The sequence below is a fragment of the Thalassovita sp. ABM4_323 genome, from assembly GCF_056158665.1.
This window is the reverse complement of the sequence record NZ_JBSWTS010000007.1, coordinates 393,738-618,920: the sequence shown is the minus strand read 5'-3', so window position 1 is coordinate 618,920 and position 225,183 is coordinate 393,738. Positions and strand designations below refer to the sequence as shown.

General features: G+C 60.3%; 208 protein-coding genes, 3 tRNA genes, 7 pseudogenes and 1 riboswitch (2 of these 219 running past the window's edge). Of the genes and pseudogenes, 135 read left to right on the top strand and 83 right to left on the bottom strand.

The annotated features are described in order from the left end of the window. From mepA to ACXADQ_RS05370, 3 genes are all read right to left on the bottom strand, one after another. Nucleotides 1-41, bottom strand: the start of a protein-coding gene (gene mepA, locus ACXADQ_RS05380; protein WP_475316329.1) for a penicillin-insensitive murein endopeptidase. It extends 874 nt beyond the left edge of the window; 41 of the gene's 915 nt are visible here — the first part of the coding sequence; it begins with the start codon at nt 39-41; the stop codon falls past the left edge of the window. Continuing rightward, nucleotides 20-1,360: an MFS transporter gene (locus tag ACXADQ_RS05375; protein ID WP_475316326.1), complete on the bottom strand. Its 1,341-nt coding sequence runs from the start codon at nt 1,358-1,360 to the stop codon at nt 20-22. The genes mepA and ACXADQ_RS05375 overlap by 22 nt, the downstream gene beginning before the upstream one ends. A gap of 75 nt (nt 1,361-1,435) precedes the next feature. After that, entirely contained in the window at nt 1,436-1,984 is a 549-nt protein-coding gene (locus tag ACXADQ_RS05370) for an acyl-CoA thioesterase (protein WP_475316321.1), read from the bottom strand. A 127-nt stretch (nt 1,985-2,111) separates the two neighbouring features. Between ACXADQ_RS05370 and ACXADQ_RS05365 the strand changes: the two genes are divergently transcribed. From ACXADQ_RS05365 to yaaA, 3 genes are all read left to right on the top strand, one after another. After that, complete coding sequence (locus tag ACXADQ_RS05365; protein ID WP_420569154.1) at nt 2,112-2,399, top strand: YggT family protein; 288 nt, start codon at nt 2,112-2,114, stop codon at nt 2,397-2,399. Between the two features lie 71 nt (nt 2,400-2,470). Next, the gene (gene recQ, locus ACXADQ_RS05360; protein WP_475316317.1) at nt 2,471-4,510 is read left to right on the top strand and encodes a DNA helicase RecQ; all 2,040 of its coding nucleotides are present in this window, start codon (nt 2,471-2,473) and stop codon (nt 4,508-4,510) included. Between the two features lie 27 nt (nt 4,511-4,537). Beyond that, a complete protein-coding gene (gene yaaA, locus ACXADQ_RS05355) occupies nt 4,538-5,308 on the top strand; it encodes a peroxide stress protein YaaA (RefSeq protein ID WP_475316316.1) in 771 nt (256 codons plus the stop codon). On the opposite strand, the gene ACXADQ_RS05350 is transcribed toward yaaA, so the two are convergent. After that, nucleotides 5,287-7,530, bottom strand: a complete 2,244-nt coding sequence (locus ACXADQ_RS05350; protein ID WP_475316314.1) for a response regulator — start codon at nt 7,528-7,530, stop codon at nt 5,287-5,289. The two genes, yaaA and ACXADQ_RS05350, sit on opposite strands and share 22 nt — an antisense overlap. Nucleotides 7,531-7,684: 154 nt before the next feature. On the opposite strand from ACXADQ_RS05350, the gene ACXADQ_RS05345 reads away from it, so the two are divergent. Together ACXADQ_RS05345 and pbpC are read left to right on the top strand one after the other, a co-directional pair. Continuing rightward, a complete protein-coding gene (locus ACXADQ_RS05345) occupies nt 7,685-13,111 on the top strand; it encodes an alpha-2-macroglobulin family protein (RefSeq protein WP_475316312.1) in 5,427 nt (1,808 codons plus the stop codon). Continuing rightward, nucleotides 13,108-15,141 (top strand): penicillin-binding protein 1C, encoded by a 2,034-nt coding sequence (pbpC, locus tag ACXADQ_RS05340; protein ID WP_475316309.1) that lies wholly within the window; start codon nt 13,108-13,110, stop codon nt 15,139-15,141. Before ACXADQ_RS05345 ends, pbpC begins: the two co-directional genes overlap by 4 nt. A gap of 54 nt (nt 15,142-15,195) precedes the next feature. Here pbpC and ACXADQ_RS05335 read toward each other — a convergent pair whose 3' ends face one another. Both ACXADQ_RS05335 and ACXADQ_RS05330 read right to left on the bottom strand, forming a co-directional pair. After that, nucleotides 15,196-16,371, bottom strand: coding sequence for an acetyl-CoA C-acyltransferase family protein (locus ACXADQ_RS05335; protein WP_475316305.1), 1,176 nt, complete (start codon nt 16,369-16,371; stop codon nt 15,196-15,198). Between the two features lie 113 nt (nt 16,372-16,484). Then, the gene (locus ACXADQ_RS05330; protein WP_475316302.1) at nt 16,485-17,213 is read right to left on the bottom strand and encodes a metallophosphoesterase family protein; all 729 of its coding nucleotides are present in this window, start codon (nt 17,211-17,213) and stop codon (nt 16,485-16,487) included. 226 nt (nt 17,214-17,439) lie between these two features. Between ACXADQ_RS05330 and ACXADQ_RS05325 the strand changes: the two genes are divergently transcribed. Next, nucleotides 17,440-17,814 (top strand): hypothetical protein, encoded by a 375-nt coding sequence (locus ACXADQ_RS05325; protein ID WP_475316299.1) that lies wholly within the window; start codon nt 17,440-17,442, stop codon nt 17,812-17,814. A 62-nt stretch (nt 17,815-17,876) separates the two neighbouring features. Here ACXADQ_RS05325 and serA read toward each other — a convergent pair whose 3' ends face one another. Both serA and ACXADQ_RS05315 read right to left on the bottom strand, forming a co-directional pair. After that, on the bottom strand, nt 17,877-19,469 hold the full coding sequence (gene serA, locus ACXADQ_RS05320; protein ID WP_475316295.1) for a phosphoglycerate dehydrogenase: 1,593 nt from the start codon (nt 19,467-19,469) through the stop codon (nt 17,877-17,879). Between the two features lie 64 nt (nt 19,470-19,533). Beyond that, entirely contained in the window at nt 19,534-20,676 is a 1,143-nt protein-coding gene (locus tag ACXADQ_RS05315) for a phosphoserine transaminase (RefSeq protein WP_475316292.1), read from the bottom strand. A 401-nt stretch (nt 20,677-21,077) separates the two neighbouring features. On the opposite strand from ACXADQ_RS05315, the gene ACXADQ_RS05310 reads away from it, so the two are divergent. Genes ACXADQ_RS05310 through speB form a run of 10 tightly spaced genes read left to right on the top strand, consistent with a single transcriptional unit; the run spans nt 21,078 to nt 31,712 of the window. After that, nucleotides 21,078-22,151, top strand: a complete 1,074-nt coding sequence (locus ACXADQ_RS05310; protein WP_475316289.1) for an ABC transporter substrate-binding protein — start codon at nt 21,078-21,080, stop codon at nt 22,149-22,151. 54 nt (nt 22,152-22,205) lie between these two features. After that, nucleotides 22,206-23,243, top strand: a complete 1,038-nt coding sequence (locus tag ACXADQ_RS05305; protein WP_475316287.1) for an ABC transporter ATP-binding protein — start codon at nt 22,206-22,208, stop codon at nt 23,241-23,243. Between the two features lie 3 nt (nt 23,244-23,246). Beyond that, nucleotides 23,247-24,101 (top strand): ABC transporter permease, encoded by an 855-nt coding sequence (locus ACXADQ_RS05300; protein WP_475316284.1) that lies wholly within the window; start codon nt 23,247-23,249, stop codon nt 24,099-24,101. Continuing rightward, nucleotides 24,101-24,877 (top strand): ABC transporter permease, encoded by a 777-nt coding sequence (locus tag ACXADQ_RS05295; protein WP_475316282.1) that lies wholly within the window; start codon nt 24,101-24,103, stop codon nt 24,875-24,877. Before ACXADQ_RS05300 ends, ACXADQ_RS05295 begins: the two co-directional genes overlap by 1 nt. Continuing rightward, a complete protein-coding gene (locus tag ACXADQ_RS05290) occupies nt 24,874-26,259 on the top strand; it encodes an NAD(P)/FAD-dependent oxidoreductase (protein ID WP_475316279.1) in 1,386 nt (461 codons plus the stop codon). The genes ACXADQ_RS05295 and ACXADQ_RS05290 overlap by 4 nt, the downstream gene beginning before the upstream one ends. After that, nucleotides 26,256-27,692 (top strand): aldehyde dehydrogenase family protein, encoded by a 1,437-nt coding sequence (locus tag ACXADQ_RS05285; RefSeq protein ID WP_475316275.1) that lies wholly within the window; start codon nt 26,256-26,258, stop codon nt 27,690-27,692. The genes ACXADQ_RS05290 and ACXADQ_RS05285 overlap by 4 nt, the downstream gene beginning before the upstream one ends. Beyond that, complete coding sequence (locus ACXADQ_RS05280) at nt 27,692-29,350, top strand: amidohydrolase (protein WP_475316272.1); 1,659 nt, start codon at nt 27,692-27,694, stop codon at nt 29,348-29,350. Before ACXADQ_RS05285 ends, ACXADQ_RS05280 begins: the two co-directional genes overlap by 1 nt. After that, nucleotides 29,337-29,807 carry a DUF3237 domain-containing protein gene (locus tag ACXADQ_RS05275; protein ID WP_475316271.1) on the top strand — a complete coding sequence of 157 codons (471 nt, stop codon included), beginning with the start codon at nt 29,337-29,339 and terminating at the stop codon, nt 29,805-29,807. The genes ACXADQ_RS05280 and ACXADQ_RS05275 overlap by 14 nt, the downstream gene beginning before the upstream one ends. Further along, nucleotides 29,807-30,769, top strand: coding sequence for a LysR family transcriptional regulator (locus tag ACXADQ_RS05270; protein ID WP_475316267.1), 963 nt, complete (start codon nt 29,807-29,809; stop codon nt 30,767-30,769). Before ACXADQ_RS05275 ends, ACXADQ_RS05270 begins: the two co-directional genes overlap by 1 nt. Further along, nucleotides 30,756-31,712 carry an agmatinase gene (gene speB, locus ACXADQ_RS05265; protein ID WP_475316264.1) on the top strand — a complete coding sequence of 319 codons (957 nt, stop codon included), beginning with the start codon at nt 30,756-30,758 and terminating at the stop codon, nt 31,710-31,712. Before ACXADQ_RS05270 ends, speB begins: the two co-directional genes overlap by 14 nt. A 238-nt stretch (nt 31,713-31,950) precedes the next feature. Here the strand turns inward: speB and ACXADQ_RS05260 are convergent, their stop codons facing one another. Beyond that, nucleotides 31,951-33,624, bottom strand: coding sequence for a GMC family oxidoreductase (locus tag ACXADQ_RS05260; RefSeq protein WP_475316261.1), 1,674 nt, complete (start codon nt 33,622-33,624; stop codon nt 31,951-31,953). Between the two features lie 183 nt (nt 33,625-33,807). Between ACXADQ_RS05260 and ACXADQ_RS05255 the strand changes: the two genes are divergently transcribed. Together ACXADQ_RS05255 and ACXADQ_RS05250 are read left to right on the top strand one after the other, a co-directional pair. Continuing rightward, entirely contained in the window at nt 33,808-34,722 is a 915-nt protein-coding gene (locus ACXADQ_RS05255; protein ID WP_475316257.1) for a LysR family transcriptional regulator, read from the top strand. Between the two features lie 152 nt (nt 34,723-34,874). Continuing rightward, nucleotides 34,875-35,418, top strand: a pseudogene (locus ACXADQ_RS05250) (integrase core domain-containing protein); the annotation flags it as partial. Between the two features lie 89 nt (nt 35,419-35,507). On the opposite strand, the pseudogene ACXADQ_RS05245 reads toward ACXADQ_RS05250, so the two are convergent. Further along, nucleotides 35,508-36,606 (bottom strand): annotated as a pseudogene (locus ACXADQ_RS05245) (DDE-type integrase/transposase/recombinase); the annotation flags it as partial. An 86-nt stretch (nt 36,607-36,692) separates the two neighbouring features. Here ACXADQ_RS05245 and ACXADQ_RS05240 point away from each other — a divergent pair. Then, a complete protein-coding gene (locus tag ACXADQ_RS05240) occupies nt 36,693-37,163 on the top strand; it encodes a hypothetical protein (protein WP_475316255.1) in 471 nt (156 codons plus the stop codon). 104 nt (nt 37,164-37,267) lie between these two features. Beyond that, nucleotides 37,268-38,188 (top strand): restriction endonuclease, encoded by a 921-nt coding sequence (locus ACXADQ_RS05235; protein WP_475316251.1) that lies wholly within the window; start codon nt 37,268-37,270, stop codon nt 38,186-38,188. Here the strand turns inward: ACXADQ_RS05235 and ACXADQ_RS05230 are convergent. The 7 genes and pseudogenes from ACXADQ_RS05230 to ACXADQ_RS05200 form a co-directional block, all read right to left on the bottom strand. Continuing rightward, nucleotides 38,138-38,629: a hypothetical protein gene (locus tag ACXADQ_RS05230; protein ID WP_475316247.1), complete on the bottom strand. Its 492-nt coding sequence runs from the start codon at nt 38,627-38,629 to the stop codon at nt 38,138-38,140. The two genes, ACXADQ_RS05235 and ACXADQ_RS05230, sit on opposite strands and share 51 nt — an antisense overlap. A gap of 117 nt (nt 38,630-38,746) precedes the next feature. Further along, complete coding sequence (locus ACXADQ_RS05225; RefSeq protein WP_475316245.1) at nt 38,747-39,130, bottom strand: hypothetical protein; 384 nt, start codon at nt 39,128-39,130, stop codon at nt 38,747-38,749. Continuing rightward, the gene (locus ACXADQ_RS05220) at nt 39,103-39,615 is read right to left on the bottom strand and encodes a hypothetical protein (protein ID WP_475316242.1); all 513 of its coding nucleotides are present in this window, start codon (nt 39,613-39,615) and stop codon (nt 39,103-39,105) included. Before ACXADQ_RS05220 ends, ACXADQ_RS05225 begins: the two co-directional genes overlap by 28 nt. Before the next feature lie 84 nt (nt 39,616-39,699). Further along, nucleotides 39,700-39,776: transfer RNA gene (locus tag ACXADQ_RS05215), tRNA-Pro, on the bottom strand. 48 nt (nt 39,777-39,824) lie between these two features. Further along, entirely contained in the window at nt 39,825-40,772 is a 948-nt protein-coding gene (locus tag ACXADQ_RS05210; protein ID WP_475316239.1) for a DMT family transporter, read from the bottom strand. 110 nt (nt 40,773-40,882) lie between these two features. Then, nucleotides 40,883-41,988, bottom strand: a pseudogene (gene leuB, locus ACXADQ_RS05205) (3-isopropylmalate dehydrogenase). Between the two features lie 58 nt (nt 41,989-42,046). Continuing rightward, complete coding sequence (locus ACXADQ_RS05200) at nt 42,047-42,940, bottom strand: LysR family transcriptional regulator (protein WP_475316236.1); 894 nt, start codon at nt 42,938-42,940, stop codon at nt 42,047-42,049. Nucleotides 42,941-43,037: 97 nt separating this feature from the next. On the opposite strand from ACXADQ_RS05200, the gene ACXADQ_RS05195 reads away from it, so the two are divergent. Beyond that, a complete protein-coding gene (locus ACXADQ_RS05195; protein ID WP_475316233.1) occupies nt 43,038-43,901 on the top strand; it encodes a Rossmann-fold NAD(P)-binding domain-containing protein in 864 nt (287 codons plus the stop codon). On the opposite strand, the gene ACXADQ_RS05190 is transcribed toward ACXADQ_RS05195, so the two are convergent. The 4 genes from ACXADQ_RS05190 to leuC all read right to left on the bottom strand — a co-directional run bounded on the left by ACXADQ_RS05190 (nt 43,898) and on the right by leuC (nt 48,104). Continuing rightward, nucleotides 43,898-44,752 (bottom strand): endonuclease/exonuclease/phosphatase family protein, encoded by an 855-nt coding sequence (locus ACXADQ_RS05190; RefSeq protein WP_475316231.1) that lies wholly within the window; start codon nt 44,750-44,752, stop codon nt 43,898-43,900. The two genes, ACXADQ_RS05195 and ACXADQ_RS05190, sit on opposite strands and share 4 nt — an antisense overlap. Nucleotides 44,753-44,853: 101 nt before the next feature. After that, nucleotides 44,854-45,687, bottom strand: coding sequence for a hypothetical protein (locus ACXADQ_RS05185; RefSeq protein ID WP_475316228.1), 834 nt, complete (start codon nt 45,685-45,687; stop codon nt 44,854-44,856). Between the two features lie 389 nt (nt 45,688-46,076). Next, the gene (gene leuD, locus ACXADQ_RS05180; protein WP_475316227.1) at nt 46,077-46,682 is read right to left on the bottom strand and encodes a 3-isopropylmalate dehydratase small subunit; all 606 of its coding nucleotides are present in this window, start codon (nt 46,680-46,682) and stop codon (nt 46,077-46,079) included. 12 nt (nt 46,683-46,694) lie between these two features. Further along, the gene (leuC, locus tag ACXADQ_RS05175) at nt 46,695-48,104 is read right to left on the bottom strand and encodes a 3-isopropylmalate dehydratase large subunit (protein ID WP_475316225.1); all 1,410 of its coding nucleotides are present in this window, start codon (nt 48,102-48,104) and stop codon (nt 46,695-46,697) included. Between the two features lie 240 nt (nt 48,105-48,344). Here leuC and ACXADQ_RS05170 point away from each other — a divergent pair, with 240 nt between their 5' ends. The 10 genes and pseudogenes from ACXADQ_RS05170 (at nt 48,345) to ACXADQ_RS05125 (ending at nt 57,854) form a co-directional block, all read left to right on the top strand. Beyond that, on the top strand, nt 48,345-49,658 hold the full coding sequence (locus tag ACXADQ_RS05170; RefSeq protein WP_475316224.1) for a mechanosensitive ion channel family protein: 1,314 nt from the start codon (nt 48,345-48,347) through the stop codon (nt 49,656-49,658). Between the two features lie 264 nt (nt 49,659-49,922). Next, entirely contained in the window at nt 49,923-50,288 is a 366-nt protein-coding gene (gene rsfS, locus ACXADQ_RS05165; RefSeq protein ID WP_475316221.1) for a ribosome silencing factor, read from the top strand. Continuing rightward, nucleotides 50,288-50,758 carry a 23S rRNA (pseudouridine(1915)-N(3))-methyltransferase RlmH gene (gene rlmH, locus ACXADQ_RS05160; RefSeq protein WP_475316216.1) on the top strand — a complete coding sequence of 157 codons (471 nt, stop codon included), beginning with the start codon at nt 50,288-50,290 and terminating at the stop codon, nt 50,756-50,758. Before rsfS ends, rlmH begins: the two co-directional genes overlap by 1 nt. Nucleotides 50,759-50,940: 182 nt before the next feature. After that, on the top strand, nt 50,941-52,461 hold the full coding sequence (gene gpmI / locus ACXADQ_RS05155; RefSeq protein WP_475316211.1) for a 2,3-bisphosphoglycerate-independent phosphoglycerate mutase: 1,521 nt from the start codon (nt 50,941-50,943) through the stop codon (nt 52,459-52,461). Then, the gene (locus ACXADQ_RS05150) at nt 52,458-53,597 is read left to right on the top strand and encodes a murein hydrolase activator EnvC family protein (protein ID WP_475316210.1); all 1,140 of its coding nucleotides are present in this window, start codon (nt 52,458-52,460) and stop codon (nt 53,595-53,597) included. The genes gpmI and ACXADQ_RS05150 overlap by 4 nt, the downstream gene beginning before the upstream one ends. After that, nucleotides 53,594-54,928 (top strand): S41 family peptidase, encoded by a 1,335-nt coding sequence (locus ACXADQ_RS05145; protein WP_475316209.1) that lies wholly within the window; start codon nt 53,594-53,596, stop codon nt 54,926-54,928. The genes ACXADQ_RS05150 and ACXADQ_RS05145 overlap by 4 nt, the downstream gene beginning before the upstream one ends. Before the next feature lie 2 nt (nt 54,929-54,930). Beyond that, nucleotides 54,931-55,413 carry an RNA pyrophosphohydrolase gene (locus ACXADQ_RS05140; protein ID WP_475316206.1) on the top strand — a complete coding sequence of 161 codons (483 nt, stop codon included), beginning with the start codon at nt 54,931-54,933 and terminating at the stop codon, nt 55,411-55,413. Nucleotides 55,414-55,685: 272 nt separating this feature from the next. Then, nucleotides 55,686-56,213, top strand: coding sequence for an invasion associated locus B family protein (locus ACXADQ_RS05135; protein ID WP_475316204.1), 528 nt, complete (start codon nt 55,686-55,688; stop codon nt 56,211-56,213). A 123-nt stretch (nt 56,214-56,336) separates the two neighbouring features. Further along, nucleotides 56,337-57,528 (top strand): annotated as a pseudogene (gene rlmN, locus ACXADQ_RS05130) (dual-specificity RNA methyltransferase RlmN). 116 nt (nt 57,529-57,644) lie between these two features. Then, the gene (locus ACXADQ_RS05125) at nt 57,645-57,854 is read left to right on the top strand and encodes a hypothetical protein (protein ID WP_475316202.1); all 210 of its coding nucleotides are present in this window, start codon (nt 57,645-57,647) and stop codon (nt 57,852-57,854) included. A gap of 6 nt (nt 57,855-57,860) precedes the next feature. Here ACXADQ_RS05125 and ACXADQ_RS05120 read toward each other — a convergent pair whose 3' ends face one another. Beyond that, the gene (locus tag ACXADQ_RS05120; protein ID WP_475316199.1) at nt 57,861-58,706 is read right to left on the bottom strand and encodes an LOG family protein; all 846 of its coding nucleotides are present in this window, start codon (nt 58,704-58,706) and stop codon (nt 57,861-57,863) included. Nucleotides 58,707-58,783: 77 nt separating this feature from the next. On the opposite strand from ACXADQ_RS05120, the pseudogene ACXADQ_RS05115 reads away from it, so the two are divergent. Both ACXADQ_RS05115 and dapD read left to right on the top strand, forming a co-directional pair. Next, nucleotides 58,784-59,712, top strand: a pseudogene (locus ACXADQ_RS05115) (threonine/serine dehydratase). An 87-nt stretch (nt 59,713-59,799) separates the two neighbouring features. Further along, nucleotides 59,800-60,627 carry a 2,3,4,5-tetrahydropyridine-2,6-dicarboxylate N-succinyltransferase gene (gene dapD / locus ACXADQ_RS05110; protein ID WP_475316196.1) on the top strand — a complete coding sequence of 276 codons (828 nt, stop codon included), beginning with the start codon at nt 59,800-59,802 and terminating at the stop codon, nt 60,625-60,627. Nucleotides 60,628-60,867: 240 nt separating this feature from the next. On the opposite strand, the gene ACXADQ_RS05105 is transcribed toward dapD, so the two are convergent. Continuing rightward, nucleotides 60,868-61,647, bottom strand: coding sequence for a hypothetical protein (locus tag ACXADQ_RS05105; RefSeq protein WP_475316195.1), 780 nt, complete (start codon nt 61,645-61,647; stop codon nt 60,868-60,870). Nucleotides 61,648-61,960: 313 nt separating this feature from the next. On the opposite strand from ACXADQ_RS05105, the gene ACXADQ_RS05100 reads away from it, so the two are divergent. After that, complete coding sequence (locus ACXADQ_RS05100) at nt 61,961-62,332, top strand: hypothetical protein (protein ID WP_475316193.1); 372 nt, start codon at nt 61,961-61,963, stop codon at nt 62,330-62,332. A gap of 2 nt (nt 62,333-62,334) precedes the next feature. On the opposite strand, the gene ACXADQ_RS05095 is transcribed toward ACXADQ_RS05100, so the two are convergent. Together ACXADQ_RS05095 and ACXADQ_RS05090 are read right to left on the bottom strand one after the other, a co-directional pair. Beyond that, nucleotides 62,335-63,390 carry a transporter substrate-binding domain-containing protein gene (locus ACXADQ_RS05095; protein WP_475316192.1) on the bottom strand — a complete coding sequence of 352 codons (1,056 nt, stop codon included), beginning with the start codon at nt 63,388-63,390 and terminating at the stop codon, nt 62,335-62,337. Between the two features lie 66 nt (nt 63,391-63,456). Continuing rightward, nucleotides 63,457-64,185, bottom strand: coding sequence for a Hint domain-containing protein (locus ACXADQ_RS05090; RefSeq protein WP_475316190.1), 729 nt, complete (start codon nt 64,183-64,185; stop codon nt 63,457-63,459). Between the two features lie 542 nt (nt 64,186-64,727). Here ACXADQ_RS05090 and dapE point away from each other — a divergent pair. From dapE to ACXADQ_RS05060, 6 genes are all read left to right on the top strand, one after another. Continuing rightward, entirely contained in the window at nt 64,728-65,888 is a 1,161-nt protein-coding gene (gene dapE, locus ACXADQ_RS05085) for a succinyl-diaminopimelate desuccinylase (RefSeq protein WP_475316189.1), read from the top strand. Continuing rightward, a complete protein-coding gene (locus tag ACXADQ_RS05080; protein WP_475316186.1) occupies nt 65,885-66,307 on the top strand; it encodes a GNAT family N-acetyltransferase in 423 nt (140 codons plus the stop codon). Before dapE ends, ACXADQ_RS05080 begins: the two co-directional genes overlap by 4 nt. Further along, nucleotides 66,304-66,870 (top strand): TIGR04282 family arsenosugar biosynthesis glycosyltransferase, encoded by a 567-nt coding sequence (locus ACXADQ_RS05075; RefSeq protein WP_475316182.1) that lies wholly within the window; start codon nt 66,304-66,306, stop codon nt 66,868-66,870. Before ACXADQ_RS05080 ends, ACXADQ_RS05075 begins: the two co-directional genes overlap by 4 nt. A gap of 107 nt (nt 66,871-66,977) precedes the next feature. Further along, nucleotides 66,978-69,242: a ribonuclease R gene (gene rnr / locus ACXADQ_RS05070; protein WP_475316179.1), complete on the top strand. Its 2,265-nt coding sequence runs from the start codon at nt 66,978-66,980 to the stop codon at nt 69,240-69,242. Nucleotides 69,243-69,362: 120 nt separating this feature from the next. Beyond that, complete coding sequence (locus ACXADQ_RS05065) at nt 69,363-70,688, top strand: lytic murein transglycosylase (protein WP_475316178.1); 1,326 nt, start codon at nt 69,363-69,365, stop codon at nt 70,686-70,688. A 35-nt stretch (nt 70,689-70,723) separates the two neighbouring features. Then, a riboswitch (FMN riboswitch) is annotated at nt 70,724-70,869 on the top strand. Between the two features lie 80 nt (nt 70,870-70,949). After that, nucleotides 70,950-71,384 carry a 6,7-dimethyl-8-ribityllumazine synthase gene (locus ACXADQ_RS05060; RefSeq protein WP_475316174.1) on the top strand — a complete coding sequence of 145 codons (435 nt, stop codon included), beginning with the start codon at nt 70,950-70,952 and terminating at the stop codon, nt 71,382-71,384. A 41-nt stretch (nt 71,385-71,425) separates the two neighbouring features. On the opposite strand, the gene ACXADQ_RS05055 is transcribed toward ACXADQ_RS05060, so the two are convergent. The 6 genes from ACXADQ_RS05055 to ACXADQ_RS05030 form a co-directional block, all read right to left on the bottom strand. Next, the gene (locus ACXADQ_RS05055; protein WP_475316170.1) at nt 71,426-71,740 is read right to left on the bottom strand and encodes a YciI family protein; all 315 of its coding nucleotides are present in this window, start codon (nt 71,738-71,740) and stop codon (nt 71,426-71,428) included. A gap of 25 nt (nt 71,741-71,765) precedes the next feature. Beyond that, nucleotides 71,766-72,194, bottom strand: coding sequence for an SRPBCC family protein (locus ACXADQ_RS05050; RefSeq protein ID WP_475316167.1), 429 nt, complete (start codon nt 72,192-72,194; stop codon nt 71,766-71,768). Then, the gene (locus tag ACXADQ_RS05045; protein WP_475316165.1) at nt 72,187-72,519 is read right to left on the bottom strand and encodes an ArsR/SmtB family transcription factor; all 333 of its coding nucleotides are present in this window, start codon (nt 72,517-72,519) and stop codon (nt 72,187-72,189) included. Before ACXADQ_RS05045 ends, ACXADQ_RS05050 begins: the two co-directional genes overlap by 8 nt. A gap of 38 nt (nt 72,520-72,557) precedes the next feature. Further along, a complete protein-coding gene (locus tag ACXADQ_RS05040) occupies nt 72,558-73,055 on the bottom strand; it encodes a RidA family protein (protein WP_475316163.1) in 498 nt (165 codons plus the stop codon). A gap of 55 nt (nt 73,056-73,110) precedes the next feature. Further along, entirely contained in the window at nt 73,111-73,986 is an 876-nt protein-coding gene (gene serB, locus ACXADQ_RS05035; RefSeq protein WP_475316160.1) for a phosphoserine phosphatase SerB, read from the bottom strand. 98 nt (nt 73,987-74,084) lie between these two features. Continuing rightward, a complete protein-coding gene (locus ACXADQ_RS05030) occupies nt 74,085-74,678 on the bottom strand; it encodes a TetR/AcrR family transcriptional regulator (RefSeq protein ID WP_475316157.1) in 594 nt (197 codons plus the stop codon). Nucleotides 74,679-74,761: 83 nt separating this feature from the next. On the opposite strand from ACXADQ_RS05030, the gene ACXADQ_RS05025 reads away from it, so the two are divergent. The 3 genes from ACXADQ_RS05025 to ACXADQ_RS05015 all read left to right on the top strand — a co-directional run bounded on the left by ACXADQ_RS05025 (nt 74,762) and on the right by ACXADQ_RS05015 (nt 77,550). Beyond that, complete coding sequence (locus ACXADQ_RS05025) at nt 74,762-75,235, top strand: (2Fe-2S)-binding protein (protein WP_475316154.1); 474 nt, start codon at nt 74,762-74,764, stop codon at nt 75,233-75,235. Then, entirely contained in the window at nt 75,232-77,358 is a 2,127-nt protein-coding gene (locus tag ACXADQ_RS05020) for a molybdopterin cofactor-binding domain-containing protein (protein WP_475316151.1), read from the top strand. The genes ACXADQ_RS05025 and ACXADQ_RS05020 overlap by 4 nt, the downstream gene beginning before the upstream one ends. A 63-nt stretch (nt 77,359-77,421) precedes the next feature. Further along, entirely contained in the window at nt 77,422-77,550 is a 129-nt protein-coding gene (locus ACXADQ_RS05015; RefSeq protein WP_475316149.1) for a hypothetical protein, read from the top strand. An 87-nt stretch (nt 77,551-77,637) separates the two neighbouring features. Here the strand turns inward: ACXADQ_RS05015 and ACXADQ_RS05010 are convergent, their stop codons facing one another. Then, nucleotides 77,638-80,790, bottom strand: coding sequence for a calcium-binding protein (locus tag ACXADQ_RS05010; protein WP_475316146.1), 3,153 nt, complete (start codon nt 80,788-80,790; stop codon nt 77,638-77,640). 5 nt (nt 80,791-80,795) lie between these two features. Here ACXADQ_RS05010 and ACXADQ_RS05005 point away from each other — a divergent pair, with 5 nt between their 5' ends. From ACXADQ_RS05005 to ACXADQ_RS04960, 10 genes are all read left to right on the top strand, one after another. Then, entirely contained in the window at nt 80,796-81,488 is a 693-nt protein-coding gene (locus ACXADQ_RS05005; RefSeq protein WP_475316145.1) for a hypothetical protein, read from the top strand. Nucleotides 81,489-81,735: 247 nt separating this feature from the next. Next, nucleotides 81,736-82,824 (top strand): CobW family GTP-binding protein, encoded by a 1,089-nt coding sequence (locus ACXADQ_RS05000; RefSeq protein WP_475316143.1) that lies wholly within the window; start codon nt 81,736-81,738, stop codon nt 82,822-82,824. Next, on the top strand, nt 82,821-84,020 hold the full coding sequence (locus ACXADQ_RS04995; protein WP_475316142.1) for a GTP-binding protein: 1,200 nt from the start codon (nt 82,821-82,823) through the stop codon (nt 84,018-84,020). Before ACXADQ_RS05000 ends, ACXADQ_RS04995 begins: the two co-directional genes overlap by 4 nt. After that, nucleotides 84,017-84,646 carry a DUF1826 domain-containing protein gene (locus ACXADQ_RS04990; RefSeq protein WP_475316139.1) on the top strand — a complete coding sequence of 210 codons (630 nt, stop codon included), beginning with the start codon at nt 84,017-84,019 and terminating at the stop codon, nt 84,644-84,646. The genes ACXADQ_RS04995 and ACXADQ_RS04990 overlap by 4 nt, the downstream gene beginning before the upstream one ends. A 173-nt stretch (nt 84,647-84,819) precedes the next feature. After that, nucleotides 84,820-85,992, top strand: a complete 1,173-nt coding sequence (locus ACXADQ_RS04985) for an iron-containing alcohol dehydrogenase (RefSeq protein WP_475316136.1) — start codon at nt 84,820-84,822, stop codon at nt 85,990-85,992. Nucleotides 85,993-86,074: 82 nt separating this feature from the next. Continuing rightward, nucleotides 86,075-87,106: an N-acetylneuraminate synthase family protein gene (locus ACXADQ_RS04980; RefSeq protein ID WP_475316133.1), complete on the top strand. Its 1,032-nt coding sequence runs from the start codon at nt 86,075-86,077 to the stop codon at nt 87,104-87,106. Next, nucleotides 87,103-88,188: a rhamnan synthesis F family protein gene (locus tag ACXADQ_RS04975; protein WP_475316130.1), complete on the top strand. Its 1,086-nt coding sequence runs from the start codon at nt 87,103-87,105 to the stop codon at nt 88,186-88,188. Before ACXADQ_RS04980 ends, ACXADQ_RS04975 begins: the two co-directional genes overlap by 4 nt. A 120-nt stretch (nt 88,189-88,308) precedes the next feature. Next, nucleotides 88,309-89,430 carry a UDP-N-acetylglucosamine 2-epimerase gene (gene neuC / locus ACXADQ_RS04970; RefSeq protein WP_475316128.1) on the top strand — a complete coding sequence of 374 codons (1,122 nt, stop codon included), beginning with the start codon at nt 88,309-88,311 and terminating at the stop codon, nt 89,428-89,430. Further along, on the top strand, nt 89,423-90,703 hold the full coding sequence (locus tag ACXADQ_RS04965; protein WP_475316127.1) for a 3-deoxy-D-manno-octulosonic acid transferase: 1,281 nt from the start codon (nt 89,423-89,425) through the stop codon (nt 90,701-90,703). Before neuC ends, ACXADQ_RS04965 begins: the two co-directional genes overlap by 8 nt. Beyond that, complete coding sequence (locus ACXADQ_RS04960) at nt 90,700-92,055, top strand: 3-deoxy-D-manno-octulosonic acid transferase (protein WP_475316125.1); 1,356 nt, start codon at nt 90,700-90,702, stop codon at nt 92,053-92,055. Before ACXADQ_RS04965 ends, ACXADQ_RS04960 begins: the two co-directional genes overlap by 4 nt. Here ACXADQ_RS04960 and ACXADQ_RS04955 read toward each other — a convergent pair. The 4 genes from ACXADQ_RS04955 to ACXADQ_RS04940 are packed head-to-tail and all read right to left on the bottom strand — an operon-like array spanning nt 92,042 to nt 95,186. After that, nucleotides 92,042-92,833 carry an SDR family NAD(P)-dependent oxidoreductase gene (locus tag ACXADQ_RS04955; RefSeq protein WP_475316123.1) on the bottom strand — a complete coding sequence of 264 codons (792 nt, stop codon included), beginning with the start codon at nt 92,831-92,833 and terminating at the stop codon, nt 92,042-92,044. The two genes, ACXADQ_RS04960 and ACXADQ_RS04955, sit on opposite strands and share 14 nt — an antisense overlap. Next, nucleotides 92,826-93,530, bottom strand: a complete 705-nt coding sequence (locus ACXADQ_RS04950; protein ID WP_475316120.1) for an acylneuraminate cytidylyltransferase family protein — start codon at nt 93,528-93,530, stop codon at nt 92,826-92,828. The genes ACXADQ_RS04955 and ACXADQ_RS04950 overlap by 8 nt, the downstream gene beginning before the upstream one ends. Further along, complete coding sequence (locus ACXADQ_RS04945) at nt 93,527-94,486, bottom strand: Gfo/Idh/MocA family protein (RefSeq protein ID WP_475316119.1); 960 nt, start codon at nt 94,484-94,486, stop codon at nt 93,527-93,529. The genes ACXADQ_RS04950 and ACXADQ_RS04945 overlap by 4 nt, the downstream gene beginning before the upstream one ends. 1 nt (nt 94,487) lies before the next feature. After that, the gene (locus tag ACXADQ_RS04940; protein ID WP_475316117.1) at nt 94,488-95,186 is read right to left on the bottom strand and encodes a fused DSP-PTPase phosphatase/NAD kinase-like protein; all 699 of its coding nucleotides are present in this window, start codon (nt 95,184-95,186) and stop codon (nt 94,488-94,490) included. A gap of 136 nt (nt 95,187-95,322) precedes the next feature. Here ACXADQ_RS04940 and ade point away from each other — a divergent pair, with 136 nt between their 5' ends. From ade to ACXADQ_RS04920, 4 genes are all read left to right on the top strand, one after another. Next, nucleotides 95,323-97,017: an adenine deaminase gene (ade, locus tag ACXADQ_RS04935; RefSeq protein ID WP_475316116.1), complete on the top strand. Its 1,695-nt coding sequence runs from the start codon at nt 95,323-95,325 to the stop codon at nt 97,015-97,017. Nucleotides 97,018-97,168: 151 nt separating this feature from the next. Next, nucleotides 97,169-99,262 carry a 3-hydroxyacyl-CoA dehydrogenase NAD-binding domain-containing protein gene (locus ACXADQ_RS04930; RefSeq protein WP_475316113.1) on the top strand — a complete coding sequence of 698 codons (2,094 nt, stop codon included), beginning with the start codon at nt 97,169-97,171 and terminating at the stop codon, nt 99,260-99,262. Between the two features lie 12 nt (nt 99,263-99,274). Then, nucleotides 99,275-100,462 (top strand): acyl-CoA dehydrogenase family protein, encoded by a 1,188-nt coding sequence (locus ACXADQ_RS04925; RefSeq protein ID WP_475316109.1) that lies wholly within the window; start codon nt 99,275-99,277, stop codon nt 100,460-100,462. Between the two features lies 1 nt (nt 100,463). Then, a complete protein-coding gene (locus ACXADQ_RS04920; RefSeq protein ID WP_475316106.1) occupies nt 100,464-101,537 on the top strand; it encodes an acyl-CoA dehydrogenase family protein in 1,074 nt (357 codons plus the stop codon). A gap of 73 nt (nt 101,538-101,610) precedes the next feature. Here ACXADQ_RS04920 and ACXADQ_RS04915 read toward each other — a convergent pair whose 3' ends face one another. The 10 genes from ACXADQ_RS04915 to ACXADQ_RS04870 form a co-directional block, all read right to left on the bottom strand. Further along, nucleotides 101,611-102,645 (bottom strand): NADP-dependent oxidoreductase, encoded by a 1,035-nt coding sequence (locus ACXADQ_RS04915; protein ID WP_475316102.1) that lies wholly within the window; start codon nt 102,643-102,645, stop codon nt 101,611-101,613. Between the two features lie 13 nt (nt 102,646-102,658). Further along, nucleotides 102,659-103,084, bottom strand: coding sequence for a PaaI family thioesterase (locus tag ACXADQ_RS04910; protein ID WP_475316099.1), 426 nt, complete (start codon nt 103,082-103,084; stop codon nt 102,659-102,661). 9 nt (nt 103,085-103,093) lie between these two features. Beyond that, entirely contained in the window at nt 103,094-104,128 is a 1,035-nt protein-coding gene (locus ACXADQ_RS04905) for a phosphotransferase family protein (protein WP_475316098.1), read from the bottom strand. 7 nt (nt 104,129-104,135) lie between these two features. Further along, complete coding sequence (locus ACXADQ_RS04900; RefSeq protein ID WP_475316095.1) at nt 104,136-104,804, bottom strand: histidine phosphatase family protein; 669 nt, start codon at nt 104,802-104,804, stop codon at nt 104,136-104,138. A gap of 61 nt (nt 104,805-104,865) precedes the next feature. After that, on the bottom strand, nt 104,866-106,068 hold the full coding sequence (locus ACXADQ_RS04895) for an acetyl-CoA C-acyltransferase (RefSeq protein WP_475316092.1): 1,203 nt from the start codon (nt 106,066-106,068) through the stop codon (nt 104,866-104,868). A 3-nt stretch (nt 106,069-106,071) separates the two neighbouring features. Then, complete coding sequence (locus tag ACXADQ_RS04890; protein WP_475316089.1) at nt 106,072-107,004, bottom strand: SDR family NAD(P)-dependent oxidoreductase; 933 nt, start codon at nt 107,002-107,004, stop codon at nt 106,072-106,074. Continuing rightward, the gene (locus ACXADQ_RS04885; protein WP_475316085.1) at nt 107,001-107,480 is read right to left on the bottom strand and encodes a MaoC family dehydratase; all 480 of its coding nucleotides are present in this window, start codon (nt 107,478-107,480) and stop codon (nt 107,001-107,003) included. The genes ACXADQ_RS04890 and ACXADQ_RS04885 overlap by 4 nt, the downstream gene beginning before the upstream one ends. A gap of 1 nt (nt 107,481) precedes the next feature. Further along, complete coding sequence (locus ACXADQ_RS04880) at nt 107,482-108,300, bottom strand: SDR family NAD(P)-dependent oxidoreductase (protein ID WP_475316082.1); 819 nt, start codon at nt 108,298-108,300, stop codon at nt 107,482-107,484. 23 nt (nt 108,301-108,323) lie between these two features. Continuing rightward, nucleotides 108,324-109,457, bottom strand: coding sequence for an acyl-CoA dehydrogenase family protein (locus ACXADQ_RS04875; RefSeq protein ID WP_475316080.1), 1,134 nt, complete (start codon nt 109,455-109,457; stop codon nt 108,324-108,326). Nucleotides 109,458-109,468: 11 nt separating this feature from the next. Next, a complete protein-coding gene (locus tag ACXADQ_RS04870; RefSeq protein WP_475316079.1) occupies nt 109,469-110,650 on the bottom strand; it encodes an acyl-CoA dehydrogenase family protein in 1,182 nt (393 codons plus the stop codon). Between the two features lie 152 nt (nt 110,651-110,802). On the opposite strand from ACXADQ_RS04870, the gene ACXADQ_RS04865 reads away from it, so the two are divergent. The 5 genes from ACXADQ_RS04865 to ACXADQ_RS04845 all read left to right on the top strand — a co-directional run bounded on the left by ACXADQ_RS04865 (nt 110,803) and on the right by ACXADQ_RS04845 (nt 115,780). Continuing rightward, on the top strand, nt 110,803-112,029 hold the full coding sequence (locus tag ACXADQ_RS04865; protein ID WP_475316077.1) for a branched-chain amino acid ABC transporter substrate-binding protein: 1,227 nt from the start codon (nt 110,803-110,805) through the stop codon (nt 112,027-112,029). A 61-nt stretch (nt 112,030-112,090) separates the two neighbouring features. Then, complete coding sequence (locus ACXADQ_RS04860) at nt 112,091-113,023, top strand: branched-chain amino acid ABC transporter permease (RefSeq protein ID WP_475316074.1); 933 nt, start codon at nt 112,091-112,093, stop codon at nt 113,021-113,023. Further along, entirely contained in the window at nt 113,020-114,303 is a 1,284-nt protein-coding gene (locus tag ACXADQ_RS04855; protein ID WP_475316072.1) for a branched-chain amino acid ABC transporter permease, read from the top strand. The genes ACXADQ_RS04860 and ACXADQ_RS04855 overlap by 4 nt, the downstream gene beginning before the upstream one ends. Continuing rightward, entirely contained in the window at nt 114,300-115,076 is a 777-nt protein-coding gene (locus tag ACXADQ_RS04850) for an ABC transporter ATP-binding protein (protein ID WP_475316068.1), read from the top strand. Before ACXADQ_RS04855 ends, ACXADQ_RS04850 begins: the two co-directional genes overlap by 4 nt. Then, complete coding sequence (locus tag ACXADQ_RS04845; protein WP_475316064.1) at nt 115,073-115,780, top strand: ABC transporter ATP-binding protein; 708 nt, start codon at nt 115,073-115,075, stop codon at nt 115,778-115,780. Before ACXADQ_RS04850 ends, ACXADQ_RS04845 begins: the two co-directional genes overlap by 4 nt. Before the next feature lie 51 nt (nt 115,781-115,831). On the opposite strand, the gene ACXADQ_RS04840 is transcribed toward ACXADQ_RS04845, so the two are convergent. Then, nucleotides 115,832-117,463: a long-chain fatty acid--CoA ligase gene (locus ACXADQ_RS04840; RefSeq protein WP_475316060.1), complete on the bottom strand. Its 1,632-nt coding sequence runs from the start codon at nt 117,461-117,463 to the stop codon at nt 115,832-115,834. Nucleotides 117,464-117,743: 280 nt separating this feature from the next. Between ACXADQ_RS04840 and ACXADQ_RS04835 the strand changes: the two genes are divergently transcribed. After that, complete coding sequence (locus tag ACXADQ_RS04835) at nt 117,744-118,709, top strand: NADPH:quinone oxidoreductase family protein (protein ID WP_475316055.1); 966 nt, start codon at nt 117,744-117,746, stop codon at nt 118,707-118,709. Nucleotides 118,710-118,718: 9 nt separating this feature from the next. Here the strand turns inward: ACXADQ_RS04835 and ACXADQ_RS04830 are convergent, their stop codons facing one another. The 3 genes from ACXADQ_RS04830 to ACXADQ_RS04820 form a co-directional block, all read right to left on the bottom strand. Continuing rightward, nucleotides 118,719-119,318: a Spy/CpxP family protein refolding chaperone gene (locus ACXADQ_RS04830; protein ID WP_475316053.1), complete on the bottom strand. Its 600-nt coding sequence runs from the start codon at nt 119,316-119,318 to the stop codon at nt 118,719-118,721. Nucleotides 119,319-119,328: 10 nt separating this feature from the next. Next, on the bottom strand, nt 119,329-120,156 hold the full coding sequence (locus ACXADQ_RS04825) for an IclR family transcriptional regulator (protein ID WP_475316048.1): 828 nt from the start codon (nt 120,154-120,156) through the stop codon (nt 119,329-119,331). 97 nt (nt 120,157-120,253) lie between these two features. Continuing rightward, nucleotides 120,254-121,912: a long-chain-fatty-acid--CoA ligase gene (locus ACXADQ_RS04820; protein ID WP_475316044.1), complete on the bottom strand. Its 1,659-nt coding sequence runs from the start codon at nt 121,910-121,912 to the stop codon at nt 120,254-120,256. Nucleotides 121,913-122,286: 374 nt separating this feature from the next. Between ACXADQ_RS04820 and ACXADQ_RS04815 the strand changes: the two genes are divergently transcribed. Genes ACXADQ_RS04815 through gph form a run of 3 tightly spaced genes read left to right on the top strand, consistent with a single transcriptional unit; the run spans nt 122,287 to nt 124,721 of the window. Further along, nucleotides 122,287-123,252, top strand: coding sequence for a class 1 fructose-bisphosphatase (locus tag ACXADQ_RS04815; protein WP_475316042.1), 966 nt, complete (start codon nt 122,287-122,289; stop codon nt 123,250-123,252). Nucleotides 123,253-123,312: 60 nt separating this feature from the next. Then, nucleotides 123,313-124,002: a ribulose-phosphate 3-epimerase gene (gene rpe / locus ACXADQ_RS04810; protein WP_475316040.1), complete on the top strand. Its 690-nt coding sequence runs from the start codon at nt 123,313-123,315 to the stop codon at nt 124,000-124,002. Between the two features lie 59 nt (nt 124,003-124,061). Further along, nucleotides 124,062-124,721 (top strand): phosphoglycolate phosphatase, encoded by a 660-nt coding sequence (gph, locus tag ACXADQ_RS04805; RefSeq protein ID WP_475316038.1) that lies wholly within the window; start codon nt 124,062-124,064, stop codon nt 124,719-124,721. Between the two features lie 41 nt (nt 124,722-124,762). Here gph and ACXADQ_RS04800 read toward each other — a convergent pair whose 3' ends face one another. Continuing rightward, nucleotides 124,763-125,308 carry a LuxR C-terminal-related transcriptional regulator gene (locus ACXADQ_RS04800; protein ID WP_475316036.1) on the bottom strand — a complete coding sequence of 182 codons (546 nt, stop codon included), beginning with the start codon at nt 125,306-125,308 and terminating at the stop codon, nt 124,763-124,765. A gap of 92 nt (nt 125,309-125,400) precedes the next feature. Here ACXADQ_RS04800 and ACXADQ_RS04795 point away from each other — a divergent pair, with 92 nt between their 5' ends. The 15 genes from ACXADQ_RS04795 to ACXADQ_RS04725 all read left to right on the top strand — a co-directional run bounded on the left by ACXADQ_RS04795 (nt 125,401) and on the right by ACXADQ_RS04725 (nt 142,046). Next, nucleotides 125,401-126,696, top strand: coding sequence for an acetylornithine deacetylase/succinyl-diaminopimelate desuccinylase family protein (locus tag ACXADQ_RS04795; RefSeq protein WP_475316033.1), 1,296 nt, complete (start codon nt 125,401-125,403; stop codon nt 126,694-126,696). Between the two features lie 18 nt (nt 126,697-126,714). Then, nucleotides 126,715-128,199: an ABC transporter substrate-binding protein gene (locus tag ACXADQ_RS04790; protein WP_475316030.1), complete on the top strand. Its 1,485-nt coding sequence runs from the start codon at nt 126,715-126,717 to the stop codon at nt 128,197-128,199. 115 nt (nt 128,200-128,314) lie between these two features. Next, nucleotides 128,315-129,262, top strand: a complete 948-nt coding sequence (locus ACXADQ_RS04785) for an ABC transporter permease (protein ID WP_475316027.1) — start codon at nt 128,315-128,317, stop codon at nt 129,260-129,262. Further along, a complete protein-coding gene (locus ACXADQ_RS04780; RefSeq protein ID WP_475316026.1) occupies nt 129,262-130,080 on the top strand; it encodes an ABC transporter permease in 819 nt (272 codons plus the stop codon). Before ACXADQ_RS04785 ends, ACXADQ_RS04780 begins: the two co-directional genes overlap by 1 nt. Next, entirely contained in the window at nt 130,077-131,690 is a 1,614-nt protein-coding gene (locus ACXADQ_RS04775) for an ABC transporter ATP-binding protein (RefSeq protein ID WP_475316023.1), read from the top strand. Before ACXADQ_RS04780 ends, ACXADQ_RS04775 begins: the two co-directional genes overlap by 4 nt. Next, complete coding sequence (locus tag ACXADQ_RS04770) at nt 131,665-133,116, top strand: aldehyde dehydrogenase family protein (protein ID WP_475316021.1); 1,452 nt, start codon at nt 131,665-131,667, stop codon at nt 133,114-133,116. Before ACXADQ_RS04775 ends, ACXADQ_RS04770 begins: the two co-directional genes overlap by 26 nt. 33 nt (nt 133,117-133,149) lie before the next feature. After that, nucleotides 133,150-133,890 carry an SDR family oxidoreductase gene (locus ACXADQ_RS04765; RefSeq protein WP_475316018.1) on the top strand — a complete coding sequence of 247 codons (741 nt, stop codon included), beginning with the start codon at nt 133,150-133,152 and terminating at the stop codon, nt 133,888-133,890. Between the two features lie 15 nt (nt 133,891-133,905). After that, nucleotides 133,906-134,652: a sulfite exporter TauE/SafE family protein gene (locus tag ACXADQ_RS04760; RefSeq protein ID WP_475316015.1), complete on the top strand. Its 747-nt coding sequence runs from the start codon at nt 133,906-133,908 to the stop codon at nt 134,650-134,652. 124 nt (nt 134,653-134,776) lie between these two features. Continuing rightward, entirely contained in the window at nt 134,777-135,958 is a 1,182-nt protein-coding gene (locus tag ACXADQ_RS04755) for a substrate-binding domain-containing protein (protein WP_475316014.1), read from the top strand. A 90-nt stretch (nt 135,959-136,048) separates the two neighbouring features. Further along, on the top strand, nt 136,049-136,813 hold the full coding sequence (locus tag ACXADQ_RS04750; protein ID WP_475316012.1) for an ABC transporter ATP-binding protein: 765 nt from the start codon (nt 136,049-136,051) through the stop codon (nt 136,811-136,813). Continuing rightward, nucleotides 136,806-137,531 carry an ABC transporter ATP-binding protein gene (locus ACXADQ_RS04745; protein WP_475316010.1) on the top strand — a complete coding sequence of 242 codons (726 nt, stop codon included), beginning with the start codon at nt 136,806-136,808 and terminating at the stop codon, nt 137,529-137,531. Before ACXADQ_RS04750 ends, ACXADQ_RS04745 begins: the two co-directional genes overlap by 8 nt. Nucleotides 137,532-137,556: 25 nt before the next feature. Further along, on the top strand, nt 137,557-138,600 hold the full coding sequence (locus tag ACXADQ_RS04740) for a branched-chain amino acid ABC transporter permease (protein WP_475316007.1): 1,044 nt from the start codon (nt 137,557-137,559) through the stop codon (nt 138,598-138,600). Between the two features lies 1 nt (nt 138,601). Further along, nucleotides 138,602-139,675, top strand: a complete 1,074-nt coding sequence (locus ACXADQ_RS04735) for a branched-chain amino acid ABC transporter permease (RefSeq protein ID WP_475316003.1) — start codon at nt 138,602-138,604, stop codon at nt 139,673-139,675. Between the two features lie 100 nt (nt 139,676-139,775). Then, complete coding sequence (locus ACXADQ_RS04730) at nt 139,776-140,954, top strand: MFS transporter (RefSeq protein WP_475316001.1); 1,179 nt, start codon at nt 139,776-139,778, stop codon at nt 140,952-140,954. Between the two features lie 69 nt (nt 140,955-141,023). After that, nucleotides 141,024-142,046 carry an aspartate-semialdehyde dehydrogenase gene (locus ACXADQ_RS04725; protein WP_475315998.1) on the top strand — a complete coding sequence of 341 codons (1,023 nt, stop codon included), beginning with the start codon at nt 141,024-141,026 and terminating at the stop codon, nt 142,044-142,046. Nucleotides 142,047-142,112: 66 nt separating this feature from the next. On the opposite strand, the gene ACXADQ_RS04720 is transcribed toward ACXADQ_RS04725, so the two are convergent. Further along, a complete protein-coding gene (locus tag ACXADQ_RS04720; RefSeq protein WP_475315994.1) occupies nt 142,113-142,763 on the bottom strand; it encodes a carbonic anhydrase in 651 nt (216 codons plus the stop codon). Between the two features lie 157 nt (nt 142,764-142,920). Between ACXADQ_RS04720 and ACXADQ_RS04715 the strand changes: the two genes are divergently transcribed. The 3 genes from ACXADQ_RS04715 to ACXADQ_RS04705 are packed head-to-tail and all read left to right on the top strand — an operon-like array spanning nt 142,921 to nt 145,590. After that, complete coding sequence (locus tag ACXADQ_RS04715; protein ID WP_475315992.1) at nt 142,921-143,301, top strand: hypothetical protein; 381 nt, start codon at nt 142,921-142,923, stop codon at nt 143,299-143,301. 60 nt (nt 143,302-143,361) lie between these two features. Then, the gene (locus ACXADQ_RS04710) at nt 143,362-144,744 is read left to right on the top strand and encodes a leucyl aminopeptidase family protein (RefSeq protein ID WP_475315991.1); all 1,383 of its coding nucleotides are present in this window, start codon (nt 143,362-143,364) and stop codon (nt 144,742-144,744) included. A 3-nt stretch (nt 144,745-144,747) separates the two neighbouring features. Continuing rightward, nucleotides 144,748-145,590, top strand: a complete 843-nt coding sequence (locus ACXADQ_RS04705) for a C40 family peptidase (RefSeq protein WP_475315987.1) — start codon at nt 144,748-144,750, stop codon at nt 145,588-145,590. Here ACXADQ_RS04705 and ACXADQ_RS04700 read toward each other — a convergent pair. The 3 genes from ACXADQ_RS04700 to paaZ form a co-directional block, all read right to left on the bottom strand. Further along, nucleotides 145,587-145,931: a DUF2794 domain-containing protein gene (locus tag ACXADQ_RS04700; RefSeq protein ID WP_475315983.1), complete on the bottom strand. Its 345-nt coding sequence runs from the start codon at nt 145,929-145,931 to the stop codon at nt 145,587-145,589. The two genes, ACXADQ_RS04705 and ACXADQ_RS04700, sit on opposite strands and share 4 nt — an antisense overlap. A 31-nt stretch (nt 145,932-145,962) precedes the next feature. Next, nucleotides 145,963-146,760 carry a PaaX family transcriptional regulator C-terminal domain-containing protein gene (locus ACXADQ_RS04695; RefSeq protein WP_475315981.1) on the bottom strand — a complete coding sequence of 266 codons (798 nt, stop codon included), beginning with the start codon at nt 146,758-146,760 and terminating at the stop codon, nt 145,963-145,965. 67 nt (nt 146,761-146,827) lie between these two features. Continuing rightward, on the bottom strand, nt 146,828-148,855 hold the full coding sequence (paaZ, locus tag ACXADQ_RS04690; protein WP_475315980.1) for a phenylacetic acid degradation bifunctional protein PaaZ: 2,028 nt from the start codon (nt 148,853-148,855) through the stop codon (nt 146,828-146,830). Nucleotides 148,856-148,974: 119 nt separating this feature from the next. Between paaZ and paaI the strand changes: the two genes are divergently transcribed. The 6 genes from paaI to ACXADQ_RS04660 all read left to right on the top strand — a co-directional run bounded on the left by paaI (nt 148,975) and on the right by ACXADQ_RS04660 (nt 154,307). After that, nucleotides 148,975-149,409: a hydroxyphenylacetyl-CoA thioesterase PaaI gene (gene paaI, locus ACXADQ_RS04685; protein WP_475315977.1), complete on the top strand. Its 435-nt coding sequence runs from the start codon at nt 148,975-148,977 to the stop codon at nt 149,407-149,409. After that, entirely contained in the window at nt 149,406-150,599 is a 1,194-nt protein-coding gene (pcaF, locus tag ACXADQ_RS04680) for a 3-oxoadipyl-CoA thiolase (RefSeq protein ID WP_475315976.1), read from the top strand. Before paaI ends, pcaF begins: the two co-directional genes overlap by 4 nt. 65 nt (nt 150,600-150,664) lie before the next feature. Next, a complete protein-coding gene (gene paaK, locus ACXADQ_RS04675) occupies nt 150,665-151,969 on the top strand; it encodes a phenylacetate--CoA ligase PaaK (RefSeq protein WP_475315975.1) in 1,305 nt (434 codons plus the stop codon). After that, a complete protein-coding gene (locus tag ACXADQ_RS04670) occupies nt 151,969-152,544 on the top strand; it encodes a TetR/AcrR family transcriptional regulator (RefSeq protein ID WP_475315974.1) in 576 nt (191 codons plus the stop codon). Before paaK ends, ACXADQ_RS04670 begins: the two co-directional genes overlap by 1 nt. 80 nt (nt 152,545-152,624) lie before the next feature. After that, complete coding sequence (locus ACXADQ_RS04665) at nt 152,625-153,062, top strand: c-type cytochrome (RefSeq protein WP_475315972.1); 438 nt, start codon at nt 152,625-152,627, stop codon at nt 153,060-153,062. Between the two features lie 108 nt (nt 153,063-153,170). Further along, nucleotides 153,171-154,307: an S-(hydroxymethyl)glutathione dehydrogenase/class III alcohol dehydrogenase gene (locus ACXADQ_RS04660; protein ID WP_475315971.1), complete on the top strand. Its 1,137-nt coding sequence runs from the start codon at nt 153,171-153,173 to the stop codon at nt 154,305-154,307. A gap of 31 nt (nt 154,308-154,338) precedes the next feature. Here the strand turns inward: ACXADQ_RS04660 and ACXADQ_RS04655 are convergent, their stop codons facing one another. Beyond that, nucleotides 154,339-154,962: a TetR/AcrR family transcriptional regulator gene (locus ACXADQ_RS04655; RefSeq protein ID WP_475315968.1), complete on the bottom strand. Its 624-nt coding sequence runs from the start codon at nt 154,960-154,962 to the stop codon at nt 154,339-154,341. Nucleotides 154,963-155,116: 154 nt separating this feature from the next. Here ACXADQ_RS04655 and fghA point away from each other — a divergent pair, with 154 nt between their 5' ends. The 5 genes from fghA to ACXADQ_RS04630 are packed head-to-tail and all read left to right on the top strand — an operon-like array spanning nt 155,117 to nt 159,352. After that, complete coding sequence (gene fghA, locus ACXADQ_RS04650; RefSeq protein WP_475315966.1) at nt 155,117-155,950, top strand: S-formylglutathione hydrolase; 834 nt, start codon at nt 155,117-155,119, stop codon at nt 155,948-155,950. 3 nt (nt 155,951-155,953) lie between these two features. Next, nucleotides 155,954-157,378 (top strand): Si-specific NAD(P)(+) transhydrogenase, encoded by a 1,425-nt coding sequence (gene sthA / locus ACXADQ_RS04645; RefSeq protein ID WP_475315961.1) that lies wholly within the window; start codon nt 155,954-155,956, stop codon nt 157,376-157,378. Further along, the gene (locus tag ACXADQ_RS04640) at nt 157,375-157,824 is read left to right on the top strand and encodes a YaiI/YqxD family protein (RefSeq protein ID WP_475315958.1); all 450 of its coding nucleotides are present in this window, start codon (nt 157,375-157,377) and stop codon (nt 157,822-157,824) included. The genes sthA and ACXADQ_RS04640 overlap by 4 nt, the downstream gene beginning before the upstream one ends. Beyond that, the gene (locus ACXADQ_RS04635) at nt 157,821-158,438 is read left to right on the top strand and encodes an HAD family hydrolase (protein ID WP_475315956.1); all 618 of its coding nucleotides are present in this window, start codon (nt 157,821-157,823) and stop codon (nt 158,436-158,438) included. The genes ACXADQ_RS04640 and ACXADQ_RS04635 overlap by 4 nt, the downstream gene beginning before the upstream one ends. Further along, complete coding sequence (locus ACXADQ_RS04630) at nt 158,435-159,352, top strand: ornithine cyclodeaminase family protein (RefSeq protein WP_475315951.1); 918 nt, start codon at nt 158,435-158,437, stop codon at nt 159,350-159,352. Before ACXADQ_RS04635 ends, ACXADQ_RS04630 begins: the two co-directional genes overlap by 4 nt. Here the strand turns inward: ACXADQ_RS04630 and ACXADQ_RS04625 are convergent. Beyond that, nucleotides 159,349-160,590, bottom strand: a complete 1,242-nt coding sequence (locus ACXADQ_RS04625) for an MFS transporter (RefSeq protein WP_475315949.1) — start codon at nt 160,588-160,590, stop codon at nt 159,349-159,351. The two genes, ACXADQ_RS04630 and ACXADQ_RS04625, sit on opposite strands and share 4 nt — an antisense overlap. A 120-nt stretch (nt 160,591-160,710) precedes the next feature. On the opposite strand from ACXADQ_RS04625, the gene zapE reads away from it, so the two are divergent. Beyond that, the gene (zapE, locus tag ACXADQ_RS04620) at nt 160,711-161,772 is read left to right on the top strand and encodes a cell division protein ZapE (RefSeq protein WP_475326031.1); all 1,062 of its coding nucleotides are present in this window, start codon (nt 160,711-160,713) and stop codon (nt 161,770-161,772) included. A 341-nt stretch (nt 161,773-162,113) separates the two neighbouring features. On the opposite strand, the gene ACXADQ_RS04615 is transcribed toward zapE, so the two are convergent. Together ACXADQ_RS04615 and accD are read right to left on the bottom strand one after the other, a co-directional pair. After that, on the bottom strand, nt 162,114-163,388 hold the full coding sequence (locus tag ACXADQ_RS04615) for a bifunctional folylpolyglutamate synthase/dihydrofolate synthase (protein ID WP_475315947.1): 1,275 nt from the start codon (nt 163,386-163,388) through the stop codon (nt 162,114-162,116). Beyond that, nucleotides 163,385-164,311 carry an acetyl-CoA carboxylase, carboxyltransferase subunit beta gene (gene accD, locus ACXADQ_RS04610; protein WP_475315945.1) on the bottom strand — a complete coding sequence of 309 codons (927 nt, stop codon included), beginning with the start codon at nt 164,309-164,311 and terminating at the stop codon, nt 163,385-163,387. The genes ACXADQ_RS04615 and accD overlap by 4 nt, the downstream gene beginning before the upstream one ends. 210 nt (nt 164,312-164,521) lie before the next feature. On the opposite strand from accD, the gene ACXADQ_RS04605 reads away from it, so the two are divergent. The 8 genes from ACXADQ_RS04605 (at nt 164,522) to ACXADQ_RS04570 (ending at nt 172,088) form a co-directional block, all read left to right on the top strand. After that, a complete protein-coding gene (locus tag ACXADQ_RS04605) occupies nt 164,522-165,157 on the top strand; it encodes a hypothetical protein (RefSeq protein ID WP_475315941.1) in 636 nt (211 codons plus the stop codon). A 47-nt stretch (nt 165,158-165,204) separates the two neighbouring features. Continuing rightward, nucleotides 165,205-165,978: a DUF6478 family protein gene (locus tag ACXADQ_RS04600; protein ID WP_475315939.1), complete on the top strand. Its 774-nt coding sequence runs from the start codon at nt 165,205-165,207 to the stop codon at nt 165,976-165,978. A 10-nt stretch (nt 165,979-165,988) separates the two neighbouring features. Then, complete coding sequence (locus tag ACXADQ_RS04595; RefSeq protein WP_475315936.1) at nt 165,989-166,360, top strand: hypothetical protein; 372 nt, start codon at nt 165,989-165,991, stop codon at nt 166,358-166,360. 52 nt (nt 166,361-166,412) lie between these two features. Continuing rightward, entirely contained in the window at nt 166,413-166,706 is a 294-nt protein-coding gene (locus ACXADQ_RS04590) for a hypothetical protein (RefSeq protein WP_475315934.1), read from the top strand. 80 nt (nt 166,707-166,786) lie between these two features. Next, entirely contained in the window at nt 166,787-168,805 is a 2,019-nt protein-coding gene (locus ACXADQ_RS04585) for an FAD-dependent oxidoreductase (protein ID WP_475315932.1), read from the top strand. Between the two features lie 63 nt (nt 168,806-168,868). Further along, nucleotides 168,869-169,783, top strand: coding sequence for an AEC family transporter (locus ACXADQ_RS04580; protein WP_475315929.1), 915 nt, complete (start codon nt 168,869-168,871; stop codon nt 169,781-169,783). A 138-nt stretch (nt 169,784-169,921) separates the two neighbouring features. Next, the gene (locus ACXADQ_RS04575) at nt 169,922-170,827 is read left to right on the top strand and encodes a LysR family transcriptional regulator (protein ID WP_475315928.1); all 906 of its coding nucleotides are present in this window, start codon (nt 169,922-169,924) and stop codon (nt 170,825-170,827) included. A 124-nt stretch (nt 170,828-170,951) separates the two neighbouring features. Then, a complete protein-coding gene (locus ACXADQ_RS04570) occupies nt 170,952-172,088 on the top strand; it encodes an acyl-CoA dehydrogenase family protein (protein WP_475315926.1) in 1,137 nt (378 codons plus the stop codon). Here ACXADQ_RS04570 and ACXADQ_RS04565 read toward each other — a convergent pair. From ACXADQ_RS04565 to ACXADQ_RS04540, 6 genes are all read right to left on the bottom strand, one after another. Next, on the bottom strand, nt 172,085-172,984 hold the full coding sequence (locus ACXADQ_RS04565; protein WP_475315923.1) for a transglutaminase family protein: 900 nt from the start codon (nt 172,982-172,984) through the stop codon (nt 172,085-172,087). The genes ACXADQ_RS04570 and ACXADQ_RS04565 overlap by 4 nt on opposite strands. Before the next feature lie 8 nt (nt 172,985-172,992). Beyond that, nucleotides 172,993-175,395 carry a circularly permuted type 2 ATP-grasp protein gene (locus ACXADQ_RS04560; RefSeq protein ID WP_475315921.1) on the bottom strand — a complete coding sequence of 801 codons (2,403 nt, stop codon included), beginning with the start codon at nt 175,393-175,395 and terminating at the stop codon, nt 172,993-172,995. A gap of 3 nt (nt 175,396-175,398) precedes the next feature. Continuing rightward, nucleotides 175,399-178,806, bottom strand: a complete 3,408-nt coding sequence (locus ACXADQ_RS04555) for a transglutaminase family protein (RefSeq protein ID WP_475315918.1) — start codon at nt 178,804-178,806, stop codon at nt 175,399-175,401. Between the two features lie 114 nt (nt 178,807-178,920). Further along, complete coding sequence (gene ureG / locus ACXADQ_RS04550; RefSeq protein WP_475315914.1) at nt 178,921-179,544, bottom strand: urease accessory protein UreG; 624 nt, start codon at nt 179,542-179,544, stop codon at nt 178,921-178,923. Beyond that, nucleotides 179,541-180,179, bottom strand: a complete 639-nt coding sequence (locus tag ACXADQ_RS04545) for an urease accessory protein UreF (RefSeq protein WP_475315911.1) — start codon at nt 180,177-180,179, stop codon at nt 179,541-179,543. The genes ureG and ACXADQ_RS04545 overlap by 4 nt, the downstream gene beginning before the upstream one ends. Next, nucleotides 180,169-180,651 carry an urease accessory protein UreE gene (locus tag ACXADQ_RS04540; protein ID WP_475315907.1) on the bottom strand — a complete coding sequence of 161 codons (483 nt, stop codon included), beginning with the start codon at nt 180,649-180,651 and terminating at the stop codon, nt 180,169-180,171. The genes ACXADQ_RS04545 and ACXADQ_RS04540 overlap by 11 nt, the downstream gene beginning before the upstream one ends. Before the next feature lie 78 nt (nt 180,652-180,729). Between ACXADQ_RS04540 and ACXADQ_RS04535 the strand changes: the two genes are divergently transcribed. Next, the gene (locus tag ACXADQ_RS04535) at nt 180,730-180,912 is read left to right on the top strand and encodes a hypothetical protein (protein WP_475315906.1); all 183 of its coding nucleotides are present in this window, start codon (nt 180,730-180,732) and stop codon (nt 180,910-180,912) included. On the opposite strand, the gene ureC is transcribed toward ACXADQ_RS04535, so the two are convergent. From ureC to ACXADQ_RS04505, 6 genes are read right to left on the bottom strand one after another with little or no spacing between them, the layout of a single operon-like run. Then, on the bottom strand, nt 180,902-182,647 hold the full coding sequence (gene ureC, locus ACXADQ_RS04530; protein ID WP_475315903.1) for an urease subunit alpha: 1,746 nt from the start codon (nt 182,645-182,647) through the stop codon (nt 180,902-180,904). The genes ACXADQ_RS04535 and ureC overlap by 11 nt on opposite strands. A gap of 10 nt (nt 182,648-182,657) precedes the next feature. Next, entirely contained in the window at nt 182,658-183,140 is a 483-nt protein-coding gene (locus ACXADQ_RS04525; protein WP_475315899.1) for a GFA family protein, read from the bottom strand. A 37-nt stretch (nt 183,141-183,177) separates the two neighbouring features. Beyond that, nucleotides 183,178-183,483 carry an urease subunit beta gene (locus ACXADQ_RS04520; protein WP_475315897.1) on the bottom strand — a complete coding sequence of 102 codons (306 nt, stop codon included), beginning with the start codon at nt 183,481-183,483 and terminating at the stop codon, nt 183,178-183,180. Then, nucleotides 183,480-183,662 carry a hypothetical protein gene (locus ACXADQ_RS04515; protein WP_475315895.1) on the bottom strand — a complete coding sequence of 61 codons (183 nt, stop codon included), beginning with the start codon at nt 183,660-183,662 and terminating at the stop codon, nt 183,480-183,482. The genes ACXADQ_RS04520 and ACXADQ_RS04515 overlap by 4 nt, the downstream gene beginning before the upstream one ends. 12 nt (nt 183,663-183,674) lie before the next feature. Next, nucleotides 183,675-183,977, bottom strand: a complete 303-nt coding sequence (locus ACXADQ_RS04510; RefSeq protein ID WP_475315893.1) for an urease subunit gamma — start codon at nt 183,975-183,977, stop codon at nt 183,675-183,677. 1 nt (nt 183,978) lies between these two features. Next, a complete protein-coding gene (locus ACXADQ_RS04505; RefSeq protein ID WP_475315892.1) occupies nt 183,979-184,749 on the bottom strand; it encodes an urease accessory protein UreD in 771 nt (256 codons plus the stop codon). 458 nt (nt 184,750-185,207) lie between these two features. On the opposite strand from ACXADQ_RS04505, the gene urtA reads away from it, so the two are divergent. From urtA to ACXADQ_RS04475, 6 genes are all read left to right on the top strand, one after another. Beyond that, entirely contained in the window at nt 185,208-186,485 is a 1,278-nt protein-coding gene (urtA, locus tag ACXADQ_RS04500) for an urea ABC transporter substrate-binding protein (protein ID WP_475315889.1), read from the top strand. A gap of 83 nt (nt 186,486-186,568) precedes the next feature. Next, a complete protein-coding gene (gene urtB, locus ACXADQ_RS04495; protein WP_475315888.1) occupies nt 186,569-188,524 on the top strand; it encodes an urea ABC transporter permease subunit UrtB in 1,956 nt (651 codons plus the stop codon). A gap of 1 nt (nt 188,525) precedes the next feature. Then, on the top strand, nt 188,526-189,758 hold the full coding sequence (gene urtC / locus ACXADQ_RS04490) for an urea ABC transporter permease subunit UrtC (protein ID WP_475315887.1): 1,233 nt from the start codon (nt 188,526-188,528) through the stop codon (nt 189,756-189,758). Continuing rightward, on the top strand, nt 189,755-190,495 hold the full coding sequence (urtD, locus tag ACXADQ_RS04485; protein WP_475315886.1) for an urea ABC transporter ATP-binding protein UrtD: 741 nt from the start codon (nt 189,755-189,757) through the stop codon (nt 190,493-190,495). Before urtC ends, urtD begins: the two co-directional genes overlap by 4 nt. A gap of 1 nt (nt 190,496) precedes the next feature. Further along, entirely contained in the window at nt 190,497-191,192 is a 696-nt protein-coding gene (gene urtE, locus ACXADQ_RS04480; protein WP_475315885.1) for an urea ABC transporter ATP-binding subunit UrtE, read from the top strand. 79 nt (nt 191,193-191,271) lie between these two features. After that, nucleotides 191,272-191,348 (top strand) — tRNA-Met (locus ACXADQ_RS04475). Nucleotides 191,349-191,497: 149 nt separating this feature from the next. On the opposite strand, the gene ACXADQ_RS04470 is transcribed toward ACXADQ_RS04475, so the two are convergent. Next, nucleotides 191,498-192,973, bottom strand: coding sequence for an NAD-dependent succinate-semialdehyde dehydrogenase (locus tag ACXADQ_RS04470; RefSeq protein WP_475315884.1), 1,476 nt, complete (start codon nt 192,971-192,973; stop codon nt 191,498-191,500). Between the two features lies 1 nt (nt 192,974). Further along, on the bottom strand, nt 192,975-194,252 hold the full coding sequence (locus ACXADQ_RS04465; protein WP_475315883.1) for a 4-aminobutyrate--2-oxoglutarate transaminase: 1,278 nt from the start codon (nt 194,250-194,252) through the stop codon (nt 192,975-192,977). A 139-nt stretch (nt 194,253-194,391) separates the two neighbouring features. Between ACXADQ_RS04465 and ACXADQ_RS04460 the strand changes: the two genes are divergently transcribed. The 3 genes from ACXADQ_RS04460 to ACXADQ_RS04450 all read left to right on the top strand — a co-directional run bounded on the left by ACXADQ_RS04460 (nt 194,392) and on the right by ACXADQ_RS04450 (nt 197,271). Then, complete coding sequence (locus tag ACXADQ_RS04460) at nt 194,392-194,958, top strand: cupin domain-containing protein (protein WP_475315882.1); 567 nt, start codon at nt 194,392-194,394, stop codon at nt 194,956-194,958. A 465-nt stretch (nt 194,959-195,423) separates the two neighbouring features. After that, entirely contained in the window at nt 195,424-196,797 is a 1,374-nt protein-coding gene (locus ACXADQ_RS04455; protein ID WP_475315881.1) for a PAS domain-containing sensor histidine kinase, read from the top strand. Nucleotides 196,798-196,887: 90 nt separating this feature from the next. Further along, nucleotides 196,888-197,271 carry a response regulator gene (locus tag ACXADQ_RS04450; RefSeq protein ID WP_475315880.1) on the top strand — a complete coding sequence of 128 codons (384 nt, stop codon included), beginning with the start codon at nt 196,888-196,890 and terminating at the stop codon, nt 197,269-197,271. A gap of 22 nt (nt 197,272-197,293) precedes the next feature. Here ACXADQ_RS04450 and ACXADQ_RS04445 read toward each other — a convergent pair whose 3' ends face one another. Together ACXADQ_RS04445 and ACXADQ_RS04440 are read right to left on the bottom strand one after the other, a co-directional pair. Next, the gene (locus ACXADQ_RS04445; protein WP_475315879.1) at nt 197,294-197,671 is read right to left on the bottom strand and encodes an Hpt domain-containing protein; all 378 of its coding nucleotides are present in this window, start codon (nt 197,669-197,671) and stop codon (nt 197,294-197,296) included. A 4-nt stretch (nt 197,672-197,675) separates the two neighbouring features. Continuing rightward, on the bottom strand, nt 197,676-198,674 hold the full coding sequence (locus ACXADQ_RS04440) for a response regulator (RefSeq protein WP_475315878.1): 999 nt from the start codon (nt 198,672-198,674) through the stop codon (nt 197,676-197,678). 439 nt (nt 198,675-199,113) lie between these two features. On the opposite strand from ACXADQ_RS04440, the gene ACXADQ_RS04435 reads away from it, so the two are divergent. The 12 genes from ACXADQ_RS04435 to ACXADQ_RS04380 all read left to right on the top strand — a co-directional run bounded on the left by ACXADQ_RS04435 (nt 199,114) and on the right by ACXADQ_RS04380 (nt 210,732). Continuing rightward, a complete protein-coding gene (locus ACXADQ_RS04435) occupies nt 199,114-200,160 on the top strand; it encodes a TRAP transporter substrate-binding protein (protein ID WP_475315877.1) in 1,047 nt (348 codons plus the stop codon). Between the two features lie 254 nt (nt 200,161-200,414). Then, nucleotides 200,415-201,956 carry a benzoate-CoA ligase family protein gene (locus tag ACXADQ_RS04430; protein ID WP_475315876.1) on the top strand — a complete coding sequence of 514 codons (1,542 nt, stop codon included), beginning with the start codon at nt 200,415-200,417 and terminating at the stop codon, nt 201,954-201,956. Then, nucleotides 201,956-202,771 carry an alpha/beta fold hydrolase gene (locus ACXADQ_RS04425; protein WP_475315875.1) on the top strand — a complete coding sequence of 272 codons (816 nt, stop codon included), beginning with the start codon at nt 201,956-201,958 and terminating at the stop codon, nt 202,769-202,771. Before ACXADQ_RS04430 ends, ACXADQ_RS04425 begins: the two co-directional genes overlap by 1 nt. 5 nt (nt 202,772-202,776) lie before the next feature. Further along, nucleotides 202,777-203,265: a DUF309 domain-containing protein gene (locus tag ACXADQ_RS04420; protein ID WP_475315874.1), complete on the top strand. Its 489-nt coding sequence runs from the start codon at nt 202,777-202,779 to the stop codon at nt 203,263-203,265. A 115-nt stretch (nt 203,266-203,380) separates the two neighbouring features. Further along, complete coding sequence (boxC, locus tag ACXADQ_RS04415) at nt 203,381-205,036, top strand: 2,3-epoxybenzoyl-CoA dihydrolase (protein WP_475315873.1); 1,656 nt, start codon at nt 203,381-203,383, stop codon at nt 205,034-205,036. Nucleotides 205,037-205,072: 36 nt separating this feature from the next. Further along, nucleotides 205,073-206,524 (top strand): benzoyl-CoA 2,3-epoxidase subunit BoxB, encoded by a 1,452-nt coding sequence (gene boxB / locus ACXADQ_RS04410; RefSeq protein ID WP_475315872.1) that lies wholly within the window; start codon nt 205,073-205,075, stop codon nt 206,522-206,524. Between the two features lie 80 nt (nt 206,525-206,604). Continuing rightward, complete coding sequence (locus ACXADQ_RS04405) at nt 206,605-206,769, top strand: hypothetical protein (RefSeq protein WP_475315871.1); 165 nt, start codon at nt 206,605-206,607, stop codon at nt 206,767-206,769. Nucleotides 206,770-206,808: 39 nt separating this feature from the next. Further along, a complete protein-coding gene (gene boxA / locus ACXADQ_RS04400) occupies nt 206,809-207,996 on the top strand; it encodes a benzoyl-CoA 2,3-epoxidase subunit BoxA (RefSeq protein WP_475315870.1) in 1,188 nt (395 codons plus the stop codon). A gap of 2 nt (nt 207,997-207,998) precedes the next feature. After that, a complete protein-coding gene (locus tag ACXADQ_RS04395) occupies nt 207,999-208,439 on the top strand; it encodes an acyl-CoA thioesterase (protein ID WP_475315869.1) in 441 nt (146 codons plus the stop codon). Between the two features lie 114 nt (nt 208,440-208,553). Then, nucleotides 208,554-209,471: a helix-turn-helix transcriptional regulator gene (locus ACXADQ_RS04390; protein ID WP_475315868.1), complete on the top strand. Its 918-nt coding sequence runs from the start codon at nt 208,554-208,556 to the stop codon at nt 209,469-209,471. 8 nt (nt 209,472-209,479) lie between these two features. After that, nucleotides 209,480-210,148: a 3-hydroxyacyl-CoA dehydrogenase NAD-binding domain-containing protein gene (locus tag ACXADQ_RS04385; protein WP_475315867.1), complete on the top strand. Its 669-nt coding sequence runs from the start codon at nt 209,480-209,482 to the stop codon at nt 210,146-210,148. Next, nucleotides 210,049-210,732 carry a 3-hydroxyacyl-CoA dehydrogenase family protein gene (locus ACXADQ_RS04380; RefSeq protein ID WP_475315866.1) on the top strand — a complete coding sequence of 228 codons (684 nt, stop codon included), beginning with the start codon at nt 210,049-210,051 and terminating at the stop codon, nt 210,730-210,732. The genes ACXADQ_RS04385 and ACXADQ_RS04380 overlap by 100 nt, the downstream gene beginning before the upstream one ends. Nucleotides 210,733-211,364: 632 nt before the next feature. Here ACXADQ_RS04380 and ACXADQ_RS04375 read toward each other — a convergent pair. Beyond that, nucleotides 211,365-212,009 (bottom strand): GntR family transcriptional regulator, encoded by a 645-nt coding sequence (locus ACXADQ_RS04375; RefSeq protein WP_475315865.1) that lies wholly within the window; start codon nt 212,007-212,009, stop codon nt 211,365-211,367. Nucleotides 212,010-212,135: 126 nt separating this feature from the next. Here ACXADQ_RS04375 and ACXADQ_RS04370 point away from each other — a divergent pair, with 126 nt between their 5' ends. From ACXADQ_RS04370 to ACXADQ_RS04355, 4 genes are all read left to right on the top strand, one after another. Continuing rightward, nucleotides 212,136-212,630 carry a TRAP transporter small permease subunit gene (locus ACXADQ_RS04370; RefSeq protein WP_475315864.1) on the top strand — a complete coding sequence of 165 codons (495 nt, stop codon included), beginning with the start codon at nt 212,136-212,138 and terminating at the stop codon, nt 212,628-212,630. Next, complete coding sequence (locus ACXADQ_RS04365; protein ID WP_475315863.1) at nt 212,627-214,183, top strand: TRAP transporter large permease; 1,557 nt, start codon at nt 212,627-212,629, stop codon at nt 214,181-214,183. Before ACXADQ_RS04370 ends, ACXADQ_RS04365 begins: the two co-directional genes overlap by 4 nt. Nucleotides 214,184-214,210: 27 nt before the next feature. Then, entirely contained in the window at nt 214,211-215,293 is a 1,083-nt protein-coding gene (locus ACXADQ_RS04360) for a TRAP transporter substrate-binding protein (RefSeq protein WP_475315862.1), read from the top strand. A gap of 66 nt (nt 215,294-215,359) precedes the next feature. After that, the gene (locus tag ACXADQ_RS04355) at nt 215,360-216,817 is read left to right on the top strand and encodes an amidase (RefSeq protein WP_475315861.1); all 1,458 of its coding nucleotides are present in this window, start codon (nt 215,360-215,362) and stop codon (nt 216,815-216,817) included. Nucleotides 216,818-217,023: 206 nt separating this feature from the next. Here the strand turns inward: ACXADQ_RS04355 and ACXADQ_RS04350 are convergent. The 3 genes and pseudogenes from ACXADQ_RS04350 to ACXADQ_RS04340 form a co-directional block, all read right to left on the bottom strand. Continuing rightward, a pseudogene (locus ACXADQ_RS04350) lies at nt 217,024-217,679 on the bottom strand (transposase); the annotation flags it as partial. A 243-nt stretch (nt 217,680-217,922) separates the two neighbouring features. Continuing rightward, nucleotides 217,923-217,998 (bottom strand) — tRNA-Ala (locus ACXADQ_RS04345). Nucleotides 217,999-218,097: 99 nt separating this feature from the next. After that, the gene (locus ACXADQ_RS04340) at nt 218,098-218,418 is read right to left on the bottom strand and encodes a TIGR02300 family protein (RefSeq protein ID WP_475315860.1); all 321 of its coding nucleotides are present in this window, start codon (nt 218,416-218,418) and stop codon (nt 218,098-218,100) included. A gap of 117 nt (nt 218,419-218,535) precedes the next feature. Between ACXADQ_RS04340 and ACXADQ_RS04335 the strand changes: the two are divergent. Both ACXADQ_RS04335 and ACXADQ_RS04330 read left to right on the top strand, forming a co-directional pair. Further along, nucleotides 218,536-219,229 (top strand): annotated as a pseudogene (locus ACXADQ_RS04335) (M48 family metallopeptidase). Nucleotides 219,230-219,260: 31 nt separating this feature from the next. After that, on the top strand, nt 219,261-219,908 hold the full coding sequence (locus ACXADQ_RS04330; protein WP_475315859.1) for a GntR family transcriptional regulator: 648 nt from the start codon (nt 219,261-219,263) through the stop codon (nt 219,906-219,908). 5 nt (nt 219,909-219,913) lie between these two features. Here ACXADQ_RS04330 and ACXADQ_RS04325 read toward each other — a convergent pair whose 3' ends face one another. Further along, nucleotides 219,914-220,876, bottom strand: coding sequence for an acetyl-CoA carboxylase carboxyltransferase subunit alpha (locus ACXADQ_RS04325; protein WP_475315858.1), 963 nt, complete (start codon nt 220,874-220,876; stop codon nt 219,914-219,916). A 149-nt stretch (nt 220,877-221,025) separates the two neighbouring features. Here ACXADQ_RS04325 and ACXADQ_RS04320 point away from each other — a divergent pair, with 149 nt between their 5' ends. Beyond that, nucleotides 221,026-221,865, top strand: coding sequence for an AraC family transcriptional regulator (locus ACXADQ_RS04320; protein ID WP_475315857.1), 840 nt, complete (start codon nt 221,026-221,028; stop codon nt 221,863-221,865). Here ACXADQ_RS04320 and ACXADQ_RS04315 read toward each other — a convergent pair. Both ACXADQ_RS04315 and ACXADQ_RS04310 read right to left on the bottom strand, forming a co-directional pair. Further along, entirely contained in the window at nt 221,862-222,479 is a 618-nt protein-coding gene (locus tag ACXADQ_RS04315) for a hypothetical protein (protein WP_475315856.1), read from the bottom strand. The genes ACXADQ_RS04320 and ACXADQ_RS04315 overlap by 4 nt on opposite strands. Nucleotides 222,480-222,488: 9 nt before the next feature. Then, nucleotides 222,489-223,076, bottom strand: a complete 588-nt coding sequence (locus tag ACXADQ_RS04310; protein ID WP_475315855.1) for a LysE family translocator — start codon at nt 223,074-223,076, stop codon at nt 222,489-222,491. A 72-nt stretch (nt 223,077-223,148) separates the two neighbouring features. Between ACXADQ_RS04310 and ACXADQ_RS04305 the strand changes: the two genes are divergently transcribed. Both ACXADQ_RS04305 and ACXADQ_RS04300 read left to right on the top strand, forming a co-directional pair. Further along, on the top strand, nt 223,149-223,601 hold the full coding sequence (locus ACXADQ_RS04305) for an Lrp/AsnC family transcriptional regulator (protein ID WP_475315854.1): 453 nt from the start codon (nt 223,149-223,151) through the stop codon (nt 223,599-223,601). 96 nt (nt 223,602-223,697) lie between these two features. After that, entirely contained in the window at nt 223,698-224,114 is a 417-nt protein-coding gene (locus tag ACXADQ_RS04300; protein ID WP_475315853.1) for a helix-turn-helix domain-containing protein, read from the top strand. Between the two features lie 118 nt (nt 224,115-224,232). On the opposite strand, the gene ACXADQ_RS04295 is transcribed toward ACXADQ_RS04300, so the two are convergent. Continuing rightward, nucleotides 224,233-225,183: the 3' portion of an L-malyl-CoA/beta-methylmalyl-CoA lyase gene (locus tag ACXADQ_RS04295; protein WP_475315852.1), read on the bottom strand. Its footprint extends 9 nt past the window's final position; the window shows 951 of its 960 coding nt (coding positions 10-960); its start codon lies off the right edge, out of view — the gene reads right to left on this strand; its stop codon occupies nt 224,233-224,235.

The following is a 225,183-nucleotide window of genomic DNA, read 5'->3' as shown; positions in this document are numbered from 1 at the left end:
AGCAAGAATAGAGCAGCGATCAGGCGGATGTTTCGGACCATGTGGCGCGATCTCCTTCGGGTTTGACCCAGCGTAGCAAGATCAGGCCCAGAAGGAAAAGCAGGATCAGCGGGGAAACGCCTAATTGCTGGCTTTGAGTGACTTGAGTCATCACCCCGATTGATAGTGGCGCGATGAAAGACGTCGCCTTGCCAGCCAGAGCATAGAGTCCAAAAGCTTCGGTCATTTTCTCGGGTTTGGCTTGTCTGACCATCATGGTGCGGCTGGCCGATTGAATCACCCCGCCGGCGGCCCCAATTAGTGCGCCCAGAAAATAGAACGCAATGTCCGGCAGGCTTAAATCCGGTCCAACCGGAATTCCAAATACCGAATTACGAGAGACAAAGACGATACCGATGGCCACGCCCGTAAGCACCAAAATACAAAAAGTGATCACAGGCTTTGGACCGAACTTCACATCCATCCGGCCACCAAGCCAGGCGAAAATTGCACCAGCGATGATGGCCAGAATGCCGAAAATGCCGGTATCGACAACCGTCCAGTTCAGAACGCCAGCGGCATAGATACCGCCAAAGACATACATGCCATTCAGCGCATCCCGATACAGCATGGAGGATCCGAGATAGGCGAACAACGAAGGCGTCTGCGGAAGCTTTTTGACAGTCTTCCAAACCCCGCCCAACGCGCTGGACACGGCTCCTTTTGGCGGGCGCACGGGTTTGGGATCACGAACCCACAAAAAGAACGGAATCATGAACACAGCATACCAGATTGCCGTCAGCGGGCCGACGAACCGTGTTCCCTCGCGCGCTTCTGGGTCCAGACCCAAGGCTGGGGAAAGACCAATAAAGGTTTTCCCGGTGGCAGCGCTTTCGGCAAAGAATAGCAGCATGATGACCAGCGCCAGCAGGCCACCCAGATAGCCGAATGCCCATCCATTCCCCGAGATTTTCCCGATCTGATCCTCAGGACCAAGGTCAGGCAGCATCGAGTTGGTAAAGATCGTCGCAAATTCCATCCCGATCATTCCGATCGCGAACAGGAACAAGGTCAGCGTCAGGTTAAAGCTGTCCGGAGCAGCCCACCACAGGCCAAACGCGCCGACGACATACATAATGGAAAACAGCCAAATCCAACGCAGCCTATTGCCCGACGTATCAGCCATGGCGCCCAGGAATGGCGCCAGTATTGCGATAATTATCCCAGCAGCCCCGATCCCAAATCCCCAAGCGGATTGAGCGGCAGTCCCATCGCCCAAGAGCTCTTTGATGTAAGGCGCGAAAATAAAGGTAATCAGCAGCGTGTTATACGGCTGGCTTGCCCAGTCGAAAAAGAACCAACCCCAGATGCGCTTGTTCATACTGTCCCCGCCCGCTCATATCGTTAACTTTCGTTATGGCAGGCGGAATGTAACGCTGGCAAGTCAAACCCGCCGTCAGTTCGATTTGTCATCTTGCATCGGGGGCCAGGGGCGCAGGGCCTCGGCCTCGATCCACTTGGCAATCCAGTCTGGGGTTTTGACGTCCGGCACCTCGCCCATGATGTCCTGCGCCACCTGATGTGGCGGCACGATACCGTCCTTGCTGGTTACCGCGGTGCGATAGACGATGTGGTTGGCGCATTCCCCGTCCTTTCGCCACATGGACTGTTCGATATAGATGAACTTGTCATCCCAGCACAGCGCACGCGAGCGCATCTGCACCACGTCAAAGACCCGGATCCGGCGGCGATAGCGCACGCAGGCCCCGGCCATGGTCATGCCCCAGCGGTTGCGCTTCATCGCGGCCAGCAAACCGGCGCGCTGGGCCAGGATCATCCGACCCAGATCGTACAGGGTCAGCGTGCGGCCGTTGTTCAGCTCCATCCACAGATCGATGTCCCAGGGCATGCACATATGGTGCGATACATGGGTGCCATCAAAGGGCAAGGCCGGGGCTTTGCGGAACTTGATGAACTCTTTGACGAAGCGCAGAACGGGATACATGGCGGACTCCTTTGGGTTTGCGATGCGCCGCAAATCAGAGAAGGTCAACCCAAACCGCGCGTCAAAGCTTGCCCTTGGTCCACCAAGTGCTTACCTGTGGGGCGATCAACCAAGAGGGCCCCCGCCAATGATGTCTTTGTTTCAAATCCTGATGCTTATTCTGGACGTTGTCTGGTTCTTCATTCTGGCCCATGTGATTATGAGCTGGCTGATCAGCTTTCAGGTGTTGAATCTGGGCCAGCAATTCGTGGCGCAAATCTGGTACGGGCTGAACCGCATTCTTGAACCGCTCTATGGTCCGATCCGCCGTATCCTGCCGCCAATGGGGGGCTTGGACCTGGCGCCGCTGGTTGTTCTGCTGGGCGTTTATGCGTTGCGGATCATTCTGGTCAACAACATCTCGGCCTTCTACTGATCCGGGACTTGTCCCACTATCTATAGTGTGGGAAAACCTCTGTACGAGCAGATATAGCCGCGCAGAGAAAAATGACGCACGCCCACCAGATCCTTCGGGATGTCTTTGGATTCGATAATTTCCGCGATGGTCAGGCCGAGGTGGTCGAGGCCGTGGCCGTCGGCCAGAACGTCCTGGCCATCATGCCAACAGGTGGCGGTAAATCCCTGTGTTTCCAACTGCCTGCGCTGATGCGCGAGGGGATCACCGTGGTGATCTCGCCGCTGATTGCCCTGATGCGGGATCAGGTCCGCGCCCTGCGCGAGGCCGGTGTCGAAGCCGGTGCCCTGACCAGTGGCAATACGCCCGAGGAAACCGATGCCGTTTGGGACGCGATCGAGGCTGGCACCCTGAAGCTGCTGTATATCGCGCCCGAGCGCCTGTCTGCGGGCTCGGCGCTGGGCATGTTGCAGCGGATCAACGTGTCTTTGATCGCTGTGGACGAGGCCCATTGCGTCAGCCAATGGGGGCATGATTTCCGGCCGGATTATCTGCGGATTGGTGAATTACGCCGCTCGCTTGGGGTGCCCTTGGCGGCATTTACCGCCACGGCGGATGCGGAAACCCGCGCTGAAATCGTGTCACGCCTGTTTGATGACCAGCCGCCTCAGACCTTTTTGCGCGGCTTTGATCGCCCCAACATTCATATGGCCTTTGCCGCCAAGAACAGCCCGCGTCAGCAGATCCTGAATTTCGCAGCCGCCCGTAAAGGCCAATCCGGCATCGTTTACTGTGGGACCCGCGCCAAAACCGAGTCCCTGGCCAAGGCCCTGCGCGAGGCTGGCCACGCGGCCTGTCACTATCACGGCGGGATGGATCCCGATGATCGCCGCTATGCCGAAACCCGGTTCCAGCAAGAGGACGGTCTGATCGTTGTGGCCACGGTGGCCTTTGGGATGGGGGTCGACAAGCCTGATATCCGCTGGGTTGCCCATGCCGATTTGCCCAAATCCATCGAGGCTTACTACCAGGAAATCGGGCGTGCGGGGCGCGATGGGGCCCCTGCGGAAACGCTGACATTGTTTGGCCCCGAGGATGTGCGCCTGCGCCGGGCGCAAATTGACGAAGGCCTTGCCCCGCCCGAACGTCGCGCTGCGGACCATGCCCGCCTGAATGCTCTGCTGGGCCTGGCCGAGGCGCTGAAATGCCGCCGCTCAACCTTGCTGTCCTATTTCGGTGAAACGCATGACAGCTGTGGCAATTGCGATTTGTGTGACAGTCCGCCCGATGTGTTTGACGGCACACAACCCGTCCGTATGGCGCTGTCGGCGATTCTGCGCACCGAGGAATGGTATGGCTCGGGGCATTTGATCGACATCCTGCTGGGGAACCTGACGGATCGGGTGCGCGAAAAGGGGCACGATGCCTTGCCCACATTCGGGGTTGGGCGCGAATACGACAAGCGTCAATGGCAGGCGATTTTCCGGCAAATGATGGCGCATGATCTGGTCCGCCCCAACCCGGATCGCCACGGCGCGCTGCATATGACCGAGGCCGCGCGGCCCATCCTGCGGGGCGAGGCCGAGATCGCGTTGCGCAAGGATTCGGTCAGGAACGCGACGCGACACCCCGCGATCAAGGCACTGGTCAGCGACGAGGACGCGCCGCTGCTGTCGGCGTTGAAAGCCAAACGCCGGGCCCTGGCCGAGGCGGCGAATGTTCCCGCCTATGTGATTTTCAACGACCGCACCCTGATCGAAATGGCTGAAAAGCGCCCTCAGGATCTGGATCAAATGGCCCATATCAGCGGCGTTGGCGCGAAGAAACTGGATCGCTATGGCCGCACATTCCTGGAGGTTATTACCGGGGCGGTCCAGGATTTGCATCCGCAGCGAAAGAAGCTCGCAGGCCGCGAGGCCGGCCCTTTGTATGACCGGTTGCTCGAGGTCCAGGCCGATCTGGCTCGGGGCAAGGACGGGCTGGAAAAACCACTGAGCTGTTCTGCATCTTTGCTGGCCAAGGTGGCGCAGATACGGCCCTCGGACACGGGGGCCATGGCGCGATTGTTGGGCGAAAAACGTGCTGATCGCTTTGGGGCGGCCTTTCTGGACGTGTTGCAAGAAGCCGGTTAGAAACGTTCTAAACCAAAAGGAGCCCAAATGCTGATCGTCGTGTCCCCTGCCAAGAAAATGGATATGAGCCCCGTCGATGCCGGGGTGACACAGCCGGTATTTGCAGATCGCGCCGAGGAATTGGCCGAAATCGCGCGGGACCTGAGCGTGGCCGAGTTGCAAAAGCTGATGCATATCAGTGAAAACCTGGCCAAGTTGAACGCCGACCGGTTTCGCGATTTCGGCCAGATGGAGCGCAAACCCGCCGCGCTCGCCTTTGCTGGGGACACCTATGTTGGCTTGGATGCGAGCTCATTGGACGCCGAGGAAATGGAATGGGCGCAGCGTCATTTCCGAATTTTGTCGGGGCTGTATGGTGTGCTGCGCCCATTGGACGAAATTCAGCCCTACCGCTTAGAGATGGGCAGTCGGCTGAAAAACCCGCTTGGGAAAAACCTCTATGAGTATTGGGGCGAAGATGTTGCCAGGGTCTTGGCCGAACAGGCTGAAAAAACTGGTTCGGAGGTGTTGGTGAACTGCGCAAGCCAGGAGTATTTTGGCGCGGTTGATCTGAAAGCCCTGGGGCTGCGAGTGGTGACACCGGTCTTTATGGAAGAGAAACCCAGCGGTCCGAAAATCGTCAGTTTCTTCGCCAAACGGGCGCGTGGTGCGATGGCCAGGTTTATCATCCAACGACGATTGATGGATCCCGAGGCACTGACGGATTTCGACACTGGTGGATATAGATTTCAGCCTGATCTGTCCGAAGAGGACCAGTTGGTGTTCGTGCGCCCGGCTCAAATCGCGGATGCTGCCTGATCCTCTCCGGTAATGGGGGGGCGCGTGCCCTGTGGCTGATATTGAGTCAGCGCGGCATGGATTTCGGGTTTTCGAAGCGGTTTGGTCAGGTAGTGATCCAGCCCGGCCTTGAGAATGTCCTGACTGTCTCCGTCCATCGCGTGAGCCGTCATTGCAATGATCGGCACGTGCGCGCCTGTGGTTTTCTCGATCTTGCGAATGGCGCGCGTTGCCTCTTTGCCGTCCATACCTGGCATCGAGATGTCCATGAAAATGACGTCTGGGTTGATATCTGCAAAAAGCTGCACGGCCTCGCGTCCGTTTTCAGCGAAATGCAGATCAATGTCCGCAGTTTTCAGCATTTTGGTCAGGACCAGCCGGTTGGTGCGATTGTCCTCGGCGGCCAGTACGCGCATTTTCCGCAGGTCGTCTGATTGGACCGGCTGCGTATTCTCTGCTGGATTTGCCGGGTCTTCGCTGCGCGGCCCGCCCTGGTGTTCAGAGGGTTTTTCACCAAGCCGCGCGCCCAGTTCCCGCAGGCGCGCAAACAATTCGCGCCGCGGGGTTGGCTTTGTCATGATGGCCTGAATGTATTTTTTCCCTTTTTCCATTTCGGCATAGGTCGAGTTGGAACTGAACAGGAGAATGGGCACCTGACTGCCGCGCTTGCGGATCTTCTTGGCCAGCGCAATTCCGTCCATGCTGGGCATGTTGTGATCGGTCATGACGACATCAAATCCATCGTCCAGCCGATCGAGGGCCTCTTCGCCCGACGAACAACACACGGTTTCGATCCCCAGAATTTCCATTTGGCGCGCCAGCACTTCTTGATTAACCGATAGATCATCGACGACGAGGACTCGTTTCAGCTGCTGCGGAAGAACCGGTGCGATTTCGGTCATGACCTCGGTCGCGGGCAGCGTGATCCGGAACCCGAAGCTGGAGCCGACATCCTCTTCGGAATCCACCCAAATCTGACCTTTCATCAGGTGAATCAGGCGTTGGGTGATCGCCAGTCCCAGGCCGGTCCCCTCGAATTTGCAATTCTTTTCGTCATCGACCTGATTGAACTCACCGAAAATGTGTTCGACTTTGCTGCTGGGGATGCCGATGCCTGTGTCTTCGACGGTGATATGGATATGCGTGTTCGGAGAATCGCCGGGCTGCAGGCCGACCACGCGCACCAGCACGTGGCCGGTTTCGGTGAACTTGACCGCGTTGCCGACGAGGTTGGTCAAAGCCTGCCGGATACGTCCAGCATCGCCTTCGAACATGGTGGGGAGAAACAGGTCATAGTCGATCAGCAGATCGATGCCCTTGTCCCGCGCCATGGGTTGCAGCAGCATGACGACCTCGTGAATGCAGCGCTCCAGATCGAAGGGTTCCGAGTGCAGAACCAGTTTGTTCGCCTCGATTTTGGAGTAGTCCAGCACATCATTGATGATGACCAGAAGGGCCTCGGCCGAGTTCTTGATGGTGTTGACGAAAAGCTGCTGTTCCTCGGATAGCGAGGTATCCGACAAGAGTTCGGACATACCCACGACCCCATTCATCGGGGTACGGATTTCGTGGCTCATGTTGGCCAGGAAGGCCGATTTCGCCCGCGAGGCGGCCTCGGCCTTTTCGCGCGCGACGGTCAGTTCTTCTTCGTATCGAACGGTGTCGGTGATATCCAGCGCCAGGCTGACGATATCCCCCGCGGGGCCGCGTTGATCCAGAAGTTTGACATAGGTGTCGTTCCACAGCCGCACCACCACCGGAGGAGGCGAGGGCGCGTTCCAGCGTTGCTGCATCATCGCGCGCCAGTTGGCCGGATCGTACTCCCCGATATTCACGATGCCTTCTTCGGTCAGCAGCTGCAGAATTCGGGCATACTGGATGCCCGGAACCAGCTCTTCCAACCCATCAAAGTGGGACAAATAGGCATGGTTCGCGGCGATCATCTGGCTGTCGGAATCGAAAAAGGCAAACCCGTCCTGGATCGTTTCGATCGAATGCCACAGCCGGCGTTCGGCAATTTCAACCTTTTCATGCGCGAGGGTCAGGTCGGATCTGACCTGCTGGTTTTCAGTTCGGAAATTTTCGACCTGGGCCCGCGTTTCGACGATTTCTTCGGACAGGACCCGCGCCTGGCGGCCCAGTTTCTGGTTCGCCGCGTGGAGTTCAGCCTGCTTCAGCTCTAGCAGCCGTTCTGCTGCCAGTCTGGCGCGTCTTTCCTCTGCCAGTTTTTGTGCAAGACTCATCCTCAACCCCGTGCCGCTCAGAATTGCATGGCATGACTTTGGGGAGTGGTCGTGAAAATCCGCTTAATATTCGTGATAGCGATGTGATCGGCCAAGTCTTGATTTTCCGTCGTGCGCCATGCCACGATCCATCCATTGTTGAAGGAGAGAATTGATGCGTCCATTTCTGAGTGCCGTTGTGACGGCCGTATTCGGCATGGCTTCGACCTTGGCTGCGGATGTGATCCCTGACAAACGGTTGATCGTCAGCCGGGATATGGATTTCTATGGCTCGGATGTGGCGCAGCTGTTTGACACGACCTATCAGTCCTGTGTGAACCTGTGCCTGTCGGATGACTCCTGCCAGGCCTTCACCTTCAACAGCAAATCCAACGCCTGTTTCACCAAAAGCGAGATCAGCGAGCGCCAACCATACGAGGGCGCATGGTCGGCGCGGGTCGTGCTGAACAGCACCGATGCCATAGCGCGCGCCGAACGGCTTGGGCCTGATCTGGGGTTTGTCGGCCCCAACGATATGTCGCGCGCAAAATCTCAGGCGCAGCGGATCGGAGGCACCCACCCGTCAGGCGAACACCAACCGCTGGATCTGCTGGCCGCCGCGCGCGAGCGCAGCGCCAACGAGGATTGGCTAAACGCGATGCGCTGGACGGGCGCCGCGTTGTCGCATCTGGATCGCAGCGATCTGTGGGCCGAGTACGCGCGGACAAGTTTGTTGATCAAGACCAGCAGCGGCTCGGACCGACGCAAATATGCGGACCGGGCGCGGTATGCCGCGATCAACGCCTATGTTCGGGCCGAAAACACAGCGCAACAGGTCAGCGCTCTGCAAGTGATGTCTGACGCATTGGAGCGCAGCCGTCGTGGCCGCGACATGATCCACGCCTTGCGACTGGCGCAATCGTTGCAGCCAAACCGCGCGGATATTGGCGAAGCTCTGGACAAGGCGATCGGCAAATACGGGTTCCGGATCACCGAGCACACCGTCGAAAGCGATCTGGCGAACCCGCGCGTTTGCGCAGAGTTTTCTGAACCGCTTGTTGCCGCGGGTGTCGACTATGCGACCTATCTGCGCCTGCCTGCCACTGACATGGCCGTCGAGGCCAGCGGCAATCAGATCTGCGTCACCGGTGTCGATCATGGCAGCCGCTATCGCGTGACCTTCCGCGAAGGTCTTCCCGCCAAAAGCGGCGAAATGCTGATCAAAGATGTGGACCTGAACTTCTATGTTCGGGACCGTTCGCCCCGTGTGAGCTTCCCCGGGCGCGGTTATGTGTTGCCGCGTACCTCGGATGCGGGTCTGCCCATTGAAACCGTCAACCTGACCGAGGTCGATCTGACCCTGCGCCGCATCAGTGACCGCAACCTGTTGCGCGCGATCCAGGACAGCTATTTCGGGCGGCCATTGTCCTATTGGGAAGAACAGGAATTTTCCTCGGAGATTGCCGAGGAAATCTGGACCGGCAAGGGCGAAGTTCAGATGGAACTGAACCGCGACATGACCACCCGGCTGCCGATCGGGGATGTCGTCGCCGAACTGCCCGCTGGCATCTATGCGCTGTCCGCCGCGCAGGCGGGGGCTGATCCCTATGACAGCCCCGGCGCGACGCAATGGTTCGTTCTGTCCGATCTGGGTGTCAGCAGCCTTTCGGGTGTGGACGGGATGCATGTGTTTGTGCGCTCGCTCAGCTCGACCGAGGCAATCGAGGGGGTGAAGGTCTCGCTGCTTTCGAATGCGAACCGGGTGCTGGGGACAATCAATACGGATGCGAATGGATATGCACAGTTTGACGATGGCCTGACCCGGGGCACTGGCGGTGCATCGCCAGCCTTGCTGGTGGTTGAAAAAGGGGAAGAGGACATCGCCTTCTTGTCGCTGAAAGAGCCCGGGTTTGATCTGTCTGACCGGGGGGTCGAAGGCCGCGAGCCCAGCCCGCCGATTGATGTCTTCCTGACCACGGATCGCGGGGCTTATCGCGCCGGAGAGACCGTTTATGCCACCGTCCTGACCCGCGACGGCGTTGCCAAAGCGCTGAATGACCTGCCCGTGACAGCGATCCTGACCCGGCCCGACGGGGTAGAGTATGCGCGCCACTTGTCAGTAGAAGATTCCGCTGGGGGCCATGTGTTTCAAATGCCGCTGGGCCCAACTGTGCCGCGCGGAACGTGGCGATTGGCGATCAAGGCGGATGTGGATGCCGCGCCTCTGACCACCGCCAACTTCCTGGTCGAGGATTTCCTGCCCGAACGCATCGACTTTGACATCGACCTGCCCGATGGCCCGATCAAGCTGGCCTCGGCGCCGGATATGCAGATCACTGCGCGCTATCTGTTTGGGGCTCCGGGTGCGGGTCTGCGCTCTGAGGCGCTGATCAAACTATCGGAAACCGAGACGCTGGAGGGATTCCCCGGCTATCGGTTTGGCCGCTATGACACCCGTTTCAGCCCGCGCACCGACTATGTTGATGGCGGCGAAACCGATGCAGACGGCAAAGCCTCAATCCCGGTCGAGGTCGGTGATCTTGGCGATGCCGATGGCCCGCTGATGGCCCGCATCACCGTGAACATGTACGAAGGGTCGGGCCGTCCGGTTGAACGCGCGCTGACTCGCGTGCTGACCCCGATGAAACCGCTGATCGGGATCAAACCCCTGTTTGACGACGTCCTGCCCGAAGGGGGCGAGGCCGCGCTGAACATCCTGGCGCTGGATCAGAGCCTGGCCGCCACGGAAATGAACGTGCGCTGGACCGTGAACCGGGTCGAGCGTCGCTACCAATGGTATCAGCAATACGGTGAATGGAACTGGGAGCCGATCACCACCCGTAAACGCATCGCGACAGGCGAGGCCCTGCTTGGCGCCCAGCCAACGCAGGTGAGTGCGCCGGTGGAATGGGGCCGCTACGAGCTGGTGGTCGAGAACCTGGATGACCCTTCGATCTCGGCCTCGACCAGTTTTTATGCGGGGTGGTATGCGCCTGCGGATGTCAGCGCCACGCCGGATACCCTGGAACTGTCGCTGGACAGCAGCGGGTATAAATCCGGCGACACGGCCACGCTGAAGATCGTGCCGCGCTATGCTGGCACCGCGTTGGTCACCGTCATGTCCAACCGTGTGATCGCGATGAAAACGGTCGAGGTCACCAAAGGCGAAAACGAAATCCCCCTGGAGGTCACGGATGAATGGGGCGCGGGTGCCTATGTCACGGCCTCGGTCATTCGGCCGATGGATGTGGCTGCCGGGCACAACCCTGCGCGCGCGATGGGCCTGTCCTATGCCAAGATCGATCCAGCCGATAAACAGCTGTCGGTCAGCTTTGACGCCCCGGCCGAGACCGATCCGCGCGGCACGTTGCGTGCCGCCGTTCAGGTGGAAGGCATCAGTGAAGGCGATACCGCCTATGTGACCGTTGCTGCGGTGGACTTGGGTATTCTCAATCTGACCCGCTTCAAGTCACCGAACCCGTCGGCGCATTACTTTGGTCAGCGTCGTCTGGGCGTGGACATCCGCGATGTCTATGGCCGGCTGATCGACGGGATGAACGGCGCCATGGGGCAGGTCCGTTCTGGTGGGGATGCGGGCTCGGGCGGGCGATTCCAATCGCCCCCGCCGACCGAGGAACTGGTCGCCTTTTTCAGTGGCCCCGTTCAGGTTGGTGCGGATGGCCGCGCCGAGGTCGAGTTTGATCTGCCAGCCTTCAATGGCACCGTGCGGCTGATGGCGGTCGCATGGTCGGACACCGCCGTGGGTCAGGCCGAGGCAGACGTTCTGGTGCGTGATCCCGTGGTCGTGACCGCCAGTTTGCCGCGTTTCCTGGCGCCAGGCGATGAAAGCCGCCTGCTGCTGGAAATCGTTCATGCGACCGGACCTGCGGGCCGCATGGGCCTGGACGTGACCGCAACCGGCATGGTGCTGACAGATGGGCCCTCGGGTGTGACGCTGGCCGAGAAAGGCAAAGCTGAGCTGACCCTGCCCATTCGCGCCGAGGATGTCGGCGACCACACTATCCGCGTGGCGTTGACCACCCCGGATGGTCGTCAGCTGCTCAAAGAGCTGACGGTTCCTGTGCGTCGCAACGATCCCGCCGTGTCCAACACGCAGCGATTCGAGCTGGCAGCGGGGCAGACCTTTACTCTGGATGACAACGTCTTTGCCGGGATGCTGCCGGGGACCGGACGGGCGACCTTTACCGCCGGGCCGCTGGCCAAGCTGAACGCGCCTGCGCTGTTGGCGTCGCTGGATCGCTATCCCTATGGCTGCACCGAGCAGGTTACCAGCCGCGCGATGCCGTTGCTGTATCTGTCCTCGGTGGCAGAGGCCATGGGATTGGGGGGAAAATACGACGTCGACAAACGCATCGATCAGGCGATCGAGCGGGTTCTGACCCGTCAGGCCAGCAACGGAGCCTTTGGCCTGTGGCGCGCCCAATCGGGGGATTTCTGGCTGGATGCCTATGTCACCGACTTCCTGTCGCGGGCGCGGACGGCTGGCTATGACGTGCCGGACATTGCCTTCCGACTGGCGATGGACAATCTGCGCAATCGTTTGAACTATGCGTCTGACTTTGATCTGGGTGGCCAGGACATCGCCTATGCGCTGATGGTGTTGGCCCGCGAAGGCGCGGCCTCGATGAGCGATCTGCGCTACTATGCGGATGTCAAAGGCGGCAATTTCGCGACGCCTTTGGCAGCGGCTCAGGTCGGGGCAGCGTTGGCCTCGTATGGGGATCAGACCCGAGCGGACACGATGTTCATCCGCGCGGCAAGCATGATCAAGCCGATGCAGGAAAGCGGCGCGAATGTGTGGCGGGCGGATTATGGCACGCATATGCGCGATGCCGCCGCTGTGCTGACCTTGGCGGTCGAATCCGGCAGTACCGCGGTTGATACGGATGCCTTGGCCGGGCGAATTGGTCGTGTGCAACGCGGCCTGTCCACACAGGAAAGTGTTTGGGCGCTGATGGCGGCCCATGCGATGGTCACGGACCCAGGTGTGTCCGGGCTCGAGATCGACGGCACCCCCGCCACTGGGCCTTTGGTGCGGATGCTGGAGGATCGGGTCGCGATGCAACCGGCCAAGATCCGCAATACGCGCAGCCAACCGGTGCAGATCACGCTGACCACCTCGGGCGTCCCCGAAGTGCCCGAGCCCGCAGGTGGCTATGGCTATGGGATCGAGCGCGCGTTCTTTACCCCCGAAGGTGCCCCCTTGGCGCTGGATCAGGTCGAAACGGGGCAGCGTATCGTTGTCGTTCTGACCGTGACGCCGTTCGAAAAGGGGGGCGCGCGGCTGATGGTGAACGATCCCCTGCCTGCGGGGCTTGAGATCGACAATCCTCGGCTGCTGCGTTCGGGTGACATTCGCGAACTGGATTGGCTCAAGGTAGCTTACGCCGAGAATGTCGAATTCCGCACGGATCGTTTCCTGGCTGCGGTGGATTGGCGGACGGACAAGCCCTTTACCCTGGCCTATGTGGTCCGCGCGATCTCGCCCGGGACGTTCCACCATCCTGCGGCCACAGTCGAGGATATGTACCGCCCGCAATATCATGCGCGCACGGATACGGGCCGCGTGACGGTCGAATGAAACGTCTTGCCCCATTTGCCCTGATCGCAGCCCTGCTGGGCGGGGCAGCGGCGCGGGATGCCGTGGATGATTGGGTTGCGCGGACGCAAATGCCGGTGACGGTGGTTGAACATTCAACCGAGCTGCGCGACCGCAACGGCGACCTTCTGCGCGTCTATACGGTAGCGGATGGTTTGTGGCGTCTTCCGGTCTCGCTGGATCAGGTCGATCCCCAATTCGTCGACATGTTGATCGCCTACGAGGATCGCCGTTTTGCGCGCCATACCGGGGTCGATCCGCTGGCCGCCCTGCGTGCCACCGCGCAGGCTTTGACCAATGGCCGAGTGATCTCGGGCGGTTCGACCCTGACCATGCAGGTTGCGCGATTGCTCGAGGATGGCACGACCGGACGATGGAGCGGCAAGCTGCGGCAAGTCCGTGTGGCCATGGCGCTGGAGCGGCGCCTAAGCAAGCCCGAGATCCTGAGCCTCTATCTGTCCCTGGCGCCCTATGGGGGGAATATCGAGGGCATCCGCGCCGCGTCCCTGGCCTATTTTGGCAAAGAACCCAAGCGTCTGACCACGGCGGAATCCGCGCTGCTGGTGGCCTTGCCCCAGGCGCCCGAGGTCCGTCGTCCCGATCGCCATCATGACAGTGCAACTCGTGCACGGGCGCGCGTTCTGGATCGGATGACCGAGGCTGGGGTCGTCTCGGTCGAAGACCGCGCAGCGGCGTTGATGGACCCGGTGCCGCATCAACGGCGCCCCTTTCCGGCTTTGGCGCCTCATCTTGCAGACGCAACGCGCGCCGCGCAGCCCGACACGCAGCGTTTGTCTCTGACGGTGGATGCCACCGTTCAGGCAAGCCTGGAACAGCTTGCGGTGGACGTGTTGCGCCACCAACGAGACGAGCTGTCCGTCGCGATCCTTGCAGCCGATATCAAAACCGGTGCGATTGTCGCCTCGGTCGGATCACGCGCTTATGCATCGGGCAGAGGGCAGGGCTTCATCGATATGACCCGCGCCCTGCGCTCTCCCGGGTCGACACTGAAGCCTTTGGTCTATGCCATGGCCTTTGATCAGGGTCTGGCCCATCCGGAAACCCTGATTGATGATCGCCCTATTTCCTTTGGCCGCTATGCGCCGCAAAATTTTGACGGGCGGTTCCGCGGAGAACTGAAAATCGCGGATGCGCTGCGGCAATCGCTGAATATCCCGGTGGTGCTTTTGACGGACGAGATCGGGCCGCAACGCCTGATCGGCGCTTTGCGCAGGTCTGGTGCAGCCCCCGTTATCCCAGGGGGCAAGCCGGGCTTGGCGGTCTCTTTGGGCGGTGTCGGCGTCACGCTGCGCGATCTGGTGCAGCTATATGCGGGCCTGGCCAATGGCGGTCAGGCAGTGACATTGCACGCATCGGGGGGGCCCATGCCCGGCCCCCGGATCGTCAGCCGCGCCGCTGCGTGGCAGGTCGGGCACATTCTGTCGGGCATGCGGCCTCCGCCCGGGGCGCCGACGGGGCGGTTGGCCTACAAGACCGGAACCTCGTACGGGCACCGGGATGCCTGGGCCATCGGGTTTGATGGCGCGCATGTGATCGGGGTGTGGATTGGCCGACCAGACGGCACGCCTGTTCCGGGCGCATTTGGCGGAGATATGGCAGCGCCGGTTCTGTTCGACGCCTTTCAGCGGCTCAAGCCAGAGCTAGAGGTCCTGCCCCCGCCACCGCCGGAAACCCTGCTGGTCAGCGCCGCTTTGCTGCCGCAACCTCTGAAACGGTTCCAGGGACGGAACGCGGTTTTCAAGGTCGACAGCGATGCGCCCAAACTGGCGTTCCCACCAAATGGCGCGCGTTTGCCCCTGTCCGAGGCGGGGCTTGTCGTCAAACTGCGCGATGGCGCCCCCCCCTTTACGGTTCTGGCGAACGGCGCGCCCATACTGACGGGAAATCGCGCGCGCGAGGTTGCCTTGCCAGACGTCGGCAAGGGGTTCGTTACCCTGTCGGTGATCGACGCCAAGGGGCGCTCGGATCGGGTGAATATCCGTGTAGAATAGCAAAAGGGGCCAGGTTCGACCCGGCCCCAATTCCTCAGATCTGTGCGTCTGGCCTTACAGGCGCTCAAGAGCAATGGCGATGCCTTGACCGCCACCGATGCACATGGTCACCAAAGCCTTCGAGCCGCCAATCCGCTCCAGCTCGTACAGGGCTTTCACGGTGATGATCGCACCGGTCGCGCCGATCGGGTGGCCCAAGGCAATCGCCCCACCATTGGGGTTCACTTTAGCCGCGTCCAGACCCAGCCCTTTGTTCACCGCCAGCGCCTGAGCGGCGAAGGCTTCGTTCAATTCGATCACGTCGAAATCGCCGATGCTGAGGCCGGTTTTCGCCATCAGGTTTTCCACGGCGGGAACCGGACCGATGCCCATGACCTCGGGGCGCACACCCGCATGGGCATAGCCCAGAATACGTGCTTTGGGTTTCAGGCCAGCCTTCTCGGCCGCCTCGGCGCGGGCCAGAACCAGTGCCGCAGCCCCGTCATTCAGACCCGAGGCATTCCCGGCCGTCACGCTGCCATCCTTTTTGAATGCCGGGCGCAGCTTGGCCAGACCTTCTGGGGTGGTTGCCTTGGGGTGCTCGTCCTTGGCGAATTCGACCATCTGACGCTTGACCTTGACCTCGACCGGCACGATCTGGCTGTCGAAATGGCCCGCTTCAATCGCGGCGGCGGCACGGTTTTGGCTTTCCAGCGCGAAGGCGTCCATCTGTTCGCGCGTCACATCATTTTCCGAAGCAACGTTTTCCGCCGTGATCCCCATATGGCCGGTCCCAAAGGGACAGGTCAGCGCGCCAACCATCATGTCGACGGTGCGAATGTCGCCCATTTTCTGACCCCAGCGCTGATCCGGGATGATATAGGGCGAGCGGCTCATGTTTTCAGCGCCACCGGCAACGGCGAAATCCGCGTCGCCCAACATCAGCGATTGCGTGGCCGAGACGATGGCCTGCGCGCCCGAACCGCACAGACGGTTCACGTTCATCGCCGGGGTGGTGTCGGGGATGCCGGCCTCCATGGCGGCGACGCGCGACAGGTACATGTCGCGGGGCTCGGTGTTGATGACGTGGCCAAAGGCGACATGGCCGATCTGGCCACCTTCAACACCAGAACGGGCCAGGGCCTCTTTGGTGGCAATGGCGCCCAGCTGTATCGGAGCGACCCCCGCCAGCGATCCTCCGAATGTTCCGATTGCGGTGCGTGCGCCATCCAAAATAACGATATCTGTCACGGGCTCTCTCCCTCTGGTGCTGGAAATTTCGCGAAGCCTAGAGGATGCTGCGATGCAACAAAAGCATTTTCCGAGCGTCGCGCCCTTACGTTTTTTGCGTTCAGGGCGCAGACTCAGGGATCTAGCGGCATCCGGCCCATCGCATCCAATGTCCAGACCCGTCCGTTTTCGAATACAGCGGCGGTGATCGGGCGTCCGTATCCAGCACCGCTGTCCAGATTCACACGGTTGCCGCGATGCTCGGCCGCCTGAATGGCCGTATGTCCATGCACGACCAACCAGGGGTGTTGGCGCGGATCGTCCAGAAACTCTTGCCGAATCCACTTCATGTCGTCGCGGGTTTGATTGGCCAACGAGATCCCCGGCCGGATGCCCGCGTGGACGAACAGCAAATCATCAATCAACAGATGGTCGGGCAGGCTTTCCAGATAGGTCAGATGCGCCGAGGGCACCACGGATTTCGCCTCGGCCCAAAGCGCCGGGGCAGGGCGGTCCAGGTCGGTCATTCCATAAGAGGCCAGCGTTGCCAGCCCGCCCAAACGTGGCCCTGTCCAGGGAACGCCTGATTTGATCCGTGCATCCTCCACCGCGCCCGTCCGCAGGAACCCCGCGAACAGATCATCGTGATTGCCGCACAGAACGGTCCAGTTGCGGCCTTCGGCCTGACCGGCCCTTAGGCGTTCGATCACCTGAGCACTGCTGTCACCTCGATCCACCAGGTCGCCCAGAAACACAATACGCGCATCGGGCCCGCCATCGGATTCAATATGGCGCAGTGCAGTTTCCAGCATGTCCAGCTGGCCGTGAATGTCGCCAACCGCGTAGATGGGTGTGTTGCTCATTTCTGCCTCTTTCCCCGAGTCGGCGGCACCCTAGGAGACCCCGGATAGATGGTCCAGCACCCTGAGCCGCAGTTTCTATGACGATATTGGCGCGAAATCGGCTATACATGACCTTATGCATCATGCCGCGCCAGACCCCAGCGACGGCCTGAGCAAAAAACATGTGGGGCAATCCGTCGTTCGGGGGGCTCTCTGTTCGGCGCGAACTGGAACAGGGAGAGAAAAAATGAACGGAATCTCATACTATTTCATGGTGCTTGCCGTGATCTGCGCTGTGTTGGGCATGGCGCTGGGCATTCACATGTCGGCCTCGCACGATCACACCATGGCGCCGGTCCATGCTCATATGAACCTGATCGGATGGGTCTCGATGGCGATATTCGCGGGGTATTATCACGCCGTGGCCAAAGCGCGCCAAGGCTTGCTGCCCCGAATTCACCTGGGGCTTTCGCTGCTTGGGGTAATCGTGATTGTCCCGGGCATCGCGATGGCAATTCTTGAAAAAGGTGAAGGGCTGGCGGCAGCCGGGTCATTTCTGACACTGGCCTCAATGCTGGTTTTCTTGCTGGTCGTAATCCGCGCGGGAAAAGCGTCAGGTTGACCCAAAAAGAAACCCCCGCCCAGACAAGCCGGGCGGGGGCTACTATCTAAAGCCGAAGAGGCTTAGGCGTTGAATTCCAGCGGCTTGATCTGTTTGAACAGACCAGTCGCGGCTAGCGCGTCCAGGGTGGTTTGGTTCAGCGAGTCATCCACGTACAGCAGAGCAATCGCCTCGCCACCGGCGGCGGCGCGACCCAGGGTGAAGTTGGCGATGTTCACGCCGTTCTCGCCCAGGATGCCACCCAGGGTGCCGATGATGCCAGGGACATCTTCGTTGGTGGTGTACAGCATGTGCTCACCAACCTCGGCGTCGATGTTGATGCCTTTGATCTGGATAAAGCGCGGCTTGCCATCCGAGAACACGGTGCCCGCCATCGAACGCTCGCGCTTGTCGGTGACGACGGTCACTTTGACATAGCCTTCGAAGGCGCCGGATTTGTCCTGGTTGGTGGTGCTGATCTGGATGCCACGCTCTTTGGCGACGACCGGAGCCGAGACCATGTTCACGTCGGGGTTCGATTTCTTCATGATCCCCGCCACGACCGAGCAGTTCAGCGCGGGCAGGTTCATTTCGGACACGACACCGTCATACAGGATGTTGATGGCTTTGATCGGCTCGTCGGTCAGCTGACCGATGAAGCTGCCCAGATGGCCTGCCAGATCGACCCAGGGGCCCATGACCTTGGCTTCTTCGGCGGTCATCGAGGGCAGGTTCAGCGCGTTTTCAACGGCGCCGTCCAGCAGATAGTTCGACATCTGCTCGGCAACTTGCAGGGCCACGTTTTCCTGAGCTTCGGTGGTCGAGGCGCCCAGGTGCGGCGTGCAGACAACGTTGGGCAGGTTGAACAGGACGTTTTCCTTGGCGGGTTCTTCCGCGAACACGTCAAAAGCAGCGCCGGCAACGTGGCCGGATTTCAGCAGCTCGGCCAGGGCGTTTTCATCCACCAGGCCACCACGGGCACAGTTGATGATACGCACGCCTTTTTTGGTCTTGGCCAGGTTTTCAGCCGACAGGATGTTGCGGGTGCCATCGGTCAGCGGCACGTGCAAGGTGATGAAGTCGGCGCGGCCCAGCAGGTCGTCCAGCTCGACTTTTTCGACGCCCATCTTGTCGGCCTTTTCTTCGCTCAGGAAGGGGTCGAACGCGATGACCTTCATTTTCAGGCCCTTGGCACGGTCGCAGACGATGCCGCCAATGTTACCCGCGCCGATGACGCCCAGGGTCTTGTTGGTCAGCTCGGTGCCCATGAACTTGGACTTTTCCCATTTGCCGGCGTGGGTGCTGGCCGAGGCTTCGGGGATCTGACGAGCCACGGCGAACATCATTGCGATGGCGTGCTCGGCGGTGGTGATCATGTTGCCGAAGGGGGTGTTCATGACGATCACACCCTTTTTCGAGGACGCTTCTTTGTCGACGTTGTCGGTGCCGATACCAGCGCGGCCAACGACTTTCAGCTTGTCGGCGTGCTCCAGCAGGGTCGGGGTGACCTTGGTGGCCGAGCGGATCGCCAGGCCGTCATACTGACCGATGATTTCGGCCAGTTTTTCTTTGTCCTTGCCCACGTCGGGCAGGAAATCAACGTCTATGCCGCGATCACGGAAGATCTGAACGGCGGTTTCGGACAGTTTGTCAGATACGAGAACTTTGGGGGCCATGGGGGCTCTCCTTCAAAGATGAAATGTCAGGGAAAGGGGCGGGCGCGGGGCCCGCCGCCGTCACTTATTGGGCTGCGATTTCGGCCTCGAAGGCCCATTCCAGCCAGGGCAGCATCGCCTCGATGTCCGAGGTTTCAACCGTGCCGCCGCACCAGATACGCAGGCCTGCGGGGGCGTCGCGATAGGCGCCAATGTCCAGCGCGATGTTTTCTGCTTCCAGACGTTTGGCCACGGCCTTGGCAAAGGCGGCGCCGTCCTGGATGCGGTCATCGGTGAACTTCAGGCAGACCGAGGTGTTCGAGCGCGTGGCGTCATCTTCGGCCAGGTTGGCGATCCACGGCTTGGCGTCGCAGAAATCCCAAACGGCCTGTGCGTTGGCGTTGGCGCGACCCATCAGGCCCTGCAGACCACCAACCGAACGGGCCCAGTCCAGCGCGACCAGGTAATCCTCGACCGCCAGCATCGACGGGGTGTTGATGGTGGCGCCGGTAAAGATGCCCTCGATCAGCTTGCCGCCCTTGGTCAGGCGGAAGATCTTCGGCAGCGGCCATGCGGGGGTGTAGCTTTCCAGACGCTCGACCGCGCGGGGGCTGAGGATCAGGATGCCGTGGGCCGCTTCGCCGCCCAGAACTTTTTGCCAGCTGAAGGTGGTCACATCCAGCTTGTCCCAGGGCAGGTCCATCGCGAAAGCAGCCGAGGTGGCGTCGCAGATGGTCAGACCATCACGGTCGGCGGGGATGAAATCACCGTTGGGAACACGCACGCCCGAGGTGGTGCCGTTCCAGGTGAACACGACATCGTTGTTGAAATCGACGGTGCTCAGGTCAACGATCTGGCCATATTCGGCGGTTTTGACCTCGGCGTCGATTTTCAGCTGCTTCACCACGTCGGTGACCCAGCCCGAGCCAAAGGATTCCCAGGCGACCATTTCCGCCTTGCGTGCGCCCAGCAGCGACCACAGGGCCATTTCCACGGCGCCGGTATCCGACGCGGGCACGATGCCGATCTTATAGTCTGCGGGGATGCCCAGAACCTCGCGGGTGCCTTCGATGGCATCCTTCAGCTTGGCCTTGCCGACAGCGGCACGGTGCGAACGACCCAAAGCGGCGTCCGACAGCAGATCCAGCGAGAATGTGGGGATTTTGGCGCAGGGGCCAGAGGAAAAACGCGGATTAGCCGGCCGCGTTGCCGGTTGTGCAATAGCCATTGATGCTACCCTTCCAGATAAGCGCCTCTCGTTGGGGAGAGGTGTCCCACGGACGGACCTATGGAACCTTCGTTAAAAAAGCAATAGGGAAAGACAAGATCGATAAAATGAGCGCGAATTCGTGTTGTTTGCGGTGTCCTGGCCCGATGCCAGCAGGGCAAGCCCAACCTAATAAATAGGTTCCGGTCAGAATCGATTCTGTTCAGACGCTTGTGTTGCGACCAAAACTTTCGGCCCTCGCAGGACCCTGAGGGCGCCAGCCAGCGGTCGCTCTACCTCGCGACCTCAACGGTTATAAAAAACCCGAAGTGAATTCGGAAATATGGTGATGTTTATCGAAGTATAGTTTTGCTCTGCTTGCTGAAAATCGATGACCACTCTTCCAGCACAGGGGAATTTCAATGATCAGCCAGACCAGACGTCAGTTTCTGAAAACAACAACCGCGTCCACTTTTGCGCTTGCGGCGCCGACGATCCTGCGGGCTGCGGACGGGCCGCTGAAGATCGGGGTCTATGGTGGCTACTTCCAGGATAGCTTTGACGCATTCGTCTACCCGGATTTCACCGCGGCCACCGGTATCGAAGTGGAAAGCATTGCCGTTCCGACGGGCGAGGCGTGGCTTATCCAAATCCAACAGGCGGCACGCGCGCGCCGTGCGCCCTCGGATGTGTCCATGATGGCAACCACTGGTGTGTTGCAGGGCATGAAGTCCAAAGTGTTCGCAACGCTGAACGCAGACGCGATGCCGAACCTTTCGAACCTGTCCGAAGATCTGATGGTTCGGTACGAGGATGGCGGGCTTGCAGCGGCGCCCGCTGTTTCTTGGTACATCACCGTCGTACAGAACACGGATACCTTTGCAGCCCCCATCCAAAGCTGGGCCGAGCTGTGGGATCCCAAATACAAAGATCAGCTGGGCCTGCTGGCGCTGGTGTCGAATTCTTATCTGCTGGAAATCACCGCAGCGACGTTCTTTGGCGGCACGAGCTATCTGACCGATGAAGCATCGATCCAGGAAGTTCTGGCCAAGGTCGCCGAGATCAAACCGAATGTGCGCCTGTGGTATCGTGACGAAGCGCAGTTCGAACAGGCGTTGAAATCCGGCGAAATCCCGATGGGTCAGTATTACCATGACGTTGCCGGCCTGGCCGCCGCTGATGGGTTCCCGGTGCGCTCGAACTTCCCCAAAGAGGGTGGTCTTCTGGACCGTGGGAACTGGGTCGTGCCCGGTGCGTCGGACAAGATCGGCCAGGCGCAAGAGTTCATCAACTACATGGCGCAGCCCGAAATTCAGGCGATGCTGGCGCGCAATCTGGGCACCGCTCCGACCGTCGCGCGCGAACTGACGGACCTGACCGACGAAGAGTTCGGCGCCGTTTCCTCGGACATAACCCCGATCATTCCGCGCTACGACATGCAGGTCGAAAGGCAGGACTATCTGAACCAGATCTGGTCGGAAATGTTGAACAGCTAAGAGACAGGGCCCGTCGCTGACCTGCGGCGGGCCCGCTTTTTGAGGGAATTTGGAATGACCGGTCTTCATCTCGCAGATGTCAGCAAGAATTATGGAACCTTTGCAGCGTTGCAGAAACTGTCGCTGGAGGTGGATCACGGACAATTCGTTTGTCTTTTAGGGCCGTCAGGGTGTGGGAAAACCACACTTTTGCGGATCATCGCAGGCCTGGAAGAGCCCACAACAGGCACTGTGTCCTTGGCCGGAAAGGACATTACCAAAGTCCCCGCCCACAAGCGCGACTTCGGGATGGTGTTTCAATCTTTGGCCCTGTTCCCTCATTTATCCGTTGCTGAAAACGTTGCCTACCCGCTGGCCATCCGGGGCGTCTCAGCTGCGGAACGTCAGAAAAGAGCAGAGGACGCACTAGAGCTTGTGCATCTGCCCGGGCGCGGTACGCGCGCGATTTCGCAACTGTCTGGCGGGCAACGTCAGCGCGTTGCCATCGCCCGTGCGTTGGTGATGGAACCGGCATTGTTCCTGTTGGATGAACCGATGTCAGCGCTGGACGCCAAACTGCGCGAAACCATGCAGATCGAAGTGAAACGGTTGCAACGCCAGTTGGGTGTCACCTCTCTTTTGGTGACACATGACCAACGCGAGGCCATGACCACTGCCGATCTGGTGGTCGTGATGTCCGAAGGCGAGGTGCAGCAGGTTGCGCCGCCGCTCGAGATTTACCGCCAACCCGCCAATGCTTTTGTGGCGGATTTCATTGGTACGACCAATCTGATGCGCGGGGATGCGGCTGATGGGATCTTTACTGGGCCGCGCGGAAAAATCGAAGTGAACGGTCTTCCTGCAGCTGGCCCCGTAACTCTGTCGTTGCGCCCTGAGGACCTGACGCTGAGCGCCTCGCCAAAAGAGGCAAGCCTGCAGGGAAAGGTAAGCTTCGTGCGCGCCCTGGGGGCCACGACCGAGGTAACGCTGGAGGCCGAGGGTGAGACGCCAGACCTGACGGTAAGTCTGCCAGGGCGCGCCCCGTGCCCGGTTGAGGTCGGCCAGACAGCCTATGTCAGTTGCGCCCCCGATGCTGCAGTCGTGCTGAGGTAAGCCATGGCCCAGTCACGCCCCGCAACCCCGCTTGGGTATCTGCCCATCCTGTTGCCCGCTTTCGCGCTGATTGCGTTTTACGTGGTGCCCTTCGGCTCGATGGTCAGCCTGTCGTTCTTCAAGAATGTTGGCGGCGGCTATTACGAAACCACCTTCACCTTGGAAAACTATCAACGGCTCTGGTCTGGCTTCATCTTTGGTGTCCTTGGGACCTCGCTCCAGGTCGCAGGGATCGTGGCCGCGCTCGCCATCGCGATTGGGTTTCCGTTCACCTATCTGTTGGTCAAAAGCTCTCGTCGGGTGCATGTTTTCTGGCTGATCCTGATGTTATCGGTGCTGTCGTTGTCCGAAGCCATCATTGGTTTTGCCTGGTCGACGCTGTTGTCGCGCACGGCCGGGATCGGCACGATGCTGGCGGCCTTGGGCCTTCTGGATGCGCCGCAAAGCTTTGCTCCCAGTTTCGGTGCCGTGATTTCAGGCGTGTTCTACATCGCGCTGCCCTATGCGGTTCTACTGTTCTACCCGATCCTCAGCCGTCTTGACCCCGAAGTGGATCAAGCAGCGCGCACCCTGGGGGCCTCGCCGTTGCGCGCGTTTTTCGGGGTGATCGTGCCGTTACACCGGATTCCGATTGTCGTCACATCGATCATGATTTTCGTCTTCGTCCTGGGGTCCTACCTGATCCCGCAGGTGCTGGGGCGCCCCACGAACTGGACTCTGTCAGTGGTGATCTCGGATCAGGCGCTGTTGCAGGCGAACCTGCCATTCTCGGCGGCCCTGGCGGTGTTTCTGATGACGGTAACCTGCCTGTTGGTGCTGACGGTCTATCTTTTTAACCGCAAAGCGGAGGCATCCTGATGACACGTCTGTTTTTCTGGGCCGTCGGTATCGTGATAGTCGCGCCTTTCATCGTGATAGCCGGAGTGTCGGTGAACGAGCGCCGCTCGCTCAATTTCCCGCCAGAGGGATTTAACCTCGCGTGGTACGCCGAGCTGTTTGTGGATACAGGGTGGCGTTCGGCGCTGCTTACATCCGTGGGTGTGGCCTTCGCTGCGGCGGCGCTGGCTGTCGCGGTGGCTTTGCCCGTCGCTTGGTTCAACTGGCGCTATAAAACCGGATTTGGGCGGGCCGTTGTTGCAGTCGGAGCAATGCCGTTTTTGCTGCCACCAGTGATCACGGCCGTGGGCTTCCTGAGCTTCTTTATCATGATCGGAGCCTATGGATACCTGTGGACTGTGATCGTTGCCCATGCGGTGTTTCTGGTCACTTTGCCTATCATCACACTGTCGCTGGGATTCGAGGATATCGACGAAAGCCTTGTGGATGCCAGCCGCTCGATGGGGGCGGATGAATGGACCCTGACACGCACGCTAGTATTGCCGATGATCCGGCCCTATCTGGTGTCGGGTTTCGCCTTTGTCTTCGTGATCTCGCTGAACGAATATATCATTGCAACGATGACCGTCGGCGCCGTAACCGAAACCCTGCCGATGAAAATTTTCAACACCCTGCGCTATGGCTATACGCCAGTGATGGCTGCGGCCTCTGTTGTTTTTGTCGCTACGACTGTGCTGATCTTTGCCCTGGTGGCTCGGTTCAGTGACCTGCCCAAGCTCATGGGAGCTCGCCAATGACCCCCGCAAAAACGGCCTTGTCCGACGCAATTCTTTCCCCGTTTTGGTTGGATGCTCGCGCACCGGAAACCTGTCCGCATTTGATCGGGCGCCGCGAAACTGATCTGCTGATTGTCGGGGGCGGGTTTACCGGGCTCTGGGTGGCGATCATCGCCAAGCAGCGTGATCCAAACCGCGATGTGGTGTTGATCGAGGCCAGCAAGGTGGCTCTTGGGGCCTCTGGTCGGCCTGGGGGCATCGTTTCCACCTCGGTGATGCACGGCATCGCGAACGCCAAACGTGTGTTCCCCGGCGATATGGACATGCTCGAGACGCTGGGTTTTGAAAATCTGGATGCCTGGCGCGCCACCATCGAAGAGTTCGGGATCGACTGCGACCTGGAATGGAACGGCGAGATGACCGTCGCCGTGCGGCCCGAAGATCTGCCAGAGCTGCGCGAAGAACATGACATGCACCTGCGGCACAATCCCCAGATGGATTTTCTGGACCGCGACGCCGTGCGCGCCGAGGTGGACAGCCCGACCTTTCACGCTGGCATCTGGAATCGAAAACGCACCGGGATCGTGCAGCCTGCCAAACTGGCCTGGGGGCTGAAGAAGGTCGCGCTGAAGCTGGGCGTTGCGATCCATGAATACACGCCCATGGAGCATGTCGAAGATCTGGGTCACAAACTGCGCATCAAAACCCATGACGGGCTGATCGAGGCGCCCAAAGTGATCTTTGCCACCAATGCCTGGTGTGCCGGACATCGCAAAATCAAGAACTACGTGGCTGCCTTTCGCGACCGGGTGATCGCCACCGAACCTCTGAACGCCGAGCAACTGGACCGCATCGGTTGGAAAAACCGGCAGGGCATCTATGACACGCGCAAGCAGCTGAACTATATGCGCCTGACGGCCGACAATCGCATCGTGTATGGCGGGCGCATCGGGTATTACTATGGGGGGCCAACCGACCCGGCCGGGGACCGCAAAATCGACGTCTATGAAAAGCTGGGAGAGTATTTCTTTAATACCTTCCCACAATTGGGGGACGTCAAGTTTTCTCATGCCTGGTCTGGCCCGATTGACCTGACCACCCGCTTTGCCGTGCATTTTCAACCCTATTACGGCGGCAAAGGTGTCTATGCGGGCGGCTATTCCGGTTTTGGCGTCACCGCCTCGCGGTTTGGGGCACGTATGGCGCTTGAGATGATCGATGACACCGGCGTCCCGGAACTTGGGCTCGAGCTTGCCTCCAAGCTGCCGATGCCGATCCCACCTGAACCCTTGCGGTGGCCGGGCGCGAATATCACCATCAAGGCACTGGACGGTGTGGATGAAAAGGGCGGCTGGAGACGCGCCTGGATCAAAATGGTCCACGCTTTGGGGTTCCCGCTATGAGCGCGCTGGAGGATCGGACCGACTGCGTTTTTGTCGGCGGCAGCTTCCGGGCGGGGGCTGGGCCTGTGCGCGAGGCGATCAACCCCGCCAATGAGGACGTGTTCGCCACGTTCCAGATGGCCACGTCCGAGGATGTAGGGCAGGCCTGCGCCCAGGCTGCGGCGTCTTTCAGCAACTGGCGCACCACGCCAGTGGACATCCGCGCAAAGATGCTGCGTGGCTTTGCGGATGGGCTACTGGCGCGCAAAGCTGCGCTGGTCACGCTGCAAATGCGCAACAATGGTAAGCCCAGGCAAGAGGCCGAGTTTGACGTCGAGGACGCGCGCGCCTGCTTTAACTACTACGCTGACCTGATCGAAAGTGGCGCGTTGAATCGCCCCGATCAGATGCTGCCCGAGGGAATGACCGGACGCCAGACGCTGGTGCCCTATGGCCCCGCCGCCTTGATCGTACCGTGGAATTTCCCGCTTGTGACGACCGCCTGGAAACTGGCGCCAGCATTGGCCGCTGGGTGCACGGCGGTTTTGAAACCATCCGAGTTCACGACTCTGGCCGAGCTGGTCTATGGCGACATTGCTCAGGAAATTGGCCTGCCCGAAGGGGTGCTGTCGATTTTGCCAGGTCTTGGTGACATCGGTGCGGCGATGATTGCCGCGCACGAGATCCGAAAGGTTTCCTTCACCGGCTCGACCGAAACCGGCAGCAAGGTTATGGCCGCAGCTGCAACGCGGGTATTGCCGGTGTCCCTCGAACTGGGTGGCAAGGCGCCCATCGTGGTTCTGCAAGATGCCGATATCGCGCAAGCCGCGGAAATTGCGCTGGCCGGTATCCTGTTTAATGCGGGTCAGATGTGCTCGGCCACGGCGCGGCTTATCGTGGCTCAGGCTGTCGCGGACGATCTGATCGCAGAGCTGCGCGCGCGACTTGCGAAACTGCGCGTCGGGGATCCTCTGAGCGCAGAGGTCGATATGGGCCCCGTGACCACATTGCCCCAACGGGACAAAGTGCAAAGCTATCTGCGCGCGGCCCGAACCGAGGGGCTGGATTGCCTCGCAGGTGGCGCGGATGGCCATGGGGCAGGGTATTTCGTCGAACCGACGATCTATGTGGACGTCCCCGAGGATAGCCGGCTTTGGATCGAAGAAATTTTTGGCCCGGTTCTGTGCATTCGCCGCGTATCTTCGGACGAAGAGGCCATCCGGCTGGCCAATGCAACGGAATACGGGTTGGTCGCCACGGTTGTTGGCGGCGAACGGGCGCAGCAAATCGCGGACCGGATCGAGGCGGGCCACATCTGGGTAAACGTGCCTCAAATCATCTTCCCCGAAACCTCTTGGGGCGGGTTCAAGGCCAGCGGCATCGGGCGCGAACTGGGGGACAGCGGCCTGAAGTCTTACTGCGCTGTCAAACACATCACCAGCGGAGGCCTGTGATGGCCGAGATTATTCTCTACAACGCTGCGCTGATCACAATGGACGACTGCACCACCGGCACCGCGATTGCGCTTGGCGGTGGGCGAATCCTGGCCGTCGGAAACGACGCACCCGTCCGCGCCTTGGCCACCGATGAAACGCGGGTGATTGATGCGCAGGGCCGCACGGTGATGCCGGGGCTGAACGAAAGCCATGTGCATATCTTCTCGGGATCGGTTGGGCTGACGCAACTGTCGCTTTTTGAGCAACACGGGTTCGAGCATGTCGCCGGGCTGATCCGCTCCTACGGGAGGGACAACCCGGACCTGCCGATCCTTGTTTGTCTGGGCGCGGACTACACCATTTTTGGCGAGGCGACGCCGACGCGGCACCAGCTGGACGCGATCATGGCGGATCGCCCGCTTGCGCTTATGTCTCCGGATTTTCACACGGTCTGGGCGAATACGATGGCGCTGGAGGCTGCGGGTCTGCTGCACGGCGCGGATTTGCCACCGGGCCACGAGATTGTCATGGGTCGGGACGGTTTGGCCCATGGCGAGCTGCGCGAAGGGGCTGCGTTTGGCCCGATCTTTGATCTGACGCCAACCAAGGGACGGGACCGTTTGGGGCTGACGACAGGGCTTGACCCGGCCGAGTCTCCAAGCCCGGATGACCTGGAAACCGACCGCGAAACGATGTTTCTGGGCCTTCGCCACATGGCCAGCTTTGGCATCACCAGTTTTCAGAACATGGATGGAAACCGCTACACGCTGGAGCGTCTGGCCGAGTTGGAAGCGGAGGGGCGGCTTTTGTGCCGGGGCCGTGTGCCCGGGCGACACGTGGCGGGCGATCTGGACACTGCCGTTGCCTATAGCGTGGCACTGGCGCGGGATTTCAACAGTGACACCCTGAGCGCGGGCGCGATCAAGTTTTTCGCTGATGGCGTCCTGGACAGTCACACTGCCATCATGAGCGAAGACTACGCGGACCGTCCCGGCTGGCGCGGCGAAGCGCTGTATGATCCGGAGGTGTTCAACGATCTGTGCACCCGCGCCGACGCGGCCGGATTGCAAATCGCTGTCCATGCCATCGGCGATGGAGCGTCTGGCATGACACTGGATGCCCTTGCTGCCGCTCGGACGGTCAACGGGGCCCGCGACAGCCGCCATCGGATCGAACATCTGGAGGTCGTGCGCGAAGAGGACTTTGAGCGGCTCAAAACGCTGGACGTCATTCCTTCGATGCAGCCAACGCATCCGCCTGGTCAGTGCGGCCTGCCCATGGAGCCCACCGTGTCACGGATCGGCGAGGCGAACTTTGCGCGCGCCTATGCTTGGCGGCGGATGCGCGACCTTGGCCTGCCGCTGATCCTGTCCACGGATTGGCCGGTCTCTTCGGTGGATCCCTGGGCTTCGATCCACGCGGCGATGACGCGCATGCCCTGGCACAAAAGCCAGCCCGACAACCGCTTGACGCTGCACGAGGCGCTGGAAGGCTATACCACCAATGCCGCCTTTGCCGAGTTCAAGGAAGATCGCAAAGGACGCTTGTGCCAAGGCTATCTGGCTGATGTTATCCTTCTTGACCGCGATCTGACGGAGACAACGCCCGAGGACATCGCGGATGTGAAATGTCTTCTGACCCTGTGCGGTGGAAAGGTCACGCATGACGCTTTGTGAATTGCCCATTGGGCTAAGCCACGCCTTTGATATTTCGGCCGAAATCTCCGCCCCGCTGACCGGCGGGCCGGGTCCCAATGGTCAACGCCGTATCATCGGCATCACCGGAGGAACAGTAAGCGGCCCGCGCTTGACGGGGCGCATCATCCCAGGCGGTGCGGATTATGAATTCATCCGCCCTGATGGCACGTCGCAAGTCGAGGCCCACTATGCCATTCAGGCCGAGGATGGCACCCCGATCTATATCTGCAACAAGGGGCTCTATGTTGCTCCGATCGAGGTTTCGGATCGCCTGGATCGCGGTGAAACGGTCGGTACGGACGAATACTATTTCCGCTGTGCACCCGTTTTTGACGCCCCGCCAGGCCCGCACGCGTGGCTGAATCATCGCCTGTTCATTGCGACCTGTGTGTTCACCACCGTCAGCGTCACCATTCATGTTTGCACGGTGATCTGATGGGCAAGTCGACCACCTCTCCTGCCTCAAAGGACCGCCGCTTTAATTTCGCTGTGGATACGGTCGATATCCGGCTGGTTCGGGTCTTTGTCGCCGTCGTCGAAGCCGGGGGCATGTCCGCCGCGCAGCTGGAGCTGAACCTTGCACTCTCCTCGATCTCCGAGAAAGTGTCCTCGCTTGAAAAGCGCTATGGTTTGAAACTGTGCAGCCGTGGGCGCAGCGGGTTTTCCCTGACCACGGCGGGCCAGCAGTTCTATGACGAGTGTAAGGATCTGCTTTCGGCGCTTGATACCTTTAGTCATCGGGTCGGGACGCTGACCGATACCATGCCCAGAAAGCTGACCATCGGGTTGGTGGATAACATGATATCGGATCCGTCTAGCCCGATCAGCATGGCGTTCGGGCGTTTCGCCTCTGCGGCACCAAGTGTTCATTTGCACCTGATGACGCTGACGCCAAACGAGCTTTTGAACGAACTCATGGCGCGGCGCGTGGACCTGGTGGTCGGAAGCTTTCCCAAAATCGTACTGGGTCTGGACTACATCGACCTCTATACCGAGCAGCAGCAGTTCTACTGTGCCGAGGGGCACCCGCTTTTTGAGGTGCCAGACAAAGAAATCGGTATCGAAACCGTACGCGAACACCGGATCATCGCGCGGTCCTATTGGGCCGAGCGCGATACGCAGATCTTCGCGATTTCTTCGTCTCAGGCGACGGTTTCTGACATGGAGGCCGAGGCTCATCTGATCTTGTCCGGGGCCTATCTGGGCTATTTGCCGACCCATATGGCGGACACGCTGTCATCCCGCGTTCCGCTGCGGTCCTTGCGACCTGACCTCTTTTCCTACCGTGCGCAGTTCCAAATCGCTTTGCGTGAAAACTGGCGCAACCAGAAAGCCCAGCGCGTCATGGTGGGATGTATCCAAGACGCCCTAAAGGAGATGCAACATGAAGGACTATAACCAGCCGCTGGGCGGAAACACGATGCCACGCATGGGCGGACCTGCCACGATGATGCGGCTTCCTTCGCAGCCGACCGCAGATGGCCTGGATGCCTGTTTTGTCGGCATCCCGATGGACATTGGGACCTCCAACCGGTCTGGCACCCGCCTTGGCCCGCGTCAAATCCGGGACGAAAGCCGCATGATCCGCCCCTATAACATGGCCACCGGCGCCGCACCGTTTGACACGTTTCAGGTTGCCGATATCGGGGATGTGCCGATCAACACCTTTGATCTGAAAAAATCCGTCGAGATCATTGCGCAAACCTATCACGAGATCCTGCGCCACGAGGTGGTTCCACTGACGCTGGGCGGCGACCATACTTTGACCTGGCCGATCTTGCGGGCAATGGCGGCCAAGCACGGACCCGTTGCGCTGATCCATGTGGATGCCCATTCCGATACCAATGAAATGATGTTCGGCGAAGAGGCCGCCCATGGCTGTCCGTTCCGGCGCGCCCATGAAGAAGGTCTTCTGCGCGACGACATGGTGTTCCAGATCGGCCTGCGGGGCAGTGGATACAGTCCCGAGGATTTTGATTGGGGGCGTGAAAAGGGCTGGACCGTTATCCCGGCCGAAGATTGCTGGCACAAAAGCCTTGCGCCGGTGATGGACGACATCCGGGCCAAAATCGGCGACGCCCCGGTGTATCTGAGCTATGATATTGACAGTCTGGACCCCGCCTTTGCCCCTGGAACCGGAACTGTCGAAGTGGGCGGGCTGACCACCATTCAGGGGCTCGAGATCATCCGGGGTTGCGCAGGATTGAACCTTGTCGGGGGTGATTTGGTCGAGGTCTCGCCGCCCTATGACACCACTGGAAACACGGCCGTTATTGCTGCGAATTTTTTGTTCGAAATGCTGTGTGCCGTGTCTCAGAAGACGGCCAAAAACGGGCTGTAGCTTGGGTCTCTAGCCGGCCAGGCATGCCTGAAAGCCCTCATCTACACTTCGCAATAAAGGGAGGCGTTTCCGCCTCTCTTTACAGTGACGCAATTAGAGATACCATTTAGGTAGGAACGGTTTTCACTCCGTTCTTGTTGAGCCCCAGGACCTTCGGTCTGACGGGCTGGCGCAGTCTTTCTCCCTAGGGTTTCAGAGCAGTATTCCCACATTTCGTAGGGTATCTTTTGCGCGTTGATTACGGGGTCTCGGCCAACATCCACTTGGCGGCCTTCTCGGCGATCATGAGCGTCGGAGAATTGGTGTTTCCCGAGGTGATTTCTGGCATCACCGAAGCATCGACAACGCGAAGCACCTGAATGCCTTTGAACCGAAGCTGCGGATCCAAAACAGCGCTTGGATCATCCGTGCGGCCCATTTTGATGGTTCCGACAGGATGGAAAATGGTATTGGCGATGTCGCCTGCCAGCTTGGCGAGTTCCTCATCGCTTTGATACTGAAGACCGGGTTTATATTCCTCGGGATCGTACTGGGCCATGGCGCCTTGTCCCATGATCTCACGGACTTGCCGCAGGCTTTGCGCTGCGATCAGGCGATCCTCTTCGGTATCAAGGTAGTTGGGCGAAATCTTCGGTGCGTCTCGAAAATCCGCAGAGCCAATGCGTACATGTCCCCGGCTCGTCGGATTCAGATTGCAGACCGAAACGGTCATCGCAGGGAAATCGTGCAGGTCTTCACCAAAGGCTTCCAGGCTCAGCGGCTGAACATGGTATTCAAGATTGGCGTGAGGACGCGACGGATCCGAGCGCGTGAAGGCGCCAAGCTGACTGGGGGCCATCGACATCGGGCCCGAGCGCTTGAACATATACTCCAGACCAATCTTCATCTTGCCAATCAACGAATTGGCCAGCGAATTCATCGTCTTGGTCCCATTGACTTTGTAGACCGCACGGATTTGCAGATGGTCTTGCAGGTTCTCCCCGACGAAAGGAGCATCCATTACCACGTCGATCCCGTGTTCTCGCAACAGGCCAGCGGGGCCAACGCCCGACAGCTGCAAAATCTGTGGCGAATTGATTGCCCCGGCCGATAGTACAGTTTCACGTCTGGCCGATACACGGCGCGTTTTGCCGTTCTGATGGACCACAGCTCCGATACAGCGCAATGCGCCCGTGCCGTCGTTGGTAAATTCCAGCTTCTCGACCTGCGCTTCGGTCCAGATTGTCAGGTTGCTGCGCGATTTTGCCGGTCTCAGGAAGGCTTTGGAGGTGTTCCAACGCCAGCCCGAGCGTTGGTTCACCTCGAAGTAGCCCACACCCGAATTGTCACCGGTATTGAAGTCTTCGGTCTTCTCGATCCCCGATTGCGTGGCCGCTTCGGCGAAACTGTCGAGCACATCCCAGCGCAGGCGTTGTTTCTCGATCCGCCATTCTCCGCCATGGGCGTGGAAGTCGGACACGCGGGCATTGTTTCCCGTCGCTGGATCGGCGCCATTGTCGAGCTTATAGAAGTCTTCATGCGCCTTGAAATCCTCGAGAGAGTTGTTCCAGTTCCAGGCCTCTTCTCCCGTCAAAGCGGCCCAGTTGTCATAGTCACGCGCCTGACCGCGCATATAAATCATTCCGTTGATCGAGGAGCACCCGCCAAGCGTTTTTCCGCGTGGATAGCGCAAAACGCGACCATTCAAACCCTTGTCGGATTCAGTGTTATACATCCAGTCTGCGCGGGGATTCCCGATGCAATACAAATAGCCGACGGGGATATGAATCCAAGGATAGGTGTCGGGTTTGCCAGCCTCCAGCAGCAATACCCGGTTCTTCGGATCCGCGCTCAGGCGATTGGCCATAAGGCATCCTGCGGAACCGGCGCCAATCACGATGTAATCGAAATCGTGCATATCATTTGCTGGCATATTCATCATCTCCCCTTGATGGTCTGGCGTTGTTTGGGAAACGCATGAAGGCGGATTGCGCCAAAAAAGAAGCGCTATCAGGCGTCAACGCCCCTCCCAAAGCATTGGTTGACGCCGTTGATATGCGGATGAGAGCTTCAAAGCTAATGACATTTTCACCTATCAGATATAAAGGATATTAATATGGAGAGATTCACCAATATCGCCGGCCTTTTGGCGTTCGTCACCGTTGCAAAAGAGGGCAGCGCGTCTGCGGCATCGGGTATTCTCAACCTCACGCAGCCTGCCATTAGCCACCAGCTCAAGCGATTGAGCGACGACATAGGCGTGACGCTTTTCAAGCGCGCTCCGCATGGCCTCGAACTCACTGAAGAGGGTAAAAAACTGCTTGTCAAAGCCGAGCAGGTCATTGACAGCATGAGCGAGTTTCAACGCAGCGCCAGCCACCAGTCCGAGCGTATCCGCGGCACGGTTCGGATCGGAACGATCGTCGACCCTGCCTTCATCCGTCTTGGCCTTCTGCTTGGCAAATTGCGCCGTGACTATCCGGATATCGAAACCCAGATCCATCACGGCATGAGCGGGGAAACACTGCAGCGTCTAAATCGGCGCCAGATCGACTCGGGCTTTTATCTCACCAGCCCACATGATCTCGACAAAGTCGGGCAAGAGCTGGACGATCACGCGCATGTGCGCAAGCTTGCTGACTTTTCTTACCGCGTCATTGGCCCGGCCGGCTGGGATCGACAGATCTCGCAATGTGACTGGCCCACGCTGGCAAAGCTCCCCTGGATTGGCACGCCCGAGCTTTCTGTGCACAACCGCCTCTTGCGACCCATATTCGAATCCCATGGCGTCAAACAAAACGCTGTTGCTCAGGTGGATCAGGAATCATCCATGCTTGAGATGGTGCGCTCTGGCATCGGCCTCAGTTTGAGCCGCGAGTCCATTGCTTTGGAGCAAAAACAATCCACGGGCTTAGCGGTTTGCGAATTTGTCAGTGTGCCCGCATGCCTATGTTTCGTGACACGCGAAAGAGGTGGCCACGACCCCGTTCAAAGGGCCGTCAGCGAGACCATCAAGGCCGTTTGGGACTAGATTTTCGAACCATACCTTGCCCGCAGGCAAAGTTGCCAAGCCGCCCTTGATGCGCCTGTTGAGATCAGGACGTCTCGCCCGTTCATGGGATACATCAATTCGGTAGGGTCAGAACGCTGGTGAGCGTTGCGGTGGCTGCAAGCACCACCAGAATGGGCGCCAGAAGGCCGATAGTTGTGCCGGATGGTGAGAACCAGCGTTGGAGCCTGAATTTCGTCTCAGACGCCTTCACCGGCGGCCGCCGGTTCCGCATCCTTGCCGTGGCAGACGACCCTACCCGTGAGAGCCTGACACCGATCGCCGACACATCCCTGTCCGGCTTGCGGGTCACGCGGGAACTGGACCGGGTCATTTCCGAGCGCGGGATGCCGGGAACAATTGTGTCTGACAACGGCACCGAATTTACCAGTATGGCGGTGCTCAGGTGGGTTCAGGACAACGGGATCGACTGGCCTTACAACGCGCCGGGAAAACCAACCCAAAACGCATTCATCGAAAGCTTCAACGGCAAGCTGCGCCTCTCTCGGCAGATTTGTTTCACAAATCGCCTGCCGGGCAATGGACGAATGCCTCAACGAAACGCACTTTAGCTCACTGGCCGGGGCCCATGAAACGCTGGAAGCAGGGCAAGAGGATGACAATTATCAAAGACTACATTCGGTGTTGGGCAACCTGAGACCGATCGAATTTGCAGAGAAATGAACATCGACAAACTGGCCGCGTAAGGCCATCAAACCAAACCCAAGGACTCTACAAGGTTGGAGGAAACTTGGGGCTCAGGTCAGGTTCTTCAGAGTCTGGTGCCACCTCTCGATCTTGCCCTGGGTCTGGGGGGATAGGGTGCGCTGCGGACATGGTCTATCTGCCGGTCTTTCAACCAATTTGCCAACTCCCCCGAGATGTAACTCGACCCGCTCGCCATTGTGCTCGAACCAATGGCGCCTTCAATGGCTTGTTCGCTGAGCAGGCGCGGCTTGTGCAGGACCGTCGCCTGATCGCAGCCCGAAGCCTGCAGCGCCAGGTCCAGCGTGTCGGTGACATCGCCCGACTTCATCGTCGTGCAAAGCTTCCAGGCGATGATGTAGCGGCTGAAGTCGTCGAGGATGGTGGACAGGTAGAACCAGCCGTCGTGCCGAAGGCACGCCTCCGGCGTGACCGATGACCTTCAGGTAAGTGAAGTCGGTCTGCCACAGCTGGTTTGGCCGGGTCGTCTTGTCCCGGAACTCGTCAGCTGCGGACACAACCACTTAGGCTGGGCTGGTGATCAGGTCATAAGACTTGAGGATGCGATATTCGGAAGACTCGGACATCGAGACCTTTGTCCGCCATTGGTCCGAGGATAATGGTCGAGGATACTTTTCCGTGTCAGCGAACTGCACTGCCAACTCGTGCGGCGCCAGGTCGCTCTCCTTCAGGGCCAGATCCTTGACCTTCTCGCGCACCGCTTCGGGAATACGGTTCCAGACCCAGGATGGCCTGGGGTTGCGATCCTCAAGCGCCTCGGCACCACCCGACAGATACCGATCATACCAACGGTAGAAGGTCGTTCTTGGGATGCCCAGATTGTCAACGTGCGTTTCGTCGGAAGGTGCAACCCTTCGACGAGCCGGACAATCTCCAGCTTCTCGGATGCGGGATATCTCATTCGTCATTCGACCATTGTCCTCGGATCAATGGCGCCCAAAGGTCTCATCCCCCATCCCCGAGCATGCTTTTTTTGAGAAGGCGCAGTTCTAGGGCCTGTTCGGCAACGACCTCTTTCAGGTCCTGGGCCTCACAACCCAGATCCTTGACCTCGGTCGAAGTGGCCGCACGCGCCGTGTCCCCAGCCAGGCGCTTCTTCCCAGCTTCGAGGAACTCCTTCGACCAGCTGTAATACAGGCTCTAGCGCCGCGTTTGTCGTGGCTCGCAACGATGATACCACGTTCGGAATATTGCACAGTCAGTTTCACGAATTGTGGGTGCTGAGAATGGGCACGTACCTCGGAGTTGGAAATGATCCGCGATACACACCTTCGTCAACGTTTGAGACATTCGCATTTCCGGAAGGGTTGACACCCAACATTCCACCTTCTGGCTATGTTGACGATCCGCGCGCTCAGGCAATCGCTACCGCCGCTGCACGCTTAGACGAACTCCGCGAAAACTGGTTGAACCCGCCTGATCTGGTTGAGCGTGTGCCTGAGGTGGTTCCCGGCTTTCCTGATCGCGTCCTTCCCAAAGATGAAGTAGCGGCAAGGGAACTCAAGAAGCGCACCCTGACCAACCTCTACAATGCGCGTCCCGCTTGGCTGGATCACGCCCACCGCGCCTTAGATGAAGCCGTTGCCGAAGCCTATGGCTGGGGTGACGACTGGCGGGCTGGGAAACTGACCGACGACGAAATTCTCGCACGACTGTTTCGGCTGAATCAGGAACGGGCCACGAAGCAAGACAAGTGAGATAGCGTTATGGCGAAACACCGACAGTCTGGGGCCTTCATATGGGCCGACATGTAGGCAGCCGTCCCGTAGACGAGGGATACGTCGCCATTGGGTGGCATGAGGTGGGGGACATCCGCAAAATCGAGAACGGGCGTGATGGTCTGAAAGAAGCGCTCCTGCGTTTGGTTCCCGGCGAAACGGAAGGAGCCGCACCAGTGCATGCAGTTGTTCTCTTTCGCTTCGCCCATGAAATGCAGTCTGGTGACATCGTCGTTTACCCCTCCAAGCATGATCGGATGGTGAACATCGGGCGCTTCACAGGTGGGCCGGAACACATCGAAGATGACCCTGATGAATACCCCAATCGTCGCCCGGTCGAATGGCTGGGTCACTGCCCTCGCAGCGATTTCAGCCAAAGCGCGTTGAACGAGATCGGTTCTGCGGTAACGCTGTTCAAGGTCAAACGCCACAGGGATGAGTTCTTGACCAAGGCAGATCTCTTGGAAGCGCCGGAAAAGGAAGCTGACGGCGAAACTGCCGACGACGAAACCGCGACCATATCGGTATCCCAGCAGGCCGAAGATACGACGGAGGATTTCGTGATCTGCCGCATCATGGCGTCGCTGAGCGGTCACCAGTTTGAGGAACTCGTTGCGCACGTGCTGGAATGTATGGGCTATACCGCACGGGTTACCCAAAAGTCGGGCGATGGAGGCGTTGATGTGATCGCCCACATGGATGCACTGGGCTTCCAACCGCCGATTGTAAAGGTCCAGTGCAAGCGCATGACATCGCAGATCGGAGGTCCTGAGGTGAACCAACTATTGGGAACACTGGGGGAAGGTGAGTACGGGTTGTTCGTATGCCTTGGGTCTTTCAGCCGACAAGCCACCGAACTGGAACGGAACCGCGCCAAGTTGCGGTTGGTAGACGGTGAGGCATTTGTCGAAATGGTGCTCGACAATTACCCCAACCTGTCCCCCCGCTATCGCTCAATCATCCCGTTGAAGAACATCTATGTCCCAGACATCGGTAAGGCCTGAGGGCAAGCCAAGCGTGTCATGGTCAGCAGATTTTTGCCGCACCGAAAGAGCGTCCCCAAACGCCTCTTCAATGTCGGGCCGGTGCATGTTGTAGTGCTTCTTCAACACATCCTCCGTGGTATTCACCGCCTCAGCAATGATGTTGAACGGGATGCCCGCCCTGACCATGTGGGTAATCGCTGTGCGCTTCATCGTGTGGTGCGTGACTGGTTTTGTCACGCCTGCTTCCTTAGCTACTTCGGCGAGACCTTTCTTCAAGCTCTTCACTCGCTTCCCGTTGTAGGTGATGACATAAGGCTGTGACCGGTCGCCGGTGTGCAAAAGATACTTCATCAGTCGTAGATTCTGACCGATTGGGATTTGTGGACGGCGCTTGTTCCCACTGCCTGCGCCAAAGTCAATGTACGCTCCTTTGGCGACCGCACCGGTTTCACGGTCCACAGGGTCGTTTGCGCCTCGAATTTCGCGGTCTTTCGGGCCACCCCTAACACGCTCATTTAGAGGTATCGGCACGCGTTCCAACACTTCAAAGCGGGTCTCGGGAATATATACCTGCTCTCAAGTCAACGAAAGGATGGCTTCTTTCCGCGCACCTGTAGCTAGAGCGATTAATAGAAATCCCGCTAGGTGGTCGCGGTTCCTCTCCCGGTCAGTTTTTGTGCCATTGACGAAGATCGGGCGCGGTTCGCAAGCCGCGATCATTCGCTCCATTTCTTCCTTTGTGAGCCAAACCGTAGTGTCCCGAACAGGCTCCCCCTCGGAAATATAAAAGTCTGGCGGGTAATCGGTGTAGCGGTTCTTCCGGGCGCGCATCAGCGCGGCTCGCAGGACCCGTAGGTCTTTGCAGGCGGTGTTCCGGCTGGTGGTCCCATATTGCCCATCGAAATCCTGATGTGCCTTCCAGCGAGGTTTCTTCATCCGCCATTCAATGTATTTGTCCACGGAATCCTGTACGATCTCATCCCAATGTAGGTCCCCAGATATTCCTTTAGCGGACCCACATTTGCCGCCATGGGGCCGGACGTGGACTCCGCTTTCTCGCGGCAGATGTAGGCAAAATACTGGTCCACGACCCAAGCGACAGTTGGGCGTGCAGGAATTTCAGGGCGAGCAAATTCCTTGGCGAAAGCATCGTGCAGGGCCTCGGCTTCGCGCTCAACTTTGGTCCCGTGGGAATGCCGTCGGGTCTTACGATCATCGTCTTTGTAGATCGTTTCCCAGTAGCCATCCTTTCGCTGCTGAAGGCGCGGCGCGTCAGGGTCAACGGAAGGCGCGTCGGACTGGAAATCATCCAGCTTTTTCTGGGCCTTTTTTTCGTTCTTGGTCTTCGTGGTTTTGCGCCGAGGCTTCCCGGTTTCAGGGTCTGAAAACACGATTTCCCAATAGTCGTCGGGCCTCTGGCGGAGATATGGGACAGTGCTCTTCATAAGAACATCCTCGCGATTCTGCGCAACTCATGCAAGCTTGCACAAGTTGCAGGTTCCAGTTTTCGCGTATGTTCTTGATTTTATTGGTCGGAGTGAGAGGATTCGAACCTCCGGCCCCTGCCTCCCGAAGACAGTGCTCTACCAGGCTGAGCTACACTCCGACTGGCGGGCGTCGTACGCTGTTCCGGTCCTGATGGCAAGCCCTTGGGTCAAGATTTTCGTCGCAAAACAACGGAAATGCGGAATGCCCCGGGTGAGAAGCCGCGTGTCCGGGTGCGCAGCACAGGCGTGTTGTCAGATTGGCCTCCGACCGCTTCACGCAGCACGATATACAGGCCGCTTGCGATAATGATGCTGGCGCCGAGGATGGTGGTGCCATCGATCAGCTCGTCGAACAGGACGTATCCGAAAACAGCGGCCCAGATGATCTGAGAATATTGCATTGGGGCTACCATGGCTGCTTCGGCGCGCACATATGCGGCGACCAGACAGAACGCGGCGATGAAGCCCATGACCGCAACAACCGCCATCCCGGCAAGGTCTTGCAGGGGCATGGGTTTATAGACGAAGGCCAGCATCGCCCCCATCATCACGAATGTGGCCGCCAGGGGGTACAGCATCATGGCCACGCTGCGCTCTTGGGCGCCGATGCGGCGGGCGATGATCGACTGGATGGCATTGAACAGAGCGGCCAGCAGCGCCGCCAGATGCCCCAGGCCCAAAGGTTCAGCCCCGGGGCGCAGCACCACAATCACCCCAACCAGGCCGACCAGAACCGCTAAACCACGGTGAAAGCCCACTTTTTCGCCCAGGATCGGGATGGCCAGCAGGGTGATCAGCAAGGGGCTGGCGAAGAGAATCGCATAGGTCTGCGCCATCGAGAGGACCGAGAACGCATAGAACGCACACAGGCTGACCAACGCCATGGAGACCGATCGCAGCGCCATCCACCAAGGGAAAACCGGGCGCAAATGGCCGGGGGTCTTGTCACTGACCAGCATGATCGTGACCAGCGGAAAGGACATCAAAGAGGTAAAGAACAGCAGTTGCACCGGCGAGTAGGTCCCGCCCAGAACACGCACGACGACGTCGTGCGATGAAAAGATCGCAAAGGACAGCAGGGCCAGCAAGGCGCCTTGGGTGTTTGGCCCGGTCATGTCGGCCTCCGGCTCGGCGTGTTAACGCAAACAGCTTACGCTGATCGCTGCGGTTTCCAAACAAAAAAAGCCCGGCCGAAGCCGGGCTTTCAAGCAACGTTGCAAATGGCTTACAGGCTTGCGTCCAGCGCGCCGACGATGGCGTCGCCCATTTCGCTGGTGCTGATCGGGGTGCCGCCTTCGGGGCCCAGCAGATCACCGGTGCGCGCGCCCTGGGCCAGAACGGTTTCGATCGCGGCCTCCAAGCGGTCGGCCTCGGCGCCTTGGTCGTACGAGTAGCGCAGCGCCATCGCGAAGGACAGGATACAGGCGATCGGGTTGGCCTTGCCCTGACCGGCAATATCGGGGGCCGAGCCGTGCACGGGTTCGTACATCGCCTTGGGGCGACCGTTGGCCATGGGCGCACCCAAGGACGCCGAGGGCAGCATGCCCAGCGAGCCGGTCAGCATCGCGGCCGCATCCGACAGCAGATCGCCGAACAGGTTGTCGGTGACGATCACGTCAAACTGCTTGGGCCAGCGGCACAGCTGCATCGCGCCGGCGTCGGCATACATGTGCGACAGTTCTACATCGGAATATTCGGCCTGGTGCACCTCGGTGACGACGTCGCGCCACAGGATACCCGATTCCATCACGTTGGCCTTCTCCATCGAGCAGACCTTGTTGCCACGCTTGCGGGCCAGTTCAAACGCCGAACGCGCAACGCGGGCGATTTCGCTTTCGGTGTAGCGCTGGGTATTGATGCCCACACGCTCGTTGCCTTCTTCGATGATGCCGCGGGGCTCGCCAAAGTAGATGCCCGAGGTCAGCTCGCGTACGATCATGATGTCCAGACCGGCGACCACGTCCTTTTTCAACGACGAGAAATCGGCCAGTGCGTCAAAGCACTGCGCGGGGCGCAGGTTCGAGTACAGGTCCATTTCCTTGCGCAGACGCAGCAGGCCGCGCTCGGGCTTCACGCTGAAGTCCAGATCGTCGTATTTCGGGCCACCCACGGCGCCCAGCAGAACGGCGTCAACCGACTGGGCCAGTTCCATGGTTTCGTCGGTCAGCGGGGTGCCATGCGCGTCATAGCTGGCGCCACCGACCAGACCCTCTTGGACGTCGATGGTCAGGTCACGCTTGGCGCCGAACCAGTCGATTACCTTGCGCACTTCGGCCATGACTTCGGGGCCGATGCCGTCACCAGGCAAATCAAAAGCGAGGGGTTGGTCATTGTTGCTGTCCTTCGTAGAAATCCGTTGGACTTCGCCTATCGCCTGCAGGCCGAAGGGTCAAGAAACGAAGGGCAAAAGGCCCTTTTCCAGCGCCTCCCAGACCACGGAAACCCGCGGAGTGCGGCGCGTGGCCTGCGGTGCAGCCAGCCAGACCGGCAATGGGGGAATCGGAATGCCAAGGTCCAGGGGCTCTACCTCGGGTGCGCGCTCGATCAGAATCTTCTGGCTAAAGCCTATGCCACAGCCCGCGCGCAGCAGTTGCCAATACGCATTTTGATCGTCACAGCGGACCGCAAACCAATCGCGCGTGGCCGTGATGCCCAACGCCCGCATGCCCTGCAGGATCAGCTCGCTTTGATCATAGCCGATCAGCGTGTGCTGGCTCAGGTCCTCCAGGCAAAGGGGCCGGCCATGGTGATCCAAATAGGCGGTGGCCGCGCACACGCTGATCTGGATATCGCCAAGGTGGCGTGTCACGATATCCAGCTGTTCGGGGCGATACATGCGCACGGCGACATCTGCCTCGCGAAACAGCAGATTTTCGGTGTCATCTGTCGCGATCAGATCAATCTGGATCATCGGATAGTCAGCCCGGAGCTGCGCAATGATCGGCGGCAGCAGGTGCTGCGAGACGATTTCCGAGGCCGTTACCCGCACAGTTCCCCGCAGGTTGCTTTCCCGACCGGCGACGGTCAGTTCAATCTGTTTCATCGCGTCGCGCATCTGACGCGCGGCTGCCAGAATGGCGTGGCCTTCCTCGGTCAGGTCCAAACCACGGGCGTGACGCGTGAACAGCACACTGTCCAGATCTTGCTCCAGCTGTCTGATCTGACGGCCCAGCGTGGGTTGGCTTTGACCCGTCAGGCGCGCGGCTGCCGAAAGCGACCCGCCTTCGGCCACGGACAGGAAGGATTGCATCAGGGACCAATCGGGATGAGGTGTCAAAGCCATTCACAAATGAATACCTATATGACGTTTTTTCGCAATACCCATTCACCAATGCGACGCCTAAGTTCACATCAACGCAACCCAAACCGGAGAGTATCCCATGCCCAACACTGTCCTGATCCTTGGCGCCACTGGCCGTTTTGGCCGCAACACTGCTGATGCTTTTGCCCAAGCGGGCTGGTCCGTGCGCCGCTTTGACCGCAAAACCGATGATCTTGCGAACGCCGCCAATGGTGCGGACGTGATCGTCGCTGGCTGGAACCCACAATATCACCACTGGGCGACGCAAGTGCCCGGCCTGCACGCCCAGATTCGCAAGGCCGCATTGGACAATGACGCCACGGTTATCCTGCCTGGAAATGTCTATGTCTTTGGTCCTCAGGCCCCCAGCCCATGGTCCGAAAACACACCGCATCTGGCGGAAAACCCGTTGGCTCTGATCCGGCGCGACATGGAAGAGTCCTATCGTCGCGAGGGCGTCAAAACCATCCTCCTGCGCGCCGGGGACTATCTGGATACCAAGGCGTCCGGCAACTGGTTCGACCAGATCATCGCCAAGCCTCTGAAAAAGGGACGAATCTCGTTTCCTGGTGCGCCTGACGCGCCCCATGCCTGGGCCTATTTGCCCGATCTGGCCCGTGCTGTGGTGTTGCTGGCCGAAAAACGCCAGGCACTAGCTCGGTTCGAGGACATCCCTTTTCCCGGCTATACGCTCAGCGGAAATCAGATGGCCAAGGCGATCGCTAAATCGATCGGTCGCCCCGTGAGGTTGCGCAAAATGTCGTGGTTGCCGCTGCATCTGGCGCGCCCGTTTATGCCGATGGCGAAACACCTGTTCGAAATGCGATATCTGTGGTCGCTGCCCCATGCGCTGAGCGGCGAGAAATTCGAACAGCAGCTGCCGGATTTCAAAGCAACACCGATACAAGAGGCTCTGGATGTGGCCACCAGGCCCCTCCGCTAGGGCGGTTCGACATCCACCCAGACAAGCCGATGGCGGCTGGCTTTGGCGGCGGGGGCAGACATCTCGACCCCGGCCGCGATGACCTTCAGATCACGCGATGGCAGAACATAATCCACCCGCATCCAGCCCAGACCCAGTTTGCGCCAGTCCACGGTGGGTTCTCTGCGCAACGGGTCTTGTATCCTTGAATGACCCAGCAGCGCGTTGATCGCAGGCTTGCGACCCTCTCCTTTTTGAGGGTCATTGTTGGCATCGCCCAGCAGCACGAAGGGACCGGGCAGGGAGCTAATTCCGTCGGTAATGGCATTCAACTGATGGGCATTGCGCAGGCCATTGCGATCCTCGGGACCATCGAAGACGGGTGGGGTGGCATGAAACCCAACGACGGTCAGGGGCAGTTCGGGCGCGTTAACCTTCAACACCCAGTGCCCGACCGAGGCCAGCCGCAACACCGACGCCCCCGGGCCCCAGACGGCCTGGATTGGCTCTGGGTCTACGAGATCGCTCCACACTTGCCCCGATAAATCCGTGGCCTCGGAGATCGCAAAGCGCGACATCAGCAACAGCCCGCCCTGGCCCGCGAACTGACCATAGCCATGAGCATCCTCAGGGCCATGCTTACGCCTGTCTTGGTTCAGGTCGAACCCGGTGGGGACACCGGTATTCGGAGCGAAGGCAAAGACATGCGAGAATGCATGCCCCTGATCCGCTATCCGTGTTTGCAATGCCTTGGCAGCCTCGAGCGCGTGGTCGTAATCCACGTCCTGCAGCAGAAGCACATCGGGGGCCGCGCGCGCAATCACCCGCGCAATGGCCTGAAGCTGGGGATCGCCTCGCAAAATATCGCGCAACAAAAGCCCCGGCCCGTCGCGCGACAATTCGGTGTTATAAGTGGCCAGACGGATCGGCTCGGCCCAGGCCGGCCAGGCCAGCAGCGCCAGAAGCAGAGCAATCAGACGGCCTGCATATCCTGCTCGGCCTCGGCATAGGCGCGGCGGCGCTTTTCTTCGATCATATCGGCGACGCGGCCGATGGCGATCCCTCTCATGATCATCGAAGCTGGCAACAGGGCCCATGCGGTCATTGTCCAAATCAAGGTCTGCGAATGCGCCAGGGTGACCGGGTCAATCAGGGTCGACGCCAGCTTTACCAAGGCAGGAATCAAGAATGGCAGCACAAATCCTAATGCAATGTTAATGCGCGCATCACGATAGAGCCGCGACAGCGCATCGCCCACCGTGGGGTCAAACATTGGCAGGTTCACCCAGACATTGAAGGCTCCGTTGCGCGCGGGCCAGCCCATAAAACGCACATGGATCAGGAACACGAACATCGTGACCAGCGAGATAAAATAGGACAGCCCCGCCGCGATCCGCACATCTGCGATCAGCTCTTTTGGAGCGTTGATCGGCATCATGAGCACGACCAGCCGGACCGGAGAATAAGGGAAATCAATCGTGTTCCCCAGCAACGTGCCCAAGGCTGTCAGGGCCTGGCTAAGCTCGGACGGGTAAACCTTGCCGCGGGCGATCACGCTGAGAATCAGCACCAGCAGCAGTACCGCGCCAAACCGCAACCGGTTGAAGGGGGGCGCATATCGGAATTCGACCACGCTGGGGAATTCGCTGTTGTATTCAAGGAAGGTCAGGATCGCGACGACCATGGCCAGGATCAGCACCAGCGCCGTCGAGTCATTCATCGTGCCCGGCAAAAACACCGAGGGCGTCGCCACCAGCAACGCCATAAGTAACGCGCGCAAAACTGCGCCTGCAAATCGTTCGATCACTGCTCGATCCCTTCAAACTGGCCGAGCGCGATACGTTGCCGTGCCCTGTGTCCAACTTGATCCCGCCAATTTGGGCGGTATGCCTCATTATTGCCCAAATGTTGCCTTCTTTCATCTGCCGAGACAAGAGATAGTGCAGTAAAAACCAAGGATTACGGCGAAAACGTGGCGGATGTGGTGCGAGAATGCATCAAGCCACTGACAGGGCGCCACCAAACCTGCTCACTATCGCAAGATGTTGTGTTTGCCCTCTAGACAGCCACCAATTGCCTGACCGCTTTTGGCGGATTTTCCACAAAGACATCAGGGTGTTAACCTTTGTGGGCACCTCTCCAAAACACAAAGGCCGCCCCAAACGGAACGGCCTTTGCTTCGCTTTGCGCGGCTGCTTACACCCAGGGGCGTGCGGCAGACATTTCTGCTTCGAAGGTTTTGATCGAGTCGGCCTTCTCCATGGTCAGACCGATGTCATCCAGGCCGTTCAGCAGGCAGTGCTTCTTGAACGCATCCACTTCGAACGAGATCGCAACACCGTCCGAGGTGGTGATCTCTTGCGCTTCCAGATCGACGGTCATGCGGGCGTTGGCCCCCTTTTCCGCGTCGGCCATCAGGATGTCGACCTGTTCTTGCGGCAGGACGATCGGCAGGATGCCGTTCTTGAAGCAGTTGTTAAAGAAGATGTCGGCGAACGAGGTCGACACGATGCACTTGATGCCGAAATCAGCGATCGCCCAGGGGGCGTGCTCGCGCGACGAGCCACAGCCGAAGTTGTCGCCGGCGATCAGGATCTCTGCGTCACGGTATTGCGGTTTGTTCAGCACGAAATCGGGGATTTCAGTGCCGTCGCGGTTATAGCGCATCTCGTCGAACAGGTTCACACCGAAACCGGTGCGCTGAATCGACTTCAGGAACACCTTGGGGATGATCATGTCGGTGTCGATATTCACCAGCGGCATGGGGGCGGCGATGCCCAGCAGTTTTTGATACTTTTCCATTGTGCTGGCTCCTTACATCAGCTCGCGAACGTCGGTCAGCTTGCCGGTCAATGCGGCAGCGGCGGCCATGGCAGGGGACACCAGGTGGGTGCGGCCCTTATACCCCTGACGCCCCTCGAAGTTGCGGTTCGAGGTCGAGGCGCAGCGCTCGTTCTCGGACAGCTGGTCGGGGTTCATCGCCAGGCACATGGAACAGCCCGCAAGGCGCCACTCGAAACCGGCCTCTTTGAAGATATCGGCCAGGCCTTCCTCTTCGGCTTGTGCGCGGACCAGACCCGAGCCAGGCACGATCATGGCACGCATGCCGTCCTTGATCTTTTTGCCTTTGACGACTTCGGCCACGGCGCGCATGTCCTCGATCCGGCCGTTGGTGCAGGACCCGATGAACACGGTGTCGATTTCAATGTCCGACAGTTTCTGACCGGGGGTCAGGCCCATATATTCCAGCGAGCGAGCAGCCGCTTCGACCTTGCCGCCTTCGAAATCCGAGGGGCTGGGCACGACGGCCGAGATCGGCAGAACATCCTCGGGCGAGGTGCCCCAGGTGACGACGGGCTCGATGTCTTCGCCGCGCAGGGTGACGACCTTGTCGAAATGCGCGCCTTCGTCGGTGTAGAGCGTTTTCCAGTATTCCAGAGCCTGCTCGAACAGACCGGCCTTGGGCGCGTGGGGACGGCCCTTGACGTATTCAAAGGTGGTTTCGTCCGGCGCGATCAGGCCAGCGCGCGCGCCGCCTTCGATGGCCATGTTGCAGACGGTCATGCGGCCTTCCATCGACAGATCGCGGATCGCTTCGCCGCAATATTCGATGACATAGCCTGTGCCGCCGCCCGTGCCGGTTTCACCGATCACGGCCAGGGTGATGTCCTTGGCGGTTACACCGGGCTTCAGTTTGCCGGTGATTTCGACCTTCATGTTCTTGGACTTCTTCTGGATCAGCGTCTGGGTGGCCAGAACGTGCTCGACCTCAGAAGTACCAATGCCGTGGGCCAGCGCACCGAATGCGCCGTGGGTCGCGGTGTGGCTGTCGCCGCACACAACGGTCATGCCGGGCAGGGTCCAGCCCTGTTCAGGGCCGACGATGTGCACGATGCCCTGACGGACGTCGGACACGGGGTAGTAGTGCACGCCGAATTCCTTGGCGTTCTTGTCCAGCGCCTCGACCTGGATGCGCAATTCCTCGGTCATCTGGCTGGGGTCTTCGCGGCCCGCGGTGGTGGGCACGTTGTGATCGGGCACAGCGATGGTTTTTTCCGGCGCGTGCACTTTGCGGCCGGCCATACGCAGGCCTTCGAACGCCTGAGGGCTGGTCACTTCGTGCACCAGGTGGCGGTCGATATACAGCAGGCAGGTGCCATCGTCAGCTTCGTGGGCGACGTGGGCATCCCAGATTTTATCATAGAGTGTCTTCGGGGCGGTCATGGTCCTCTCCCGTGGATTGTCTTCAGGTGTGTTCAGGGTGTGACAGGGATGGGCGCGCCTTATAGGCGGGCCAGAACAGTCAGCGTCGCGCCAAAGAACCGCCAGGGCAGGCGCGCGCGGTCATCCATGTCAAAAATCCGTGTCATGCAGGGGCAGATACTCTTTTGTGCAGATTTTATCAAGGGGGGCTTAGCCCCTCGGGGCTTGCCCGTCGGGCCATACGCGTGCCACGATGCCCGTATGGAGGAAACCGAAACCACCCCACCACCCCCCCAGACATCCGAAGAACTGGTCCTGGACCTGGTCGCGGAAGCCGAGAAATTTCTGACCGGGCTACTGCGCCCCTGGAATGCCTATCAGGTTCTGATCATTCTGGGGCTGGTGGTCACCGCCCATTTGCTGACGCGCCTTTTGGCGCCGCGGTTCCAGAACTGGATGCGACATCGCGAAGGCTGGCCGATGTGGCGGATGCGTTTCCTGGTGCTGATCCATCGTCGGATGCGGCTGATCTTTTTTGTGATGACCATATGGCCCACGGTTTGGATCATGCGCGAGCTGACCTGGCCATCGCGATCCTATTTGCTGGGGATTATCGGGCAACTCGCCTTTGCATGGCTTGTAATCGCAATTGCCACACGGCTGATTGCCAACGGCTTCCTCAGGGCCGTGATCCGATATGCCGGTTGGATTTGGGTGACGTTGTCGATCCTGAACCTGACAAGCGAGGCCCAGACTTTGCTGGACGGTCTGGCGCTGCATCTGGGCGAGACCCGGATCTCTGTCTGGTTGATGATCCAGGCCATCGCAGCACTGGCGGTTCTGATGGCAGGCGCACGCTTTGTTTCAACGTCTGCGGCAACAACCATCCGGAAAAACCCGGACATAAGCCCCTCGATGCAGGTGCTGGCCATCAAGTTCTTGCAGGTGCTTCTGTATGGGGTGGCGTTCTTTGCTGGCCTGCGCGCCGTAGGCGTGGATCTGACAGGGTTGGCGGTTCTGTCGGGCGCGATCGGCGTTGGTTTGGGCTTTGGCCTGCAAAAAGTGGTCTCGAACCTAGTGTCGGGCATCATCATCCTGCTGGACAAGTCGATTAAGCCTGGGGACGTGATCTCGTTGGGGGAAACCTTTGGCTGGATCAACTCTCTGGGTGCGCGCTATGTCAGCGTTGTGACGCGGGACGGCAAGGAATACTTGATCCCGAACGAAGACCTGATCACCGGTCAGGTGGTGAACTGGTCGCACTCGAATGAATATGTGCGGCTGGATATCTTTTTTGGCACCGCCTATCACGACGATCCTCACAAGGTGCGCCAGATCGCCATCGATGCGGCCAAGAGCGTGGATCGCGTGCTGAGCTTCAAGCCGCCGGTCTGTCACATCGTGAATTTCGGCAATTCCAGCGTGGACTATATTCTGAGGTTCTGGATCGAGGACCCAACGGGGGGGCTGACCAATATTCGTGGGAATGTCTATCTGGCCCTGTGGGACGCCTTCCAGGCGCATGGCGTATCAATCCCCTTCCCGCAGCGCGAGGTCAAACTGTTACAAGATTGAGCGCGCTGTCGCGCGCGCTGGATATCTCGTCATCGGCCTTTGGCCGCTTCCTCGGGATTGGCGCCTGGGGCGAATGTCTGCCTGAAATTGGGACGAATGCGCCACAGGCACCGGCGAGGTCTTGAACAGTTCGTTGAGATTTTACATATGCGGTGCTAGCCTGAACACGTCCAGCGCCGGGACTTTGGCGGCGCATGATGCAAGGAGGACAATGTCCTGTCTCTTAACTTCAGCGCGGCAGATGCCGCGGATGCGGGGGCTGTCATGACGGCACCTGCGACTGACGCAACCAGCGAAGCGCTGCTTGCACGCATTCTCTCATCTCTTGAAGACGACAAAGCCGAAGACATCGTGCAGATCGATCTGCGCGGGAAAACCTCGATTGGCGATTATATGGTGATCTGCTCGGGGCGGTCCTCGCGTCAGGTTGCTGCAATTTCCGAAAAGCTGGTCGAGCGGGTCAAACATGACTTCGGTCGTGTTTCCAAGGTCGAGGGCAAGGATGCGGGTGACTGGGTTCTGATAGACACTGGCGACGTGATCGTGCATGTCTTCCGCCCGGAAGTGCGCGAGTTCTACCAGATCGAAAAGATGTGGATGCCCGCCGGGGCCACCCCCGCCGACAGCTGATGCGTGTTCATATTTGCGCGGTGGGCCGGCTGCGCGCCGGGCCCGAACGTGCGCTGATTGATGACTACCTGACCAGGTTTGATCGCACGGGTCGGAGTCTTGGCCTCGGCCCTGCGAAGATTCACGAGGTCGAGGACAAGAAAGGTGGCGGCATGCCAGCCGAGGCCACCCAGCTGGAACGTGCAATCCCCAAAGGCGCCGTCATCTGCACCATGGACGAGCGCGGATCACTCCTCAGCTCACCCGAATTCTCACAAAAACTGGCCAAATGGCGCGATGCCGGACGCGCCGATTTGGCCTTTGTGATCGGCGGTGCGGATGGCATTGACCCATCCCTGCGCGCCAAGGCAGATTTCTCGATTTCCTTGGGCAAGATGGTCTGGCCACATATGCTGGCCCGCGCCATGCTGTGCGAACAGCTCTATCGCGCCGCCTCGATCCTGGCCGGCAGCCCCTATCACCGCGCCTGACCTTCACCTTTCTTTGCTCTGCAAATACTCCTGCACACAGCCTGCCAAACGCGCGGCGCTTGCCGGTATACGGGGCATTTCCGCCCAGACCGCCTCATAAGTGGTTTGAGAGGTTCACCCCGACGCGCGAAGCAGGTAGAAGCAGGGCAAATGACCTGGCACCCAGACGGAGCCCCAAAGACATGACTACACCCAAACCCGTTGTTTTGTGCATTCTGGATGGCTGGGGCCTGTCCCCGGAAACCGAACATAACGCCCCCTATCAGGCGCAGACACCCACCTTTGACCGGTTGATGCAGACCTGTCCCAACAACACTCTGATCACCCATGGTCGCGACGTCGGCCTGCCGACAGGGCAGATGGGGAACTCCGAGGTCGGGCACACCAATATTGGTGCGGGCCGCGTGGTGGCGATGGACCTGGGGCAGATCGACTTGGCAATCGAAGAGGGCTCGTTTCAAACCAACGACGCGCTGGTTGCCTTCATCGACCGGATGAAGGCCTCGGGCGGAACGGCGCATCTGATGGGCTTGGTGTCAGATGGCGGTGTACATGGCCACCTGACCCATATCATTGCCGCGATCCAGGCCGTTGCTGCGGCCGGGGTGCCGGTGGTGCTGCATGCGGTGACCGACGGGCGCGATGTGGCGCCCAAATCGGCCTTTACCTATTTCGAAGACCTCACCGCCGCCCTGCCGGAGAACGCCTCGGTCGGCACCGTGACCGGGCGCTATTACGCGATGGATCGCGACAATCGCTGGGAACGCGTGGGCGAGGCCTACGAGGCCATGATCCACGGCAACGGTGGCAAATCGGCCAGCGCCCATGCGGCTGTTGATGCGGCCTATCAGCGGGAAGAAAGCGACGAGTTCATCACCGCAACGGTGATTGGCGACTATGCGGGTGCCAAGGATGGTGACGGGTTCTTCTGCCTGAATTTCCGTGCGGACCGGGCGCGCGAGATTCTGCGGGCCGTGGCCGAGCCTGGCTTTGATGCCTTCGACACCGGCGCGCGCCCGGATTGGGCGGCGCTTCTGGGGATGGTCGAATATTCCGAAGGGCATAACGCCTATATGCAAACCGTGTTCCCGCCGCGTGACATCGTCAACACGCTGGGCGAATGGGTCGCCAAGCAGGGCAAGACTCAGTTCCACCTGGCCGAGACCGAAAAATACCCGCATGTGACCTTCTTTCTGAACGGCGGCAAGGAAGATCCCGAAGAGGGCGAAGACCGCTACATGGCGGCCTCGCCCAAGGTGGCGACCTATGATCTGCAACCTGAAATGAGCGCGGGCGAGGTGACGGATGAATTCGTCAAGGCGATCGAGGCCGGATATGACCTGATCGTCACCAACTATGCCAACCCGGATATGGTTGGCCATACCGGCGATCTGAAGGCCGCGATGGCCGCGTGCGAGGCCGTGGATCAGGGTCTGACCCGCGTGGTTGCCGCCCTGGAAAAGGTCGGCGGCGCGATGATCGTAACAGCCGATCACGGCAACTGCGAAACCATGGTCGATCCGGTGACCGGCGGGCCGCACACTGCGCATACCACCAACCCGGTGCCGGTGATTCTGGTCGGCGGTCCCGAAGGCGCGCAATTGCGCAGCGGAGGCCGTCTGGCCGATCTGGCCCCCAGCCTGCTGGCCCTGATGGGGCTGGAACAACCCGCTGAAATGACCGGGAAAAGCCTGCTGGAATGATCCGGTTCGCGGCAATCCTGGCGCTTTGCCTGTGGCCCCTGACGCTTGGGGCGACGACCGATCCGGCCACGGCGGCGCGGGCGGCGGCAAAAGCCTTGGAAGAGGCCGCAGGTTCATTGGCCAAGGCCAAATCGGCGCGCGACCGGGTCAAGGCTCTGACGGTGACGCTGAAAGCCTACGAAGACGGGCTGGAGGCCATGCGCGACGGGCTGCGTCAGGCCGCCTTGCGCCAGGCCCGGTTGACCCAGGAATTGCAGCTCCGAGAGGCCGAGATCGCTCAGCTGTTGGGCGTGTTGCAAGGCATCAGCGCGGCCCCCGCCCCAGTGGCGATGATCCACCCGGACGGGCCGACAGGCACGGCGCGGGCAGGGATGCTGCTGGCCGATGTGACGCCCGCGCTGAACGCCAAAGCCGCCGAGCTGCGCGCCAAACTGGACGAGGTCCGCACCCTGCGCCTGTTGCAGGAAAGCGCGGCAGACACGCTGCGGCGTGGGCTGGACGGGGTGCAGCGTGCTCGGGCGGAACTGTCTCAGGCGCTGGCTGATCGCACCGACTTGCCCCGGCGTTTCAACGAAGACCCGGTGAAAACCGCAATTCTGATCTCGTCGACGGAAACGCTCGAAGGGTTCGCCAGTGGGCTCTATGACATTGCGGACGACGAGGCCGAAGGCGGTCTGCCCGATATCAGCCACCGCAAGGGTGAACTGCCCCTGCCCGTGCCCGGCCGCATGTTGCTGGACGCCTACGAAGAAGATGCCGCAGGAATCGCCCGCCCCGGTGTTGTGCTGGCCACGCGGCCGCGCGCGCTTGTCACCACGCCCACTGCCGCGACGATCCGATACCTTGGGCCGTTGCTGGATTACGGCAACGTGATGATCCTTGAGCCCCAATCAGGCCTGTTGTTCGTTTTCGCAGGGCTGGAAACCGTCTACGGTGCCGCTGGTCAGGTTCTGCCGGGCGGCAGCCCCGTGGGTCTGATGGGTGGGCAAGAAGCCGAAGCCGGCGCAATTCTGTCACAGACGAGCGATGGGGCTGGAACTGAGGCGACAGAAACGCTCTATATAGAGGTCAGACAGGACAACGTGCCGGTGGATCCCGCCGAGTGGTTCGCAATGAAGAGGAAAAGAAACCCATGAAGAAGTTCGTCATGGCTGCGGTCTGCGGCACGCTGGCAGGTGTTCTGGTGACCACGCAGGTGGCCGGCCCGTTGCTGGCGCAGGAAAGCGCACAAAAGACCAATGTCTACGAACAGCTGGACCTGTTCGGTGATATCTTCGAACGCATTCGCGCTCAGTATGTCGAAGAAGTCGACGAGAAGAAGCTGATCGAGGCCGCAATCAACGGGATGCTGACCTCTTTGGACCCGCACTCCAGCTATCTGCCCCCGCAGGATGCGGCCGACATGCGCATGCAAACCCGCGGTGAATTCGGCGGACTGGGGATCGAGGTCACGCAGGAAGAGGGCTTTGTCCGGGTTGTCACCCCGATGGACGGCACCCCGGCGCAGGCGGCTGGCGTGGAAACCGGCGACTTCATCACCCATGTCGATGGCGAAAGCCTGCTGGGCCTGACGCTGGACGAAGCCGTGGAACTGATGCGTGGCCCCGTCGGCAGCGAGATCATCATCACCGTCGTGCGCGAAGGCGAGCCCGAGCCCTTCGATATCTCGATCATTCGCGACACCATCAAGCTGACCGCTGCACGCGCCCGGATCGAGGGCAGCTCGGTCGTGGTGCGTGTCACCACCTTCAACCAGCAGACCTTCCCCAATGTGCAGGACGGCCTGACCAAAGCGATCGAAGAACTGGGCGGCCTGGATCAGGTCAACGGCATCGTTCTGGACCTGCGCAACAACCCCGGCGGGCTACTGACGCAGGCGATCCAGCTGTCTGATGCCTTCCTGGAAAGCGGCGAGATCGTCTCGACCCGCGGGCGCGACCCGGAACAGGGGGAACGCTTCAACGCGACCCCCGGCGACATGATCGAGGGCAAACCCATCGTGGTGCTGATCAACGGCGGCTCGGCCTCGGCGTCAGAGATTGTGTCCGGCGCATTGCAAGACCATCACCGTGCCATCGTTGTCGGGACCAAAAGCTTCGGCAAAGGCTCGGTCCAAACCGTGATGCCCCTGCGCGGCGATGGCGGTATGCGCCTGACCACCGCGCGGTACTACACGCCGTCGGGGCGCTCGATCCAAAATCTGGGCGTCTCGCCGGATATCGTGGTGGAACAGCCCCGCCGTCGCGTGAACGAAGAGGACAAGTCCGCAACCAACCGCAACTCGCGCTCCGAGGCTGATCTGCGCGGCACCCTGTCCAATGACAGCCTGACCGAAGACGAGATCAAGCAGATCGAAGAAGAACGCGCCAAGGCCGAAGCTGCCGCCCAACTGCGCGAGGACGATTTCCAGCTGGCCTATGCTCTGGATCTGCTCAAGGGCCTGTCGGCCATCGACACGAAAGACTGACCATGACGCCCGAGGAAATCGCCAAACTGCCCTACCGTCAGAACGTGGGCGTGATGCTGATGAATGCAGACGGCCATGTCTTTGTGGGCCAACGCCTGGATAATCCCGGCCCCGCCTGGCAAATGCCTCAGGGCGGAATTGACAAGGGCGAAAGCCCCCGCGACGCTGCCTTGCGTGAACTGGAGGAAGAAACCGGCGTGCCTGCGCGCCTGGTCGACATCGCCGCCGAGACCGAGGACTGGCTACCCTATGATCTGCCCCATGACCTGGTCCCCCGCATCTGGAAAGGCCGCTATCGTGGTCAGGAACAGAAATGGTTCTTGCTGCGCTTTACCGGCACGGATGCGGATGTGAACATCGAGACAGAGCATCCCGAGTTCTCAAAATGGCGCTGGATGGCGCCCTCGGATCTGGTGGACAATATCGTGCCCTTCAAACGCGACGTCTACACGCGGGTGCTGGACGCCTTCGCCGCGTATCTGTGAGACGTCCTTTCGGCTTTTTCTTGGCAAAAATACCCAAATCCTGCGCGTGCGGCAGGCGGTGCGATGTGAGTATTTTCGGAGCAAAGAAAGGCGCGGGGGGATTCGTTTTGAGGGGTGGATCAACTCTGTGCGATTTTCCGCCAAGGGGCTTTCACGACCCGGGTCTTTCGCGTTAATGTAGGCGGGTCGAGACAGTCGGCCCGTCAGTCACAACCAAAACAAATGGCGGCCGATCATTAAATTGAGGCATCTACAGCTTGGAGGCTGGAAGAATGGGATCACCTTTTGTGCGAGGCATCGCTGGCGCCATGTTGGCCCTGGCCGCGACGGGCGTTTGGGCGCAGGAGTCCAGCGAAAATCAGGTTGCGGTGAAGACCGCTTGGAGCGTTTTTGAAGACAAGGACCCCAAGGAATGCTGGGCCGTGTCCGCCCCCAAGGAAACCGTCAACACCAAGGATGGTCGCGTTGTGGCCGTGCGCCGCAGCGATATTTTGTTGATGGCCTTTTATCGCCCGGCGGCGGGTGTGTCGGGGCAGATCACCTTTACGGGTGGCTATCCCTTTGCCTCTGGCGTTCCGGTGACGCTGGAAGTGGACGGCGAAAAATACGCGCTGACAAGCGAGGGCGAATGGGCCTGGTCTGAATCCTCGGATGCGGATGCCAAGATCATCGCGGCCATGAAGCGCGGTAAAGGCGCGGTTTTGACGGCGCGTTCGGCGCGCGGCACCCAAACCAAGGACACGTTTTCGCTGCTGGGCTTTACGGCCGCTTTGGACGAAGCCTCGAAACGCTGCAAGTAATCCCTTGTGAGGACAGACAGGCGGCCCCCGGTTGCGGGGGCTTTGGGCGTTTGAAACATATGTTTTGGCATTTACCGCCGAATCCTGTATGACCCCGGCTCATCCCGAAAAAGGAATAGCGCGATGTCGGCCCAGGCTCCGATCACACAGGACGTAATGACCATTCCCCGCAAGGCCCCCGAGGGCCCGGTGAACCTTGTCGGTCTCACCCGTGATCAGCTGCGCGAGGCGCTGCTGTCCATCGGTACGCCCGAAAAGCAGGTGAAGATGCGGGTGAACCAGATCTGGCAGTGGATCTATCAGTGGGGCGTGCGCGATTTTGATGCGATGACCAACCTGGCCAAGGCGTACCGTGCGCAGCTGGCCGAGAATTTCGTGATCGAAATCCCTGAAATGGTGTCAAAACAGGTCAGCATGGACGGCACCCGCAAATATCTGGTGCGCATTGCTGGCGGGCACGAGGTCGAGGTGGTCTATATCCCCGAAACTGATCGTGGTACGCTGTGTGTCAGACTCGCAGGTGGGCTGTACGCTGACCTGTTCGTTCTGTCATACGGGCACGCAGAAACTGGTGCGGAACCTGACCTCGGGCGAGATTGTCGGCCAGATCATGATGGCGCGCGACGATCTGGGCGAATGGCCTCAGCCTGGCGTGGGCACCGGGGAATCCGGCCCTCGGTTGCTGTCGAACATCGTGCTGATGGGCATGGGCGAGCCGCTGTATAACTTTGACAACGTGCGCGACGCGATGAAGATCGCGATGGATGGCGAGGGGATCAGCCTAAGCCGCCGCCGGATTACGTTGTCGACCAGCGGCGTTGTGCCCGAGATTGCCAAATGCGCCGAGGAAATCGGCTGTTTGCTGGCCGTCAGCTTCCATGCGACCACCGACGAGGTGCGCGATAAGCTGGTGCCAATCAACAAGCGCTGGAACATTAAGGAACTGCTGGACGCCCTGCGCGCCTATCCCAAACTGTCGAACAGCGAACGTATCACCTTTGAATACGTGATGCTGAAGGACGTGAATGACAGCGACGAAGATGCCCGCCGTCTGGTCAAACTGATCAAGGGCATTCCGGCCAAGATCAACCTGATCCCGTTCAACGAATGGCCTGGCTCACCTTATCAGCGGTCTGATTGGTCGCGGATCGAGAAATTTGCCGACATCATCTATAAGGCCGGCTATGCCAGCCCGATCCGCACCCCGCGCGGCGAGGATATCATGGCGGCCTGTGGTCAGCTGAAATCGGCCACCGAACGCGCCCGCAAATCCCGCAAACAGATCGAGGCCGAGGCGGGTCTGGCGCAACAATAACCGCGCACCTCCTGAATTGTTTCGTATTTTCACAGAATTGCCCCAATCCGGGGCATTTTCGGCCTTAGTCCGGCAACAGACTGTTTCCAGTAACAAGTTAAACTGGAGGCAGTCCAATGCAGAAAATCGAAGTCATCACCCCCGACCTGACCAACTCGGTTCTGGAACTGATCCGCGCCGAGCGTGAAAAATCCGTGTCCGTGCGCGAATGGAAATTCCGCCTGAAAGGCTATGGCTACAAGGTCATGGACACCGACCATGGCGAGGTCATCGCAAACCTGCGTCAGCAGGAAATCTGCCCGGTTCCGGCTGAACTGCTGCACTGAGCGGCGTTACCGACCCGGAATCACATCTCGTTTCTGGCCCGCACCGTCCCAGTTGTGCAGGGCCTCGAACGCCTCTTCGGCGGTTTCGACATAGCGGAACAGCGCCAGATCATCCGGGCTGATCGTGCCCGCGTCCGCCAGGGCCTCCCAGTTGATGATCTTTTCCCAGAACGCTTGTCCGAACAGCAGGAAGGGCACGCGTTTCATCCGGCCCGTCTGGATCAAAGTCAGGGATTCAAACATCTCGTCCAGGGTGCCAAACCCGCCCGGAAAGACGCAGATCGCATTGGCCCGCATCAGGAAATGCATCTTGCGGATCGCGAAATAGTGGAAGTTAAAGCACAGGTCCGGCGTTACATATTCGTTCGGGGCCTGTTCATGCGGCAGCACAATGTTCAGCCCGATCGAGATCCCGCCCGCCTGTTCTGCGCCAAGGTTTCCAGCCTCCATCACGCCGGGGCCACCGCCTGTACAGATGATGTTTTCATGGCGGTCTTCTTTCAGCCCTTCCTCGGTGACCAGATAGGCGAATTTGCGCGCTTCTTCGTAGTATTTCGACAGATCGGTCAGTGTTTGGGTGCGCGCCTTATCCTTGTTTTCTGGCGCCGGAACACGAGCCCCACCGAACAGAACCACAGTGCTGTCGACGCCGTATTCTTCCAGCATCAGTTCGGGTTTTAGCAATTCCAGTTGCAGGCGCACAGGGCGCAGTTCGTCCCGACACATAAAGCTCAGGTCGTCAAAGGCCAGCTTATAGGCCGGGGCACGGGTCTGCGGCGTGTCCGGCACCTCGCGCGCGGTTGTGCGGTCGGTATGGGCATCGCGAAACGCGCTGTGACGTTCTGTGGTCATGGCTGGCCTTTCCTGATTTTCACCTTACTATCAATCGTATAGCGTCGACCCTACACTGACCAGCATCAGAGGCAACCATGACCTGGAAAACTGATATCGAAGGCGCGAGGGCGCTGATCGCACCCTATGTGGTGCGCACGCCTGTGCTGACGCATGAGGGGTTGGGGCTGCCCTATCCAGTGGAATTGAAGCTCGAACACATGCAGCATTCCGGCAGTTTTAAAGCGCGTGGCGCGTTCAATACGCTGCTTAGCCAAGAGGTGCCTGGCGCGGGGATTGTGGCAGCTTCGGGGGGAATCACGGGGCGGCCGTGGCCTTTGCGGCGGCGCGCCTTGGGCACCGTGCGCGCATCTATGTTCCTGAAATCGCGGGGCCGGCCAAAATCGCGCTGATCCGGGACCAGGGCGCGGATCTGGTCGTGGTGCCCGGCGCCTATGCCAATGCGCTGGAAAGGGCCAAAGTCTATGAGGCCGAAACCGGCGCGATGCAGATTTACGCCTATGACGCGCCCGGTACGGTGCAGGGACAGGGCACCGTGATGCAGGAGTGGGAAGAGCAGGGATTGCAGGCCGACACGGTGCTGATCGCCGTGGGGGGCGGTGGCCTGATCGGTGGTGCGCTGGCCTGGCTACAGGGGCGTCGCAAGATCGTGGCGGTAGAGCCTGAAAACGCCCCGACACTGAACGCCGCGCTGGTCAAAGGGCCTGACACCGAGGTCGAGGTCTCGGGTATTGCCGCGAACTCGCTGGGGGCGCGCAAGATCGGACAGATATGTTACGGGTTGGCGCAGGAGGTGGGTGTTCAGTCGGTTCTGGTCAGCGACGAGGCCATCGCAAAGGCGCAAAAGGCTCTGTGGCGACAGGCGCGCCAACTGGTCGAACCGGCGGGGGCTACGGCGCTGGCGGCCTTGACCTCGGGGGCCTATCAGCCCGATCCGGGCGAACGAGTGGCGGTTTTGATCTGCGGTGGCAATATCGCCCCTGATCCATTTTCCGACCAAGGTTGACCCTATCTGGGCATTGCCGCATTGCGCGCACTCAGCCGGGGCCTTATAGCCATATCCCAACGTGAATTGGCCTTTGAGGAGACCTCCATGTCGAATGCTCAGCTGGAAACAGCCATCGAAGCCGCGTGGGACGCGCGCGACACCATCACCCCCGCCACCACTGGCGAAACCCGCGACGCCATCGAAGCCACGCTGAACGCGCTGGATTCGGGCAAGCTGCGTGTGGCTGAAAAGCTGGACAACGGCGACTGGCATGTGAACCAGTGGGCGAAAAAGGCCGTGCTGCTGGGATTCCGTATCAAGGACATGGAAATCCAGACCGGTGGCCCGCAGGACGGCACCTGGTGGGACAAGGTCGACAGCAAGTTCAAAGGCTGGGGTGCAGACGAATTTGGCGCCGCGGGTTTCCGCGCGGTACCCAACGCTGTGGTTCGCAAATCCGCCTATATCGCGCCCGGCGTGGTGCTGATGCCGTCCTTCGTGAACCTGGGCGCTTTCGTTGACGAAGGCACCATGGTCGACACCTGGGCCACCGTCGGCAGCTGCGCACAGATCGGGAAAAACGTGCACCTGTCGGGTGGCGTTGGCATCGGCGGCGTGCTGGAGCCCATGCAGGCTGGCCCGACCATCATCGAGGACAACTGCTTTATCGGCGCGCGTTCCGAGGTCGTCGAAGGCTGTATCGTCCGCGAAGGCTCGGTTCTGGGCATGGGCGTCTATATCGGCCAGTCGACCAAGATCGTGGACCGCGAAACCGGCGAAGTCATGTACGGCGAAGTGCCCGCAGGCTCGGTCGTCGTGTCGGGCTCGATGCCCTCGAAGAACGGGGTCAGCCTGTATTGCGCGGTCATCGTGAAACGCGTGGACGCCAAGACCCGCTCGAAAACCTCGATCAACGACCTGCTGCGCGACTGATCGCCAGCCACCTGACCTGTTGCAAAGTCTCACACGTGACTCGATGCGACAGGCGATAAGATTCAAAACACCCTCGCAGTTTTCTGCGAGGGTGTTTTTGCATCAGGGAGGTCGCTGAGCGGATGGAGCCGACCGAATTTGCGACTTCGCCAATGGCTGCATTGAGATAGAAACTCCTTCTGCATTCAAGAGAAAGACAAAAATAAATCAGCACTTCCGTTCATCAGCTTCACTGGTATTTCAGCATCCCTGATCCATATGACCATTTGCGACCTTCACTGCAAAATCCTCTTGGATAGCTGGCTCCATTTTCCATCGCGCCAAAACAACATCCTCACCCTTGATGTTCTTCCCTGCTATAATCTTATAGGAGGTTAGGAAGCCAGAGTATGTGACCCAGCGTGGATCACCGACCTGCGCCATTCCTTCACGTTTTACAAACTTCACGAGACGGATTTTGGCGGATATCTCAACTTCTCTTCTGTCTAGTCGATTAAGGAGTTTTTCTGCGTCGGATGGAGAAAGCTCAATCCCTGCACCCAAGATGGAGCAGTTTGCCATGTTAAATAGGTATCGGTCTGAGTTGTCTAAACCAAATGGAGAGTTGAACGCGGGGTCGCCAAATTGATCGCCAGTGTTTGCAGTGGCTGACATCTCAAATCCGGTGAAAAATTGATCCCAGGGAAATCTCTGGTTTTGGAAATCATACTCACCAAAACGACGTGACCTGGAAAGTGTATATTGATAATCTGGCTCATAATGGCGGGCGGAGAATTTTTCAAGCGCTTTAAAGGCGCGATCTCTATATTGCTTCCTATTGAATTCGTTGATTTTTTCAAACTTGATCTGAAAAGATTTCAGCACTTGTTCCAGGCACCTGCCCCTGCAGTTTTCAAAATAACTGTCGATCATCTGCATGTGTTTCGCAGCAATAGCTTGTTGATCAGTCGTTGCTGAGGCGTGGTTGGTGGAAAAAAACAATCCCCCGACCAATAATGCAACTAAGTGTAGTCTTTTCATATTTTTTCTCCGTTTGGTGGAAGAGCACCACATATTTCACCAAGTTTCAATATTGAGCTAGTTTCTCAAGGTAAACTACGTTGCCCTGCACTCGCGATAGCTGGCATTCGCAGAGGTGACGCGAAATAGTAAGTTGGGCTCAAACCAGACATTCCTGTTGCCACAATGCTGCGGATCACGTCCTTGCTGATGAATGGTCCAGCATCTGGGAGGAGGCCTGCGACTGTGGCGCTCTTTTGCATGTTTCTGACGGCCGGGCTGGACCTTTCTTGGGTTTTTCGGCATGTCAGGGAAAACGCCGCAAGGGGCCAAGATGACCGACAGCAAAGCTAAAAAGCCCAAGAAACCGTCCCGCCAGAAGGTCTATACCCTATTGGTGCAGGTCGGCCGCAAGGATGGGGATGGCCTGCCCAAAGGGGCCACCGGTGCAGCGCTGATGTGCTATGCCAGCGGGATCGATGAGGCCGAGGCCGTGCGCGAAACCGTTGCGATCCTGAAACAAGCCGATTTGGCCCCGCTGGATGTCACCGGCTATGGCACTTTAGACGAACGTCTGGAGCAGGGCCACGACATCAGCGATGACGAACGCGGTCTGATGGCGCGCGCGCTCGAGGAAAACTCGGTCATCGTGGCGCAGATGACCCCGTTTTTCGGGGACGAGAGCGCCTCGGACGCGATCCACTAGGGTTACTGCGGCTCCAGCCCGAACCAGCTTTCGTAGATCTCGTTATACTTGCCGTTCTCGCGCAGGGTCAGCAGCGTGCGGTTGATCTCTTCGATCAGCGGGCTGTCCGTCGGTGCCGCGATGCCATAGTTTTCGCGCAGGAATACCGGGCCGTTCATCTGGGCCTGCCCTTGGGCGCGGGTCTTGACGTAATAGGCCAGAATGGGCGCATCAAAGACGACGGCATCCAGTTCCTTGTTTTCGAAGCTGGCCAGCACCTGATCCAGCCCGGCATATTCGCTGTAATCCAGATCGCGGTTGTCCATGAAGTTGGCCGCGGTCGATCCGGCCACGGTGCCCACGCGGCGGCCATACAGGTCGTTTACCGAATTTACGTTCGACGTGATCGCATCCACCGTCATCACCGAGGTGACGTAGGCCACGAAAACCGACACGAAAAACAACGAGGTAATGACCAGGCCAACCCCCATTAGGCGGCCCAGGGGGGTGCGGGGCACGCGCTCTTCAAAGCCGCCATTGACCACCAGGTTCAGCGCCCACCAAAAGGCCGGGAACATGGCCTGCTTGGCCGGTTGGTCGAAATAGTCCTGATGGCGCCGTTCCAGCCACCACATCAGCATCCCCACCCCCAAAAGCGCGGCAAAGGCCAGGATCACCGACAGCACCAGCTCCTTGTTCACCAGGGCGCGCCACAGGCTGGCCCCATCGCGATCGACATGGGTCATGATCTGCAAACCGGCCGAAAAAATCGGCTGACTGAAATCCATGACCTCTTCGCGCGCGGCGGTGATCGAAATGTTGGCAATGGCCAGATCAACCTCGGAGTTCTTCACCGCGTCCAGCATGCCACTGAAGCTGTCGAAGCGCTCGATCCGGTACTGACGGCCGGTCGAGTTGGCCAGCGCGTCCCACAGATCGATCGAGAATCCCAGATCCGTGCCCGCCAAGGACATGGAAAATGGCGGGCGGGTAACGGTGCCGACAACCAGTTCCTGAGACATGGATTTTGCAGGCCACAAGGCAAGCAAAGTCACCACCGCCAGTACAATGCGCATCATTTAACTTCATCCCCAAGTTAACGGACGGATAAGCCAAAGCGCGGGTTTTCGCAATGATTACGGGACCTAGGCGCCGCGCTGCTGCACGAAAGTCACGGCCTCGAACGGTTTTAGGACCGGGAATACAGGCCTTGCGTGTTCGGGCAGTCGAGACCTTTCGTAACTGGCGAACAGGCTGGTTGCAATTTGATCGGCCTTGCGACGCATCCGCCCCAGATACAGCGAATGCAGGGGGGCACCAGCAGCCAGAATCGGCTCGTTTCGGGGCAAAAGCAGCTGATGCCATGTGACCTGAGCCGGGGACTCGGCATAATAGGCTGAAACACCATTCACCAAATGCTGTGCGGGAACCAAGGCTGCGGGGGCGCCGAACATGAACTCGACATCGGCCCCGGCCACGCACAGGCGCTGATCGGGGGCCACAGTGATATCTCTTTGCAATCCGAAATACGGAGCCCGCAGTCGCACCGGGCGAAATCCCCCTCGGGCGGGCACGCGACAGGCAATATTCGCCAGAACAGGGACTTGCTGACCATCCGACGTGCGGATCAGATCTCCGCGTTTCAGCGTGGAAATCGGGCGATAGCCCTGCGCGGTCAGGATCGGCGTTTCGGGCGCAATACTGGGCATGGGGCCCACCGGCACCGGCTGATCCGACAGCGCGACATAGCTCACATCCCGGTCGATTTCTGAATTGGGCGGCTGGGTAAACATGGATTGCAAATCCCCCAGGCTCAGCGGAATCGGCGCCTCGACGGGTTGCAGGTGGTACAAGCTGTCCCCCAGAGCCCGCACCGACAGCCACCCCCGCCGCGCTGGCCCGTCCCAAAGATAAGCAATGCGCAGCTCGATGCCCCTCGCCGGTCCGGCCGTGATGCAAAGGCGTATGCGAGACTGTATCCCCCTGCGTCACCACCAGCACAACCGAGCCATCCGGCAAGGCTTGCAGGTTCAGACCACGCGCCCAGGGGTGCAGGTGCTGATAGCTAAGCAAGGTCTGAGGCCGGTCGTGGGCTGGTGTGCCGGTTTCCAGCAGCAACGCGCCCCGCGACAGCAAATCGGCAGGGCCAAAGGGTTCTTTTCGCGCTGGGCCAAGTGCCAGGCCCGCCCGATTGAACAGGCGCGTGGTGTGATCTCTCAGGCCGATCCAGCTCATTGATATGGGTCCTGCGGTTGCTCTGGCATGCGCGGTCTGCGCCGCGTGTTTTCTTGCTTGGGTCGATCCATAGCATAGATTCACACCTACGTGAATCCTGCACGGGCGCCCAACACGCCGCAGGGTTTGCGCCTCGGGCCGATCCGGGGTAGCCCTTGGCCATCAAGAACGGAGCGCCCAAATGTCCAACACCTTCACCGCCCCTGTTAACGCGGCCGAGCTGACCTCGGCCCTGATCCGCTGCCCGTCGGTCACCCCCGAAGAAGGCGGCGCGCTGGTGTTGTTGCAAGCAGGGCTGGAGGCCGCAGGCTTCACCTGCACACGGATTGACCGAGGCGGTGTGTCAAATCTGTTTGCCCGCTGGGGCGACAAGGGCGCGGCGCGCACCTTCGGGTTTAACGGCCACACCGACGTGGTGCCCGTAGGCGACGCAGAGGCCTGGACGGTTGATCCCTTTGGCGCCGAAGAAAAAGACGGCCAAATCTGGGGCCGCGGGGCGACCGACATGAAATCGGGTGTTGCCGCCTTTGTGGCCGCCGCGGTGGACATGGTCGCGCAGACTCCGCCAGACGGAGCGATCATCATCACCATCACCGGCGACGAGGAGGGCGACGCGCTGGACGGCACCACCGCGATCCTCGATTGGATGGACGCCGAGGGCGAACAAATGTCTGTCTGTCTGGTGGGCGAACCCACATGCCCCAATGAAATGGGCGAGATGATGAAGATCGGCCGACGTGGGTCCATGACCGCATTCATCACCGTCACGGGCCAGCAGGGCCACGCGGCCTATCCCCATCGCGCCAACAACCCGATCCCGGCCCTGGCGCGGCTGGTGGATCGGCTGGCCAGTCACGAGTTGGACACTGGAACCGATCACTTTGACGCCTCGACCCTGGCCGTTGTGACCTTTGACACTGGCAATCCGGCCACCAATGTGATCCCGGCGCAGTGCAAGGCCACGGTCAATATCCGCTTCAATGACGCGCACAGCAGTGCCAGCCTGTCCGAATGGCTGCAATCCGAGGCCGACGCCATCGCCGCCGAATTCGGTGTGCAGATCGACATGCCGATCAAGGTCTCGGGCGAAAGCTTTGTCACGCCTCCGGGGGCGCTGTCGGATCTGGTTGCAGCAGCCGTGAGCGCCGAAACCGGGATGCAGCCCGAGCTGTCCACCTCGGGCGGGACCTCGGACGCGCGCTTTGTGCAGCATCATTGCCCTGTGGTGGAGTTCGGTCTGGTCGGCAAGACCATGCACCAGGTGGACGAGCGCGTGGAGATCGGCCAGATTCACCAGCTCAAGCAAATCTACGCACGGATTCTGGCTGACTATTTCGCATGAGCTGGCGCATCGAGCAGACCCAGGACCTGACCCATGTGCACGCGTTGCGCCGGACCGTGTTCATCCAGGAACAGGGCGTTCCAGAACACGAGGAATGGGATGATCTGGATGGTCAGGCGGTGCATCTGTTGGCTTGGGTTGCGGACCGGCCTGTCGGAACGGCACGGCTGTTGGTCGAGGGTCAGATCGGCCGTATTGGCCGCATCTGCGTGCTGACGCAGGCGCGCGGCACGGGGTTGGGCGCGGCGCTGGTGCAGGAGGCGCTGGATCGGCTGCTGGCAGACCGCAACATTCGCGCCATCCGTCTGGGCGCACAAATTCACGCCACGGGGTTTTATGAAAAGCTGGGCTTTCGCGTGTGCGGGCCAGAATATGACGACGCCGGCATTCCGCATCATGAAATGGAGCTGATCCCATGAGGCGCACGCTGGTCATCATGCTGAAGGAACCGCGCGCCGGACGGGTGAAAACCCGGCTGGGGCAGGATATCGGCATGGTTGGCGCCGCGTGGTGGTTCCGTCATCAGGTGGCGCGCCTGCTGCGCCGGATCGAGGATCCTCGCTGGCAAGTGGTGCTGGCCGTGGCCCCGGATCGCGCCGTGACTGGCCGCGCTTGGCCCGCCCGGTTTCAGAAGGTGCCCCAAGGGCCGGGAAACCTGGGCGATCGAATGGCACGGCAGCTGCGCGATATGCCCCCCGGACCGGTCTGCGTTATCGGAGGCGACATTCCCGGGGTAACTCGTGCACATGTCGCGCGCGCCTTTGCGGCCCTTGGCTCGCATGAGGCTGTGTTCGGACCGGCCCCGGATGGGGGGTATTGGCTGGTCGGGCTGAAGCGCGCGCGTGCCTTGTCTGCCGGGGTGTTCGCGGGGGTTCGGTGGTCCACAGAACACGCGCTGTCGGACTCGATTGCCAGTATGTCGGGGCTAAGTGTGGCCCTGGTGGACGAATTGCAGGACGTGGACCGCGCGCAGGATTTGTGAGCGGTGGGGGCTCTGCCCCCGGCCTGCGGCCTCCCCCGGAGTATTTGGCGAGCAAAGAAAGGCGTTTTCGTCATGACGACAATTCCTGGCTGTGATAGGCCGGAAGGATGAGCAAGCTGCCCTCGAAATCCGAGATTCTGGATTGGATCACGGAGAACCCGACCCTCACCTCGAAACGCGATATTGCCAAGGCCTTTGGTATCAAGGGGGCTGCGCGGATTGATCTGAAGCGGATCCTGAAAGAGCTGGAGGCCGAGGGCCATCTGGAGAAGCGCAAGAAGACCTATCGCGATCCGGATCGGTTGCCGCCTGTAAGTGTGCTGAAGATCCAAGAGATCAGTCCTGACGGGGATCTGTTTGCCAAGCCGATGGAATGGCAGGGCGACGGGGTGGAGCCGCTGGTGCTGGTTGTGCCGCGCGCCAGTGATCCGGCGCTGGGGGTTGGCGACAGGGTTCTGGCGCGGGTGCAGGAGGTGCGCGGTGAGGAGTTCCACTATACGGCGCGACTGATCCGACGGATTGGCCATAACCCGCGCAAAGTGTTGGGGGTGTTTCGCAAGGGGTCGGAAGGCGGACGTATCCTGCCGATCGATAAGGGTGACGGCAAGGAATGGCTGGTGCCCGAGGGGGCAGCAGGTGGTGCCAAAGATGGCGAGCTGGTCGAGGCCGAGCAAAGCGGCCCGAAGGGGCGGATGGGCCTGCCACGTGCCCGGATCGTGAACCGTTTGGGGGACCCGACAGCGCCCAGGGCCGTGTCGTTGATCGCGATCCATCAGCATGGGATTCCCGATGATTTCCCCGACGCGGTGATCGCGGATGCGGATGCTCAGAAACCTGCCGGCTTGGCCGGGCGCGAGGACATGCGGGACATGCCCTTGGTCACGATTGATCCGGCGGATGCGCGCGATCACGATGACGCTTGTTGGGCGCACGAGGATGACGACCCCAAGAACGAGGGCGGATATGTCATTTGGGTCGCCATCGCGGATGTGGCGCATTACGTATCGCCGGGGTCTGCGCTGGATCGCGAGGCCAAGAAACGTGGCAACTCCAGCTATTTCCCGGATCGCGTGGTGCCGATGCTGCCGGATCGGCTGTCGGGCGATCTGTGCTCGTTGCACGAAGGGGTGCCGCGTGCCTGTGTGGCCGTGCGGATGCAGATCAATGCGCAGGGTGAAAAGATCGGGCACCGGTTTGTGCGCGGGCTGATGCGCTCGGTCGCGTCGCTGAATTATCAAGAGGTCCAAGAGGCCCGCGACGGCGCGCCCAACGACAAATGCGGCCCGCTGATGGAGGACGTGATCGATCCGCTCTATCAGGCCTATGACCTGCTGGTGCGGGCGCGCAAGAACCGGCAGCCGCTGGATTTGGACCTGCCCGAACGCAAGGTGATCCTGTCGGACGAGGGCAAGGTTTTGTCGGTCAATTTCCGCGACCGGCTGGATGCGCATAAGCTAATCGAAGAGTTCATGATCCTGGCCAATGTGGCCGCGGCCGAGACCTTGATCGCCAAGAAATCGCCGCTGCTGTTCCGTGTCCACGAAGAGCCCAGCCCCGAGAAGCTGGAGGCGTTGCGCGAAACGGCCAGCTCGGCCGGGTTGCCGCTGGCCAAGGGGCAGGTCTTGCAGACCCGTCATCTGAATGCGCTGTTGAACGCGGCCGAGGGCACGGACCATGACGAGCTGATCAACATGTCTACGCTTAGGGCGATGACGCAGGCCTATTACAGCCCGGTGAATTTTGGGCATTTCGGGCTGGCGTTGCGGAACTACGCGCATTTCACCTCGCCCATCCGGCGCTATTCGGATCTGATCGTGCACCGGGGGCTGATTTCCTCGCATGGGTGGGGCAAGGACGGGCTGACGCCCGAGGATATCGAGCGGCTGGAAAGCACCGCGACTCATATCAGCGACACGGAACGCCGCTCGATGATGGCCGAGCGGGACACAACCGATCGCTATCTGGCCGCTTTCTTGTCTGAACGGGTGGGCAACGAATTCACCGGTCGCATCAGCGGTGTGGCCAAGTTCGGCGTCTTTGTGCGGATGGACGATACGGGGGCGGATGGTCTGATCCCCGTGCGGTCGCTGGGACGCGAATATTTTCACTATGACCGTGAAAGCAACACGCTGATGGGCTCGGACACCGGGTTGATTATCGGGGTGGGGCAGCGCGTCACGGTAAAACTGCTCGAGGCCCTGCCCGTTACGGGTGGCATCGCGCTGGAGCTGATCAGCCTGGACGGCAAAGACATGCCGCGCGGGCCCACCGGATTCCGGGGACGGGGCAAACCCCCGCGCCGCAAACTGGCGAAGGCCAAGCGCAAATCCAGCAAGGTCAAACGCAAGGTTGAACGCAAGCGGCGTGGCTGAATCACGCCGACGCGCGCGCTCGATCGGCGGGGCGGCGCATCTTTGGATTTGTACGCTTTCCCGAAACGGCTATTCGCGCTAGAATTTAGCCCAAGGTCAATAAAACAAAGAGGCCGGGCAATGACATTCAAGGCAATCATGGCGGGCGTGGTTCTGCTGTCGCTGGGGGGGCAATCCGCCCTGGCCAATCCTGTGCGCAAATCCCTGCGACCCGTGATGCGGCCGGGCGTGGCGATTCAGGTGGATGTGGACGTGCCGGCAACCTCTTTGCGCCCGCAAGCGCGGCCAGACAGCGTGGCCAAAGAGCCTCGGATTTCGACCGCCAATCTGGGCTTTCAGCGTTGGATCAAAACCTTTCGCCCACGCGCCCGCAAGGCCGGGATCACGGATCGTACGATGGACCGCGCCTTTCGCGGGGTGAAATACAACACGGATGTGATCCAACGCGACCGCAACCAATCGGAATTCACCAAAACCCTGTGGGAATATCTGGACAGCGCGGCCTCGGATACCCGCGTGTCGAACGGGAAAAAGGCGCTGCGCGAACATGGCCGCGTGCTGCGCCAGATCGAGGCCCAATATGGCGTCGACAAAGAGGTCGTGGCCGCCGTCTGGGGGCTGGAAAGCGCCTATGGAACCTATCGCGGCAAGACCGATATCATCGAGGCGCTGGCCACGCTGGCCTATGACGGGCGGCGCGGGCGCTTCTTCGAGGCACAGCTAATCGCAGCCCTGAAAATCCTGCAATCCGGTGACGTGGCCCCGCGCAACATGACCGGGTCTTGGGCCGGGGCGATGGGGCACACGCAGTTCATCCCCACGTCGTATCTGTCCTTTGCGGTGGATTTCACCGGGGATGGTAAGCGCGATATCTGGAGCGACAATCCAGCGGATGCGCTGGCCTCGACCGCGGCGTATCTGGATCGCCACGGCTGGGTGGACGGCCAGCCTTGGGGGGTCGAGGTCAAGCTGCCCAGCCGGTTCAACTATGCGCTGGCCAATCGCAAGATCAAGAAAATGCCCAGCGAATGGGCGCGTTTGGGTGTCACCGATATGAAAGGCCGGGCGGTGCGCGATTATGGGCAGGCCTCGTTGCTGTTGCCTGCTGGTTCGCAAGGGGCGGCGTTCCTGATCTTCAAGAACTTCTCGGTGATCGAGCGCTATAACACCGCGGATGCTTATGTGATCGGGGTCGGACACCTGTCGGACCGTCTGAAGGGTGGCCCGAAAATTCAGGCGAAATGGCCACGTGGCGACCGGGCGCTGACCTTCAAGGAGCGCAAGGAGCTACAAAAACGCCTGACCGCCAAGGGGTTCAGCACCCAAGGTGTGGACGGCAAGATCGGCCCGCTGACCATTGACGCGGTGCGCGGCTATCAGCGCGCGCAGGGGCTGACGCCTGACGGATATCCGTCGTTGCGTCTGTTGCAGAAACTGCGCCGGTAAAGGCTTGCCTTGGGGCCCGCGCGGCCCTAGTTTTCCCATGTTCTCAGGGCGGGGCGGAATTCCCCACCGGCGGTAAGGGGCACGCGCCTCAAGCCCGCGAGCGCCCCGGTCACGCCGGGGGTCAGCAGATCTGGTGCGACTCCAGAGCCGACGGTCATAGTCCGGATGGAAGAGAACGACGGGAAGGAGCGGTCACGCCGCGCCCTTTTCTTGTCGTTTTGACGCTCTGGGTGACGTGTCGGACAAGGAAAGGAGACCCAGATGACACACACCCGCTATGCCTTTATCAAGGCGAACTGGCATTCAGACATTGTGGATAAGGCGCTGGAGGGATTCTGCGAAATGATCCCCGCCGATCAGGTGGACGTTTACGACGTCCCCGGTGCGTTCGAGATGCCCCTGCTGGCGCGCGATTTGGCGGCCTCGGGGCGGTATGGGGCCGTTGCAGCGGCCGCGCTGGTCGTGGATGGCGGCATCTATCGGCATGATTTCGTGGCTCAGGCCGTGGTGGACGGGTTGATGCGCGCCGGGTTGGACACGGGTGTGCCCGTGCTGTCGGTCAGCCTGACACCGCACCAGTTTCAGGACACGCCGCACCACAACGCGATCTACGCTGCGCATTTCGTGGAGAAGGGTCGCGAGGCCGCGCAGGCCGCACTGACCATCGGGCGCACCCGGGCCGCCTTGGCTGCGTAAACAGATTGCCCCCGTCCGATCATCGGGCGGGGGCATCTGGATCACATCTCCATCGCTTCGGCGACTTCGACGGTGCCACCGCCGCCTTCCAGAATCGGGCAGCCTTGGGCGATCTTCACCGCCGCGTCCATGTCCGCCGCATTCACCAGCGTGTAGCCGGACACGGGGTTTGCGCCGCCGTTATCCTCGACCCCGCCCGCGGTCACGGTTTTCGACGGACCGGCCGGGTTGCCACCATCGACCATATCCTCGCCGATACTGCCCATCCAGGCTTGCCAAGCGGCCATAACACGCTCGCCTTCTTCTTGGGTCTCGGGACGGCCACCGCCGTGATAAATGAACATAAATTTGGGCATTTCCTTACTCCTTCGCGATGAAAATTCAGCCAAGCAGGGCATCCAGCTTGCGCAAGCTGCTGCTCCAGCCTTTGTCGTGGTTGGCGGCGATCTCGTCGTCACCCAATTCGCGGTGATCCAGCACCAGACGCGAGCCGCTTTCCGTACCGCTGATGGTAAAGGTCACGTGGCTTTCGGCGCCGCGATTGTCCTCGGGGTCGTGCCAGGCCCATGTGAACCCGACCGAGCGCGGCGGGTCATAGCTGGTCACCTGGCCGGACACTTTGTATCGCTCTCCTTCGGCGTTCACCATGACCGAGTGCCAGGGCCCCAGTTTCGACAGATCCAGCGCGTGTTCGGGGCAATGCATCCCCTCGGGGCCCCACCATTGCAGCAGGTCAGCCTGTTGGGTCACAGCGGCAAACAGACGGTCCGGAGAGACCGGAAAATCGCGGGTCAATTGCAGGTCAGCCATCTTTGGTTTTGTCCTCTTGGGATAGAAAGTCGTGCAGGCGGTCCAAGCTGGATTCCCAGAATTTCTGGTGCTGGATCGTCCAATCTGAAATCGCGCGCAGGGCTTCGGGGCGCACGGAATACAGCCGCCGCGTGCCATCAACGCGTTGCTTAATCAGCCCGGCCTCTCGCAACACCTTTAGGTGGCGCGACATGGCCGGACCCGAGATATCAGCAATGCCCCCCAGCGCTCCGGCAGGTTGTTCGCCGTTTTGCATCAGCTGTTCAACGACAGCCAGCCGGGTGTCATCTGACAATGCGGAAAAGGTTTGAGTCAGCGTGTTCATGACTTAAATATTAACAGATTCGCTATTTAACGCAAATGTTAATTAATGCGCCCCGTGTCGATCAGCACCTCGCCCTCAATCTCCATTGCGAATCCCAAGGGCAAGCCAGACACCCCGATGACCGAGCGCGCGTGTCGACCGACCTCGGGACCGAATACTTGGATAATCAGATCGCTAAATCCATTCAGAACAAGATGTTGCTCGGAATATCCGGGGGCTGAAGTCACCATGCCAAACACCCGCACCCAGCCGGTGATCCGGGACAGCTCTCCGATTTCGGCCTTGATATTGGCCAGCACGGAAAGCGCCACATCGCGCGCGGCGTCATACCCCTGATCGGTGGTCAGATCGGTGCCGACAACGCCATAAGGCCCGGCGATACTGCCGTCAGGCGCGCTTTTGGGATGGCCGGAAAACACCGCCCTGTCCCCACGCACATTCACGAAAGCAAAGGGCAGTTGCAGCGTCGGCGGCAGTTGCGATGGCGCGGGCAAGGTCAGCCCCAGCGCGGCGATATTTTCTTCGGGTGTAGGCATTCGATCCCCCCAAGTGACCTGTGTCATTGGGATCAGCCTACACCAAAGTCAGCATTCAGGCGGCGAATTCGTCCTTGGCATAGCCCTGAACGTACAAAAGCGCGCTCAGATCTCCGTGATTGATCCGCACGTCACACTCGGCCGCGACCGAGGGTTTGGCGTGCAGCGCGACACCCGTGCCCGCGCGGCCCAGCATCCCCAGATCATTGGCCCCGTCACCCACAGCGATCACGTCGGATTCCGAGATGCCCAGCTTGGCGGTGATCTTTTCCAGCTGATCAACCTTGGCCTGGCGGCCCAGAATGGGGCGCTGAACATCGCCGGACAGCTGGCCACCCTCGACCAGCAGTGTGTTGGCGTGGTTTTCGTCAAAGCCCAATTCGCCCGCGACCTTGGCCGTAAACGCAGTGAACCCACCCGAGACCAGCGCCGCGTAGCCCCCATTCGCGCGCATCGTTGCGACCAGAGCCTTGCCGCCAGGCATGAAGGTGATGCGCTCGGCCAGAACCTTGTCGATGATCGCCTCGGGCAGGCCCTTCAGCAGCCCCACGCGTTCGGTCAGCGCGCCTTCGAAATCCAGCTCGCCATTCATTGCGCGGGCGGTGATGTCTTTGACGCGTTCACCCACACCGGCCTCGTCGGCCAGCTCGTCGATGCATTCCTGCTGGATCATGGTGCTGTCCATATCGGCCAGCAGCATCTTTTTCTTGCGGCCTTCGGCGGGCTGGATCACCAGATCCACGCCCATGCCTTGCAGATCCGCCCAGACGTCCCATTGATTGTCGGGCAGAGTGGACAAAGGAAACTCGGCCGCCTCGCCCATGGCCAGCCATTGCACGTCGCCGCCACCCCAGGCGTTGCGCAGCGAATCCAGCAGCGCGGCGTCCAGAGTTTGGGCCGTAGGAGCAGTCAAAAGAGTGGCGACATACATAGCGAAAGTTCCGATCGTGGTTATTCTGGGTCGCGCTATAGCCGCATTCTGTCTGTTGTGAAAGCACGAGCGCGTGATCTTCGCCGATCGTGGCAATCTCAGGATGTCGTCAAAATCAGGAAACGTTGGACAGCCTGATCGGTTCTGGCCCGGATAAAATCTAGGTCCGGCTCGGGCAGGGCGCCAATGACACGGCGGGCCTGAAGATCCCCCACAAGCAGAGCAATGAAGGTTTCTGCTGCGTCCGAGGTATCGTCAAATTGCGCGCCCAGTGGCTCGGACGCCATCAGGTCCGCCAGCAGGGGCATCACCGCGTCCCGACCATGCTGCGCGATTGTCTTGCCCAGATCGCCCGAGCCATCCGCCGCAGCGGCGCGGTTTAGCGCAATGGCCCCGTCAGACAGGATGCCCCGAAGCAGCGCGACCCCAAAGGTCGATAGTTTTTGTTCGAGCGTTTGGGTCTCGTCAATGGATGTCGTTAGGGTCTCAAAACCCGCTGCGGCATTGCGTTTTACCATCTGCGCAAACAAGCCCAGCTTGTCCCCATACCAGCGATACAGCGTTTCATTTGACGCTTTGGCTTTCTTCGCGACCTCCAGCACCGAGGCACCAGCATAGCCGCGCTCGAGCAGCACGGCATAGGCGGCGGCCTCGATCTGCCGTCGGCGATCTGCCCGGCGATCTTCTTTCAAAATTTTCTCCTGTTGTGACTAGACATGAACCGTAATCACCATTACGTCTTTGTGCAAGCGTAAACATAATTACGGATTTTGACATGACCCAATACCTGAAAGTGAACGGCGTGACGCACGTTTTGGACCTGATCCACGAAGACACCCCGCTTGTGTTTGTTTTGCGCGAAGCGCTTGGGCTGACGGGCACGAAATATTCCTGCCTTCAAGGTCTGTGCGGCGCGTGCACGATTCACCTGGACGGCAGCCCCGCTCGGGCGTGCCAACTGACGGTTCAGGATGCGCAGGGGGCCGAGATTACAACGATTGAAGGGCTGTCCGAGGATGGCTCTCACCCGGTGCAACAAGCCTGGGTCGAAGGGCAGGTCGCCCAGTGCGGATGGTGTCAGCCCGGGCAGATCATGCAGGCCGCGGGTTTCTTGAACGAGGTAGATCAGCCAAACGCCCAGGACATTCGCGAGGCGATGGATGCCAATATCTGCCGGTGCGGATCGGGGCCACGCATTCTGGCTGCGGTGGCCCGCGCGGCCGAACTGAAAGCGGAGGCGAACCAATGAGCAAACGTCTGAAACTGTCGCGTCGAGGTTTTCTGGTGTTGGCCGGGGCCTCGGCTGTCGCTGTTGGGGCGGGGTCCACGGCCTATGCTCTGCGGGATGATACGCCTGCCACGGGGCACCTGGTCAATGCGTTTGCGGCCATCACGCCCAGCGGTGATATCGAATTCGTCTGCCCGGGCGAGGACCTGGGGCAGGGGGCTCCGGTCGCGCTTGCGATGATTCTGGCCGAAGAGATCGGCGCGGATCTCAGCCGTGTCCGTATTCTGCCCGCCCCTCGCGATGCGGCCCGCTTTGGCAATCCGGATTTCGCCGGACGTATGGTCACGGCCAATTCAAAAACGACTCTGGGGTATTGGCCTTTGTTGCGGCTGGCCGGGGCCGAGATGCGACGCGCGCTGATTGCCACGGCGGCGGGGGCTAAGGGATGGCGCGTTGCCGAATGCCGGGCTGAAAACCACAGCGTCCTGCACATCCCGTCAAACACCCGGCTTTCGTTCAGCGAGGTGATTTCGGCCGGGGATCTCAAGGTGCCGGGCGCCGCGCAGGGAGATCTGAAACCCGCCGAAGAGTTCACCCTTTTGGGCAACAGCCCTCAGCGGCCCGATGCCATCAATATCGTCACCGGGCGCAAAGCGTTCGGGACCGACGTTCGTCAATCTGGCACGCTGGTCGCTGTCGTTAAACGCAGCGCGCGGCTTGGGGATGTGGTGGCCACATTTGACGAAGCAGCGGCACGTGCGGTCCCTGGGGTTGCGCATCTTCATCTGCTTGGGGATCAAAGCGCGGTGGCTGTGGTCGCGTCTGACACCTGGTCGGCCATCAAGGGCGCCGAGGCCCTGAAGATCTCGTGGACGTCGACCGATGCCTTCGACAGCACAACCGAGCGGCAAACACTTACCGCGGCGCTGGACGATCCCGCAGCCGATCCCGTGGCGCTGCGTGGCCAGCCTCAGCGTTCGGACTCTGCGCAGGCCTCGCTGTTTTATGCACCGGCCCTGACCCATGTGCTGCCCGAGCCGCTGAACGCAACGGTCGAGGGGCAATCCCTTGGGCTTGGGGCCCGCATCACCAGTGCAACGCAATCTCTGGATCTGGATATGCGCTATGGCGCCAAGACCTGGAAAACCGCGCCCTTCATGATCGAGACGCGCTCGACCCCATCCGGAGGATCTTATGGCCGCCGCGTTCTGAACGATGCTGTGCGCGATGCCGCCGAGATTGCCAAAGCGGTCGGTCAGCCGGTACAAGTGATCCGGACGCAACTGGACGAAATGCAACGTGGACAGGTTCGTCCGGCGGCGGTGCAACGTCTTTCCGGGCGCATAGATGCAGAAGGAAAACTGGCCGAATGGCGACACGAGATCGTTTCGGACGGAACGCTGTCGACCCATCTGCCCTCGTCGTTGAAAGGGGAATTCGGAACCGAGGACAACACCGCCACGGATGGGGTCTATCACCCCTATACCTGCACCGATCAGTCGGTCAGCTGGACGCGGGTTGCCTCGGCACCCTCTCCGGGTTTTTTGCGCGGAGTTTCGGCCAGCTACACCGTTCGTGCCATAGAAACGATGATCGAGCGGCTGGCCCGTCAGGCCGGGCATGATCCCTTGGAATGGCGGATCAAAAACGTCCAGGATGCGCGTCTGCGCGCCGTATTGCGCCGAGTGCGAGAGATTTCGGGATGGGGTGACCCAGATCGTGCGCTTGGACTTGGTGCCATGATTTTTCGCGGGGCCAGAGTTGCGAGCGTTGCCGAGATACACAATACCGAGGTGGCCCATATTTGGATCGCCGTCGACGTGGGGCAGGTCGTCCACCGCAAACAGCTGCTGGCGCAGGTCCAGGGGGGTGCGGTCTGGGGGCTGTCGCAGGCCTTGTACGAGGGCATGACCTATCGCGATGGGGCTGCGGGTATCGAGTCTCTGGCCGACTACCCGATGATTTCCAACGGAAACCTGCCGCCGATCGATATTGATCTTGTGCAAACCCCGGGGTTGCCGCCCGCTGGTGCTGGCGAGGTCGGTGTCCCAAGTGTCATTGCCGCCATTTGCAACGCAGCCGAGGCCGCATCGGGTAGGATGTTCAATGACTTGCCCTTGCTTCTCGAAGAGTTGAGGAAATGACATGCGAGCGCATGAAACGCTCCAGTGCCGATGGTGTCATTGTGCTGTGGCGAGGGCAAATTATTGGAATTGATGAGATCCGGCACCACGCTGCGCTATGACGCGGATGGCGATGGTGCGGGAGCTGCGGTTGATGTGGCCGTGTTCAAGGGGGCCCCGATCTTGACGGCGGGAAGTATCTTCATCACCTGACAGAATGTACCGCCTTCTCGATGGGCTGATGGCTCGGGTGTGCCCGAGCCATCAACCTTGGGGATCATTGAAATCCGCGTTGCCAGATCAGAAGATCTCAATATCATCCGCTGCGACGGTTGCATTCTGATCAAAGGTGGCCAGCAGCTCCTGTGCACCTGCGCCCGAGCCGTCAGCGTCGAACCACAACTGCCCTGATGCCTGATCGAAGATGAACCTGTCGCTTGCATCCAGTGCTGCGGTACCGGCCACGAAATCGGCTGCGTCCAGTACACCCGCCGTCACCCCGCCGCCCAGCACCGAGGCCTTGAACTTCAGCGTGTCGTCGTCGCCATTCACTTCGAAATCGATGATCCGGTCCACGTTGTTTGCGCCGATCGCCCGGTCGAACACGAAGGTGTCATCGCCTGCCTGGCCCTTCAGAACATCATTGCCTTCACGCCCCACAATGGTGTTGGCAAAAGGCGTGCCCACGATCGTATTGTCCAGCCCGTTGCCGATACCGTTCAGATTGGCCGGGGCGCCTGATTGCGTGAAAACGTTCTGCATATAGAGCTTCTCGACATGGGCATCCAGCGCGTAAGACCGGTAGGCGCGCACTGCATCAACACCCTCGCCAGCGGATTCGACGATGTTGTCGCCGGGCGAGCGGATGACATACAGGTCATCCCCCAGACCGCCGATCAGCGTGTCAACGTTCTTGCCGCCGTCCAGAATGTTGTCAGAGTCGTTGCCTTCGATCCGGTTCATCAACCCGTTGCCCGCGCCAACGCGCGCCGTGCCGGTCAACTCAAGATCTTCGATATGTTTGCGCCCCATCCGGAAATCGACCGAGCTGATCACCGTGTCATGCCCAGACCACTTGCGGCTTTCAGCCACCCGGTCGCCGACGCTGTCGACATAGAACCGATCTGACCCATGACCACCAATCATCAGATCGTCGCCCTCGCCACCAGACAGCGTATCATCTCCCGACCAGCCGTTCAGCGTGTCATCTCCGCCGCGCCCTTCCAGCCGGTTGGCTGCTGCACTGCCAAACAGGGTGTCGTCATCCTCGCGGCTGCCACGAACATCTTCGATGTTCATCAGCGTATGCTGGAAGGCATTCCCACGCCAAACCCCCGTGGCCAACCCGGCCAGCAGGTCAACATTGACAGCGGTCACGCCGGACCGATCATAGCGCACCAAGTCCTGACCGCCGAGACCATCAGCATAGTCATTGCCAGCTCGCAGAATGAAACGATCATCAAATGCCGATCCGATCAGCGTGTCATCATAATTTCCCGAACGCAGTTCAATTCGGGTATTCCCGCCAACGCCCGAGATTGTTTCGGTGTTTCCATAACCATCATTGGTTACCGTGCCAGTTCCAAGGTTAACGACTACACCTTGGTTCCCGTACGCGAAGTCAAGCCGCACAATACCGTTGATGCTGGGATCAATCGTAAAGGAATCAGTCCCATCTCCGCCATTAACCCCGATCCATCCATTCGGCGCATTCGTGATATCGAATGAGTCCCCGTAACCTGTTCCAGCAATACCAAGACCTGTCGCTTGCAGCGCTTGGCTTACGGAAAGCAAAGTGGTCATGCCAGACTGGCCTTTGTCAATGCTGCCCGTGCCATTGCCCGTGCTGCCATCAATGACGACATCTATGCCGTTCGGAAGGTCACCATGTTCGAGGTGGGCAAACCCGTTGTGCATGTCCGAGAAATCCACGATGTCAATGCCAGCGCCAGGTTGGATAAAATCCCAGTTGTCGTTGTCACCAGGGTTCAGCGTGTCGTTGCCGTCGCCACCTAGCAAGGAATCTGAACCGTCTCCGCCAAGTAGCCAGTCATTGCCGCCATAGCCAACAATGGAATCATGGCCGCCATAGCCCATAATAAAATCGCGTTCCTGGGTCCCATACAAATCGTTGTGGGAAAAACTGTCGTCGTTGGGGAAGCTTGGGTCAGAGACGACATCCAGATCCACATTGTCGAACTCTTGTCCATCAATGTTAAACACAGCCGTGTCGACATCGGGATCAAATGCGCCGAGGTCCCCAACCACAGAAAGAAGCGGGACCGTAGAACCGTCGCGGCTGATCGCAATATCGGTAATCCCCAGGCTGGTCATTTGATCCAGCGGGAAGCCGCTGTCGTCATATACCAAATTGGCCCATATATTTTGACCGACGACGTACTCGAAAGCATAGAAATCTACGTCGGATACGCTGCTGAGCGATCCCTCAACAAACCCGGACTGCGGGATTGCCTGCGCCTGTTGCCATGTATCGCCCGCATCGCCCTGTTCGGCAAAGGTTGTCGATGGCCAATCCCAGTTTTGCAGGACCAACCGGTAGTTCCCAGAATCGCCATAAAGAGATTCAACCGAAACGTAATATGTTTCGTTGGCAACTAGGCTACTGTCATAGAAGTAGGCATAGCCATTATAGGTTGAGTAATAGCTCGAAGCGCCGCTTGTGACCTCGGTGCCGCTGCTATCGTAGATTCGGATAGTGGCATCATTCAGCTGCCCTGCCTGAATGTCGTACAGCTCAAAATATATCTCGGCCAGATCGCCAAGATCATTAATCAGATCGCCGCCAAGAGTCAGTTCGAGACCGCCGAGTGTCAGGATCAGTTCATCATCAGCTAGTGAAAGATCGAACAGAGTTTGCCCATACTGGGACAGGCTGAGTTCCGACAAGCTATATCCGCTGAGCGTCGCAATCAGTGCGGTTCTCTCGGCGGCGCTTAGTGTGGAGGGATCCATCAATGAGGTCAGCGCATCGGTGATATCAAAGAAGTCCGCAAACGAGTCAGGCAAGGCGCCTACGGCATTGATAGTGGTTGAGCCCGACGTGATGGTCCAGCCCGTCGCATTGAAATCGATAGCCAGTATCTCGGTATTGAAATACTGGGCAGAAAGCCGAGTGAACGCACCCGTCGCGATGCCGTCACGGACGGCCTGTTCCAATTGCGCGTAGGTACTAACCGGCGACAGCCCGCTTCCGGCAAGCGTTAGCGTATAGTTGGCGTTGGTGAGCCGGATCTCGTTGGCGGTCAGAAGACTTGCCGTCCAATTTGCCTCTGGTAGTGCAAATAGCCCATCAAGTGCAACTTCATGTGCCAATGAGAGGTTTCCAAGAGAACTTGTATCAACAACACCGTTAAAAGCTTTCAGTTCAGAAATGCTACCGTTAATAGTATACTGCAACGCAACCCCCAGTAATTTGAGCACACAAAATTTCACCCAATATGTCCCACGTAACCCGCATTATCAACCGTGTAAAATGGGTCGGCATCTTCGTCGCGGGTAATATTGGCCCCGTTCTGGCCGAAGACGGCTTCGGTTTCGTTGTCGGGTATGAAACTGCACCAGCAGCCTTTACCGAAACCGCACTGCGGGACAGTTTTACTGCGTTTTTCGGAACGCCCCCGACACCAGCACAAGTCGACTTGTTCAGGCTGAATCTGGGCGTGTCTCGAGGGGAAATGCCGCCGGGTGGGGTCGGAATGGCCTTTGGTGCGACCTACCGGCAATCCATTGGCAATGCGACTGCGACTTACAAGCTGCAGCTTTCCAAGGGAAGCCGTTCCTTCTCGATGCCGAACGGATTTGGCATCTTCGCGGATCCGGCTAGCGTCAGAATGCGCTACACGACGTTGTCAGCCTCTCAGGATGTGGCCTGGCCTGTCTTGAGCCTGGGGATCAATAGGGAGCTTGGTCTTGAGCTAGGCTGGGGTGTGGATGCGACACGAACCAGTTTGCGAACGCGCTCGGCGCTTTTGGATGTATCTAGCACGAGTGAAAACACCGAGCCTTTTTTTCGCGCTGGTGCCGTGTTCACCTTGAACAAGGCCGATGCACAATCAAAGACTAGGGTCAGAATGACAAGCTACGGCAAGGCACTGACGACAATTACCCTAGCTCAGGAATTCGCGTTCTAAGCTCGAAGTGCTAGTCGGCATCTCCAACGCAATCCAGTACCGCTGTGCCGTGCTTTGGGCGATGGCTTGAAACGCGCGCTGGATTGTTTCAGCTGACCACAACTGGATGAACAGTTGATCACCATCATCTGCAACCAGGAGCAAGCGTATCAATGACTCCTATTCTTTCGAAGTCAGTCGAGTTGGTCGTTGCTTTTGTTACACTATAACATTAAAGTTTGGGTTCTCCCTGTTCGAGGACCAACCAATGATCGATATGCGCGTGCCTGTAACCTTGCTCACCGGCTTTCTTGGGGCAGGTAAGACGACCTTGTTGAACGCGATTCTGGCCGAGTCAGACACAGCGCGCGTCGCGGTAATCGTGAATGAATATGGCGAGGCCGGGCTGGACCACGATTTGATCGAATCCATTGATCAAGAAGAAGTTGTCCTGATGCGTTCGGGCTGTTTGTGTTGCTCGGTACGCGGAGATCTGTCCCAGACCATTTCTGATTTGATTACCCGCCGAGAAAACGAGGAAATCTCGTTTGACCGTATTGTGATCGAGACAACCGGCCTGGCCGAGCCAGGGCCGATTTTGCAAACGTTGCTGGTGGATCGCTTTCTGGCGCGCATGACGCGGATGGACGGCGTCGTGACCGTAGCCGATTGTGTGAATGGGTCCGCGACGCTGGATGCACAATTCGAGGCCGTGTCACAGGCCGCGATGGCCGATCTGATCGTGCTGAGCAAGGCGGATCTGGTGACGGCTGCGGAGCTTGACCGTTTCCAAGAGCGTCTGCGCAGCATCAACCCGACGGCTCAGATTGTGCAGGCGGATCACGGTCAGGGCGTTTCGCAGAAAATCTGGGGGCTCAGCGGATTGCGCCACGAGGCGGCGCCGGTGGATGTTCTGGCCTGGACGACCGGGACCACTGCACAACCCGATCCTCTGGCCGGGCTGTCCGGTATGCCAACCGCAGCAGCGCCGCTGCCAGCGGTATCACCGCATGATGCGCGGATTGAATCCGTATCGATCGAACTGGACGAGCCCCTGGCGGACGAGGCCTTTGACCGCTGGTTGGACACGCTGATCGCGATGCGTGGCCCCGACATCCTGCGCGTCAAAGGGATCGTTTTCCTACAAGGGCTTGAAATGCCCATGGTTTTTCACGGGGTTCAGCATGTTTTTGACCAACCCCGCCCGGTAAAGGACTGGCCCAAAGGAGACACCAGATCGCGGATCGTGGTGATCGCGCGGGATATCTCTCGGCCCGCCCTACAACGCAGTTTCGATATGTTGCGTGCGCGAATTAAGCCCCGTGCAGGCACCAACCAAGAGGACTCCAACCGATGAGCGATACGCGCCTTCCTGTGACTGTTCTGTCTGGTTTTCTCGGAGCGGGCAAGACGACTTTGCTGAACCGTGTGTTGAACAATCGCGATGGCCGCCGCGTCGCGGTGATCGTGAATGATATGTCCGAGGTGAACATTGACGCCGATCTGGTGCGAGAAGGCACCGAGCTGTCCAGATCCGAGGAAAAGCTGGTCGAGATGTCCAATGGCTGCATTTGCTGCACCTTGCGGGACGATTTGCTGAAAGAGGTACGCCACCTGTCGCAGGAAGGTCGGTTTGACTATCTGCTGATCGAATCCACGGGGATCTCGGAACCTCTGCCTGTTGCGGCCACGTTTGATTTCCGTGATGAAATGGGGGAAAGCCTGTCCGATGTGGCCCGCCTGGACACGATGGTGACGGTGGTGGATGCCGTGAACCTGACGGCGGATTTCTCGAGCCACGATTTTCTGACGGATCGCGGAGAATCCCTAGGCGAAGAGGATGATCGCAGCCTGGTCAGCCTGCTGACCGAGCAGATCGAGTTCGCCGATGTGGTGATCCTGAACAAGGTCGCTGATGCGGGGCCATTGCGGACAGACACAGCGCGCAAGATCATCCGCGCCCTGAACGGCGATGCAAAGATCATCGAAACCAACCAGTCTGACGTGCCTGCGGACGCCATTCTGGACACAGGCCTGTTTGATTTTGACACCGCGCACGAGCACCCGATGTGGGCCAAAGAACTGTATGGGTTCGCCAATCACACCCCCGAGGACGAGGAATACGGGATCACCTCGTTTGCCTATCACGCCCGCGCGCCATTCGATCCGCTAAAGCTGTTTGATGTTCTGAACGGAGATCTGCCCGGCGTGATCCGCGCTAAGGGGCATTTCTGGGTGGCCACGCGCCCGGATTGGGCGGTCGAATTCAGCCTTGCCGGGGCCTTATCCTCGGTGACGCCCCTGGGGCGTTGGTGGGCCTCGATCCCCGAGGAACGCCTGCCGACCCATCCTCAGGCGCAGGCCGAGATTGCCCGCAACTGGGTAGAACCCTGGGGCGATCGACGCCAGGAAATCGTCTTTATCGGGGTCGGGCTGGACCAGGATTCCATTCAGGCCAGGCTGAATGACGCCTTGCTGGATGTCGCGGAGTTCACTCCGGACCGGTGGGCCGATTTGCCAGACCCCCTGCCTCAGTGGAGAGCGCGCCAATGATCGAAGCCCTGCTAAGCGACATCATGCCGGGGGTTCACGAGGTCGAGACACCTGAGGCGTTGAGCGCCTTGCATCAACCGGGGTGCGCAGCTGCGATTTGGCAGCGCCATCCGTTGACGGGATTTCAGGCCTGGCTGAATGCGCTCAGCCCGGATCAACTGCCCCGCGCCCGCGTGATCTTGCGTCCGCAAGACGTGCGCGCGGCCGTTACGCAGATTTGCCAGACCAACGGCACCCCTGAGGGCCCCGAAAGGGCACGTCTGATCGATGATATCGCTGCGCTGGCGGATATTTTCTCTGGCTTGACCCGCGCGCGGTTCCTGCGGCTGCGTTTGGATGTCGTGACCACGAATGCCTGCCGAAAGTTTCATGTGGATGCGATCACCGCGCGTCTGGTCTGCACCTATCGCGGGACGGGCACTCAATATGGGCACCGTGAAGGGACGGCCGATCCGACCCGTATTCATACGCTGACGACAGGGGCGCCGATCCTGATGCGCGGCACGCTTTGGCCCGAACAGCCTGCCTCGGGATTTGTGCATCGCTCGCCCCCGATCGAGGGCACGGGCGAAACCCGTCTGGTTTTGGTGTTGGACCCCATCGACGATCCTGACGACGCCATCTAAACGCAGCCTGGTTTTGCCCCTGTGACGGTTGGTAATTGTCGCCCGATTGCGCGTAGGTGTTGATTTATTCTCTGGACTGCACGCACTCTGAAGCCGTGGTGGCAAGGGTCAGAGGAGTCGCTTGCGGCCACGCTGGTTAGGGAACCGTCAGCCCTGCGGGAGGGGAGTAAGTCATGAGCGATTTCATTTTTAACACCACGGCCTCGGTGCGCCAGATCCAGGGCGGTGCCGCGCAGATCGGCCAGTTGGTCAACGAGCTGCCCGGAGTCGAGCCCGGCGCGTCCGTCCTGTTTGTGACCGATCCGGGGATCATGGGGTTGGGTTTGGCCGATGGGGCGCTGGCTTCGCTCAAGGCCCAGGGCTTTGCCGTGACGCTGTTTGATGGAATCGAGCCCGACCCCAAGGCCAGCACTGTCGAAAAAGCGACCCAAATCGCCAAAGAGGCCGGTGTGGGCTGTGTCATCGGGTTCGGTGGGGGCTCGTCGATGGATGTGGCCAAGGTGGTGGCCTTGTGCCTTGGCTCGGATCAGGAATTGGAGCAAATGTATGGCGTGGCGCAGGCCCGGGGGGTGCGCAAACCGCTGATTTTGGTTCCGACCACTGCCGGGACCGGATCCGAGGTCACACCGATTTCGATTCTGACCACAGGCACGGCGGAAAAAAAGGGGATCAGCTCGGCTTTGATCTTGCCGGATATTGCGCTTCTGGATTGTGAATTGACGCTGGGCCTGCCGCCTGCCGTGACTGCCGCAACCGGCGTGGATGCAATGGTGCACGCGATCGAGGCCTATACCTCGAAATCGGCGAACAACAATCCGCTTAGCCGCATGTTGGCGGTGCAGGCGCTGCAACTGCTGTCGACCAATATCCGCGAGGCGGTGTTCAACGGCACAAATCGACAGGCACGGGCGAATATGCTGTTGGGATCAATGCTGGCCGGGCAGGCCTTTGCCAATTCACCCGTCGCGGCGGTGCATGCGTTGGCCTACCCGGTTGGATCGTTGTTCAAGGTCCCGCATGGTTTGTCGAACGCCTTGGTTCTGGCCCAGGTAATGCGGTTCAACGCCCCCGTGGCGGGCGCGCAATATGCCCAGCTTGCGCCGCATATCTTCTCCGATATCGATATGGCGCGCGACAGTCAGGCGATCTGTGCAGAACTGATCGACAGGCTGGCTGTATTGAACACGGATCTGGGGCTAGAGCCCGGCCTGCGCGGCGTGGGAATCACGGCCCAGGATATCCCGAAACTGGCCAGTGACGCGATGAACCAGACCCGGCTGTTGGTGAACAACCCGCGTGATCTGAACGAACAGGACGCGCGCGCGATCTACGAGGCGGCCCTATAGGATCGAGCGCACCGAAGAGTGTTCCTGCTGGAGCCACCCCGGCCCCTGTGCTATCGGAAGGCATCGAAGCAGGAGTCGTGGCATGAAAATCGCGCATCGTCATATTGGACCGGATCACCCGCCATTGGTCATCGCCGAAATCGGCATCAACCATGGGGGCTCGTTGGAAACCGCTAAGGAAATGGTCCGTCTGGCCGCAGCCTCGGGCTGTGAAATGATCAAGCACCAAACTCATATCGTCGAAGACGAAATGACTGATGAGGCCAAGCAGATTTTCCCGCCCAACGCGGATGTTTCGATCTGGGACGTGATGAAGCAATGTGCCTTGTCGCTGGAGGATGAGGCCGAGCTGAAGCGCTATTCCGAGGAACTGGGCCTGATCTGGATTTCCACGCCCTTCAGCCGTGCTGCCGCTGATTTCCTGGAAACGCTGGACGTGCCCGCCTACAAGATCGGTTCGGGCGAGGCAGACAATCTGCCCCTGATCCGCCACATCGCGCGCAAGGGCAAACCGGTGATCCTGTCCACCGGGATGCAGACCATCGAAACCATGCGTGCCAGTGTGCAGATATTGGAAGACGCAGGCGTGGACTATGCGCTGCTGGAATGCACAAACCTGTACCCATCGCCGGCCGAGATTGTCTCGCTGAGGGGTGTCACCGAGCTGAAACAGGCCTTTCCCAATGCGGTTGTGGGCTTCTCGGATCACTCGATCGGGCCGGAAATGGCGCTGGCCTCGGTCGCGCTGGGCGCTTGCATTCTGGAACGTCACTATACCGACACGCGCTATCGCAAGGGGCCGGATATTTCCTGTTCGATGGACCCGTCCGAGCTGCGCCACCTGATCGACCGCGCGCGCGAAATCTGGATTGCCGCCAACAACGATAAAAAACGCACCGGCCCCGAGGAAGACGTATACCGGTTCGCCCGTGCCTCGGTTGTTGCGGATGCCGATCTGCCCGCCGGTCACGTCATTACCGAGGCCGACATCTGGGCCCGCCGCCCCGGTTCCGGCGCGATCCCTGGCTATGATTTCGACAGGGTCGTGGGTAAAACCCTGAAGGTCGCCGTGACGCGAAACCAACAGCTGACTTGGGATGATCTGTCCGAATGATCCCTGCATGGAAGCTTCGCCGGGAATGGGCGCGTTTCAAGCAGCAGCTGGCGGCCATCCCCGAGCATTTCACGGAACCTGCCGCACGTCGCCGCCACGACCAGGCCTTCGCTGCAGGGTTTCCCCGTCATGACGGAGCGATCCAGGAACAGGGCAAGGTGGCCATTTTCCTGGTGTTTCAACCCGACGGGATCAGCTACAGCACCTTGCTGACCTGTGATCAATTGCGGAACGCTGGCTACACGCCCTTCGTCGTGTCCAATGCCCCTCTGTCAGATGACGATAAGGCGCGGCTGCATCCCCATGTTTGGCGGATTCTGGAGCGGCCGAATTTCGGCTATGATATGGGGGGGTATCGCGACGGAATCCGGCAGCTGATCGAGTGGGAGATTTCGCCCGAACGGCTGCTGATCGTTAACGACAGCATCTGGTTCCCGACCTTGGAACAGGACGGTCTGATCGCTGCGCTGGAGGCAGTAGATGCCGACCTGAGCGGCACAATCCTGCGCGAACGCGGGCAAGAGCGTTTCCTGGAAAGCTACCTGTTCCACATCCCCCGGCACCTTTTCGAATCCGCCGAGTTTAGGACGTTCTGGGACGAATTCCAGATCACCTCGAACAAGTACAAGGTTATCCGGCGGGGCGAGCGTGGTTTCAGCGCGGCTATGCGAGCGGCGGGCAAGACCGTACGCGGCCTGTTCCCGGTGCCGGATTTCTTAGAAAAACTGGCCGCTCAGGACACGGAATTCCTTCGCAAGACCATCGCGTATACCGCCCACAACTACGAAGAATATGAGGCCGCGCGTCAGGCTCTGCTGGCCAACCCGGATGCCGAAGATTGGCGGCAACAGGCGTTGGATCACGTGGCACAATCCCTGCCCCGCGAAAACATTTACAGCGCCTTTCCCTTTGCGATGGTGCATCTGAATCGTTATCCGATTCTGAAGAAATCCAACGACCGGGTCGCGATCCTGTGGCGTCGGGCCTACCTGTCCGCAGTGCGCAACGGTGACATCCCGCAGCCTCCGGCGCCAATCTGGGCAGAATTGCAAGCCAAATGCAGCGTGGATCAGTCGACCTAGGGTCGCGGCGCCCTGCAGGGACGATTGTGCAGCCCCAAACGTTGTGAGATAAAGCAGGGGTTTAACACGGGCGGCCCAACTTGACCAAGTCGTGATCCGCCACCCCGATAAGAGGCCTGAATGACCCGTAAACTTCTGTTTGTTACAGGCACCCGCGCCGATTTCGGGAAAATTGAACCGCTGGCCATTGCTGCGCGGGATGCGGGCTATGATATCGCGTTTTTCGTGACCGGCATGCATATGATGCAGCGCTATGGCCTGACCAAGGTCGAGGTGCACCGGGTCGAAGGCGCCACCGTTCATGAATTCCAGAACCAGCGCGCGGGTGATCCGCAGGACATGGTGCTGGCCAAGACGGTGATGGGATTTTCCGACTATCTGACCGAGGCGCAGCCCGATCTGGTCGTGGTCCATGGGGACCGGGTCGAGGCGCTGGCGGCCGCGCTGGTTTGCGCCACCAACTATGTGCGCTGCGCCCATGTCGAAGGCGGCGAGGTCAGCGGTACGATTGACGAGATTTTCCGCCACTGCAACACCAAGCTGGCCTATTGCCATCTGGTCAGCTCGGATCAGGCGGCGCGGCGCGTGATGGCGCTGGGCGAACCGGCCGAGGCGATCCACGCAATAGGCTCGCCCGAGCTGGATTTCCATGGCCGATCCTCGGGTGTGACCATCGACGAGGTGCGCGCGCATTACGATATCCCCTATGACGACTATGGCGTTTGCACCTTCCATCCCGTGACCTCCGAGGCCACAACGATGGGCCAGCAGGCCGCGGATTTGTTCGGCGCGATGGAGGCCTCGGGGCGTAATTTCGTGGTCATCCTGCCCAACAACGATCCCGGTGCGACAGACATCCTGAAGGTGATCGAGGCCCTGCCCAAGGAACGGTTCCGCTTGATTCCCTCGATGCGGTTCGCGCATTTTTCCGAGCTGATGAAACATGCCTCGGCGATTGTTGGCAATTCCTCGGCCGGGGTGCGCGAGGCGCCGTTCCTGGGCATCCCGTCGCTGGATATCGGCACCCGTCAGGCCCGGCGCAGCGATGCGACATCCGTGACCTCGGCGCAGGCGGCGGACGGCGACTCGATCCTTGGGTTTTTGTCTGACGAATGGGGCAAGCGGCACGAGGCCCATACAGGTTTCGGCGCGGGCAACACCGCCGGGCGATTTGTCGAACTGTTGAACGACCCGTCTTTCTGGAATCGTTCGCTGCAAAAAGAATTCCAGGACATTGGCTGACCCCAAAGAGCATAGCACGCGCGGCTTTGGCCTGTATCTGTTGCTGACCGGGCTTTTATGTCCCTTCGTCCCGGCGTTGCTGCGTCATCGCCTGAAAAAGGGCAAAGAGCTGCCCGATCGCTGGCAGGAAAAACTGGGCAAAGCGACCGTGGCGCGCCCGCAAGGTCCCCTGATCTGGATGCATGCGGTGGGGTTGGGCGAGGCTTTGGCCCTGCGCGCGTTGATCGTCGCCCTGAAATCTGCGCGGCCCGATCTGAATATTCTGGTCACCAGCTCTACGCGCAGTTCGGCCGAGGCATTGGCCAAGAACGGGTTGTCCGGGGCGCTGCATCAGTTCCTGCCTCTGGATTGCCCACGCGCCCGTCGTCGGTTTCTGGGCCATTGGGCGCCCGATCTGGCCGTTTGGTCGGAACAGGATATCTGGCCGGGGCTGGTTCATGCGGTCTCGAGGCGGGGCATTCCTCAGATCTGGATCAACGCGCGGATGAATGCCGACGCCCACGCACGGCGTCGCAAAATGCCACGACTGTATCGGGCGACCTATGCCCGGTTCGCTCGGATCTCGGCGCAAGACCCACAAACCGCTGACTTCATTTCAGAATTTGGGGCCAAGCCCGAGGTCGGCGGATCGCTGAAGCCCGCGGCCTCGCCGTTGGTCGACAAACCGCAAGAGCGCGCCACGCTGCAAGAGACCCTAGCAGATCGGCCCGTGTGGTTGGCAGCGTCCTCGCATCCCGAGGACGAGCAAATTGCGCTGGATGCGTACCGGAATCTCGATGCGCCGGGCCTTTTGATCATCGCACCGCGCTATCCCCATCGCGGGCCCGAGATCGAAACCACGGTCGCAGCCATGGGGCTGGATATCCGACGCCGATCCAACGGCGAGCACCCCGATGGCTTGACCGAAGTCTACATCGCCGACACCACCGGAGAGATGGGCCTGTGGTATCGATTGGCGCATATCGCGCTGATCGGGGGCAGTTTTAGCGACATTCAGGGGCACAATCCCTGGGAGGCCGCCGCGCTGGATTGCGCTGTACTGCACGGCCCGAAAACGGCGAACTTCCGCGCGGATTATGAACGACTGGACGCTGCTCAGGCGGCCAGATGCGTGGCGTCGCCGACCGAGCTTGTGGCCGCACTCGAAGACGAAAAGGTGCAGAAACAAACGGCGCGCGCCAGCGCTCTTGTCCAGGAAGGCCGCGCGCTGATAGAGCAGCTGGCAACTCAAATTCTGTCCGATCTGGACGCTGGCAGCGGAACCGCCAAATGACCTCTTTCCCTAGCTTTCGGATGCGCCTGTTCCTGCTGTTTTGGGGGCTGTTCTGGGTCGTCGCGTTGCCGGTGATCTTGCTCTATATCCGGCTGCGCGCGCGCAAGGATGCGACCTATGGCGTGGACCTGCGCCAACGGTTCGGACTGCATCCCCAGCGGCTGCGCGATACGGTTTGGATACACACGGTCTCGATCGGGGAATTCCGGTCGGCCGTGCCGCTGATCCGCGCGTTTCTGGACCAGGGCGAGACACTGGTGATCACCCATTTCACCCCGGCCGGTCGGCGCGATATTCACAAGGTTTTGGGCCCTGAAATCGCCCAAGGTCGGATCGTGCCGGTTTGGGTGCCCTTCGAATATGACCTGTCATTTCGGTTGTTTTTCAGGGCGTTCCGTCCCCGTTTTGGGCTGGTGATGGAGGTCGAATTCTGGCCCCGTATGATCGCCAGTGCGCGCAAACACGGGGTGCCGCTGTTCCTGTGCAACGGGCAGTATCCGTCAAAAAGCTATGATCGGGATAAGGATCGGCTGCGCGGCCAGCTGGTGCGCGGGTTTGCCGGGGTGATGATCAAGAACGACGTGCAGGCGGATCGGTTCCGCGCCCTTGGCGTGCCGGACGAAGCGATCCGTATGACCGGAGAGATGCGCTTTGATCAGCCGATTGCACCGGCGTTGCTGACCGCCGCTGACGCGCTGCGTGACCAGTGGCCCGGCAGCCGCCCTGCCTTCACCATTGCCAGCGCGGTCGAGGGCGAGGATGACCTGTATCTGGACGCCATCGCACGGATGCGGGACCAAGCTTCGCGGGACGGTCAGCCGATGCCTCGGGTCGTCTATGTGCCGCGCGCGCCGGAACGGTTTGACGAGGTCGTGCAGATGATCGAGGCGCGCGGTTGGACGGTTGCGCGCCGGTCCGATGTGCTGAACGCGGATCTGATCGGGCAGGTGCCCGAGGACGCGGATCTTCTGCTGGGCGACAGTCTGGGCGAGATGTATTTTTACCTGGCGCTGACCGATCGCGCCGTGGTGGGTGGGGGCTTTACCCCCAAGGGCGCGCATAATGTGATCGAGCCGCTGGCGCTGCTAAAACCCGTATTCGTCGGGCCGGAAATCTGGACGATCGAATACCCCGCGCTGGATGCGATCAGCGCCGGAGTACTGACCCAATGCGCAGACGCGGATGACTTGGCACAGGCTTTGGCGCCGTCAGCGCCCGCGCCTACGGATGCGCAAATGACCGCGTTTTTTGAAACCCATTCAGGCGGGGTGGCCCGCACGTTGCAGGCCCTTCCGGGCCTGCTGGACTATGCGCGGGCGCAGGGGATTACGCAGGGGATTACCAGGCGCTAAACCCGCCATCTACGTTAACCAGCTGTCCGGTCATATAGCCCGATTGCGCGCTGGCCAGGAACAACATCACATCCGCGATCTCGTCCGGTTGAGCCATGCGGCCGGCCATGATCAGCTCGCCCACACGGCGCTGGAACTCGTCGGAATGGCCGTTGAACACTGCGCCCGGCGCGATGGTGTTCACGGTGGCCTTGCGATCCGCCCAATAGCCCGCCAGCCAGACGGTCAGGCCGTGGATGCCTGCCTTGGACACGCCATAGGCCGAGAAATTCTTGAACGGCATCCCGTCATAGATCGGGTGATGCGCGCCGTTCAGCGCATACATGGACGCCACGTTGATCAGCGAGCAGGGGTATTTGCCCACTATATCGCGATCCATCTGGCGCGCGATCATGAAGGCTCCGGTCAGGTTGGTGCGCATGGTGCGTTCAAAATCCGCGACCGAGGTGTCGGCGAAATCAGGAAACGGTTTGCCCGCGCCCATCAGCATTTCGCCGGTGATGGCGGCGTTGTTCAGCACCACGTTGGGCTCCCATCCGTCTGCCAGAACGCGTTTAAAGATCTCTTCGATCTGTTCTTCGCTGCCCACGTCCAGATCATAAAAGCGGAAGTTTTCATTGCCCGTATGGGTTTCCTTCAGCGCGTCCGCCCGATGGCCGGGCAGGTCGGTCGAGATCACCCGCGCGCCTTCGTCAAGCATCCGGCGGACGTAGGTTGACCCCAGAACCCCGCCCGAGCCGGTGATGAAAATGGTGCGGTCTTTCAACTGGTCAGTCATGGTGGATCTCTCTGTCTTTCATCAGGAATTCAACGATGCGGAAATCAAGCGGCGTGTCGATATCGGCGCAGCGCTCGGGCGGCATCACGTAGGGGATCACGCGACCCTCGTACAGGGCGTCGGCGCGGCGCAGATACTCGGGCGCCACCACGTAGGTCGAGGCCGCATGTTCATAAACTTTGGGCGCCTGCTGTCGGGCAACAACCCCGCCGGGCAGGGGTTTTGAGACCTGCAAAGCGCCCGTCTCGTCCGGTTCAACAAGGTTAAAGTACGGGTTTTTGTGCGCGTCACAGCAGGACATCACCATGTCGGGCTGCTGCTCGAAATACAGGTCCAGCGCGTTGTCGATATCCACCATCAGCCGCAGCGGCGAGGTGCAATCAAGGTCCAGAAACGCGGTCACAGGCTCGCCCAGAAGCTCCTGCGAGACCTCCAGCGCGTGCTGCCAGACCTGCCATTTCCCGGCAGTGTCACTGGCCAGATGCGCGGGGCGCAGGCCCATTTTCAGCGCGCCCTTGGCGATGGCGTGCTCATAGATTTCCTCGTCATCCGTGGACACAACCACGGCATCCACGCGCGGATGCGTCAGCAGCTGGTCCAGCGACCAGTCGATCAGGGGTTTGCCGCAAATCTCGCGGAAGTTTTTGCGCGGAACGCCCTTGCTGCCCTTGCGGGCGCCGATATGGCCCAGGATCATGTCATGTCCTTTTCGATGGTGCCGCAGAACTGGCGGTCGGCCCAGGCGTTCGCGATCATCTCGCAGCTGGGGCGCGCCAGGTCCAGGCGGGGAATGTTGGGGTTGTCCGAGGGCGGTTCGCGCCCATCGATCAGCGCCATGAAATCGCCCATGGCGCCCAGGAACATGGCGTTGCGGTCAAATTCGACCTGGGTGATTTCTGGCTCGGCGTCAGGCAGGCGACGTGTGATGGTGCCAGTCAGCAGGTCGCATTCGGTGATGGCACCTTGGCCACGCAGACGGATCACGCGGGAAAACACCGGCGCCAGGTAATCCATCGCGACCGAGCCTGTCTGCCCCGGGCCGACCAGAGCGATCTGAGTGGCCATGTCCACGCCGGGAAAATCCGCGTGGCCCAAGCTTTCGACCGTTTTCAGCGCAGTCTCAGGGAACAGGGTATGGGCCAGGTCCAGCTCGTGGCACAGGTCCAGCAAAACGCCGCCCCCGTCGGGCAGGGCGGCATAGCTGTCGCCGAAAGACCAGTTCGCGCGCCATTGGGTCACGTCATGGCCGATCTCGAAATCGAAACGGAACACCTCATCGCGGGCCACGATATCCTGCAACAGGCGCAGCAGCGGGTGATAGCGCATCATGAACCCCGCAATCGAGCGATCTGCAACAGGCGCGGCGGCAGCATAGAAATCGGCCAGCCCTTGCCGCGTGTAGGCCACGGGTTTTTCTACATAGACCGGCAGGCCATTTGCAGCACAAGCCAGCATCAGCGGTTGGCGCAATTGTGTGGCGGTGGCGATCACGGCCCCCTCAGCATCGGTCGCGGCAATCCGAGACAGAACGCCCTCCAGTCCCAGTTCACGCAGCGACAGGCGTTCGGCAATGCCGCCCAGCTCTTCGATATTCCCGGCGTGGCGGGTTCCAATCGAGCCCGTGCCGATCACCAGAATCCGTTGCTTGGTCATGTCAGCCTTTCTTTCGCGCTTTGCGACCCTTGCGCGCCGCATAGGCCGTGTCAAACTCTGCTTGCAGCGCCTGGGCATCATAGTGATCGCGTAGCCAGGTTTCGAAATCCCCGCCATGGCGCTCATACGCGTCCAGCACCGCGTCCAATACCCCCGAGCGGGTGGATTTGAAATGGATGAAGCGGCGCGACATCATCTTGCGCGCTTCGGACAGCGGCTTGCCCTCGATCACCAACAAGTAGATGGCCGAGGCCAGGCTGGTCCGGTCCGCCCCTGATTTACAATGCATGAAGAAGGGGCGCTCTACGGTTCGGAAGGCCTCGATCATCTTCAGCAAGGCGTCTTGGCTAGGTGCGTTGCGCGCGCCCATGCCGGGGACGTCGATCAGCTGAATCCCCAGAGTGTTGCAGATGTCCCGCTCGATCACATAATGCGGTTTGGTGCTGTGCCCGCGAAAATTGATGACGGTTCGAATGCCGCGCTGGTGCAAACGATGCCAGCCCTTAAGCGTCGGTTGGTTGCCACGCCACACGCCGGGCGCGATCTGGAACAGATTGGTCCAGATATGGCGCAGGACTTCGTGATCGACCCAGCGCATATAAAAACGGGCCAGATCAGCGCCTTCGGGCGTATCGGGGATGTTTTCGAACGCGGCCCGTAATGCGGGATCCTTGCGAAAATACCATTTGAAGAAGCGCATAGAGGGGTCCTGATCACCGGGCTTGCCCCCAGATACTCGTTTCTTCACCGGCATTGAAGGCTGTTTTATCCTGATGTCCTGTCTCGCCATTCCTTGTGGGCTATGGCACCATGCCACAAACAGAACGAGGCGACGTATGACAGACCTGTCCCGCATCATCGATCAGGCCCGTGGCCAAAACCCCGCCGATCTGGTTCTGAAAGGGGCCAAAGTGCTGGATGTGGTCACCGGAGAGCTGCTGGAGGGCGACGTTGCCATATGCGAAGGCACCATTGTGGGCATCTGTGGTTCCTATCAGGGCACGCGCGAAATTGATGTGTCTGGCCAGATTCTTGTGCCAGGCTTCATCGACACGCATCTGCATATCGAAAGCTCGCTGGTGACGCCGTTTGAGTTTGACCGATGTGTATTGCCACGCGGGGTGACCACGGCGATTTGCGATCCGCACGAGATCGCCAATGTGATCGGTCTGGACGGTATCCGCTATTTCCAAGAGGCCGCGACGCGGTGCCTGATGGATGTCCGGGTGCAGTTGTCGTCCTGTGTGCCCTCCACGGATATGGAAACCGCCGGGGCGCGCATTGATGCCGAGGATCTGGCTAGCGTGATGGGGCATCCCACTGGAATCGGCCTGGCCGAGTTCATGAACTTCCCCGGCGTGCTGTTTCAGGACCCCGGCGTGATGACCAAGCTAGAGCTGTTTCGTGGTCAGCATATCGATGGTCATTGCCCGCAATTGTCGGGCAACGATCTGAACGCCTATATCGCGGCTGGAATCCGCACCGAACACGAGGCGACAACAGCCGCGGAAGCACTGGAAAAACTGCGCAAAGGGATGCGGGTGTTGATCCGCGAGGGCTCGGTGTCCAAGGACCTGCACGCGCTGGCGCCGATCATCACAGAGCGAAACTCGGCCTATATCTGCTTGTGCACGGATGACCGGAACCCGCTGGATATCGCCGAATATGGCCATTTGGACTATATGATCCGCACCGCTATCGAACTGGGCGCGCCGCCCTTGGCGGTTTATCGCGCCGCCAGCTTGTCGGCGGCCGAGGCGTTCGGCCTGAAGGATCGCGGCCAGATCGCGCCGGGCAAGCGGGCTGATATCGTCGCCATCACCGATCTGAACAAATGTGACGCGCAGATGGTGCTGTGTGGCGGGGTCGAGGTCACAGATGAGGCCTTTGCCGCGCGGGATTTGATTGAACCGGTCGGGCGGCACTCGGTTCAGGCACCGACCGTGGCGGCAGACAATTTCCGCACCGCTGGCAACCGCGAAGACACGGATGTGATCGGCATCATTGAGGGCAAGATCATCACCGAACACCTGCACGAGGTGATCCCCATTCGGGATGGTGACAAACGGCCTGATCCCAGCCGCGACCTGATCAAGATCGCGGTGATCGAGCGGCACGGCAAGAACGGCAACATCGCCACCGGATTCGTGCGCGGCTTTGGCCTGCAACACGGCGCCATCGCCGGGACAGTCTGCCATGACCACCACAATATCGCGGTGGTGGGGGCCGATTACGATGATATGGCGCTGGCCGCGAACCGTTTGGGGCAGATCGAGGGTGGATTCGTCGTGGTCCGTGACGGCGCGATTCTGGCCGAGCTGCCGCTGCCCGTGGCCGGGTTGATAAGCCTGGAACCTTATGAAACCGTCCGCGACCAGCTGGTCGATCTGCGCGCCGCCGCGCAATCGCTGGGCGTCACCTTGGAAGAGCCCTTCCTTCAGCTGGCATTCTTGGCACTTCCGGTGATTCCTGCGCTGAAAATCACGGATCGCGGTCTGGTTGACGTGAACAAGTTCGAGATCATCTCGTGACCCTGCGGCATTTCTTTTTTCTGCATAGCAAAACCTAATTCCACAAGTTGACGCCCTCCAAGCAACGAATTAGTTTGCTTGCGAAGGAGGAGACGCCCGCAGTGGAGACGGCCATATCCTCTTTGTTCAAAGTCAGAACGGAAAGAGAAAAATGGCTACGAAAATCCCTGTAAACGACCTCATCTCGATCGAGCGCAACGGTGATATTGCGCTTATTTGCATCGACAATCCTCCGGTGAATGCCACCGCGCAGCCCGTGCGCCAAGGGCTGCAAGACGCGATTGAACAGTTGAACGCCGAAGGCACCGCCAAGGCGATTGCGATCTATGCCACGGGACGGACCTTTGTCGCGGGCGCTGATATCCGTGAATTCGGCAAGCCGCCGCAGCTGCCTCATCTGCCCGACGTCTACAATGTGGTTGAAGACAGCGACATTCCGGTCGTCGCGATCATGCACGGCACCGCTCTGGGTGGCGGGCTGGAATTGGGCCTGGCCGCCCATGCGCGTGTCGGTGTCGAAGGTCTGCGCGTCGGCCTGCCCGAGATCAACCTGGGCCTGCTCCCTGGCGCTGGTGGCACGCAACGTGTGCCGCGTTTGGCGGGCATCCCGATGGCGCTGGATATGTCCCTGTCTGGCCGTATGGTCAGCGGAAAAGAAGCGCTGGAAAAGGGCCTGATTGATCGGCTAGAGCCCGGTGATCCGCGCGATCTGGCCTTGGCCGCCGCGCAGGAAATCATTGATGGCAAACTGGTCGCGCGTCCGACCTGTTCGTTGGACACCCCCAAGGATGACAAGACGCTGGATGATACCGCCGCGATGCTGAAGGCCAAACAGGCGCATCTGTTCTCGCCGCACAAGATTGTCGAGGCCGTGCGCGCCTCGTATCTGCCCCGCACCGAGGGGCTGAAGATCGAACGTCAGGCCTTCTGGGATTCGATGCAGACACCGCAACGCGCGGGTATGATCCATGCGTTCTTTGGCGAGCGCGCCGTGTCAGGCATCCCCGAGGCCAAGGGCGACACACGCGAGATCAACAAGATCGGCGTGATCGGCGGCGGCACCATGGGCTCGGGCATCGCGACCTCCTGCCTGATGGCCGGCATCCCCGTGCGTCTGATCGAGGTTGCCCAGGACGGTCTGGACCGCGGCGTCGCCACCATCACCAAGAACCTTGAGGGCGGTGTAAAACGCGGCAAGCTGAGCGAAGCCAAAAAGGACGCGGCGCTGGCCAACCTGCAGCCCTCGCTGGCTATGGAGGACCTGGCCGATGTTGATCTGGTGATTGAGGCCGTGTTCGAAAACATGGACGTCAAAAAGGACATCTTCGGCAAGCTGAACACCATCTGCAAAGAGGGCGCGATTCTGGCCTCGAACACGTCTTATCTGAACGTGAACGATATTGCCGACTGCACCGACCGACCCCAGGATGTGCTGGGGCTGCACTTCTTTAGCCCGGCCCATGTCATGCGTTTGCTGGAAATCGTCCAGGGCGCCAAGACCGCGCCGGACGTTCTGGCCACCGGCTTTGCGCTGGCGAAGCGTTTGAAAAAAGTGGGTGTTCTGGCGCAGGTCTGCGATGGGTTCATCGGCAACCGTATCCTGGCGCATTACCTGAAAACCGCATCCTATCTGGTGCTGGATGGCGCCAGCCCGCAGCAGGTGGATGACGCGCTCGAAGATTTCGGCTTTGCCATGGGGCCCAATAAAGTGGGCGATCTGGCCGGTCTGGATATCGGATGGGCGAACCGCAAGCGCAACGCAGCCACGCGCAATCCTGCGGATCGCTATGGCGGTGACGTGGCCGACCGGATCTGTGAAAATGGCTGGTTCGGGCGCAAGACCGGGCAGGGGTTCTATATCTACGGCAATGGCGCCCCCATTCCGAACCCCGAGGTTGCCAAGATCATTGACGATGTGCGTGCCGAAAAAGGCATCACGCCGCAAGCCTTCACCGACCAGGATATTGTCGACCGCTACATGACGGCGATGATCGTCGAGGCAACCCGCGTTGTCGAGGAGGGCATCGCGAAACGACCGCTGGACGTCGATATGGTGTTCGTCTTTGGCTATGGCTTCCCGCGTCATCGCGGTGGACCGCTGCACTATGCGGATACTGTCGGAGCCGCGACCTTGGTCGCGCGTATCCAGGACTATGCCAAAGAGGACGACCGGTATTGGCAGGTGCCCGCCTTGCTGCAGAAGATGGCAGATGACGGGTCCAGCTTTGCGGATTTGAACAGGTAGGGAGGGAAACACATGGACCTGAGCTTTTCAGCGGAGGACATCGCATTCCGCGATGAAGTCCGGGCGTATCTGGCGGAAAATCTGCCGAAACATATCTCGGATGCTGTGCGCGAGGGCGGTGAGCTGACCAAGGAACTGCTGGAGGAATGGCACGCCATTCTGAACAAGCGCGGTTGGTTGGCAACGATCTGGCCCAAGGAATTCGGTGGCCCCGGCTGGAGCCCGGTCCAGAAACATATCTTCGAAGAGGAATGCTGTCGCGCCTATGCACCGCGCATCGTTCCTTTTGGCCTGTCGATGCTTGGGCCCGTGCTGCAAAAGTTCGGGTCCAAAGAGCAACAGGATCACTATCTGCCGCGCATTCTGGACGGAACCGATTGGTGGTGTCAGGGCTATTCGGAACCGGGCGCGGGCTCGGATCTGGCCAGCCTGAAAACCCGTGCGGTACGCGACGGCGACGACTGGGTGATCAACGGCCAGAAAACCTGGACCACGCTGGGCCAGCACGCCGACTGGATCTTCTGCCTGTGTCGCACCGATCCGGACGCGAAACAGCAAGAGGGCATCTCGTTCATTCTGGTGGATATGAACACCCCCGGCATCGAGGTGCGCCCGATCAAGCTGATCGAAGGTGGTCACGAGGTGAATGAGGTGTTTTTCACCGACGTGCGCGTGCCCTATGGCAACCTGGTCGGACAGGAAAACAAGGGCTGGACCATCGCCAAGTACCTGCTGACCCATGAACGCACCGGGATCGCCGGTGTCGGGTTTTCCATGCAGGCATTGGAAGAGGTCAAGGCACTGGCGCGTAAGACGCAGCGCAACGGCAAACCGCTGATCGAGGACCCTCTGTTCGCTGCCCGCATCGCGCAGGCAGAAATTGACCTGGAGGCGATGAAAATCACCAACTTGCGGATGCTGTTCAAGGCACAGCAACAGGGGGCGCCGGGGCCGGAAACCTCGATCCTCAAGATCAAGGGCACGGTGATCCATCAAGAACTGAAGGACCTGGCACGGCGCGCGTTGGGACCAGCGGCGGCGCCCTTCCCGGGCCATATCACGGATGGCAACCTGATGTTTGGCCCAGCGGATACCGCTCACAATGCGGCGCGGTATTTCAACAACCGCAAGACCTCGATTTTCGGTGGATCAAACGAGATTCAGCGCAACATCCTGACCAAGACCATGCTGGAGCTGTGAGATGGACTTTAACCTGACCGAAGACCGCCAGATGCTGGCGGACACGCTGAACCGTTTCCTGGCCGATCAGTACCCTGTCGAACACCGCAATACGGTGGCGTATGCAGAACCTTTCCACGACCCCGCCAAATGGGAGGAGATGGCCGAATTGGGCACCCTGTTCGCTCTGGCTCCGGAATTTGCGGGTGGCATGGGCGGCACCGGTTTTGACATCTCGGTGGTGTTCGAGGCGCTGGGCCGTCAGATCACACCCGAGCCGATCCTTGGCGCCTGCATGGCCGCGCATCTGCTGGACGCCGCCGACGCCGATGCCGAGGCCTTGTTGTCCGGCGGAACGAAATACGCGGTCGCCATCACAGAATTGGACGCGGCATACGAGCTGGATCAAATCACCTGCACAGCGACCGAAACAGGCGGGGCCTACACCCTGTCTGGGCGTAAAAGTACCGTCTATGGTGGGCAAGTCGCGGATGTGTTCCTGGTGGCGGCCAAGTTGAACGGGGCTCTGGCCGTGTTCCAGGTCGCTGCGGCTGATGCGAACGTCACCGGGTATGGCTTGATGGATGGCGCGGGCGCGGCCGAGCTGTTGCTGGACGACACGCCCGCCACCCTGTTGATTGCCGATGCCACCGACGCGCTGGAAGACGCCGTAAACGCCGGGGTTGTCGCCCTGTGCGCCGAGGCCGTCGGGGCCATGGATGTGACCCATGCGACCACCGTCGATTACCTAAAACAGCGCAAGCAGTTTGGGATCCCGATCGGCAAGTTCCAGGTGCTGCAACATCGCGCCGTGGACATGCTGACCGAGATCGAGCAGGCGCGCTCGATCACCATCAAGGCGGCGGCGGAACTGGGTGGTGACGATGCCTCGCGCTATGCGTCGATGGCGAAAAACCTGATCGGTCGCGCGGCGCGTCTGGTCGCCGAAGAGGCGATCCAGATGCATGGCGGCATCGCGATGACCTGGGAATACCCGATCTCGCACTATGCGAAACGGTTGATCATGCTGGATGCGCAGCTGGGCGATACGGACTATCACCTTAGCCGGGTCATGGCGGGCAATCAGGCTGCCTAAGTCATTAGAAACAAAAAGAACCCCCGGCAGATTGGACGCTGCCGGGGGTTTTCTTTTTGCCGCTGGGCCGGGTCTAGATCTTTACGATCTGCTTGCCGAAATTCCCGCCTTTCAGCATGTTCATAAAGGCCGCCGGCGCATTTTCCAGCCCTTCGGCGACGTCCTCGATATACTTGATCTTGCCTTGCGCAACCAGCGGGCCAGCGCTGGCCAGAAACTCGGGTAGGCGGTTGAAATGGTCCGAGATGATGAAGCCGTGCACATGCAGGCGGTTGACCAGAATCGTGCGCCACATCTTGGGCAGATTGTCCTTGGCGCCCGTCATATCCCCGCCCAAAGCCCCCGCGTTATACCACGCAATCATGCCGCACAGCGGGATGCGCCCGCCGACATTCATCAGGGGTAAAACGGACTCGAGCACCTTGCCAGCGACGTTTTCAAAGTAGATGTCCACGCCATCGGGGCAGGCCTCAGCCAGGGCGGCGCGCAGCTCTTTGGCGGTGGCATAGTCGCGGTGATCCAGGCATTCGTCGAAACCGAATTCCTCTTTGGCCAGGGCGCATTTCTTTGCACCACCGGCGATGCCCACGACCCGCAGGCCCAGATGCTTGGCCATCTGTCCGACCATCGAACCAACGGGGCCCGTTGCCGCGGCCACGACCAGGGTTTCACCGGCTTGTGGGCGGCCATATTCCATCAGTCCGAACCATCCGGTAAAGCCCGGCATCCCCAGCACGCCAAGGGCGGTGGTTGACGGAACCGACGGGTCGATCTTGTTCAACTGATTGCCGGGCAGACAGCCATGCGAGGCCCAGCCGAACATACCAAACACAGTATCCCCCGCTGCGAATTTCGGATGGTTCGAGGCAATCACCTCGCCTACTGCGCCACCTTCCATCGTGTGGTTCAGCTCTACCGGGGCGGCATAGGATTTCGCGTCATCCATACGCCCCCGCATGTACGGATCCAGCGACATATGCGTCACGCGGACCAGAACCTCGCCGTCGCCCGGAACCGGCATCGGGGTCTCTTCGTAACGAAAATCCGCGTCGACTGGTTCGCCTTTGGGGCGGCGCGCCAGCGCGATGCGATGCATTGTTTCACCCATTGTTTCCTCCCGTTTATTCAATCCGTGTCTCGTTTCGCACCCGGAAGACCCCGGTGCCCGAGGCAATACGTGTGCCCAGATCATCCGTGACCAGCCCTGAGGTGAAATAGGTCTTGGCCCCGCCGCCCGTCTTGCGGCCCTCGCAGATCAGCCGCGTCCCCTTGGCCTGACCTTCGTAATTGACGTTCAACGACAGGGTCATCGCTAGTTTCTTGGCGTCACGATCCCCGGTGAAACAGCCCGAAAACCCCATCGCCGTGTCCAGAATGGTGGCATACACGCCCCCATGCGGGATGCCATAGCGGTTCATCAAATGAGGGTACATCGGCAGTTCGACCCGCGCGAAATCCGCACGCCAGTCGGTGATTTCAAACCCCAGATGGCGTTGCAGCGCATAGGGGTCCTCTAGGATCGCGGGATCAAAAGGCGTGTCCGTCATATTTGTCCCTCAGACCGAGCGAGCCGCATCCAGCCCGTGTTTCGCGAAGATCTCGACATAGGGGCCCATGGCCATGCCCCGTTCAGGATTCGAGGCATTCCCATCCAGCGCCCGCTTGTAGACGCCCTGGATGATCCCCGCCATGCGGAAGAAAGTGAAGGCCAGATAGAACCCGAATTTGTCCACGCCCGGCAGATCGCGGCGGGCGCAATAGGCGTCGATGAATTCGGCATCGCTCATCAGACCATGCGCATCGCGATCCACGCCGGCCAGACCGCGCCCATCCCCGCCCGGAGGCATCATCCATTGCATGATCACCGCGGCCAGATCGGCGTATGGGTGCCCGGTGGTGGACAGTTCCCAATCCAGCACGGCGGCGACCTCGGGGCGGTCCTTGTGGAACAACATGTTGTCGATGCGATAATCACCATGCACCAGCGTGCGCTGCCCGTCATCGGCGGGGATGTTGGTGTCTAGCCAGGTGATCAACTCTTCTACTGCGGGGATCTGATCGGTTTCCGAGGCGCGATACTGCTTGGTCCAGCGGTCGATCTGACGGCGATAGTAATTGCCCTCGGGGCCGTAATCCGACAACCCGGCGTTGGCCAGATCCACGTTATGAATCGCGGCCAGAACCTTGTTCATCGCGTCCTGAATTGGGCGGCGATCGTTGCGAGGCAGCTCGTCTAGCCGAGGATCGTCAAAATGGCGCCCGACAACTTCGTCCATGATATAGAAGGTCGAACCGATAACGCTGTCATCCTCGCACAACAAATGCATCCGCGCGACCGGCACGTCCGAGCCCTGCAGCGCGCTTTGCACCCGGAATTCACGATCCACCGCATGGGCGGATTTCAACAGCACTCCGGGCGGCTTGCGGCGCAAAACATACGCTTGCGTAGGGGTGGTCAGACGAAAGGTCGGATTTGACTGCCCGACGTTGAATTTCTCGGCCGTCAAAGGCCCGGCAAAGCCCGGCAAGTGATCCGCCAGATAGGCGGCAACGGCATCGGTATCCAGTTTGGTCGGGTCGTCAGTCGTCATGGCTTCCTCAACTATAGGTCAAGAGCGGATCAGCATTGTCCGCCGTGATATGCGGGGTCTCGTTGAACCCATGCAGAAAGAAATTGCGCGGCGTAAAGATAAAGCGGTTCACGGCGCAGTTCTTCATCTGCAATTGCAGTTGGATTTGTTGATCCGAAGGCGCGTTCAGCGTGGCTGCGATCATCTGCCCGATCGCCCCGCCCGAGCTGACTGCAATCACCTTTTCGGCGCCGCTGGCGGCGATGGACTGGCGGGCGGCCTCGACCCGGCCAGTGAAGTCAGCCCAGGTTTCCGGCGGGGTCTCGATCTCGTCGCGTTGCCAGGCCAGCACGGTGTCGCGCAGGGTGCGGAAATGCGATTTGCGTTCTGAATGCATGTTCTCAGGGGCGTCGCGATTGGCATAGTGCGCATCCAGCAAGCCACTGAAATCAAACTCGTTTAACCCGGGCAGAATGGTCGCCTGTTCCGGGTCGCGGCCCATGCCTTTGAGGATACCCTCCAGCGTTTCTCGGTGCCGCCGCTGCGCCCCGATGAACAGCGCATCTGGGTTGACGCCCTGGCGCGCCAAGGCCTTGCCCAGCTCGAACGACTGATCGTGCCCAAGGTCGGACAGAACATCGTAGTTGGCCGCCCCGAACGAGGCTTGGGCATGGCGGATGAGGTACAATTCGGGCATTTGAAATCCTTTAAGACAGAGGTTGGGGCCGCGCCTACTTTAGGGCCCCAACCGCCGGGGTTCAAAGCACTTCGAACAGGCCGGCCGCGCCCATGCCGCCGCCCACACACATGGTGCAGACCACGTATTTTGCGCCGCGGCGTTTGCCCTCGATCAGCGCGTGGCCAACCATTCGGGCGCCGGACATGCCATAGGGGTGCCCAACCGAGATCGCGCCACCATTGACGTTCAGGATTTCCTCGGGGATGCCCAGCACACGGGCCGAGTGCAGGACCTGACAGGCGAAGGCTTCGTTCAGCTCCCACAGGCCGATGTCATCCATCTTCAGACCGTGCGCTTCCAGCAATTTGGGGACCGCATAGATCGGGCCGATTCCCATTTCATCAGGCTCCAGACCCGCAGCCATCACGCCCACATAGCGGCCCAGCGGTTGCAGGCCACGCTGCTCGGCCACCTTGGCCTCCATGATGACCGAGGCCGAGGCCCCGTCGGACAGTTGACTGGCATTCCCGGCGGTGATGAATTTGCCTTCCGCCACCGCCTGGCCGTCCTTGAACACCGGCGCCAGCGATTGCAGATTTTCCAGCGTGGTGCCGGGGCGGTTGCCCTCGTCCTTGGTCAGCGTCACCTCTTTAAAGGACACCTCTTTGGTTTCCTTGTCCATCACGCCCATGGTGCTGGTCAGCGGTACGATCTCGTCATCGAACTTGCCCGCCTCTTGCGCTGCCGCCGTGCGCTGCTGCGATTGCAGGGCATAGGCGTCCTGATCCTCGCGGCTGACGTTATAGCGGTCGGCGACGATCTCGGCGGTTTCCAGCATGGACATGTACAAAGACGGCTTGTTCTTCTTGGTCCATGGGTCGGCCATCCAATCGGTGCGCATCTGCTGGTTCTGCACCAGAGAGATGGACTCGACGCCGCCGCCGATACAGATGTCCATGCCGTCATGCACAACCTGCTTGGCCGCCGTCGCGATGGCCATCATGCCGCTGGCACATTGGCGGTCCATCGACATGCCGCCGACTGTCACCGGCAGGCCCGCGCGGATCACGGCCTGACGCCCGATATTGCCCCCGGTCGAGCCCTGTTGCAGCGCCGCGCCGATCACGCAATCGCTGATTTCGGACCCGTCCAGCCCTGCGCGGCTGACGGCGTTGCTGACGGCATGGCCGATCAGCTCTTGTGCCGAGGTGTTGTTGAAAGCGCCGCGATAGGCCTTGCCAATTGGGGTGCGGGCGGTGGAAACGATGACTGCGTCACGCATGGGTCAGTCCTTTTTCTGTATGTCTATGCCGCGTATTTCTGCGGCCATGGCGATATATTTTTCGGTTTGCGAGAAGGCGCCCTCCATCGGAGTTTGGCCGTCTGCGCTGCGGATGGTGTCCAGGTTGGCCAGCACGCCCTCGGGGGACAGATCATCGCCCTGCAGGGCCACGCCGCGGGTTTCGTAGACCTTGGTTTCCGCGAAACAGCCGCCGCCAGCGCCCAGGATCATGCGGCTGGGGGCATCTTCACTGACCAAAGCCAGCAGGCCGGGGGTGATGGTTTCGGGCTTCAACAGGTCCTTGACCTCGGCCGGGAACAGCTCTTCGGTCATGCGCGTGGTGGCGGTGGGGGCCAGCATATTGGTGCGCACGTTTTTGCGGCTGCCCTCGTGGTGCAGCACGTTCATCAACCCCAGCATCGAGGCTTTGGCCGCGCCATAGTTCGCCTGTCCGAAGTTGCCATACAGCCCCGAGGACGAGGTGGTCAGGACGATCCGGCCATACTCGCGTTCGATCATATGGCGCCACAGCGCATGGGTGCAGTTGGCCGTGCCCATCAGGTGCACGTCCACGACCTTCTGGAAATCGTCCAGCGTCATCTTGGCGAAGGTCTTGTCACGCAGGATGCCCGCGTTGTTGACCAGAATGTCCACGTGGCCGTATTCGGCGATGGCCTGGTCCACCATGGCCTGAACCTGATCGGCATCGGCCACGTTTGCGCCGTTCGCGATGGCCTTGCCGCCAGCCGCGCGGATTTCCTCGACCACGGCGCGCGCCGCGTCCGAGCCCGACCCACTGCCATCGGTGGCCGCGCCCAGATCGTTGACCACAACCTTGGCCCCGCGCGCGGCCAGACCCAGCGCATGGCTGCGCCCCAGACCTGCGCCTGCTCCGGTTACAATGGCCACGCGGCCGTCAAAACGTACTTCGCTCATTCGCTCTTCTCCATGTATCGGCGTCCCAGCCAGTCAGCGACCAGCGCGGGTTTGTCCTGCCCTTCAATCTCGACCGTGACGGTCATGATTGTTTGTATCTCACCGGGGCGGAGTTCTTCGAATGATTTCAGCACGAAACGCGCCCGTATGCGCGCGCCCGACCGAACCGGAGACACGAACCGCAACCGGTTGAACCCATAGTTTACGCCCATCACCGTGCCCGTGATCGAGGGCATCTGGTAGGCCATCGAAGACAGCATCGACAGGGTCAGGAACCCATGCGCGATGGTGCCGCCGAAGGGCGTTTTTGCGGCGGCCTCGGGGTCGACATGGATGAACTGGTGGTCGTCCGTGCACGCGGCAAAGGTGTCGATCTGATCCTGGGTGATCGTGGTCCAATCCGACACGCCCAGCTCTTGTCCGACCTTGGCGCGGAACGCGTCCAGCGACAGCAATTCAGAGGCGGGAAAGCTCATCTCACAAATCCCCGCCAAACAAAGATCCCGGGGCATGGGCCTGCAACCCACCCGAAAGCGGCAGGATCGCCCCCGAGACATAGGCCCCGCCCTTACCACACAGATATTGCAGCGCGCCGGCGATATCCTCGGGGCAGCCAACGCGGCCCAGAGGAATGCCCTTGGCCGAACGTTTCTGACCCGCTTCGGTACCAATGGCAAAGGCGGTCATGTTCGATACGAACGGCCCCGGAGCGATGGCGTTCACCGTGATCCCTTGCGGGGCCAGATCATTGGACAGAACCCGCGTCATGTGATGCACCGCACCCTTGGATACGGCATAGGAATAGGTCGCAGTGCCCTTGGGAATATCCCCCATGACCGAGCCCACATTCACCACCCGCGCCGGATCCCCGGGGGTGCTGGCCTTCATCATCAGCGGCAGCAAGCTTTGCGTCAGGTGGAACATGCCGGTGACATTCAGGCCCAGCAGTTTGTCCCAGGCCTCGTAAGGATGCTGCCCCAAGGGCGCCCCCCACGTGCGGCCCGCGTTGTTCATCAGGATGTGCAATTTGTCCGTGCGTTTGCTGACTTCTGCGACCAGAGCGGCAATGCCCGCCTCGGTGGCGACATCCCCGCCAAAGCCCTCGGCGCTGCCGTCATAGCCCAGATCGTTCAGCTCGGTTGCGACCGCTTCGCACGCCTCGGCCTTGCGGCTAGCGATCAGAACACGCGCCCCGGCGGCGACCAATCCTTCGGCGGCCATGCGGCCAATGCCGGTGGCCCCGCCCGTGACCAAAGCGGTCTTGCCGCTGAGATCAAACAATTCATTCGGTTTCATTTTGTCTCCCCTCAAAGTCCCGATCAAAACCCGCGCGCGGCCGCGACCTGGGCGGCGTGATAGCCATAGTCGCCCAGCCATTCGGCCCCGACACGCGCACGTTTCATGAAAAACCCGATGTCATATTCGTCGGTCATCCCTATGCCGCCATGCATCTGCACGCCCTCGCTGACGGCCAGTTTGGCGGTCGCCGTGGCGCGGGCTTTGGCCAAGGACACAGCCATGGTCGCCTGATCCGGCGCGTCGTCCAGAACCCGGCCCGCATTGGCGATGGCGCTGGCAGTAACCTCGATTTCGCTCCACAGATGGGCGGCGCGGTGTTGCAGCGCCTGGAACGAGCCAATGGTCCGGCCGAACTGTTTGCGCTCTTTCAGATAGCCGACGGTCATGGCATAGGCCCCGCCTGCGACGCCTGCCAGCTCGGCGGCAAGAGCGGCCTGTCCGGCCTCGATCCCGCTGCGAATTGTGGCCCAGCCATTGTCCAGGTCGCCGATGATGTCATCGCCCGTCACCTCGACATTCACGAAGTCGATCCGCGCGTGATCGCGGCTGTCCACGGTGGCGGTGGCCGAGCGTTCGATGCCCGCGCGCGCCGCGTCAATGTCGAACACGGTCAGGCCGGTGCGCTCACCGACCGAGCCGCCCGTGCGCGCCACAACCAGCAGGCGATCGGCCGTGCCTCCGTCGGCGACAAACGCCTTCGCTCCGGTCAGCCTATACCCGTTTCCGACCTTTTGTGCCGCCAGCGCGCAGGAGGCCGGGTCGAACTTGGCTCCTTCGTCAATTGCCAGGGCATAGGTGGTCTGGCCGCTGCCGATATTGGTTAACGCATGCGTGGCCCGGTCCGTCGCAACATTCCGCAGAGTGGAAGCCGCAACCACAGATGTGGAAATAAAAGGGCTGGCGGACAGCACGGCCCCCATCTCTTCGCTCAGGATTCCGGCCGCGCGATGTCCCATATCCGCGCCGCCCTGTGTTTCGGGGACCAGCACCCCGGTCCACCCCATTTGCGCCATTTCGCGCCACAAGCCTGGGTCATAGGCACGTCCTTTGTCACGGTTCTCGCGCAGGGCGCTGATCGGAGAGGCCTCTTTCAGAAACCCGCGCGCTGAATCACGCAGCAGGGTTTCGTCTTCGGTTTCAAGAAGACTTTGCATATCAGAATTCCTTACTTCGACGGCAGATCGAGAACACGTTTGGCGATAATGTCCAGCATCACTTCGCTGGTGCCGCCTTCGATCGAGTTGGCTTTGGTGCGCAACCATTCGGGGGCCAATTCGCCATGCGCGCCATCCCATTCCACACCTTCGCTGCCAGTTGCGGACATCAAGATCTCGTAGCGGCGTTTGTTCAACTCGGTGCCATAGTATTTCAGCATTGCGCTGGCGTTCCCAACGCCACGCCCGGATTGCGCCTGATCCTTGTAGCGGTCCATGGTCAGGTTGAAGGCCAGATTGTCGACCTCCAGCTGCATGGCCTCGGCGCGGATGACCGGGTCAACCGTATCACCCAGAACCTCGCCGATCGCGCGACCGCCCAGCAGCCCGCCCCCGCCGGCACCAATCATTTCGCGTTCATGCGTCAGCAGGTGTTTGGCCACGTCCCATCCGCGATTTTCTGTCCCGACAATCGAAGAAATCTTTTCCCCATAAGACTTTGGTACTTTGACGTTGTCAAAAAAGGTCTCGCAGAACGGCGACTTGCCCGAGATCAATTGAATGGGTTTGGTGGTGACACCGGGCGAGGTAATGTCGATCAGCATAAAGCTGATGCCTAGGTGTTTGGGGGCCTCGCGATCCGTGCGGACCAGTGCGAAAATCCAGTCGGCCTTATTCGCATACGAGGTCCAGATCTTCTGCCCGTTCACCAGCCAATGATCCCCCATGTCCTCGGCGCGGGTCTGAACATTGGCCAGATCACTGCCGGCACCCGGTTCGGAATATCCCTGACACCAGCGAATTTCGCCGCGTGTGATTTGGGGCAGGAAGTGTTGCTTTTGTTCTTCGGTGCCAAATTCTAGCAACGCCGGCCCCAGCATCCACAACCCAAAGCTTTCCAAGGGAGAGGGAGCCCCAAGGCGCAGCATCTCTTCGCGAAAGGCCTTTTCTTGGGCGCGTGTCAGCCCGGCCCCTCCATAGGCCGTGGGCCAGCGCGGTGCCGTCAGCCCGACGTCACGCGCCCGTTCAAACCACTGTTTCTGATCTTCGCGTTTGAAGGTCCAGTTCTTTCCGCCCCAAACGATCGCGTCCTCGTCCATCGGTCGCCCCAACAGCAACTCTGGGCAGTTTTGGGTGATCCAATTGGCGAACACCTGGTTATCGTCGGCCCCCTCGGCCAAGCCCTTGATCATCTACACCCCTCCCTTTGGCGTATTTCACTATGCAGAATAGAATTTCACAAAATGATTGACAAGCGTACAGGCACCTCGTTTGATCGGCCCCGCGAGGGGGCCTCCATCTGGAATGGTCCTTTCTTTCTAAAGGGAGGAAAACCATAAATCTTGTGAAATCTGCCGCTCTGGCGGCAGCGATTGCCTTTGTTTCAACGGCAGGCGCGTCGGCCGAGACGCTGAAAATTGCTTTTATTGACCCGCTTTCCGGGCCGTTTGGTCCGTCGGGCCAGGCGGGTTTAAACGAATGGAATTACGCTGCGGCACAAGTGAATGCCAAGGGCGGTATCGGTGGCAAAGATGTCGAAATCATTGGCCTGGACAACAAGATCAACCCAAAAGAATCGCTGGTTCAGCTGCAAAAGGCACTGGATCAGGGGGTGCGATTCATCGCTCAAGGGAACGGGTCATCCGTGGCCTCGGCGCTGATCGACGCGATTGCCAAGCACAACAAGCGCAACCCGGGCGAAGAAGTTCTGTTCCTGAACTATGCCGCCGTGGATCCGGCGTTTACCAATGATCGCTGCAACTTCTGGCATTTCCGCTTTGATGCGGATGCGGACATGAAGATGGAGGCCGTGACCGACTGGGTGAAGGCCCAGGACGCGATCAAGAAGGTCTATATCATCGGGCAGGATTATTCTTTCGGTAAGGCCGTGTCGGCCGCAGCCGTCAAAAACCTGACCGAAAAGCGCCCGGATATCGAGATCGTCGGCAACGAGCTGCATCCGCTGGGTAAGGTCAAGGATTTCACCCCCTATGTGCAAAAGATCATCAGCTCGGGTGCTGACGCGGTGATCACTGGCAACTGGGGCGCGGACATGGTGCTGCTGATCAAGGCCGCGATCGATTCCGGCTATGATGGCCCAATCCTGACCTATTATGGCGGGTCCAAAGGCGCCGCGACTGCGATGGGGGCCGCTGCGGTTGGCCAGGTCAAAGCCATCGTCGAGCACAACACGAACCTGCCGATGCCTGATGCTCAGGCCACCTATGTGGATGGGTACGAGGCCGCCTATCCGGACGATAACTATTACTATCACCGCATTCACAACGCGATGAACATGCTGGCGATGGCGGCGGACAAGGCTGGCAGCACCGAGCCCAAGGCCGTGGCCTTTGCGCTGGAGGGCATGACCTATGAAAGCTCGACCGGCACGGTGACCATGCGGGCGGACAATCACCAGATCCTGCAGCCGATGTTCATGTCGACCTTCTCGGACAATGTAGGGCGCGGGGTCGAGAAATTGCCGCTGGGCTGGACGTCGGGCGAGGCAGATCGGATCGAGGCAGATTCGACCGCAACCGACACCACCTGCAAAATGAAGCGCCCGTCCTAAGCGTCTTTGCTGACATTCAGGGTGCCATTTGCGGATGGCACCCACCGATTAAGAGGTTTCCATGGAAACGATCGTATTTTCACTCCTGAACGGGGTGATCTACGGCCTCCTGTTGTTCATGCTGTCCAGTGGTCTGACCCTGATTTTCAGCATGATGGGCGTGCTGAACTTTGCACATGCCAGCTTTTACATGCTGGGGGCCTATTTCGCGTATACAATTTCCGAGGTCAGCAGTTTCTGGCTGGCGCTGGTGTTTGCCCCGATCCTTGTGGGTCTGGTGGGGGCTGCCGTTGAACGCTGGGGGCTGCGCACCGTGCACGTGAATGGCCACGTGGCCGAGCTGCTGTTCACCTTTGGTCTGGCTTATCTGATCGACGAGGTGGTCAAGATCATCTGGGGCCGCAACGCTGTGGATTACCGTATCCCCGAGCTGCTGGATTTCCCCCTGTTCGAACTGTTCGGCGCGCAATACCCGGCGTACCGGATTTTCACCTTGGTCGTGGCGCTGGCGATGCTGGTGGTGCTGTGGTTCATCCTGAACCGCACCCGCGCGGGCCTGATCATTCAGGCGGCGCTGAGCCATCCGCACATGGTGGGCCATCTGGGCCACAACGTGCCGCGCATTTTCATGACCGTGTTCGGTGTGGGCTGTGCATTGGCCGGTCTGGCGGGCGTAATCGGAGGCAACTATCTGGTCACTGATCCGGCGATGGCCGTGCAGATGGGGCCGATCGTGTTCGTGGTCGTCGTCGTTGGCGGGTTGGGCAGCCTGATGGGCGCCTTTCTGGCCGCGATGCTGCTGGGCCTGTTGCAAACCTTTGCTGTGGCGATTGATGCCAACTTTGCCGACCTGTTCGGCTGGCTGGGTCTGTCCGCCACGTCCGAGGTCGGCAGTATCACCATTTCCTCGCTGGCCCCGATGATTCCGTTCCTGATGCTGGTGCTGATCCTGATGGTGCGCCCGCGTGGCCTGTTGGGGGACCGAGAGCTATGAGCGATCAAACCATACAGAACTTTGAAAGCCTGGCACCCTCGGGCGGTCAGAAATTCGCGCAACGCGTGCTGCCCTTTGCCGGGTTGGCGCTGGTCCTGGTGCTGATCCCGATGATGGGGCCGTCGCGCACCATGTATTCGCTGATGAATGCGATGGGCATCAATATCGTTTTCGCGCTCAGCTATAACATGCTGCTGGGGCGCGGGGGGCTGCTGTCCTTTGGGCATGCGGTGTACTTCGGTTTGGGTGGCTACGCGGCCGTCCATGCGATGGGTTGGATCGAGGAGGCCGCCTATGGTGATGGCGGGTTCTGGGCCGGGTATCCGGTGTTCTTCCTGCCCATCATTGGCTTCGCTGGCGGGGCGCTGGCTGGTGCGATCATCGGCTGGCCCTCCTGTCGGCGCGCCGGGACGCCCTTTGCCATGATCTCGCTTGGTGTGGCCGAGCTGATCGCGGCGGCGGGGTTCATGTTCGGGTCGATCTTCGGCGGCGAAGAGGGTATCTCGGGCGATCGGATGAACGGGCCGGAAACCTTTGGTCTGTCGCTGGGGCCGATCAACGAGGTCTACTGGTTCATCGCCTTTTGGACGTTCGTCGGCGCTGTTGGCACCTATGCGTTCACGCGCACTCCGCTGGGCAAGATGTCCGAGGCCACCCGAGACAATCCCGAAAGGGTCGAGTTCGTGGGTTATGACCCGCAGCGCGTGCGCTATCTGGTGTTTATCTTCGCGGGTGGGTTCGCGGGTCTGGCCGGCGGTATGGCCGCGGTCAACTACGAGATCTTTACCCCCGAGGCCCTGTCTTTGGTCCCGTCAGGCATGGTGCTGCTGATGGCCTATATCGGCGGTATCCGGTACTTTGCCGGGCCCATTCTGGGCGCGGTGGTGCTGACCTATATGCAGTCGATGATGTCGGATTATTCCGAGGCCTGGCTGCTGTATCTGGGCATCCTGTTCATGGCCGTGGTGATGTTTGCACCCGGTGGTCTGGCCGGGATCGTCGCCGGATTTTTCAACGGGCTGCGGTCCGCGGATCGCACTGAGCACCTGGGGAAATGGCTGGTCTATGGGCTGGGATGTTTGCTGATGCTGATCGGCGTGATCGTTCTGGTCGAGGTCGGCGTGCATTGGTCCAACGGCTATGGTCATAGCTTTGAACCGTTCGGGCTGCATCTGGCCACTGAATCGGTGCTGACCTGGGGTTTGATCATCCTGCCTATCGTGGCTGGCGCGGGGCTTCTGCGCTTGGCTCATCTTCGCAAAAAGGAGGGCCACGCATGACGCAACCGGCACTTTCTATCACCGATTTGACCAAAAATTTCGGTCCGGCCAAGATCATTCAGGGCGTGTCGCTGGACATCGAACCGGGTGAACGTCACTCGATCATCGGGCCAAACGGGGCGGGGAAATCCACCTTGTTCAACCTGATCTCGGGCGGGTATCACCCGACCTCGGGCAGCGTAAAACTGCGCGGAACTGAAATTGGCGGGCAGAAACCGTACCGCATCAACCGCATGGGCCTGTCGCGCAGTTTTCAGGTGTCGAACATCTTCGCGAACATGACTGTGCGTGAAAATGTTCGCTGCGGGGTGCTGTATTCGATGGGCTATGGCTACAGCTTTTGGCGCAATGTGGGGAATCTGAAGCAGGTGCAACGCAAAACCGCCGAGATCCTGGAATCGGTGGACTTGCTGGACAAGGCAAACCTGCCGGCGGCCCTGCTGCCCTATGCCGATCAACGCACGCTGGAAATCGCGATCACCATCGCGGGCGGGGCGGATGTGATCATGCTGGACGAGCCCACCGCGGGCATGTCGCACTCGGAAACCGAGCGCGCGGTGGCGCTGATCAAACAGGCCACCGAGGGCAAGACCCTGCTGATCGTCGAACATGACATGGGCGTGGTGTTTAACCTGGCCGACCGGATCAGCGTGCTGGTCTACGGCCAGATCATCGCCACCGGCAAACCCGCGGAAATCCGTGGCGATCCCAAGGTGCGCGAAGCGTACTTAGGTGACGAGGCCGATGCCTTGGAACAGGAGGGTGCGGCATGACCCAACCAATGCTGACGGTGAAAGACCTGAACGCCTTTTACGGCAAATCCCACGTTCTGCGCGGGGTCGAAATGGAGATCATGCCCGGCGAGGTGATCGCCTTGCTGGGTCGCAACGGGGTGGGCCGATCTACCACCGCCAAGGCCATCATGGGCGAGGTGCCCCCCAAGGGGGACATCACGTTCAAGGGGCAGATGATCTCGGGGTTGGAAAGCCATAAAATCGCGCGGCTGGGTTTGGGCTATGTACCTGAAAGCCGGGATATTTTCCCTACCATGACCGTGCGCGACAACCTGATCCTGGGGATCAAGAACATGAAATCTCCGGGGCAATACTCGGTCGATGATATGTTGGATATGTTTCCCAATCTGCGCGAACGGGCGGACAATCTGGCGGGCGTTCTGTCGGGCGGGGAAAAGCAGATGCTGACGATGTGCCGGACGCTGATGGGCGACCCGGACCTGATCATCATCGACGAACCAACCGAGGGTCTGGCCCCCAAGATCGTGCACCAGATCGGTGACATGATCGCCGAGATCGCCAAAACCGGCGTCGCAATTTTGCTGGTCGAACAAAAGCTGTCGATCGCGCTGCGGATCGCCAATCGGGTCTATGTGATGGGGCATGGCGAGATCGTCTGGTCTGGCACGCCCGCCGATTTTCGGGACCGCGAGGATGTTCGCAAAGAGTGGCTGGAGGTCTAGAACCTGCCGACCGAAACCAATTGGGGCGCCAGATGAGGCGCCCCTTTTTGGTTACCGCATGTCGGGTAGTACATAGTCCGACAGCTGATTGCGCAGGGTGAGTTTCGAGGTCTTCCCGGTCGCTGTCAGCGGCAGCTCATCCACCCAGATCACGTCGTCGGGCAACTGCCATTTGGCGAAATGCTCGGACATATGGGTGTGGATTTCGTCCAGATCGGGTTTGTCAGCGCCCGCTGCGACAGCAACCAGAATGGGGCGCTCATCCCATTTCGGATGCGGCATCGCGATGGCGGCGCAGGCCGCGATTAACGGGTGAGCCATCGCGACGTTTTCCAGATCAATCGACGAGATCCACTCGCCCCCAGACTTGATCAGGTCCTTGGCGCGATCCTGGATGGACAGGATGCCATCGCTGTCGATGCTGGCGATGTCGCCCGTGCCGAACCAACCGTCAGAGTCCAATGCGGCCTGGGTCGCTTCGGGGTTGTTGAAATAGCCCGACACCACGGTGTTGCCGCGCACAAACAGCTCGCCGACGGCTTTGCCGTCATGTGCCACGCGCTGACCATTGTCATCGACGATTTTCAGTTCAACGCCAAACACGCGACGGCCCTGCAGGGATTTCTTGTCGATCATCTGATCAAAGGGCAGCTCGTCAACCCAGTTGGGCATGACCCCATGGGTGCCGATGGGGCTCATTTCCGTCATGCCCCATGCATGGCCCACGGCAACGCCCAGTTTTTCAAATTTCTCGATCATGGTGCGCGGCGCGGCCGAGCCGCCGACAACCACATCCGAGAATCCCTCGGGTTTGCGACCTTGCTTTTCGATCTCGGCCATCAGGCCCATCCAGACGGTGGGGACGCCCCAGGCGCTGTCGACTTTTTCGCTGTCCATCAGCTTGAACAGGCTTTCTCCATCCAGGTGCTGACCAGGCATGATCAGCGACAGGCCCAGCATGGGCGCGGCATAGGGCAGACCCCAGGCGTTGACATGAAACAGCGGCACAACGGGCAGAACTTTGCCCTCTTTTGGGATCGCGCCGCCCACGGTGCTGGCCAGGATCAAAGCATGCAACACGGTCGAGCGATGGGTATACAGCGCGCCCTTGGGATTGCCCGTGGTCCCCGAGGTATAGCACAGCCCACAGGCGGTGTTTTCGTCGAATTCGGGCCAGTCGAAATGATCTGGTTGGCCGTCCAGCAGCTCTTCGTAACACAGCGCGTTCAGGCTGTTTTCCGGCATATGTGCGCGATCCGTCATCACGACATAGGTCATCTGGGCGGGCAGGTGATCCTTGACCGCTTCGAGGATCGGAACAAAGGTCGTGTCCACGAAAATCATCTTATCGGCGGCATGGTTGACGATATAGATCAGCTGTTCGGCCGAAAGGCGCGGATTGATCGTATGACAGATCGCGCCGATGCCGGAAATCGCATAGTACAGTTCGAAATGCCGGTACCCATTCCAGGCCAGGGTCGCGATTCGATCCCCGAGACTCACGCCGCGATCCTGCAAGGCGTGCGCCAGCTGCGCCACGCGGGGCACGGTTTCGGCATAGGTCTGTCGGTGAATGTCGCCCTCGGTTCGGGCCGAAACGATCTCGGACCCGGCATTTGCGTCCGCTCCGAATGTTAACAGATCGCTGACCAGCAACGGCCGCTGCATCATCATGCCTTGCATGAATTCCTCCCTAAGAAAATCTCCCTGACAAAAAGACTAGCGCGAAGCCGCAGGACAGCCAAAACGAAATTACCTTCCGCGATGCGATTTTCCGGGTTTCTTGGGACTGACGATGCGTCACATCTTTCTGGAAAAAAATTCAATGGGTTAATTGGGAATGTGCCGCACCGTCATACGCTATGACGTCCGGCGCGCAGTTGCCTGCGTGGCGTGCAGCCCGTACTCTGATCTTAGACAAACCGGGGCCGAATTGCGCCGGACGAGAGGGAGAGAAACACCGATGAAGGCCATTGTCAGCCATGAATTCGCGCCGCTGGATGCACTGAAATACGAAGAGATCGCCGACCCCACGCCATCGGGGCGCCAGGTGGTAATCAAAGTCGAAGCCGCCGGTGTGAACTATCCGGACGGATTGGTCGTTCAGGGGTTGTACCAAATGAAACCGCCGCATCCGTTCACCCCCGGGATGGAGGCCGCAGGTGTCGTGGACTCGTTGGGGCCGGACGTCACATCCTTGCAGGTCGGTCAGCGCGTCGCGACGGTGTGCAGCCTTGGCGGGTATGCCGAAAAAGTCATGGTGGACGAGCGCCGCGCCTTCGCAATCGGTGACATGGATGGCGCAGATGCCTGTGCTTTGTTGGTGGCCTATGGCACCTCGCATCACGCGTTGAAACAGCGCGCACAATTGACGGCGGGCGAAACCCTGTGCGTGCTGGGGGCGGCTGGCGCGACAGGAATTGCGGCCGTGCAAATCGGCAAGATCATGGGCGCACGGGTGATTGCCGTGTGCTCGACCGACGAAAAACGCGAGATCGCCAAACAGGCTGGCGCAGACGAGGCGATCGGATATGACGACCTGAAAAATGACCTAAAAGCCCTAACCGATGGCAAAGGTGTCGACGTGGTGTACAACTCGGTCGGGGGGGCTGCGTTTGACGCCTGTTCGCGGTCGATGGCGCGCAACGGGCGCTTGCTGGTGATCGGTTTCGCCAGCGGAGAGATCCCGAAATTCCCTGTAAACCTGTCGCTGGTCAAGGAATATGCTGTGGTCGGCGTGTTCTGGGGCAATTTCACCCAGGCCGAACCGCAGGCCTATGCCGACAACATGAAAGAGCTGATTGGCTGGTACAACTCCGGCAAGATCAAGCCCTTGATCGAGGGGCGGTATCCCCTGTCCGATGCAGCGGACATTCTGAAACGTGTGTTGGGGCGCGGAGCAACCGGCAAGCTGGTTTTGGTACCCTGACCGCAGCCCTTATTCGCAGCCGTTGTGGCGGCGCCACATCTGCGGGTCATGCCCGTCGGGGACGTTGGCACAGGGATCGTCGGCATAGCCGCGCAGCACGTTGTAGCGCTTGATCTGCGCCCGGCTCAGCAGCGCGGGCGTGGACAGGTGCCGTGACAGGTGAACGAACCGCAGGGCGGCGCGGGCCTCGGCCGCCTCGGCGAGCAACTGTTGCAGCGTTTCGTCTGTGATGTCCCCGCTGGCAAAGGCGTCGCTCAGCGCTGCCTCGGCCGCGATGAAACGCTCGCCTGCGGCGATGGCCTCGGCCTGCATCTCTTGGTAGATGGCGGTGATCGCCGCAATCTGATCGCTGGACAGGTCCAGTTCAGTGCTGAGTTCCAGCAAATGTTTGGGGCCGGGGTGGCCGTTCAGCTCGGCGGGCAAGGCCAGCCCCCAGCCACTACCCTGCTGCAATTCTTCGATGTCCTGATCCGAAAGGCCCTTAATCTGACGGGATTGAAGTCCGGCATAGGGCGCATCCTGCGCGCTATGTCCGTGATGCTGGGCAAGCCCGATCGATGGGATGATGGCGGCCAGAAACGCGCCAAAGAAAGCCGCTCGTTTGGTCATGCTGTCCTGCTTATCCGCCCACGCGGGCAATCGTGTTGCACATCTGAACCAGCTTGGGGCCCAGTTCCTCGACCAAGCGTTCCTTGGGCAGGATATAGGCCGGTCCCCCCAGGTTGAAGGCCAGCATCGGCGTGTCCCCGTGCATCGAGCGATAGGGCACCGCGACCGAATTCACATCGGGCTGCCATTGGCCGATATTCACATAGAATCCCTGCGTTTCTATCTGGTGCTCGGCTTCGGCGATTTCCGCTTGAATACGGGGCCAGTCCTCGGGATCGGTGCGGTCGTGGATGCGCTGCTTGATCTGCTCGCGCTCGTGGGTTTCAGTGCCCACGATATAGGCCCGCCCCATAGCCGAACGCGCCAGAGAAATCCGCGACCCGACATTCAGCTGCAACGAGATCATCCCGGCCGAGGCCCGCGCCGCTGCGATATAGGTCATCGTCATGTCATCGCGCCCCCCAAGGGCCACCAGGACACCATCGCCGCATTCATCCGCCAGACGTTGCATATGCGGTTGCACGGTTTCGCGAATGCGCAGCCCCCCAAGACAGGCATAGCCCAGCCCCAGAACCGGAACTCCCATACTGTAGCGTCCGGTGCCCTCTTCATAGACCAGGTAGCCCAGTTTGAGCAGGGTATAGGTCAGTCGCGACACCGTCGAATTTGGCAGCCCCGTCCGTTCCGCCAACTCGCGGTTGCCCAGCCCGCTGGTGTCATCTGGTTTAAAAGCGCGCAGGATCTCCAAACCGCGATGCAGCGAGGTGACGAATTGGCGGTCGTTTTCAAACTCGGTTTCGACAGGGTCGGCCGTGGTCTCAGTCGTTCTTTTTCGCACACCGTTCTCCGTGGCTTAACTCTCATCCGTGGTGTGACGAGAGAGGGTTGTTCGCACCTACTTGATATGGGCGTTTCCGGTCAAGCTGCGCGTTGGTCTAAGGTTGCATCGCCGTTTCTTTGTTCTGAAGGTCGCGCCACAGTACCTTGCCGGATCCGGACTTGGGCAAAGCTTCGACAAATTCAATCACACGCGGGCATTTATAGGCGGCCATTTCGCTGCGACACCATGCGATGATATCGTCGGCGCTGGCCTGGCCACGCGGGACCACCACGGCCTTGACGCTTTCGCCCCGGCGCGGGTCGCTGGTCGAGATCACGCAGGCCTCGGCGATATTGGGGTGTTTCAACATCATCGCCTCGACCTCAGCGGGCCAGACCTTGAAGCCACTGGCATTGATCATGCGCTTGACCCGGTCGACCATGAAGAAATAGCCGTCCTCGTCGTAGTATCCCAGATCGCCGGTGCGCAAAAATGTCTTGCCGTCGCGGTGCAAAAACACCTCATCCGTCGCAGCTGGGTTATTCCAGTAGCCCTTGAATATCTGCGGTCCGGCCATGATGATTTCGCCGGTTTCGTTCGGGCCCAACTCGGTTCCCGTGGTCGGATCAATCACGCGGCTGTCCACGTCAAACATCGGGATGCCCAGGCATTGACGTTTGGGAGCGTCCACAGGATTGGTATGCGTGGCGCCGATGGTTTCGGACATGCCGTAGCCTTCGACATAGTCCAGCCCGGTCATGTCTTTCAGCTTCTTGGCGATGGCCTCGGGCATGGCGGCGCCGCCCCCACCGATGGCGCGCAGGCTGCTTAGGTCGTAGTTGTCGAAGTTCTCGTCATTCGCCAAATCAATCGCCATGGTCGCGATCGAGCGCCAGCGCGTCACGCCATATCTTTCAATCAGATTGGCCGCCACCGTACGGTCCCAACGGGTCATGATCACCATCGTCCCCCCCGAGGCAATGGGCATGTTCATGGCCGTCTGTATGCCGGTGACATGGAAGAACGGCAGGACAGACAGGCTGACATCCTCGGGGTGCATCGGGTTCCAGGTCAGCCCGCCCGTACAGACGGCCTGAAGCGTGAAATGCGTGTGCACACAGCCCTTGGGCGCCCCTGTTGTCCCCGAGGAATAGGGGATCACGGCCAGATCCTCGGATGTAGCTTGCGCTGGGGCGGGGTTTTCCCCGGCTGCAACGGCCTTGGACCAGCGTTCCACATTTGCGCCGCGTATCTGTTCAGGATCCAGCCGGGCCACCGCCTCGGGCAGAGGGATGTCATAGTCTGGATCGGCGAGCTCTTTGTAATTTGCGACCAGGACGGTCCGCAGCACACCGTCCTGGATCAAGGGCAGCGCGTTGTCCAACAGCTCTTGCCCGGCCAGCATCACCGAAGCCCCGGCATCGCGCGCGTAATGCGCCAGTTCGGCGTGTTTGCTCATGGGGTTGACCGGCACCACGGCCGCATCAGCGCGCAAAATCGCATAAAAGCTGATCACCGCCTGAGGGCTGTTCTGCATATACAGCAACACGCGATCGCCCTTCACCACACCCAAGCGGTTTTGCAGATACCCGGCCAGCGCATCGACCTGCGCCAACAGATCGGCAAAAGACAGTTCGCGCCCGTGATATTGGATCGCGGTGCGATCCGGATAAGTCGCGGCGCTGTTGATCAGGTTTTGGCACAGGGTATGGCGTGGAAACTGCACGGTCCGGGGCACGCCTTTGGGCCAGACCTTCAGGTGACGGTCATACATGCGTAAGGTCCATGTGCAGGTATTCAGCCACTGGTATTTCCTCCCGTTTGTGCGGCAGCGTGGCACAAACCTGATGTGGGATCAATATTGTGAAATTAATTTCTGCAAGGCGGGATATCAGGGAGTTCAGCGCGCCCGACAGCGATTCGATTCACGCAAAACACGGTGGATCAGCGCCATCATGCCAAAAAGAGCTGTTCCAGGCGCCAGACCTGCGGGGGCTTGCAAGGGCGTAAATATATGATCGTGATAGCTTCTTTGGCGGGCAGATTGCGTTTCTTGCACCGGTTCCAGATTTATTAAATTCAACTCTGCGCCCAAGCATGTCATATCACGGCCATCGTGTTGCAACCGATAGAACCCGGAAGATTATTATGACCAGTCAGACCCAAGTCATCTCGAGTGACCTCATTCCCACCGAATTGGCCCCGATTATCGAGGCATTGTGCGCCGTGTCCAAAGATGTGGCCAAGATCATCGCAAAGGGCTCGCTGGGGCAGTCCCTGGCGCATCAGGTCGGGGAAAACAGTGACGGTGACGGGCAAAAAGCCCTGGATGTGCTGTCGGACGAGATGTTCGCAGAGGCGCTGAAGTCGACCTCGGTCCGTTGGTATGCCTCGGAAGAACAAGAAGACGCCGTGCTGCTGAACGAGGCCGGGAAGTATGCGCTGGCGATTGACCCGCTGGATGGGTCCTCGAACATTGATGTGAACGTGTCAATCGGGACGATCTTTTCGATCTACGCCACCAAGGACGAGGCCGAGGCAAGCTTCTTGCGCCCGGCCAACGAACAGCTGGCGGGCGGCTACATCGTTTATGGCCCTGCCACGGCGCTGGTTGTGACCTTCGGCAAAGGCACGGTGCAATTCGTGCTGAACCCGGATTCGGGCCTGTTCGAACTTGCCGAAGAAGCAATGCAGATCCCCACGACCTCGAAAGAGTTCGCGATCAACGCGTCGAACTTCCGGCATTGGACCAAACCCGTCAGCGCGTTCATCGATGATTGCATGGCTGGCGTCGATGGCCCGCTGGAGAAGAACTACAACATGCGCTGGGTGGGCTCGTTGGTGGCCGAGACCCACCGCATCCTGACCCGCGGCGGTATCTTTTTGTATCCGCGCGATGGCCGCAAAGGGTACGAAAACGGACGCCTGCGTATGGTTTACGAATGTGCTCCGATGGCCTTTTTGGTTGAACAGGCGCAGGGTGGCGTGACGGATGGCCAAACCCCGATCATGGACCTGGCTGCTGACACGCTGCATGGCCGCGCGCCTTTGGTCTTTGGCAGCTCGGAACTGGTTGACCGCGTGGCTGCCTACCACGATAAGGCAGACGACTGACATCAGCGTTTGACAGGCCGCGCGGGTCCGCCCGCGCGCCATATAATAAAGGGAAACCCCATGTCGTTTGACCGCAGCATCAAGATCGCGCCGTCGATCCTGTCCGCCGATTTTGCGAATTTCGGCCAAGAGATCCAAGCCATCGAGGCCGAGGGCGCGGATTGGGTCCATGTGGACGTGATGGACGGGCATTTCGTGCCAAACCTGACCTTCGGCCCGCCGGCTGTCAAAGCGTTCCGCCCGCATGTGAAAACCTTCATGGATGTGCATCTGATGATCGCGCCGGTGGATCCCTATATCGAGGCCTATGCCGAGGCGGGCGCCGATATGATCACCGCCCATTGGGAGGCCGGCCCCCACCCGCACCGCACCTTGCAGGCGATCAAGGCGACTGGAAAAATGGCGGGAATCTCGCTGAACCCGGGCACGCCAGCCAGCGTGATCTCTGAAGTGCTGGATCTGGTCGACATGGTTCTGGTCATGAGCGTGAACCCCGGTTTCGGCGGCCAGAAGTTCATCCCGTCTTCGGTTGAAAAGGTGCGCCAAATCCGCGAGATGATCGGTGATCGCGAGATCATGATCCAGGTCGATGGGGGCGTGGACCCGGTCACGGTCGGACCGCTGGTGGCGGCTGGCGCGGATTGTTTCGTTGCGGGCTCGGCGGTGTTCAAAGGCGGCTCGGTCGATAATCCGGGCGTCTATGGCGACAACATCCGCGCGATCCGGGCAGCGGCTGAAGCGGCTCGGTAACGGTTTCTGTTCCTTGGTGGTGCCCGGTCAGACATGGCTGGGCTGGCAAAGGTGTGCCAATGGCTTTGGTGGTTTTTGATCTGGACGGAACGCTGGTCGACAGCGCCCCGGATATCCGCGCGGCTGTAAACCGGATGCTGGCGGATCAGGGCCAAGACCCGCTGGACCTGTCCACTATTGTCTCGTTTGTCGGACACGGGCTGCCAAAGCTGGTTGAGCGTGTGATCATGCATCTCGGTCTGGACCGTGCCCGTCAGGATGAACTGACCCGCGCCACGCTGATGCACTACAGCAGCGCTGCCGCCAAGCTGACCCGCCCCTATGACGGCGCAATCGAGGCATTGCAGGCCCTGAAAGACGCGGGGCACATCTTGGCCCTTTGCACCAACAAACCCGAAGCGCCAGCGCGCGCCATCCTGCGGGATCTGGCCTTGGACGGTTTCTTTGACGCGGTGGTCGGAGGCGACAGCTTGGCCGTGAAGAAGCCCGATCCGGAACCGCTGCTGCATCTGGTGCGGGCGTTGGGCGGTGGTCAGGTGGTCTTTGTCGGCGACAGTGAAGTGGACGCGGAAACGGCCGTGCGCGCGGGGGTTCGCTTTGTGTTGTATTCCGAAGGATATCGGAAAGGGGCCATCACGCAGATCCCGCATGCTGAGGTTTTTGATGAGTTTCCCGACTTGCCGGGGGTGGTGGCGGAACTTGTGCGCCCGGTGCCATGAGGCGAGGCCGGGAATGAGTATTTTCAGAGCAAAGAAATGGCTTAGTGCGTCACGCCGGCGAGGCGGCTGAGCAGAACGGCGACGTTCTTGACTTTGAACTTGCGCAGGAGGCGGGCGCGGACGTCCTCGATAGTGCGGGGAGAGAGGCTGAGGACCTTGGCGATTTCTTTGCTGGTATAGCCTCGTGACAGCCACATCAGAACCTCGCGTTCGCGGGGTGTGAGAGTGGGACCTTCGGGATCAGTATCGATCAGGGCAAAGCTGAGGACGATGCGATCGAGCGGGCTGTCTGGTGTCAGGGTGCGGGCGCGGAACCGGCACCAGAATGTGTGCCCGTCGCGGTGGCGCATCAGACGTTCATCGGAATAGGGCATGGATTGGCGCAGGGGTTCCAGCCCGATATCGCGGATCTGGTGGAATTCCTGATCGGTGCCGTAGAGCAGACGAAAGCTCTGGCCGATCAGGTCGGGTTTTTCATACCCGAACATCTGCGCGAACGAGGCATTGCAGGCGCGGATCACGCGCTGTTCGGTCAGGGCGATGCCCATCGGGGCGCTGTCGAAGGCCAGGGTTTCCAGATCGTTCATGATGTCACCGTGTTCATACGGTATTGGCACCGTATGCGGTAGGGATGCATGGTTTTGGGATCAAATGCAAGACTCGGAGGAACCCTGCCTGCATGTCCGTCGACCAGCGCCTGAGTGATGAGATTGATGCCCGCCGCGAGGATTTGATCCAGCTGACGGGGGATTTGATCCGCATTCCGACGCTAAATCCTCCGGGCGAGAATTATCTCGACATATGCGAGTTTCTGGCGGATCGGTTGCGTCCCCAAGGGTTTGAAATTGAACTGGTGCGCGCGCATGGGTCGCCCGGTGACAGCGAGAAATACCCGCGCTGGAACGTCATTGCCCGGCGCGAGGGCAAGCGCGCTGGCGAATGTGTGCATTTCAACAGCCACATTGATGTGGTCGATGTGGGGCTGGGGTGGACGGTTGATCCGTTTGGCGGCGAGTTGATTGACGGCAAAGTATACGGCCGTGGGGCCTGCGATATGAAGGGGGGGCTTGCGGCCAGTATCGTCGCGGTCGAGGCGTTTATCGCTGTGTGTCCCGATTTTGCTGGTGCCATCGAGATCAGCGGCACGGCGGATGAAGAATCCGGTGGGTTCGGTGGTGTTGCCTATCTGGCCGAGAAGGGCTTTTTTTCGCCCCAACGCGTGCAGCATGTGATCATTCCCGAACCCTTGAATAAAGACCGGATTTGTTTGGGGCATCGCGGGGTTTGGTGGGCTGAGATCGAAACCTTCGGCGAGATCGCCCATGGCTCGATGCCGTTTTTGGGGGATTGCGCGGTCCGCCACATGGGCGCCGTGGTCGAGGAAATGGAGGACAGCCTGTTCCCGGCCCTGGCGCAGAAACGCACGGATATGCCTGTGGTGCCCGAAGGGGCCAAGCAATCGACGCTGAACATCAACTCGATCCACGGGGGTCAGGCCGAAGGGGATGCAGATTTTACCGGTCTGCCCAGCCCGTGTGTGCCTGACAGTTGCCGGATGGTGATCGACCGCCGCTTCCTGATCGAAGAAGACATCGATGATGTGCAAGCCGAGGTGATGGAGGTCTTGCGCAAAGTCGAAGCGGATCGCGATACGTTCCGGTATGACATTCGCGAGCTGCACCGCGTGTTGCCGACGATGACCCGGCAGGACGCCCCCATCGTGCAATCGGTGGCGCGGGCAATTTCAAATACAATGGGGACAGACCCACAATACGTTGTCAGCCCCGGAACCTATGACCAGAAGCACATCGACCGGATCGGCAAGCTGCACAACTGCATTGCCTATGGCCCTGGGATTCTGGATCTGGCCCACAAACCGGATGAATATGTCGGCGTGGATGATATGCTCAATTCTGCGAAGGTGATGGGCCGAACCCTGATCGAGCTTTTGGCAAGCCCGGAAGAGGCGGCCTGAACAATTGGGAGAAAGATGATGACTTTTAACGGACTTAAGACCGGCTTTATCAGCGCCCTTGCGCTGGCGGCCAGCGTGGGCGTGGCCCAGGCGAAAACCGATATCGTCGTGGCCATGCAGCTGGAACCACCGCATCTGGACCCGACCTCGGCGGCGGCTGGGGCGATTGACTCGGTCCTGTATTCCAACGTGTTCGAGGGCCTGACCCGCTTCGGCGCGGATGGCTCGGTGAATCCCGGACTGGCCAAAAGCTGGGACATTTCCGAGGACGGAACCGAATATACCTTCCACCTGAACGAAGGCGTGATGTTCCACGACGGCACCACGATGGATGCTGAGGATGTGAAGTTCAGCCTGGACCGCGCCCGCGCCGAGGATAGCGCGAATGCGCAGAAAGCCTTGTTCGCAGGCATCACCGACGTGACCGTGGTGGACCCGATGACGGTCAAGGTGACGCTGGATGGGCCGAACGGTAGCTTCCTGTTCAACATGGCCTGGGGGGACGCGGTGATCGTTGCGCCCGAAAGCATCGAAAACATCAAGACCACCCCAATTGGGACCGGCGCGTTCAAGTTCACCAACTGGGTGCAGGGCGACAAGATCGACCTGACCAAGAACGCCGATTACTGGGGCACGCCCGCGAAACTGGACAAGGTGAGCTTTAAGTTCATCAGCGACCCGACTGCCGCCTTTGCCGCCGTGATGGCCGAGGATGTGCATGCCTTTGTCGGCTTCCCCGCGCCGGAAAACCTGCCTCAGTTCGAGGCTGATTTACGGTTCCAGGTGCTGGTCGGCTCGACCGAAGGCGAAACGATCCTGTCCACCAACAACAAGATGCCGCCGCTGGACAACGTGAAGGTCCGCGCCGCCGTGGCCCATGCGATTGACCGGCAGGCGATCATTGACGGCGCGATGTTCGGCTATGGCACCCCCATCGGCACGCATTTCGCGCCGCACAATCCGGACTATGTCGATCTGACCGGAGGCAGCGCTTATGACCCGGATATGGCCAAGAAACTGCTGGCCGAGGCGGGCTATCCTGACGGGTTTAAGACCACGCTGAAATTGCCGCCGCCGTCCTATGCGCGTCGTGGGGGCGAGATCATCGCGGCTCAACTGCGTGCCGTGGGGATCGAGGCCGAGATCAGCAACCTGGAATGGGCGCAATGGCTGGAGCAAGTGTTCCGCGGCAAGGATTATGGTCTGACCATCGTCAGCCATACCGAGCCCTTCGATATCGGCATCTATGCGCGCCCTGATTACTATTTTCAGTATGACAGCGCGGTGTTCCAGGCGTTGAATACGGCGCTGGCCAAGGAAAGCGACCCGGCACGGCGCTCGGAATTGCTGACGGCGATGCAGAAAAAGATCTCGGGGGATTATGTGAACGGATATCTGTTCCAGCTGGCCTACCCTACCGTGGCCAATGCCAAGGTGATGGGACTGTGGAAAGACGCTCCGACCCAAGCGACCGATCTGACCGGCGTGTATTGGGCCGAGTGATCTGATCCCGGACGTTCGCGCGTGATGTGCGCGCGGACGCCTTCGGCGGGAGGGTATTTTCGCCAAGAAAAAGCAACAGGAGGCGCCTTGCCTTCAAGCTGGGGTGACGGGCTGAATGCTGCGCTATTTCCTGAAAAGACTGGTGTCGCTGGGGCTGAGCCTGGCTGTGGCCTCGGTCGTGATTTTTCTGGCGCTTGAGGTCGTGCCGGGCGATCCGGCGGCCTATATGCTGGGGATCAATGCTCAAGAGGACACGTTGGCGGCACTGCGCGAAGAGCTGGGGCTGAACGGCTCGGTTCTGGAGCGGTATTTTTCCTGGGTTGGCGGGATGCTGACAGGGGATTTTGGGACCTCTTATACCTATCGCACGCCCGTGGCCGAGATGATTGGCGAGCGGTTGTGGATCTCGTTGCCTCTGGCGCTGTATGCGCTGACGCTGAGTACGGTGATCGCCTTTCCGGCAGGGATCTGGGCGGCGTCCAGGCGGGGCTCGGCCGTGGATGTCACTGTAATGGGGGTGACGCAGCTGGGCGTGGCCATCCCGAATTTTTGGTTCGCAATGCTGATGGTGCTGGTCTTTGCCATCAACTTGCGTTGGTTTAGCGCGGGCGGTTTTGTTGGATGGGAAGCCGGGTTTTTCGCGGCGCTGAAGTCGCTGACCCTGCCGGCGGTGGCGCTGGCTTTGCCGCAGGCCAGTATTTTGGCCCGGGTGATGCGATCCAGCCTGTTGGACACGCTGAGCGAGGATTTCATCCGGACGGCCCGCGCCAAGGGGCTCAGCAAACGTCAGGCCTTGTGGCGCCATGCGCTGCGCAATGCGCTGATCCCGGTACTGACCATCATTGGTCTGCAATTCTCGTTTCTCTTGGCTGGGGCCATCATCATCGAGAACGTGTTTTTCCTGCCAGGGCTGGGGCGGTTGGTGTTTCAATCGATCAGCGCGCGCGATCTGATCGTCGTGGAATCTGTGGTGATGCTGCTGGTATTTGCGGTGATCGTGGTGAATTTCGCGGTGGATATGGCCTATGCGCTGGTTGATCCGCGTCTGAGGGGACGGCGCTGATGGGCAATCGCAACCTTTGGATCGGAGCCGTTCTGACGCTGGTTTTCGCCGGGGCCGCTTTGCTGAGCTTTCTGTGGGTTCCCTATGACGTGACCGGCTTGGATATCGCCAACAAGATCAAGCCGCCCAGTGCGGCGCATCCGCTGGGCACGGATCATTTTGGGCGCGATATTCTAAGCATGATCATGGTGGGGGCGCGCACCTCGATCGCGGTGGCCTTGGTCGCTGTTGGGATCGGTATGGGCGTCGGGGTTCCCTTGGGGCTGGCCGCTGCGGCGCGCCGGGGCGGGCTGATGGACGAGCTGATCATGCGAGGCAATGATCTGGTATTCGCGTTCCCCAGCCTGCTGATCGCCATCATGATCACAGCGGTTTTCGGGGCGTCGGCCTTGAATGCGATTATCGCCATCGGGATTTTCAACATCCCCGTGTTCGCGCGGCTGACCCGCTCGGGCGCGCTGAGCCTGTGGACGCGTGACTATGTCATGGCGGCGCGCGTGTCGGGCAAATCGGCTGCGCGGATTTCGGTCGAGCATATTCTGCCCAACGTGTTGAACCTGCTGATCGTGCAGGGGACGATCCAGTTCTCGCTGGGTATTCTGGCCGAGGCTGGGCTCAGCTATGTCGGTCTGGGCGCGCAGCCCCCTACGCCTTCTTGGGGGCGGATGCTGGCGGACAGCCAGACGATGATTTCCTTTGCGCCGCATATGGCCCTGTTCCCTGGTCTGGCGATCCTGCTGACTGTTCTGGGGTTGAACCTGATGGGCGATGGGCTGCGCGATGTGTTCGATCCAAAACTGCGGAGGGCGCGGTCATGAGCCTGTTGCAGATCGACGGATTGAACCTGTCCATCCATGGAACGCCAATCTTGAAAAATGTGGGGCTGTCCGTTGCTCCGGGCCAGATTGTCGGCGTGATCGGAGAGAGCGGATCAGGCAAATCCATGACGGCCTTTGCGGCGTTGCAATTGCTGCCAAACGGTACCGTATGTTCAGGCGATGTTGCGCTGAACAATCGGGATGTTTTGCATATGACCGAGGCCGACTTGTGCCAGATGCGCGGACGGGATGTTGGCATGGTTTTCCAAGAGCCCATGACCGCCTTGAACCCGATAAAGACCATCGGCGATCAGGTGGCCGAAACGATTTTGATCCACGAAGATGTCAGTCGCTCCGAGGCGATGACGCGCGCGGCTCAGGCGCTTCAGCGCGCTGAGTTGCCGCAAGATAAATTCCCGCTGGGCCGCTATCCTCATGAGCTATCCGGCGGGCAACGGCAGCGCGTGGTGATCGCCATGGCAATTGCTTTGCGCCCCAAATTGCTGATCGCGGACGAGCCCACAACCGCGCTGGATGTGACCACGCAGGCGCAGATTCTGACACTGCTGCGCAAGCTGGTGGACGAAGAAGGCATGGGTCTTTTGTTGATCAGCCATGACCTGGCGGTGGTCGGGGATATGGCCGATAAGATCGTGATCATGCGACAGGGTGAGGTGGTGGAATCCGGCCCTGCCGATTGGCTGTTGCGCAACATGCAACATCCCTATTCCAAGGCGTTGCTCGAGGCCTCGACACATCAACCGGATCGCATGGCCGAGGATCAATCCGAGGTGCTTTTGGATGTCCGAAATGTCGTGCGAGACTACACGATTGCGCGCAAAGGCTGGTGGGGAGGTACCCAGACATTCCGTGCCGTGAAGGGCGTCAGTTTTCAGCTTCGAAAAGGGGAAAGCCTGGGGTTGGTCGGTGAATCCGGCTGCGGAAAATCCACGCTGACCCGGGCTATTCTGGGGCTAGAAGAGATTCAGGGTGGTGAAATTATCGCTTTTGATCAGGTGGTTGGGCGAGATTTCCCGAACGCGCTCAGGTCCGGTATCCAGGTTGTTTTTCAGGACCCTTACAGCAGTTTTAATCCCCGCTGGAAGGTCGCACGCCTGGTCGCCGAGCCCTTTCATCTGATGGACCAACGCCCGGATGACTGGCGTGAACGCGTCGCCAAGGTGCTTGAGGATGTGGGGATTGGCGCCGAGGCGATGGACCGCTATATCCACGAATTCAGCGGTGGTCAAAGGCAACGGATCGCCATTGCGCGCGCGCTGATTTTACGCCCGGATATCGTGATCTTGGACGAGGCTGTCAGCGCGTTGGACGTCAGCATCCGCGCCCAGATTCTGGACCTGCTGGCCGCGCTGCAAAAGGACTATCAGCTGTCCTATCTGTTCATCAGTCATGACCTCAGCGTTGTGCGCTCGATCACCGACCGGGTGATGGTGATGCGCGCGGGCGAGATCGTGGAGCAGGGCGACACGGCGCGCGTGTTTGACCATCCGCAGCACGACTATACCAAGCAACTGATTGCCGCCGCGCCGGTTCTGCCGGACGACGTGACGAACGGAGAAAAAGATGAGCGAGCTGAACCTATGGTTTGACCCCACAAAGTGTTTGATCAACGGGGAATGGGTGGCGCCTGCCTCGGGTCAGGTGTTGCCGTTGATGGACCCCTCGACGGGGGCCGAGATCGGGGCCATTGCGCGGGGTGGTGCTGAAGATATCGACGCGGCAATCGATGCGGCGCGGGCAACATTTGAGGGTAAGTGGGGGCGGACACCAGCATCCATACGAGGGCGTATACTATTGCGGTTGCGCGACCTTGTGATGGACCGGGTCGAGGACCTGGCCCGGATCGAAGCCATGGATGTTGGCAAGCCGTTGAAACAGGCGCGCGCCGACGCGATTGCCCTGGCGCGCTATTGTGAATTCTATGGTGGTGCGGCGGACAAACTGCATGGTGAGACCATCCCCTATCTGGACGGCTACACCGTCTACACGCTGCGCGAACCGCATGGGGTGACCGGGCATATCGTGCCATGGAACTATCCGATGCAGATCATTGGTCGTTCGGTTGGGGCGGCGTTGGCGACGGGGAATGCCTGTGTTTTGAAACCGGCGGAAGACGCCTGCCTGACCGCGCTGGCCTTTGCCGATATGGCCAAAGAGGCGGGTCTGCCCGATGGCGTGCTGAACGTCGTTCCGGGGCTCGGGTCCGAGGCGGGGACGGCGCTTAGCGCCTCGTCCAAGGTGGATCATATCAGCTTTACCGGCTCGGTCGCGACGGGGGTGCATGTGCAAATGGCCGCCGCGCCGAATGTGGTGCCGGTGACGTTGGAATTGGGCGGGAAATCACCTCAGGTCGTGTTCGACGACGCGGATATTGATGCGGCGCTGCCGTTTCTGGTGAATGCGGGGATACAGAACGCGGGGCAGACGTGCTCGGCCTCCAGCCGCATTTTGGTGCATCGCTCGGTCCACGATCAGGTCTTGGCGCGGATGGCGGAGCGATACAGTGCGCTGCGAGTCGGGCCCGCGATGTCGGATCTGGATGTCGGGCCGCTGATCTCGGCCAAGCAACAGGGGATTGTCAGCGGGTTTCTGGCGCAGGGTGGTGATCTGGAGACCGCCGCCCAGGGCGTTCTGCAAGACGCGCCCGAGGGTGGGAATTTCGTAGCGCCGACGCTGTTCGCCGGGGTCAAACCCGATCATGTATTGGCGCGGGACGAGATTTTCGGCCCGGTTCAGGTGGTGATCCCGTTTGACGACGAAGACGAGGCCGTCGCCATTGCGAATGGTACCGAATATGGGCTTGTGGCCTCGGTCTGGACGCAAAATGGTGCGCGGCAGATGCGGATGGCCAAGCGTATTCGCACGGGCCAGGTGTTCATCAACAATTACGGCGCGGGCGGCGGGGTTGAACTGCCTTTTGGCGGGATGGGGAAATCCGGCCATGGGCGCGAAAAAGGGTTCGAGGCCATGTATGGATTCACGACGCTGAAAACCGTCGCCGCGCTGCATGGATAAACCATACGTAATGGTATGGAAAAGGAGAAAGACATGAGACTGAAAGGCAAGCGGGCCATCGTCACCGGGGGCGCCAGCGGGTTCGGCGCCGGGATTGCTCGGAAATTCGCGGCCGAGGGCGCGACGGTTATGGTCGCGGATCTGAATGCTGAACTGGCGCGCGAAGTGGCCACGGAAATCGCCGGTATCGCGGCTCAGGTGGACGTCGCCAATGCCGACAGCGTGGGTGCCATGGCGGAGAGGGTGACTTCCGAATGGGGCGGTGTGGACATCATCGTCAACAACGCCGGCGTCACCCATCTGCCCAAACCGATGGAGACCGTGACGGACGAAGAATTCGACCGCGTTTTCAACGTGAATTGCAAAAGCGTTTACCTGATGGCACGCGCGTTCAACCCGATGCTGGTGGAAACCGGGGCCGGGGCGATCCTGAACGTGGCCTCGACAGCGGGGCTGAGCCCGCGGCCAAACCTGAACTGGTACAATGCCTCGAAGGGGTGGATGATCACCGCCACGAAAACCATGGCCGTCGAGCTGGCCCCCAAAGGCGTGCGGGTGAACGCCCTATGCCCGGTGGCGGGGGAAACACCGCTGCTGGCCAGCTTTATGGGGGAGGACACGCCCGAGATGCGAGCCAAGTTCCTGTCGACCATCCCGATTGGGCGCTTTTCCACGCCAGAGGACCTGGGGAACGCAGCGTGCTTTCTGTGCTCGGACGAGGCCAGCATGATCACGGGCGTTGCGATGGAAGTCGATGGCGGTCGGTGCATCTGATCCCGAGGCATCGCCATGAGCCCTGAAATCATCCTGATCGTTGGCGTCGGTTTCCTGTTGGGCGGCATCCTGAAAGGGGCCACAGGGTTCGGCGCCCCGATGATTGCGGTGCCATTGTTGGCGGCGGCGGTGGATGTGCGCTTTGCCGTGGTGGTATTCTCGTTTCCCAATCTGTTGCCGAATGTCTGGCAAACATGGGCTTATCGCAAAACGGTAGTGCCGGTGCCGTTTCTGCTGCGGTTCGTCGGGGCTGGCATGCTGGGGGCAGTGGTCGGTACGGTGACGCTCAGCATCGCGCGGACGGACATCCTGATGCTGTGTGTCGCGGTGGCGGTGTTTCTATATGTCGGATTGCGCCTGACGCGGCCACATTGGCGCCTGGCCTATGACACCGCGCTGAAATGGGCCTGGGCGCCGGGTTTCGTGGCCGGGGTTGCCCAGACAGCATCAGGTCTGTCTGCGCCGATCTCGATCACCTATTTGAACGCGATGCGGTTGGAGCGAACGACCTTCATGCCGACGATCTCGTGTTTCTTTGCGGGCTTGGGGGTGGTGCAGGTGCCGATGTTGGTCTGGATGGGGATGTTGGATGCGCCCAAAGCCTTGCTGTCCGCGGGGGCTTTGCTGCCTCTGATCGCGGGGATGCCGATTGGAGCCTGGTTGGGTCGGCGGTTTTCCCCGCAGGTTTTTGACCGTGTTATCCTATCGGTTCTGACCCTGCTGGCCTTGCGGCTGACATGGCGTGCGCTGACGGGCGGCTAGGGCGCAAGTGTTGAAAACTACGGGTAAATGGGTACGGGTTTGTACTGATTGACAGTAAAACCCCCCTCTCTCTAGCATTGAAACAGATGGCTGAACGCATCTTTCACGATCAGGGAGGATCACCGTGAAACGAACTCTTTTGACAGGCTTGGTGTCTGCGTTTGCGCTGGCTGCGACCGGCGCGATGGCGGATATTAAGATCGCCCATATTTATGGGAAAACCGGCCCGTTCGAGGCCTATGCAAAACAATCCCATGACGGGCTGATGCTGGGGCTGGAATACGCCACCGGCGGCACGATGGAGATCAACGGCGAAAAGATCGTCGTGATTGAGAAAGACACCCAGCTGAAGCCCGACAACGGCAAGGCGCTGCTGGAAGAGGCCTATGGCGATGACGAGGTCGATCTGGCCATCGGTCCGGTCAGCTCGGGCGTGGCGCTGGCGATGCTGCCCGTGGCCGAGGAATACGAAAAGATCCTGATCGTTGAGCCCGCTGTGGCGGACTCGATCACCGGGGCAAACTGGAACCGCTATATCTTCCGCACCTCGCGCAACAGCTCGCAGGATGCTGTGGCGAACGCGATCGCCTTGGCGGGTGAGAACGTAAAGATCGCCACGCTGGCGCAGGATTACGCGTTTGGCCGTGACGGGATCGCCGCGTTCCGCGAGGCGCTGGCAGGTACCGGTGCCGAGCTGGTGCACGAGGAATACGCGCCCACCGACACCACCGATTTCACCGCTGCAGCCGAGCGTATTTTCAACGCGCTGAAGGATGAAGAAGGCGAAAAGAAACTGTTCATGTACTGGGCCGGTGGCGGCAACCCGATGGGGAAAATCCACGCCATGGATCCGGGCCGTTTCGGTATCGAGATTGCGACCGGGGGCAACATCCTGGCCGCGCTGGCCGTCTACAAGATCCTGCCGGGTCTGGAAGGCGCGACCTACTACTACTATGAAAACCCCAAGAACGAGATCAACGACTGGCTGGTGAAAACCCACCAGGAACGTTTCGGCTCGCCGCCCGATTTCTTCACTGCGGGTGGTATGGCCTCGGGGATTGCCGTGGTTGAAGCGATCAAAAAGGCCGGTGGCACCGACACCGAAGACCTGATCGCCGCGATGGAAGGCATGGAATGGGAAACCCCCAAGGGTAAGATGAAGTTCCGCGCCGAAGACCACCAGGCCTTGCAGTCCATGTACCACTTCAAAATCCGCGTCGAGGACGATGTGCCGTGGGCGATCCCGGATCTGGTTCGCGAGCTGACGATCGACGATCTGCCGATCCCGATCCGCAACGGCAAGTGATCTGAGTTTTGAAAACCGGGCGGGGGCAGCATTGGATTGCCCCCGGTCCCCTTTCCCCGATGCGGGGCCTTTCTCTGACAGGATAAGACGATGAGCAGGGTAATTCTGCAAACACACGACCTGACGGTTCGTTTCGGCGGACATGTGGCCGTGGACCACGTAAGCTGTGCCTTCAAAACCGGAGAGCTGACCGCAATCGTCGGTCCTAACGGCGCGGGCAAGACAACCTATTTCAACCTGATTTCGGGCCAGATTCCGGCCTCGGAAGGGACGGTCATCCTGAATGACCGCGACATCACCCGCAACTCGGTATCGCAACGTTGCGATCTGGGGATTGGGCGCGCGTTTCAGCTGACGAACCTGTTTCCCAACCTGAACGTGCTGGAAAACGTGCGGCTGGTGATCCAGTCCAAGGCCAAGCTGGGGTTCAACATGTTCTCGATGGCTTCGAGCCACACTGAGGTGACAGATCGTGCCTTGGCCGTTTTGGAAAAAGTGAAGCTGTTTGATCTGCGGTTTCAGCTGGTCTCGGCGCTGAGCCACGGCAACCAGCGCAAGCTGGAAGTCGCGATGCTGATCGCGCTGGACCCGGCCGTTTACATGTTCGACGAACCCACCGCCGGCATGAGCGTGGATGAAGCCCCCGTCGTGCTGGATCTGATCGCCGAACTGAAGGCCGAAAAGGACCGGACCATCCTATTGGTCGAACACAAGATGGACGTGATCCGCACGCTAGCCGACCGGATCATCGTGCTGCACAACGGGGCGCTGGCCGCAGATGGTGACCCGGCCGAGGTGATGGCCAGCGATGTCGTGCAAGAGGCATACATGGGCAAGGAGCTGGAAGATGTCTGACCCCATCCTCAAACTGGACAACGTCTATACCGACATCGCGCAGTATCATATTCTGCAAGGTGTCGATCTGGAAATCCCGCGCGGACAGGTGACCATGTTGTTGGGCCGCAATGGGGTGGGCAAGACCACCACCTTGCGCACCATCATGGGGCATTGGCGGGCAAAATCGGGTTCGATCCTGTTGGACGGGCAGGACATCGCCGCAATGCCCACACCGGCGATCGCGAAACAGGGCGTCGGCTTTGTGCCTGAAAACATGGGTGTTTTCAGCGATCTGACGGTCGAGGAAAACATGATCCTGGCTGCCTCGTCCGGGCCGATTGACCCGGATCGGCTGGAATGGGTCTTTGCCGCCTTCCCACCGTTGAAAACCTTCTGGAAGGGCCACGCGGGCAATCTGTCTGGCGGGCAAAAACAGATGCTGTCCATCGCACGGGCGATGGTGGAAGAACGCAAGCTTTACCTGATTGACGAACCCACCAAGGGCCTGGCGCCGGCGATTATCTCGACCATGGCGCGCGCGCTGCGGGACCTCAAGGAACAGGGGGCCTCGATCCTGCTGGTCGAACAGAATTTCAGTGTGGCCAAGGCGCTGGGCGACACCTGCGCCGTGATGGATGATGGCCGCGTGATCTGGACCGGTGACATGGCCGAGCTGGCCGGGGACCACGACCTGCAAGAGCGCCTGATGGGCCTGAGCATGGAGGTTCCGCAATGACCTTTTTGACCCAAGGAGCAGACCAATGAGCCTTGCACCTGAACATAAACCCACCATGGCCTCGGCCAGCCTGAGCGAGCGGATCGGCCCCTACATGCCGATGCTGTTGGTACCGCTGGCGATGATCGCGGGATTGTTGGCGATTACCCTGACCGGTGGCGCGACCTCCAGCTGGCTGACCCTGACGGTCAGTGGCCTGGCAATGGGGATGATGATCTTTATCATGGCCAGCGGCATGACCCTGGTGTTTGGCCTGATGGACGTGATCAACTTTGGCCACGGGGTGTTTATCTCGGTCGGGGCTTTTGTCGGCATCAGCGTGTTGTTGCTGTTGGCCGGGATGACGGATGCGCCCAGCCTGCTGGTGAACCTGATCGCGATCCTTCTGGCCATCGTTGCGGCGGCAATTGCCACCGGGGCGCTTGGCTGGGCGTTTGAACGGGTGATCGTCAAACCTGTCTATGGTTTTCACCTGAAACAGATTCTGGTGACCATGGGCGGCCTGATCGTGGTGGAGCAGCTGATAATCGTGCTTTGGGGCCCCGAAGAGATCTTCATCCTGCGCCCGCAATCGTTGCAGGGTGCGATCACCTTTGCCGGGGCTGCGCTGGAAAAATACCGCTTGGTCGCGGTAGGCGTCGGGATCGTGCTGTTCCTGGGGATGCGCTATGTTCTGCGTTCGACCAAGATCGGTCTGATCGTGCGCGCTGGCGTCGAAAACGGCGAGATGGTCGAGGCGCTGGGATACCGGCTGCGGTTGGTGTTTGTCGGCGTGTTCATCGCGGGCTCGGCCCTTGCGGGTTTGGGCGGCGTGATGTGGGGCCTGTATCAAGAACTGATCACCGCGCATATGGGCCAACAGCTGATGATCCTGATTTTCATCGTGGTGATCATCGGCGGGCTGGGCAGCGTCGAGGGCTGCTTCATCGGCGCGCTGCTGGTTGGTCTTTTGCAGAACTACATCGCGTTCCTAGAGCCCAAGGCCGCGCTGATTTCCAATATCGCCCTGATGGTGGCCATTCTGATGTGGCGCCCCCAAGGCATGATCCCGGTTGTGAAGGCGAAGTAAGATGATTGTGAAGCTTCTTTCGGGCGATCTGCCCCGCAGCACTGTTCTGTCCGTGATCCTGGGTGTGATCCTGTTGGTTCTGGCCTTCGCGCCGTTCATTTTTCCGGGCGTACGCTCGGTCGATACGGCGGCGCGGATCTGCGTGTTTATCCTGCTGGTGGCCTCCTATGACCTGATGCTGGGCTATGGCGGGATCGTCAGCTTTGCCCATACCATGTTCTTTGGGATGGGGGCCTATGGTGTCGCGCTGGCCTGTACGCATATGGATCGCGGCTTTGGCGCGCTGATCGTTGGGGCCGGATCGGGGGCCATTCTGGCTGCGTTCGTGGCCTTTCTGATCGGGTTGTTCAGCCTGCGGGTTCGGGCGATCTTTTTTGCGATGATCACGCTGGCCGTTGCGGCGGCCGTTGCGGTACTGGTCAGCCAGCTGTCGAACCTGACGGGCGGCGAGGACGGTCTGACCTATAAAATCCCGCGCGAGCTGACACCGGCCTTCCGCTTTGGCAAGGAAACCTTTGGCGGAGAGATCCTGGGCGTCAAAACCAATGGCAAGCTGCTGAACTACTATGTGGTGTTCTTTGGTTCGTTCCTGTTGTTCCTGGTGTTGCTCAGGATCGTGAACTCGCCCTTTGGTCGGGTGCTGCTGTCGATCCGCGAGAATGATTTCCGCGCCGAGGCCATCGGGTATCGCGTCGTTTACTATCGCACCACGGTGACCTGCATTTCGGCGGCTGTGGCTGCGCTGGCGGGGTCCTTGTATGCGATCTGGCTGCGCTATGTGGGGCCGGACACTGTGCTGAGCTTTGAAATCATGGTGGACATCCTGTTGATGGTGGTGATCGGCGGCATGGCCACGATGTACGGCGCGGTGATCGGAGCGGTGCTGTTCGTGCTGGCGCAGAACTATCTGCAAGACCTGATGGGATCGGTCGCCGCCGCAACCGAGGGCCTCCCCCTGCTGCCTGATCTGCTGAACCCGGATCGCTGGCTGTTGTGGCTGGGCATCCTGTTCATCCTCAGCGTCTATTTCTTCCCCGCTGGGATCGTGGGGCGCCTGCGGATGAGCGGCAAATAGACGGGCCATACGATAATCAAACAACGGGGCGCGATCTGAAACAGGGTTGCGCCCCTTTGGGTTTTCGGAAAAGCTGAACTGCTTTTGGGAGGAGCAGGACATGAACGCCGGGATTTTGCTGCTGTGCGCGGCCTATGTGCTGAGCCAATTTTACAGGTCGTTCCTGGCCGTGCTGACGGTCGCCCTGGAAACCGATGTCGGCACCACGCCCGAGGATTTGGCCAATGCCTCGGGGCTGTGGTTCCTGGCCTTTGCCCTGATGCAAATCCCGGTGGGCTGGGCGCTGGATAAGGTGGGGCCTCGACTGACTTCGGGTGTTTTGCTGCTGATCGGCGGGGCCGGTGGCGCGGCGCTGTTTGGCCTGGCCAGCAGCCCGTCGCATATCTCGATGGCCATGGCGCTGATCGGGATCGGATGTTCGCCGGTGTTGATGGCCAGCTACTACATCTTTGCGCGGGTCTATCCGGCGCGGGTTTTCGCGACTTTGGCAGCCGTGCTGCTGGGCGTGGGCAGCTTGGGCAACCTGTTGGGAGCCCTGCCAATGGCCATCGCGGCCGAGGCCTTTGGCTGGCGGCAAACCCTGCTGGGTCTGGCCGTGGTCAGTGGAATCGTGGCGCTGGGTCTGATCTGGGCCGTGCGCGACCCCGAAAAAGTGGCGCACGAGGAAAAAGGCAGCCTACTGGACCTGCTGAAGATGCCTGCGCTATGGCTGATCTTTCCGCTGATGTTCGTGCAATACGCTCCGGCCGGAGGGCTGCGCGGGCTGTGGATCGGGCCCTATCTGACGGATGTGTTCGGCTATGATGCGACGGCGGTGGGGAATGTCACGCTGTTGATGGGGGTCGCGATGATCCTGGGGACGTTTGCCTATGGTCCGCTGGATCGGGTGCTGGGCACGCGCAAATGGGTTGTCTTGGGCGGCAATGCCATGGCCGCTGTGGCGCTGGGCGTGTTGTGGCTGGTGCCCGCGCACAGCCCGTGGATGCCCATCGCGATGTTTGCCGCCGTGGGATTCTTTGGGTCCAGCTTTCCCCTGATGATGGCGCACGGTCGCAGCTTTATCCCGGCGCATCTGATGGGGCGCGGGGTGACCCTGATGAACCTGTTCGCAATCGGAGGCGTGGGCATATTCCAGGTGATCACTGGCCGCGTGCACCGCAGCGTGTCCGAGGCCGGCGGTCCGCCCGTTGCCCCCTATGACGCCCTGTTCGCCGTTTTCTGCCTGTGCCTGATCGCGGGTCTGGTGTTGTATCTTTTCTGCCAGGATCGAACGGACTAAGCGAAAGCTCTTTAAATAGGCGAAGTCCTGCGGTATGGAGCCTCGTCCTAAACAAAGGAGTCGCTCGAAATGGGCTATAATATTGTCGTCGTCGGCGCCACGGGGAACGTGGGCCGTGAAATGCTGAACATCCTGGCGGAGCGTCAGTTCCCCGTGGAGAAGATTGCCGTTCTGGCCAGCCGTAAATCGCTGGGCACCGAGGTGAGCTTTGGCGACAAGACCCTGACTACCGAGGACCTGTCCACCTTTGATTTCACCGGCTGGGACATGGCGCTGTTCGCCGTGGGCTCGACCGCGACCAAGGAATACGCCCCCAAGGCCGCTGCGGCTGGCTGTGTGGTGATCGATAACTCGTCGCTGTACCGCTACGATCCCGATATCCCGCTGATCGTCCCCGAGGTGAACCCGCAGGCCGTCCATGGCTATGCGAAAAAGAACATCATCGCGAACCCCAACTGCTCGACCGCGCAGATGGTTGTGGCGCTGAAGCCGCTGCATGACCGCGCGAAAATCAAGCGTGTCGTCGTGTCGACCTACCAGTCGGTGTCCGGCTCGGGCAAGGACGCGATTGACGAGCTGTGGGATCAGACCAAGGGCATGTATGTCCCCGGTCAGGAAGTGGACCCCAAGGTTTACACCAAGCAGATCGCCTTTAACGTCATCCCGCATATCGACGTGTTCCTGGACGATGGCTCGACCAAGGAAGAGTGGAAAATGGTCGCCGAGACCAAGAAGATCGTGGATCCCTCGATCAAGGTTACCGCGACCTGCGTGCGCGTGCCCGTGTTCGTTGGCCACTCGGAATCGGTGAACATCGAAACCGAGGATTTCCTGGATGAAGACGAGGCCCGCGATATCCTGCGCGAGGCCCCCGGCATCATGGTGATCGACAAGCGCGAAGACGGTGGATACGTCACCCCCGTTGAATGCGTCGGCGATTACGCGACCTTCATCAGCCGCATCCGTCAGGACAGCACCATTGATAACGGTCTGAACCTGTGGTGCGTCAGCGATAACCTGCGCAAAGGCGCCGCGCTGAATGCTGTTCAGATCGCCGAGCTGCTGGGCCGTGAAGTTCTGAAAAAAGGCTGATCTCAGCCCCCCGGAAATGACGAAGGGCGCCCGATGGGCGCCCTTTTTGTTTGTCCAATGCGGTTCTTAGACCTGCGCGAAGCGGTCTTCCTCGGCGACGTACTGTTCCACAGTGCCTTCGCCGATGTTGTGCCAAACAGCATGCAGCGCCAGCTGGCCGCTGGCCACGGCGTCCTGCACAAAGGGGAAGGTCATCAGGTTCTCGACCGAGGTCAGCGCGGCCTGTTTTTCCAGTGCGGTTTTGCGCGCGTCGTCGCCTTCGACATCCTTCACCTTTTCAAATCCGGGGCGCAGAATGTCGATCCAGCGGCCCACGAACGAGGTTTTCTCCTCCAGGGCGGGGGCATTGCCCATGCACATGTCGTGACAGCCAGCCACACCACCACATTGCGAGTGAGTCATCACCACCACATGCGACACCTTCAACACCGTCACCGCGTATTCAATCGCGGCCGAGGTCCCGTGCTGACCGCCATCTGCCTCGAACGGGGGGACCAGGCTGGCGATGTTGCGATGGATGAAGAACTCGCCCTGATCCGCGCCGAAAATTGCCGTCACATGCACGCGTGAATCGCAGCAGGAAATGACCATGGCCCGGGGGCGCTGGCCCTCGTCCGCCAGGCGACGATACCAGTTCTGGTTTTCAGTGAATGCTGTGGCTTTCCAGCCTTGATAGCGTTGAACCAGATAGGCGGGCAGGGGCTTGGCGTTGTCCATGTCGTCATCCTTGTACAATTCCTAGAATCTGACCACGTTCAATAGCGACTATTTGATCCGTTTTCGACCTATTTCATGGTCGCAGCTCAACCTTTTGAGAACCCTTTTCTTCGCATTCTGCGACATGGCCGTGGGGGCCGGACTATGGGGTGAGACTTTGACCTATCTAACTTACTTGAAACCGGACGAAACGGTCCGGTTGGATGCCAGTGTTCTCGGGGAATTGTATCTGGAGCTGGGCGAAACCGGCGCACAAAACATTGTTGCCCGCGCGATAGAGGACCTGACACAACGATTGACCGATGCAGATCAGATGTATCGCGACGGCGATTTTCTTGCGCTGCGCAAGACCGTGCGCGCAACGGTGGCCGTGGCCGATCAAATCGGGATGCGATCCTTGACCGCACGCGCCCAAGATGTCGTGATCTGCATTGATGCGGGGGATCCGGTTGCGCTGGCGGCTGTTCTGGCGCGATTGATGCGCATAGGTGAACGATCCCTGAACGCCGTGTGGGATTTACAGGGCCTGTCGATCTGACCCCCTTGCAGGCGCTGCACAAGCGATTAGGCTGGGGCCAAATCACCAATGGGGCCCCAGATGACATTGACTTTCGCCAAGGCGAGTGACGCCGCAATCCCAGTTCATGTGCTTCCCTCGGACGAGGTCGAGGCCTGGTTGACGGACCAACCTGAACGCATTCAGGCCTGGGTGAGCGCGCACGGATTTTCCGGAGCCTTGGGGAAATCCCTGATCATTCCGGGCGAGGATGGAGCCCCTTGTGCCGTTTTGGCTGGCTACGGAACCCCCGCAGCGCGCCGGCGCGGCCGGTTCCACTTGGCCGCGATCGCTGCGGGCCTGCCCGAGGGGGCGTATTCTGTGCACGGCCTGCCCCCTGAAGACGCCGAACACGAGGCCCTGGGCTGGTTGCTGGCGGGCTATGCCTTCGGCAAATACCGCGCGCGTGAAGGGGCCAAGGCCCGGCTGGTTGCCCCCGAAGGCGTGGATGCCAACCGGCTGGAAATCATCGCGGCAGGCGAGGCTCTGACACGCGATCTGATCAATACGCCTGCCAATGACATGGGCCCCGAGGCGTTGGAACTGGCTGCCCGCGATCTGGCCGAACCGCACGGCGCGCAGGTCTCGGTGATCGCGGGGGACGAGCTGTTGAAACAGAACTTCCCCATGGTGCATGCCGTCGGGCGTGCCTCGGAGCAGGCGCCGCGCTTGATCGATATAAATTGGGGGGGCACGGGCCCATCTCTGGTGCTGGTCGGCAAAGGCGTGTGCTTTGATACCGGGGGGCTGAACCTCAAACCCGGGGCCTCGATGGGTTTGATGAAAAAGGACATGGGCGGGGCCGCAACGGTGCTGGGCCTGGCGCATATGATCATGGGGCTGGGGCTAAATCTGCGATTGCGCGTGCTGGTGCCTGCGGTGGAAAACAGCGTGTCCGCCAACAGTTTCCGTCCTGGCGACATCCTGCACAGCCGCAAGGGGCTGACCGTGGAAATCAACAATACCGATGCCGAAGGGCGCTTGGTTCTGGCTGATGCGTTGGCTTTGGGGGCCGAAGGAAACCCTGATCTGATGCTCTCGATGGCGACGTTGACCGGGGCGGCGCGCGTGGCCGTGGGGCCGGACCTGTCACCGTTTTTTACCGATGACGAGGACGTGGCCAGCGCCTTGCAAACCGCAGGCGCCAAAGTCGCCGATCCGGTCTGGCGCCTGCCCTTCTGGGACCCCTACGAAACCGACCTGGAGCCCGGGATTGCTGACCTGGACAACGCCCCCAAGGGTGGATTTGGCGGGGCGATCACGGCGGCCCTGTTCCTGCGCCGTTTTGCGGGCGATCAGGTCCGCTATACGCATTTTGATATCTACGGCTGGTCCCCGAGCAGCAAACCCGCGCGGCCCAAAGGCGGCGTGGGCATGGGCGCTCGGGCGTTGCTGGACGCTTTGCCAGATCTGTTGGGGCTGTAACCCATGGATCCGCGCCTGACGCCGGCCAATCCCCGGGTTGCGGCCTCTTATCTTCGGGGGCAGGTCGCGGCCGAGAGCTTTGTCGATGGCACCGAAAAGATGATCGCGGTGCGCTGTGCGGATTTGTTGTCGGCCCCGCATGGGCGACGCGAGCGGCAGTTGCTGCTGGGCGAGCGGGTCACCATGTATGAAGAGCGCGCAGGCTGGGCCTTCGTGCAGGCGGAAAAGGACGGCTATGTCGGCTATCTGCCGTTCGACCAGCTCGAAGAGCGCCGCCCCGCGACCCATTGGGTGATCAACCGTGCTTCGCATCTGTACAACGATCCAGACTTCAAAAGCCACGAACGCATGAGCCTGAGCATGGGGTCTCAGTTTCGGGTGACCGGGGAAACCGGCCGGTTCTATGAAACCCCGCTGGGCTATGTGCCCAAGCCGCATTTGGCCCCGTTGGACCGGATGGCGCGCGACCCGGTTGAGGTGGCCGAACGCTATCTGGGGGTGCCCTATCTGTGGGGCGGGAACTCGATCTGGGGGATTGATTGTTCGGGGCTTGTGCAGGCGGCCTGTATCGCCTGCAACATCCCCTGTCCCGGAGACAGCGATTTGCAAGAGGCCGCGTTGGGGCGCCCGCTGGCGGAGGGGAAAAAGCTGCGCCGGGGGGATTTGCTGTTTTGGAAGGGCCATGTCGCATTGGTGGCCGGGCGGGGGATGCTGTTGCATGCGAATGCCCATCACATGGCCGTCGCATTCGAGCCCGTCGACGAGGCGATCTTAAGGATCGAGGCACAGGGGGATGGCCCCGTCACATCGCGCAGGCGCCTGCCCTTGCGAAAAGCAGCAGGCTAGTTGACCGAACGGATCAGCTTGCGTTCCAGAACGCGCAGAACGGTTTTCAGATCATGGCCGCGTTTCAGGATCTGACCATCCATGCCGAACACAACATACATCCCCTGTTTGTTGCGCAGCTTTGGGTGTTTCTCGATCCGGTACAGCGGCGTTTCAGCGGTGCGCCGGAACACCGAAAATACGGCGATCTCGCGCAGGCAGGAAATCCCGTAATCGCGCCATTCTCCGGCGGCGACCATACGGCCATACAGCCCCATGATGACTCCCATCTCTTTGCGATCAAAGGCAACCTGTTCGGGGATGCCGGGTTTGGGAAAAGGGGTGGGGCCTTGCATATTCATACCATCAGAGTTGCGCTTATCCGGGCCTAAATCAAGCCTGACGGAACCTTTTGCTGAATTCTGGCTGGGCTGGCGGCATGGCTGAGACATCTTGCAGCGCAGAATCAAACCAGGCCTCGGCACTTTGCGTCAGTGCGGCATAGGTGGCCGCGACCTCGGCTCGTGGATCACGCCCCTTCAGCCCGATCGGCAACAGATCGACAGGCGGTTCGGGATGGCGCAGCACAATTCTGCGCCAACGATGAATCAACAGCGTCCGGGCGGCGGCGGCATCAATCGGAGGCAGGCTTTGCCCACGCAAGGCGTCCAAATCAGCGAACAAGGCGGTCAGTGCGATCTGATGGCCGGAGGTCAGTAGGCTGGCGCGCAGGGACGGTGACAGCGCAGACAGATCCCCGACGACCGCGCAAGCGGGCTCCGGGCCGGGCTGGTCGGCCGGGCGCAAAACCACGCCAGGCGCGACCGGCACACCGGGTTGATCCGTGCCGACCGCCAGAACCCATTGCGTAACCGGTGCGCTGCGCGGCGGCGCATAGATCCGGCTGGTTGCGTCGGCAAATTGCGCCAGCCCATCGGCGGTCAGCCGGTAATAGCTGTTGCGCCCTTCACGTTCCGAGGTAACCCAGCCATCGCGCCCCAGACGGGACAAAGCGGTGCGGATCGTGCCCGGCTCGATCCCGATGCGGCCCAGCAGTTTTTGCAGGCGCAGGTTTGCGATCCGTCCGCCACGCAGCTGTACGCTGTCACCGAACACAGTGATAACCAGCGACCACACGCGCAGGCGTCCTTCGTCATGCAGGGCGGTGATCAAGGGGGAAAGTGGATCCATAACCCCTTGATACACCGGGTTATGTCTGGTGGGAAGTGGGGGGCGGCGCGGGCCGCCCCCGTCGTGCCTAACGTTCGTAGGATACCATGGTTAGCAGTTCATACTCGGCAACCTGTTCGTCATCCTGATTGGTCAGGGTGGCGTTCCAGGCCACCTCGCCATACTCGGCGGTGCGCTTGGTTTTGCGCTTGCAGGTCAGGGCAACCTTGATGCTGTCGCCCGCACTGACGGGTTTTTGGAAGGACAGACCATTCAGCCCCGTATTGGCCAGAACCGGGCCTTCGTTCGGTTCCACGAACAAGCCCGCAGCAAAGGACAACAGCAGGTACCCATGCGCCACCCGGCCAGGGAAGAAGGGGTTTCGTTGGGCGGCGTCCTCGTCCATGTGGGCATAGAACGTGTCGCCGGTGAAATGGGCGAAATGCTCGATATCCTCCATCGAAACCGTGCGCGAGCCCGTATGAATCGTCTCGCCAATCTGGATTTCGTTGAACGTCCGCTGGAACGGATGAGTCGGGTTTTCCGACTGCGGGGCACCCTTGATCCAGGTGCCGGTGATGGCGCTGATGATCTCGGGGGTGCCCTGGATTGCGGTGCGTTGCAGATAATGTTTCACACCGCGAATACCGCCCAGTTCCTCGCCACCGCCCGCACGACCGGGGCCACCGTGGACCATATGAGGCATGGGCGCGCCGTGGCCTGTCGCCTCGCGCCCGGTGTCGCGATTGTTGATATACAGACGCCCGTGCCAGGCCGCGCTGGTCAGGGTGATGTCGCGCGCGATTGCCGGATCATGGGTAAAGACCGAGGCCACCAACGACCCTTCGCCGCGGTTCGCCAGCGCGGCCGCATGGGCCGTGTCGCGATAGGGCAGGATGGTGGAAACGGGTCCGAAGGCCTCGACCGCGTGGATGATCTCGGCGCCGTCCGGGTCGTCGCATTGGAACAGGGTCGGTGGGATGAAGGCGGCTTCGCCATCTGCGTCAACGGGCTGGAAGTCAGCCAGATCCCCACAAATTTGCCGCGCTTCGGTGCCGATCTGCGCGGCCTTGGCCAGCACGTCGGATTTCTGCGCCATCGACGCCAGCGCCCCCATGCGAACGCCGTCAGAATCAGGGTGGCCGACGGTGATGGTGGCCAGTTTCGCAGACAGAGCCTCGGCCACCGTGCCCGCCATATGATCGGGCACCAACAGGCGGCGCATTGCGGTACATTTCTGCCCGGCCTTGGTGGTGATTTCGGTCACGGCCTCTTTGATGAACAGCGCGAATTCGGGGCTGTCGGCATCGGCATCCGCGCCCAGAATCGAGGCGTTCAGGCTGTCCTGTTCGGCCAGGAAACGGGTCGAGTTCTGGATCAATGCCGGGGTCGTCCGCAACATCTGCGCGGTGTCGGCCGAGCCGGTGAAGCTGACCACATCCTGCGGGCCCATTTTGTCTAGAAGATCGCCGGTGCGGCCGATGATCAACTGCACGGCACCGTCGGGCAACAAGCCCAATTCGATGATCATGCGGAAACAGGCCTCGGTCAGGTAACAGGTCTGCGTGGCCGGTTTGACGATTGCGGGAACGCCGGCCAGTAACGTTGGGGCAAGTTTTTCCAACATGCCCCAAACCGGGAAGTTGAAGGCGTTGATATGAACGGCGACACCTTGCAACGGGGTTGCAATATGTTGCCCAATGAACGCGCCCGAGCGCCCCAGTTGTTCGACCTCACCATCAGCATAGACCTGCGAATCAGGCAGTTCGCGGCGCCCCTTCGAGGCATAGACGAACAAGGTGCCGATGCCGCCCTCGATATCCACGCCGCCATCACGGCGGGTGGCGCCGGTCAGGCCGTTGATCGCGTACAGCTCTTCCTTGCGCTCGCCAATATACAGGGCCAGTTTTTTCAGAATCTTCGCACGATCATGGAAGGTTAGCGCCCGCAGGGCTGGGCCTCCGACGTTCCGTGCGTGATGCAGCATAGCGTCGGTATCCAGCGATGCACCGCCGGCCAAGGCGATTTCCGTGGCGGTAACGGGGCCGACAATCGGTGTCGCGGCAGCGCCAGGAGCGATCCAGTTTCCGGCGATAAAGCTTTCGGGTTTCAGCATTGGGGTCTCCTTGAAACGGTTGCCCGCATTATGAAGCATTATATTTCCTATTTCAATACTATTGACCGATCGGTCGGTTTTGTGCAAGGTCTGAATCGCGAACAGGAGGGTTTGCCGAAATGACACCGCAACAGCGCGCCGAGCGCAGTGCAGCAGCGATGTGGGCCAAAGACGTGGCCAGCCAGGCGGCGGGGATGACCCTGGCCGAGATCGGGCCGGGCCGCGCCGTGCTGACCATGCCGGTGCGAGAGGATTTTCTGAACGGTCACCGAATTTGTCACGGCGGGTATATCTTTACCTTGGCGGATTCGGCCTTTGCATTCGCTTGTAACAGTTACAACCGGCTCGTGGTGGCCCAGGAAAACTCGATCACGTTTCTGTCGCCGGGCCAACCGGACGAGGTTTTGACTGCCCACGCTCAAGAGGTCGCGCTGACCGGGCGCTCGGGTGTGTATGACGTCACGGTCACTGGCGCGGATGGGCGCAAGGTCGCCCTGTTTCGGGGCCTGTCGCGGCAGATCAAAGGACAGCATTTCATGGAGAACGAAGAATGAGAGACGCGTTTTTGTGCGAAGGATTGCGCACCCCGATTGGCCGATACGGGGGAACGCTCAGCTCGGTTCGTCCCGACGATATGCTGGCGCATGTGATCCGCGAGGTGACCTCGCCTTTTGACGGGTTGCAGGTGGACGAAGTGATCATGGGCAACGCCAATGGCGCAGGCGAAGACAACCGCAACGTCGCCCGCATGTCGGCCCTGTTGGCTGGCTTGGGCGAGGGCGTTCCGGGCACCACGATGAACCGGTTGTGCGGCTCGGGACTGGATGCGATCGGAACGGCCGCGCGTGCCGTGAAATGCGGCGAGGCCGAGGTGATCATCGCAGGTGGCGTGGAATCCATGTCGCGCGCGCCCTTTGTGCAAGGCAAGGCCACCAGCGCCTTTTCCCGCAAGGCCGAGATTTATGACACCACCATCGGTTGGCGTTTTGTGAACAAGCAGATGCACAAGCAATTCGGCACGGATTCCATGCCCGAAACGGCGGAGAACGTGGCCGCTGATTTCGGTATTGCGCGCGCGGATCAGGATGCCTTTGCCCTGCGCTCGCAGGAACGGGCGGCGGCGGCGATTGCCTCGGGGCGTTTGGCGCGCGAGATCACGCCCGTGACCATCCCGCAGCGGCGTGGCGATGACATCGTGTTCGACACGGACGAGCATCCGCGCATGACGTCGCTCGAGAAACTGGCCAGCCTGCCGACCCCGTTCCGCGAGGGCGGCAGCGTGACCGCGGGCAATGCCAGCGGCGTGAATGATGGCGCGGCCGCGCTGATCGTTGCCAGTGGCTCGGCGGTGGAAAAATACGGGCTGACACCCAAGGCGCGGATCGTGTCGATGGCCACCGTGGGCGTGCCGCCCCGGATCATGGGGATCGGTCCGGCCCCGGCCACGCAGGCGTTGTTGGACCGGCATGGGCTGAAAATCAGCGATGTGGATTTTGTTGAGCTGAACGAGGCCTTTGCCTCGCAAGGGCTGGCCACCATGCGCCAGTTGGGTCTGCCTGATGATGCGGATCACGTGAACCCCAATGGCGGTGCGATTGCCTTGGGTCACCCGCTGGGTATGTCGGGCGCGCGTCTGGCGCTGACGGCCTCGATCAACATGGTGGATGCGGGCGCAAATCGCGCGATCTGCACCATGTGCATCGGTGTGGGGCAGGGCATCGCTCTGATGTTGGAGGCCGCGTAACCGGCCCCCAACCACCCATCGGCCTGCGGGCCACAAGAAACGACACAGCTGTGGAGGAATGTGTCATGGAGGATTTGTCGCCAAAACCCGGCGATCTGGAGTCGATCGAAACCGCCTCGCGGGATGAGATCGCCGCGCTGCAAGTGCAGCGGATGAAATGGTCGCTAAAGCACGCCTATGAAAACGTGCCCTTTTACCGGAACAGCTTTGATCAGGCGGGGGTGCATCCCGATGATCTGAACTCGTTGGCGGATCTGGCCAAGTTTCCCTTCACCGTGAAACAGGATTTGCGCGACAACTATCCTTTTGGCCTGTTTGCCGTGCCGCGCGAACAGATCGCGCGGGTGCATGCGTCCTCGGGCACCACGGGGCAGCCGACGGTGGTGGGCTACACCCAGAATGACCTGTCCATGTGGGCCGATGTGGTGGCGCGGTGTATGCGGGCCTCGGGGTTGCGGGCCGGGGATGTTTTGCACAATGCCTATGGCTATGGGTTGTTCACCGGCGGTCTGGGCGTGCATGGCGGGGCCGAACGTGCAGGTCTGACCGTGGTGCCGGTGTCCGGCGGGATGACCCAGCGCCAGGTGCGCCTGATCGAGGATTTCCGCGCCGATGGCATCACTGTCACGCCCTCATATGCGCTGTCCATTCTGGATGAATACGCCAAACAGGGGCTGGACCCGCGCGAAAGCCCGCTGAAGGTCGGCATCTTTGGCGCCGAGCCCTGGACCAACGCCATGCGCCGCGAGATCGAGGAGGCCTTCGACATGCACGCGGTGGATATTTATGGTCTGTCCGAGGTGATCGGCCCCGGTGTCGCCAACGAATGCGTGGAAACCAAGGACGGGCTGCACATCTGGGAGGATCACTTCTATCCCGAGATCATCGACCCGAACACAGGCGAAGTGCTGCCCGATGGTGAGTTGGGCGAGCTGGTCTTTACTTCGCTGACCAAAGAAGGGTTCCCGATCATCCGTTATCGCACCCGCGATCTGACACGGCTGTTGCCGGGCACTGCGCGGACCATGCGCCGGATGGAGAAAATCACCGGTCGCAGCGATGACATGATCATCCTGCGTGGCGTCAATGTCTTCCCCACTCAGATCGAGGAACAGCTGATGGACGTGCCCGCCCTGGCGCCGCATTTCCAGATCGAGCTCAGCCGCCCGGACCGGATGGACGTGATGACCGTGCATGTGGAACTGGCCGAGAGCGCAGGTGACCCCGAGGCTGCCGCGCGCGCCTTGTCGGGTAAAATCAAGTCGAATGTGGGCATCAGTGCCAAGGTCGACGTGGCAAGGGCTGGCCAAGTGGCGCGCTCGGAGGGTAAAGCAGTGCGCATCATCGACAACCGCCCCAAGGAGAGCTGATGGCCCGCGGACTGGCACGCGATCACGACGAAAAACGTGCGGCCCTGCGCAAAGGGGCCGCCGCCTATTTCGCCGCGCATGGGTTCGACCGTGCCAGTATGACCGGGGCGGCCAAATCTTGCGGTGTGTCCAAGGCGCTGATCTATCACTATTGGTCCTCGAAAGAGGATCTGCTGTTCGACATCCTGGACGATCACCTGGGACAGTTATTGGATCAGGTGCAGGCCTCGGAAGGTGAAGGGCTGGGCAAGCTGATTGAGGCTATTTTAACGGCCTATGAAGACGCTGATGCCGAGCACAAGCTGCAGATCGACGCCTTGGAAATCCTGCCCGAGGATAAGAAGGTGCCTTTGATCGCTACGCAGCGCGAACTGGTCGAGATCATGGGCACCTCGGTGTTGCAGGTTCAGCCAACTTTGGCCGACGATGCCGAACGTTTGCGGGCGGCCACAATGACGGTGTTCGCGATCTTGAACTGGTTCTACATGTGGCACCGCCCCGGCAAGGGGATCAGTCGCGCAGAATATGCGGTTCTGGCCACGGATTTCGTCGTCGGTGGATTGCGCGCCTTGTAGGATCACGAAAATCTCACTTGCTTCGCGCGGTCGGCTGGGCTGGGATGCGTGCAAACCCGGTTTGCAGCAGGAGTAACAAGATGAGTTTCAGGACAATCGCCACGGTCGGCACCATTCTGGCCGCCAGTGCAGCTTTGGCCCATAGCGGCGTCAAGGATCCGAACGTTATGGCGCGCATGAAACTGATGGGCGAGGTCAAAGCCAACATGGGCGTTCTGGGTGGAATGGCCAAGGGGAAGATGGCGTTTGATGCAGACAAGGCCGCGATGGCCAAGGCTGGCCTGATTGCAAACGCTCAGGCCATTCCTGCTGCCTTCGAGGTCAAAGTAATGGACCCAAAATCCGAAGCTCTGCCAGCGATTTGGGAGAACTGGGAAGATTTTGCCTCCAAGGCCGGCGCAATGGAAGCAGCAGTGGGCGCGCTTGATGTCAGCTCGGCCGAAGGGATTCAGGGTGGTCTGCGATCAGTCGGTGGTAGCTGCGGCGGATGCCACAAATCTTATCGCATCGACAAATAAGAATGCGAGCCTATGCGCCATTTTGTTGTGGCGCATAGCAAACTCCTCTTCCTATAGTGCGCCTCAGGTACCGCAGGAATTAAGCGGACATATTGGGAGAGTGAAAATATGCGTACAAAGGCGGCTGTCGCGCTGGAAGCGGGCAAACCTCTGGAGATCATGGAAGTGAACCTGGAAGGCCCCAAAGCGGGCGAGGTTCTGGTCGAAATCAAAGCCACGGGCCTGTGTCATACCGACGAATTCACCCGCTCGGGCGCGGATCCCGAGGGGCTGTTCCCCTCAATTCTGGGACATGAAGGCGCGGGTGTTGTGGTGGAATGCGGCGAAGGCGTCACCACGCTGAAACCGGGCGATCATGTGATCCCGCTCTACACGCCGGAATGCCGCGAATGTCATTCGTGCCTGTCGGGCAAAACCAACCTGTGTACGGCCATTCGTGGCACGCAAGGCCAGGGCCTGATGCCCGATGGCACCACGCGGTTCAGCATGCTGGATGGCACGCCGATCTATCACTATATGGGCTGCTCGACCTTCGCCAACCACACCGTGATGCCCGAGATCGCGCTGGCGAAAGTGCGGGACGATGCGCCCTTTGACAAGATTTGCTATATTGGGTGCGGTGTGACCACCGGCATCGGCGCGGTGATCAACACGGCGGGCGTGGAAATCGGCTCGTCTGCGGCAGTGTTTGGCCTGGGGGGCATCGGCCTGAACGTGATCCAGGGCCTGCGCATGGCTGGCGCAGACATGATCATCGGCGTCGATCTGAACGACGACAAGGCCGAGATGGCCAAGAAGTTCGGCATGACCCACTTCGTGAACCCTTCGAAGCTGCCCGAGGGGCAGTCGACCGTCGACGCCATCGTCGAGCTGACCAAGACCGAGAAAGACCAGTTCGGCGGCGTGGATTACTCGTTTGACGCAACCGGTAATGTGCAAGTGATGCGCGATGCGCTGGAATGCTCGCACCGGGGCTGGGGTGTGTCGGTGATCATCGGCGTGGCCCCCGCTGGCGCCGAGATCAGCACCCGTCCGTTCCAGCTGGTCACCGGCCGTGTCTGGAAAGGCACCGCGTTTGGCGGCGCCAAGGGCCGCACAGATGTGCCCAAATTCGTGGATTGGTACATGGATGGCAAAATCGAGATCGACCCGATGATCACGCACAAGCTGACGCTGGAAGAGATCAACCACGGCTTTGATTTGATGCACGAAGGCAAATCAATCCGCGCGGTCGTGGAATACTGAGGCCACTAAGGGCGGGCCGGACAGGCCCGTCCTATTCGGTGCCGTAGCGCGCCAGAAACGTGTCGACCGCCCCCAGGGCCACGCGGTCGGTTTCTTCTTTGCTGAAGCTGTCGGAAATGCCAAACACAGCGCGCGCGAAGATGTCTGCCTTGCACAGCTCGACAAACTGATCTGCGGCCAGTTCCAGGTCTGGAATGCGCAACTCGCCGCGGCCCTGCGCCTCGAGAAGGAACTCGGCAACATGCCTGCGGGCGGCGCGGGGGCCGGATTCATAAAACTTTCGCCCGATTTCAGGAAAGCGATCAGATTCGGCGACACAGACGCGGAAAATCCGCTGAGCAAACCGCGCCGTAAAAATCGCAATCATCTGGCGCGCGGCCAGGGTCAGGACGTCCCGCACCGGCGCTGTCCGGTCGATCATCAGCAACGTGTCCAAGGTCTGGCGATTGCATTCGGCGCTTGCGACCTCCATGAACAGCAATCGTTTGTCCGGGAAGTAACTGTATAGCGTCGCCTTGGACACGCCAGCGGCCCTGGCGATCTCATCGACACTGGCGCCTTCGAAACCATCTTTCATAAAGATCTCCCGGGCCCCGGCGAGGACCTGATCGAACTTGCGGCCGGTTCGAATGATAGGTTTTGTCGCCTGATCCATTGGGGTGTCCTCGGGCTGCGCCTTGGGACTATAAACTGATCAGTTTAGTTTCAGCAAGAGAAGGAAGCGCCCGTTTGAGCCCCAAGCGCGCTATGTCCCCTTGCCCATGGGGGGGCGCTGCGTTAGCCACAGATTGGGAAAGAGGGAGAGTACCATGGACGTGATTTCCGAAAACCGTTGTTTTGGGGGTGTGCAGGGCGTGTACAAACATGCGGCGCATTCCACCGGTTGCGAGATGACCTTTGGTCTGTTCCTACCCGAAGAGGCGCAGGACACGCCGGTGCCGGTTCTGTGGTATCTGTCTGGCCTGACCTGCACCCATGAAAACGCGATGGTCAAAGCGGGGGCACAGGCCTGGGCGGCTGAACAGGGGATCGCGTTGGTCTTTCCGGACACCTCGCCACGCGGTGACGGGGTGGCAGATGATCCGAGCTATGATCTGGGGCAGGGGGCTGGGTTCTATGTGAATGCCACCCAACAGCCCTGGGCGCCGCATTTCCAGATGTGGGACTATGTCGCCGAGGAACTGCCCAAGATCGTCACCGCGAATTTCAACATCGACGAAGGCCGCCAGTCGATCACCGGCCATTCGATGGGCGGACATGGTGCGTTGACCCTAGCGATGGGCCTGCCGGGGCGTTTCCGCTCGGTCTCCGCGTTTTCACCGATTTGCCACCCGACGGCGGGGGATTGGGGGCGCAAGCAACTGGGGGCCTATCTGGGGGATGATGAAGCCCTTTGGGCCAAGCATGACGCGACCCTGATGATGCGCGAGGTCGGGCTGGATATTCCCTTGTTGGTCGATACCGGCAGTGCGGATCAGTTCATTGATCTGTTGATGCCCGAAGCCCTGGCCGAGGCCGTGATGAAACGCCGCCTGCCCGCCGATCTGCGCCTGCAAAAGGGCTATGATCACAGCTATTTCTTTGTTTCCAGCTTCATGGAAGACCACGTGAGTTTCCATGCAGAAGCACTTTATTCGGATTAAGACATGAACCAATACGACCTCATCATCATCGGATCCGGACCTGCCGGGCGCTCGGCCGCTATTCAGGCCGGAAAGCTGAAACGCAAAGTTCTGGTGGTTGATCGCCGCGATCAGCTGGGTGGGGTCTCGGTTCATACGGGCACGATTCCGTCCAAGACGTTGCGCGAAACGGTGCTGAACCTGTCCGGCTGGCGCGAGCGCAGCTTTTACGGGCGCAGCTATCGCGTGAAGGATGATATCGAGGCCCAGGACCTGAAGGCCCGCCTGCACAAGACGCTGGATTACGAGGTCGACAACCTGGAGCACCAGTTCAACCGCAACCACGTGGAAACGCTGAACGGATTTGCCCGCTTTCTTAGCCCGAACGAGATCGAGGTCGCGACCGAGGCCGGCGAAACCACGCGTCTGACGGCAGACAATTTCCTGATCGCCACGGGGACCAAAACCTATCGGCCGGACTATGTGCCGTTCAACGGAAAAACGGTGGTCGACAGTGATGATTTCGTCGAACTGGCCCAGATTCCGCGCAGCCTGATCGTGGTGGGTGCCGGGGTGATCGGGGTGGAATATGCCACCATGTTTTCAGCCTTGGATGTGCGGGTGACGCTGATCGAACCGCGCGATACGTTCCTGGATTTCATCGACAATACGATCATTCACGAATTCACGCATCAGATCCGCGACAATGGCGTAGATTTGCGACTGGGCTCGGCCATCGAAAAGGTCGAGGATGCGGGCTCGCATGTCGAGGTCAGCCTGGCCAACGGGCGTCATGTGCGCGCCGAGATGCTGCTGTTTGCCGCTGGCCGTGTGGGGGCGACGGACAAGCTGAACCTCAAAGCGCTGGGGTTGGAAACCGATCATCGTGGCCGGATCGAGGTGGATCGCAAGACCTATCAAACCGCCGTACCCCACATCTATGCAGCCGGTGATGTGATCGGGCATCCGTCCTTGGCGTCGACCTCTTTGCAGCAAGGCCGCGTGGCCGCCTGTCACGCGCTGGAAACGCCCACTTTGCCCGAAAGCCCTTGGTTTCCTTACGGAATCTACTCGGTGCCCGAGATTTCCACCTGCGGCATGTCCGAGGAAGAACTGCAAGAACGCGGTATCCCCTACGAGGTCGGCGTGGCGCGATTCCGCGAAACCTCGCGCGGGCATATCATGGGGTTGGAACACGGGATGCTGAAAATGCTGCTGAGCCTGAAAACCCGCCGGGTTCTGGGCGTGCAGATCGTGGGCGAAGGCGCGACCGAGCTGATCCACATCGCGCAGGCTGTGCTGAACCTGAAGGGCACGGTGGATTACTTCGTGCAAAATACCTTTAACTATCCGACCCTGGCCGAGGCCTATCGCATCGCCGGGCTGGACGCGTTCAACCGCATGCCCATCCCCGAGGAATACAAGGTTAAAAAGAAGGCCAAGAAGTGACCGTTCTGTATGTGGATGCGGATGCCTGCCCCGTGAAGGCCGAGGCCGAGCGGGTGGCCACGCGCCACAAAATCCCGGTGAAAATGGTCTGCAATGGCGGCATTCGACCCTCGGCCAACCCGCTGGTGGAAACCGTGATTGTCCCCGAGGGGCCGGATATCGCGGACATTTGGATCGCCGAACGCGCGGGGCCTGGCGACGTGGTCATCACCGGCGATATCCCCTTGGCCGCCAAATGCGTCGAGGCAGGCGCTTTGGTCCTGAAACACGATGGCGAGCCGCTGACACAGGCCAATATCGGAAACGCTCTGGCGATGCGCGATTTGATGTACGATCTGCGCGCCGCCGATCCGTTTCGCCAAGGCGGAGGCAAGGGATTTTCCAAGGCGCATCGCTCGCGTTTTCTGGACGCTTTGGAGCGCACATTAAGAAAGGCACAGTCATGATTGAAGCGGTGGTTTGGGACTTGGGGATGGTCTTGATCAACTTCGATCCCGAAGGATTTTATGATCGCGAGATCGGATCCGAGCGGCGCCAACAGCTGTTCGATGCGGTCGACATGCATGCGTATAATGTGCGTGTGGACGCGGGCGAGCCGCTGATCGAAACCTTTCAGGAAGCCGCTGGCGAAACGCCCGAATGGGCGGACGAGATCATGCTTTGGGCGACCCGTTGGATCGACATGGCCAGCCCTTCGATCCCCGGATCGGTGGCGTTGCTGGAACAGCTCAAGGCGCAGGGCACTCGCCTGCTGGCCCTGACGAATTTCGGTGTCGATACGTTTGAAATCGCCAGCGCGCATTACCCGTTTCTGGACCTGTTTGACGAGCTGTATGTTTCCGGCCGGCTGAAGATGATCAAACCCGACGCCGGGATCTATGAGGCGTTGGAAAAGGGGTGCGGATTGCGTCCCCAAGGCCTGCTGTTCACGGATGACCGGCCAGAAAACATCGCGGCCGCGGCGGCACGCGGTTGGCAAACGCACCTGTTTGAAGGACCGCAAGGCTGGGCCGACTGTCTGACCCGCCACGGCGTTCTAACCCAGGGAGCGCACGCATGAGCTTCCCCATCATACCCTTCGAGGAGGGCGAAAAACTCCTGGATTGGATCGGGCTGACCCAAGCGCTGGCCGCGGGTCATGATCTGCCCAAGGCCGAGATCGCGGACAGTTTTCTGTATCGCGGCAAGGACACGCTGCTGAACCGCGCCGCGTGGATTGATGGGATGGGGTTGGCTGTGAAATCGGCCACCGTGTTCCCGGGAAATCCGGCCGCAGGCAAGGGCATGGTGAACGGCGGAGTTTGTCTCTACTCGGATACCGATGGCACGCTCGAGGCTCTGGTGGATTTCCATCTGGTCACCAAGTGGAAAACCGCAGGCGACAGCCTGTTGGCCGCGACCCGACTGGCGCGTCCTGACAGCCGCAAGATCTTGGTTCTGGGCGCTGGGACTGTTGGGCGTTCGTTGGTTCAGGCCTATTCGGCGGCTTTTCCGCAGGCAGAATTTGCAATCTGGAACCGGACGGTTTCCAAAGCAGAGGATTTTGCGGCCCAATTTCCCGGGATGACCGTGGCCGAGGATCTGGCCAGCGCGGTGTCTGCCGCTGATATCATCACCAGCGCCACCATGAGCACTGATCCATTCATTCAGGGCGATTGGCTGCGCCCCGGCCAACACCTTGACCTGATTGGTGCCTACCGGCCTGACATGCGCGAGGCGGATGATACCGCATTGACCCGTGCGCGCGTGTTCGTGGACAGCTTTGATACCACAATCGGCCATATTGGCGAGATCAACATCCCTCTGGAAAACGGCCTGATCACGCGCGAGGACATGGTGGCGGACTACTATGATCTGGGCAAGTTCGTGCGCCAAAGCGACGACGAGATCACCCTGTTCAAAAACGGTGGCGGCGCGCATCTGGACTTGATGACCAGCCGCTACATCCTGGATCGCTGGAACGCGGCCACCTAGGCCGCCGCGGGTGTGCGGCGGCTTTCACGGATGGGCAGGTGGATCAGGGCCGAGAAGGCGCCAACCCCCACACCGACCCACCAGACAGCGGTGTAATCGCCATAGATGTCATACATCCGACCACCCAGCCACACGCCCAGGAAACTGCCCAGTTGGTGGCTGAAAAACACGATCCCATACAGCGTGCCCATGTAGCGCAGCCCATAGATATGCGCGACCAGCCCGCTGGTCAGCGGCACCGTTGCGAGCCACAGCGTTCCCATGGTCACCGAGAAAATCACCACGCTGGCAGGCGTCATCGGCATCATGATAAACACCGCCGCGATCAGCGTGCGCAGGGTATAAATGATCGCCAGCAGGTATTTCTTGGGCATCCGGTCGCCCAGCCACCCAGCAAACAGCGTGCCTGCGATATTGGCCGCTCCGATGATCGACAGCGACACAGCCCCCAGCGCCGAAGTCGTATTGACGCCCAACGCGGCCAGCAGGCTGCCGTCTGCGATGGGGCCGCACATCTCGGTTACGAAGGCGGGGAAATGGGCGGTGACAAAGCTCAACTGGTACCCGCACGAGAAAAACCCAAGGAAAATCATGGTATAGCTGGGGTCTTTGAACGCCTTGATCAGGATCTCGCCCAGGCTTTCCTCCAGCTCGGCCTTGCTGGCGGGCGGGGCGACGCTGCGCATCATCGGCAGGCAGGCCAGAACCAGAATAATCATCGCCGCAAACACCAGGAACACCTCCTGCCAGCTGAGGAAGCCCAGCATCCATTCGGCCAGCGGCGCGCCAACGACCTGACCAGCCGAACCCATTGCCGTGGTGATCGCCAGCGCCATCGACCGGTTCTTGTCCGAAGCCGCGCGCCCGACCACCGCCAAAATCACCCCGAATCCGGTGCCCGCGATGCCAAAGCCCACAAGCACCTCGTAGAACTGATGCGCCAGCGGGGACACGGCAAAGGATGACAGCACCAGCCCCGCCGCATAGATCAGCGCACCCAGGATGATGGCCTTGCGATCCCCCATTTTCTCGGCAATGGCGCCAAAGATGGGCTGCCCGAACCCCCAGGCCAAATTCTGGATCGCAATCGCCAGCGAAAACTCGGCGCGGGGCCAGTTGAATTCGTTGGCGATGGGGATCTGAAACACGCCAAAGCTGGCGCGAATGGCAAAGCTAATCAGAATGATCAGGCTGCCTGCAATCAGAACGGAATTGAACAAGGGCGCGCGCGTTTGCATGGGGGTCTCCTGTCGCAGAGTGCTAATTGAGCGAACATTCAATTCCGGGTCAATCCAAGAATTGTTCGCCAGCGCATCACTTTTCGTGACAACGGAATGCAACCGCGCTATGCGGTGCGCATGACGCGTATTCAGGACATTTATCGCAGCCGTGTTGAGCAAGGCGATCTGCATGCAGACGACGCCCAAGAGGCCGTTCTGCCCGAATTTGAACGTATCCGGGACGAGCTGTCGAAACCCGTGAAAAAGGGCCTGTTCCGCAAGGCACCGCCTCCGCCCAAGGGCCTGTACCTGTGGGGTGGTGTGGGGCGTGGCAAGTCCATGCTGATGGACCTGTTCGTGGAACAACTGGGCGTGCCTGCGCGCCGGGTCCATTTCCATGCCTTTATGCAGGAAATCCACGCGGCCATGCACGAAGCCCGCAAAAACGGGGTCGAAGACGCGCTGGCCCCGGTGGCCAATGATGTGGCGGCCAAGGTCAAGGTCCTGGCTTTTGACGAAATGCAGATCACCGATATCACCGACGCGATGATCGTGGGCCGCTTGTTCGAGATTCTGTTCGCCAAGGGGGTGGTGGTTGTGACCACCTCGAACCGGGTGCCCGATGACCTGTATAAAAACGGTCTGAATCGCCAGCTGTTCCTGCCCTTCATCGAGATTATCAAAGATCAGATGGTGGTGTGGGAGATGATCTCGCCCCGCGATTACCGTCAGGACCGCCTGAAGGGCGCGCCTGTCTATTTCGCGCCGATCAATGACGCCAGTCGCCAGAAAATCCGCGAGGTGTGGGAGCATCTGTCCGGCGGCGACGCTAGCCCGCTGGTGCTGAAGGTCAAAGGTCGTGATGTCGAACTGCCGGCCTTTCGCAATGGGGTGGCGCGGGCCAGTTTCTTTGATCTATGCGGCAAGATGCTGGGGCCGGGGGATTATCTGGCCATTGCCGAGGCGGTCAAAGTTCTGGTGCTGGAGGATGTGCCGCGCCTGGGACGCAGCAATTTCAATGAGGCCAAGCGTTTCGTCACGCTGATCGACGCGCTGTACGAGGCCAAGGTCCGCCTGATTTGTTCTGCCGCGGATGAACCCGAAAGCCTGTATATAGAAGGCGAAGGCGTGTTCGAATTCGAGCGTACTGCCAGTCGCTTGCGTGAAATGCAGGCCGAGGACTGGGCCTCGGACGCTTGATCTGATGGGGCGCGCTGATGCGCGCGCTTGATGTCTCGTCACGGTCCTGCGGACCGTTCCTCGGGACTTGGGGCGCTGCCCCAAACCCCGGGGTATTTGAGCCAAGAAAAAGCACAAGAGGTCGGGAGCGGGGCGCTGTTTCAGGCCATTGAGGCCTGTGCAAAAAAAAGGGGGTCGTTGGACCGACCCCTCTTTTATCCTGCCTGTTTTACCTGTCGTTCCGGACGCAAATGGAGTGCGTCGACGGGTGGTGATACGTCACCAACGAATGCCTTGGGGTGACCTTAAGCGAATCGCTGCGAATCAGTCAACAGGGAGTGATTCGATTTGTTCGAATCACCTCAACTATTCGTGCGCAAAATCGCCCCGGCCAGATACAGTGAACCGCAAATCAGGATACGGGCGTTTGCAGAGTGTTGCGTGATGGTCTGAATCGCAGTGATCACGTCGGGGCTGGACTGTGCGGACATGCCAGCCTGTTCAGCCTGCTGGGCTGTGATCTCTGCGGGTAGGGTGTTGGGCTCGCCCGGGATCGAGACGGCGTGCAACGCCGTGACATGCGGGGCCATGGGGGATAGGTAGCCGCCGATATCCTTGGTGTTCAGCATGCCGCAGATCAAATAGGTGTCTCGTTTGGGCAATGTGGACAGATGGGCGGCCAGGGCTTGACCGGCGGCGGCATTGTGCCCGCCGTCCAGCCACAGCTCGGCATTGGGGGCAGCCTGGACCAAGGGGCCGTTTTTCAGGCGCTGCATACGCGCGGGCCAGTTGGCCTGGGTCATGGCGGCTTCGGCGGCGGTTTCGCCCAGGTTCAGGTGGCGCAGGGCGGCAATAGCAGCACCAGCGTTCTGGATCTGGTGCGCACCTGGCAGGTTGGGCAGGGGCAGATCCAGCAGGCCCGTTTCATCCTGATAGATCAGGCGGCCGCGTTCCTGAAACACATGCCAGTGTTGGCCGTATGCAATCAGGGGGGCGCCCAGACGGGAGGCCTTGTCCTCGATCACCTCCATCGCTTCGTCTTGCTGGGGGCCAACGATGCAGGGGACGCCGCGCTTGAGAATTCCGGCCTTTTCTCCGGCGATCTTGGCCAGCGTGTTGCCCAGAAATTGTTCGTGATCGATCGAGACCGGGGTGATGATCGTCAGCGCAGGCGTGTCGATCACATTGGTGGCGTCCAGACGTCCGCCCAAACCGACTTCGAGCAAGGTGTAGTCGGCAGAGGTGCGGGCAAAGGCCAGCAGGGCGGCGCAGGTTGTGATCTCGAAATAGGTGATGTTTTCACCCTTATTGGCGGCATAGCATTCGTCCAGGACCTCTGTCAGGTGGTCCTCGGAGATCAGATCGCCAGCCAAACGGATGCGTTCGTGAAATCGCGCCAAATGGGGCGAGGTATAGGCGTGGACGGTGTTGCCTGCGGCCTCGAGCCCCGCGCGGATCATCGCCTGGGTCGAGCCTTTGCCATTCGTGCCCGCGATGTGGATCACCGGGGGCAGGCGGTCCTGGGGATCGTCCAGCGCATGCAGCAGGCGCCACATGCGGTCCAGCGTCAGGTCGATGACCTTGGGGTGCAGCGCCATCATCCGGTCCAGGATGACGTCCGAGTTTTGCGTGCTCATTCGTCTGTGGTGGGCTCGGCGTCGACCGGGGCGTCGCTGGCTTGAGGCGCTGGCAGGTCACCTTTGATCGCCGGGGGCAGGTCTTGCAGCATCCGGATGATGGTGACCAGTTCGTCCTTCAGTTCGGTGCGCGGCGTCACGCGGTCCAGCATGCCATGGTCCAGCAGGTATTCGGCACGCTGGAAGCCTTCGGGCAGTTTTTCACGGATGGTCTGTTCGATCACCCGCGGACCTGCGAAACAGATCAAGGCGTTGGGTTCGGCGATCTGCACGTCGCCCAGCATCGCATACGACGCGGTGACGCCGCCCGTGGTGGGGTGGGTCAGCACGACGATATAGGGCAGGCCGGCCTCTTTCAGCATCTGCACGGCAACGGTGGTCCGAGGCATCTGCATCAGGGACAGGATGCCCTCTTGCATACGCGCACCCCCAGCGGCCGAGAACAGGATCAGCGGGCGTTTCAGTTCCACGGCTTTTTCTGCGGCGGCGATGATGGCGTTGCCCACATACATCCCCATGGACCCGCCCATAAAGCTGAAATCCTGGCACGCGGCAACGATCGGTGTGCGGCCCATTTCACCGGCGGCGACCAGCATGGCCTCTTTTTCGCCGGTCTTCTTCTGGGCGGCTTTCATGCGCTCGGGGTATTTTTTCTGGTCGCGGAAAACCAGCGGATCGGCGGTGGGCTCGGGGACGTCGACCTCGGTGAAGACGCCACCATCAAACAGGGCGTGGAACCGGTCACGCGGCGTGATCGCCATGTGGTGCCCGCAGTTGGTGCAGACATTCAGGTTTTCGGACAGCTCGCGGTGAAACAGCATCGTGCCGCATCCATTGCATTTGGTCCAAAGATTCTCGGGCACTTCGCGGCGCGAGAAGATCGAGTTGATGCGCGGACGGACGTAGTTGGTGATCCAGTTCATGCCAGAGGGGCCTCAGTTTGCCGGTGTTGCATCGTCAGATAAGCCGGACCGGGCCGAATTGCAATCAACGTGGCTTGGTCAAAGCGTGCTTGGAGGCATTTTCCTGCCCGGGCAGGGACAAACGCGGTATCGCGTCTCTGTGAGCGCCTGTGGCTTGTCGTTTTCCAACAGCTTGGGTATCCCGGATGGCGAATGGGTATGGAGGCACAAATGAACCGCGCGATCAGAACCGTGCTGGCGCTGCTGGCATGTGCGTCCGTGTTGGCTGGGTGTCAAATCGCTCCGCCCAGTATCTCCACCAGTAACATTCCCCCGCGAACGATGCCTCTGCTTGGGGGGCGGGTCGTTGTTGCGGCGCCGCAGGGGTATTGCATCGATCAGGACAGTCTTCAGGATCATCGCAAAAGTGGCTTCGTGTTGATGGCGGGGTGTGATGGGTTGATGGGCCTGCCCAGCGGCACCATGATCGAGCCCGCAATTCTGACCGTCGCGGCCTTTTTGCCCGATCAGCCCTACAAGGATCCGTTGGACGTGGCCCGTGCTCTGGAGGGGATCGAGGTGCTGGATCAACGCGAGGTCGGCGGCATGACTGTGCTGCATCTGCACGCGCGCGATATCGTGCCCGAACACAGCGCTGCGGAACATTGGCGCGGTGCGATGGTGGTGAATGGGGCGATCCTGACGCTTGCGGTGTACGGCAACGATGCGATCGCCGGCGAGGCCGGGGCCCGGTTGTTGCAGGGTATGGGACAGCAAATCCAGACGGCCAGCCTCGCCAGCGCACAGCTCGCGCCGACGAAACCCCGGAAAAAAACGAAAAATCTGTTCCAGCGCATATTTAATTAAGTGTCTCATGGATATTAGAGTAGGGGCGTTAACCTTGGTGAGATGTCATGCCCGTGTTTAAGCCCCGCCTGTTCAGTGGTCTGGTGCACAGTCGCGTCCTGTCGCGCTGGGCGGAATTGGCGCGTCGTGCGGACAAAACCGGCCTGCGTCGATTGCGGCAGCAACGCACCAAGGCGCGCGAGCTGCGTCAGCATCTGGATACATTGATCCATGTGGCCGACAATCGTCTGGCCTTGCCGCTGATCGGGAACACGGCCTTTCGCAAGCCGCATGGCTCGGATTGGTCCTGGCGACCAGAATTGTGGCGCGGTCCGTTGCCGGTACCGGGGATGAGCTCGGTGCAGGATCGCTCTCAGCTGGGGGCCGAGGTCACGATGTTTCATGACTGCCGGTTTTCCGAACTGACCCTGCGCCAGCTGCGCAGTCACCGCGAATCCGATCTGGCCCCCTACGGGGTGCGGCTGGATGTGTTCAAGTTCGATGGCTCGTTTCTGTCTTTGGTGATCGACCTGCCCTCCGAGGCAGTGCAGGGCCTGACCAAAGACTACCTGATCCGCATGGACACCATCGTAGAGATGGAGAAACCGTTAGAAATCTTTGCCCGGCTGAACATCAAACACGGCCCGAACACCGAACAGTTGGTGCGCGAACTGCCGCTGCACGAAGAAGAGATCATGGTCGAATTTGACCTGGCCTATTCCCGACTGAACGAAAAACGCATCGAACGGGCCTGGATCGATCTGATCTTTGAGGGCCCCGAGATGAACCAGGTGACGATCCGCGACGTGACCTTCAGCCGCCGCCCCCGCGCAGAACTGTAAGAGGACCATCATGAGCGACCTCAAACTGACCAAGACACGCCTGTTCGAAGGTGTATGGGAGGGGTTCCTGACCTCTTCGGGACATGCGCAACCGGATCTGGAGGTGACGCATCTGAACGACCCGGTGCTGGGGCTGGAGCTGACCGAGGACCGCGAAAACGGCCATTGGGTCGTGCGCGTGCCGGTTCCGGTCTCGGCCCTGTCGGACGGGGTGCAGACCTTTCTGATCCGCGACAAGGTGTCGGGCGAGGTGTTAGAGAGCTTCTCGATCCTGGCTGGTGAGGCGCTGGGCGATGACATCCGCGCCGAGGTCAATCTGCTGCGCGAAGAGCTGGATATGCTCAAACGGGCCTTCCGCCGCCATTGCGTGGAATCCATGTAATTTCGTGATTTCCCTTTTGTCTGCTAGACTTACCGCAGAACAGGAGGCGCCCATGATCACGGAAATCGTCACCTTCGACCTGCCGGATGGCATCACCCAGGCCGAATTGCTGGAAAAATACAACGCCACGGTCCCGCGCTGGCGGGCCAATGCTGACCTGATCCGCAAAACCTATCTGTACTGCCCGGACAAGAACCAGGGCGGCGGAATTTACCTGTGGAAAACCAAAGAGGCCGCGCTGCAGGCCCATGACACCGATTGGTGCCAGATGGCCCAGGACATGTATGGCAGTCCGCCCAGCTTTACCTATTACGACACGCTGTTCATCATCGATAACGGCGTGTGACGTCGCGGACCTGACGTCGCGTTTAGGCGTGACAAACCCGCCCGGCTTTGCCCAGATGGGTCAAAGCTGGGAGGCACGCAATGACATATACGCACCTTTTGGCCCCGCTGGATCTGGGGCACACCACGTTGAAGAACCGCGTTCTGATGGGCTCGATGCATACGGGGCTGGAGGAAACAGGCGATTGGCCGCGCGTGGCTGAATTCTATGCTGCGCGGGCGCGTGGAGGTGTGGGGCTGATGGTGACGGGCGGGATTGGCCCGAACCCCGAAGGCTCGGTTGCGTTCGGTGCCTCGATGATGACCACCGAAAAGGACGTGGCCAACCATTCGGTGATCACCAAGGCCGTGCATGACGCGGGCGGTAAAATCGCCATGCAGATCCTGCACGCGGGCCGCTATGCCTATAACCCCAAATGCGTCGCGCCCTCGCCGGTGAAATCGCCGATCTCGCCCTTCCCGCCGACCGAACTGGACGAGGCGGGTATCGAGAAACAGATCGCCGATTTCGTCACCGCGTCCAAGCTGGCGCAACAGGCGGGCTATGACGGGGTCGAGATCATGGGCTCGGAAGGGTACTTCATCAACCAGTTCATCGTGACCCACACCAACAAGCGCACGGATCAATGGGGCGGGTCCTATGAAAACCGCATCCGTCTGCCGATTGAGATTGTCCGCCGTGTGCGCGAGGCCGTGGGGACTGATTTCATCATCATCTATCGCCTGTCGATGATTGATCTGGTGCCCAACGGCTCCACCTTTGACGAGGTCGTGCAACTGGCGCAGGAAATCGAAAAGGCGGGCGCGTCCATCATCAACACTGGCATCGGCTGGCACGAGGCGCGTATTCCCACCATCGCCACCTCGGTTCCGCGCCGCGCCTTTGCCTGGGTGACGCAGAAACTGATGGGGCAGGTGGATATTCCGATCATCACCTCGAACCGGATCAACACGCCCGAGGTCGCCGAAGAGGTGCTGGCCGAGGGCTGCGCCGACATGGTGTCGATGGCGCGCCCGTTTCTGGCTGATCCTGATTTTGTGGCCAAGGCTGAGCGCGGCGAGGGCGATCTGATTGCGCCCTGTATCGGCTGCAACCAAGCCTGTCTGGATCACACATTCGGCGGTAAACTGACCTCGTGCCTGGTGAACCCCTTCGCGTGTCATGAAACCGAATTGCAGGTTGGCGGTGCGGCCAAGGGCACTTTGGCCGTTGTGGGCGCTGGGCCCGCTGGCCTATCCGCCGCCCTGACCGCAGCCGAGCGCGGATTTGACGTCACCCTGATCGACCGCGCCGCCCGGATCGGTGGCCAGTTGAACATGGCGCGCCAGGTCCCCGGCAAAGAGGAATTCCACGGGCTGGTCGATTGGTATGAACGCATGGTCGCCAAATCCGGCATCACTGTGCAGCTGGAAACCGAGGCAACGGTGGACAGCCTGAAAGGCTTTGATCAGGTGATCGTGGCCACCGGCGTGGTGCCGCGCGATCCGGGCATTCCGGGGCAGGACGGGACCAATGTGCTCAGCTATATCGACGTGCTGCGAGACAACGCCCCGGTCGGCGAACGCGTGGCCGTGATCGGCGCGGGTGGCATTGGCTTTGATGTTGCCGAATACCTGGTGACGGGCGACAGCCCCACGTTGGATCTGCCTGAATGGATGAAGGAATGGGGCGTCACCGATCCCGAGGATGTGCGCAGCGGTCTGGCCCCCGAAGGCCCGCAGCCCGAGGCGCCCGTACGGCAGGTCACGCTGATGCAGCGCAAGGCCAAGGCGCTGGGCAAGGGTCTGGGCAAAACCACCGGCTGGATTTACCGCGCCGCACTAAAGATGAAGGGCGTTCAGATGCTGGGCGGTGTGAACTATGAGCGGATTGACGAACAGGGCCTGCATATCTCGTTCGGGGAAGCGCGTGAAAACCCACAGCTGATCGAGGCTGACACGATCGTCCTGTGCGCTGGTCAGCTGTCCGAGCGCAGCCTTGCCGACGCGCTGGAGGCCGAGGGCATCCCCTGTCACGTGATCGGTGGCGCGGATGTCGCCGCCGAGCTGGACGCCAAGCGCGCCATCAATCAAGGCACGCGGCTTGCGGCCAGTTTGTAGGCGTGCCGATGACTTGTCCTGCCCCCTCAGCCCGTCCTAGATGAGGCGGAACGAGGGGATAACATGGTCTTTGTGACGATCTTTCTGGGATTGCTGCCCAGTTTCCTGATGGTGGTGCTGGGCGGGCTGATCCGCAAGCGGCTGTCGGTGAACGCGTGGCAGGGCCTGGACCGGCTGAACTTTGAAATCCTGTTCCCCACGTTGATTTTCGTCGCGGCCTCAAGCCGGCCGATTGCGCTGGGCGATATCCTTCGGGTCGGGCCCGCGGTCTGGGCCATTCTGAGCGTTGCGCTGTGCCTTGGGTTTGCCGCGCGTCGCTTCGGGCCAGACAGTTTTACCGATTTTGCAGGCGCGTGGCAGACGGCATGGCGCTTCAATACGGCGCTGGCCTTTGTTGCGGTCGAAACGCTCAGCGCGCATCCGGTGGGCATCCTGGCCGTCGCCGTGGGCATGGCGATCCCCATGGCCAACCTGTTGGCCGTCACCGCCCTGTCGCGCGGCAGCGGCAATCTGCGCCAGACGCTGATACGAATCGTGACCAACCCTTTTCTGGTGGCCTCGATCTTGGGTGTGATCGTCGGGCTGTCCGGCCTGATCATCCCCGCTCCCCTTATGGCCCCGCTGGAGATGCTGTCGCGTGCGGCGATCCCGGTGGCGCTGATCTCGGTCGGGGCGACGATGAACTGGGGGGCGCTGGCCCGGCTGAACCTGTTCAGCGGCATCCTTGTGTCCACACGGTTGGTGCTGACCCCGGCCATTACCTTTGCAGCCTGCGTGGCACTGGGGGCCGACCCGGTGCTGTCGGCGACATTGGTGATGTTTGCAGCCCTGCCCACGGCCTCGGCGGCGCATGTGCTGGCGGCGGGCTTTGGGGCGGATCGCGAAGTATCGGCCACGCTGGTGGCGCAAACCACACTGTTGTCCGCGGCCACCCTGCCGTTGTGGATCACCCTGGCCGAGCTGTATTTCGCAGCCTGAAACGATTGTTTCCCTGTTTCCCTGCCGCAAACGATCCGTGACAAAACCCCGATATTGTCCGCCTCGCGCCCCAGTGACGCCCCATTTCCCCGCAATACATGACGCTAAGGAAATAGGAATGAAGGAAGGGGATCGAGCATGGACCGCCTGACCGAAATGGAAGCGTTCGCGACAGTTGTCGATCAAGGTGGGTTTACCGACGCCGCCAAGAAGATGGGGATTTCAAAGTCGGCCGTCTCAAAGCATGTTTCAAGTCTTGAGGCCCGTCTGGGCGCCCGTCTGCTGAACCGGACAACCCGCCGCGTGTCCCCCACCGAAATTGGCCTGGCCTACTATGATCGCGCCCGCCGTGTGTTGAATGACGCGGGCGAGGCCGACGCGCTGGTCACCTCGATGCAATCGGCGCCCTCGGGTTTGCTGCGCATCAGTGTGGCCACCGATTTCGGCGTCAATCACCTCAGCCCTGTTTTGGGCGAATTCCTGGCCGAATTCCCTGATATCACCGTCAATATGGTGCTGAACAACCGCTATGTGGAACTGATCAGCGAGGGCTTTGACATGGCCATCCGCATTGGCGAGCTGGAAGACAGCACCCTGCGCGCCCGCAAGCTGACCGAGACCACCAAACGGATGATCGCCAGCCCGGCCTATTTCGAAAAATACGGTCGTCCGCAGAAAATCGACGATCTGAACGAACACAAGCTGCTGCATTATTCCAGCCAATCGGCTGGAAACGTGTGGAAACTGACCGCGCCCTCGGGCGAGAAACGCCAGGTGCGCACCGCCGGCTGGCTAAGCGTCAATGACGGTCAATCCCTGCTGAACGCTGCTAGCTCGGGCCTGGGCATCGCTTATCTGCACAGCTTTTTATATGCCGATGCCATGGCCGAAGGTCTGGTCGAGGATGCGATCCCCGATCTGCCGACCGAAACCCAAGGCATCTATGCGGTTTACCCGCCCGGCCGGTTCACTCAGCCCAAGGTCCGCGCCTTTATTGATTTCCTGGTCCATAAGTTCGCCGAAAAAGGCCCGAACGACTGGTAAGGCACCCAAATTTCCTCCCCCTCGACTGCGCGCCCATCTGGGCGCGCTTTTCTTTTGCGGGTTGAAATATTTCAGAATGATTTTGCAGATACCCCAAGCGGTGAACATGCCGAAGGGAGAGGCTATGACCATTTTGACCGAAGATCAGCAGATGATTCAGGACATGGCGCGCGGGTTCGCGCAGGATGTGTTGGCCCCGGGGGCCGCTGCGCGCGACAAATCCAAGGTGATCGAGCCCGAAATCCTGACGCAGATGGGCGAGCTGGGCTTCCTTGGTATGACCGTTCCCGAGGACATGGGCGGCGTGGGCGCGGACTATGTGTCCTACGCATTGGCGCTGATCGAGGTGGCCGCCGGGGATGGGGCGGTGTCCACGGTGATGAGTGTACACAACGCGCCGTTCAACGCGATCCTGCAACGCTATGGGTCAGAGATGCAGCGCGAAAAGGTGTTGCGCCCGGCCACGACGGGGGCCTTTATCGGCGCCTTTGCCCTGACCGAGCCGCATGCGGGATCGGATGCCTCGGCCATACGTACGCGGGCGCGACGTGACGGGGATGACTATGTGCTGAACGGCGAAAAGGCCTTTATCACCTCTGGTCAGATCGGTGGCTGGGTGATTGCCTTTGCGCGGATGGAAGGCACTGAGGGCAAGTCCGGCATCACCGCGTTTTTGATCCCGACGGATGCGGACGGGTATCGCGTCACCTCGGTCGAGGAAAAGCTGGGGCAGCGGTGTTCGGATACCTGTGCCCTGCGGTTCGAGGAATTGCGTGTACCCGCCGAAATGCGCATTGGCGAGGAAGGCGAGGGCTATCGTATCGCGCTGTCCAGCCTAGAAACTGGTCGGATCGGGATCGCGTCGCAATCGGTGGGCATGGCGCAGGCGGCGCTTGACCATGCGGTGGCGTATGCAAATGACCGTCAGTCCTTTGGCCAGCCGCTGATCCAGCATCAGGCTGTTGGATTCCGGTTGGCCGATGCCCGTACTCAGCTTGAGGCCGCGCGCCAACTGGTGCTGAATGCCGCCCGAATGAAAGATGCAGGCGTGCCCTGTCTGGCCGAGGCCGCGATGGCCAAGCTGTTTGCCTCCGAAGCGGCCGAGAAGATCATCTCGGCCTCGATCCAGACCTTCGGTGGCTACGGCTATATGCAGGATTTCCCGGTCGAGCGGATCTATCGCGACGCCCGCGTTTGCCAGATTTACGAGGGCACTTCGGACATTCAAAAGATGATCATCGCGCGCGGCCTGGCAGGTTAAAGCGCAGGCGCGGTGGCTTGATCCAGCGGCACCAGGTCCACCCGATGCGTGCCGGCCTGACCGCCCGAGGTGCGCAAAACACCTTTCAGCGGGGCGACATCGGCATAGTCGCGCCCGTAGCCCACCACCACGTGATCCGTCCCGACCATCAGGTCGTTGGTCGGGTCATATTCGACCCAGCCGACCTCTTTGCCGCACCAGGCGCGCACCCAGGCATGCATGGCATCGGCGCCCTCCAGACGGGCCTGGCCTTCGGGGGGCAAGGTGCGCAAAAAGCCGCTGACATACCCGGCCGGAATCCCCAGACAGCGCAGGCAAGAAATCATGATGTGGCTGAAATCCTGACACACCCCATGCCGGTTCGCAAAGGCGGTTTCCGCAGGGGTGTCCACGTCTGTAGCCTCGGCATCGAAACGCATTTCGGAATGCAGACGCTGCCCGATTGCACGCACCATTTGCAAGACGGGCATACCCGACGACACCGTTTCCTTGGCGAACATCAGGAAAGGTTCCGCCAATGCGATCCGGGGCGAGGCCACAAGGTAGTGCAGCGGAGAATTCGGGGTCAGATCGGTCGAGTTTTGCAGCTCGCTGCGCAATCCGGCCTGGTTTGGCGACAGGTCCAGCGTCCGGGTCGGCTGCTCTCGTTCGACCCGGGCAGACAGGGCAATTTTCAACGCCGAGATCGGCTGTCGAAACGTGACCTCGGTCACCGCGTTCCCGAAGAAGTCGTTGCGGTCGATGCGCTCGTCCGGGGAGGGGCTGATCTGAATGGTGCCAGCAACCAACCGTTGAACGCCAGGGCGTGAAAGCGGCAGCACCCGGATCACATTTCGCGCATTGTCGGTGCTGTTCTGATAGGCGTTTTCAAGCACCATCGAAAGATCGTAAAGCATGGCGGCCCTCATTTGAAATAGGTTGCGCTCAGGTCGTTCGAAAGTCTGGCAAGATCGTTGGACAGGCGGATCATGCGATCAGGAGTCATTTCAGAGGCGGCGCTAATGGCCAATTCGGTATGCAGCCGCATTGCTTCGCGCGACAGAGGAGACATGCGACCCGGTTCTTCGGTATTCGGTAGATCTTCTAGCAAGTCGCGTAAAGTTTCCAGTTGGAACCTGATCGATCGGGGATTCCGGCGGTCCAATGCCAGCAGGTCAAAAACGCTCTCGACGCAGGGATCGCCCAGATATCGACGCTGATGCGTGATGACGCTGTCGCCGATCTCGATCACGATATCGACGCTGCCCTCGGGGGTGTCCGGCCCGGCAAAGAAGGTCAGCGCACCGGCCATGCCCTGCGCACGTTCCAGAGAGCGCCCGAACTCCAGAAAACGCCACCCGGACGAGCGGTACATATTGTCCTGCACAAGCCCTGCGAACCCTGACAGCATCCGCAGCAACGTGTCCATGGCGCGCACACAATCCTGGCCCGAACGGGTCGATTTGCTGAGCCGCGACAGGGTGCGGCGCAGGTCCCGCAGCGCGATCCAGCCATCGATCGAGAACCGGTCGCGCACCTTTGACGCACAGTTGGTCGCGGCGTCGATCTGTGTGGTCAGGGCCTGGGGGATGCAATCCGCAGGATCGGCGCCAAACCGTTCAAGATAGGTTTCGATCAGGGCAACGCGCGCGTCCTTGTCCGATCCGGTTTCCTCGAGCCGCAGGTGGTAGGCGCGCAACAGGCGGATAGTTGCCTCGGTCCGTTCGACGTAGCGCCCCAGCCAGAACAGGTTGTCGGCCGCGCGGCTGGGCAAAGGGTTCGCAGGGCGGCGCTGCATCGTATTGGCGGGCGCCAGGGTTTGAGTGTCCACGGGGCCGTCCGACACCACCCAAACGTCGGATACCGCACCGCCACGTTGCATGGTCAGGGCGGTGGATTCTCCGCTCAACCCGATGCGTGCATAGCCCCCCGGCATGATCGACCAGCCAGTATCTGTGCGGGCCATGAACACCCGTACTGTCATCGGTCGCGCTTGCAGCTGACCTTCAGAATAGGCCGGTGCGGTCGACAGCGTCACGGCCTCTTGTGCGACCAGGTTTGCACCTTGGCGGTTGATCCAGTCGGGCAGGGGACCCTGACTTGGATCGCGCAACTGCCCGGCCAGCGCCCGGATGCTGCTGGGATCAAATGGCAGGCTGGTGGTCAGCGCGGGGCCAATCGTCATCCGGTCCGCATTGCGGGTGACATAGGCGCGCTCTTCGTCTGATCCGCACCACCATGTTGCGATATTGGGCATCTGCAATGGCGTACCAAAGGCGCTGTCCGCAATGCGCGGAATAAAAGCCATCATGGCGCGTGTTTCCAGCACCCCTGAGCCCAACGCATTGACCATACGCAACCGTCCGGTGCGTGCGGCGTTCACCAGACCGGGCGTGCCGATCTGGCTGGTTTCGTCCAGCTCCAGCGGGTCGGCAAAACGCGCGTCCAAACGGCGCCACAGCAGGCTGACGGGCTTCAACCCATCCACGGTGCGCACCATGGCCTGCCCATCGCTGACGGTCAGGTCCTCGCCCTCCAGCAGCATCAAACCCAGATAGCGCGCGATATAGACATGTTCAAAATAGGTATCGGTGCCGGGGCCAGGGGTCAGGATGGCGGGCGGGTCGCGCCACTTGCCGCCGCGCGCGCCCAACGCGGTTTGGAAATCGCTGAAGAAGCCTGCCAAACGGTGAATATTGGCGCTGGCGAACAGGCCCGGAAACACCCGCGAGGTCGCGCGGCGGTTTTCCAGCGCAAACCCCGCGCCCGAGGGCGCCTGAGTGCGATCCCCCAACACGAACCAGCTGCCATCGGGGTTACGCCCGATTTCAAAGGCCAGGTGATGCAGGAAATGGCCAGATTGCGGCACGATTCCCATCAACGACCGCAGCCATTCGGGGTTTTTGGCCAACAGGCTGGCCGGAAGGTGGCCGTTCTTGACCAGCCATTGATCGCCATAGATATCGGCGACGATCCGTTCCAGGATATCCGCCCGCTGGGTCAGCCCTGCGGCGATCTGGTCCCACTCGGATTGCGGCAGCAGCACGGGAATGTGGCTGAGCGGCCAGTCGCGCTCGTTCGAGGATTGATCCGAGTACCGGCGAAAATAGACCCCCGCATCCCGCAGATACTGGTCGCCTCGGGCGATGCGCTCGTCGATTTCTTCGCGTGTCAGCTGCCGAAGCCGTTGTATCAGCGGCGCCCAGACAGGCCGCATCTGGCCGTTCGCATCAAACAGCTCGTCCGCGGTGCCGTCGGGCACAGCGTAATTTGCCAGAATGTCCGCCTCGGAGGGGATAGCCACCGAGGCTGCGGAGCGGTCGTCCATGGATCAGACACCTGTGGGGCGCCGCAAATCCAGGGTCATGGGGAACTCGGGGTGCGGCGTTTCGATGGGCGGAACGTAGGAACCTGATGTATGCCCGTTTGCCTGGAACCGCGCAAGCCTGCGGGCCTCGGCCTCGTTTCCGTTCACCGGGAAGGTGTCATAGTTGCGCCCGCCCGGATGCGCCACATGATAGACGCAGCCCCCGATCGAGCGGTTCGACCACGTATCATAGATGTCAAACGTCAGCGGCGCATTCACCGGCAGCACGGGATGCAGGGCCTCGGCCGGTTGCCACGCCTTAAAGCGCACGCCGCCCACGAACGTGCCCGATTCCTCGGTTGCGGTCAGGGGCACGTTGCGCCCATTGCAGGTGACGACATAGCGATCAGGGTTGGGCGTGTTCAGCTTGACCTGCAACCGTTCGACCGAGCTGTCGGTATAGCGCACTGTGCCGCCAATCGCGCCGGTTTCTCCCAGCACATGCCAGGGTTCCAGCGCCTGTTTCAGCTCCAGCGTATTGCCCTCATAGGTGACCTCGCCGCAGAAGGGGAAGCGGAACTCGGCCTGGGCCTTGAACCATTCGGGGTTCATGTCAAACCCGTGGTCGCCCAGATCGCGCAACACATCCAGCAGGTCCTGCCACAGGAAATGCGGCAGCATATAGCGGTCATGCAGCACGGTGCCCCAGCGGACAGGTTTGCCCTTGATCGGGGATTTCCACATGCGGGCGATGATGGCGCGGATCAGCAATTGCTGCGCCAAAGACATCTTGGCGTCCGGCGGCATTTCAAAGCCGCGGAATTCAACCAGCCCCAAACGGCCGGTCGGCCCATCGGGCGAGTACAGCTTGTCGATGCAGATCTCGGCCCGGTGCGTGTTGCCGGTCACATCGATCAGCATGTTGCGCAACAGCCGGTCCACCAACCAGGGCGGAGGCGTCATGCCCTCGTCCGGATTGGGGATTTGGGACAGCGCGATTTCCAGTTCATACAGCGTGTCGTGGCGCGCCTCGTCAATGCGCGGGGCCTGGCTGGTCGGCCCGATGAACAGCCCCGAGAACAGGTAGGACAGGCACGGATGCCGCTGCCAGTACAGGATCAGCGAACGCAGCAAATCGGGTCGGCGCAGGAATGGACTGTCAGCGGGGGTCTCGCCGCCCACAACCACGTGGTTGCCGCCGCCGGTGCCGGTGTGGCGGCCATCAATCATGAACTTGTCAGCGCCCAGGCGCGATTGACGGGCCTCTTCATAGATCGCCTGCGTGGTGGCGACGCATTCGTCCCAATTGGCAGCGGGGTGGATGTTCACCTCGATCACACCCGGGTCGGGGGCCACGCGGATCACGTTCAGGCGGCTGTCATGCGGGGGCGCGTAGCCCTCGATATGAACGGGCAGGTTCAACTCGGCCGCGGCGTCTTCGGCGGTGGCCAGAAGCTCCAGATAATCCTCCAGCGACTCGGTGGGCGGCATGAAGACACACAGCCGTCCGTCGCGCGGTTCCACCGCGATGGCGGTTCGGACCTGACCGGATTCGGGGTCGACACCTTGGGCGTTGATCTGCTGGTGTCGATCATCTTGCGCCGAGGTTTCTGCGCGCTGCGTATGCCCGGGCGAGGTTTTGGGCGTCATCCGTTCTTTTTCGGCATCTTCAGCGGCCAAGCGGTCGATGTCGGCCTGAACGGCGCGTTTGCGCTCTTCGTTCTTGGCGTGGAAATCGGGCAGATCCGACACTGGAACGGTAGGGTCCGGCGGATAGGTATAGGGGTATTGCGATGCCGGGATAAAGGGCAGCGTGCCCAACGGCAGACGGAACCCGACAGGGCTGTCGCCGGGGATCAGGAACAGGTGACCGCGCCGGGCCTTCCACACCTCGGACATCCAACGCGAGGGCTGGCTGGCGCTTTGCCAGCGTTGCACCGGCAGGATATAGCCCGCCGGTTCGTCCAACCCGCGGCTGAACACGCGCGCGAAACGGGCGCGTTCCTCGGGGTCCTTCAGTTTCGAGTTTTCGGGCGTCACGTTCGAGGGTAGCTGCGCCTCTTTCAGAATCCATTCGCCCGGGTCCTCGAAGGCAGGCTGCGCGCAATCAGGATCGATCCCCAGTTTCGCGGCGAAGGTCTTCATGAAATCGCCCGCATCCTGGGCGGTGGGGGCCTTGTCGTCACCTTCGCGCGCGATCAGATCGGGGTTTTTCCAGACCGGTTTGCCGTCTTTGCGCCAATAGAGCGAGAACGTCCAGCGCGGCAGGCTTTCGCCCGGATACCATTTGCCCTGACCGTAATGCAGGAACCCACCGGGCGCGAAGCGGTCGCGCAAACGGCGGATCAGATCATCGGCCAGCCCACGTTTTTGCGGCCCCACGGCGGCTGTGTTCCATTCGTCGCTTTCGAAATCATCAATCGACACAAATGTGGGCTCGCCACCCATGGTCAGGCGGGCGTCGCCGTCCTCCAGGCTTTGATCCACCTTCTTGCCCAGCTTCAGCAGGTCGTCCCAGGCGTTGTCGGAAAACGGTTTGGTGATACGTGGGTGTTCGGCCACGCGTTTGACAGTCATGTCGAAGTTGAAATCGACCTCGGCATAGCTGGCCATCCCCGAGATCGGCGCGGCGTTGCGATAATGGGGCGTCGCGGCCAGCGGGATGTGGCTTTCGCCGGCCAACAGGCCGCTGGTCGGGTCCAGGCCGATCCAGCCGGCGCCGGGGACATAGGCCTCGACCCAGGCATGCAGATCGGTGAAATCGTGATCAGTGCCCGAGGGCCCATCCAGCGCCTTCAGATCCGGTTTCAGCTGGATCAGATATCCCGAAACAAACCGCGCGGCGATCCCCATGTGGCGCAGCACCTGCACCAACAGCCAACTGGAATCGCGGCACGAGCCCGAGCCGATCTCCAGCGTTTCATCCGGGGTCTGCACGCCCGGTTCCATGCGGATGGTGTAATCCACCTTGTCCGAGACCATCTGGTTCAGCATCACCAGCTTGTCTACGATCTGCATTTTGTCGCGCGGGATCGTGTCCATGAAGGCGTCGAAATGGTGACCTGTGTGGATGGGTTTCAGATAGATCGACAGGTCCTCGTCGAAATCCAGCGGGTATTCAAACGGCCAGTGTTCCGCACTTTCCTCGACGAAGAAATCGAAGGGGTTATAGACGGACATGTCGGCGGTTAGATCGACCTCGATCTTAAATTCTGTGACGGGTTCAGGGAACACGAACCGCGCCAGCCAGTTGCCATATGGATCCTGCTGGTGGTTCACGAAATGCGGCTCGGGCCCGACCTTCAGCGAATGCGAAATCACCCGCGTGCGCCCATGCGGGGCAGGTCTGAGCCGGATGATCTGCGGGGCCAGGGTGACAGGCCGGTCGTATTTGTAATGGGTGAGGTGATGAATGCTTGCGATAATGGCCATTGGGTGCCCGTCAGTTAGTGCTTGCTCGACTATGAAACAGCCCGCAGGTGGGGTCCGGCGGAAACGCCTTTTTTCTGCGCATCCGCCGGGCTTTCATGAGTGAGTGCTGAAAAATCAGGCGGTCGCGACCAGCCCGCCGATCTCTTCGATCAGGGTGATAACCTCGTCCACGCCCTTGCCGTGCCGCAGTGAGGCAAAGACGAACGGCTTGCCCGCGCGCATCCGGGTGGCGTCGCGCTCCATCACGTCCAGCGAGGCACCGACATAGGGGGCCAGATCGGTTTTGTTGATGATCAGAACGTCGGATTTGGTGATGGCAGGGCCGCCTTTGCGGGGAATTTCCTCGCCCGCGGCCACGTCGATCACATAGAGCGTCAGATCGGCCAGTTCGGGGCTGAACGTGGCGCTCAGGTTGTCGCCGCCCGACTCGATCAGCACGATTTCCACCTCGGGGTGACGCTGGCGCATCTCGTCCACCGCCGCCAGGTTGATCGAGGCATCCTCGCGGATCGCGGTATGCGGACAGCCCCCCGTTTCCACGCCGATGATACGATCCTGCGGCAGGATTTGCAGCCGCATCAGCGCCTCGGCGTCCTCTTGCGTATAGATGTCATTGGTGATCGCACCGATCGAGTATTTCTGCGACAGCGCCTTGCACAGGTTGGCCGTCAGCGTGGTTTTGCCCGCGCCGACGGGGCCACCGATACCGATGCGTAAAGGACCGTGAGGAGAGCTCATGAGCGGAAAAGCCTTGTGTATTGAGTTTCGTGTTTCATCGAGGCGATATCGGCCAGGATGGTGGTGCCGCCCAGATCGTCCAGCGTCAGACCGGCGGCTTGGAGGGTGATGTCCTCGCATAGGGGGGACAGGGACGTGATGATCGCCTGCCCGTCGGTCTGGCCCAGCGGCACCAGCCGGATCGCGGCCGAGGTCAGGTTGGACGCAAAGGCGTGCAGGTACATCGCGCAGGTTTGGGGCAGGGGGATGCCTTGGCGTGCAGCGGCATGGCCCAGGGCGACGGGATAGGTCAGCTTGGGCAATGCCTCGCCCCAGATGGCGGCCGTTGTTCGGCAAAAGGCCGCGCCCTGTTGTTCGGTTTCCAGCAGGCGCTCCGCCGAGGGAGCAAAGGCGCGGGCCAGCGCGTCCACCTCGGCGAGATCTGCACCGCGATAGGCCGCGTGCAGCAAAATCGCATCGTTGCGCCCGGTTCCGTGCCGCAGGATATCGGTCAACCAAGCCTGAAAGCTGGCCGCATCCGTGACCTGCCCGGCCTCGATCGCCCATTCCAACCCGTGACTATAGCTGAACGCCCCCACCGGATAGGCGGGCGACAGCCATTGCGTCAGGGTCAGGATATGCGTGTCAGTGATCATGGGAATGTGTGTGCAGCGTCTTGCCGTGATCATGCGAGTGGGTGCGGCCATGGCCGTAGGCCCCGCCCTCAGGCAAGAAGGGTTCCAGTACCTCGGTCACCGTCGCGCCCAGATGAGACAGCATCGCCATGATCACATGATCGCGCTGGATCAGCAGGCGTGTATCCTCGATCTGACAGGGCGTGTGCCGGTTGCCGATATGCCAGGCCAGTCGGGGCAGGTGTTCGCCGGTGACTTGCAGCAAGTTCTCAGGCGCGGCCAGCACTTTGATATGCGTGCCATCGCTCAGCGTAAATGCATCGCCCTGGTTCAGGTTCTCGGTGTGCTCCAGATCCACCAGAAAGGCAGTGCCATCATCCGCGGCCAACCGTTTGCGGCGCAGGAACCGGTCGTCATAGGACAAAGTGACCGTTTTCACGGCATCCTGAACGTCCTCGGCGCGGGTGATTGTATGGGCAGTGGGCAGAGACATGGTTTTTCCAGAAACGATTTAAGTTTTATTAATCAGATTGCCCGAGCGTCGGTGCAGCACACAAGCCCCGAGGACCGAATGAACGCGATGACCCTGACCCACGAACTTGCCGAAATCCGCGCCCAGATCGCGCGCTTGCAGGACCGCGAGGCCAGATTGCAGGCCTCGTTGCGCGATCACGTTTCGCATGGCGGTGAACGGTCTGGGTGGCCCATTCAAAGGGTCAGTCGGGCGGGCGATCATGGCGAGGTCAGAACATGAAGTAACGCTGCGCCATGGGCAGAACCTCGGCCGGTTCACAGGTCAGCAATTCGCCATCCGCGCGGACCTCGTAGGTTTCGGGATGCACCTCGATTTGCGGGGTGGCGGCGTTCAGTTTCAGATCAGACTTGCCGATGTTGCGGGTGTTCTGCACGGCGACGGTTTGCTTGGCCAGGCCCAGCTTGTCCCCGATACTGTCGGCCTGCGCGGCCTCGGACACAAACACAACGGCTGAATTTTCCACGGACCGCCCATAAGCCCCGAACATCGGGCGCGAATACACCGGCTGCGGTGTCGGGATCGAGGCATTGGGGTCGCCCATCTGCGCGCAGACAATCGTGCCGGCCATCAACACCATTTCAGGCTTCACGCCAAAGAACGCGGGGTTCCATAGCACCAGATCGGCGCGTTTGCCTTCTTCGATCGAGCCGATTTCATGCGCGATCCCATGCGCGATTGCGGGGTTGATGGTATATTTCGCGATGTAGCGGCGAACGCGGAAGTTGTCGTTCTCACCGGTTTCTTCGGCCAGACGCCCGCGCTGTTTCTTCATTTTATCGGCGGTCTGCCAGGTGCGGATCAACACCTCGCCGACGCGACCCATGGCCTGACTGTCCGACGCGATGATGGAAAACGCACCCATGTCATGCAGGATGTCCTCGGCCGCGATGGTTTCGCGGCGAATACGGGATTCGGCAAAGGCCACGTCCTCGGGGATGGATTTGTCCAGGTGGTGACAAACCATCAACATGTCCAGGTGTTCATCCACGGTGTTCACGGTGAAAGGACGCGTGGGGTTGGTGGACGAGGGCAGGACGTGTTCTTCGCCACAAATCTTGATGATGTCGGGGGCATGGCCTCCGCCCGCGCCCTCGGTATGGAAGGCATGGATGGTGCGGCCTTTCATGGCCGCAACGGTGTGTTCGACGAACCCGGATTCGTTCAGCGTGTCGGTGTGGATCATCACCTGCACGTCCATCGCGTCGGCCACGCCCAGACAGCAATCAATCGCGGCGGGGGTCGTCCCCCAATCTTCGTGCAGTTTCAGCGCGCAGGCGCCGCCTTTGATCTGTTCCTCCAGCGCTGCGGGCAGGCTGGCGTTGCCCTTACCCGCAAAGGCCAGGTTCATCGGGAAGGCGTCCGCCGATTGCAGCATCCGCCCGATATGCCACGGACCGGGGGTGCAGGTGGTGGCCAGCGTGCCATGCGCAGGCCCGGTGCCGCCGCCCAGCATGGTGGTCAGGCCCGAGTGCAGCGCGTCCTCGATCTGTTGCGGGCAGATATAGTGGATGTGGCTGTCAAACCCGCCCGCGGTCAGGATCTTGCCCTCGCCCGCGATGGCCTCGGTGCCGGGGCCGACGATGATGTCCACGCCTGGCTGCGTATCGGGGTTGCCCGCCTTGCCGATCTTGTGAATGCGACCGTTTTTCAGTCCCACGTCGGCCTTGTAGATGCCGGTGTGATCAACGATCAGAGCGTTGGTGATCACGGTGTCCACGGCGCCCTCGGCCCGCGTGGTCTGAGCCTGCCCCATCCCGTCGCGGATCACCTTGCCGCCGCCGAATTTGACCTCTTCACCATAAAGAGGCGCGTTGCCCCCCATCCCATTGGCGCGTTCGGCCAGAAGGTCGCGTTCGACCTCGATGATCAGATCGGTATCGGCCAGGCGCAGCTTGTCACCCACGGTGGGGCCATACATGGCGGCATAGTCAGAACGAGAGATTTTGGCGGGCATTGGCGGTCTCCTAGTCGATCCAGAGATTTCGGGTGCGGTGCCAATCCTCGATGGATTGGTCCGGGTATTCGTCAAATGTCAGATCCCCATCCCTGATGTCCGGCGTGACCCAATTGGCCTTGGAGGACAGCATGATGTGACATGACTGCGATGGGGTTGGCAGGTCCGAGTCCACCGAGGAGGCAAACGGGTGAACCAAATCGGGATATGTCGGGTCAAAGTTCCACAACATGGTGCCACAGGATCTGCAGAAACTGCGACGCGCGGGATTGGGCGCACCGTTTTCACGGGCAAAGCCGTATTCCGACAGGTTTTCTTGACCGGTCACGGTCAGGGTGTGGGCCTGTCCCATGATGTTGATGGCATAGCCTGCACCGCCGTCGGTTTTGCGGCACACGCTGCAATAGCACCGCATATAGGGTGTGGGGGTGTTGCTTTGCACGGAATAGCTGACCGCGCCGCAACTGCAAGAGCCTTCGATGGTGACCGGCATTCTTTGCGTTTCCCTGTTCAGGCAGGTGCAGCGCGCGTCACAGCGCGCCCATGACCTTTTGGTTGAAGCCATAGATGGTGCGCCCGCCCGAGATCGGGACCAGCGTCACTTCGCGGCGTTGGCCGGGTTCGAACCGCACGGCGGTACCAGCGGCGATGTCCAGGCGCAGGCCGCGGGCGGCCTCGCGGTCGAACTCCAGCGCGGGGTTGGTTTCATAGAAATGGTAGTGCGAGCCAACCTGCACCGGCCGGTCGCCGGTATTGGCCACCATCAGCGTCACGGGGTCGCTGCCCTCGTTCAGGGTCAGCTCACCTTCGGCGGGGAACAGCTCTCCGGGGATCATTTGCGGCCCCAGGCGATCAGCGCGGCCAAACCGACGGCAACGGAACCGGCCAGCAGCGGCAGCCAGCTGGCGTCATCGGCGTGGGGGTGCAGGTGCATCCCGTCATGGGCCAGCGCAGGTGCGGAGATCAGCGCGGTCAGAGCAGCCGTGATAAGGGCGGTGGTGGTCAGGAATTTCATGGGACGGTCCTTTTAGCGAATGGGGTTGTGGACGGTGACCAGCTTGGTGCCGTCGGGAAAGGTGGCTTCGACCTGCACTTCGTGGATCATCTCGGCGATGCCCTCCATGCATTGATCGCGGGTGATGACCTGCGCGCCGGCCATCATCAGGTCGGCCACGCTGCGCCCGTCGCGTGCGCCTTCGACCACGGCGTCGGTGATCAGGGCGATGGCTTCGGGGTGGTTCAGCTTCACGCCACGGGACAGGCGCTTGCGGGCGACCTCGGCGGCCATGGCGATCAGGAGTTTGTCTTTTTCGCGTGGGGTGAGTTGCATGTCAGATCATCCAGGTTCGGGGTAGGTTGGCGCCGTTCAGATGGGTCAGAACGGGGATCAGGGATTGGCGCAGGACAAAGCTGTCCTCGGCCAGAATACGGGCGAACAGCAGGCCGGGGCGGATCAGGGACACGCCGCCAGAGGGGGGCATCAGATCGCGCATATGGGTCAGGTGGGCCTCGGCCTCGGGGGCGGCAAAAATGACCGAGGCCATGGCCCCGGCACCGTTCAGCATGGCGGCGCCCGGCAGATCGGCCAGGGCATCAGTGTCCAGCCGCAGCGTATCGGCAAAGATCAGGTCGTCGTCGCGGCGAATGCGGATGCGGTCCCGCAGATGGGTGGCATTCAGCGTCTCGCCCATCGCGCTGCGCCCCAAAACCAGCGATTCGACGGCCAGCAGGCGGGACTCGGCCGCCATATCTATGGTCAGGGTCCGGTCCAGCGCGCCGTGGTCGAAAAGGATGGTCTCTTGCGGCAGCCAGTCCAGTCGCGCGTCGGGGGCCACGGTCAGGTGGTTTTCTACGTGGCCGATTTCGCCGGGCTGCGCACGATAGATTCGTTCGGCGGCCTGAGTTGTCAGGCATAGATGCGAGCCGACCCCGGCTTCGGCCTGGAATTTCAGGCGATCCCCGCCGGTTATACCCCCGGCCGTGTTCAGGAAAACTCCGGTCAGGCGATCGCGGCTACCATGCGGGAACAGGGTCTTCAGACAGCCAGAGGTGCGAAAATCCGCGAGAACCGAGCGGCCATCCCGTGCTTTAGAGCAAACCATGGCTTGCCCGACGGCGCGCGGCTGTCGCAGAATGTCCGCCTTGGGTGATATGTCCGCCAAAACTTGGATGGGCCCCTCCGGTTTTCGTGCAAAACGAGTCGCACAGAGAGGCAGCACATGAAAGATGGATGCTCAAAAACCGGGCTAGAGAGAGAATTCTGCGCCCTGGATGTGCAAAAACTAGGCGATCATGATCAATATCGCCCATTTATTGTGCAAATCGGGGGAATGCCAAGATGACTCTGGGTCAGGGATTTGCGGAACGGCGGTCTTCGTGACTTTGCTGTGCCTGCCCAAGGCGCAAAAAGCTGCCAGGGCGTGTGGACGACCGATCAAGACGTGGAAATCAGACGCGGCCGCCACACTACATGCAACAAAAACAATGTTGCGGGGTTCAGGTAAGGTTTCGGCCCGCCTGATGCAAGGTACAACCTGCGTCCCCGCCTCGGAGGATGACCATGAACTTTATCAAAGCCACTCTGGCGGGTGCTCTGTCGCTGAGCCTGACCGCCCCGGCCTTTGCCGCCGAAGACACCATCAAGGTGGGCGTAATGCATTCGCTGTCTGGCTCGCTGGCGATTTCGGAAACCACTCTGAAAGACACCATGCTGATGCTGATCGAAGAGCAAAACGCCAAGGGCGGTGTGCTGGGCAAAATGCTTGAGCCGGTCGTTGTCGACCCCACTGATGACTGGACGCTCTGGCCCGAGAAAACCCGTGAGCTGATCTCGATCGCCGGTGTTGATGTTATTTTTGGTTGCTGGACCTCGTCCAGCCGTAAAGCGGCACTGCCGGTTCTCGAAGAACTGAACGGTCTGCTGTTCTACCCGGTTCAGTACGAAGGTGAAGAGAGCTCGAAAAACGTGTTCTACACCGGTGCTGCCCCGAACCAACAGGCGATCCCCGCCACCGACTACTTCCTGGAAGAGTTGGGTGTCGAGAAATTCGCACTGCTGGGTACCGACTATGTGTACCCGCGTACCACCAACAACATCCTGGAAAGCTATCTGAAGGGTAAGGGCATTGCCGAAGAAGACATCTTCGTCAACTACACCCCCTTTGGTCACAGCGACTGGTCCAAGATCGTTGCTGACGTTGTCGCTCTGGGCGCTGACGGTAAAAAGGTCGGCGTGATCTCGACCATCAACGGCGACGCCAACATCGGCTTCTACAAAGAACTGGCTGCTGCCGAGGTGTCGGCTGACGAAATCCCCGTCGTGGCCTTCTCGGTTGGTGAAGAAGAGCTGTCGGGGCTGGATACCTCGAACCTGGTGGGTCATCTGGCAGCCTGGAACTACTTCCAGTCGGCCGAATCTGACGCCAACGAAGCATGGGTTGCTTCTTGGAAGGAAAAGATGGGCGAAGAGCGCGTCACCAACGACCCGATGGAAGCCCATGTCATCGGCTTCAACATGTGGGTGAAAGCGGTCGAGAAGGCTGGCAGCTCGGAAGTCGACGCTGTGCGTGACGCCATGTATGGCATCGAAGTGCCCAACCTGACCGGTGGCACTGCGAAAATGCTGCCCAACCACCACCTGACCAAGCCGGTTCTGATCGGTGAGATCCTGGAAGACGGTCAGTTCGACATCATCAGCCAGACCTCCGAAGTTCCTGGCGACGCATGGACCGACTTCCTGCCGGAATCGGCTGTCCTGAAGTCTGACTGGCCGGCGCTGGGTTGCGGTATGTACAACACCGAAACCGAAAGCTGCGTTCAGATCAAATCCAACTACTGATCTGATCCTCTGACGATCGAAGAGGGCGAGAACGCCCTCTTCTCCTCCTCCAATCACGACTACACATTCGCGGATCCCCTAGCATGCGGCACCTTCTCTCTCTCTTGCTCGCACTGGTGATGCTTGCCCTGCCTATGCAGGCCACCGCCGGTCCGGTGCAGGACCTTCTGCAAGACTATCGCAGCGTGATCGAAAAAAGCTCGCGCAAGACGATAGGACCCGCGATTGATGCCCTTGCGGGCAGCGGCCTACCCGAAGCTCAGACCGTCCTTGAAACCTGGCAAGCCAAAAACATGTGGCAACGCAAGGCGGACGGTCTGTTCTTCATCGGGGAAAAACTTCCCTCGAAATCCTATCAGTTGACGGATTTCGAAACCGGCGAAATCGTTGGTGAATATCCCAAGAAAGAATTGAAACAGCTGAAGCCCAACAGCGGCATCCGGGCCCTGATCGGCACCGCGCTGGTGCAGTTTCAGCTGTCTGACCCTGATCCCACGCGGCGTTGGGATGCTGTGATCTCGATCGAGCGCGACCCTGCGCCCGAGCATCTGGCTCCGCTGCGTAAGGCGATCAGTAACGAACCCGATCCCGAGCTGAAGGCCAAGAAAACACGGCTGGAGCGCCTGCTGACCATTGCCTTTGACGATGAGATCTCGAACCGGATCGTGGCGATCAATGCCTTTGATACCGATCTGGGCGTGGATGTGCGAGCGACGTTGAACCCGCTGCTGACGACGAAACGCATGGCCTTTGACGGAACGCCTGACGACACGCTGAACGTCGCGGCGGTCCTGGAACCGGGCAGCGACGCTTTGAGCGAAACCGAAGCCTATGACTTGCTGGTCAAGGCCAAGCTGGCCCCTGCCTTGATCGATGCGGGCGAAGTGCGCGATGCGCTGGCTGAAAATATCGTGGACGGTCAGGTCGGCGGAGTACCGGTGGCCGACTTGAACACGGACGAGGCCCGCGCCCGCGCTTATACTGCGTTGGCTGCGGCCGGCACCGTCCCCCCCGCGCCGACGGCCGCAGATGTGCAAGCATCGCTGGCGTCACATAGCTTTGTAGATGTGTATGACGAGCCCGCCAAAGCCGTGACGGATGCAGCAGCAGAGGCGCTGACATCTATCGAGCTGCGCGTCGGTATGAACCAGGCGCTGGATTTGGGGCTGGATGCGCTGTCGCTTGCCTCGATCTATTTCCTGGCTGCGATCGGCCTGGCCATCACCTTTGGCGTGATGGGCGTGATCAACATGGCCCATGGTGAATTCATCATGATGGGTGCCTACACCGGTTACGTGGTCCAGCAGATCATCCCCGATTACACCGTGTCGATCATCGTCGCGATCCCGCTGGCCTTTGCGGTGACCTTTGCCGCCGGTGTCGCGATGGAACGCTTGGTGATCCGCTGGCTGTATAACCGCCCGCTGGAAACCCTGCTGGCGACCTTTGGCATCTCGATCGCGCTGCAACAGATCGCCAAGAACATCTTTGGCACGCAGGCCCGTCCGCTGACCTCGCCCGCGTGGCTGGATGGGGCTTGGGTGATGAACGACGTGGTGTCGATCAGCTATATCCGCATCGCGATTTTCGTGCTGGCGCTGATCTTCCTGGGTGTGTTCCTGTTCATCATGAAGCGCACCCGTCTGGGCCTGGAAACCCGCGCGGTGACGCAAAACCCCCGCATGGCGTCCAGCATGGGCATCAATAAGGATCGCGTGAACATGATGACCTTTGGCCTTGGGTCCGGGATCGCCGGGATCGCGGGCGTGGCCATCGGTCTGTTCGCCAAGGTGACCTCGGATCTGGGCAGCGACTATATCGTTCAAAGCTTCATGACCGTGGTTGTTGGCGGCGTTGGCAACATCTGGGGCACGCTGGCCGGGGCGACGATGATCGGCTTCCTGCAAAAGGGAATCGAGTGGCTGAACCCGTCCAACACCCTGGCGGCGCAGACCTATATGATCGTCTTTATTATCATCTTCATCCAGTTCCGCCCCCGAGGCATCATCGCCCTCAAGGGCCGCGCGGCAGGAGACTGACATGAAAAACACGTTTATCATGCGCAACCCATCGGTTCTGGTCTTTCTGGGCATCCTGGCGGTGTTCACCGTGGCCGTGACTCTGATGTCCGAGGCCACGGGCGCCTCGCTGATCTCGACCTCGTTCGTGAAAACGCTGGGCAAGACCCTGTGCCTGTGCCTGATCGCCATCGCGATGGACCTGGTCTGGGGCTATTGCGGGATCCTGTCGCTGGGCCACTTCGCCTTCTTCGGGCTGGGCGGCTATATGATCGGCATGTGGCTGATGTATGAACGCACCCGCGGCATCGTCGAAAGCTCGATGGCGAACGCAGAAATCCCGCCAACCGCCCAAGAGGTCGTGGACGCCATCGGCACTCAGATTTTCGGCGTGGTCGGCAGCAGCGAATTCCCATTGGTCTGGGCCTTTGCCGACAGTCTGGTGATCCAGCTGGCGCTGGTTGTGATCGTGCCGGGAATCCTGGCGCTGGTCTTTGGCTGGCTGGCCTTCCGCAGCCGCGTCACTGGTGTGTATCTGTCGATCCTGACGCAGGCGATGACATTGGCGCTCGCGTTGTATCTGTTCCAGAACGACAGTGGTCTGCGCGGCAACAATGGCCTCTCGGGCCTGCAAAACCTGCCCGGCCTGGATGACGTGCCGCAGGCGACGGTCTCGATCTGGTTCTTCTGGGTTTCCGCGCTGGCGCTGGGGTTGGGATATTTGCTGGCGGCCTGGGTCGTGTCCGGCAAGTTCGGCAGCGTGATCCGGGGCATCCGGGATGACGAACAGCGCGTGCGGTTCCTGGGCTACTCGGTTGAGGGCTACAAGCTGTTCATCTTTGTGCTGACCGCCATGATCGCGGGTATCGCCGGGGCGCTGTACTACCCGCAGGCTGGCATCATCAACCCGGCCGAGATCGCGCCGATTGCCTCGATCTATCTGGCCGTCTGGGTCGCCATCGGGGGGCGGGGCCGCCTGTATGGTGCCGTGATCGGCGCGGCCGTTGTGTCGCTGGTGTCGACTTGGTTCACCGGAGGGCAGGCGCCATCCGTTCCGCTGGGCTTCTACACGATTGACTGGGTCGATTGGTGGCAGGTTTTGCTGGGTCTCAGCTTTGTGCTGGTGACGCTGTTCGCGCCCAAAGGGATCGGCGGGCTGTTCGATCTGGCCCAAGGCATCGCCGCGCCACGTCGTCACGGCAAACCGTTGGGGCCTGACTCCAGCGCATTGCAAGAAAAGGAGGCGCAGGAATGAGCACGCTTCTCGAGGTTTCCGGCGTTTCCGTCAGCTTTGATGGGTTCAAGGCGATCAACAACCTGTCCTTCCAGATTGGCAATGCCGAGCTGCGCGCCATCATCGGCCCCAACGGGGCGGGGAAAACCACCTTTATGGACATCATCACCGGCAAGACAAAACCCGACGAGGGCCGTGTCATCTGGGGCGAGAAATCCCAATCTTTGCTGAAAATGTCCGAGGCCAAGATCGCCCGCGCTGGCGTGGGCCGCAAATTCCAGCGTCCTACCGTGTTCGAGGATCAAAGCGTTTTCGACAACCTGCTGATGGCACTGAAAAACGAGCGCTCGCCCTGGCAAGTGTTGATGTTCAAACCCAAGTTCAAGGATCTGGGCAAAGTCGAAGAGCTGGCCAGCGAAATCGGCCTGTCCGAAGAGCTGGACCGCAAAGCAGGCGAGCTGTCTCACGGGCAAAAACAGTGGCTGGAAATCGGGATGCTATTGGCGCAGGAACCGCGCCTGTTGCTGGTGGATGAACCCGCCGCCGGGATGACTTTGTCCGAGCGCGAACACACCACGGACATTCTGGTCGAGGCCGCGAAAACCCGCGCCGTGGTCGTGGTGGAACATGACATGGAATTCGTGCGCCGACTGCAATGCAAGGTCACGGTGCTGCATGAAGGCAGCGTGCTGGCCGAAGGCTCGTTGGATCACGTGACACAAAACCAGGACGTCATTGACGTGTATTTGGGGCGCTAAGATGCTGAAAACTGACAACCTGACCCTGCATTATGGCAGCTCGCAAATCCTGAATGGCATCTCGATGGAGGCCGAAGTTGGCAAGGTGACCTGCGTGATGGGCACCAATGGTGTGGGCAAAACCAGCCTGCTGAAGGCCATTTCCGGCACGCATCCGCGCTCGGGTGGGGGGCTCGAGCTGGACGGAGAGCAGATCGGCAAACTGCCCGCCCATGCATTGGCGCGCAAAGGGGTTGGATACGTCCCGCAGGGTCGCGATATTTTCCCATTGCTGACTGTGCGCGAAAACCTGGAAACCGGGTTCGTCTGCCTGCCGCGCTCGGAACACTATATTCCTGACGAGGTGTTCGAACTGTTCCCGATCCTCAAGGACTTCCTGCATCGCCGCGGTGGCGATTTGTCGGGCGGACAGCAGCAACAGCTGGCCATTGCCCGGGCGATGATCACCAAGCCGAAACTGCTGCTTCTGGACGAACCCACCGAGGGCATTCAGCCCAATATCATCCAGCAAATCGGCCGCGTGATCGAATACCTGCGCGATCAGGGGAACATGGCCATCGTGCTGGTCGAACAGTATTTCGAATTCGCCTATGGGCTGGCCGATCAGTTCGTGGTGATGCGCCGAGGAGAGGTCCTGAAACAAGGCTCCAAATCGGAATTGACGCGGGATGAACTGGTGCAGGCGGTCTCGGTCTGAGGGTTCAGAAAAAACCTAAGGAATCTGTGTTTTCGGTCTTGACGCGGGCGCGCGCAATTCGTATTTCGCGTCCACTTTCGGCGGTATAGCTCAGTTGGTTAGAGCAGCGGAATCATAATCCGCGTGTCCGGGGTTCAAGTCCCTGTACCGCCACCACCTCCCCCCTTCAAAATGAATATGCTGCCCGTCGGCAATCGTATACGCGCGTCCAAAAAGAAGGGGCCGCCGGTGGCGACCCCTCGAGTGGGAGACGGCTGGAAAATGAGGAGGCCACCTCCGGGGATTGGGTAGGTATGACGGTGGGCTCAGCCGATCCCGCCGATGCACACGTTCTTGATCTCCAGGAAATCCTCGATCCCGTATTTCGAGCCCTCGCGGCCAAGGCCGGATTGCTTGATGCCACCAAATGGCGCGACCTCGGTCGAGATCAGGCCGGTGTTCACGCCGACCATGCCGCTTTCCAGCGCCTCGGACATGCGCCAGACGCGGCCCAGATCGTTGCTATAGAAATACGAGGCCAGACCGAATTCGCTGTCATTGGCCATGTCGATCACCTCGGCCTCGGTTTCGAACCGCACCAACGCGGCCAGCGGGCCAAAGGTTTCCTCGCGGCAGACCTGCATATCGCGCGTCACGTCGCGCATCACGGTCGGCGCAAAGAACGTGCCGCCCAGGTTCGAGCGCGTCCCGCCCAGCGTCACCGTCGCGCCGTTGTCGACGGCGTTGGTGATATGGGCCTCGACCTTTTCGACGGCGGCCTGGTTGATCATCGGGCCGGTGGTGATGCCATCCTGGAACCCGTTGCCCACAGACAAGTCGCGCACCTTGGTGGCCAGTTTTTCCGCGAAGGCATCATAGATACCGGCCTGCACATAGATCCGGTTCGCGCAGACACAGGTTTGGCCATTATTGCGGAACTTGGCGATCATCGCCCCGTCGACAGCTGCATCCAGATCCGCGTCGTCGAACACGATAAACGGGGCATTGCCGCCCAGTTCCAGGCTGAGCTTCTTAATGGTGCTGGCGCATTGCTCCATCAGGATTTTGCCCACACGAGTTGAGCCGGTGAAGGTGATTTTGCTGACCTTGGGGTTGGCGCACAGTTCCTTGCCCACTCCGGCCGAGTCACTGGAGGGGATCACGTTGAACACCCCCGAAGGAATGCCAGCGCGTTCGGCCAGAACGGCTATGGCCAGCGCCGACAAGGGCGTCAGCTCGGCCGGACGGGCCACAAAGGTACAACCCGCAGCCAGTGCCGGGGCGACTTTGCGCGCGATCATCGCGTTGGGAAAGTTCCAGGGCGTGATCGAGCCGACAACGCCAACAGGTTGCTTCAGTACCATGATCCGCTTGTCGCGCTGGTGGCCGGGGATGGTGTCGCCATAGATGCGTTTTGCCTCTTCAGCGAACCACTCGATAAAGCTGGCGCCATACAGGATCTCGCCGCGCGCTTCGGGCCAGGGTTTGCCCATCTCGGCGGTCAGGATAGTGGCCAGATCATCGGCGTTCTCGACCATCAGATCATGCCAGCGGCGCAGGATAGCCGCGCGTTCCTTGCCGGTGTGGGCCTTCCAGTCGGCCATTGCTTCATAGGCCACGTCGATGGCCTTGGCAGTGTCGGCGGCCGACAAATCGGTGACCTCGGCGATGGCATTGCCAGTGGCCGGGTCATGGACGGTGAATGTCGCGTCGCCTTTGATCCATTCCCCATTCACATAGGCGCGGGTTTCCAACAACGAGGGGTCTTTCAGCGGGACGGGCAGAGCGGAAATCGCGTTCATCTCAGGCCCCTTTCACCGCGTCGATTGACGCTTCGAGGATGTCCAGCGCCTCGGCAAAGATGTCCTCGGGGATGGTCAGCGGCGCCAGGAAACGGATGACGTTGCCGTAGACACCGCAGGTCAGCAAGACCAGCCCACGGGTCAGGGCCTCGGCGCGGATGGCGTTGGCAAAGTCCGGGTTGGGGGCGCTGCCATCGGTGGTGTTGAATTCGGCTGCGATCATGAAGCCAGGGCCACGCACATCGACCATTTCGGGCACATTGGCCGCGATCTGGGTCAGCCGTTGCTTCAGGCGCGAGCCCAGCTCGTTGGCGCGGGCGCACAGGTCTTCTTCTTCGATCACGTCCATCACGGCATGGGCCGCGGCGATGCCCAGCGGGTTGCCGCCATAGGTGCCCCCCAGACCGCCGGGTTGTGCGGCGTCCATGATCTCGGCGCGGCCCGTCACGGCGGCCAGCGGCAGACCGCCCGCCAGCCCCTTGGCCATGGTGGTCATGTCGGGGGCAACGTCATAGCCCTCCATCGCGAACAGAGTGCCGGTGCGGGCGAACCCAGTCTGGATTTCATCGGCGATCAGCAGGATACCATGTTCATCACACAGGGCGCGCAGGGCCCGCATCAGCTCGGGCGGGGCAGGGTAGAAACCACCCTCGCCCTGCACGGGTTCGATGATGATGGCGGCGACGCGGTCCGGGTCCACATCCGCCTTGAACAGCTTTTCGATCCCGGCCAGCGCATCGGCGGTCGAGGTGCCATGCAGATCAATCGGGAAGGGCGCGTGGAACACATCGGGCATCATCGTGCCGAAGTTCTTTTTATAGGGCGCGACCTTGCCGGTCAGGCTCATGCCCATGAAGGTTCGGCCATGGAACGCTCCGCCAAAGGCGATCACAGCCTGGCGCCCGGTGGCAGCGCGCGCGATCTTGATGGCGTTTTCGACGGCCTCGGCGCCGGTGGTCACAAAAACAGTCTTCTTTTCGAAATCGCCGGGGGTCTTGTCGTTCAGACGCTCGGCCAGGCGGATGTAATTTTCATAGGGCAATACCTGGTGGCAGGTATGGGTGAAGGATTCAGCCTGTGTGCGCACGGCCTCCATCACCTTGGGGTGGCAATGGCCCGTGTTCACCACGGCGATGCCTGCGGCAAAATCAATGTAGCGGTTGCCTTCGACGTCCCAGACCTCGGCGTTTTGGGCGCGATCGACGTAAATCTGGGTTTGCATGCCCACCCCTGACGAAATGGCAGCGTCGCGGCGGGTGGCGATTTCCGAATTCAACATAGTCTGTCCTTTCCGAAGAGGGATGAATTTGATCCCGCGAAGTCTACGGCGTTCAATTTTTTCGAAAAGTCTATTACTTGAAAATCGTAAGTAATTGATTTTTAATAGGTGAAGGCGAAAGTGTTTAGGAATATTGAACATGTCAAACACCGATGAGGATGATCTGGAGGTCGGCGCCCGCTTGCGTGCCGTTCGTAAACGTGCCGGGCTGTCCCAACGGGCGCTGGCGAAAAAGGTCGGTGTACCGAATTCCACCATCTCGTTGATCGAGTTGGGCAAGACCAACCCGTCGGTCAGCGCACTGCGGCGGATCTTGGATGGCATCCCAATCGGCATGTCCGAATTCTTTGCGCTCCAGCCCGAGACCGAGGTGAAAGTGTTTTTCAAGGCCGAAGAGCTGACCGAGATCGGCAAGGGGAAAGTCTCTCTGCGCCAGGTCGGAAAGTCTTTGGCCGGGAAGGCCATGATGCTGCTGTACGAGACCTATGACGTCGGCGCCGATACGGGGCGCGCCTTGTACGGGCACGAGGCCGAAGAAGGTGGGGTGGTTATTTCCGGCCGGGTCGAAATCACCGTCGGGGCACAGCGCAAGATCCTTGGGCCGGGCGACGCGTATTACTTTGACAGCCGGATGCCGCACCGGTTTCGACAGGTCGGGCCCGATAAATGCGTTGTGGTCAGCGCCTGCACACCGCCGACATTCTAACGCTGGAAGTTTCCCGAAATGCAATCATTGGGTGTACGCAGGGTCGGCAAAAGCTCACTCGTGCGAGCCATATTTCACGCTATCCAAGTGCAAAGCGGCGCAAAGTTCTGCCCATTTTCTTGCGGAATCATCCCTTTCGGACCATCAAAGCCATCCAGATTTTCGGACAAAATCACCGTGGCCGCCTGGTCCTACAGGCGCGGGCAGTGCCTGCGAGGGGCCTTGGGGAACAGACGGTATGCGTTTCTTGAGATGTGTTTTCGTTAACCATTTGATAAGAATTGAGTTTCCCCGGCAGAGAAAATAGTCAACTCAAGGGTGAAAAACTCAATTTAATTCACCCTTGCCTTAAAATCGCCGAAGTCGAACCGCAATAACAACAACCTCAAAGGGCAAAGAGGGTCGGGTAAGAGTTTGAGTAAGAGGTCCGGGCGGGCTGAGTCTGTCTGGGGAAGGACGTTCGTAATGGTGATTGACACAGGTGCTATGGTAGAATCGGGCAAAGGCGTGCTGGAAACAGCCTCCATCCTGCCGATGAATATTACCCCATTCAATGGTATCTTATTGTTATGCGTCGCCGCGCTGGCCGTGCGGGCCTTTGTGCAACCGCGCCCCTTTGTTGTGGATGGGCAAGCCAAGGGAAAAACCTGCTTGCAGTTTCAACGCCGCTCTTCTGCGAGCGCGCAACTAAACGAAACCGTGCAGGCCTTGGCAAATCCGACGGCGTCCCCAAAGCAAAGCGCCAGCACCGTCGACGAGACAGCCAGCACCAAACCGCCCAAATCGCACAAGCTGTTGCAGGTTGCCTTCACCGCACTGCTGGACGAGGTCTTCGTGTTCTCGCCCGAGGGTCTGAAAATCTCCTTCATGAATGCCAAGGCCGAAGCTCGGGTTGCTGATCTGGGCCTGCCCCAATCGGAATTCGTTTTTCCTGATCTGTTGCCGGCAGAGAACCGACAGGTCGTAATCGAGGCCGCACGGAATTTGCAACATAGTGGCCTGGACTCCATCGTCTTCGAACTGACGCTTGATGGCGCCCTCACCGAACTGACGTTGAAGCTGATACGCGAAAAAGGCGATGACGATTTCTTTATGGCGATCCTGCGCGATATTTCCGGGCGCGATGATCAGGCCAAGGTTCAGTCGGGCTATATTGCAACGCTTAGCCACGAAATGCGCACGCCGCTGACCTCGATCAAAGGCGCCGTGGATCTTGTGGCCTCGGGGCGCCTGGGCGACCTGCCCGCCGGGGCGGTCACCACTTTGAATGTGGCGCAGCGCAACGTTGACAGATTGCTGCGCCTGACCAATGACATTCTGGACCTCGAGAAGATGGACGCCGGGAAAATGCACGTGGATCTAGAGGTGGTCTCGGTCACAGACCTGGTGCAAGAGGCTGCGCTGGAAATCCACGGATATGCGCGTGAATTCGATGTTTCGGTCTTGGTCGATGTTCAGACTGATGCCGGGCATTTCATGGCCGATCGGGCGCGTTTGTTGCAGGTCATGGCCAACCTTTTGTCGAATGCCATCAAATATTCCGAGCCTCACTCCGAGGTCGTGGTCCGTGTCGATGAAAACCACGAGGACATCCGCGTCAGCGTCGCAGACACCGGGCCGGGTATCCCCAGCCACATGCGTGCGGACCTGTTCGAACCCTATCAACAGGGGCCGCAGGTCCAAAGCAAAGTGGCCAGCACCGGCCTGGGCCTGACCATTGCCAAACGGATTGTCGAAGCGCATCGCGGGACAATCGGCGTGGTGTCCGAAGAGGGCGAAGGGTCAAGCTTCTATTTCTCGATCCCCAAATTGAGCGCCTCCGACGAGGTGGCCGCGTGATCCGCCCTGCTTTGTCAACATGGATGTGGCGCAGCGTCTCGTTGCGCTAAGCGTGAGGCGGCGCTAAGTGCGACACAGAAGGGAAGCAGCATGGCCGACTCACCAACCATTCTTCATGTCGAGGACGACGCGGATATTCGCGAGATCACCAAGATTGCTCTTGAAGTCATGGGCGGATTGACAGTGACACAGGTCGGCAGTGGCAGTCAGGCCGTGGCGCAGGCCGCCAGCCTGGCCCCGGATCTGTTCCTGTTGGATATGACCTTGCCCGATATGGATGGGCTGCAGACCATGAACGCGCTGAAGGCGTTGCCAGGTCTGCAGAATGTGCCCGCGATCTTCATGACGGCGCGCGCGCAATATGAAGAGCACGAGATCCTTATTCAGGCAGGTGCAGTGGCCGTCATTCCGAAACCGTTTGACGCGATGACGCTGGCGCAGGACATTCTGGATATTTGGCAAGAGCTACCCTGACAGCAGCAGTGTTGCGCACGGGTTATTGATCGCCGACGATCAGCGCCATCTCTCCGAGCATATCATCGACGGCATCCAGCGTTGGATCAAACAGTGCGTCCATCTGATCAGGCGAGGACATCAGCGTGTTGATGGCGATCTCGGCTGTTATGCACAGTTTTCCCAGCTCAGGGAAGCCCATCGTCGCGGCCAGGCCGGCAGTTTTGTGGGCATAGTGGCGAAACAGCTCAATGGCTTCGACAGGGTTGGCGAACAAGGCCTGCGAGTTGCGCATGGCCTCCATTTCCCGCAGCCGATCAACCAGAGTCGCGGCAAATCGCGGGCGCATTTCGGCCAGTTTGGCCTCGAACAATTCCGCATGCGCGGCTTTGCGGGCCTCTTGGATGGCTTGGGCGTTCATGTGATCACCCCGCCCAGGCGAAGGCTTTGATCAAGTCGCGTTTCCAACCGGAATATTCGTTCGAGTGCACCGCATCCGATGCGGCGCGGCGTGCTTTCTCGACAGCCGTGTCCATCGCTTCAATCGCGGCACGCCCCGAGCGCAGACCCATGCGCTGGCAGGGGCTGACGACGATCTGCACGTCCATTTCGCGCCAGTCGTCATAGACCAGTTCCATCTTGTCGATGGATTGCTGCACGTCCTGACGCAGCTCTTCCGGGTCGATCTGATCGCGGCCATGGCACACGCAGATAAACCCGCCGCGTCCTGCATAGGATACGAAGGATTCCCCATAGGACAGGCTGTCCGAGATGGCCTCGGCAATGTCTGTGACGGTGTAGTAAAATTCCTCGGCCGAGCAGCTATCGTACAGCGCGCGCGCGTTCATGATCTGGAACGAGAAGATGTTGGTGGCGAACATGCCACCGCGGCCCAGTTGCAGCACAAAGTTTTCAAGCGCCATACGGTCGATCACCCCGGCGACATCACGGATCGCAAAGGGGGTATCAAAGTTGAACTTCTGACCCTGGAAATTGCCGTTCAGCAATGACTGGACCATCTCGCCGTTCTGGCGGGCGTCGCGTTGTTTTTCATTCAGGCGCTCGGCGACGCGCATGCGCGTGCTCAGCTCCAGCGGATCGAACGGCTTGGTGACATAGTCCGACGCGCCGGCAGCAAAAGCCTGGTTGATGAACACTTTGTCCGACATCGCGGTGACCATCAGGATCGGCACCTCGGAGTATTCGGGGATGTAACGGATCCAGTCGCACAGTTCGATCCCCGACATCTGCGGCATCTGGATGTCCAGCAGGAAGCAGTCGAACGGTTTTTCGGATGTTTGCACGATTTCCATTGCCTCGGCGGCAGAACCCGCAGTGGTGATGTCGGCATAGCCGGCCTTGGGCAAAGAGCCCTTCAGCAGGTCCAGGACCATCGGATCGTCGTCAACGGCAAGTATCTTCATGGTTCATCATCCAGCGTTTTCGGCCACGTCTGGTGCCGGATTGGCGCAGCTCGGGGCTTTGTCGTCATGGGTAGATTTGACTCAAATTGTGGCGAATTTGGGCAGTGGGGGCGGCATTACAGTGATGTATATCCGGGACATTGGCGCAGAATTGGAAACAACCCCTTAACGAAGGTCCGATTGTATTCGTGCACGCAATAAGGGCGCGATGCTGCTGCCGTTCGCGCCACGATCTCGCCTTATTCATTCCGCGCGAATCGCCTGGGCACGGTCCAGGGATTCACGGCATGGGCAACGGATTCGAGGAGGGCTCGCCCACGGAAATGGCGAAAAATCGCAAAAACCTGAGCGCGTCACGCAAAAACTACTAGCAATATGGTGCATCCCGTGCATAGGATTAGGCACTATAGTGCCAAAAATGGCAATAGGGAGGATTTACATGACACACCGCAGAACAATTCTGGGCGCATTGGGTGGGGCCGCAATGGTTGCCCTGTCCACGGCCTTCTCCGCAGCGCCAGCCCTGGCGCAAGAAGTGACGCTGAAGATGCATCACTTCCTGCCTCAGCAGGCCAACGTGCCCAAGCTGGTTCTGGATGTCTGGGCCGACAAGGTCGAGGCAGCTTCGAACGGCCGTATCAAGGTCGACCGCTTTCCGTCGATGCAATTGGGGGGCAAGCCGCCAGAGCTGATGGACCAGGCGCAGGACGGTATCGCCGACATCGTCTGGACCGTCGTAGGGTACACGCCGGGCCGTTTCCCCTCGACCGAGGTGTTCGAGCTGCCCTTCATGATGACCAACGCCCGCGCGGCCTCACGCGCGTATTGGCAGATGTTTGAAAAGCATATGAAAGACACCGAGTTCCGGGATGTGCACATCCTGGGGGCCTGGGTGCATGGCCCCGGTCTGATCCATACCAACCGGGCGGTGAACGCGCCCGCGGATATGGAAGGGCTGAAAATCCGGGGCGGTTCGCGCTCGGTGAACTCGCTGCTGACCAAGCTGGGAGCAACCCCCGTGGGGATGCCCGTGCCAGCCGTGTCCGAGGGCCTGTCCAAGGGCGTGATCGACGGCACCACTATCCCGTGGGAGGTCACGGCTGCGCTGAAAGTGCCAGAACTGGTGAAGAACCACACCGAATTCTCGGGCTCGGCGCTGTACACGCTGACCTTTGTTCTGGCCATGAACAAGGACAAGTATGACAGCCTGCCGGACGATCTGAAGGCCGTGATTGATGCCAATTCGGGTGAGGAATTCTCTGTCTTCGCTGGTGGCACTCAGGCGGATGCCGATGGTCCTGCGCGTCAAAAGGCGGTGGATCTGGGCAACAACATCATCACGCTGGATGCTGCTGCTACGCAGGAATGGCGCGATCTGGCGCAGCCCATTTATGACGAATGGGTCGCGGATATGGGCAAACGCGGCATCGACGGTCAGGCTCTGATCGACGAAGCGCGGATGCTGATCGATAAGTATACCGAGTAAACTGGTATGCTTCCCGTGGAGGGGTCGCGGCGTTTTGCGCCGCGGCCCCTTTCATTTTGGGCGGAAAGTGGCAATATGATGCACTAAATCGCATAAAAGACTTGCTCGATCTGAAATATATTGCACTATAGAGCATATGAAATGCGAAACCCCGCAGATTTGCGTCTGCTTGGTCAGAGGAGTGCCAAGCGCGGATTGCGGGCGAACAGAAGGTGGCCGTGGCATCTGTCAGTCCCGGTCAAAGGGAGGACCTGATGACGGACTGCAATAACGCAGCGAACTATTTCGTGGATCGACATGTCTCAGAGGGGCGTTCAGACAAGTTGGCCTTTCGCGAGGCCGACGGTCAGCAGCGCGACCTGACCTATGGGGAGCTTGCCAACCAATCTGCGCGCGTTGCGGCGGCCCTTGGTCTGGCCGGGATCAACCGCGAAGAGCGGATCGCGCTATTGGTTCTGGACCAACTGGAAATGCCGGTGATGTTCTGGGGGGCGCTCAAGGCGGGCGTTGTCCCAATCCCGCTGAACACCCTGCTGACGGCCGAAGTCTATGATGTGATCCTGCGCGATAGCCGGGCCAGCGCAGTTGTCGTGTCTGAGGCTCTGTACGAGACATTGGCCCCGGCCCTGGTTGAAAACCCATTCCTGCGCGCTGTGATTGTGGTTGGCGACACGGCCCCGGATGGGGCGATGACCTATGCTCAGTTCCTTGGGGGCGCCGAGCCGATGGACACTGTCGAAACCTCCGAGGATGAGATCGCGTTTTGGCTGTACTCCTCGGGTTCGACCGGGCAGCCAAAGGGTGTGAAGCACGTCCATGGCAGCCTGTGCGCGACCGCCGAAACCTATGGCGATCACGTCTTGGCAATTCAGTCCGATGACGTTGTGTATTCCGTGGCCAAACTGTTCTTTGCCTATGGGCTGGGCAATGCCATGACCTTTCCCATGTCGGCAGGGGCCACAACGATCCTGTTTTCCGGACGTCCAACCCCGGACGCCGCAGCCGAGATTCTAAACGCTCATAAGCCCACGGTTTTCTGCGGTGTCCCAACGCTTTACGCCGCGATGGTGCATTACTGGGAAGGCGGCAAAACCTTGCCAGACACCAAGCTGCGCACCTGTATTTCGGCGGGCGAGGCCCTGCCCGAAGAGATCGGCAAGAAATGGCAAGAGCTTTGGGGCGTCGACATCCTGGATGGCGTTGGCTCTACCGAAATGCTGCATATCTTTCTGTCGAACCGCCAGGGCGATGTGGTCTATGGCTCGTCCGGGGTTCCGGTGCCGGGCTACGAGGTGCGGCTGGTCAATGAAGACGACGAAGAGGTCGCCGATGGCGAGGTTGGCGAACTGCTGGTCAGTGGTCCTTCGGCCGCCGAGGGTTATTGGAATCAGCGCATCAAAAGCCGCGGCACCTTCGAAGGCTTCTGGACTCGCACCGGTGACAAATACGAGCGCACCGCCGAGGGGCGCTATATCTATTGCGGTCGCACCGACGACATGTTCAAGGTTTCGGGCATCTGGGTGTCTCCGTTTGAAATTGAACAGGCGCTGGTGTCCTATCCGGCGGTTCTTGAGGCGGCAGTTGTCGCCAAGCATGACGAGGAAGGCCTGGAAAAACCCAAGGCATTCCTTGTGCTGAAAGAAGGCCATGACGCGGCCGAGCTGGACGGGCTGAAGGATTTCATCAAAGAAAAGATCGGCAAGTGGAAATACCCTCGCTGGGTCGATGTGGTGGAAGATCTGCCCAAGACCGCGACCGGCAAAATTCAACGCTTCAAGCTGCGCGAGGGCGCGTGATGGATTGGTCTGCTGGCAAAGGATTTCTGACCGTCGGGGGCGTTCAGCTGGAATATGCGTGCTGGGGGCCGGCCCCGGATCAGGCTCCGACGATTGTTCTGTTGCACGAAGGTCTGGGCTGCGTCGCGCTGTGGCGGGAGTTTCCGAAGCGCCTGGCCGAAGCCACGAGCCTGGGCGTTCTGGCCTATTCGCGCGCGGGATACGGGCAATCTGACGGCAAGCCGCTGCCTTGGTCGATCGACTATATGACGGACGAGGCTGTGGATGTCCTGCCGCTGGTGCTGGACGCGATTGGGTTTCGCTCGGGTCTGCTGATGGGGCATTCAGATGGTGCGAGCATTGCCAGCATCTATTGCGGCTCGGTCGAGGATGTGCGGGTGCGCGGGTTGGTCGTGATGGCGCCGCATTATTTCACCGAACCCATAGGATTGGCCGCAATCGCCAAGGCGAAAACGGCCTATGACGACGGCGATCTGAAACCTCGGCTGGCCAAGTATCATCGGGACGTCGAAAACGCGTTTCGCGGCTGGAATAACTCGTGGCTGAATCCGAAATTCCAGGCTTGGAATGTGGGCGATGTCACCGATTACCTACGGATTCCTGCGCTTGCTATTCAGGGGCGTCAGGACGAATACGGCACGCTGGCCCAGATTGACGAGATCGCGACGCGGTCCTACGCGCCGGTCGAGGTCTCGGTGATCGAAAACTGTGGGCATTCCCCGCATTTGGATCAGCCGGATCAGGTATTGGCGGCGGTTTCGGAGTTCACGACGCATCTCTGGCGGATCGAGGCGGCCGAGCCCGAAGGGGTTTAAGGCGCATGCTTGTCTTCCCTGATTACGCCTATGTGCCAGGGCGCACGCCTCGTCACCCCGAGGGGATGTTTGATGCGCTGCGCCAGAGCGTTGATCTGGATGCCGCGCCCGACGCTTTGATGGAAACGCCCGCATGGATCGCGGGTCTTTCTTATTTGGAAGAGGGCTTTTTCTGGGAGGCGCATGAGGCGTTGGAGCCCGTTTGGATGGCGCTTCCACTTGGGTCGTCAGAGCGGGAAATGGTGCAGGCCTTAATCCAGTTGGCGAACGCGGGATTGAAGCGCGAGATGGGGCGCCCACAAGCGGTGCTGCGGATTTGCGCCATGGTGCGGGCTCATCTGGGTCGGATCGGTGATGCGCCGGTCATGGGGCAAAACCCGGCCGAGCTGTTGCGCACGGTCGGCGCGCTGGAGAATCAGATTGGGCGGGACCACCCGAAACTGCAAGAAAATGCAAAATATTGCATAAAATGGCGTGACGGATTGGCAAAATAGCGCAAATATCTGCGAAATTGGCTAAGAATTTGTCATTATAAAGCATATCAGGCTTCCCAATGACGCAAAACGGAACTATAGTGCAATACAGCAGGAAGACTTAGGAGACGCGACGATGACCAAAGTGATCGACTTTCAGACGGACCCGTCACAGTACCGCCACTGGAAGGTGGAGTATGACGGCGAGGTCGCAAACCTCTATATGGACGTGGATGAAAACGGGGGGCTGTTTGACGGCTATCAGCTGAAGCTGAACTCGTATGACCTGGGCGTCGATATTGAACTGGCCGACGTGGTGCAGCGCATGCGCTTTGAGCACCCCGAGGTCAAAGTCGTGGTGATGAAGTCGGCCAAGGACAAAGTGTTCTGCGCCGGTGCAAACATCCGCATGCTGGGCGGTGCTGAACACGCGCATAAGGTCAACTTCTGTAAGTTCACCAACGAGACCCGCAACACGTTTGAGGCCGCCGAGGCGGACTCGGGTCAGAAATACGTCGCGGCCGTCAAAGGGTCGTGCGCAGGTGGTGGATACGAATTGGCCCTGGCCTGTAACCACATCATCCTGACTGATGACAGCACCAGCGCCGTGGCGTTGCCCGAGGTGCCGCTGCTGGCAGTTTTGCCCGGCACCGGTGGCCTGACCCGCGTCACGGATAAGCGCAAGGTCCGTCGCGATCTGGCCGATGTTTTTTGCGCCATGGAAGAAGGTGTTCGCGGCAAGCGCGCCAAGGATTGGCGCCTGGTGGACGAAGTCGTTGCCAACTCGAAATTCGACGCGGTGGTCGAAGAGCGCGCCAAGGAATTCGCAGATGCAACGCCGACCAAGGCGGACAAAGGCATCGCCCTGACCCCGATCCAGCGCACCATCACCGAAAATGCGATCAGCTATTCCTTGGTCGAGGTCGAGCTGGACCGCGCAGGCCGCAAAGTGACGATCACGCTGAACGGTCCGGACGGCGATGCGCCTGGCTCGATCGACGATTTGGTCGCAATGGGTGATCAGTCTTACCTGCTGCGCCTGGCGCGCGAGTTTGACGACGCCATCCTGCATCTGCGCAACAACGAAAAAGAGCTGGGCCTGTGGACCATCCGCACCCAGGGCGACCCCGAGGCCGTTCTGGCCAACGAAGCCCTGTTGCTGGACAATTCGGACCACTGGCTGGCCAACGAGATCCTCCAATACTGGAAACGCGTGCTGAAACGGGTCGATGTGACCTCGCGCTCGCTGGTGGCTCTGGTCGAGCATGGCTCGTGCTTCGTGGGTGTTCTGGCCGAGCTGCTGTTCGCCGTGGATCGCACCTATATGATGGAAGACGAGTTCGAAGGCGACAATCGCCCGATGGCCAAGATCGTTCTGTCCGGCAGCAATTTCGGCACCTATCCGATGGGCAACGACCTGAGCCGTCTGGACACCCGTTTCCTGGGGGCGCCCGAGGCTGTCGAATCCCTGAAGGCCAAGATCGGCGAAGACATCGAAGCCGAAGAAGCCGACGAGCTGGGTCTGGTGACCTACATCCTGGACGACATCGACTGGGATGACGAAATCCGCATCTTCATGGAAGAGCGCGCCAGCTTTAGCCCTGATGCAATGACGGGCATGGAGGCCAACCTGCGCTTTGCTGGTCCCGAAACCATGGAAACCCGCATCTTCGGGCGGCTAACTGCTTGGCAAAACTGGATTTTCCAACGCCCGAACGCGGTGGGTGCCGAAGGCGCATTGCAGCGCTACGGCACTGGCGTGCGCGGCGAATACAACATGCAACGAGTGTAATAGGGCGACCTTGTCGTCCCCGAAAGGGAGAGAGAAATGCTTGATCTAATCAATGTCAGCTATGACACGCAGATCCCCAACAACGTGGGGCTGAGCTCGGACAAACGCGTCCTGAAGGCTCTGGAAAAATGGCACCCGGGTTATATCAACTGGTGGAACGACCTGATCCCCCAGCAATTCCAGAAATCGATGGTGTACCTGCGGACCGCTGTTTCGGTGGATCCCAAAGGCTGGGCCAAGTTCGACTATGTGAAGATGCCCGAATACCGCTGGGGCGTTCTGCTGGCCCCCCAAGTCGAAGATCGCCGCATCCCCTGTGGGGAACATGCCGGCGAGCCCGCCTGGCAAGAGGTTCCCGGTGAATACCGCAACCTGATGAAGCGCCTGATCGTCATTCAAGGCGATACCGAGCCGGGCTCGGTCGAGCAGCAGCGTTTCCTGGGTCTGACCGCACCGTCGCTGTACGACATGCGCAACCTGTTCCAGGTTAACGTCGAAGAAGGCCGCCACCTGTGGGCGATGGTCTATCTGCTGCAAAAATACTTCGGCAAGGATGGCCGTGAAGAGGCCGATGACCTGCTGATCCGCTCGTCCGGTTCGGAAGAAGCCCCCCGGATGCTGGGTGCCTTCAACGAGGAAACCCCGGACTGGCTGTCCTTCTTCATGTTCACCTACTTCACTGACCGTGACGGCAAAATGCAGCTGGAATTGCTGGCGCAATCGGGCTTTGATCCGCTGTCGCGCACCTGTCGTTTCATGCTGACCGAAGAAGCTCACCACATGTTCGTTGGGGAAACCGGCGTGGGCCGGACCATCCAGCGCACCTGTGAAGTGATGAACGAAAACGGCATCACCGACCCCTATGACATCGACAAGATCCGCGATCTGGGTGTCATCGACCTGCCGACCATCCAGAAAAAGCTGAACCTGCACTACACGCTGTCGCTGGACCTGTTCGGTCAAGAGGTTTCGACCAACGCGGCGAACGCCTTCAACGCGGGCATCAAAGGCCGCTACATGGAGAACCGCATCGACGATGACCACAAGCTGACCAACGACACCTATCCCGTCTGGGACATGGTCGACGGCAAGCTGGTCCGCCACGAGGTGCCCGCCCTGACCGCGATCAACATGCGCCTGCGGGACGACTATACCCGTGATGCTGCTGGTGGCGTGGGTCGCTGGAACAAGATCATCGAGAAATCCGGGATCGAGTTCGAAATGAAGCTGCCTCATGAAGCGTTCAACCGCAAAATCGGTGTCTTCACCGGTCACAACTTCGACCCCGAGGGTAACCTGGTTTCGGGCGCGGAATATGACAAAGGTCTGCCGGAATGGCTGCCGACCCACGCGGATGGGGACTTTATCCAGTCGCTGATGAAGCCCGTAACCGAGCCGGGCAAATATGCCAGCTGGATCAGCCCGCCCAAGGTTGGAATCAATAACAAGCCAGGAGATTTCGAATACGTTAAACTCCACATGGCGTAATCGAAATAGCGGCCGGGGCGATGCACCCGCCCCGGCCTGCGACCAACCCGTCTGGTTGGTCAATCAAGGGAGGAATTGAAATGGAAGTCGAACGTCAGATCGCAAACGCCCCCAAGACCACAGCCGTCGGGGTTGCCGTATCCGAGATGGGCGGAAACTGTATCGGATGCACCAATTGCCGTGGCCTGTGCCAGGCATTGATCGAGGTCATGAGCTTTCCCGAGGTCGTCCTGAACCGCTCCTGATCCTCCTCCCTCCAACTGCGCGAACTTGGAAACAGCACTATGAACAAGCCGATCAAACAACACCTGATCGACCCGGAGATCTGCATCCGCTGCTACACCTGCGAGATGACCTGCCCGGTCGAAGCCATCGTTCATGACGACAACAACGTCGTCGTCGATGCGGACAAATGCAACTACTGCATGGACTGTATCCCGGTTTGTCCAACGGGCTCGATTGACGAATGGCGCGTGGTGAACGAACCCTACGTGCTGGAAGAGCAATTCGAGTGGATGGAGCTGCCCGAGCAGCAAGAAATCACCCAAAACGAAGCCACCGGTGGCATGGAGGCGCTGGACGAAAGCATGGCCAAGCTGCTGGCCGAGGCCCATGCTGGCGCGGGTGGCAAAGCGACCGCACCCAAATCCGCGGCCAAGCCGACCATCAACATGTACAATCTGTCCAAGCCCATCGTTGCTTCGGTTCAGGGCAACTACCGCCTGACCGAGGACGGATCGGACAGCGATATCCGCCACATCATTCTGAGCTTCGAAGACACCTTTCCGGTGCTCGAAGGCCAAAGCATCGGGATTTTGCCCCCCGGCGAGGATGCCGACGGGAACCCGCACCTGCCGCGCTTGTACTCGGTTTCCAGCCCTCGGGACGGCGAGCGCCCGAATTTCGGCAATGTCTCTTTGACCGTTAAGCGCGAAGAGAACGGCCTGTGCTCGAACTATGTTTGTGACCTAAAGCCGGGCGATAAGGTGAATGTAACCGGCCCCTTCGGCGCGACGTTCTTGTTGCCCGACGACCCGCAGGCCCGGCTGCTGATGATCTGCACCGGTACGGGTTCGGCTCCGATGCGGGCCTTTACTATGCGCCGTCAGCGGACGGTTGGCGCGAAATCCGGGGGCATGACCATGTTCTTTGGCGCGCGCTCGCCCGATAGCCTGCCGTATTTCGGCCCGCTGAACAAAGTGCCCGAGGAACTGCTGAAAACGCATATGGTTTTCAGCCGTCTTGAGGGACAGCCCAAGGAATATGTGCAGGATCGCCTGACCGCCGAAGAAGACGCCGTGGCCGAGATGCTGGCGGACCCGAACACCCATATCTACATCTGCGGTCTGCGCGGGATGGAAGAGGGCGTCGAGAAGGCGTTTACCAACATTGCGGAAAGCATCGGCACCCAGTGGGTTGCCCTGCGCGACACGATGCGCGAAGAAGGCAGATATCACGTCGAGACCTACTGAACATGCCTGACCAACCTCCGCACTTCGTCCACGAGATCCGAGTCACCTGGGGCGATTGCGACCCGGCCAAGATCGCCTATACCGCGCGCCTGCCCTGGTTCGCGCTGGATGCAATCAATGCCTGGTGGGAGTCCCATCTGGGCGGGGATGGCTGGTTCCAGATGGAGCTGGACCGCAACGTTGGTACGCCCTTTGTGCACATGAGTTTGGATTTTTCAGCGCCCGTCACGCCGCGGCATCGGCTGATGTGCCAGGTCGATCCGGTAAAACTGGGCGAAACCTCGATTGCCTTCCGTGTCATCGCGCGTCAGGACGGTGTGGTTTGCTTTACCGGCAAGTTTGTCTGCGTGTTCACGGTTGCCTCGGAATTCCGCAAACAAAAGGCCCCGCCCGAGATCGTGGATATCGTTACGCCGCTACTGGTTGACGCTGCGGCGGGGTAAGCCCTTGCGACTTGTCGAAATAATTTGCACAACGTCACGAAGACACGCTATCGTGTGAATTATAGTGCATAGAGTTTATGCTTTTTGCGCTATTCCGCATAAGGCAAGGGCAATATGGGTGAAATCACGAACTTCCGGGGGGAATCTACCCCCAGCGAATCCCGCTCTTTGGGCGAGGACGAAGTTCGGACCCTGATCACCCGCGTGGGCGAGCGCGTCCGCAAGGCGCGCGAGCGCAAGGGCATTCCGCGCCGGGTTCTGTCTGAAATCTCGGGTGTTTCGCCGCGCTATCTGGCGCAGCTTGAAGCAGGCGAAGGAAATATCTCGATCGGGCTGCTGCAACGGGTCGCGATCGCGCTGGATCATCGCATCGAATGGCTGATGACCGAAGATGACCCCTGGAACTCTGAGGCACTGCATGTGTCCGACTTGTATCGGTCTGCCAATACAGAAACCCGTCAGCAGGTGATGCACCTGTTGCGTCCCGAAAGCGCCCAGGAAATGCGTGCGCAGCGGATCTGTTTGATCGGGCTGCGGGGGGCTGGGAAATCCACGCTGGGCCAGCAGGCCGGTGAGGCCCTGAACATCCCCTTTGTCGAGCTCAACCGCGAGATCGAAGAACAATCCGGCATGCCCGTGAACGAGGTCATGGCGCTGTATGGTCAAGAGGGTTATCGCAAGCTGGAGGCCCAGGCCGTCACCCGCGTGGTGCAGACCCATGATACGATGATTCTGGCGGTCGCCGGGGGCATCGTGGCCGCGCCCGACACCTATACGACCCTGTTGAACCGGTTCCATACGGTTTGGGTCAAGGCCTCGCCCGCCGAGCATATGGAGCGCGTGCAGGCGCAGGGGGATACCCGCCCGATGGCCGGAAATCCCGAGGCCATGAAAGAGCTGAAGGCGATCCTGACCAGTCGCGAGGCTCTGTATGAGAAGGCCCAGGTCAGCCTGGATACAACCGACAAGAGCTTTGAGCAGTCGTTGCAGGAATTGCTGGACCTGATCGAACACCAGAAGTTTCTGGGCTGATCCTGCGGATGCGGGTTCCGCTGGTTTCAGAATTCTCTGCGGATCAGGTTTTGCGCGCGCGCGACTATGCAGCATCGCTTCTTCAGCCCCCGGAACGGGTACTGGCGCCCATTTCGAAGGTTGCCGTTGTCGGCGGGGCAACGGCGGGGCTGGGGCTTGCTCTGGCATTGGCGCGTTCTGGCAGCACAGTTACCTATCTGGAGGATGACGCGGGCAGCCTGGAGCGGGCGCAGTTCTATCTGTCGCGGATGCAGCACGAGGCAGACCAACCTGATCGGCTGGCGCTGTCCCTGGACATGGATGTGGTGGCGGATTGCGAGGCTGTTGTGGACATGACCACCGAGCCCATGCCCGACAAGCACCAACGTCTGAGGCATCTGAGCGCGCGTATGGGACCTGTTGCGCTGCTGCTCAGCAACCTGTCTGGCCCGCATCTAGAGACCCTTGCGGCGCAGGTGGAAGGGCCGGACCGGTTGCTGGGGGCGCAGCTCTTTTTCCCATGGCGCCGGGCAGCATCGCCGAGCTGGCCATACATCCGGCTACGTCGGAAACCGCGATATCGCGCGCGCAGACATTGGTGCGTCAGGTCGGAAAACAGGTGGTGCTGTGCGGCTTGGGGCTCTTTGTTAGCGAACGTTTGCAGATGCGGATGCTCGAGGCCGCTGATACGTTGTTGATGGACGGTGCGACCCCTTGGGAGATTGACGAGGCGCTGGAGGCGTTCGGCTATGAAATGGGTCTCTACGAGGCGCAGGACCTGATCGGAACGGATGTGGCCTATGCCATTCGTCAGCGTATGTCATCGCGACCCGGACGTCGGTTCCTGCCGATTGCAGATCGTGCGGTGCAAGAAGGGCGGCTGGGCAAAAAGGCCAGCGTGGGCTGGTACCGATATCCAGGGGGCGAGGGAAAGGTCATTGATCCCCTGGTCGAGGATCTGTGTCGCGAAGAATCGCATTTTGCCGGCGTCACGCGCCGGACCTTCACCGAGGATGAGCTGCGCGAAATCCTGTTGCTGAGCCTGATAAACGAGTCAGCCTGGGCAGTCGGGCAGGGGTGCGCGACGACCGATATTGATCTGGTGTCCGTGCAGGCTCTGGGGTTCCCGGCAAATCTTGGAGGCGTGTTGTATTACGCAAGGCGGCTGGGGTTTCCCACCATTACAGAGGCGATTGGAGACCTGGCGCAACAGGACGCAGTCACCTGGGCTGCGGCGCCGCTGTTGACAGGGGCTGCGGACCAGAATGTGTCGCCCCGCTAAGGCATTCGGAGGGCGCTGGGGCCATGCGCCATCGATCAATCAAACGAAAGGGGTGAGAAGGAGCATAAAGTTTTACCTCTGACGCTGAGTTTTCCTCTTTAAAACAAAGGGAAAAAAATCGTTGAACAGCCGATTTTGCCTCTTTGGTCAGATAGGTCTGCCTCTCAAATCCTACGCAGTCTTGTTGTGAAAACCCAACAAAAATTGGTTCCGAGAAATGTGGGGGGATCTAATGCAACTCTCAGCGTGAAGCAGACGTTCAGCATCGAGCGCCTAGATAGCAAGTCAGTGGATATAAGTGTGAATTCGCTGCAGCTGCGCCAACGTCGGCTTCAAAGCTACGATGTGTTTCAGCAAGCCCGCTCGTTAGAGTGATCCGCACTGCATCAGCACGGAATTCGTCTGTCCGTTTCACTCCCATGATTCATTCCATTTGCTGCAGAAAATGCTATCAAAAGAGCGGCATCAAATCACGACATGTCCATAGCCGTTCCGGTTTGGCGCCAGGTACGCAATTCTCAAATATCTCTCCGCATCCTGCAGCTTTGAGTACGCCGAACTGCGTTGTGAGCGGGAATAGAACTGCGTCTCCTATGGGTGTTGAAGCAAGGGGCTTTGGCCCATATTTTCAATCATACTGGAGCATTAAGCCTGTTCATCACGTCGAGCGCCACGCCGTCGCTCATCGTAATGTGCTGCATCATCAATTCGCGACTGCGATCTGCTTCTCCACTCGTGATCGCCTCGAAAAGCAGCCGATGATCGGCGTTGGACCGGGCGATCTGATCTTTCAAGTCCAGCCGAACGGCCATGTAGGCGACGAGCCTGCAACCGAGGTTCTGGATCAACTCCAGAAGATAGCGATTACCTGCCGCTTCAGCGATGGCCAAATGGAACTTCAAGTTGCAGTCGTAATAAGGGGTTTTGCGGGTATCGGTCGTTTCACAGGAAACGAGTGCCTTTTCCAGTTTATCGATTTGTGTCTGATTGATCCGTCGTGCAGCCCGGTAGGCTGCTGCACCCTCCGCTTCTGCCAGCGCTTCCGCCAGCTCCAGCATCCCGGCGAGATCGCTTTGCACCACGAAGGCACCGCCGCTTGAACGTCGCTCCACGATGCCCCTTGCCTCTAGGCGAAGGAAGGCTTCGCGCACCGGAGTTCCTGAGGTGTTGAGGCGTTCACGCAGCTCCTGATCGCTGATCTTTTCGCCGGGCATGAGTTGGCGCGATTCGATGCGACGGATGATGTCCTCTTCCACAAGGTCTGCTTGTGCGCCCATTCTTCATGTCCTTTTGGGCACATCACTATCGGCCCATTCTTGGCAATGCAATAATATAAAACAGAGCTCTTGATTTTATAAAATAATTAAGTGAATATTACACGAAGAAATCAGGGAAGGTGTGTCGTGGACAGTAGACTCAATGTATTTGTCGTTGCGCTTACGAAGGTGGCCGGAGTGTTGCTGGCGGTGCTTCTTGTGATGCAGGTCAGCGTAGTCGCGTTGCGCTACGTTTTCTCGTTGGGCGCATCCTGGACGCAGGACGCGATGGTCTATCTCTTCTTCTTCAGCGTGCTGCTACCTGGGCTCGCGGTGCTGCTCTTGAACAAGAGTGTGCGGGTCGACGTCTTTTACGCCAACTGGTCGCGTCGCCGCCGCAACCTGCTCGACCGTATCGCGCTGCTGGCCTTTCTAGCCCCCGCTACGGCCTATGCCGCCTGGGCTTCACTTGGGCCCACGCTGAATTCCTGGTCGGTCTACGAAGCCTCGCCCACGATCGGCGGCTTGCCGGGGTACTTCCTGCTCAAGACCACCCTGACGCTCTTCTTTGTATTGCTGTTTCTACTCGCGCTCTACATGGGTCTGCGCCCGCGCCCTTTCGGCAAGGATGACGTAAAGTGAGCCACGAAATTCTTCTCTTTCTGCTGGTGATCCTGCTTTTCGGTGGCATCCTGAGCGGCGCGCCGATCGCGTTCGTACTCTTCGGCGTGCCCGTGTTGGTGTCCCTGCTGGGGGCTGCGACCGGCGGGTTCGATCTGGCGTTCATCGACGCCTTCCCCTCGCGCACCTTCGGACTGCTGACCAACCCGATATTCCTTTCGGTCCCGCTGTTCGTGGTGATGGGCGGGTTGCTGGAAAAATCGGACATCGCGCGGCGCATGATGCTGACCGCAGGTGCACTCTTCGGTCAGCGGCGTGGCGGGATGGCTTATGCTGTGATCATCGTGGGTGCTCTCTTGGCGGCGTCGACCGGCGTGATCGGGGCGACGATCTTTATGCTGGGTATGATCGCCCTGCCTGCGATGTTGTCGGCCAATTACTCCCCGCGGCTTGCCGCCGGGGTGATCTGTTCGTCGGGATCGTTGGGCCAGATTATCCCGCCGTCGATCCTGCTGATCTTGCTGGCCGACCAAATTTCCAGCGCCTACCAGGCGGGTCGCCGCAGCGCAGGAGACTTCGCGCCCGATCCGGTGTCGGTGGGCGATCTCTTCGCAGGGGCGCTCTTGCCCGGGTTGCTGCTGGTCGCGCTCTATATCGGCTATGTGTTCGTCGTTTCGCGGCTAAGGCCAGAGGATTGCCCACCGGTGAGGGATTTCGGCAAGGGCGAAGGCCAAAAGTTGCAAACCCGCGAAGTGGTGTACGCGCTGGTGCTGCCGTTGACGTTGATACTGTTGGTGCTGGGCTCGATCCTTATGGGAATCGCCACACCGACCGAATTTGCGGCACTCGGTGCGGCTGGAGCGCTGGTGATGGTGGCGCTTGACGGCAAGCAAATGCCCGGCTGGCGACGCACGGTACTGATGGCAGTGCTGCCTGCGGTTTTCTTGCTGGTCGCAGTCAAAAGCATGGGTGGCGCCAATGCGTCGCCAATGCTCATGGCGGTCGGGATCGTCGCGCTGGTCGTATTCCTCGCCGGTCTGCTGCTGGCGCTGGCTCAGGTTGCGGGCATCGGCAAGCTGATGCCGGTGCTGAGCGAGACCGCAGGCATGGTTGCCATGTTGGTACTGATTGTGCTGGGGGCCACGATGCTCTCGCTGGTCTTCCGGGGCTTGGGCGGCGAACACATGGTGACTGAGTTTCTCAACAACCTGCCGGGCGGTATCGTCACTGCGCTCTTTGCGGTGATGGTGGTGATCTTCCTGCTGGGCTTCATCATTGAATATGTCGAGATCATCTTCATCGTTGTGCCAGTGGCTGGTCCGCCGCTCTTTGCCGCGGGAGTCGATCCGGTCTGGTTCGCTGTTCTGATCTCGATGAACCTTCAGATGAGCTTCCTGACGCCTCCCTTCGGCTACGCGCTCTTCTACTTCCGTTCTGTCGCACCGCCGAGCCTGACCACGCGCGAAATCTATCGCTCGATCATCCCCTTCATCCTGATCCAGATGTTCGCGCTGGGTTTGGTGGCCGGGGTGCCCGAAATCGCGACCTGGCTACCCCAGGTCATCTACCGATAACCGACCCATATTTGAAGGAAACATGACATGCACAGACGCAAGTTCCTGAGAAACGGTGCCGCCGCGGCTCCGTTCGCGCTGGCGGCCCCGACAATCGCCCGCGCACAGGCCAAGCACCAGTGGAAGATGGTCACATCGCTCCCCAAGAACTTCCCAGGCGCGGGCACCTCGTCGCTGCGTTGGGCCGAGCGGATCAACAAGCTTTCTGGCGGTGAGCTGGAAATCACCGTCTTTGGAGGTGGCGAACTGGTCCCGCCCTTTGGCACGCAGGAGGCCGTCGAGAACGGCACCGCGCAGGTCTACCACGGCTCGGGGTCCTGGTTCGCAGGCCGCGACCTTGCGCATTCCTTCACCTCGGTAGCGCCCTTCGGCCTTCTGCCCGACGAAATGCACGCCTGGGTCTATTATGGCGGCGGGCAGGAACTGATCAACGAATTCACCCATCCGCGTGGTCTGCAAATTTTCGTGGGCGGCGGGACTGGCGTTCAGACCGCCGGCTGGTTCACCAAGGAGGTAAACTCACTCGAGGACCTTCAGGGCCTGAACTTTCGTATCACCGGTTTCGGTGCGCAGGTACTGTCGGAGATCGGCATGAACGCCGTCTCTGTCCCAGCGGGCGAGATTTTCCCGGCATTGCAATCGGGCACGCTTGACGGTGCGGAATGGGTCGGCCCCTCGTTCGACATGGCCTTCGGCCTGCACAAGGTGGCGAACTACATGTACACTCCGTCGTTTTCGGACAATTACGGGGGCATCGAGTATGGCATCAACCTTGACGCGTGGAACGCGCTTTCCGACGAACTGAAATTGCTTGTTGAAATGGCGAGCGAGGCGGAGGCCAACCGGTTGGTGGCCAACTCTCTCCATTCCAACATGCTGGGTCTGGAAAAGCTGCGTGCTGTCGAAGGTCTGACCATCAGTGAATTCCCCGAAGACGTCTGGGATGCGTTGCGCAAAGCTTCGAAGAAGGTGATGACCGAGGTAATGAACTCCGACGACTTCGTCGGCAAGCTCGCCACTTCCTTTTATGACTACGCCGAGAAAGCCGCGTCCTACAAAACGATCTACGACGTGGCTTATGCCCGCGAGCGTAGTGCCTACTTCAAGTAGGAAGTCATCCACAAATCGAGGTGCCCTGCCGGTGGGCACCTCACCCCTCAAGCAGCGGTAGCCAGTATGAAGACGAAGAAGAAACCGGGGTTTAACGGACCGGAAATCTGTGCCCTCTCGGCCTATGAGGTTGTCGGGCTTTTGCGCAAAGGAGATATCTCGCCACACGAGGCGCTTGCGGCGGCGCGCGCTCGGACTGAAGCAGTGGAACCGGCAGTGAACGCCATGCCGACGCGCTGCTGGGACAGGGCAGAGGCCCATTCGACAGCGCTTGATGACTCGGCCCGCGATCATCCCGGATGGCTGGCCGGCCTGCCTTTGGGGATCAAGGACCTGACCAATGTTTCGGGCGTGCGCACCACTTTCGGTACCAGAGCGCTGGCAGACAACATTCCCGACAAAACCGACCCACTCGTGAAACGTCTGGAGGCACGCGGCGGTCTCGTCGTCGGCAAGACCAACTCGCCCGAGATGGGAGCAGGCGGGAACACCTTCAACGAGGTCTTCGGCAAAACGAGAAACCCCTGGGACACCTCGCTCAACGCAGGCGGCTCGTCGGGCGGAGCAGCGGCATCGCTGGCCACGGGCGAAGTCTGGTTGAGCCACGGTTCGGATCTCGCCGGGTCGATCCGAACGCCGGCCGCCTATTGCGGCGTCGTCGGCCTGCGCCCCAGCCCCGGCATCGTGGGCAGCGGGCCGGACGGCCTCCTGTTCAAGGACCTGGGGGTGCAGGGGCCGATGGCCCGAAGCGTCCTGGACTGCGCGCTCTTTCTCGATGCGATGGCGGGGTTCGATCCGCTCTCGCCGCTGTCCTTTCCCGCGCCCGCTACATCATATCAGGACGCGGTGCATCGCGCCGACGGCAAGCTGCGGATCGCCTTCTCACCAGACCTGAACGGCTTTACCAAGGTCTCGCGTTCGATGGAAAAACATCTCCGCGCGGCGTTGGAGAAAGTCGCAGGCCAGGGTGCCACGGTCGTCGAGGACTGCCCTGAACTTCCAGAGTTGAGCAAGACCTACCGCGACTTGCGCGGCATGTTCTGGGCCGCCCTCGCACGAAAAATTCCCGATGAGGTTACACGCCATTTCAAACCCACGCTGGCAGGCAACATCCGCCAGGGCGAGGCACTCACGCTCGACGACATCCACGCCGCCGAAGCCAACCGGAGCCATATCTTTGAAAACATGTCCGAATTTCTAACCGACTTCGATGTGCTAGCCTGCCCCGTCAACGGCTTGCACCCTGGCCCGGTAGAGGCCGAATACCCCACCATGATCGACGGCTGTGAAACAATGGACTACGTAACTTGGCTCGAGTTCGCCTACCTCTCCCCGGTCACCGGTTTGCCCGCGATCTCGGTTCCGGTGGGTCTCAACGATGACGGAGTTCCCGTCGGGCTACAATTGATCGGCCCGCATCGCGGTGAAGCCAAACTTCTTGCCGCGGCCCGTGCCGTCGAGATGGCCGTGGGCGGCCCGCTGGGGCCGATCGACCCGCGTGTGACGCACAATTCGGACGATTGAACACCACGCCGCGTGATGGTCTCGGGCTAATCCTTCGCTTCGCGGCCGGTGACGCGTGCCGCAACGAGACGCCAGATTAGCCCGCTTGTAAGCACAATCCGCACCGCATCAGCGCGGAATTCATCCGTTCGTTTCGTTCCCATAGTCAGTCTCCTTTGCTGCAGTAAATGCTATCAAAGGAGCGGTATCAAACCGCGACAGGTCCATTCTGGGTCAATATCATGTAGTTCCACCCGATCCAGCAAGGTGCGCACGGAACCGACTTCAGCCTGTCGGATTGACCGAGTGCCCTCACAACATCCACGATAACGCTGTGGTCGGTGTCGATGAAGTAATTGGTCGAATAGCTAAAGAATGCTGGTCCTTTCCTAGCTGCCGTCCACTGGCTCGATGGATCAGAACGAAACGTAAACTTTGGCTCGACAGTGGATGCGGCACCGAATGCAGCATCATCCAAGGCGTCGAGATACTCGCGAACGGCGCGAGGCGCGTCATTCGGGTTACTGGCACTGTGGTCCCAATCTTCTTTAGGCGTGGAGTTTTGCTTGTTGGCGTCAGCCTCAATCAAGCTGGTGTCTGTGGCGAGCCTCTGTCCACTGACCAGACCATCTGCAATGCATCGCGCGACGGTCTTCTCAAACAGATGCACTTCTTTGCACAGACGGCGTTCAGACCTGATGCCGAAACAATATCCCACAAGCAACATGCGGATCAGCAGTTCCGGGTCGATAGATGGACGGCCTGTGTGGCTGTAAAACTCGGCCAGATATTGGCGGATGTCATCCAGATCAACAAACCGATCAATCGAGCGTAGCAGATGGTCTTGCGGGACATGGTCGTCCAGCGAGAACTCACAAAACAGCGCCGCCTGCGCTTCCTACCTCGGTCCCATCATCACCAAACCCCTCACATCCCTGCAAGAATTAAATCAGCGACAGAACCTCAAATTAGTAAGAGTTTTTTTTCCGGAATTCGCCCTTTGCATGCAAAGCCAAGATTTCAATAGATCGACTGAGAATATGCGGTAGATGACACGTTTCGCGCAGCCAGAGGCAACATATCTGACCAAATAGGCGGAACTTAATAGTGATTTACGAGGAAGGTTTGGTGGAGCCTAGCGGGATCGAACCGCTGACCTCCTGCATGCCATGCAGGCGCTCTCCCAGCTGAGCTAAGGCCCCAAACTTCCAGACTGTTTCAGTCTGTGCGCCGCTATCTATGGGATGCCGGGGGCGGGATCAAGCGGAAAATTCCGCCCCGGGAAACTTTTTTATGACGGCTCAGGACTCGTCATCATCGGCTGGGACATCTGCCAGTTCATCCAACGAGACATTGTCGTCATCGTCATCATCCAGCAAGTCGTCATCCAGTTCGACATCAACGTCATCGTCCAGAACTTCGCTGTCCGAATCGGTCTCTGCTTCGCGCATTTTCTTGGTTGCGGCGTCTTCGGCGTCCGCTGCGATCATACGGCTTTTGCCGGTGTCTACTTCCACGACCTCGCCGGTATAGGGGCTGACGATCGGGTTCTTGTTCAGGTCATAGAACCGCTTGCCGGTGGTCGGGCAAACACGTTTTGTGCCCCATTCTTCCTTAGGCATGGGTAATCCCCTTTTAATTCCATTAGTCTTGTCGACGATCCGCGCCAACTGCCATAACAGGACCCGTGTGTCAAAGGCTTTCACAGCCTTTTCGGGATTTCGCGAACAGGAGGCGATATGGGGCATCACGTGCTGGCCGGCAACCCCCCAATTTCGGTTCATTTGAAACGATCGGCGCGGGCGCGCCGGATCTCTTTGCGGGTGTCGGGATTGGACGGGCGTGTTGTGTTGACCCTGCCCAATGGCGTCAACGAGGCCGAGGCGCTGGAGTTTGCCCAAGAAAAGGCCGAGTGGATTCGCGGCCATATCGCCGATCAGCCCGACAGGGTGCGCGTGGGGCATGGGGTATCGCTGCCGGTGGATGGCCAGAATCGCGTGGTTGAGCCCGGGCCTGGGCGTCGGGTGGTGATGCGGGAAAAACAGACTGCTGGTACCCGGCCCCGATGCGCGGGTTCAGGCGCGCTTGCAGGGGTTTTTGAAAGAGCTGGCGCGGGATCGGTTGGCGGCGGCCTCGGATCACTACGCTGCGCTGCTGGGCAAACCGTATCGCGGGATCACGCTGCGTGATACGCGTTCGCGGTGGGGGTCGTGTTCCTCGGCTGGGGGGCTGATGTATTCGTGGCGGCTGATTCTGGCGCCGCCCGAGGTGCTGACCTATGTCGCAGCACACGAAGTCGCGCATCTAGAGCATATGAACCACTCTCGCGCCTTTTGGGACACGGTTCAGCAATTGTACGGCCCCTATCAGACGCCCCGGAATTGGTTGCGGCAAAACGGGGCCGGGTTGCATCGCTATCGCTTTGACGATTGACGTGGATCGGTTTTGTGATCACAAAACCAATATGCAACTCACGCAACGACAAGATCCCTCGCCCCCTGCCCATGACCGTGTGTTTCGCGGTCTGCGCAGCCGCATCATGCATGGCGAGATTGCGCCGGGCCAGTCCCTGACGCTGCGCGGTGTCGGCAAGGAATTCGAGGTCTCGATGACCCCCGCGCGCGAAGCGGTGAACCGTTTGGTCGCCGAGGGGGCGCTGATGATGTCGCCCTCGGGGCGGGTCTCGACCCCGGAACTCAGCAGCGAACGGATCGAGGAGCTGGCGGTGCTGCGTTCCCTGCTCGAGGTCGAACTGGCCAGCCGAGCCCTGCCCCGGGCCCATATGGCGCTGATCGACCGCTTGCAGGCCATCAACAACACCGTCACCGAGATGATCGAGCAACAGGATGCGGTGGGCTATATTCGCACCAATCTGGAATTTCACAGAACGCTGTATCTGCGCGCGCAGGCTCCGGCGATGCTGGCGATGACCGAGACCGTTTGGTTGCAACTGGGGCCGACCATGCGGGCGCTCTATGGGCGTTTGCGGCGCAAAGAGCCGCCGCAATTCCACCGTCTGATAATCGCCGCGCTGAAGGCCGGGGATGAACCTGGCCTGCGCCTGGCTGTACGCTCGGACGTTACGCAGGGTCTGAAAATGCTTGTGACCTGAGGGGCTTAGGCCGCCAGCCCCTTGTCGCCCATTGCCAGGAATTTCTGGCGACGGTCCGAGATCAGCTTGTCCCCGGATTTGTCTTTCAACTCGGCCAGCATCGACGCGATGGCTTTGCCAACCGAGTCGATCGTCGCGGTGCGATCGCGATGCGCGCCGCCTTTGGGTTCGGCAATGACACGGTCGCAGACGCCCAGCTGTTTCAAATCCTGAGCGGTCAGGCGCAGGGCCTCGGCGGCCTCACGCATCTTGTCCGCATCTTTCCATAGGATCGAGGCGCAGCCCTCGGGCGAGATCACCGAATAGACCGAGTGTTCCAGCATCGCGACGCGGTTCGCCGTGGCAAAGGCCACCGCCCCGCCCGAGCCACCTTCGCCAATGATTACGCTCAGCAGCGGCACGCCGATTTGCAGACATTTCTCAGTGCTGCGCGCGATCGCTTCGGACTGGCCGCGCTCTTCGGCGCCCTTGCCGGGATAGGCGCCAGCGGTGTCGATCAGCGTCACGACCGGCAGGCCGAACTTGTCGGCCATTTCCATCAGGCGGATGGCTTTGCGATAGCCTTCGGGGCGGGCCATGCCGAAATTGCGTTCGATCCGCGATTTGGTGTCGTTGCCTTTTTCATGGCCGATCACGACCACCGGCTGGTCGTTGAACCGGGCCAGACCACCCATCACGGCCAGATCGTCGGCAAAGTTCCGATCGCCAGCCAGCGGGGTGTATTCGGTGAACAGGGCCTCGATATAGTCCTGACAATGAGGACGATCAGGGTGACGCGCGACCTGGCATTTGCGCCATGGGGTCAGCCCCTTGTACAGCTCGTCCAGCAGCTCGGCAGCTTTCTTGTCCAAAGCCGCGGCTTCGGCTTCGATGTCCATTTCCTCGTTTTGCCGGGCCATCGCGCGCAGCTCTTCGGCCTTGCCTTCGATTTCGGCCAGCGGGCGTTCAAAGTCGAGGTAGTTGGTCATGCATCGTTCTCCACCGTGATTTGGGGATATATGGCCGCACCGGCGCGCAGATGCAACATAGCAAGACTTGCGACCTGCATTTCTTGCAGGTTGGGTGGGCTGATACGAGATTGGTCGCGGATCGAAAGGATCCCAGACAAGAGGCCCAGATGAGAACCCAGAACTACGAAGACCGAATCCAGCGCGTGCTGCGCTATATCCACGATCACCCGGCCCAGGACCTGTCATTGGACGTGCTGGCGGATGTCGCGGCCATGAGCCGGTTTCACTGGTCCCGCGTCTGGCGTGGTGTCATGGGCGAGACGATCACCGGCACGGTGCGCAGGTTGCGGATGCACATCGCTGCGATGCGCCTGGTGCACGAGGATCGACCGATTGCACAGATCGCAGCGTCGGTCGGGTATCCGGACAAGGCCAGCTTTGCGCGGGCGTTTTCCTCGGAATTTGGCTGTTCGGCCAAAGAGTATCGGCACGCGGGCAAACCGCCCGTGCTTACTCAGCATCAGACAGGAGAACAGACCATGTTCAAAGTTGAAACTACCCAGTTGGCCCCCTTGCGCCTGATGGGCGTTTGGCACAAGGGCCCCTACACGGGCATCTCGAACGCCTTTGAAGCCTTGAACGCGACGATGGCGGCGCGAAACCTGTGGCCGCATGTGCGCGGCATGTATGGGGCGTATTTTGATGACAAAGATTCAGTGCCTGAATCGGATCTGCGCAGTTTTGCCGCCTTTGATGGCGCGCCCGATCTGGATTTGCCCGAGGGGCTGGAACAATTCGACATCCCCGCTTGCCGAGCCGCCGTGCTGCAATTTGATGGTCCCTATAGTGGGCTGCAAGAGGCCTATAACTATCTTTACGGCGTCTGGTTGCCGGACTCGGGCGAAGAACCGGGGCCCTATCCAGCGGTCGAGCACTATCTGAACACCCCTGCCAATGCGGCCCCGGCAGATCTGAAGACGCTGATCTATCTGCCGTTGGCGGCCTAAAGCCGGGCCAGACCTTCCTTGAGCGCCAAAACGGGCGAGGCCAGTACAGGTGCGGGCAGGTCCGACAATAACATCGCGGCCCCGGCCATCGAGGCCTGGGCCAATACGATCGCCCGGATCCCCGCGCGCTGAGAGACAGCGTTTCGGATCTCGGTCGCCACCGCGCGGGCAAAGGCATGGGGACGGCCTTCTTCGAACAGGGGCCAGTGCTGGCCCATGAACAATGGGGCAATCTTATGCGGGTTCCCAGCCTCGTCCATCTCCTGTTGCAGCAGCGCCTGGCTGGGCCGTTCAGTCGATCGCACGCAATAGGCCAGCAGGATATCGCCGAAATGCTCGGCCGCGCGGCGCATCATCGGCCGGTCAATGCGGATCGCGCCCGCTTGCTCGGCGATTTCTCCGAGGGTCGTGCAGGTGCAGATCACGGGCCCCGAGGCGGCTTGAACGGCCTCGCTAATCTCGGCCACCAAATCCTCGGCAATGCCATTCTGGGCGCGATGGAACCAGTCTTCGCGGACGACATGTTGCAGGGGTGTGCCCGGCGTTATCCGGTCGCGCAATCCGTCAAAGGTGGCGCGGTGAACATCGGCGGTATGCAAACACAACAGGGACATTCCCCTACGTTACAGTACGGGCAAAAGAGTCGCCACCAGAAGAAGCGCCATGGACCAGTTGAAAACCATCAAACGTGTGCGATTCGACAGCACGCGTTGCATCTTTTGCCCCAGTACCGTCCAGCTGCCGACACAGGGCAGGTTGATAAGCCCAAAGACCAAAGCCACCAGCCCAACCGCCCAAACAGACCGATCCGGCGCATAGAGCGTGATCGCCGTCAGCGCCATCTGCCACGCCTTGGGATTGACCCACTGGAACAGTGCTGCCTGCAGGAATGTCATGGGTGTCGAGCGCCGTGTTGACGTGTCGGGCATCTCAGAGGTCGCGATCTTCCACGCCAGCCACAGCAGATAGACCACGCTGACATAGGTAAGCACCTGATGCACCACCGGATACCGATCAAACAGCTGCATCAGCCCCAACCCGACAATCACGATCATCACGGTAAAGCCGATCCCCACCCCCAGCATATGTGGGATGGTCCGCTGAAACCCGTAATTCGCCCCCGATGCCATCAGCATCAGATTGTTCGGCCCCGGGGTGATCGAGGACACAAAGGCAAAAGCCGCCAGCGCAGAGAGCAGATCGTAGGTCATGTCAGGATCATATTGCGGATATGATCGCATGAAATTGAATTTTGCTGCGCCATGAGGTAGTTTTCACAATATATGACGAAGAATGATCAAATAACCCAAGATATATTGCGGCATTTGTCCCGCGACGGGCGGATCAGCAATCTGGAGCTCGCGGACCGAGTCGGCCTCTCCCCCTCGGCCTGCCTGCGCCGGGTGCAAGAGCTGGAGCGAACGGGCGTGATCTCGGGCTATCGTGCGGTGCTGAACCCACAGGCCATGGGGGTGGGCTTTGTGGCCTATGTGACGGTCGGCCTCAGCAAGCACACCAAACAGGCCCAGGAAAACTTTGAACGATCCATCGCCCTGGCCCCGGAAGTGCGCGAATGCCACAACATCACCGGCGAGCGCGAATACCTGCTGCGGGTCGAGGCCACAGACCTGGCCGCCTATAAACGGTTCCACACCGACGTTCTGGGAACATTGCCTCAGGTGGCTGCGATCACCTCATTCGTGGTGATGGGATCGCCCAAGGACGAAAGAGCCTGAATTCTATCCCTTTTCGCAGTACTGTCGGGGCCGTGTCACCTTGGTGACGTGGTGCTGCGGCGCCGTCATCCGCATTTGATGAAGGGAACGCAACCCGTGGACAAGAGCTACATGCTGATCAAAGACAAGCGACTGGCCAAAGGATGGTCACAAGAGGACCTGGCCGCCATTTCCGGCCTCTCGACCCGAACCGTGCAACGTATCGAGAAGGGTCATCCCCCCGGCCTTGAAACGCTCAAAAGCCTGGCCGCAGCGTTCGAAACGGATATCGAATCTCTGAACAAGGAACGGGCAATGTCGCAAACCATCGACACCACAACGCGCTCCGACGCCGATCAAAACCGCCGCGCGCTCAGGCTCCACCTGTGGACCTTCGCCATCGTACTGTCCGTGCTCACGGCCCTCAATCTCTTCCTCACACCCGGCGACTGGTGGATCCTGTGGGTCGCAGGCGCCTGGTCCGTGGGCGTCGTCCTGCATATCCTGACCGTGCGCATCATGTACGGCGACTAAGGCGCACAAACCTGCCGCCTTCTTTGCTCTTAAAATACTCAACGGCGCGCGGATGATCCCCGCGCGCCGTTGGTGTTGAAGTGCATTGCCCCAAGGCCATTGCGCCTCAGGCGCCGCCTCAGCTGTTCGCGATCAGCTCGGCCTGGGCCACGATCACCTCGGCCTGCTTGATCGAGGCGATATCGACCAGGCGGCCCTTGTAGACAGTTGCGCCTTCGCCATTCGCCTTGGCCTGCTCCATCGCAGCCAGGATCTCGCGGGCCTCAGTGACGTCCTCGTCGGAGGGGGTGAAGACCTGGTTGGCCAGCGCGATCTGCTTGGGGTGGATCGCCCATTTGCCCACCATGCCCAGCGTGGCCGAGCGTTTGGCCTGCGCGATATACCCCTCGTCATCCGAGAAATCGCCAAACGGGCCGTCCACGGGCAGAACGCCATGGGTGCGGCAGGCGGCGACGATGGCGGCCTGCGCCCAATGCCACGGATCGGACCAATGCTTCACGCCTTCGCGCAGCATATAGTAGTTTTCCTGCGTGCCGCCGATGCCGGTGGTCTGCATCCCCATCGAGGCCGCAAAATCCGCAGCGCCCAGCGACATCGCCACCAGGCGGGGCGAGGCGGCGGCGATTTCTTCAACATGCGCGATGCCCGCGGCCGATTCGATGATCACCTCGAAGTTGATCTTTTTGCTGCGGCCCTTGGCGGTTTCGATCGCGGTGACCAGTGCGTCAACGGCATAGATATCCTCGGCGCAACCAACCTTGGGGATCATGATCTGGTCCAGACGCTCGCCTGCCTGTTCCAGCAGGTCCACGACGTCCTTGTACCAATAGGGCGTATCCAGCGAGTTGATGCGCACCGACAGGGTCTTGTTGCCCCAGTCATGTTCGCTGATGGCCTGGATGATGTTGGCGCGGGCGACGTCCTTGTCGCTGGGGGCGACCGAATCTTCGAGATCCAGGTTGATCACGTCGGCGGCCGAGGCGGCCATTTTCGCAAACAGTTTGGTGTTCGAACCCGGGCCAAACAGCTGGCAGCGGTTCGGGCGGGCAATCGGCGTAGGCTGAAGGCG

Excerpts from the sequence above, each read along its gene's own strand:
- ACXADQ_RS05375 (WP_475316326.1), bottom strand. The coding sequence starts at position 1,360 with ATGAACAAGCGCATCTGGGGTTGGTTCTTTTTCGACTGGGCAAGCCAG.
- ACXADQ_RS05370 (WP_475316321.1), bottom strand. The coding sequence starts at position 1,984 with ATGTATCCCGTTCTGCGCTTCGTCAAAGAGTTCATCAAGTTCCGCAAA.
- ACXADQ_RS05365 (WP_420569154.1), top strand. The coding sequence starts at position 2,112 with ATGATGTCTTTGTTTCAAATCCTGATGCTTATTCTGGACGTTGTCTGG.
- recQ (WP_475316317.1), top strand. The coding sequence starts at position 2,471 with ATGACGCACGCCCACCAGATCCTTCGGGATGTCTTTGGATTCGATAAT.
- yaaA (WP_475316316.1), top strand. The coding sequence starts at position 4,538 with ATGCTGATCGTCGTGTCCCCTGCCAAGAAAATGGATATGAGCCCCGTC.
- ACXADQ_RS05350 (WP_475316314.1), bottom strand. The coding sequence starts at position 7,530 with ATGAGTCTTGCACAAAAACTGGCAGAGGAAAGACGCGCCAGACTGGCA.
- ACXADQ_RS05345 (WP_475316312.1), top strand. The coding sequence starts at position 7,685 with ATGCGTCCATTTCTGAGTGCCGTTGTGACGGCCGTATTCGGCATGGCT.
- pbpC (WP_475316309.1), top strand. The coding sequence starts at position 13,108 with ATGAAACGTCTTGCCCCATTTGCCCTGATCGCAGCCCTGCTGGGCGGG.
- ACXADQ_RS05330 (WP_475316302.1), bottom strand. The coding sequence starts at position 17,213 with ATGAGCAACACACCCATCTACGCGGTTGGCGACATTCACGGCCAGCTG.
- ACXADQ_RS05325 (WP_475316299.1), top strand. The coding sequence starts at position 17,440 with ATGAACGGAATCTCATACTATTTCATGGTGCTTGCCGTGATCTGCGCT.
- serA (WP_475316295.1), bottom strand. The coding sequence starts at position 19,469 with ATGGCCCCCAAAGTTCTCGTATCTGACAAACTGTCCGAAACCGCCGTT.
- ACXADQ_RS05315 (WP_475316292.1), bottom strand. The coding sequence starts at position 20,676 with ATGGCTATTGCACAACCGGCAACGCGGCCGGCTAATCCGCGTTTTTCC.
- ACXADQ_RS05310 (WP_475316289.1), top strand. The coding sequence starts at position 21,078 with ATGATCAGCCAGACCAGACGTCAGTTTCTGAAAACAACAACCGCGTCC.
- ACXADQ_RS05305 (WP_475316287.1), top strand. The coding sequence starts at position 22,206 with ATGACCGGTCTTCATCTCGCAGATGTCAGCAAGAATTATGGAACCTTT.
- ACXADQ_RS05300 (WP_475316284.1), top strand. The coding sequence starts at position 23,247 with ATGGCCCAGTCACGCCCCGCAACCCCGCTTGGGTATCTGCCCATCCTG.
- ACXADQ_RS05295 (WP_475316282.1), top strand. The coding sequence starts at position 24,101 with ATGACACGTCTGTTTTTCTGGGCCGTCGGTATCGTGATAGTCGCGCCT.
- ACXADQ_RS05290 (WP_475316279.1), top strand. The coding sequence starts at position 24,874 with ATGACCCCCGCAAAAACGGCCTTGTCCGACGCAATTCTTTCCCCGTTT.
- ACXADQ_RS05285 (WP_475316275.1), top strand. The coding sequence starts at position 26,256 with ATGAGCGCGCTGGAGGATCGGACCGACTGCGTTTTTGTCGGCGGCAGC.
- ACXADQ_RS05280 (WP_475316272.1), top strand. The coding sequence starts at position 27,692 with ATGGCCGAGATTATTCTCTACAACGCTGCGCTGATCACAATGGACGAC.
- ACXADQ_RS05275 (WP_475316271.1), top strand. The coding sequence starts at position 29,337 with ATGACGCTTTGTGAATTGCCCATTGGGCTAAGCCACGCCTTTGATATT.
- ACXADQ_RS05270 (WP_475316267.1), top strand. The coding sequence starts at position 29,807 with ATGGGCAAGTCGACCACCTCTCCTGCCTCAAAGGACCGCCGCTTTAAT.
- speB (WP_475316264.1), top strand. The coding sequence starts at position 30,756 with ATGAAGGACTATAACCAGCCGCTGGGCGGAAACACGATGCCACGCATG.
- ACXADQ_RS05260 (WP_475316261.1), bottom strand. The coding sequence starts at position 33,624 with ATGCCAGCAAATGATATGCACGATTTCGATTACATCGTGATTGGCGCC.
- ACXADQ_RS05255 (WP_475316257.1), top strand. The coding sequence starts at position 33,808 with ATGGAGAGATTCACCAATATCGCCGGCCTTTTGGCGTTCGTCACCGTT.
- ACXADQ_RS05240 (WP_475316255.1), top strand. The coding sequence starts at position 36,693 with ATGGGCACGTACCTCGGAGTTGGAAATGATCCGCGATACACACCTTCG.
- ACXADQ_RS05220 (WP_475316242.1), bottom strand. The coding sequence starts at position 39,615 with ATGAAGAGCACTGTCCCATATCTCCGCCAGAGGCCCGACGACTATTGG.
- ACXADQ_RS05210 (WP_475316239.1), bottom strand. The coding sequence starts at position 40,772 with ATGACCGGGCCAAACACCCAAGGCGCCTTGCTGGCCCTGCTGTCCTTT.
- ACXADQ_RS05200 (WP_475316236.1), bottom strand. The coding sequence starts at position 42,940 with ATGGCTTTGACACCTCATCCCGATTGGTCCCTGATGCAATCCTTCCTG.
- ACXADQ_RS05195 (WP_475316233.1), top strand. The coding sequence starts at position 43,038 with ATGCCCAACACTGTCCTGATCCTTGGCGCCACTGGCCGTTTTGGCCGC.
- leuD (WP_475316227.1), bottom strand. The coding sequence starts at position 46,682 with ATGGAAAAGTATCAAAAACTGCTGGGCATCGCCGCCCCCATGCCGCTG.
- leuC (WP_475316225.1), bottom strand. The coding sequence starts at position 48,104 with ATGACCGCCCCGAAGACACTCTATGATAAAATCTGGGATGCCCACGTC.
- ACXADQ_RS05170 (WP_475316224.1), top strand. The coding sequence starts at position 48,345 with ATGGAGGAAACCGAAACCACCCCACCACCCCCCCAGACATCCGAAGAA.
- rsfS (WP_475316221.1), top strand. The coding sequence starts at position 49,923 with ATGACGGCACCTGCGACTGACGCAACCAGCGAAGCGCTGCTTGCACGC.
- rlmH (WP_475316216.1), top strand. The coding sequence starts at position 50,288 with ATGCGTGTTCATATTTGCGCGGTGGGCCGGCTGCGCGCCGGGCCCGAA.
- gpmI (WP_475316211.1), top strand. The coding sequence starts at position 50,941 with ATGACTACACCCAAACCCGTTGTTTTGTGCATTCTGGATGGCTGGGGC.
- ACXADQ_RS05150 (WP_475316210.1), top strand. The coding sequence starts at position 52,458 with ATGATCCGGTTCGCGGCAATCCTGGCGCTTTGCCTGTGGCCCCTGACG.
- ACXADQ_RS05145 (WP_475316209.1), top strand. The coding sequence starts at position 53,594 with ATGAAGAAGTTCGTCATGGCTGCGGTCTGCGGCACGCTGGCAGGTGTT.
- ACXADQ_RS05140 (WP_475316206.1), top strand. The coding sequence starts at position 54,931 with ATGACGCCCGAGGAAATCGCCAAACTGCCCTACCGTCAGAACGTGGGC.
- ACXADQ_RS05135 (WP_475316204.1), top strand. The coding sequence starts at position 55,686 with ATGGGATCACCTTTTGTGCGAGGCATCGCTGGCGCCATGTTGGCCCTG.
- ACXADQ_RS05125 (WP_475316202.1), top strand. The coding sequence starts at position 57,645 with ATGCAGAAAATCGAAGTCATCACCCCCGACCTGACCAACTCGGTTCTG.
- ACXADQ_RS05120 (WP_475316199.1), bottom strand. The coding sequence starts at position 58,706 with ATGACCACAGAACGTCACAGCGCGTTTCGCGATGCCCATACCGACCGC.
- dapD (WP_475316196.1), top strand. The coding sequence starts at position 59,800 with ATGTCGAATGCTCAGCTGGAAACAGCCATCGAAGCCGCGTGGGACGCG.
- ACXADQ_RS05105 (WP_475316195.1), bottom strand. The coding sequence starts at position 61,647 with ATGAAAAGACTACACTTAGTTGCATTATTGGTCGGGGGATTGTTTTTT.
- ACXADQ_RS05100 (WP_475316193.1), top strand. The coding sequence starts at position 61,961 with ATGACCGACAGCAAAGCTAAAAAGCCCAAGAAACCGTCCCGCCAGAAG.
- ACXADQ_RS05095 (WP_475316192.1), bottom strand. The coding sequence starts at position 63,390 with ATGATGCGCATTGTACTGGCGGTGGTGACTTTGCTTGCCTTGTGGCCT.
- dapE (WP_475316189.1), top strand. The coding sequence starts at position 64,728 with ATGTCCAACACCTTCACCGCCCCTGTTAACGCGGCCGAGCTGACCTCG.
- ACXADQ_RS05080 (WP_475316186.1), top strand. The coding sequence starts at position 65,885 with ATGAGCTGGCGCATCGAGCAGACCCAGGACCTGACCCATGTGCACGCG.
- ACXADQ_RS05075 (WP_475316182.1), top strand. The coding sequence starts at position 66,304 with ATGAGGCGCACGCTGGTCATCATGCTGAAGGAACCGCGCGCCGGACGG.
- rnr (WP_475316179.1), top strand. The coding sequence starts at position 66,978 with ATGAGCAAGCTGCCCTCGAAATCCGAGATTCTGGATTGGATCACGGAG.
- ACXADQ_RS05065 (WP_475316178.1), top strand. The coding sequence starts at position 69,363 with ATGACATTCAAGGCAATCATGGCGGGCGTGGTTCTGCTGTCGCTGGGG.
- ACXADQ_RS05060 (WP_475316174.1), top strand. The coding sequence starts at position 70,950 with ATGACACACACCCGCTATGCCTTTATCAAGGCGAACTGGCATTCAGAC.
- ACXADQ_RS05055 (WP_475316170.1), bottom strand. The coding sequence starts at position 71,740 with ATGCCCAAATTTATGTTCATTTATCACGGCGGTGGCCGTCCCGAGACC.
- ACXADQ_RS05050 (WP_475316167.1), bottom strand. The coding sequence starts at position 72,194 with ATGGCTGACCTGCAATTGACCCGCGATTTTCCGGTCTCTCCGGACCGT.
- ACXADQ_RS05045 (WP_475316165.1), bottom strand. The coding sequence starts at position 72,519 with ATGAACACGCTGACTCAAACCTTTTCCGCATTGTCAGATGACACCCGG.
- ACXADQ_RS05040 (WP_475316163.1), bottom strand. The coding sequence starts at position 73,055 with ATGCCTACACCCGAAGAAAATATCGCCGCGCTGGGGCTGACCTTGCCC.
- serB (WP_475316160.1), bottom strand. The coding sequence starts at position 73,986 with ATGTATGTCGCCACTCTTTTGACTGCTCCTACGGCCCAAACTCTGGAC.
- ACXADQ_RS05025 (WP_475316154.1), top strand. The coding sequence starts at position 74,762 with ATGACCCAATACCTGAAAGTGAACGGCGTGACGCACGTTTTGGACCTG.
- ACXADQ_RS05020 (WP_475316151.1), top strand. The coding sequence starts at position 75,232 with ATGAGCAAACGTCTGAAACTGTCGCGTCGAGGTTTTCTGGTGTTGGCC.
- ACXADQ_RS05005 (WP_475316145.1), top strand. The coding sequence starts at position 80,796 with ATGTCCCACGTAACCCGCATTATCAACCGTGTAAAATGGGTCGGCATC.
- ACXADQ_RS05000 (WP_475316143.1), top strand. The coding sequence starts at position 81,736 with ATGATCGATATGCGCGTGCCTGTAACCTTGCTCACCGGCTTTCTTGGG.
- ACXADQ_RS04995 (WP_475316142.1), top strand. The coding sequence starts at position 82,821 with ATGAGCGATACGCGCCTTCCTGTGACTGTTCTGTCTGGTTTTCTCGGA.
- ACXADQ_RS04990 (WP_475316139.1), top strand. The coding sequence starts at position 84,017 with ATGATCGAAGCCCTGCTAAGCGACATCATGCCGGGGGTTCACGAGGTC.
- ACXADQ_RS04985 (WP_475316136.1), top strand. The coding sequence starts at position 84,820 with ATGAGCGATTTCATTTTTAACACCACGGCCTCGGTGCGCCAGATCCAG.
- ACXADQ_RS04980 (WP_475316133.1), top strand. The coding sequence starts at position 86,075 with ATGAAAATCGCGCATCGTCATATTGGACCGGATCACCCGCCATTGGTC.
- ACXADQ_RS04975 (WP_475316130.1), top strand. The coding sequence starts at position 87,103 with ATGATCCCTGCATGGAAGCTTCGCCGGGAATGGGCGCGTTTCAAGCAG.
- neuC (WP_475316128.1), top strand. The coding sequence starts at position 88,309 with ATGACCCGTAAACTTCTGTTTGTTACAGGCACCCGCGCCGATTTCGGG.
- ACXADQ_RS04960 (WP_475316125.1), top strand. The coding sequence starts at position 90,700 with ATGACCTCTTTCCCTAGCTTTCGGATGCGCCTGTTCCTGCTGTTTTGG.
- ACXADQ_RS04955 (WP_475316123.1), bottom strand. The coding sequence starts at position 92,833 with ATGACTGACCAGTTGAAAGACCGCACCATTTTCATCACCGGCTCGGGC.
- ACXADQ_RS04950 (WP_475316120.1), bottom strand. The coding sequence starts at position 93,530 with ATGATCCTGGGCCATATCGGCGCCCGCAAGGGCAGCAAGGGCGTTCCG.
- ACXADQ_RS04945 (WP_475316119.1), bottom strand. The coding sequence starts at position 94,486 with ATGACCAAGCAACGGATTCTGGTGATCGGCACGGGCTCGATTGGAACC.
- ACXADQ_RS04940 (WP_475316117.1), bottom strand. The coding sequence starts at position 95,186 with ATGCGCTTCTTCAAATGGTATTTTCGCAAGGATCCCGCATTACGGGCC.
- ade (WP_475316116.1), top strand. The coding sequence starts at position 95,323 with ATGACAGACCTGTCCCGCATCATCGATCAGGCCCGTGGCCAAAACCCC.
- ACXADQ_RS04930 (WP_475316113.1), top strand. The coding sequence starts at position 97,169 with ATGGCTACGAAAATCCCTGTAAACGACCTCATCTCGATCGAGCGCAAC.
- ACXADQ_RS04925 (WP_475316109.1), top strand. The coding sequence starts at position 99,275 with ATGGACCTGAGCTTTTCAGCGGAGGACATCGCATTCCGCGATGAAGTC.
- ACXADQ_RS04920 (WP_475316106.1), top strand. The coding sequence starts at position 100,464 with ATGGACTTTAACCTGACCGAAGACCGCCAGATGCTGGCGGACACGCTG.
- ACXADQ_RS04915 (WP_475316102.1), bottom strand. The coding sequence starts at position 102,645 with ATGGGTGAAACAATGCATCGCATCGCGCTGGCGCGCCGCCCCAAAGGC.
- ACXADQ_RS04910 (WP_475316099.1), bottom strand. The coding sequence starts at position 103,084 with ATGACGGACACGCCTTTTGATCCCGCGATCCTAGAGGACCCCTATGCG.
- ACXADQ_RS04905 (WP_475316098.1), bottom strand. The coding sequence starts at position 104,128 with ATGACGACTGACGACCCGACCAAACTGGATACCGATGCCGTTGCCGCC.
- ACXADQ_RS04900 (WP_475316095.1), bottom strand. The coding sequence starts at position 104,804 with ATGCCCGAATTGTACCTCATCCGCCATGCCCAAGCCTCGTTCGGGGCG.
- ACXADQ_RS04895 (WP_475316092.1), bottom strand. The coding sequence starts at position 106,068 with ATGCGTGACGCAGTCATCGTTTCCACCGCCCGCACCCCAATTGGCAAG.
- ACXADQ_RS04890 (WP_475316089.1), bottom strand. The coding sequence starts at position 107,004 with ATGAGCGAAGTACGTTTTGACGGCCGCGTGGCCATTGTAACCGGAGCA.
- ACXADQ_RS04885 (WP_475316085.1), bottom strand. The coding sequence starts at position 107,480 with ATGAGCTTTCCCGCCTCTGAATTGCTGTCGCTGGACGCGTTCCGCGCC.
- ACXADQ_RS04880 (WP_475316082.1), bottom strand. The coding sequence starts at position 108,300 with ATGAAACCGAATGAATTGTTTGATCTCAGCGGCAAGACCGCTTTGGTC.
- ACXADQ_RS04875 (WP_475316080.1), bottom strand. The coding sequence starts at position 109,457 with ATGCAAAGTCTTCTTGAAACCGAAGACGAAACCCTGCTGCGTGATTCA.
- ACXADQ_RS04870 (WP_475316079.1), bottom strand. The coding sequence starts at position 110,650 with ATGATCAAGGGCTTGGCCGAGGGGGCCGACGATAACCAGGTGTTCGCC.
- ACXADQ_RS04860 (WP_475316074.1), top strand. The coding sequence starts at position 112,091 with ATGGAAACGATCGTATTTTCACTCCTGAACGGGGTGATCTACGGCCTC.
- ACXADQ_RS04855 (WP_475316072.1), top strand. The coding sequence starts at position 113,020 with ATGAGCGATCAAACCATACAGAACTTTGAAAGCCTGGCACCCTCGGGC.
- ACXADQ_RS04850 (WP_475316068.1), top strand. The coding sequence starts at position 114,300 with ATGACGCAACCGGCACTTTCTATCACCGATTTGACCAAAAATTTCGGT.
- ACXADQ_RS04845 (WP_475316064.1), top strand. The coding sequence starts at position 115,073 with ATGACCCAACCAATGCTGACGGTGAAAGACCTGAACGCCTTTTACGGC.
- ACXADQ_RS04840 (WP_475316060.1), bottom strand. The coding sequence starts at position 117,463 with ATGCAAGGCATGATGATGCAGCGGCCGTTGCTGGTCAGCGATCTGTTA.
- ACXADQ_RS04835 (WP_475316055.1), top strand. The coding sequence starts at position 117,744 with ATGAAGGCCATTGTCAGCCATGAATTCGCGCCGCTGGATGCACTGAAA.
- ACXADQ_RS04830 (WP_475316053.1), bottom strand. The coding sequence starts at position 119,318 with ATGACCAAACGAGCGGCTTTCTTTGGCGCGTTTCTGGCCGCCATCATC.
- ACXADQ_RS04820 (WP_475316044.1), bottom strand. The coding sequence starts at position 121,912 with ATGTATGACCGTCACCTGAAGGTCTGGCCCAAAGGCGTGCCCCGGACC.
- ACXADQ_RS04815 (WP_475316042.1), top strand. The coding sequence starts at position 122,287 with ATGACCAGTCAGACCCAAGTCATCTCGAGTGACCTCATTCCCACCGAA.
- rpe (WP_475316040.1), top strand. The coding sequence starts at position 123,313 with ATGTCGTTTGACCGCAGCATCAAGATCGCGCCGTCGATCCTGTCCGCC.
- gph (WP_475316038.1), top strand. The coding sequence starts at position 124,062 with ATGGCTTTGGTGGTTTTTGATCTGGACGGAACGCTGGTCGACAGCGCC.
- ACXADQ_RS04800 (WP_475316036.1), bottom strand. The coding sequence starts at position 125,308 with ATGAACGATCTGGAAACCCTGGCCTTCGACAGCGCCCCGATGGGCATC.
- ACXADQ_RS04795 (WP_475316033.1), top strand. The coding sequence starts at position 125,401 with ATGTCCGTCGACCAGCGCCTGAGTGATGAGATTGATGCCCGCCGCGAG.
- ACXADQ_RS04790 (WP_475316030.1), top strand. The coding sequence starts at position 126,715 with ATGACTTTTAACGGACTTAAGACCGGCTTTATCAGCGCCCTTGCGCTG.
- ACXADQ_RS04785 (WP_475316027.1), top strand. The coding sequence starts at position 128,315 with ATGCTGCGCTATTTCCTGAAAAGACTGGTGTCGCTGGGGCTGAGCCTG.
- ACXADQ_RS04780 (WP_475316026.1), top strand. The coding sequence starts at position 129,262 with ATGGGCAATCGCAACCTTTGGATCGGAGCCGTTCTGACGCTGGTTTTC.
- ACXADQ_RS04775 (WP_475316023.1), top strand. The coding sequence starts at position 130,077 with ATGAGCCTGTTGCAGATCGACGGATTGAACCTGTCCATCCATGGAACG.
- ACXADQ_RS04770 (WP_475316021.1), top strand. The coding sequence starts at position 131,665 with ATGAGCGAGCTGAACCTATGGTTTGACCCCACAAAGTGTTTGATCAAC.
- ACXADQ_RS04765 (WP_475316018.1), top strand. The coding sequence starts at position 133,150 with ATGAGACTGAAAGGCAAGCGGGCCATCGTCACCGGGGGCGCCAGCGGG.
- ACXADQ_RS04760 (WP_475316015.1), top strand. The coding sequence starts at position 133,906 with ATGAGCCCTGAAATCATCCTGATCGTTGGCGTCGGTTTCCTGTTGGGC.
- ACXADQ_RS04750 (WP_475316012.1), top strand. The coding sequence starts at position 136,049 with ATGAGCAGGGTAATTCTGCAAACACACGACCTGACGGTTCGTTTCGGC.
- ACXADQ_RS04745 (WP_475316010.1), top strand. The coding sequence starts at position 136,806 with ATGTCTGACCCCATCCTCAAACTGGACAACGTCTATACCGACATCGCG.
- ACXADQ_RS04740 (WP_475316007.1), top strand. The coding sequence starts at position 137,557 with ATGAGCCTTGCACCTGAACATAAACCCACCATGGCCTCGGCCAGCCTG.
- ACXADQ_RS04735 (WP_475316003.1), top strand. The coding sequence starts at position 138,602 with ATGATTGTGAAGCTTCTTTCGGGCGATCTGCCCCGCAGCACTGTTCTG.
- ACXADQ_RS04730 (WP_475316001.1), top strand. The coding sequence starts at position 139,776 with ATGAACGCCGGGATTTTGCTGCTGTGCGCGGCCTATGTGCTGAGCCAA.
- ACXADQ_RS04725 (WP_475315998.1), top strand. The coding sequence starts at position 141,024 with ATGGGCTATAATATTGTCGTCGTCGGCGCCACGGGGAACGTGGGCCGT.
- ACXADQ_RS04720 (WP_475315994.1), bottom strand. The coding sequence starts at position 142,763 with ATGGACAACGCCAAGCCCCTGCCCGCCTATCTGGTTCAACGCTATCAA.
- ACXADQ_RS04710 (WP_475315991.1), top strand. The coding sequence starts at position 143,362 with ATGACATTGACTTTCGCCAAGGCGAGTGACGCCGCAATCCCAGTTCAT.
- ACXADQ_RS04705 (WP_475315987.1), top strand. The coding sequence starts at position 144,748 with ATGGATCCGCGCCTGACGCCGGCCAATCCCCGGGTTGCGGCCTCTTAT.
- ACXADQ_RS04700 (WP_475315983.1), bottom strand. The coding sequence starts at position 145,931 with ATGAATATGCAAGGCCCCACCCCTTTTCCCAAACCCGGCATCCCCGAA.
- ACXADQ_RS04695 (WP_475315981.1), bottom strand. The coding sequence starts at position 146,760 with ATGGATCCACTTTCCCCCTTGATCACCGCCCTGCATGACGAAGGACGC.
- paaZ (WP_475315980.1), bottom strand. The coding sequence starts at position 148,855 with ATGCTGAAACCCGAAAGCTTTATCGCCGGAAACTGGATCGCTCCTGGC.
- paaI (WP_475315977.1), top strand. The coding sequence starts at position 148,975 with ATGACACCGCAACAGCGCGCCGAGCGCAGTGCAGCAGCGATGTGGGCC.
- pcaF (WP_475315976.1), top strand. The coding sequence starts at position 149,406 with ATGAGAGACGCGTTTTTGTGCGAAGGATTGCGCACCCCGATTGGCCGA.
- paaK (WP_475315975.1), top strand. The coding sequence starts at position 150,665 with ATGGAGGATTTGTCGCCAAAACCCGGCGATCTGGAGTCGATCGAAACC.
- ACXADQ_RS04670 (WP_475315974.1), top strand. The coding sequence starts at position 151,969 with ATGGCCCGCGGACTGGCACGCGATCACGACGAAAAACGTGCGGCCCTG.
- ACXADQ_RS04665 (WP_475315972.1), top strand. The coding sequence starts at position 152,625 with ATGAGTTTCAGGACAATCGCCACGGTCGGCACCATTCTGGCCGCCAGT.
- ACXADQ_RS04660 (WP_475315971.1), top strand. The coding sequence starts at position 153,171 with ATGCGTACAAAGGCGGCTGTCGCGCTGGAAGCGGGCAAACCTCTGGAG.
- ACXADQ_RS04655 (WP_475315968.1), bottom strand. The coding sequence starts at position 154,962 with ATGGATCAGGCGACAAAACCTATCATTCGAACCGGCCGCAAGTTCGAT.
- fghA (WP_475315966.1), top strand. The coding sequence starts at position 155,117 with ATGGACGTGATTTCCGAAAACCGTTGTTTTGGGGGTGTGCAGGGCGTG.
- sthA (WP_475315961.1), top strand. The coding sequence starts at position 155,954 with ATGAACCAATACGACCTCATCATCATCGGATCCGGACCTGCCGGGCGC.
- ACXADQ_RS04635 (WP_475315956.1), top strand. The coding sequence starts at position 157,821 with ATGATTGAAGCGGTGGTTTGGGACTTGGGGATGGTCTTGATCAACTTC.
- ACXADQ_RS04630 (WP_475315951.1), top strand. The coding sequence starts at position 158,435 with ATGAGCTTCCCCATCATACCCTTCGAGGAGGGCGAAAAACTCCTGGAT.
- ACXADQ_RS04625 (WP_475315949.1), bottom strand. The coding sequence starts at position 160,590 with ATGCAAACGCGCGCGCCCTTGTTCAATTCCGTTCTGATTGCAGGCAGC.
- zapE (WP_475326031.1), top strand. The coding sequence starts at position 160,711 with ATGACGCGTATTCAGGACATTTATCGCAGCCGTGTTGAGCAAGGCGAT.
- ACXADQ_RS04615 (WP_475315947.1), bottom strand. The coding sequence starts at position 163,388 with ATGAGCACGCAAAACTCGGACGTCATCCTGGACCGGATGATGGCGCTG.
- accD (WP_475315945.1), bottom strand. The coding sequence starts at position 164,311 with ATGAACTGGATCACCAACTACGTCCGTCCGCGCATCAACTCGATCTTC.
- ACXADQ_RS04605 (WP_475315941.1), top strand. The coding sequence starts at position 164,522 with ATGAACCGCGCGATCAGAACCGTGCTGGCGCTGCTGGCATGTGCGTCC.
- ACXADQ_RS04600 (WP_475315939.1), top strand. The coding sequence starts at position 165,205 with ATGCCCGTGTTTAAGCCCCGCCTGTTCAGTGGTCTGGTGCACAGTCGC.
- ACXADQ_RS04595 (WP_475315936.1), top strand. The coding sequence starts at position 165,989 with ATGAGCGACCTCAAACTGACCAAGACACGCCTGTTCGAAGGTGTATGG.
- ACXADQ_RS04590 (WP_475315934.1), top strand. The coding sequence starts at position 166,413 with ATGATCACGGAAATCGTCACCTTCGACCTGCCGGATGGCATCACCCAG.
- ACXADQ_RS04585 (WP_475315932.1), top strand. The coding sequence starts at position 166,787 with ATGACATATACGCACCTTTTGGCCCCGCTGGATCTGGGGCACACCACG.
- ACXADQ_RS04580 (WP_475315929.1), top strand. The coding sequence starts at position 168,869 with ATGGTCTTTGTGACGATCTTTCTGGGATTGCTGCCCAGTTTCCTGATG.
- ACXADQ_RS04575 (WP_475315928.1), top strand. The coding sequence starts at position 169,922 with ATGGACCGCCTGACCGAAATGGAAGCGTTCGCGACAGTTGTCGATCAA.
- ACXADQ_RS04570 (WP_475315926.1), top strand. The coding sequence starts at position 170,952 with ATGACCATTTTGACCGAAGATCAGCAGATGATTCAGGACATGGCGCGC.
- ACXADQ_RS04565 (WP_475315923.1), bottom strand. The coding sequence starts at position 172,984 with ATGCTTTACGATCTTTCGATGGTGCTTGAAAACGCCTATCAGAACAGC.
- ACXADQ_RS04560 (WP_475315921.1), bottom strand. The coding sequence starts at position 175,395 with ATGGACGACCGCTCCGCAGCCTCGGTGGCTATCCCCTCCGAGGCGGAC.
- ACXADQ_RS04555 (WP_475315918.1), bottom strand. The coding sequence starts at position 178,806 with ATGGCCATTATCGCAAGCATTCATCACCTCACCCATTACAAATACGAC.
- ureG (WP_475315914.1), bottom strand. The coding sequence starts at position 179,544 with ATGAGCTCTCCTCACGGTCCTTTACGCATCGGTATCGGTGGCCCCGTC.
- ACXADQ_RS04545 (WP_475315911.1), bottom strand. The coding sequence starts at position 180,179 with ATGATCACTGACACGCATATCCTGACCCTGACGCAATGGCTGTCGCCC.
- ACXADQ_RS04540 (WP_475315907.1), bottom strand. The coding sequence starts at position 180,651 with ATGTCTCTGCCCACTGCCCATACAATCACCCGCGCCGAGGACGTTCAG.
- ACXADQ_RS04535 (WP_475315906.1), top strand. The coding sequence starts at position 180,730 with ATGAACGCGATGACCCTGACCCACGAACTTGCCGAAATCCGCGCCCAG.
- ureC (WP_475315903.1), bottom strand. The coding sequence starts at position 182,647 with ATGCCCGCCAAAATCTCTCGTTCTGACTATGCCGCCATGTATGGCCCC.
- ACXADQ_RS04525 (WP_475315899.1), bottom strand. The coding sequence starts at position 183,140 with ATGCCGGTCACCATCGAAGGCTCTTGCAGTTGCGGCGCGGTCAGCTAT.
- ACXADQ_RS04520 (WP_475315897.1), bottom strand. The coding sequence starts at position 183,483 with ATGATCCCCGGAGAGCTGTTCCCCGCCGAAGGTGAGCTGACCCTGAAC.
- ACXADQ_RS04515 (WP_475315895.1), bottom strand. The coding sequence starts at position 183,662 with ATGAAATTCCTGACCACCACCGCCCTTATCACGGCTGCTCTGACCGCG.
- ACXADQ_RS04510 (WP_475315893.1), bottom strand. The coding sequence starts at position 183,977 with ATGCAACTCACCCCACGCGAAAAAGACAAACTCCTGATCGCCATGGCC.
- ACXADQ_RS04505 (WP_475315892.1), bottom strand. The coding sequence starts at position 184,749 with ATGGTTTGCTCTAAAGCACGGGATGGCCGCTCGGTTCTCGCGGATTTT.
- urtA (WP_475315889.1), top strand. The coding sequence starts at position 185,208 with ATGAACTTTATCAAAGCCACTCTGGCGGGTGCTCTGTCGCTGAGCCTG.
- urtB (WP_475315888.1), top strand. The coding sequence starts at position 186,569 with ATGCGGCACCTTCTCTCTCTCTTGCTCGCACTGGTGATGCTTGCCCTG.
- urtC (WP_475315887.1), top strand. The coding sequence starts at position 188,526 with ATGAAAAACACGTTTATCATGCGCAACCCATCGGTTCTGGTCTTTCTG.
- urtD (WP_475315886.1), top strand. The coding sequence starts at position 189,755 with ATGAGCACGCTTCTCGAGGTTTCCGGCGTTTCCGTCAGCTTTGATGGG.
- urtE (WP_475315885.1), top strand. The coding sequence starts at position 190,497 with ATGCTGAAAACTGACAACCTGACCCTGCATTATGGCAGCTCGCAAATC.
- ACXADQ_RS04470 (WP_475315884.1), bottom strand. The coding sequence starts at position 192,973 with ATGAACGCGATTTCCGCTCTGCCCGTCCCGCTGAAAGACCCCTCGTTG.
- ACXADQ_RS04465 (WP_475315883.1), bottom strand. The coding sequence starts at position 194,252 with ATGTTGAATTCGGAAATCGCCACCCGCCGCGACGCTGCCATTTCGTCA.
- ACXADQ_RS04460 (WP_475315882.1), top strand. The coding sequence starts at position 194,392 with ATGTCAAACACCGATGAGGATGATCTGGAGGTCGGCGCCCGCTTGCGT.
- ACXADQ_RS04455 (WP_475315881.1), top strand. The coding sequence starts at position 195,424 with ATGGTGATTGACACAGGTGCTATGGTAGAATCGGGCAAAGGCGTGCTG.
- ACXADQ_RS04450 (WP_475315880.1), top strand. The coding sequence starts at position 196,888 with ATGGCCGACTCACCAACCATTCTTCATGTCGAGGACGACGCGGATATT.
- ACXADQ_RS04445 (WP_475315879.1), bottom strand. The coding sequence starts at position 197,671 with ATGAACGCCCAAGCCATCCAAGAGGCCCGCAAAGCCGCGCATGCGGAA.
- ACXADQ_RS04440 (WP_475315878.1), bottom strand. The coding sequence starts at position 198,674 with ATGAAGATACTTGCCGTTGACGACGATCCGATGGTCCTGGACCTGCTG.
- ACXADQ_RS04435 (WP_475315877.1), top strand. The coding sequence starts at position 199,114 with ATGACACACCGCAGAACAATTCTGGGCGCATTGGGTGGGGCCGCAATG.
- ACXADQ_RS04430 (WP_475315876.1), top strand. The coding sequence starts at position 200,415 with ATGACGGACTGCAATAACGCAGCGAACTATTTCGTGGATCGACATGTC.
- ACXADQ_RS04425 (WP_475315875.1), top strand. The coding sequence starts at position 201,956 with ATGGATTGGTCTGCTGGCAAAGGATTTCTGACCGTCGGGGGCGTTCAG.
- ACXADQ_RS04420 (WP_475315874.1), top strand. The coding sequence starts at position 202,777 with ATGCTTGTCTTCCCTGATTACGCCTATGTGCCAGGGCGCACGCCTCGT.
- boxC (WP_475315873.1), top strand. The coding sequence starts at position 203,381 with ATGACCAAAGTGATCGACTTTCAGACGGACCCGTCACAGTACCGCCAC.
- boxB (WP_475315872.1), top strand. The coding sequence starts at position 205,073 with ATGCTTGATCTAATCAATGTCAGCTATGACACGCAGATCCCCAACAAC.
- ACXADQ_RS04405 (WP_475315871.1), top strand. The coding sequence starts at position 206,605 with ATGGAAGTCGAACGTCAGATCGCAAACGCCCCCAAGACCACAGCCGTC.
- boxA (WP_475315870.1), top strand. The coding sequence starts at position 206,809 with ATGAACAAGCCGATCAAACAACACCTGATCGACCCGGAGATCTGCATC.
- ACXADQ_RS04395 (WP_475315869.1), top strand. The coding sequence starts at position 207,999 with ATGCCTGACCAACCTCCGCACTTCGTCCACGAGATCCGAGTCACCTGG.
- ACXADQ_RS04390 (WP_475315868.1), top strand. The coding sequence starts at position 208,554 with ATGGGTGAAATCACGAACTTCCGGGGGGAATCTACCCCCAGCGAATCC.
- ACXADQ_RS04385 (WP_475315867.1), top strand. The coding sequence starts at position 209,480 with ATGCGGGTTCCGCTGGTTTCAGAATTCTCTGCGGATCAGGTTTTGCGC.
- ACXADQ_RS04375 (WP_475315865.1), bottom strand. The coding sequence starts at position 212,009 with ATGGGCGCACAAGCAGACCTTGTGGAAGAGGACATCATCCGTCGCATC.
- ACXADQ_RS04360 (WP_475315862.1), top strand. The coding sequence starts at position 214,211 with ATGCACAGACGCAAGTTCCTGAGAAACGGTGCCGCCGCGGCTCCGTTC.
- ACXADQ_RS04355 (WP_475315861.1), top strand. The coding sequence starts at position 215,360 with ATGAAGACGAAGAAGAAACCGGGGTTTAACGGACCGGAAATCTGTGCC.
- ACXADQ_RS04340 (WP_475315860.1), bottom strand. The coding sequence starts at position 218,418 with ATGCCTAAGGAAGAATGGGGCACAAAACGTGTTTGCCCGACCACCGGC.
- ACXADQ_RS04330 (WP_475315859.1), top strand. The coding sequence starts at position 219,261 with ATGCAACTCACGCAACGACAAGATCCCTCGCCCCCTGCCCATGACCGT.
- ACXADQ_RS04325 (WP_475315858.1), bottom strand. The coding sequence starts at position 220,876 with ATGACCAACTACCTCGACTTTGAACGCCCGCTGGCCGAAATCGAAGGC.
- ACXADQ_RS04320 (WP_475315857.1), top strand. The coding sequence starts at position 221,026 with ATGAGAACCCAGAACTACGAAGACCGAATCCAGCGCGTGCTGCGCTAT.
- ACXADQ_RS04315 (WP_475315856.1), bottom strand. The coding sequence starts at position 222,479 with ATGTCCCTGTTGTGTTTGCATACCGCCGATGTTCACCGCGCCACCTTT.
- ACXADQ_RS04310 (WP_475315855.1), bottom strand. The coding sequence starts at position 223,076 with ATGACCTACGATCTGCTCTCTGCGCTGGCGGCTTTTGCCTTTGTGTCC.
- ACXADQ_RS04305 (WP_475315854.1), top strand. The coding sequence starts at position 223,149 with ATGACGAAGAATGATCAAATAACCCAAGATATATTGCGGCATTTGTCC.